Origin of the sequence: Micromonospora sp. AKA38, from assembly GCF_027925725.1 — a bacterium.
Lineage (GTDB): Bacteria > Actinomycetota > Actinomycetes > Mycobacteriales > Micromonosporaceae > Micromonospora.
In genome coordinates, this window is sequence record NZ_BNEI01000004.1 from 114173 (window position 1) to 344858 (window position 230686).

Consider the following 230686-nt stretch of genomic DNA (forward strand, 5'->3'; position numbering starts at 1 on the left):
GTGGGACTGCCCGGGTCCACGAAGCTGGTCAGGACCGTGGGCCCGAACCCGCCCGCCGGCCGGTCCGGAGTGTCCTGGACCCGGCCGCCGCTCTCCGGCTGCTCCGGCTCGCCCGAGTGGCGCTCCCGGCCGGGCCGCGACTCCGGCTCGCCGTCGGCCGGGCGTGCCCACTCGCTGCCCAGCGCCGCCCGGCTCCACGCCCGGGCCGCCGCGGCCGGCGGCATCAGGTCCGGGTAGGCCACGGTCGGCTGGACGGCGGGGTCCGCGTCGTCCAGAGCGGCAGCCGGGCCGGCGGGTGCTCGCCGAGGCGGGCCGTCGGCCGGGCCCGGGCGGCCCGGCGCTACGGCGTCCGGCTGCGCCCGCACCTCGCCGGAGGTCGAGGGCGCCCCGGCCCGGCCGGTCGGACCCGCCGTTGGCGGCCCGGCCCCACCGTCGGGCGGAACCGGGGGCCGGGCCCCGTTGGCCGGCGGGACGGCCCGTGTGCTCCCGCTCGCCGATGGGGCACCGCCGCCGGTTCCGCTCGCCGGCGGCTCGGCCGGGTCGGACCGGGGCACCGGCGGGACGCCGATGCTGGAGCCGCTCAGCGGTGGGACGGTGGGGGCGGGCCGGGGGACCGGCGGCACGCCGATGCCGGACCCGCTCAGCGGCGGGACGGCCGGCCCGATCCCGGACCCGCGCCCGGCTGCGGACGCGCGCCCCGATCCGGACTTGCGGCGGTCGGGCGGGAGGGGCTGGTTGGGCACGGTCGGGGCGTCGATGGCCGGCCGGGGTGGGGCGTCGGTGACCGGCTCGGCGGCGTCGGCGAGCAGCCCGGCGACGTCGTCGTGGCCGAGCCGGTGGCGCGGGTCGCGGCGCAGCAGCCCGACCAGCACCGGCATCAGCGGGCCGGCGTGCGGGGCCGGGTCCGGCGGCTGGCTGGCCAGCGCCGCCAGCGTCGCCATCGCGGTGCTGCGCGCGTACGGGGACCGGCCCTCCACGGCGGCGTGCAACGTGGCGCCGAGCGACCACAGGTCGGCCTCGATGCTGGACACGCCCTCGGCGGCGCGCTCCGGCGCGACGTACTGCGGGGAGCCGAGCACCAGCCCGGGACGGGTCATGGCGCCGTCCCCGCCCTCGAACACGGCCAGCCCGAAGTCGGTGAGCAGCACCCGGCCGTCCCGGGCCAGCAGCACGTTCGCGGGTTTCACGTCGCGGTGCAGCACACCGGCCTCGTGCGCGGCGCGCAGTGCGGCGTGCACCGCCATCCCGATCCCGGCGGCCCGCCGGGGCGGCAGCCGGCCGTCGGCCTCGATCAGCTCCTGCAACGACCGGGACGGGACGTACTCCATGATCAGCCATGGGTCGCCCTGGACCCGCACCACGTCGTAGACCCGGACCACGTTGGGGTGGTTGAGCCGCGCGGCCGTGCGCGCCTCGCGCAGCGTCCGGGCGCGCAGCTCGTCCCGCTCGTGCTCGGCCAGCCAGTTCGGTGGGACGACCTGCTTCACCGCGACCTCGCGCTGGAGCTCCTCGTCCCGGGCGCGCCAGACCTGGCCCATCCCACCGCGGCCGACCAGCTCGATCAGGCGGTATCGTCCGGCGATCACCACGTCCCGCACCGCACTCCTCACCGCTGGTCGTGGTCCACAATAGCCAACGGATCGGACGGTACCTATCCCGTCCGGGCGGGTCGCCTCAGCTCGCCGCTCCGGCCAGCAGATTTCCCTCCGGAATCGCGACCGCGGACCGGCCCCCGGCCAGCATCGCGGCGGCACGCCGGGTCTGGAACGTGTGGTGCTCCCGCCGGGCGGCGGCGTAGCTGGCGGCGGTGCGGGCCGCGATGGCCGACCAGGCGTACTGCCGGGACACCATGGCGCGCGCCTTGCGCGCCACCCGGCGGGCGAAGACCTCGTCGCCGAGCAGCCGGTCGACGGCGCCGGCCAGCGCGTCCGGGTCGCCGTGCGGGAACGTCACCCCGGTCACGCCGGGCTCGACGATCTCGGCCAACCCGCCGGTTTGCGCCACCGCGAGCGGTGCGCCGGCCGCGGCCGCCTCCAGGGCGATCATGCCGAACGGCTCGTAGAGGCTGGGGATCACGGTGGCGTCGGTGGCGGCGAGCACCGCGGGGAGCTGGGTGGCGTCCAGGAAGCCGGCGAACCGCACGGTGTCGCCGAGGCGCAGCCGGTGCGCCTGGTCGACCAGCTCGTCCTTGTACGGCCCGTCCCCGGCGATCACCACCCGCAGGCCGGGGTGCCGGTCGGCCAGGTGCGGCACGGCGTGCACCAGGTGCTGCACCCCCTTCTCGTAGACCAGCCGGCCGGCGTACCCGACCAGTGGCCCGTCACCGGCGAAGCGGGCGCGGGCGGCGGCGACCGCCTGCGGGCGGGCCCGCCAGGCGCGGTCGTCCACGCCGTTGGCCACCACGTCGATCCGGCCGGTCGGCAGCTCGAACAGCCGGGCCACCTGGTCGCGCATGTAGCCGGAGCAGGCGATCACCCGCGCGGAGGCGTTGCTCAGCCAGTGCTCGACGCCGTGGATGGTGCGGTTCATCTCCTCGGGCAGCCAGCCCTGGTGCCGGCCCGCCTCGGTGGCGTGGATGGTGGTCACCAGCGGCACGTCCAGGTGCTCGGCCAGCGTGATCGCGGTGTGGGCGACCAGCCAGTCGTGGGCGTGGATCACGTCGTACGCGCCGGACTCGGCGGCGCGCAGCGCGGCCCGGGTGAGCGTGTGGTTGAACGCCATGGTCCAGGCCAGCAGCGACCCGGTGGCGAGCGGGAAGCGGACCGGGTCCTCGGCGGCACGCAGCACGCGCACGCCGTCGGCGTACTCCTCCAGCGGCGCGCCCTCGGCGTGCCGGGTGACCACGGTGACCTCGTGCCCGGCGGCGGCCAGGGCGACGGAGAGCGCGTGCACGTGGCGGCCGAGGCCGCCGACGAGCACCGGCGGGTACTCCCAGGAGAGCAGCAGCACCCGCAGGCGCCGGGCGGGCTGGATGTCGATCACTTCGGCGTCAGCTGACACGCGGCCCCCTTTGAGTTGTGGACGTCCCCGAACCGTCGGCGCGGGCGCCGGCGGGGTCGCGGCCCATCCTGCCCAGGGGTCGCTAACCGGCGGAGACGCGCCGGTTGCCGGTCTGTAACGCGTTACCGGCGCATTCGCCGCGCGCGCAGCAGCTCCGCCACCGACCAGGCCTGGAACGGGCAACCGGTGGCGGTGTGCGGGGCCGCGCCGTCGGCGGTCTCGCTCACCGAACCCAGGCCGTCCTCGACCAGGTGCCCCTCCAGCCCGACCAGCAGGTCCGCGGTGGGCAGGCCCGCCTTCCGGTACGCGTCGAGCAGCGGCCCGGTCAACCACGGCCAGACCGTGCCCTGGTGGTAGCCGGCGTCCCGCTCGGCCGGGCCGCCCCGGTGCCGGTGGGTGAAGCCGGGGGAGTCGGAGGCGAGGCTGCGCGGCCCGAGCGGGGTGAACAACGCCTCGGTGATCCGGCGCAGCGTGGCCTCGTCCGGCTCCAGCGGCGCGAACGGCAGCGACCAGGCGAGGAGCTGGTTCGGGCGCAGCAGGTCGTCGTCGTGGTGCGGGGCGCCGCCGAGCGGGTACGCGGGCGCCGGCGCGTCCACCACGTCGTGCAGCCAACCGGCCGGTGCGGGGAACCGGTCGCGGAACGAGGTGGTGGCCCGGGAGTGCAGCGTCCACAGCGCGCCGGCGTCCCGACCGGCCAGCTCGGTCAACTCGGCGAGCCCGGCCAGCCCGTTGATCCACAGCGCGTTCACCTCGACCGGCTTGCCGGTACGCGGGGTCACCGGCACCCCGTACACGCGGGCGTCCATCCAGGTCAGCGCCACGTCCGGCGGGCCGCCCTGGGTGAGCAGCCCGTCGGCGGGGTCGACGCCGATGCCGTAGCGGGTGCCGGCGACGTGTGCCTCGATCACGCCGTGCAGCGCGGGCAGCAACTCGTCGCCGAGGTCGGTGTCGCCGGTGACCGTCACGTGCCGGCTCACCGCGTGCAGGAACCAGAGCGTGGCGTCGACCGTGTTGTGCTCGACCCGGCCGGTGTCGGCGGTGTTCGCCAACATGCCCTCGCTCAGCGTGCCCGCGTACGCGCGCAGCAGCTCCCGGCCCTCGTCGGCCCGGTTGGCGCAGAGGAACAACCCCTCGTAGGAGATCATCGTGTCCCGCGACCAGGCGCCGAACCAGGGGTAGCCGGCCACCACGTCCGGGCCGGTGGCGGTGCGGACCACGAACGCGTCGGCGGCCAGCGCCAGCGTCGCCTCGACCGCGTCGGCGGGCTTCGCGGCGGCCACCACCGCCCGGCTGCGCCGCCGGGCCGCCTCGACCACGGCGGTCGCCGGTGGCGGCTCCTCGGCCAGATCGTCCGCCCAGGCCAGCACCGTCACCGTCGCGCCGGGCTCGTCGAGCGCGCCGGAGAACCGGCCCGCGTACCAGAGGTCCTCGTCGGGACTCAGGCCGCGGGCCGCCTCCGCCCGGTGGTGGACGCCGAGCCACCACTGGCCCTCCGGGGTCCAGTCCGGCCCGGCGAGCCGGAACGCGCCGTCGACCACCGCGCCGCCGGCCACCGGCTCCAGCCGGGGGACGGGACCGTCGGCCCGTCGCTCGCCGTGCGCGTCCCGCCAGGTGCAGGCCGCGGCCAGGTCCAGCCGGACCGGGCCGCCGGAGACCAGCCGGTGGACCACGGCGACGCAGGACCGGCCGTACGTCATGGCGAGTTCCCGCTCGATCACCACGTCGCCGATGCGCCACCGCCAGCGCGGCACCCCGTCGGTGAGGTCGAAGCGTTCCAGCAACTCGAAGCCGCGCGGGTCGACCACGCCGGAGTTCCACTCGTGCGCGCCGAGCCGGACCTGGCGACCGGACGGCAGCGTCACCGCCGGGTCGAGGCTCACGAGTCCCACTTTGCGGGACGCCGGTGTCTCGCCGGGCACCACCAGCAGACCGTGGTACCGCCGGGTGCGCAGCCCGGCCACGGTGCCCGTGGCGTAGCCGCCGCGCCCGTCCGTGACCAGCCATTCCCGCCCGACGGCGGCGGACAGCGTCCCGCAGAGCTGCGGGCCGAAACGGATGTCGATCAACTTTCCTCCACCGGCAGCGAGGTGTGACAGACCACGACGACAATGGCCGCTGTGGAGAAGTACTCCGGCGGCGTCGAAGATGTGCGGGTGATCACCGACCGCCCGACCTCCGCGACCCCCGACCCCGAGCGGCACCGGCTCGCCCAGGCCGATGCCGGGGAGCAGGACTGGCGCGCATGGGGCCCCTATCTGTCCGAACGGGCGTGGGGGACGGTACGGGAGGACTACAGCGAGCACGGCACGGCCTGGGACTACTTCCCCCACGATCATGCGCGGTCCCGAGCCTACCGGTGGAACGAGGACGGCATGGCGGGCGTCTGCGACGACCGGCAGACGTTCTGCTTCGCGCTGGCGCTGTGGAACGGACGCGACCCGATCCTCAAGGAACGGATGTTCGGCCTCGGCGGCGACGGCGGCAACCACGGCGAGGACGCCAAGGACTACTGGTGGTATCTCGACAGCACGCCGACGCACTCCTGGATGCGCTGGCGTTACCACTACCCGCAGGCCGCCTTCCCGTACGACGAGTTGGTGGCGGTGAACGCGCTGCGCGGCCGGGACGACACCGAGTACGAGTTGGTGGACACCGGCATCTTCGACGACGACCGGTACTGGGCGGTGACCGTCGACTACGCCAAGGCGTCCCCGACCGACATGTGCATCCTGGTCACCGTGGCGAACCGGGGCGAGGAGGACGCCACCCTGCACGTGCTGCCCACGCTCTGGTTCCGCAACACCTGGGCGTGGGGCCTGCCGGGCGCCGACCGGGTCCCCGAGCTGCGCGGCACCGGTTCCCGGCTGGTCGGCGAGCACTGGGTGCTGGGCCAGGTGCTGCTGGAGGGCGACGGCGAGCCGACGCCGCTGCTGTGCGACAACGAGACCAACGCCGAGCGGCTGTGGGGGCTGCCCGGGCGGTCGGCGTACCCGAAGGACGGGATCAACGACCACGTGGTGGCCGGCGCGGCCACCGTCAACCCGGAGCGGGTCGGCACCAAGGGCGCGCTGCACTACGTGCTCGACGTGCCGGCCGGCGGGCAGCGGCGGATCCGGCTGCGGCTGACCCGCACCGCGCCGCCCCCGGCGGGCGACCCGCCCGCCGCGGCCGACCTGGGCGACGGGTTCGACACCGTGCTCTGGGCCCGGCGCGCCGAGGCGAACCGGTTCTTCGACAGCCTGATCCCGGCCGCGGCGACCGCCGACGAGGCGCTTGTCGCCCGCCAGGCCATCGCCGGGCTGATGTGGGGCAAGCAGTTCTACCACTTCGACGTCAAGCGGTGGCTGGAGGGCGATCCGGGCTCGGCGCCGCCGCCGGCCGGCCGGCGGCACGGGCGCAACAGCGCCTGGTGGCACATGACCAGCTTCGACGTGTTCTCCATGCCGGACCCGTGGGAATATCCCTGGTACGCGGCCTGGGACCTGGCCTTCCACTGCGTCACCATCGCCCGGGTCGACCCCGGGTTCGCCAAGGAGCAGATCCTGCTCCTGCTCCGCGAGTGGTACCTGCACCCGAACGGGCAGATCCCGGCGTACGAGTGGGCGTTCGGTGACGTGAACCCGCCGGTGCACGCCTGGGCCGCGTTGAAGGTCTTCGAGATCGACGGCGCCCGGGACCACGACTTCCTCGCCCGGGTGATGCAGAAGCTGCTGCTCAACTTCACCTGGTGGGTCAACCGCAAGGACACCGGCGGCAACAACGTGTTCGAGGGCGGCTTCCTCGGGCTGGACAACGTCGGCCCCTTCGACCGTTCGGCCGCGCTGCCGGTGGCCGGCACGCTGGAGCAGTCCGACGGCACCGGCTGGATGGCCATGTACGCGCTCAACCTGCTCGACATGGCCATCGTGCTGGCCGAGCACGACCGCGCGTACGTGGACACCGCGACGAAGTTCTTCGAGCACTTCGCGTACATCGCCGCGGCGGCGTACTCCCAGGGGCTCTGGGACGCCGAGGACGCGTTCTTCTACGACGTGCTGCGGCTGGCCGACGGCACGCAGGTGCCGCTGAAGGTCCGCTCGGTGGTCGGGCTGCTGCCGCTGGCCGCGGTCACCCGGCTCACCACGCGCACCATGCGCCGCCTCCCCGAGTTGGGCGCCCGGCTGCGCTGGTTCCTCACCAACCGCCCCGAGTACGCCGACGTGATCGGCGCCCGCCGGCTCGGCCCGGACGGCACCCAGCAGCGGCTGCTGTCCATGGTCGGCCCGGAGCAGGTGGTGCGGCTGCTGGCCCGGATGCTCGACACCGACGAGTTCCTCTCCGAGTACGGCCTGCGCACGCTGTCCCGCGCCCACCTGGACAAGCCGTTCACGGTCACGCTCGGCGGGCAGGAGTTCAGCGTCGGCTACGAGCCGGCCGAGTCGACGAGCGGCCTGTTCGGCGGCAACTCGAACTGGCGCGGCCCGATCTGGATGCCGACGAACTTCCTGCTGATCACCGCGTTGCGCGACCACGCCGCGTTCTTCGGCGACGGTCTCCAGGTCGAGTACCCGACCCGGTCGGGGGTCAAGCGGACGCTGGACGAGATCGCCGACGACCTGTCGGCGCGGCTGATCTCGCTGTTCACCCGGGACGGGTGGGGGCGGCGACCGATCTACGGCGCGGCGCAGCTGTTCCAGACCCACCCGGACTGGCGGGACCTGATCTGCTTCCCGGAGTACTTCCACGGCGACAACGGCGCGGGGCTCGGCGCGTGGCACCAGACCGGGTGGACGGCACTGGTCGCCGACCTGATCCTCACGCTGCGCCGCTGAGCCCCGCGCCCGTCGCCGCCGGGCCCGGTCAGGCCAGCGGGAAGAACGCCACCCGGGCGTGGTACTCGCCGGCCACGGTCACCGTGTCGCTGCCGACCCACAGGCCGCGGTCGGTGGCGTACAGCTCGGCGGTGCCGACCCCACGGTCCTTGGTCGGGTTCCACGCCAGCGCCTTGCCGGTGGTCGGGTGGATCGCCCCGACGCCGGGCCGGGACACCGCGCCGGGGCCGGCGGAGTTGCGCCCCGACGGGTTGTCCAGCCAGCGCTGGTGTCCGCCGACGTAGACCGCCGCGCCGGTCACCGCCACCGACAGCAGCGTGTCGCCGCCGGTGTAGTTGGCCCAGGTCGGCTGCTTGCCGGCGGTGGCCGCGCCGAACTCGAAACGCGCCGCGGTGTCGCAGAGCGTGCCGGGGAACGGGCCGCCGGTGGTGACCACCGCGAACCAGGCACCGTCCGGCGAGATGTCCACCCCGCGCAGGTAGGCCGGCATCGTCTTGGCGCACTGCGGCTGGTAGCGCGTGGTGGCCCAGCCGGAGAGCGTGGCGCCGGTGGTGCTCAGGTCGGCCACCGCGAGCTGGTGTCGCGCCGCGCCGGACACGGTGCTGAAGTTGCCGGCGAAGACCAGCCGGCCGCCGTCGGCGGAGACGTCCAGCGCCTCCACCTTGACCGGCGAGGTGGCCCCGGAGGAGGTGACCCGCGCGCCGTCCAGCCGCAGGTCGACCGAGGCGTCGGCGGCGCCGGTGGTCGCGTTCAGGGCGGCCAGGCCGCGCCGGGTCACCCCGCCCACGGTCTGGAACGCGCCGCCCACGAGCAGCCGGTTGCCGACCAGCCGCATGTCGTTGACCTGGTTGTTGAGCGCGGCCGGGGCGAACCCGGCGACGCGCGCGCCGGTGGCCGCGTCGATCCGGGCCACCCGCGGCGCGGCCACGCCGTTGACCGTGGTGAACGCGCCGCCGAGATAGAGCGAGCGGCCGTCCGCCGAGGCGGCGAGCGCCTTGACCGTGGCGTTGACCACCGGCTTGAACGTGGTGTCGATCCGGCCGGTGTCGGCGTGGAACGCCACCAGCCGGGGCATCGCGAGCTGCGCGGTGGTGTTCGCGTTGCGCACCTTGGTGAACGAGCCGGCCAGGTAGACCCGGTCGCCGATCTGGAGGATCCGGTACACGGTGCCGTCGAGCGCGTGCGGCGTCCAGGCCGCCGGCCGGGCGCTGACCACGGTGGTGTGCGTGGCGTTGACGGCGAGGGCCGGAGCCGTCGGCAGCGTGCCGCCGGCGGCGAGCGTGGCCGCCACGACGACGGCGGTGCGTCGCCGGTGCCGGACCCGCTGCGCAGGGGGTGGGGCGGGTGCGGGAGTCATGGTCGAAGCATCCCGCCGGAGCAGGCGATCCACAGTCGGGCAGCCGCTCCGCGCCGGTCGACGATCGGCCGGTCCGCGCGGTCCGTCCGGCGGGAGGCGGGCCCGGCCTTGCACGTAGGGTGTGCGGGGCCGCGACGGGGGAGGTGCGATGCGATCGGTGCTGGTCTTCGACGCCGACGACACGCTCTGGGAGAACAACGTCCTGTTCGAGCGCGTGATCGAGGACTTCCTCACCTGGTTGGACCACCCGACACTGGGCCGGGCGCAGCTCCGGGCCGTGCTCGACGACGTGGAACGGGCCAACGCGGTGGCGCACGGCTACGGCAGCAAGGTCTTCCTGCGCAGTCTCGGCGAGTGCCTGGAGAAGCTACGGGAGCGCCCCGCCACCGAACGGGAACGCCGCGAGATCGAGCAGCTCGCCGCCGCGCTGGTCGGCCACCAGGTCGAGCTGATGCCGGGCGTGGCGGAGACGCTCGACGACCTCGCCACCCGCCACGAGCTGCTGCTGCTCACCAAGGGCGAGCGCGAGGAGCAGCAGCGCAAGCTCGACGCCTGTGGGCTGCTGCACCACTTCCGGGCGGCGCACATCGTGCCGGAGAAGGACGTCGCCACCTACCGTTGGCTGGCCCGCGAACACGCGTTCGACCCGGCGGTCGCCTGGATGATCGGCAACTCGCCGCGCTCGGACATCCTGCCCGCGCGGGCCGCCGGCATGAACGCGGTCTTCATCCCGAACGAGAACACCTGGGTGCTGGAGCACGAGGAGTTGGACCCGTCCGACCCCCGGGTGATCCGACTCGCCGCCTTTCCCGACCTGGCCCGGCACTTCTGAGCCGGCCGGTAACGTCCGGACCGTGCCGCTCACGTTCCCGTCGCACCTGGCGCCGGTGCTGCCGCTGAAGCTGTGGCGACCGCGCTGGTTCGACGGGGTGGCGTTGGCCACCGGCGCGGTCGCGCCGGACGTCGGCTACCTGTTCACCGGCACCCGGTTCGACCTCGGGATGCGCACCCACACGCTCGGCGGGCTGCTCTGGTGGTGTCTGCCGGTCGCTCTCGGGTACGCCTGGATCGCCCGCCGGGTGGTCGCCGGCATCGCCGTGCACCTGCCCGCGCCCCGGCTGTTCGGCTGGCCCCGGTACGTCGGGCTGGCCGGCGTTCGGCACCCCTGGCAGGTCACGGTCTGTTCCGCGCTGATCGGCGCGTTCAGCCACGTCGGGTGGGACCGGGTCAGCCACAGCGAGCGCCTGCCGCGGCTGATCGGCATCGCCGACTTCCACGGCCTGACCGGGCTGTACTGGTTCCAGTTCGCGGACGTGTTCGCCAGTGGCGGCGGCGGACTGCTGGTGGTGGCGCTGGCGATCCGCGCGGCCCGTGACGGCGAGATCTTCGACGGCGAACCCCCGCCCGCCCCGGCGACGAACCCGCTGGTGTTCTGGCGGGTCGCCCTGACGGTCACCGGTCTGGGGGCGCTGTCGCTGCCCGGGTTGCCGGCGGCCACCGTGCCGGGGCCGGCCGGCGTACGCGCGCTGCACGTCGGCGGGTTGGCGCTCATCGCCGGCGCGGCGGCGGCCCGGTCCGCGCCGGTTCGCGGGGCCGAGCGCGACCGGCGTCTCGAAGACGAACAGCGTCGGCCCGGCTGACCCCGTTACGTCGACATGCCGCGTTTCGACATAGACATCAATCACAGCCGGTCGCCCCGGTCGAAGCTTGTTCGACCTGCGCGGACGCGCCTAACCTGAGCCGGCGTCCACGCCTCGTCGGGGTGAGTCGGGGGCGCACCGGAGTCCGGTGGTAAGAGCACCGTGGAGCTGAGTGCGGGCAGAGCGGCTCGCCGTCTGGAGCCCGGCGTGGGCGTCGTGCCGCGCCCGCCGTGTTCCCGCGGCGTGCGCCGTTACCACTTCCGGACGACCGGGGTCAGGGCCGGGGAGTTGCGGACCCGGTCCTGACCCGTCCGGGCCGCTGCGGCACACCCCTGGTGCGCCGGCCGGTCACGGAGCGACACTGAACCATGACTATCCAGCGCGTACCGCTGCTCGCCGGCCTGGTCGTGCTGCTCGCGGCGGCCTGCACGACGACCGGCCACGACGGCGCGCCCCCGGCGCCACCGACCACCGCCCCGGCCAGCACGTCGGCCCCGGCCGCCACGACGGCCGCCGCACCGCCCCCGGCCGCCACCCGACCGACGTCGACCGACGAGGGGACCGCCGGGCCCTGGCGGGTGACCTGGGGCTGGGGGGTGCCCGGCACGTCCGCCCGGGTCACCCACCCGGTGCGGGTACCGGTCACCGCGGCGCCCGGCGGGTCGCTGCCCGTCCTGGTGTCGGTGCAGGTCGGCGACCACCCCGCCGAGGGGTTCAGCCGGATCACGTTCGCGTTCCGCGGGCCCGTCCCGTCCTACCGGGTCGGGTACGTGCCGCAGGTGGTGACCGAGGGCCGCGGCGCCCCGGTCGAGTTGCCCGGCACGAGCTACCTGTCGGTGCGGTTCTTCCCGGCGCAGGCGCACGACGCGCGGGGCGGCCGGACCGCCGACGTGCCGCCGGCCGCGGTCGGCTACCCGACGTTGCTCGGCTGGGCCGCGGCCGGCGACTTCGAGGGGCACCTGAGCTTCGGGCTCGGCCTGCGTGCCCCGGGCGGCGCACGGGTGCCGGTGCGGTTGGGCGAGTCCACCCGCCCGGACGGCGCCCACGTCGTCTCCGTCGACGTCCGGCGCGGCTGACCACCGGCCGCGTCGCCCGTGTCGGGGCGGCGCGGGCCGGGCTCAGCCGGCCTCGCCCCGGACGATCGCCACCGCCACCCGACAGAACTCGTCCATGTCCGGCTGGAACCCGGCCGCGATGTCGGGGTGCAGGCCGGACCGGGTCTCGTCGAGCAGCCGCCGGCAGACGTCCTCCACGGGCTCGCCCGCGTAGCCGGCGCGGATCCGTTCGGTGGCCGCCTGCAGGGCCGAGGTCAGCTGATCCTCCAACGGGCCGCGCAGCTTCTGCTGCACCGGATCGAGCCCGCTCGGGTCGAGCGTGACATGTGGCTCCGACATCGGCGCTCCCTTCGTCGGCGTCCGCGGTACCCCACCGCGTCCGTCGGTCAAACCATCGTCGGTACGGCCGCCACCCGGACCAGGTACGAGAAGTCCTCCGCCGGCTCCTCGACGTACGACAGCCGGCGGATCTGCCGGTCGTCGGACCAGAGTGCGACGTCGACCAGCACCCCGAGGTGGGCGAGGCCGATGGTGGAGACCCGCTTCTTGTCCTGGAGCACCGCGCACACACCGCCCAGCAGGGTGCTGGCGTCGGAGGTCCGGTGCCCGGGCGGGCAGCGCAGGGTCAGGTCCACCTCGACCGGCCCGGCGAGCGGGGTCCACCCGGTGCGCTGGGCCGCCGTGCAGGCGGCCTGGAGCAGGGTGCGGACCCTCGTCGCCTGCCGATGTCCGGCGGCGAAGATGGACAGGGCCTCGGTCTTGACCGGGGGCAGGCCGCTCACCTCGAACGACAGGGCGAGAGCGCGGGTGTCCTGCACGACGGCACCTCCTCGGGGCGAATCCTGCCCAACCGGCACGCACGGGTGCGGCGGTTCCCGGGAGAACCCACCGATCGAGCAGGCTGTGGGGGACAGCCGGCGGCGGTCGACGGCGGTGGCGACGCGCGGGGCCACGGAGCTAAGGAAACGCTAGTCCAGTCCGGTCACGCCCGGTAGTCTCGCCGTTCACCTGGTGGGACGCCGGTCAGGCCGCCTCACCGGCGTGTCGGGCCAGGTACTCGTCGATCGCCCGGCGGATGAGACCGGACCGGCCGCCCTTGTCGCTGCCGGCGAGTTCGTCGAGCTGCCGGACGATCGTCGAGGGAAGCCTGACTCCGGTCACCACCATCGGGACGCTCTCCGGCGCGGGCGTCGGCCCGAGGTCGGGCCCCCGGGTCGCGTCCCGCAGCAACTCGGAGATGTCGCCGCCCCGGTCGAAGTAGGCGACCAACTCCTCGCGGCTCATCGCCCGCGGATCACGGCCAGCGCTCATCGCGTTCCCTCCATCCACTGCTTGACCTCATCGGGCGTGGCGGGGCGCACGGCCAGGATCGCGTAACTGCTGACCTTTCCGATCCGTTCGCAGAGCACCATGACCACCCGGGCGCTCTCGGCCAGGCCGGCGACGGCGAGGAGGAGCGTCCCGATGTGGTTCTCGATCCGCTGCGGGGAATAGAGCGCGTCGATCGCCTCCTGCTCGGACACGTCGTGCCGGGCCGCGCTGGCCTTGCCGGCGTCGGTCCACGCGTACTCCCGCTCCGTCACCCGCTCAGCGTACAACGCGTAAAACGCGTCAGCGGCGGGCGCGCTTGAGCTCGTGGAACGTGTCCAGGCGCAGCAGCGGCAGCATCGAGTCCCAGATGACCAGCGCGTCCTCGGTGCCCGGGACCTCGGTGATGATCGGCCCGTGGATGCCCCGGCCGGCGTCCGGCACCATGAGCACCGGCGAGCCGATGTCCGGGCCGGCCGAGCCGTACGCCAGCGCGTGCGACTCGCGGACCGCCTCGTCCCAGCGCTCCTCGTCCAGCGCGGGCGCCGCGTCCGTCACGCCGGCGGCCTCCACCGCCGCCGCGACGGTCCGGTCGCCGAGCGGGTCCCCGGCGTCGTGGCTGCGCGCCCCCAGTTCGGTGTAGAGGCGCCCCGCGTCTTCGTGCCGGCCCTGCGCCCGCAGCGCCTCCACCAGCCGCAGCACCCGGCCGGAGGCGGCCATCGCCTCGGCGTACTCGGGGGCGATCCGCCCGTCGTTGAGGATGGCCAGGCTGAACGCCCGCCACTCGACGGTCAGCCCGCGGGCCTGGGCGACGGCGACGAGCCAGCGGGAGGTGCGCCAGGTCCACGGGCAGACCGGGTCGAAGAAGAAGGTGGCGTCCATCCCCCCAACCTAGGGGCGGACGGGTCGGCGCGCAGCGCGGCGGTCCCCGTCACGTGACCGTGATGTTTCGCTTCGTCGCAGGTCGGGCACGTTCTGCCGCACGAAACGCCCGGGGCGTCGGGCGCAGGGCCGGTGCCTCGACCGTCTCGCCGTGCGCCGGGGCACGGGTGACCTCCCCGGCTCTCGCCGAAGAGAGGGGGAGGGTGATGACGACAGTCCCCGACACGGCCGCACGGCGGCCGGCCGGACGCGCGGCGGCGGCGGCCGCCGCGCTCGCGTTGGTGGCCCCGCTGGCCGCCTGCGGGTCCGGCGGCGACGGTGGCACGCCGACGATCAACCTGTACTACCCGCCGGAGCAGAACCTCCAGAAGGTGGTCGACGACTGCAACGCGCAGGCCCAGGGGCGCTACCGGATCAGCTACCGGGTGCTGCCGCGCGAGGCCGACGAGCAGCGGGTGCAGATGGTGCGACGGCTCGCGGCGCAGGACAGCGGCATGGACGTGCTCGGCCTGGACGTCACCTGGACGCAGGAGTTCGCCAGCGCGGACTGGATCCGGGAGTGGACCGGCCAGGACAAGGCCGAGGTGGAGCAGGGCACGCTCGCCGGCCCGCTGGACACCGCCAAGTACGAGGACAAGCTCTACGGAGCGCCGAAGAACACCAACGTGCAACTGCTCTGGTACCGCGCCGACCTGGTGTCGCAGCCGCCGAAGACCTGGGACGAGATGATCTCGGCGGCCCAGCAGCTCAAGGAGCAGAACAAGCCCTACCGGGTGCTCACCATGGGCGCCCAGTACGAGGGCCTGGTGGTGCTCTACAACACGCTCGCCGAGAGCGCCGGCGGCAAGATCCTCAGCGACGACGGCAAGAAGGCGGTCATGGACGCCGGCACCGTACGCGCGCTGGAGCAGCTCAAGACGCTCGCCACGTCGGGCGTGACCTCACCGTCGTTCAGCAACGCGGTCGAGGACCCGGTCCGGTTGGAGTTCCAGTCCGGCGGCGGCGCGTTCCAGGTCAACTGGCCGTTCGTGTACCCGGCGATGCAGGAGGCCAACCCGGAGCTGGCCAAGGACGTCAAGTGGGCGCGGGTGCCCGGCATCGACGCGAACACCCCGAGCAAGGTGACCATCGGCGGGGTCAACCTGGCGGTGAGCAAGTACTCGAAGCACCCGACCGAGTCGTTCGAGGCGGCCCGGTGCATCCGCAACGCGGAGCACCAGAAGTTCTCCGCGGTCAACGACGGCGTGCCGCCGACCATCGAGGCGGTCTACGACGACCCGGAGATGGCCGAGGCGTACCCGATGAAGGAGACCATCCTGGAGGAGCTGAAGGAGCCGGCGGTGCGACCGCTGACGCCGGCGTACCAGAGCATCTCCACGGTGATGTCGGCGATCCTGTCGCCGCCCTCGGGGATCAACCCCGAGCGGACCGCGGACGAGCTGCGCAAGGCGATCGCCGACGCGCTGGAGTCGAAGGGTGTCCTGCCATGAGCGTGAACGCCACTCCGGCCGGCGCGGAGGCCGCCGCCGAGGCGGAGCAGCCGGCCGCCAGGCACGCCGCGGTGCCCGCCCAGCGGGCCCGCCGTGGCGCCCGCGCTCCGCTGAGCGACAACAAGCGGGCCGAGCGTCGCCTCGGCTGGCTGCTGTGCGCGCCGGCCGCGCTGGTCATGGTGCTGGTCACCGCGTACCCGATCCTGTACTCGATCTGGCTGTCGTTGCAGCGCTACGACCTGCGCTTCCCCGACGAGCGCCAGTTCGTCGGGCTGGAGAACTACGTCACCGTGCTGACGAACGACTTCTGGTGGACCGCGTTCGGGGTGACCATGCTGATCACGGTGGTCACCGTGGCGATCGAGCTGGTGCTCGGCATGGGCCTGGCGATGATCATGCATCGGACGCTTGTCGGCCGGGGCATCGTCCGCACCGCGGCGCTGATCCCGTACGGCATCGTCACGGTGGTCGCGGCGTTCTCCTGGCGGTACGCCTGGACGCCGGGCACCGGCTACCTGGCGAACCTGTTCGACGGCAGCGCGCCGCTCACCGAGCGGGCCAGCTCGCTGGCGATCATCATGCTGGCGGAGATCTGGAAGACCACCCCGTTCATGGCGCTGCTGCTGATGGCCGGGCTGGCGCTGGTGCCGGAGGACCTGCTGAAGGCGGCCTCCACCGACGGCGCGACGGCGTGGCAGCGGTTCACCAAGGTGATGCTGCCGGTGATGAAGCCGGCGATCCTGGTCGCGTTGCTGTTCCGCACGCTTGACGCGTTCCGGGTCTTCGACAACATCTTCGTGCTCACCAACGGCGGCAACGAGACCTCGTCGGTGTCGATGCTGGCCTACAACAACCTGATCCGGGGCCTGAACCTCGGCATCGGCTCCACGATGTCGGTGCTGATCTTCATCACCGTGGCGATCATCGCGTTCGTCTTCGTGAAGCTGTTCGGCACCGCTGCCCCCGGCAGCGACGATGGGGAGAGGCGCTGACATGGCCGTGGAAACCACCACGCGGGCGAAGCTGCGCTGGGGCGTGCTGGACGTCGTGGTCGTCGTCTTCGCGCTGGTGCCGGTGCTCTGGATCGCCTCGCTGTCGTTCAAGACCCCGGGCACGCTCACGGACGGCAACTTCTGGCCGCGGGAGTGGACGCTCGACAACTACCGGACGATCTTCGACACCGACCAGTTCGTCCGGGCCCTGGTCAACTCGATCGGCATCGCGCTGATCGCCACCGCGATCGCGGTGGTGCTCGGCACGATGGCCGCGTACGCGATCTCCCGGTTGGACTTCCCGGGCAAGAAGCTGCTGGTCGGGGTCTCCCTGCTGATCGCGATGTTCCCGCAGGTGTCGCTGGTGTCGCCGCTGTTCGAGATCGAACGGCAGCTCGGCCTCTTCGACACCTGGCCCGGCCTGATCCTGCCGTACATCACGTTCGCGTTGCCGCTGGCGATCTACACGCTGTCGGCGTTCTTCAAGCAGATCCCGTGGGACCTGGAGAAGGCGGCGAAGATGGACGGCGCGACCCAGGGGCAGGCGTTCCGGCGGGTGATCGCCCCGCTGGCCGCGCCGGGCGTGTTCACCACGGCCATCCTGGTCTTCATCTTCTGCTGGAACGACTTCCTGTTCGCGATCACGCTCACCTCGACCGAGCGGTCCCGCACGGTCCCGGTGGCCCTCCAGTTCTTCACCGGCGAGTCGCAGTTCGAGGACCCCACCGGGGCGATCTGCGCCGCCGCCGTGGTGATCACCGTACCGATCATCCTGTTCGTGCTCTTCTTCCAGCGCCGCATCGTCTCCGGCCTGACCTCCGGCGCAGTCAAGGGATAGGTGACAACAATGGCTGACATCGTGCTGGACAAGGTGAGCAAGCGGTTCCCGGACGGGACCACCGCGGTGCGGGACGTCGACCTGGAGATCGCCGACGGCGAGTTCGTCATCCTGGTCGGCCCGTCCGGCTGCGGGAAGTCCACCACCCTGAACATGATCGCCGGGCTGGAGGACATCAGCGACGGCGAGCTGCGCATCGGTGGCGAGCGGGTCAACGACAAGGCGCCCCGGGACCGGGACATCGCCATGGTCTTCCAGTCGTACGCGCTCTACCCGAACATGACGGTCCGGGAGAACATGGCCTTCCCGTTGCGCCTGGCGAAGATGGACAAGGAGACCATCAACCAGAAGGTGGACGAGGCCGCCAAGGTGCTGGAGCTGACCGCGCTGCTGGACCGCAAGCCGGCCAACCTCTCCGGCGGCCAGCGGCAGCGGGTGGCGATGGGTCGGGCGATCGTGCGCCAGCCGAAGGCGTTCCTGATGGACGAGCCGTTGTCCAACCTGGACGCCAAGCTCCGGGTGCAGATGCGCACCGTGGTGTCCCGGTTGCAGAAGCAGCTCGGCACCACCACCGTCTACGTGACCCACGACCAGACCGAGGCGATGACGCTCGGCGACCGGGTGGTCATCATGCGGGGCGGCGCGGTGCAGCAGGTCGGCCCGCCGCAGGAGCTGTACGACCACCCGCGCAACCTCTTCGTCGCCGGGTTCATCGGCTCGCCGTCGATGAACTTCGTGCACGCCGCGGTGGAGGACGGGAAGCTGCGGACCGCGCTGGGCGACGTGCCGATCGGCGAGCGGGTCCGCCGCGAGCTGGAGGCCGGTGACGCGCCCCGCGAGCTGATCCTCGGCATCCGGCCGGAGCACTTCGAGGACGCCGCGTTGATCGACGACGAGACCCGCCGCCGGGGCCTGGAGTTCGAGGCGCCTGTCGACATCGTCGAGTCGATGGGCTCGGACAAGTACGTCTACTTCACCGTGGAGGGGGAGCGGGCCACCGCCGCCGAGCTGGAGGAGCTGGCCGCGGACGCCGGCGCCGCCGACTTCGCCGGCGCGGGTTCCAGCCTGGTCACCCGGTTGTCGGCGGAGTCGCCGGCGCGGGAGGGCGAGTCCCGCCGGGTGTGGTTCAACCTGGAGAAGATCCACCTGTTCGACCCGGGCAGCGGGCGCAACCTGACGCTGCACGAGGGGCGGGCGGCCGGCGCGCTCGCCGACTGAGCGCTCCGCGTGGAGGGGCCGGGGGCGGGCGCCGTCGGCCCCTCCGCCGTCTCCGGGCGGACGTGCCGTGCCGGCACACCGTGCCCGCCGGTCGCGGCGGACGGCCCGCACCGCGCGGCGTCACCAGGAGTGACGCAGCGCCAGCCCGAGGAAGCGGGCGTAGCGGGCCAGGGCCGCGTCCACCCGGGCGCGCAGTTCGGCGTCGAACGGGACGAGCTGCCGCACCGTCACGGTCACCGTGGTCGCCCCCAGCGTCCGCCGCCAGGTGCCGACCACCCGGCCGCCACGCACCACGGTGGACTGGAACATGCCGTTGTTGCCCGGCACCACGGCGGCGGCGTGTGCCGGGTCGAGCATCAGCGAACGGTCCCGGTAGCCCAGCAGGTACTCGTCGAAGCCGGGCAGCGTGTGCAGGTCGTCGACCGGGTCACGGGGGGTGTCGAGCAGCGCGGCGTCGACCACGGCGGGTTCACCGTCGACCTCGACCGGGGCGAGGAGGTCACCGGCCAGCGCCACGGCCCGGGTCGCGTCGGTGACGGTCAGGCCGCTCCAACGGGCCAGCTCGTGCCGGGTCACCGGCCCGTGCCCACGCACGTAACGGTGGGCCAGCAACGCCAGCGCCTCGTCCCGCTCCGGGCGGTGCGGGTCGGGCACCCACTCGTCGAGCAGCGCGAACGTCTGCTCGGTGCCGACGTGCGGGGCGATGCAGGTGATGCCGCGCTGGCTCGCGTACCAGAGCAGGTGGTAGCCGCGCTGACCGGTGGTGTCCAGCCCGGCGGCGCGCAACGCGGCCAGGCACTCGCTGCGGGTGAGCCGGCCGCCCCCGCCCAGCGCCGCGCCGAGCACGTCGCCGGCATGGTCCCCGTCGGCGAGCGTCAGCCCGAGCTGCCGCCACCGGGCCGCCGACCCGGCCAGGGCGCGGACCCCGGTCACCGCCAGCATCCAGTGCGCGTCCCGCGCCGGCACCAGGTGCACCGTGCCGCGCATCGGCCAGGTGCGCAACGCCTCGCGCCGCTCCAGCGCCGCGTGGACGTCGTCGCGGGTGCGGCCGGGCAGGCGTACGCCGAGCGACCACAGGCCGCTGGCCGCGTCCTGGGCCTGCATGGCGCCGAACCACTCGACCACGTCGGCCACCCGCTCCGGCCGGGCGACCGGGTGCGGACGCAGCAGCAGGCCGGTCATGCGCAGCGCGAGCGCCTCGGCGCGGGTGAGGCGTACGGTCACGGCGGGCCTCCCGTCGACAGGTGGACGGTCAGCTTAGGACGCCGGACCCCCGTCGGAGGCGCCCCCACACATCGATCGGCCTGTGGAATGATGACACCGCCGCCGATGGCACCAGGTGTGCTGGCGGTGACATTCGGTGACGCGGCGACCTGTGGTCGCCTCGCCGCTGTTGTTCCACTCGATACGGGGGTATGGCGAGTGTCGTCTCGCACGTTCAAGGCGGGTGCCGTCGCGGCAACGCTCTCACTCGGTCTGGCCGTTGTGGCCCTGCAGCAGTCCTCGTCGGCCGCGGTCGACACCCAGCCCTCCCTGGAGGAGGACTTCACCTACCCGGGCGCCGCGCAGGTGCTCACCCAGCGGGGGATCAAGCTGCTGAAGGGCGACGGGCACATCGTGCTGGCCGACTGCGGCGCGACTCCCAACAACCCGCCGGCCGACCTGATCCTGGTGCAGAGCAACGATTTCAGCCTGCCCGCCGGCAAGAACTTCTGCTTCAAGGCGAAGGGCGCCAGCGGTTACCTCACCATGGAGATCCCCATGGTCTACTTCGTCCGGGGTGACTCGACCAACACCGTCGACGCGAAGGTCGAAGTCAAGGACGACCCGACCGTGGTCGAGACCGAGCAGGTCGACCCGGGCGAGTGGCAGCCCGTCGGCGAGGGACAGGCCCGGGGCACGGCGACCGTGCTCGAGCTTCGCTTCCCCACCGCCAACTGACGCACCACCGGGAGCCGACCTCGCACGCCGAGGTCGGCTCTCTCCTTTTCGCCATCCGCAGCGACGTGCGCTCGCTGCTCTGACGCGTCAGTTCCAGGGGAGGGACCGTGTCGGCAAGACCCAGTGGTTTCCGGCGGACAAGTGCGGTGCGAAGGCGGGCAGGGCTGGCGGTCAGCCTCGTCCTGACGCTGCTCGCCGCGTTTCTCGTCGTGCCCGGCCCGTCGTACGCGGCGGACGAGACGGAGCCGGGTGAGCTCCGGCTCCGGGCGCTGCTCCTGCTGAAGTCGGGCGGCGCCAGTGTGGAGCGAGCAGCGGCGGAGGCGCTCGTCGGGGACGACGACGCGGTCGCCGACTTCCTCGACGAGGGCTACTTCACCGCTCGCCAGCAGGACGACCTGGTCCGGGTCGAGGAGTACGCGGGCCTGGGCGGCCCGACGATGAAGCAGGCGGCGGTGGCCGCGCTGAGCGGGTCCGTCGAGGACCGCCGCGCGTTCCTCAACGGCGGATGGGAGGCCGCCTTCGCCGTCGACGAGCGCATCCGCCTCGGGCAGGTCGTCAACGCCGGTGGGAACGAGGTGAAGCGCGCCGGCCAGGCGGCGCTGAACAGCACCGACGACGCGATCACCGAGTTCCTCCGCACCGGCCAGTACGAGGCCCGGGAGATCGACGACCGGATCCGGATCGGGCAGATCCTCACCGGTGGTGGTCCCTACGTCAGGGCCGGCGCGCAGGCCGCGCTGAACGGCACGGCCGAGGACATCCGGGAGTTCCTGCTGTACGGGCAGCACGTGGCCCGCGCGCGTGACCAGGAGATGCTCACCGTCACCCAGCTCGCCGACCTGTCCCAGGAGGCCGGCCGGCTCGCCGCGCAGGAGACGCTCCAGGCCGAGCAGGCGGCCGACCGTGCGGTGGAGTCCGCCCGGCTCGCGAAGGAGGCCGCGCAGCGTGCCGCGGCCGAGACCGCGGCGGCGAAGGACTCCGCGGAGGACGCGGCGGCGGCGGCTGCGCGGGCCGCGTCCGCCGCCGGTCGTGCCGCCGCGGCGGCGCAACGCGCGATCGGCGCCGCGAACGCCGCGAGTTCCGCGGCGAAGGTCGCCTCGGCGTCCGCCGCCCGTGCCGCGCAGGCGGCGGCGCTCGCCGGGAACGCTGCCTCCCGCGCCAACACGGCGGCCTCGAAGGCGGCGGGGGACGCCACCAAGGCACAACAGGCCCGCGACGCCGCCCGGATCGCCCGGGACGCGGCGAAGCAGGCGCGGAAGGCGGCGGACGCGTCCGAGGCGTCCCAGCGTGCCTCCGTCGCCGCCGGCAACGCCGGCACCGCGGCGGCGAGTGCGGCGGCCAACGCGAAGCTGGCGGCCGACGCGGCCGAGCAGGCGGCCGGTCAGTCGAACGTGTCCGCCGCCGAGGCGGCGCGGGCGCGGGAGGCGGCTGCCCGGGCCCGCGCCAAGGCGGAGGAGTCCCAGCGGGCGGCGAACGCGGCCAGCGCCGAGGCACGGCGCGCGGCGACCGCGGCCGGCCAGGCGACGACCGCCGCGCGAGCGGCGGCCACCCACGCGGACAACGCCGCCGCGGCGGCCGAGGACGCCGCCGCGCACGCCGGGGAGGCGGCCTACGCGGCGACGATGGCCACGCAGCACGCGGTCAACGCGATGAAGGCCGCGGAGGCCGCGGAGAGCTACGCCAACCAGGCACGGGACGTCGAGACGGCGGCCCGTCAGGCGGACGTCGAGCGGCTGGCGGCCATGACGGCCGAGGGGGTGATGGCCGCCGAGGTCGAGCGCAAGGAGGAGGAGACCCGCCTGGCGCAGGCGGCCTGGGACGAGGCGCAGGAGACCCAGCGGGACGAGGAGACCCGCCGCTGGCTGGCCGAGGCCACCGCGCCGAACGCGCCGGCCGACGTGGTGCTGACCAACGGCCGCCGGGTCGCCGTCCGGCTGCTGGCCACCGGGGGGACCTGGACCCGGGCAGCCGCCGAGCGCGCGCTCACCGGTTCGGAGCTGGACGTCCGGGCGTTCCTGACGACCGAGCTGCCGCTGGCCGCCGGCCAGGACGACCGGGCGGTGGTCGGCCACCTCGCGGACACCGCGACGAAGCCGGCGGCGAAGATCGCCGCGGTGGCCGCCCTGGCCGGTGACGACGCGCAGGTGCGCGAGTTCCTCCGCACCCGGGCGTACCCGGGCAAGGCCGACGACGACCGGATCCTCATCGGTCAGTTGATCACCACCGGTGGGTCCACCATGAAGACGGCCGCCCAGGCCGCGCTGAACGGGACCGACCAGGACCGGCACGAGTTCCTCCGGTCCGGCCGCTACGACGCGGCGGAGCAGGACGACCGGATCCGGGTCGGTCAGATCATGACCGCGGGTGGCCCGGAGGTGAAGGCCGCGGCGACCATCGCGCTCTCCGGCCCCCGGGCGGCGCTCCGGCACTTCATCGACGCCGGCCAGTACAAGGCCCGTCTCCGGGACGAGGAGACGGCGGCGCACGTGGCCAAGGTCCGGGCGCTCGTCGCCGACGCGGCACGTAACGCGGCCACCGCGCGGGTCGACGCGGCCCGGGCGGCCGAGGCCGCGGCCCGGGCCCGGTCGGCGGCGGCCGAGGCGGCGGAGTACGCCCGGCAGGCGGAGCTGTCGGCCGCGGCGGCGCAGGGCTACGCCGACCAGGCGCAGCAGTCCGCGCTGGCGGCCCAGCAGTCCGCTGCCGCCGCCGCGCAGTCGGCGGCGACCGCCCAGGCCGCGGCGGCCCGGGCCCGCAGTGACGCGCAGGCCGCGCAGCAGTCCGCGGCGGCGGCCACCGTGTCGGAACGGCGTGCGGCCAACTACGCCGCGGCGGCGCAGCAGTCCGCGGCGCGGGCGAAGGCGTCGGCCGAGGAGGCCGGCCGGAGCGCGGCCGAGGCGCGGCAGGCGGCGACCGAGGCGTTCCAGGCCGTGGTGGCGCTGCAACGTCAGGAGGCCGAGGCCCGGCGTACGGCCGGTCAGACGGACCCGGGCAGCGTCGAGTGCAACCTCTACATGCACCTGAACCGGATGTGCCACAACCCGTTGCTCGGCGCGCTCGAACGCGAGGACAACTGGTGCACGATCCAGTGGGGCCACGGTCCGCTCTGCGAGGGCGTGGTCAAGTACTTCGACCAGAAGGACGCCGAGGAGGGCAAGCTCGTCGGGCAGCTCGTGCTGACGATCTGCGGGTTCATCCCCGTGGTGGGGGAGCCGTGCGACGCGGTGGACGCGCTCATCGCCTATCTCGAAGGCGACACGGAGGGCGCGCTGCTGTCGCTCGCCGGGATGATTCCGGTGGTCGGCTGGATCGGCGGCGGCAAACGCGGCGTGGACCTGCTGCGCGAGCTGTACCAGTTCGGCAGCAAGGCGTGCAAGAAGGCGAGCAGCTTCCTGCCCGGCACGCCGGTGCTGCTGGCCGACGGCAGCCGGAAACCGATCGAGAAGCTGCGGATCGGTGACCGGGTGCTGGCCACCGACCCGGTCGGGCGGGTGACCGGGGCCAGGGAGATCACCCGGACCATCCAGAGCGAGGGGGAGAAGAACCTCGTCCGGGTCCGGTTGGACGTCGACGGGGCCGCCGGCCGGGCGACCGCGACGGTCACCGCGACCGAGAACCACCCCTTCTGGGTGCCCGCGCGCAACGCCTGGGTGTCCGCCGGTGAGCTGCACCGGGGCCAGTGGCTGCGCACGGCGGCGGGCACGTCGGTGCAGGTCGAGCAGGTCAGCCGCCGTACGGTGACGACGCGGGTGCACAACCTGACCGTCGCCGAGCTGCACACCTACTACGTCGGCGTCGGTCGGACGTCGGCGCTGGTGCACAACACCAGCGCCTGCAAGGTCACCAACACCGGCAAGATGAACGACGTGGAGATCGCCCAGGCGCACGAGCTGGGCAACCACGTCGGCGGCAAGGAGTTCGTGGGGCAGCCGGTGCGGGACACCCCCGGCATCGACGGCTGGCTGGACGGCGTACCGACCAGCCTGAAGGCCACCGACAGCGTCAGCCCGAGCGCGGTGCTCAAGCACCTGTCGAAGGCCGAGTCCCAGCTGCGCAACGCGAACTACCGCGACGCGATCGTCTACGTCCGGGCGGACAAGCTCGACCATGCCCGGTTGCAGAGCTTCATCGAAGGTGGGCCGGCGATCAGGGACATCACCCGGCAGGGCATCGTGAAGGAGGTCTACATCAAGACCGCCACCGGCTGGATCCACTGCCTCGCCGGGTCCTGTAGCTAGGGTTTGCGACATGGCGATCGAGTGGCACCTGCGGGTGAACCGTCGGTTCACCCTCCACGAGGCCGTCGATCTCACCAGCGTCCGGCTGGCCGACCTGCTCGGCCAGCCGGACGCCCCGCCGCCCGTCCGCGTCGTCGAGGCGTCCGCGGAGCGCCGCCGCGGCGGGCCCGGGGTGCCGCTGGCGGCGGACGCCCTGGACCGCGTCGCCGGACCCGCCGGCATCGGCGCCGACATCGACTTCTTTCTCGAGATTCCCGAGTGGCGCGCCGGCGCGCTGCTGAGCCTCAGCGAGTTCCTGCCGGGCGTCGACGACCCGGAGGCCGGGGTGTTCGTCTGGGTGACGTCGCAGCACGATCCCGCCTCCCACGTGCTGAGCATCGCCGCCTGCGTCGCGTTCGCCGAATGCGCCGACAGCGAGGTGGTGGACGAGTACGGCTATCTCGCGAGGACCCGGACGAACTCGCCGGAGGCGCTTCTCTACCAGCTCCGGGTGACGTCACCCGTCGAATCGTTCACCGCCGCGGCGGACCTGGTCCTCAGCCGTACCCGGCTGCGCCGGCGCTGACCACGGCACCCCTGATCGCGCTGCGCCGGCGTCGTTGCCGACGGAGCGCGATCCCCCGTTCAGGTTCCCGGCGCGGGGCGGCGGTCGGCCGGCGCCGGTCTGACCAGGATCCCCGGCGCGGCCGGCCGGGAGAGCGGTTGCCCGCCGAACTTGCGCAAATCTTGAGCCGTGGTCAGTCCAGCCGGCGGTGCATCACCAGCAGGTCGACGTACCCGTCGGTCGGGTGGCGGAACCCCTCCGGCACCCGACCGACCACGTCGAAGCCCAACGACCGCCACAGCCGTACCGCGCGGGTGTTGCTGGCCACCACGGCGTTGAACTGCATGGCCCGGTAGCCGTCCGCGCGGGCCGCGTCCAGCACGTGTTCGGCGAGCGCCCGGCCGACGCCGCGGCCCCCGGCGGCGGGGGCGACCATGAAGCCGGCGTTGGCCACGTGGTCGCCCGGGCCGGCCTGGTTCGGCGCCAGCCGGGCGGTGCCGAGCACCGTGCCGTCCGGGTCGACCGCGACCAGGGTCCGCCCGGGCGGCGTCGCCATCCACTGCCGGCGGGCCTGCTCCTCGGTGACGTCACGCGGCCAGGTGTACGTCTCCCCGGCGGCCACGATGTCGTGCAGGAACGGCCAGATCAGCGGCCAGTCGGCTGCCGTCGCGGTACGGATCTCCACCGGTCGAGCATGGCACGCGCGACGTTTGACGTGGCAACGAACGGGTAGTCGCCGAAGCTCACCGGCGAACTCGCGAAGGAGAAGCTCTGATGGATGGCCAGGTCAAGGTCGCGGTGATCTACTACAGCGCGACCGGCATCACCTACCAGATGGCCCGGGCGGCGGTCGAGGCGGCCGAGGAGGCCGGTGCCGAGGTGCGCCTGCGCAAGGTGCGTGAGCTGGCGCCGGACGAGGCGATCCGGTCGAACTCGGGCTGGCAGGCGCACCGGCTGGAGACCCAGGACGTGATGGAGGCCGAGCCGGACGACCTGTCCTGGGCCGACGTCGTGATCATGGGCTCGCCCACCCGGTACGGCATGATCGCCGCCCAGCTCAAGCAGTTCATCGACACCACCGGACCGCTGTGGGCCAACGGCGCGCTGGCCGACAAGGTCTACACCGGCTTCACCTCGACCGCGACCTCGCACGGCGGTCAGGAGGCGACGCTGCTGTCGCTCTACACCGTCTTCTACCACTGGGGCGGCGTCGTGGTGACGCCCGGCTACACCGACCAGAGCCAGTTCGTCGCCGGCAACCCGTACGGCGCGTCGCACACCAGCAACAACGGTGAGGTCGCCCCGGACCACGTCGCGTTGGCCGCCACCGCGCTCACCGCCAAGCGGGCCGTGCTGATGGGGGCCGCGCTGAAGCGGGGGATGGCCGGCTGACCGGCCCGGCACGCGGGTGACCGGTGGCCGGACGAGGGCTCTCGAACCCGTCCGGACCACCGGTCGTCCTTCGGCCTACCCGCGATCGGCCCCGCCATGCGCGCTCGGGCGGCGGAACCCGATCGGAGTCGTCGCCGGCGCCGGGTAGGTTGACCGGCGATGGACATTCTCGCTCTGGACCTGGGCACCTCGTCGGTACGCGGGCTGGTGCTGGACGCGGACGCGGAACCGCGTCCGGGCGCGCTGGCCCGTCGCAAGGTGCGCCTGGCCACCGGCGACGACGGCGCCGGGACGCTGGACTGCGCCGGCTACCTGGCCTGCCTGGTGGAGTGCCTCGACGAGCTGGCCGCCGGCGGGCACCTGCGGGAGGTCGGGCTGGTGGCGACGTCCGCGCAGTGGCACTCGGTGCTGCCGCTGGCCGCCGACGGCACCCCGTCGGGTCCGGTGCTGACCTGGCTGGACACCCGGCCGACGCCGCCCGTCGGGGTCGCCGGCCCGGCCGACCCGGACGACTACCATCGGCGCACCGGCACCTGGTGGCACCGCTGCTACTGGCCGGTACGACTGCCGTGGCTGCGGGAACGTGCGGGCGACGTGTCCCCGCGCTTCGTCGGCTTGGCCGAGTACGTCTTCGGCGCGCTGCTCGACGACGCGCCCATGTCGGTATCGCTGGCCTCCGGCACCGGCCTGCTCGACCTGCGCCGCCTGGACTGGGACGCGGAGGCGTGCGCGCTGGCCGGCGTACGCCCGGAACGGCTGCCGTCGCTGGCCCCGGCGGGCTGGCACGGCCGGTTGAACCCGGAGCACGCGCGGCGCTGGCCGCAACTGGCCGAGGCGCGGTGGGCGGCGCCGGTGGGCGACGGCGCGGCGTCCAACGTGGGCTCCGGCTGCGTCGACGGGTCCCGCGCCGCGGTCACCGTCGGCACGTCCGCCGCGGTCCGGGTGATCCAGGCCGTGCCGGCCGGCGCGGAGCTGCCGCCGCTGCCGGACCAGCTCTGGCGGTACCGGGTCGACCACGACCACGTGGTGACCGGGGCGGCGTACTCCAGCGGCGGGAACCTGTTCGCCTGGGCGAACCGCGAGTTGCGGCTGCCGGAGGGCGACGAGTTGGAGGCCGCGCTGCGCCGTGCCGGCGACGCCCGGACGCTGCGGGTCAATCCCCGCTTCGGCGGCGACCGGCCGCCGGGCACGGCGCCGGCCGGGTCGGGCGAGTTGGGCGGGTTGAGCTTCGGCACCACCGCCGTCGAACTCCTCGCCGGCCTGATGGGTGGGCTGTGCCGGCTCGTCGCCGACGACCTCGCGCTGCTGGAGGCCGGTGTCGCCGACCCGATGGAGGTGGTGCTCGGCGGCGGGGCGCTGACCGCCTCGCCGTGGTGGCGGGCGGCCTTCGCCGAGGCGCTCGTCCCGCGTACGGTGCGGTGGCAGCGCAACCCGGAGATCGGCGCGACCGGCGCCGCGCTGGTGGCCCTGGGCCGGGTCGCGGGGGCGGCCCGCATCGGCGGCGTCGGCGGTGTCGGCCGGCCGGACGCCGGCGACCCGGGCGCCGCCCCGACGCGCTGACCGTCCTGCTCATGCCGTCCGGGCGGGCGTTGACACCGCCCGTCGGCCTGGTTTGATGGAGCCCGCTCCCCGGCGTGGTGGAGTCGGACGAGGAGGCAATCGTGGGCGCAGGTCCGGACCCGGTGCGCGGCGCGGCCCCACCGCCGCACCGGCGGCGCTCCGGGTTGCGGCTGCGGGACTGGCGGCTGAGCACCAAGCTCGCCACGGTGCTGGTGATCCCCTCGGTGGCGTTCCTGGTGCTGGCCGGCGTGCAGACCCGGGGGCTGGTGGGGCGGACCACGACGTTGAGCGACTTCGCCGAGCAGGTCGGCATCGGCCGGCAGATCACCGCCGTGGTCGACCGGCTCCAGCAGGAGCGGGACCGCTCCGCCGGTGAGCTGGCCGCGTTGCGCCGGTCCGGCACCGGCGCCGACCGGGACGCCGCGGTCGCCGCGCTGCGGCCGTTGCAGGAGGCCACCGACCGGGCGGTGGACGAGCTGCGGACCGCGGCCGAGCCGCTGGCCGACGCGGACGCCGCCTGGCGGGTCTCCTACTCGGAGGCGCTGGAGGCGTACGACCAGGTGGTGAACATCCGGGCCGCGGTGCCGCCCGCGGTGCTCTCCGGCGACACCGTGCTCGGCAACTACCACCGGGCCGTCGCGGCGCTGCTCAACCTGCTGGCCGAACCGTCGCCGGGGGACGGGCGGCGGGCGCTGACCGAGGCGGTGCTGCGGTACGTGCAGCTGGCCCGGGTCAAGGAGCTGTCCTCGCGGATCCGCGCCGAGCTGTACGCTGCCGCCCGCGCCGGCCGGTACGAGCCGGACGCCCAGGTGACGCTCAGCGACCTGCGGGCCCAGCAGCTCACCGCGTTGGGCGCGTTCCGGGTGGCGGCGACCGCCGACCAGATCCGTCGCTACGACCGGACGTCGGTCGATCCGGCCTTCGTCACGGCCACCCGGTTGGAGGAGCGGACGCTGCCCACCGGCGAGGCGACGCCGGCGCTGCTGTCCGCGCCGCAGTGGTGGGCGGCCACCGAGCAGCGGCAGGAGCTGTTCCGCCAGTTGGAGAGCGAGATCGTCGACGACGCGGTGGGCCGGGCCGACGACGCGAGCGCCCGGCAGTTGCGCGAGACGCTGCTGATGGCCGGCGGCATCGTCGCGGTGCTCCTGGTCGCCGTGCTCATCTCCCTGCTGGTGGGCCGGTCGGTGGCCCGGGCCATGCGCCAGTTGCGCGGCCAGGCGTTGCGCATCGCGCAGGTGGAGCTGCCGATGACGCTGGAGCGGCTGCGGGTGGTGGACCGTCCGGTGAACCGCATCGACGTGCCGCCGGCGGTGATCGACTCGCAGGACGAGCTGGGCGAACTGGCGGAGGCGTTCGTGGCGGTGCACCGCAGCGCGGTGGACGTCGCGGTCGAGCAGGCGATGATGCGCCGCAACGTGAACGCCATGTTCGTCAACCTGGCCCGGCGCAGTCAGGTGCTCGTCGAGCGGCAGTTGGAGCTGCTGGACGACCTGGAGCGTGAGGAGAGCGACCCGGACCAGTTGGAGAACCTGTTCAAGCTGGACCACCTCGCCGCCCGCATGCGCCGCAACGACGAGAGCCTGCTGGTGCTCGCCGGCTCCGAGTCGACCCGGCGGTGGAACCGCCCGGTGGGGATCGGCGCGGTGCTGCTGGCGGCGAGCGCCGAGATCGAGCAGTACCAGCGGGTGCGCCACGAGAACCGTGCCGGCCTGCACGTGGTCGGGCACGCCGTGGGTGACCTGGTGCACCTGTTCGCGGAGCTGCTGGAGAACGCCACCGCGTTCTCCCGCCCGGACACGGCGGTGCGGGTCGTGGTCGGGCCGGACGGACCGGGCGCGTTGGTGGAGATCGTGGACCAGGGGCTCGGCATGAGCCAGGCCGCGCTGGCCGAGGCGAACGCGGTGCTGGCCGCGCCGCCGGCGGCCGACGTGTCCGCCTCCGAGCGGATGGGCCTGTTCGTGGTGAGCCACCTGGGCGCCCGGCACGGGGTGCGGGTGCGGTTGCGCGCCGGCGGGGAGGGCCTGGTGACCCAGGTCCGGATCCCGGGCCACCTGCTGGCCGAGGCGCCCGCGCCGGGGCTGGACCCGCCGGTGCCGGCGCGGATGCTGACCGGCCAGGCCGCCGCGGCGTCCCGCGCGCTCGGCGCGGCGACCGCCGAGCTGCCGGTGGCCGGTCGGCACCCGGTGTCGCCGCTGCTCCGGCCGCAGCCGGGTCCGTCGCCGCACTCGGGCCAGTCGCCGCAGCCGGCGCTGCCGGTGTCGCCGTTGACCGGCCGGCCGCTCGGCGACGTGGCGGAGCCGGCACCCGCCGCCGCGCCGGCGGGTGCGCCCGCCGGCCCGCCCCGCGTGGCCCCGCGGCCCCGGCCGGTGCCCGGCCGGGCCGAGGACGTGCTGGCCCCGGCCGTCGGGGCGGCGGCCGGCGGCGGCTGGTTCACCCGCCAGGGACCGACGTCGTCGGTGCTCGGTGTGACGCCGGAGCCGGCCCGGACGCCGGTCACCGGGGGGACCAACGAGCGCGGCCTGCCGGTACGCGTGCCGATGGCCCAGCTCGCCGCGGTCTCCTCGCCGGCCGGGCCGGACCGCGCGGCGGTACGGCACGAGCCGGACCCGGAGGCGGTCGGCGGTATGCTGTCCCGCTTCTACGGCGGGGTGCGCCGGGCCGAGGCCGAGGAGACGACCGAGATGTACCTGCCGCGTGACGAAGGGGGACGACGACAGTGACGACGTTGAGCCAGGAGGCACGGGACCTGAGCTGGTTGGTGAACGCGTTCGCCGAGCGGGTTCCGGGTGTGGCGCACGCCGTGGTGGTGTCCTCCGACGGGCTGCTGGTGGCGATCTCCGCGCACCTGCCGCGGGACCACGCGGACAAGCTCGCCGCGGTGACGTCGGGCCTGATGAGCATCACCGCGGGCGCGGCCCAGATGTTCGACGGTGACGTCGTCAAGCAGACCGTGGTCGAGATGGGTCGCGGCTACTTCCTGGTGATGCAGATTCGGGACGGTTCGATCCTGGCCACGCTGGCCGGCGGTGACGCCGACATCGGTGTGGTCGGCTACGAGATGGCGCGGCTGGCCAAGCAGGCCGGTGAGATGCTCACCCCGGCGCTGCGGGCCGAGCTGCAACAGGCGCTGCCGCGCTGAGCCGAACCAGGCGCTCCCGCGCTGAGCCGAACCAGGCGCTCCCGCGTTGACCGGGCACCCGGCCGGCGACGCCGCCGGCCGGGCCACACCCGACTAGAGTCCGTTGCGGCGGATCACGTCGCGGTACCAGTGGGCGCTGCGCTTGAACACCCGACGCTGGGTCGGGTAGTCCACGTAGATCAGGCCCCAGCGCTCCTCGTACCCCTCGTTCCACTCGAAGTTGTCCATCAGCGACCAGACGTGGTAGCTCTCCAGCGGCACCCCGTCCCGGATGGCGCGGTGGGCGACGGCGAAGTGGTCGCGCAGGAAGGCGACCCGGCCGGCGTCGTCGATGGTTCCGTCCGGGCCGGGGGCGTCCGGGCAGGGCAGGCCGTTCTCGGTGATGGTGATCGGCACCCGGCCGTAGTCGCGGGTGACCCGGGTCAGCGTGTCGTACAGGCCCTCGGGGTAGATCTGCTGCCAGCCGGCCTCGGAGGTGGGCCACTTCTGGATCGTGTCGCCGCTGCCGGTGACGTAGAGCGGGGTGTAGTACTGCACCGCGAGCAGGTCCACCGGGCTGGAGATGATCTTCAGATCGCCGTCCCGGATGCCCCGGACCATCCGGCTGTCCGGCCCCAGGTCGGCCAGCACGTCCCGCGGGTACTCGCCCTTGAAGACGGAGTCGAGATAGAGGCGGTTCTCGTAGCCGTCGTGGAGCCGGGTCGCGGCGGCCGCCTCGGCGGTCTCGTCGGCCGGGTAGCAGGGGTGCAGGTTGAGCGCGGGGCCGATGCGTCCGGGCACGCCGGAGGCGCGCAGCGCCTGCACGGCGAGGCCGTGGGCGAGCTGGAGGTGGTGGGCGACCAGGTACGCCGCCGCCGGGTCCCGGTGGCCGGGGGCGTGGTGGCCGGTGAGGTAGCCGTTCTGCACCACGGTCTTCGGCTCGTTGATGGTCAGCCAGACCGGCACCCGCTCGCCGAGCGCGCGGAACACCGCGTCGGCGTAGTCGGCGAAGCGCTCGGCGGTGTCGCGGTTCTCCCAGCCGCCGTCGTCCTGGAGCGCCTGGGGGAGGTCCCAGTGGAACAGCGTGGCCATCGGCGCGATGCCGCGCTCGTGCAGGCCGTCCACGATCCGGCGGTAGAAGTCGAGGCCACGCTGGTTCGGGCGGCCGGAGCCGTCGGCCTGGATGCGCGGCCAGGAGATGGAGAACCGGTAGCTGCGCAGCCCCAGGTCGCGCATCAGGTCGAGGTCCTGGGCGTACCGGTGGTAGTGGTCGGCCGCGACGTCGCCGGTGTCGCCGTTGCGGGTGCGTCCCGGGGTGCGGCTGAAGGTGTCCCAGACGGACTCACCCCGCCCGTCCTCCTTGGCGGCCCCCTCGATCTGGTACGCGGAGGTCGCCGCGCCCCAGCCGAAGTTGGGCGGGAAGCGCAGCCCGCGGTCCGGCTCCGGGTCGGTGCGCCGCTCGGGTGGGCTGTCGCAGCCGCCGAGGGCGGTGGTGGCGGCGACCCCGGCCGCGGTGGCACCGGCGAGCCCGGTCCGGGCCGCGCCGGCGGCGCTCGCGGACAGGGCGGCGCGGCGGAGCAGGCGCCGTCGGGTGAGTAACGACATGAGGCTTCTCCTCGAAGTGACGGGCCGCCCGGGGCCGGGAGCGCTCCCAGCATAGGCCGGAGGCGGCCGGCCTCGAATCCGGCGGTCGCGGCGCGGGCGGCGGCGCGGCCGGCGGGCGGCCGGAATGGGGTGGGCGGGTGTCGCTCGGGGGCTGGGGGCGAGCGGCGAGAGTGGGGCAGATAGCGAGAAAGGCCGTCCGGGTGGCGTGTCACGCCTGTCCCGTCGGCCTCTTTTGCCGTCGACAACGGGGGTTTAGTGTGGGGACGGGGGAGGGCAACCCCCGTCCCCACCGAGATGCACACACGCACGATTGGGAATTGGCGTCCGTCGTGCGTGTCGCGCGGGAGCCGGGCCACGCGAGTGGCTCTGGTTCCACCTCCCTCCGTTTGGCGGGTGAGGGCCGGCGGCGGCGTCCGGGCTGGTTCGCCGCCGGCCACTGGGCCGGTAGCCGGGCACGGGTGTCCCCGGCGATTCAGTAACTTACATGTCCGTCGATGGAAGCGCTCCCATCGGCGATGCTGCGACTGTAACGCCCGTCACGGCTTTGTGAAAGCCCCTAAACGAGATCGAAACATGGACGTGGGTATCTGCCCTGGACATTGTGGTGGGAGCGCTTCCATGGCACACTCTCGTCACGCGACGTGGAGCCAACTCTCGCGAGCGCGGGCCGCCGAGGGCACCCGGACATCCGGTGCGGCGCCCCGATTCCCGGCACGACCGGGACGACCACTTTTCCGGACGCCTCCGTCCCCCCGCGTACGCCCGTCGACGCGTGGAGGCGCCCCGCCGGGGCCCCGGCCCCGGCCCGGTCCGAGGAGACACCGCCCACATGAGACTCATGGCCAGACGTCGCCGCACGGCGATGCTCGCCGCCACCGCCCTCGCCATCGGCGGGGTGACCCTGCCCGCGAGCGCCGCCCAGGCCGCTCCCGCCTGCGACGTGACCTACGCGACCAGCGAGTGGAGCACCGGGTTCACCGCCACCGTCACCATCAAGAACCTGGGTGACGCGCTGAACAACTGGTCGCTGAAGTTCGCGTTCCCGAACAGCAGCCAGCGCGTGACGCAGGGCTGGTCGGCCAAGTGGAGCCAGAGCGGCAGCGACGTGACCGCGACCAACGAGTCGTGGAACGGCAGCCTGCCCACCGGCGCGTCCACCAGCATCGGCTTCAACGGCAGTTTCAGCGGCAGCAACCCGAAGCCGACCGCGTTCACGCTCAACGGGGTCGCCTGCAACGGCGCCTCCAGCAACCAGCCGCCGTCGGTCTCCCTCGGCGTGCCGACCGGCCCGTTCACCGCGCCGGCGGACGTTCCGCTGACCGCCACCGCGAGCGACGCCGACGGCACCATCAGCAAGGTCGAGTTCTACCGCAACGGCCTGCTGGTCAACACCGACACCACCGCCCCGTACGGCTACGACCTGCTGAGCCTGCCGGCCGGCAGCTACACCGTGCAGGCCAAGGCGTACGACAACGCCGGCGGCACCGCGATCGCGGAGAAGTCGTTCACGGTCGGCGCGGCCACCGGGCCGAGGCTGGTCGCCACCCCGTCGGCGGTCAGCGTCGACGAGGGCGGCAGCGCCACGGTGCGGTACACGCTCAGCTCGGCGCCCACCGCCAACGTGCCGGTGACGCTCGCGGTCACCGGGGACAGCGACATCACCGTCTCGCCGGCCTCGCTCACGCTCACCCCGAGCAACTGGAGCACCGGCGTCACCGCCACTGTCTCGGCGGCGGAGGACGCGGACACGGTCGGCGGCACCGCCACCATCGCCGCGTCGGCGACCGGTGCCGCGGGGGTCTCGGTGGTCGCCACCGAGATCGACAACGACTCCCCGGGCGGCGACAACGCCTACATCAAGAAGTTCCTCGACCAGTACGGCAAGATCAAGAACTCGGGCTACTTCAGCCCCGAGGGCGTGCCGTACCACTCGGTCGAGACGCTGATCGTGGAGGCGCCCGACCACGGGCACGAGACCACCTCCGAGGCGTTCAGCTTCTGGATCTGGCTGGAGGCCCAGTACGGCCGCGTCACCCAGAACTGGAGCCCGTTCAACAACTCGTGGACGGTGATGGAGAAATACATCATTCCGTCGCACGCGGATCAGCCCACGGCCGGCGCGCCGGGCACCCCGCAGTACGCCGCCGAGCACAACCTGCCCAGCCAGTACCCGTCGGCGCTGGAGGCCAGCGTCCCGGTCGGTCAGGACCCGCTGCGCTCGGAGCTCCAGTCCACCTACGGCACCGGTGACATCTACGGCATGCACTGGCTGATGGACGTGGACAACACCTACGGCTTCGGCCGCTGCGGCGACGGCACCACCAAGCCGGCCTACATCAACACGTTCCAGCGGGGCACCCAGGAGTCGGTGTGGGAGACCGTGCCGCAGCCGTCCTGCGACACGTTCAAGCACGGCGGTCAGTACGGCTACCTCGACCTGTTCGTCAAGGAGTCCAACGCCCCGGCCAAGCAGTGGAAGTACACCAACGCGCCGGACGCCGACGCGCGCGCCGTGCAGGCCGCGTACTGGGCCCTGACCTGGGCCAAGGCGCAGGGCAAGGAGGCCGACGTGGCGGCCACCGTGGCCAAGGCCGCCAAGATGGGCGACTACCTGCGCTACGCGTTGTTCGACAAGTACTTCAAGAAGATCGGCAACTGCGTCGGGGCCAGCACCTGCCCGGCCGGCAGCGGTCGTGACTCGGCGCACTACCTGCTCTCCTGGTACTACGCCTGGGGTGGCGCGTACGACACGTCGCAGAACTGGTCGTGGCGGATCGGCTCCAGCCACAGCCACTTCGGCTACCAGAACCCGTTCGCGGCCTGGGCGATGACCAACGTGTCGGAGCTGAAGCCGAAGTCGCCGACCGCGGTCTCCGACTGGCAGAAGAGCATGGACCGGCAGCTGGAGTTCTACACCTGGCTCCAGTCCGCCGAGGGCGGCATCGCCGGTGGCGCCACCAACAGCTGGGACGGCAACTACGGCACCCCGCCGGCCGGCACCGCCACCTTCTACGGCATGTTCTACGACGTCGACCCGGTCTACAACGACCCGCCGTCGAACCAGTGGTTCGGCATGCAGGCCTGGTCGATGCAGCGCATCGCCGAGCTGTACCTGCAGACCGGCAACGCCAAGGCCAAGGCGCTGCTGGACAAGTGGGTCCCGTGGGCGATCGCCAACACCACCACGGGCGCCAACTGGTCCATCCCGTCGGACATGAAGTGGACCGGTCAGCCGGCCAACTGGAACCCGAGCAGCCCGCAGCCGAACACCAACCTGCACGTCGAGGTGACGGTCAAGGGCCAGGACGTCGGCGTCGCCGCCGCCTACGCCCGCACGCTCATCGCGTACGCGGCCAAGTCCGGCAACACCGCGGCGAAGAACACCGCCAAGGGCCTGCTGGACGCGCTCTCGGCGGCGGCCGACAGCAAGGGCGTCTCGATGCCGGAGAAGCGCGGCGACTACAAGCGCTTCGACGACGTCTACAACGCCACCGACGGTCAGGGTCTCTACGTCCCGCCGGGCTGGACCGGGAAGATGCCGAACGGTGACGCGATCGCCGCCGGCAAGAGCTTCCTGGACATCCGGTCCTTCTACAAGAAGGACCCGGACTGGCCGAAGGTGCAGGCGTACCTGGACGGTGGCGCCGAGCCGGTCTTCAACTACCACCGGTTCTGGGCGCAGGCGGACGTCGCCATGGCGTACGCCGACTACGGGACCTACTTCCCGCAGGGATGAGATGACGACTCCTCCGTGGGCGGGTGAGGCCCCGCCCACGGAGGAGGCCGACCCGGCCGATGGGGGAACGGAGCGGCCGGTTCGGCGGACGGCCTGACGCCCACGGTCAGGCCGGGTGGGCCGGCCGTCCGGCCGACGCAGCGGACGGACCGGCCCACCACTCCGCCCGGGGCGACCCATGGCGCGAAAAGGCACCGAAAAATCAGCGCCCCACGGGATCACATCCGTGGCGCGGACGGAGTAACGTATTTGTCGGAGAGGCCGCTCCCCCCGTGGCGGCCTCTCCACTATTTTTTTGCCCGGCCTCCACCGCGCGCCGCGCCGGCCCGACCGCTAAGTTGTCCGGGTGCGGGAGACGGCGAGGGGTTGGACGGCGGTCTGGTTGGTCGTACTGGCCTTGGTCCAGACGGCCGCGTTTCTGGTGGTGTGGCGGTTCGCCGTGCACACCGAGTTGGGGCAGTGGCTCGACACGGTCGCCCTGACCGGCAACCAGATCGGCCAGGACCGGGTCGACGGGCCGGTGGACACCATCCTCAACGCCATGTCGGTGGTGTCGCTGCTGGCCGCGACCGCGGTGATCGGCTTCATCGCGCTGATCCGGGGCCGTAAGGCGCTCGCCGTCACCGCCACGCTGCTGATCGCCGGCGCGAACGTCAGCACCCAGGTGCTCAAGTACGTTCTCACCCGACCGGAGTTCGGTGTCGACCCGGAGCGGGCCGCCGCCGGCAACAGCCTGCCCAGCGGGCACACCACGATCGCGGCCTCGGTGGCGGTCGCGCTGATCCTGGTGCTGCCCCGGCAGTTGCGGGTCGCGGGCGCGTTCCTCGGCGCCGGTTACGCCGCCGCCGCCGGGGTGGCCACGCTCTCCGCCGGCTGGCACCGACCCAGCGACGCGGTCGCCGCGTACCTGCTGGTCGGTGCCTGGGCCGCGGTGGCCGGGCTGGTGCTGCTGGTCTTCCAGCGGGAGCGGGCCGTGGTGGAGCCCGGCGACGCGCACCGGCTGGCCGCCGCCGTGCTCGGGGTCGGCGGCGCGGTGGCGCTGCTGGCCTCCGCGTTGGCGTTGTCCTGGCTGGTGGACCGGTCCACCGTCGCCGTCGAGGAACTCGGCCGCCGTCCGCTGTTCATCGGGTACGCGGGCAGCGCGGCCGGCATCGTCGGCACGATCGCCGTGGTGGCCGCGCTGGTGCTCGCCCTGGTGCACCGGCTGGTGCCCCGCTGGAAGGGCTGAGGCGGCCGGATGGAGCCGGTACGGGCCGCGTTCCGCGACGAGTGCGAGCGGCTGGAACGGGTCCTGCACGGGCTCGACGAGGCGGCGCTGGACCGGCCCACCCCGTGCCCGCCGTGGCGGGTCCGGGACCTGCTGGCCCACGTACGCACCGGCGCCGGCCGGCTGGCCGGGATGCTGGCCGAGCCCGCGCCGCCCCGGGCCGAGGTGACCGCCGCCGGGTACTTCGACGCGGCCAAGTTCGCGCCCGCGGTCGACCGGGACCGGATCGACGGGGCCCGAGCGGCGGCCCGGGAACTGCCCGGCGCGGCCGACGGGGCACGGGAGTTCGGCCGGGCCTGGCGGGCCACGGACGCGGCGGTGGCCGCCGAGCCGCCCGACCGGGTGGTCCGCACCCGGCACGGTGACGCGATGGCGGTGACCGAGTTCCTGCGTACCCGCGTGGTGGAGCTCGCGGTGCACGGCCTGGACCTGGCCGACGCGCTGGACCGGCCGCCCTGGACGGCCCCGACCGCGGCGGCCGTGACGGTCGACGTGCTCACCGCCGGGCGGCCGGTGCCCGAGCGGCTCGGCTGGGACGCGCTCACGGTGCTGCGCAAGGCCACCGGCCGGCTGCCGCTGACCGACGCGGAGCGGGCGGCGCTGGCGGCGGCCGGCATCCGTCGACTCGCCTTCGGCGGCTGAGCCGGTCGCCCGATCGCCGACGCCGGTCGCCGGATCGCCGGATCGCCGACGCCGGTCGGCCGGTTCCGTCGGCGGCCGGGCGGCCGGGTCAGCCGGTCGCGGGCGGGCCGGGTCGGCCGGTTGCGGGCGGGCCGGCTCAGCCGGTTGCGGGCGCCGGCCCGGCGGTTCCGTCGGCACCCGACCGGTCGGCCGCGCCGCGCCGCAGGTGGTCCAGCACGATCGGGTCGATCCGGCCCGGCACGAAGCGCTCCTCCAGGTTCTCCAGGCCGGACCAGGCGGCGAGCGCGTCGTCCAGGCCGGCCGGGCCGACCGGGTGCCCGGCGGCGGCGAGCAACTCCGCCACCTCGACGGCGAGCGGCCCGGTGAGGTCGCGCAGAGTGGCCGGGTCGGGCCGGCCGAAGATCATGGTGTGCAGGCCGAGCAGGCGGCGCAGCTCGGCGACCGGGTCCGGGTGGTCGTCCACCCGCAGGTCCACCAGTTCGTCGCCGGTGCCGGCGTACCCGCCGTGGCGCTGCACCACCAGCAACGCGGCGCTCTGCCGGCCGCGCCGGTCGCCGCCGGCCCGGTCGCCGGCGGTCAACGCGGCCAGCAGCCGCTGCGGGAACGGCAGATCGACGCCGGTGAGCCAGGCGTCGCGCAGCGCGTCGATCACCTGCGGGCCGCTCAGGATGTTGCCCTGCGCGGCCCAGCCGTCGCCGGCCTGGCCACCCGCCCAGGGATGACAGCGCGGCCCGGTCCAGGTGGCCCCGGCCCCGGCGGCGCCGACCACGGCGAGCTGCCGGTCGTCACGCCCCGGGTCGGCGGCGACCAGGCCGGCCACCGTGTCGGCGGCGGTGACGCCGGTGCGTAGCAGCGCGAGCGCCTGCGCCCGGTAGGCGAGGTTGGCGTGCGCCTGGGTGGCGACCGCCCCGACCCGTGCCTCGGCGGCCGGCACCAGCGCCCCGGCGGCGAGGAACCGGCTGGCCACGGCCACGCCGTGCAGGTGCCCGTCGGCGGAGCGGGCGACGAGCGAGAACGTCACGCGCGGATCGTAGCCCGGCGGCGGGCGCGGCGTCGGCACACCGGCGGGAGGCGGCGGACGCGGCCGGCACGGCGACGCGGGCGGATGGCAGGCGGTGCGGGCGCGGTCAGAACGGCGGTGCGGGCGCCTCCGGCGGGCGGCCCCAGGCGCGCCGGAGGTCGGCCACCGCCACCGCCGCCAGCACCACGACCGTGTACCCGGCCGCCACGAGCAGCGGGACGCGCACCAGCAACGGCACGGGCAGCAGCAGCGCGACGATCGCCACCAGCCGGGACGGGGAGACCCGGCCGAACACCTCGTACTCGAAGCGGGCCCGGCCGGCCAGGAACAGCGCCGGCCCGCCCAGCACCATGGCGAGCCACGCCAGCTCGTTGTGCCCGCTGGGGTGCTCGACGGCCAGCTCGTAGCCGATCGCGGTGGCCACCACGCCGACCACCATGACCAGGTGGGTGTCGGCGGCGGAGCGGCCGATGGTGGCCGGGTGCTCGGCCCCGGTCACCGCCTCGCCCAGGATCTGCCCGGCCCGCTGCACGTAGATCCGCCACAGCAGCACGGAGGTGGCCAGCGCGGCGGTGAACGCGGCGATGTTGGACCAGCCGCTCGGCGCGCGGGTGTAGGTCAGGCCGGCGACCAGGATCGTCTCGCCGATCGCCACCAGGTAGATCTGCTGGTACCGCTCGGCCAGGTGCCGGCCGTGGATGTCCCACCGCGAGATGGTCGAGCGGCCCAGCCCGGGCACCGGCCAGCCGAACCGGTTGCCCAGATACTCCACCACCAGCGCGGCGCTCCAGAGCACCACCCGGGCGTTGGTGGGCAGCACCGCGCCGACCAGCCAGAGCACCCCGGAGACGACGTACGTGATCAGCATCCGCAGCTTCAGCCGGCGGTACTGGAGCCGGCGCAGCACCAGCATGAGGATCGCCGAACGGCCGACGTTCGCCACCACGTAGGCGACGGCGAACGCCAGGCCGCTCCCGGTGAACGCGCGGGGGATCGCCACCCCCATCACCATCGCCGACACCAGGGCGGTGATCACGATGACCTGCAACCACAGGTGGTACGGGTCGTAGCGGCTGGTGGTCCACGCGGTGCCCTGCCAGAGCATCCAGAGCGCGATCAGCAGCAGCAACGTCTTCCCGCCGCCGGTCACCGCCGACCAGGTGGTCTTGCCGCCCTCCAGCGCCAGGTCCTCGAAGGCGCGTGCGGAGATCCGGGTCAGCGCGAACACGTAGACCAGGTCGAAGAACAGCTCCAGGAACGTGGCCCGGTCGCCGTCGCCGTCGTCCGAGCGCAGCGCGGCGGGCTCGGCGACCCTCACCGCCGTGCCCCGCCCGCGATCGCGTCCACCCGGCAGTCGTAACACCCCCACCGGCCGCGGCGGCGCGGATCGGTCGGATCGCCCCCGATCTTGCTCCGGCGGTGCCGGGCGGGCACGATCGACGGGTGACGAAACGATGGGGTATGACCGTGCCGCTGGGCGGCGTGCCGCTCGCCGACCACGCCGAGGTCTACGCGACGCTGGACCGGGCCGGGTTCACCGACGTCTGGTCGTCGGAGGTGGCCGGGACGGACGCGTTCACCCCGCTCGCGCTCGCCGCCGCCTGGACGCCCCGGCTGCGCCTCGGCACCGCGATCACCCCGGTCTTCACCCGGGGGCCGGCGCTGCTGGCGATGAGCGCCGCCGCGCTGGCCGAGGCCGCGCCGGGCCGCTTCGCGCTGGGCGTCGGCGCGTCCTCGCCGGTGCTGGTGCGGGACTGGAACGCGGTGCCGTTCGACGAGCCGTACCGGCGGACCCGGGACGTGCTGCGCTTCCTGCGGGCGGCGCTGCGCGGCGAGACCGTCGACGGGGCGTACGACACGTTCACGGTCCGCCGGTTCACCCTGGAACGCCCGCCGGCCGTGCCACCGCCGGTGCTGCTGGCCGGGCTGCGCCCGGGCATGCTGCGGCTCGCCGCCGCCGAGGCCGACGGGGTGATCCTGAACTGGCTCGCCGCCGACGACGTGCCGACCGCGCTCGCCGAGCTGGGGGAGCGCCGCCCCGGCTTCGAGGTCGCCGCCCGGATCTTCGTCTGCCCCACCGAGGACGCCGCGTACGCCCGCGCGCTGGGCCGCCGCCTGATCACCGCCTATCTCACCGTGCCCGCGTACGCCGCCTTCCACCGCTGGCTGGGCCGGCAGGAGACGCTCGGCGAGATGTGGCGGGCCTGGGCGGCCGGGGACCGGCGCGGGGCCGCCGCCGCAGTGCCCGACGACGTGGTCGACGCGCTGATCCTGCACGGCTCACCCGAGCGGTGCGTGGCCGCCGCCCGCCGGTACGCCGCGCACGGCGTCGACGTGCCGGTGCTGGCGGTGCTGCCCACCCCGGAGACGACCGAGGGCGGCGCGACGGCCTGGGCCGACCTGCTGCCCCGGCTCGGGGCCGGCGCCGAGGACGGGAGCTGAGATGAACCTGACCGACCGGGTGGTGGTGATCACCGGCGGGGCCGGTGGCATCGGCGCGGCGCTGGGCCGCCGCTTCGCCGCCGAGGGCGCTGCCGCCGTGGTGCTCGCCGACCTGGCCGCCGACGCGGCCCGCGCGGCGGCCGACGCGATCGGCCCGGTGGCCGTCGGCGTCGGGCTGGACGTCACCGACGAGGCGGCGGTCCGCGCGCTCGTCGACGAGACCGAACGCCGCCACGGCCGGATCGACCTGTTCTGCGCCAACGCGGGCGTCGCCACCGGCGGCGGCCTCGACGCGCCCGACGCCGACTGGGACCGGGCCTGGCGGGTCAACGTGCTCGGCCACCTGCACAGCGCCCGGGCGGTGCTGCCCGGGATGCTGCGCCGGGGCCAGGGCCACCTGCTGCTCACCTGCTCGGCCGCCGGCCTGCTGACCGCCGTCGGGGACGCGCCCTACACCGCCACCAAGCACGCGGCGGTCGGTCTCGCCGACTGGCTGGCCATCACCTACCGGGACGCCGGCATCCGGGTCAGCGCGCTCTGCCCGCAGGGTGTGGACACCCCGATGCTCGCCGACGGGCTCGCCGAGGGACACCTCGGCGCCCGGGTGATCGCCGCGTCCGGCGCGATCCTCACCTCCGACCAGGTCGCCGACGCGGTCGTCGCCGGGCTGGCCGAGGAACGGTTCCTCATCCTGCCCCACCGGGAGGTCGCCGACTACGCCCGCCGCCGCGCCGAGGACCCGGACGGCTGGCAGGCCGGCCTGCGCAAACTCGTTCGCAAGCTGCGCGCCGCCGACTCCTGACCAGCCGCCGCCGGGCCCGGCCCGGTCCGTCGCCGCCCGTCGCCTGCCGTCGCCGTGTTGCCCGTCCGGAGCCGGTCACGTCCGACGTGAGTCGTTTGTGCTATCAGCTCGAAAGGGCGTCCGCACCGACACCGACCTGCCCGTCGTGCCGTCGACCACTCGGGTCCCGCGGCGTGCGCGGGGCGTCAGCGCCGCCAGCGCAGCGGACCCGGGTGGACCCGCCACCACAGCCGCCGCCAGCGTGGCCGGGCGTCGCGCAGCGCCTCCCCGTACGCGGTGACGAGCGTCGCCGCCCGGTCCGCCTGCTGCCCGGTGGTGCTGCCCGGGGCGAAGGCCACCTGGTTGACCAACCCGGCCAGCTCGCCGACGTCGCCACCGGACGCCTCGTCGCCGGAAGCCCCGTCGCCGGCCGGCGACACACCGGTCGCCGCGCGGGCCTCGGCCAGCGCCCTCCGGGCCCGCTCGGCGACCTCCGCCGCCGCCAGGTCCGACCCGGCCGGGCGGCCGGCCAGCCGCAGCGCGTCGGTCAGCTCCCGCCAGGCGCCGGCGACCCGCTCGCCGGGAGCACCCCGCTCCAGCCGGGACCGGCTCAACCGGCGGCGCGTCGCCGCCAGGGCCGCCAACACCGCGCCGACCACCAGCAGCAGACCGCCGACGCCGCCGCCCACCAGCACCGGCGTACCCGGGCCGCCGCGGGCCCGGTCCGGCGCGGACGCTGCGGCCGGGGGAGAGGCCGAGGGCTGCTCGGTCGGTGCCGGCACCTCCGACGGCGGCGGCTCCTCCGGCTGCGGCCGGAAGTCCTCCTCCACCGGGCGGGGCGCGGAGTCCGGGCGCGGCATCGGATCGAACGACACCCAGCCGACGCCGTCGAACAGCACCTCCGGCCAGGCGTACGCGTCGGCGGCCCGCACCGGTCCGTCCGCGTTCGGCGCGAACCCCACCACCACCCGGGTGGGCAGCCCGGCGAGCCGGCCGAGCACCGCGAACGCGGCGGCGAACTGCTCCGAGGTGCCCCGCTGCCCGCCGCCGTTACGCGGCCCGAACAGGAAGAACGTCAGATTCGGGTACGCGTGCCCGCTGGGCGCGTCCGCGGTCAACCGGTAGTGCTCGGCGAGGAACGTGGCGATCGCGTCGGCCCGCGCGTACGGGGCGCCGTTGGCCTCGGCGAGCTGGGCGGCCAGCCGGCGCAACTGCTCCGGCGCCCCGTCCGGCACCCGCAGCACCCGCGCCACCGCGTCGCCGGCCGGCACGTTCGCGGTGCTCACCAGGTTCACATCCGGGCGCTCCCGCACCGAGGACACCTCGTACCGCAGCCCCGGCACGAGCCCCTCCGGGCGGATCAGCGTCCCGCTCGCCGGGTCGTACGCCACCCGCGCGCCACCCACCTCGCGCGGCGTCGGCACCGCCGGCAGCAGCCGCCCGGTCAGGTCGCCCACAGTTATCTCCTGGCGCACCGCCTCGGTGGTGGCCCCCGGCGCGGGCTCGACCGCCGGCAGGATCCGCCCCGCGTTGCGGTACGTGGCCCCGACCCGCCAGGTCACCCCGTCGTAGTCGCTGAGCACCGCCAACCGGATCCGGGGCGGCCCACCCTCGGCCGGCCCGACGACCGTGCGCACGTCGAGCAGCCGCTGGTCCGGGTTCAACGCCCAACCCGAGATCCGGATCAGCGGGTTCTCGTCCAGCGACTCGACCTGCGGCGGCTCCACGTAGCGGCGCGGGTCGACCGGACGCGCGTCGACCTGACCGGCGACCACCGGCGCGAGCAGCGCGGCCAGCGCCACCACCAGGGCCAGGCCGGCCGCGCTCGCCGCGGCCAGCCGCAGCCGCACCGCCGCGCGTACCGCCGGGGTGAGCCCGGCGACCGGGTCGGCGTCCGCCGCCGGGCCGGGCCGGCGTCCCGGCGCGGCCAGGCCGACCGCCGCGACGGCCGCGAACAGCACCGTCGGGCCGACCGCCGGCTCCGCGTTCGGCCCGACCACGTAGAGCGCGCCGGCGTAGAGCAGCGCCGGCGGCAGGTACCCGGCCAGTACCCGGCCGGCGCGCAGGGCCACCTCGGCGGCGGTCAGCCCGGCCAGCCAGGCGGCCACCACCGGGACCAGCACGGTGTCCGGCGTCGGCTGCACCGGGATCATCGCGGTCAGCAGCCGGGGGATCGCGTTGCGGGCGGCGTCGGCGGCCACCTCGCCCAGCCCGCCGGGCAGCGCCGCGTGGCTCGCCGCGAGCCGCAGCGACAGCAGCGTCCAGCCGGCCAGCGCGGCCACCGACAGCGGCGCCACCAGCCACGACGCCAACCGTCGGGTGGCCACGCTGACCAGCACCGAACCGACCGCCGCGCCGACCATCAGCCGGGTCAGCAGCGGATCCGCGTACACCCGGCCGAGCACCACGCCGGCGAGCGCGACCAGCACCACCAGCGCCACCGGCACCGGCGCCGCCCGCAGCGCCCGGACCGCCCACTCCCGTGCCGGCGTCCCGGTCACCACCGGCGGATCCCGTCCCATTCGGCGGCGAACGCCGCGCCGTCGGCCGCGTCCAGCACCACCAGGCCCGCCGCGCCGGCCGCCGTCGGCGCCGCCGCGCCGAACATCCCCACCACCACCGACGGGTACGCGCCGCGCAGCGCGCCCACGTGCCCCAGCTCGTCGGCGGCGCCCGGCCCGGTGAGGAAGACCAGCGTGTCGCCGAGCCGGTCCTGGCGCAGCCGGCCCGTCGCCGCCGACAGCACCTCCGGCCCGCCGCCGGCCAGCTCGGTCGCGGCGAGGCGATCCAGCGGCCCGGCCACCCCGGCGGGCTCGGCGTCGGCCGGCGCGACCAGCAGCAGGTGCACCGGGAGGGACTCCCGCACCGCCGCGGCCACCACCGACGCCGCCGCCTCGCACGCCGACTCGAACGACTCCGCCACCCCGGCCACCCGCCCCGGATGCGCGGCTGCCCGGTTGTCCAGCACCACCACGAGGCGCGGCAGGCTGGTGTCGACGTTCTCGCGCACCATCAGCTCACCCACCCGGGCGCTGGTCCGCCAGTGCACCCGGCGCAGCTCGTCACCGACCACGTACTCACGCAGCGAGTCGAACGTGATCGACCCGTGCGGCACGCTGTCGGTGCGCCCGTCCAGGCTGCGCCCGGCGCCGGTGGGCACCGCGGACATCGGGTGGATGCGCGGGTGCACCCACACTCCGACCGGGCCGCCGTAGCCACGGGCCAGCGCCACCAGCCCGAGCGGGTCCCGGCGCACCACCCGCAGCGGACCGACCGGCACCACACCCCGGCGGTGCGTCGGCACCGGGTAGCGCACCACCGTGTCCCGCCCCGGGCGCAACCGCAGCAGCGGCACCGGCACCGGCGCGCCGGCGCAGCGGTCCTCGGCGACCAGGTTCGCCGCCCGCAGCCGGCCGGTGTTGCGCACGGTCAGCTCCATCGCCGCCGGCTCGCCCCGGGCCACCCGGTCCGGGTCGGCCCGCCGCGCCACCGTCAACCGGGGCCGCCAGGCGGCGGTCACCCCGGCGTAGCCGACCGCGACGCCGGCCGCCGCGCCGAGCACGGTCAGCTCCGGGTACGCGTACCGGAAGCCGACGCCGAGCAGCACCAGGGCGGCGACGAGCAACCCGATCCCCCGGGCGGTGATCCCCACGCTCAGCCGTGCACCGGGGCGGGCTGGCCCGACGGCAGCGGCACCGGCACCGAGGCGACCGCCTGGCGCAGCACCTCGGCCGGCGTGACGCCCCGCACCTGCGCGTCCGGGGTGAGCAGCAGCCGGTGCGCGAAGACCGGCTCGACAAGCGCCTTCAGATCCTCCGGCATGATCCAGCCCCGACCGTCGATCAGCGCGTACGCGCACGCCGCCCGCGTCAACGCGATCACCCCGCGCGGACTCACCCCGACCCGCACCTGCGGATGGGTACGGGTCGCCGCGGCCAGCCGCACCGCGTACGCGTACAGCGGCTCGGCGATGTGCACCCGCCGGGCCATCTGCACCATCTCGCCGACCGTGGCGGTGTCGGTGACCGCGCTCAGCGAGTCGGGGGAGCGGACCGTGGCACCGCGCAGCACCTCCACCTCGACCGCCTCGTCGGGATAGCCGACGGAGAGCTTCACCAGGAACCGGTCGAGCTGCGCCTCCGGCAGCCGGTAGGTGCCGTCCATCTCGACCGGGTTCTGCGTGGCCACCACCAGGAACGGCTGCGGCACCGGGTGGCGTACGCCGTCCACCGTGACGGTGCGTTCCTCCATCACCTCCAGCAGCGCCGACTGGGTCTTCGGGGACGCCCGGTTGATCTCGTCGGCGATCACGATGTTCGCGAACACCGGCCCCGGGTGGAACTCGAAGCCGCGGCTGGCCTGGTTGAAGATGGTCACCCCGGACACGTCCGAGGGGAGCAGGTCCGGGGTGAACTGGATCCGTCGCCACTCGCCCTGCACGGTGGCCGCGACCGCCCGGGCGAGCGTGGTCTTGCCGACCCCGGGCACGTCCTCCAGCAACACGTGCCCCTGCGCGAACAGCGCGGTCAGCGCCAGCCGGACCACCTGCGGCTTGCCCAGCACGACCGCGTTGACGTTGTCGGCCAGCCGGGCGGCCAGGGCGGCGAAGCCCTGCACCTCCGGCTGGCTGAGCGGTTCGTGCGTGTTCACGGGGCGCCTTTCGAGGAAGAGATCGCGGTCAGCAGGCGGGCAGCAGGTTGAGGTTGTCGCCGCCCTCCAGGTTGAGCCAGGCCCACGGGATGTAGGTCCGGCCCTTGTAGTCGACCTGGATCCACCAGTTGCTCTGCTTGTTCTTGTTGTAGATCCAGGCGTCCACGTTCTCGCCCTTCGCCTTGCAGTACGCGCGCAGCCGGTGGCCGTCCTGCACCCAGCCCGCCTGGCGGTCGTCGTCCTGCCGGGTGACCTCGAAGATCTCGTTGCCGTTGCGGCCCGAGACGTCCTTGTCGCAGTACGTCCGCTGGTCGCCGTCCGGACCGTTCTTGCAGGTGGCGACGCCGTAGAGCGGGTCGGTGGTCTGGGCGCGGGTGGCCGTGCCCTTACCGGCCGCGTTGCTCGCGGTCAGCGCCACCGAGTACGCCGTGCCCGGCGTCAGCCCGGTCACCCGCAGGCTCGCGCAGCTCCCGGTGGCCGTCTTGCCGCCGGTCGCGGCCGTGCAGGTGGCCCTTCCGCCGCCGGCGTCCACGGTGAACGTCACCGTCACCGACGTGGCGTCCGCCGACGAGCCGGTCACCGTGATCCGGGGCGCGGCCACGGTGCGCGCCGTGGTGCTGGCCTCCGCGCCGGGGCCGGCCTCGTTCACTGCCTTGACCTTGACCGTGACGTTCTGGCCGTTGCCGAGCCCGCCCACGGTGGCCCGCACGTCGGTCACCTCGACCGTCTTCCCGCCGGCCTCCACCACGTACTTCGTCACCGGGCGACCGTTCTCCACCGCCGGCGACCACTGCACCGCGACCGTGCCGGGCTGATCGGCCACCGTGGACGCGCGCAGCTCGGTCGGCGCCTTGGGCGCGGTGAACGGCACCACCGTGTTGCTCACCGGCGACGCCTTCGACCCGGCGCCCTTGTCGCTGACCGCGGTCACCGTGAACGCGTACTGCGTGCCGTACTCCAACTGGCCGGCCGGCAGCACCAGCTCCGGCTTCGGCGACTCGCCCGCCGGAGCGCTCGCGCCGGCCGAGGTCGCGGTCACCGCGTACCTGGCGACCTTGTTGCCCTGGCCGTTGGCCTCGGGCCAGCTCACCCGGACCGTGCCGTCCGGGCGCGCCTCGGCGGTCACCGCGGTCGGCGGGTCCGGCACCTCGGCGGTCGGCACGACCGGGTTGCTGCGGCGCGCCGGACCGTCGCCCTTGGCGTTCACCGCGTGCACCGAGAACGTGTACGTCTCGCCGTTGGTCAGGCCGGTGATCTCCAGCGCGCGCTGGTTCGCGCCCACCTCGTGCGTCTGGCCGGCGCCCTCCACCACGTACCTGGTGATCTCGGCGCCGTTGGACGCGGCGGCCTGCCAGCTCACCCGCGCCGACGCGTCGCCGGCGGCGGCGGTGACCGCCTTCGGCGCGCCCGGCCGGCTCACCTTCGGCTTCTTCGGCGGGGGCGGCGGCGGGGGCGCCGGCGGTGGGTCGCCGCCGAGCACGTCGTTGGCGTACTTGTCCACCTCGCGCACCCGGTTGTGGTCGTCGACCACCTGCGCGGTCGACGAGTCCGGCGGGTTGATGAACAGGTGGTTCTCGCGGACCTCCAGCTCCACCGGGCCCGGCCGGCCGGCGCCCTTGATCGTCTCCACCAGCTGCCCGCCGGCGTCGAACGAGTAGACCGTGCCGGTGCCCTCGTCGGCGACGTAGAACCGACCCGCCCAGGCGACCGCCGGGCTGAGCCGGGTGCCCTCGCCGGGCACCGTGAACCGCTTCACCTCGGCCCCGTCGCGCACCACGTGCACCGACCGGTCGCCGGGGACCGTGACCGGCACCTGCGGCCCGCTGGTCCGCGTCGGCAGGCTGCCCGGCGCGGTCATGGTCAGGCCGGCCCGCCGCGTCCGGCCGCCGCTGACCGTCACCAGCGACGCGGAGGTGCGGTCCAGCACCGCCACCCCCTCGTCCAGGGTGGACACCACCAGCTCGTGCGCCGGCTCCGCCACCTCGTACGTCTCGACCCGCTTCGGGCTGAGCCCGCCGGCCGGCGCGTCACCCGGCGTGGCCGGCAGGTCGGCGGCGGTGACCGCCGAGACGGTGCCCTCGCTCGGCACCGCGATCCACAGCTTGCCCGCGCCGTCGAACGTCCCGCCGGTGATGCCCGGCGGGTAGCGGACCGGCTCGCCCACCGGCGTCAACGCCCGCGGGTCGAGCTGCCGGACGATCCCCTGCACCGCGTCCACCACGAACGCCTCGTCGTCGTGCAACGCGACGCTCACCCCGAGCCCCGGCGCGGTCGGCGTGGTGGCGGTGATCTGCAACGTGGCCAGATCCAGCGAGCTGACCTGGCCGGTGTTCAGGTCCCGCAGGATCAGCAGCCGGTCGGTCTGGGAAACCTGCGTCTGGTGCCGCCGTCCGCCGGGCACCTCCATCCGGGTGTCCACCCGGGCGGTGATGCCGTTCACCCGGGCCAACTCGCTGCGCGTGGTGCTCCACAGCCAGGACGACGAGTCGAAGTTGGCCACCGCGTTGTCGGCCGCGCCCAGCCCGAGCACCGTCAACCCCATCGCCGCCAGCAACGCGGCCACGGTGCCGATGGTCACCAGCCCGCCGCGCATCCGCTTCCGGGGGCGGGCCGTCTCCGGCCCGGCGGTGCTCGTGACGTCCTCGATGGTGGTCACAGCCGGCTGCCTTCCCGTCGGTGGAGGAGGGCGCCGCGCCCGGCCGACCCTCCCCAGAGCCGGAGCCATCATAGGGGCCGGCCGGGGCAGGTGAAACCCGCACCGTCCTCCTGTGGACACCGAGCGTGTCCTCGGTGGCCGGTCAGTTCGGCGTGGCGCCGCCGCCCTCCCGGTCCGTGCACACCTGGCCCGACGTGGCGTACGAGTCGGTCGAGTAGACCGCCAGCACCGTGAAGCAGTAGTCCAGCCGCGCGCTCAACCCGTTCACGGTGTACCGGGTCTGCCCGGCGTCCACGGTGGCCATCACGCCGAGCTTCTGCCCGGCCCGGCCGCCGGCCACCACGAACGGCACCCCGCCGTCCGTCGGGTCGGTCCAAGTCACCGTGATCGTGGTGGTGTCGTCCCGCAGCCGCAGGTCACCCGGGGGCGGGCCGGTCACCTTCGGTTTCACCGCGCCGGGAGAGGGAGCGGGCGGCGCCGCGTCCCGGTTCAGCCACACCGCGCCCCCGGCGACCACCGCCACCAGTGCGAGTACCGCGCCGCCGACCACCAGGGCCGGCACCGTCCGGTTCCGGCCGCGCGACTCGGGCTCCACCGCAGCCGGGTACGCGGCCGGCTGGTGGAACGCCGACGGCACCGCCGGCCAGGAACCCTGCTCCGGGTACGCCGCCGGGTCCGGCCGCTCCGCCTCCGGGAAGTCCGGCAGCCCGTCGTCGACCGGCATCGGCCACCCCCGGTCCGGCGCACCGCCGTCGACGTCCCGGTCGTGCCGGTCCGTACTCCGGTGCTCCGTCCTCCGGTGCTCCGCGACGGCACCGAGCCGCTCCTCGGCGACGTTCGGTCCCGCCTCGGGGGCATCGACGGTGTCCGGCGCCGGTTCGGGGTCGGGCCCGGCAACCGGCTGGGACGGTGCCACGCTGCTCCAGGGCGGCGCGGTCATCCCCCACGGCGGCGCCGGCGTGCCGCTGACGGGTGCGGCGCTGATGGGCGTGCCGCTCACGGGTGGGCCGCTGACCGGATATTCCGGCGGTCCGCTCACCGGGTGGCCGGGCGGTCCGCTCACGGGTCGGGTCGGTGACCCGCCGCCGGTGTGCACGAACGCCTCACTTCCCGGCGGGACCGGCGGGTACCCCGGTGCCACCGGTCCGGCGGCCGGACGTACCGGTGCGGACGGATCGCTCCCCGGGAGTGCACGGGGCGCTGGTGGGCGCGCTGGTGCGCTCGCGGGTGGGCCGCTCACCGGGGCTGTCTCCGGCCGATGTGCGCTCGGCGAGCCCGCAACCGGCGGCGGTCCGTCCGACGGCGGTCCGTCCGGCAGGTGTCCGCCCGGTGCCCCGCTCGTCGGTTGCGGGCTCGCCGGGAAGTGGGTGCTCGCCGACGCCCCGCCGACGGAACGCGGGCCGGCCGGCTGCCCACTCGTCGGGACGGCATCGGCCGAGGGCATGGCGGCGGCCTGCCGCTCCGCCTCCTCGCGCAGCAACGGGCCGATCTGCCGCACCTGAACGGTCGGCTTGTCCCAGCCCGGGCCGGGCGTCACCGGCTCGGATCCGGGTCCGTCCGCCGTCGCCCCGGCCGGCTCGTCGGGCCGGCGTGCCGGCGCGGCGGTCGACGACGGCGTAGCGGGTGTCCCCGCCGACGTGGTGTCGAGGGCTGGCGACCCGGACCCGGGCTCCGGGACCCGTGGCGTCGGCGGTACGGGTGTGCCGGCCTCGCGTTCCTCCCCGGTGACGCGTGCCAGGGTGGACGGAGAGGTCGGTGTCGCATCAGCCTCCGTGGCGGGCGCCGGCGGCGGGACGGAGGCATCCGGAAGTGCGCCGGTGCTCGCCAAGGGGGAGCGGGGCGACGGCCGGCGAGGCGGGGGGATGACCGGCGGCGGTGGTGGTGCGGCAGCGCCGGTGGTCGACGCCGCCGGATCGGGAGGCGGAAGCGGGGCGACCGGTGCCCGGGACGGTACCGGCGTCACGCCGGGAGCGGGCGGTACCGGCGTCACCCGATGGCTCGCCGGGATCGCCGGAGCGCCGTGGCCCGCGGGGATCGGTGGAGTCCCGTGGCCCGCCGGGATCGGTGGAGCCCCGTGGCCCGCCGGGATCGGCGGTGTCCCGTGGGGCGGCGGGATCGGTGGCGCCCCACGGGGCGTCGGGACCGGCGGTGCGCCGTGGGTCGTCGGGATCGGTGGAGCCCCAAGCGCCGCGGGGATCGGTGGCGCCCCGCGGGGCGTCGGGATCGGCGGCGCTCCGTGGCTCGGTGGGGCCGGCGGGCCATCGGCGTCGGGCGGAGAGGGCGCGGTCTCCGGGCCCGTTTCCGGCGGAGCTGGCGTGGCCGAGAGGCCCGGTCGGGGTGGCGGGGGCGCCCAGGGGCTTGCCGGCCGGTCAGCCCCGGTGCGCGGGAGCGGGGACGGGACCACCGGCGGCGGCAGCGGGGCCGACCCCGGGGCGGACCGGGGCGACGGGGGCGGGGGTGGAACAAGATGCGCTCCGGCGCCGGACGTGGCTTCGGGTGCCCGGAACTCCGGGGCCGGTTGCGGTGCCCGGAACTGAGGGGCCGGTTGCGGTGCCCATTCGGCGCCGGGCACGGGCGTGACACCAGGCGGTACGGGGACGGTCGAGGACGGCGGGGCGGCCCGGGACGGCTGCGCCGGCGCGACCGCCGGCAGCGACACGGTGGGCCCGGCCAGCGCCGGATCGGGGTGCCCGCCGGCAGCGGCGGCGGAGCCGCCGGGGGGTGGACCGGAACCGGCGGGAGCGGCGGCGGAGCCGCCGAGGTAGTGGCGCGCCGCGCGTACCGCGGGGTGATCCGGACCGAGCACGGCGGGCCCGGCGGTGGCGACGCGGCCGTAGTTGCGGCGGGCCTCGTGCCGGTTGCCCAGCTCCTCCGCGACCCCCGCGAGGTCGAAGCTGAGCGCGAGCATCAGCGGGTCGGCGTCGCCGCGACGGCGCTCACCAGCGGCGTACGCCTCTTCGAGGACGCGACGGGCAGCGGCCGGGTCGTCGGCCTCCCGGTGCAGTCGGGCCAGCAGATGGCCGGTGGCCAGCACGTCCTGGTGGTCCTCGCCGTACGCCGGCCGGGCCGCGGCGATCGCGTCGTCGAGCAGGCGACGGGCGCCGGTCAGATCTCCCGCGGCGCGGAGCGCGAGGGCCTGGTGCTGCGCGGCGGTCAGCGGGGAGGGGTGGGACACGTGAGCAATGCTGCCCGGAATCGCCGGTTCCGCGCTACCCGCCCGACCGTGGGCGGCGTTGACCTGCGAAGACGTGCGGCGTCGGAGGTGATGTGCATGATCGTTTCGACCCGTGTACAGTAATGCCCCGTGCGGCCCTCGGGGCCGGCCGAACCGGTGTGAACGTCACCGCGGCCGACCAGGTAGGCTGAGCGAGCAGGTCCGGGTGGCGGAATGGCAGACGCGCTAGCTTGAGGTGCTAGTGCCCGTATAGGGCGTGGGGGTTCAAGTCCCCCCTCGGACACCAAATTGCAGCATCCATGCTGTGTTTCGCGTACTGGTGGTCAAGCGCGCTTGACCACGTAACTCCCAGCGCAGCAAATCCCTCGATGACCCTGTCTCGATCGGGGGTGATCGTCGTGGCTGATCGTTCTGTGGCTCCCGTCATCCCGCCGGTGATGCTGGCCGACCGGGGACAGGCTTCTCGTCGCCCGCGTGGTGGAGCGCCTCGCCGTCCCCCGTTGCCGCTGCCGGTGTTGCCGTCGCCGAGCGCCGGCGCGATGGTGTACGGCCTGGCTGCGATCGACAACAGCGGCAGAGTCGCCGACCGCGTGGTCATCCGGGCCCTCGGCTGGGCGCCGGGGCACACACCTGCACATCCGCGAGGGCTCCGGAGTCATCGTCGTCCGGCTGGACCGACAGGGCGTCTTCGTCGTCAGCGGTGAAGGCCATCTTCATCTGCCGGCGGCCGTCCGGCACTGGTGCGGGCTGACCGCCCGCGACCGGGTGTTCCTGGCCGCCAGCCCTGCTGACGGGCTGCTCGTGGTGCACCCACCCGCCGCACTGGATACGATGGTCGTCGCGGCGCACGTCGAGGCGAGGCGTTGAGCGGTGGTCAGGAATGAGCGACACCACCGTGGGTCGGGCGGAGTTGGATGCCGCGCGGTTGCTGCTGGCGCGGATGGGCATCTCGCCGGCCGACCTCGTCGAGGCAGGGTCGGACGTCCACCGCACCGACGTTCACCGAGTACGTGCCGGTGGTAGCGGCAGCGACCGACCAGCGGACCACGGCCTCGGCCAGCGCGGCGGCGAGCGGGGCGTCCACCCCGCTGGCCAGGTGGACGTGCACGCCGTGCACGTCGACCCCGGCCGGTGGGCGGTGGGCGGTGGGCCGCAGCCACCGCCTCGGCCGGTGCCATCCCGAACGGGCTGGGGCGCCCGCCCATCACCAGGCTCGCGCCGGGCGCGTCCAGCGGCAGGTTCACCCGCAGCAGGACGGGTGCCGGCGTCCCGACGGCGGCCGCCACGGCGCCGAGGCGGCGCAGCTCGGACGGAGACTCGACGTGGATCCGCGTCACCCCGGCGGCGAGCGCCGCGGCCGCCGGCGGCGTCGAGGCGTCCACCGTGCGCACCGACGCCCGGCTCCCAGCCGGTGACCACCGCCGGGTCGGTGCCGGCTTCGACGGCGGCGCGGTAGCCTCCAACTTCGCGTCGCACTCGGTGATGATCGCTTGGGCTGCTGTGCCCTTAGCGAGCGGACGACCCAGGGGTTGGGCATCGGCCATCGCGGTGATCGTCCGTGCGATGCGGTGCGAAGGCGGAGGCCAGCGTCGGTACGCCCGTCACGATCGACAAGCCCAGCGCGGCCGAGGTCGTCGAGGTGCCGGACGCGTTACGCCGCCTCCTGACAAGCTGGGCGTTCCTTCCTCGCTCGGGGTCGCAATGGTGACAGGATGTGTTCGGCCGTTCACCTACGCTCTGGTCAATGCCCGCAGTGGAGGTCACAGCGGGGCCGGCAAGAGGAGTGTGGGCAGTGCAGGCAGAGCGTACGGCCGGGCAGTTGCGCTACGACCAGACGGTGACGATCAAGGCGCTGCCGCGGCCGAAGGTGGAGCCGACCCGGCCGACCGACAGCGAGAATCGGGTCTGCGGCGATGACCTGATCTCGGCGTTGGACCGGCAGGTGTTTAAGACGCCGCTGTTCATGATCGAGACCTGGGCGCGGGGGCAGCAGGAGGCTTTCGGTCAGCAAGGCCCGGCGATCGCGATCGAGAAGTCGTACCGAAAGTGGGAAGGCACCGCGCACCTGGAGATCGAGTCGCCGGCGCTGCTGTCGAACGAGGGCCTGAAGCTGCACTTCAGCGTGACGGGCAACCCGCGGTACATGGCTCAGCCTCACGACCTGGTCCCGATCTACCTGGAGACGCCGACCGCGGACACGAAGAAGCCGGGCGAGCGGCAGCTATTGGTGGTGGTGATCGAGCCGACGTGGGACTACAACCACTGGGAGATCCGGGTCGAGTACACGCTGCAGCAGTTGGCCACGATTCTCAAGATCAATCCGAGTGGCCCGGTGACCGCTCACACGATCATTCAGCGGTACCGCGAGCTGGGCCTGCGTGCGCAGTGGCTCGGCGTGGCCGACCAGCAGAAGGTCCAGGTCAACGGGGTACGCCACGAGAGCGGCGGGCTGGATCAGAAGGGGGGCTCCGGCAAGCTGCGGCTGGTCCCGTACAGCCTGCTGGAACTGGCCGGCACCGAGAACCGGCGCAACACGTCCTGGAACATGAGCGAGAAGCTCAACACCAGCCGCCCGGTGTTCAACACCTTCCAGGAGATCCTGCAGGGCGGCAAGGAGATGATGACCACCCTGGAGTGCGAGGCGGAGTACAGGCTCGCCCGCGAGGGCGACCTCGACCAGGTCATCGTCGCCATGAACAAGCTGCACGACGACGGCGAGATGCAGAAGCGGCTGGCCATCCTCAAAATGACCGGTGAGCAGAAGGTGTACGAGGACACCTACTTCGACCTGCCCAACCCGTACGTTCTGCTGGCCAACCGGATCGTGCTGCGCCGACGGCACCGCAGCAGCGACGCCGGGGGCACCTACCTGTTCGCGCTCAAGGGCAAGACGCACCAGGACGGCGAGGGCCGACGACTGCGCCTGGCGGCGCAGTGCCAGTTGAAGACCACCGCACTGACGACCGCGACCGGTCAGGCGCTGCTGCGGCGGCTCCTCACGGACGACTCGGCCGACAACGCGGTGGGCCGTACGATGCTGCACGCGCTGGACCACGTCAAGCCCGTGATCAACCGCCTGAAGCAGGAGGACGTCGTCCCGGCGTTGACGGTCGTGTCGAACCGGGACACGTTCACGATGACGCTGGCCAACGGCACGCAGATCGATTTCAGCGCGGACAAGGCCACCGGCCAGCTCGGCGACGGGCGTTCGGCAACCGTGTACAGCTTCGAGTTCGGGGTGGGTCACCCGGCCCTGACCCAGGCCGCGACGACCGGAGGCCCGACCACCGGAGGGGATGGCGAGACGACCAAGAAGGTCTCGGTCAAGGACAAGATCGGCCAGTTCGAGGGCGCCGCGCCGCAGATCGTACGGCCGTACCACGTGCCCGCTGACCTGGTGAACCCGGCGGTGTTCACGCAGCCCGACTACCAGCAGTTCGTCAACCTGCTGCACGCCGTCGTCACCGACGTGTTCCAGCTCGACATCAGGCGTCTCGAACTGGGCGGCAACAAGGCCCACGACCTAGCGAAGCTTCTCGGTCTCATCTGACTCCTGGATCGACACCACCGCGGACGTGTGACCAAGTGTGCTACCTACAGCCACCACGAGGCCGCCACGCAGGGTTGACGCTGCCTGCCCTGAGCGGCTGGTGTCGACTTCGTGGCGGCGAGGCGGGTCGGGGTCCTCTCCGGCACTGGACATGTGGGAATCATGGTTGTGGTGATGGCATGCAGTTCCGGGTGCTAGGTCCGCTGGAAATCCCTCGGGACGGGCGACCGCCGGTCTGCGCGTCGCTTCCGGAGCCGCGCGACAGGGCGTCCCGGCCGCGGGAGGAACAGGCGTGCGGACAGTCTACCGAGCTGCCTCGGCGGCGGCCTGGACGAACGCGCGTACCAGCGGGGTGTTCCCGCTGGTACGCCACACCGGCGCGTAGCGCATCACCGGTGCGTCGGTGATGGGCAGGAAGACGATGTCGTCCCGCTGCCGGGTGGACGCCACATCCGATCCGACCGGTGACACGATACTGCCGCCGGCGATCGCCCGGAAGGCTTCCTCCAGCGTGAGGATGCCCAGTCCGCGCCGGACGGGTCGGCCGGTAGGTGTGGTGGACGGGGTGTGCGCCTCCCAGATGTAGTCCGGGATGGGTCCTTCGGGGTAGACGACCGGATGGTCGCCGAGATCCTCCAGTTCGGCCCGGCCCCGTTCGGCCAACGGGTGGCCGGCGGCGACCGCCAGGACCAGTTCCTCGCGGTGCACGACCGGCCCGACCGTGAGGTCGGGCTCGCGGACGGGTAGCCAGAGGATCCCGATGTCGACCGCGCCGGACCGCAGTGGTCCGAGCGGGTCAATCGGTAGGATTTCGCGTAGGCGCAGCTCACTCTGCGGGTGCCGCTGTCGGAACAGGTCGAGGATCGCCTCGATCGACTGGTAGTGGGTGGCCATCGTGCCGACCGTCAGCGTGCCGGTCTGGCCGCGGGCGGTTGCGGTGGCCTCCTCGATACCCGCGAGGATCTCGCCGTAGCCGGCGCGGAGGCGGTCGCGTAGCCGCTCCCCGAGCGGCGTGAGTCGGACGGCGCGGCTCGTGCGCTCGAACAGTCCGCCACCGATCCGGCGTTCCTGCTGTTTGATCGATTGGCTGACCCGTGACTGGGACACGTGCAGGCGCTCGGCCGTGCGACCGAAGTGAAGCTCTTCGGTCAGCGTCAGGAAGATCTCGATGTCACGCAGTTCCACCAGCCGGCCCCACCTTCGATCATCGCGGCCCCGGTTCGGCAGTGTAGGTGCGCGACCGTCTCCGGTTGCGCGAGCGTGACCTGCGGCACGGGCCGTCGCGGCACCCGCTTCCGATCGATTACCGGTGGCTAATGCGGCGGTGCGATCTTCGGCGTTGTTCGGCGGGGGCGGCCGGACGATGGTGGACGCATGAGCGAACGCCTGATCGACGTCGTGGCGGAGCCGGGCCGTCCCGGGATCTCCCGCTGGCGTGCGGTGACGCCCTCCGGTGTGGTGGCCGGGGTCGTCGACCTGCGTCCGGTCCTGCCGTTCGACGACGAGTCGTCGGTGGCGGTGCGGGCGGCCGGCCTCGGGCTGGACCTGCACTCGGATCCTGGGGCCGTGACCTGCTCCCGTGCTGCGATGTCCACCGCGCCTGGCTGGGAGAGTTGGTCGACGTCGAGCATCCCAGGTACCGGCTGCGCCACTGGACCGGCGACCTGCGCGGCGTGGCCGGGGTCGAGCACCTGCTGCGACGCCCGAGCCACCCCGGTGAGGCGGTGGTAAGCGCCGCGAAGACGGACGGCGGCGTGGTCGCGTACGCGCTGGCGACGACGGGCTCGCCGCTGCGGCGCCGCGCCCGCCAGTACGGACCGGTCGTGCTGGTCGGGCATCGCGGATGGCGGCTGGGCGTCTGGGTCAACGCCGCGCTGATCCAGCGACTGTGTGCGACATCCACCCGCATGTCGAGGAGATTGAGACCCGAACCGCCGACGGTGACCTCGGCACGCTCGCCCTGCGTCGGCACCTGGGCTTTCACCCGGTCGGGCGCAGCGTCCGCTACGAACTCGCCCTGCCGTAACCGCCTTATCCGACCCGTACCCGACGGTACGGACGGCCGCGGCGTGCCACCGAGGAGAGGTTTGTTATGAAAGGTCCGGTCGACCAGCGAAAGTACGTCGGCTCCGCCGGAGACCGGGGTCCTCCGGACGATCACCACCGCCGTCCCGTTCCACTCACCTCAATGTTCAAGGAGTTCCCTGCTGTGTTTGCCAAACCTCCTGCTGCCGTCGCGGTGCGCGACGGTGCTGCGGCCCTCTCAGAGGTGATCCCGTGACACTCCCGGCGATATCGGTCTCGGGCCTGCGCAAGGCGTACAAGGACAAAGTCGTCCTCGACGGCGTCGACTTCGAGGTCCAGGCGGGAACGGTGTTCTCCCTGCTCGGACCCAACGGTGCGGGTAAGACGACGACGGTGAACGTGCTGACCACCCTGGCCGGCGCCGACGCCGGCACGGTTCGGGTGGCCGGCCACGACCTGGCCACCGACGCCAAGGCGGTCCGCGCGGCCATCGGCGTCACCGGCCAGTTCGCGGCCGTCGACGACCTGCTGACGGGCCGGGAGAACCTCCGGCTGATGGTGGACCTCGACCGGAGCGTCGTCGGTGACGGCGAGCGGATCGTCACGGACCTGCTGGACCGTTTCGAGCTGACCGCGGCGGCGGACAAGCTGGCCTCCACCTATTCGGGGGGCATGCGCCGCAAGCTCGATCTGGCGATGACGCTGGTCGGCAACCCGAAGATCATTTTCCTCGACGAGCCGACGACCGGGCTGGACCCGCGCAGCCGTCGCACCATGTGGTCGATCGTGCGCGACCTGGTCGCCGCCGGCGTGACCGTCTTCCTCACCACGCAGTACCTGGAGGAGGCCGACCAGTTGGCCGACCACGTGGCGGTGCTCGACCGGGGCCGCCTGGTCGCTCAGGGCACCCCGGAGGAGCTCAAACGCCTCATCCCCGGCACCTACGTAAGACTGCGGTTCGCCACCGTAGCCGAACTCGACGCCGCCACGTGGGTCTTTCCCGGGGCGACCCGCGACGACGACGCGCTGGCCCTGCGGGTACCCGCCGACGGCGGCACGAAATCGCTGCGGGCACTTCTGGACCGGCTCGACGAGCACTCCCTCAGCGCCGAGGAGTGCTCGGTGCACACCCCGGACCTCGACGAGGTCTTCCTCGCCCTCACGGGCCACACCACGGAGGTGGACGCGAGGTGAGTGCCCCGTCGCATTCGCTGGTCATGCTGCGTCGCAACGTCAAACACCTGATCCGTAACCCGACGTCGGTGTTCAACGCCGTCCTGATGCCGATCATCATCATGCTGATGTTCGTCTACATGTTCGGCGGCGCCTTCGACGTCGGCGTCGACTACATCGACTACGCGACGCCTGGCCTGATCCTGCTGGCGGTCTGCTACGGGCTGGGCGGTACCGCGACGGCGGTGAACTCCGACATGACCAAGGGCATCATCAACCGGTTCAAGGCTATGGACGTGTCCCGCGGTGCGGTGCTGACCGGCCACGTCGTCGCCAGCGTGCTGACCAACATGATCGCCATCGCGGCGCTCGTCGCGGTGGCCCTTCTGCTGGGCTTCGACCCGACGGCGAACGTGACCGACTGGCTCGCGGTGGGTGGCGTCGCGCTGCTGCTGGCGATCGCGGCCGGCTGGTTCACCGTCGCGCTGGGCCTGTTCGCGAAGTCGCCGGAGACGGCGGGTATGGCCGCCGTCCCACTGGTCATGCTGCCGTTCTTCAGCAGCGCCATCGTGCCGGCCGACAAGATGGGCCCGGGCCTGCGGCAGTTCGCCGAGTACCAACCCTTCACACCGATCATCGAAACCATCCGCGGGCTGCTCGACAGCTCGCCCGACACCACCGACGCGGCGATCGCCGTCTCCTGGTGCGTGGCGATCGCGATCGTCGGCTACCTGTGGGCGCGCTCCAGCTTCATGAAGCGCGCATAGGAACGACAGCCCCGCCGGGGGCCGGCCCGCGACCTGCGGGCAGCCCCCGGCGTCGCCGCTACCGGTTGCCGTTGACGACCGGCGGGACCAGGCCGACGTACGTCAGGGCGGCCCGGCCGCCGACCACCGCGACGTCCAGCGTGCAGGCGTCGAGCCACTCCTGGCGGACCCGGTACTGCAGGCAGGTGGCCTCCGCCCGCTTGCGGAGGTCCTCGTTGAGGTCGCGGGCGAAGAAGGGCGCGGACGGGTTGCCCGAGGCGACCGCGCCGCAGGATGCCAGCAGGGTCCGGGTCGGGGTGACCCGCCAACTGGCGCCGAAGCGCTGGTAGAGGTCGTCGAAGCTGAGCGGGATGGCGAACTGCGTGCCGTCCTTGGCGGCGAGGCGCTTGGGGTCGCCGTCAGGGTTGCCGAGCAGGCCGACCACCGGGGTCGGATAGGTACCGAGGCCGATGGACACGTCGATGTAGCCGCTGTTGACCGTCACCCGGATGCTGTTGCCGCTGGCGTCCGTCACCACGTAGATGTTGCCGATCCGGTGGATGTCCACGCCGGAGGGCAGATGCAGGGCGCCGTCGGACGGAAGGTCCCTGGTCCGGCCGTCCACCACGAGGCTCTTGCCGTCGCACAGGGCCACCTTGGTGCTGCCCATCCGCGCGGCGACCGAGCGGTCGACCGAGGCGTTGGGCCAGGCCGGTGCGCCGGACGCCTTGCGGGTCTGCACCTCGAAGCCGCTGCCGGCCTGCGCCTCGACGAAGTCGCCGGAGGCCTGGAAGTCGTACAGCAGGCCGGCGAACGTGTGCTGGTGGGTGTCGCCGATGACGGAGGCCGCCGCGCAGTTGGTCGCCGCGCCGCCGGCGGTGTTCTCCACGAAGACGACCGCCGGGCCGGGCGCGGTGGCGGCCGGCGCGGGTGAGCCGAAGTTGAGGTTGTTGGTCTCGCCGGTGAAGCCCTGGGCCGCGCAGATGGGCGCCGCCGTGCCCCCGTAGGTGATTCTCGTGCGGACGTTGAGCGACGCGCCGGCGTTGAAGGTGGCCGCGCCTCCGCCGTCGCTGTTGCCGCCGTAGCCGAACACGTTGAACTCCGACGTGGTCCAGCCGGCCGCCGCGTTGACCGAGTTGGAGCCCGCCGCGGTGTATGCGGTCGAGCCGACGAACAGGGTGGCGCTGTCACTGGTCGCGCTGACCGTGCCGGTGAGCCGCAGCGCGCCCAGGTTGGTGATCGGCTGATTGGGTACGGCGGTCGCGCCAGGGCTGTTGCGGTAGCAGTAGATGTCCGGGTCGCCGGTGAACGAGAACTGGGTCCAGCCGCCGGCCGGGCAGGCCGCGTTGTACTGCAGCAGCCAGTACTGGATGAACACCTGGCCGCTGGAGCCGTTGTTGGCGTAGACGAACTGCTCCCAGCCCCGGCACCCGAGGTTGGGTGATCCGGCACAGGCCGTGCTGGTGAAGAAGTCGGTGTTGATCTGGAGGGTGTAGGCGTCGGCGACGGGCGGCCCGGCGTTGGCGATGGGCGAGCTCTCGCTCGTCACGTTCACGATGTTCTCGAACGTGCCGGACGACTCGGAGATGAATCCACTCGGCGCCTGGGCGGAGATGTCGTTGCCGTTGCCCACCACCAGCGGGCGGATGCTGCGCCTCGGGGTCATGGGGATCGCCGGTGCGGCGACGCATTCGGACTTCTGCCAGTTCAGTCGGGGGTAGCCGGCGGTGAAGCAGCCCTTCGCCGTCGGGTGCGGGACGTTCGTGATCTCCGCCTGCCACGCCCTGAGGTTCGTGGCGGAGGGCGCCGCGTACGCAGTGGCGGCGGAACCGCCCACCGCGACCAGCAACGCCAGCGTCGATACGCAGGTCAACCTGCGGGTCGCCCCGCGTGTTCGCGCGAAAAGCCCCATCGCCGATCCCTTCGCCAGCCGGCAGTGACGTCACCGGACGCGAAAAGGCAACCATTGATGGGCGCCTGGATACGCGTAATGACGGTGTTGTGACAGGCGGGAAGTGTGCACTCTGGTGATCGCGCCGGGCGCGGTCGCCTGACTGCCGGTCACCGGTACACGCGCACGCGGTCGACGAGCATCCGCGCCGGCACGCGGGGCAGGACGAGTCGGCCCTCCGTCCGGGCCAGCGGATCGAGCGCCGGCCGATGTCCAGCACTGCGTCGAACGTGCGGACCCTGGTTGCCGGGCGCGGCGTCCTCCTCGTGGAGCATCGATGCGCGGTGACCATGAACTCACCGCGGCCGATGTGTCCACGGCCTCACGGCGCGGCGGTCACCGGCGGTGGCTCCTGGCCGCGGACGGCGAGGATCTGACCGCCGTACTCCTCCTTGGTCGCCTCGAACGCGTCGCGGAAGGCACGGAACCGTCGCGTCAACTCGGGGGCGGGAAGCGGCCCGTCCGACTCGCTGTGGAACACGCGCAGCGTCTTCTGCAGCCGGACCGCCTCCTGATGCCCGAGCAGCGACTGCTCCCAGTCCCGCAGAAGCTGCTGCCCGAGCTGCCCGGCGGCGGCCACGAACCCGAGCACCGCCGGCACCCAGGTCGGTGCCGCGACCGCGAGCGCCAATGGGACCGCCAGCGCTGACAGCCCGGAGGTGAACGCTAGGCTCCGGTGCCGGATCGCCCGGACACGGGCCGTGCGCACGACCCACGCGATGTGACCCTGCGCCCAGTCCAGGTAGTCGCGTTCGGCGCGGCTCAGCTCTCCCGGTGGCTCGTAGCGTCGGAACGCGCGCGGATCGGGGCGGCTTTCCTCGGTCAGCAGGGTGCGGACCACGGTCAGGACCGCCGCCAGGGTCAGCAGCGGCACGGCCCGCCTCGGTTGCGGCATGCGCACCTCCAGACAATCCATCCTGCAAGGTAGGACACGCGCGCTATCGACCCACGTCCCCTTGTCGTACGTTGGATCGATGCGCATCCGGCGGGCCTGCCTGGCGCTGCGCGAGGTCAGCGAGCGGCTCAGCCACGGCACCCCGACCTGGTTCGTCCGGGGGAAGAAGTCGCTCACCACCGTCTGGCTCGACGGCCACCACCAGGACGAGTTCCTCTAGCTGTGGTGCGCCGCGCCGGCTGGCGCGGCCACCGAGCTGGTCGCGGCGAACGCGCGCGCCTACTTCCGTCCGCCCTACATCGGGGGTCGCGGCTGGGCCGGCGTCCGCCCCGTCACCAGCTCTTATCGATCTTCGGGTCCGCCGTACCCGTTCTGAGCTGCAAGGTCAGGCCGGAAGGCTCAAATGTGAGTGGTTTGGGATGCTCCGACGCACATACCGCTCACCATCGTTCCGGTTGCTGTCGGCCCCAACCGGGTCTGATGGCACTCAAGCGCTCGCCCGTTCACGTCCCTGGACCTGCTCGCCGATCTGCCGATGCACAGTGCCGACCGGCAACAACCTCGGCCGGCCGGTGCTCACCATGTCCGTGCCACATCAAGACGGCGGCGGACATGCGGATCGGCCAGTCGGCGGTGGTGGTGTGCTCGCCGTTCAGCGAGCTCCAAGGTGAGCCGCTCCCGAGGTGGCGTGCAGCCATTGCCACCGGACTGCGCTCAGCTCGTCATTCAGGAAGGCGGGGAGAAGTGGGACCGGACCGTCGTCTGATTCTCATGTTGCCCGAGAACGTGCCGCCCTGGGGCGCGTGGCCGTCCTCCGATGACATGTGCTCCTCGGGGGCTCCGGCTGACGATTCGGACCTTGCGGCTTGGAGCGAATGGGTCTCGGGCAAGCTGTACGACCGTTGTCGGCATGCCCTCCCGGGTGCGCCTCCGACACCCGGCAGTCCGTGAACAGGATGACTTCTTCGGGGTATCGCGGACGGCGAGCCTGGATGCGCAGGTCTTCCGGCTGGTGTCGTCGTCGGGCTGCCAGGTTGGACCGCCTGCGTCACCGAGCGCGTCGTAGGAGGCGTAAATGTTTCGGCCGACGCCGAGCCAGTCCTCGCAGGTGTCCGCCCGCGAGCTTGCCGAGGACGGCGCCGGCGCGGTGCTGCGGCTGGTGAACCCGACCTCCGCGGAGGTGGTGGCCACGGTGTCCGGGCTCGCAGGCGGAATCGTCGAGGGTGACCTCGTCGCGCGGCCGACGGGCGGTGCGGTGTTGGACGACCGGATCCCGCTCGGCCCGTTCGGGACACGGGGCTTCCGCGGCACGAGCTGAGAGTGCCCGGATCCCTGCCGTACCCTCCTGGCGTGGGGTTGTGTTGCTCGGGGCGGCGACGGTGGTGAGCGATGCCGGCTCCGGGTCGTGGTGGGCGTCCTACCGGCAGGTGTGGGCGGTGCCGGGCTCGTCGTTCAGTGTCGTGGGCGCCGCAGGCGATGGTGGGCCTCGGCGCCGTGGTCATGATCACCGGGCTCAGTGGCTCGTACACCGTGGCGGGTGCAGTCGCCGGCGCGATCTCGCTGTCGCAGGGTCTGCTGGCGCCACAGATCAGCCGGCTCGCTGACCGGCTCGGGCAACGCCGCGTGCTGGCACCTTAGGCGATCGCCGCCATCACGACGATGGCAGGTCTGGTCGTGGCCGCGTACCTGCGCGCTCCTGTCTGGGCGCTCGTCGGGTTGGGCGCCGCGGTTGGGGTGTCGGTGCCGCAGATCGGCGCGTTCGCCCGCGCTCGGTGGACGGCGTTGCTGCGCCACGACCGGCGGCTGGACACGGCCCTGGCCGTCGAGTCACTCATCGAAGAAGCGGTTTTCGTGATCGGACCGGTGTTCGTCGTGGCCGCGGCGACGGTCGTCGCGCCCGGAGCGGGACTGGTCGTCGCCGCCTTCCTGGTCGTCGTCGGGTGCGGCCTGTTCCTCGCGCACCGCTCGACCGAACCCGCACCGCAGCCCGCCGCGACGGAGGGCCGCCGGACACGAGCGACATCGCATGCGGGGTTGTGGGTCCTCATGGCGGTGTTCCTGAGCATCGGGGTTCTCTACCGGCATCGGCTTCCCGCATGCCGCTCAAGCCATCCAGATCCGCCGCCGCAGGCGCCGCCTGGACCAGCCGAAACGGTTCACCACCGAGACCGTCTACGCGATCACCGACCTGCGCGTCCACCAGGCGAAACCGGCACAACTGGCGGCGTGGATCCGCGACCACTGGTCGATCGAGAACAAGGTCCACTGGGTTCGCGATGTCACCTACGACGAGGACCGAAGCCAGATCCGCACCGGCACCGGACCCGAGGTCATGGCCGTCCTACGCAACACCGCGATCGGCGCCCTGCGCCTGACCGGAGTCACCAACATCGCCGCCGCCAACCGGCATCACGCCCGCGACAGCACCCGCCCGCTGGCACTGTTCGGCATCACCTGATGACTTTGCCGGGACCCTGGGCTCGACCGGCTCGGTGCTGCCGCGCTGCGGCAGGCAATCCGCCCGTTCGCGCCGGCACGGTCGACCTTGGAGGCGAAAGTCAGGTAGGGATCGAGTGCCTTTCGGAGCTTGCCGGCGTTCTTCTCGGACTTGGCCACCCTGCGCAACGCCGCGGTCGACCTTCTCCGCCTGGACGGCGTCACCTCGATCGCACCAGCCTTACGCCTAAACGGCCAAGATCCGTAACGATCCCCACGACTCCTTGGACTCACCTAAAACGGTCAAATCTCGACCTTGCGAAGGCCCTGGGATCGCGCCCTGGATATTGCGATAACTCATTGATACTTTCCTGTCAATGCCGTTGTCCCAGCAGCGCCGGGCGGGCAGTGTTGCGAAGGTGGGGGCGACCAGCAACGAGTAGGCGCATCGGGGGATCATGCAATTTCGTCTGCTGGGGCCGGTGGAACTGTGGGAGGCAGACCAGCGGGTTGACATCGGCCCGATGAAGCAACGTGCGGTTCTCGCCGCGCTCCTCGTCGATGCCGGGCGACCGATCAGCCCAGATGTCCTGACCGACCGTGTCTGGGGCGACAAACGTCCGGCCCAGGTCCGCAACGTCCTGCACACCTATGTCACCCGGCTCCGTAGCGTATTCGCCCGGCTGCCCACCGGCTCGCCTGGCCGGCGGCCGCAACTGCTCAAACAGCCGGCCGGCTACGTGCTGGACCTGGACGCTCGAGATGTGGACCTACTGCTGTTCCGCTCGCGGGTCGGCGAGGCGGCCGCGGCGCGCACCAGTCAACCCGACCGGGCGCGGCTGTTGCGGGAAGCTATCGACCTGTGGCGCGGAGAGCCGCTTGCGGGAGTGGCCGGCGAATGGGCGACACAGACACGCGACGCCTGGCAGATGGAACGGTGCGGAGCGGTGGCGGGCTGGGCACGGACCTCGATCGACCTGGGCCAGGGGGCCGAGGCAGTGGGACCGTTGGAGGATCTGTGCCGGCAGCATCCCTTCAACGAGTCGACTCTCGCGCTGCTGATGCGGGCGATGCACGCCGCCGGACGCGATTCGGCAGCACTGGACCGCTATACAGCCATCCGGCGCGTCTTCGCCGAGGAACTCGGCATGGAGCCCGGTCCGGAGCTCCAGCAAGTACATCAAGCGATCCTCCGCGGTGAATTGCCGTCGACCGACCCCAAGCCGGAGGCAGTGGCCCAGATCCCGACTGGTCTTACGCACTTCGTGGGACGGGAGTCACACCTGTCCCGTCTAGCGGCTCTGTTCGCGGAGGCGGAGAACCAGCCCACCGCCACGATGATCGCCACGATCCACGGCACCGCCGGCGTCGGCAAAACAACCTTGGCCGTGCACTGGGCCCGTCAGAACGCCGACCGCTTCCCGGACGGCCAGCTCTACGTCGACCTGCACGGGTTCAGCGCGGACAGCACGATCGCCGACCCCGCGACGGTTCTACGTGGCTTTCTGGAAGCTCTCGGCACGCTGGCGGGACGCATCCCCGCCGGGCTGGACGACCGCGCCGCAATGTACCGGAGCTTGATGAGCGGCCGGCGAACTCTGGTCGTACTGGATAATGCCCGCGACGCCGAACAGGTCCGGCCGTTGCTGCCGGGAGCGCCGTCCTGCGTCACCCTGATCACCAGCCGTAACCCATTGGCGGGGCTGGTGGTGACATACGGTGCCCAGTTGGTATGCCTGGATCTGCTCGATGATGGCGAGGCACGCAGCCTGGTCGTGGACCGGATCGGGGCCGCCCGGGGCGCCCAGGAACCGCAACTGCTGACCGAGATGATCGCGCGCTGTGCCGGACTGTCCTTGGCCTTGGCGGTACTGGGCAGCCGGATGGCGATGCGACCGGACGTGCCGTTGGCCGTCATGGCCGCCGAGCTGCGTGAGACCGGCAACGCCCTCGACGCCTTCGCCAGCGACGACCCGGCCACCGACGCGCGTAGCGTGCTGTCCTGGTCCTATCGGATCTTGAGCGCCCCGGCCGCGCGGTTGTTCCGGCTCCTGGGCGTTCATCCCGGCGAAGACATCACCGCCAACGCCATGGCAAGCTTGCTGGCAGTCCCCGTGCCGGCGGTCCGAGTTTTCATCCGCGAACTGACTACCGCCCAGTTGCTCTCGGAACATCGGCCCGGGCGCTACAAGCTGCACGACCTGCTCCAGGCCTACGCGGTCGAACTGGCCGGCACCGAGGAGAGCGCGGCCGAGCAGCACCTGGCCGAGCGGCGACTGTTCGACCACTACCTGCACACGAGCTGCGCGGCACGAATAGCGATGAGCCCTTACCAGCTGCCACGAGCATTGGGCGAACCTTCGCCCGGCACCCAAGTCGCGGAAATTCTCGATCATGCCGGCGCGATGGCCTGGTTCGCGGCCGAACATCGCGTGCTGATGAGCACGCTACGACGCGCGGCGGAGTCCGGCGCGTTCCGGCATGTGTGGTTGCTGGGCTGGTCGCTCTCCACGTTCCTGATCCGTGGGGGCTATTGGCAGGACCATCAGGATGCGATGAAGGCCGCCCTCGATGCGGCAGTACGACACGGCGATCGCGCTGGTGAAGCGTTGGTCTTACTGTGTACCGCGATGGGGCTGAGCCGTATCGGAAAGTCGGCCGAGGCGCGGATCAACCTCGAGCGGGCCGTCCGCCTTCAGGCTGAGCTGGAGGACCGGAGCGCTGAGGCGAACATCCACGGCACGCTTGCCAGTGTGCTGACACGCGAGGGAGCCTATCCCGCGGCCCTCCGCGAGGGCCGTCTCGCCGCCGATCTGTACCGCGCGGCCGGCAACACGTCGGGTGAGGCGGCAGCTTGGGGCAGCATGGCGTGGACGTTGACCCTCATGGGCCGCCCGGATTCCGCTATCGAACACGGCTTGCGGGCGTTGTCCTTGTCCTCCGCCGTCGAAGATCCGAACAGCCAGGCGGCCACCTGGCACACCATCGGGTACGCCCAGCACCAGCTCGGACGCTTTGACGACGCACGCCGCTCGTACGAGGAATCCTTGGCGCTGCTTCAACGCGGCGTCGACCGGTACAACAATGCGCGGGTGCTCGTCGATCTGGGCGACGTCCGGCATGCGACAAACGACCATGAGGCTGCCTCTGTGGCATGGTTGCAGGCTCTGAAGATCCTGGTGGACCTCGGCTACGCCGAGGCCGCCGACGTCAGGCGCAAGCTCATGGACCTGCGCCTCGCGATGCTCCGTACCGGGAGTGGTCCGACGACCCAGGAGCACCAGGTCCACTGAGTTGGCGGCGATTTCGCCCTGGGCGCCCCCAGCTGCCAACGCCTCGATTACCCCGCCCGGCGCGCCCACCGGCCCGGCGGCCGGTCAGGGCCGAATCAAGAAACGTTCATGTACGGCCCGCGATTCTTCTCCCAGTCACCGGCGTTGCCGGTCCGACATCAGGGAGAATCGATGGATCTCACCAGTCCTCATCGCCGGCTCCGGGCCACCGCTCTCGTCCTGGGTGGAGTCGCGACGTCGCTGATCTTCGCCGCCCCGGCGACCGCTGCGAACTCGGCGCGTGCCCCAACGAATCCGATCGCGCCGGCCTGGTCCCCGCGGCGCCCCGGGAGGCAGCATACCGCACATATATCAGAATTTGATCGACGCAAGACAATATCCGCTTCGTGGGCTGACCCGCCCTCGGGCATGGCGGCCACGGCCCGGTTCAGGGCGGCAGAGCTAGAATTCGAAGGAGAGGCAGTGAGACGGTCCAACGTGCTCAGATCTCTTTTCAGAGCGCCAAGCGCAACGTTCAAATCGGTCCTGACGTCCGGCAAAACCAAGAGCTTTTTCTGTGCTGCCACCGTTGCCTCGGCAGCACTTCTCGCAGGTGTTGTCGTTGCATCCCCTGCAAGTGCAGCTGCAAACCCGAACCCGTCGCGAATCACCTCGGCCTCTTGGTGGTTGATGGAGGAGTTGCTCAAGCTTCAGCCCGGCTCGCAGAACGGCGGCATCTACGCCGACAAGCCCGGGTACCACAACACCCGAGCGGCAAACAGCTCAGACAACTACTCCGTCCGGGACGCCGAGGACAAAGGCGGCCCATCGGACAAGGCCGCTGCCTATGACTGGACGTTTCCGGAGGCTCAAAGCCTGGCCTTGAGTTCCCTGCAGGCCGATCCAAACGCCGACAAGAAGCTTCCTGCAGGAATTACGGCAGCAGCATCGAACTACAGCAACATCGCCCGGTTCTCCAACCGCCTGCTGGCTTCCGGGCAGAACGCCGATGATCCGCGCCTGAACGGGTGGAAAGAGTTCTTCGGCCAAACCGACAATGACACGACCGTCGAGGGCTGGGATTTCCGCTACCATCGCGCAGCGTCATCCGACTCATCCCATCTATGGCATATTCACCTAAGTGAGGATCGAGACAAGGTCGAAAGCTACGACAACAAGCAGGCTCTACTCAGCGTCCTACGCGGCGAGACGGTCGACCAGTGGCTGAACCGCGGCTCGAGTGGTGGTGTGCCGGCGGGTCAGGCGGTGGTTCATGAGGGTTATACGAGTGTGTTCACGGTGAACGCGGCGGACGGGCATTTGCAGGAGTCGTTCCTGGCGCGGCTTGGTGGTGCGTGGGTGACGCAGGATCTGTCGGTGGTGGCGGGTACGCCGTCGGTGGCGGGTCAGCCGATCGCGGTGGTGCATGACGGGTACACGAGTGTGTTCACGGTCAATGCCTCGAACGGGCGTTTGCAGGAGACGTTCCTGGCTCGTGTCGGTGGTGCGTGGGTGACGCAGGATTTGGGTGCGGTCGCGGTGGGGCAGACGCCGTCGGTCAGTGTCCACGACGGTTTCGTCAGCGTGTTCACGGTTACCTCGGCCGGGCAGATCCAGGAGACGTACCTGTCCCGTCTGGGCGCGGCGTGGGTGACCCAGCCGTTGCCGGGTGGGGTGGTGGCGCCGTACACGTCGGTGGTGACGCACGACGGTTATGTCAGTGTGTTCGCGGTGACGACCGGCGGCCGGGTCCAGGAGACCTTCCTGGCGAGTATCGGCGTTGCCTGGGTGTCGCAGGACCTCGGCGTGGCGGCGGTCGCGCAGGCACCGTCGGTGGTGACGCATGACGGCTATGTCAGCGTGTTCACCGTCACCGCGGCTGGGCAGTTGCAGGAGACCTACCTTGCTCGGATGGGCGCCGCATGGGTGACCCAGTCGCTGCCGGGCAGCGCGGTGAAGCCGGCAACGTCAGCGGTCGTGCATGACGGTTACGTCAGCGTGTTCGCCGCCACGACCGGTGGCCGGCTGCAGGAGACCTTCCTGTCTGGTCTCGGCACGGCGTGGGTGGCACAGGACCTGACCGCCGACCCGGGCACTCCGCTGATGGCGGGTCGGCCGGTCACGGTGACACATGATGGCTACACCAGCGTCTTCACCATCAACGCCACGGGTGGTCATGTCCAGGAGACCTACCTGCCTCGTATCGGCGCGGCCTGGATCACCCAGGACCTGACCACCACTGCCGGGACCCCGGCAGCCAAACCGTAACGACTGATCGAAAAGGCGTCCGTGCTGCCGCGCTCCACCGGCAGCACGGACGACATCCTGCCCCGCCCGGCGGCGTCCACCGACCCGGCGCGGCCACTGACCGCCGGCGCCGGATCAAGCCTGGCGAGGTGCCCCACGATGGGGCCCCGTTGTTCAACGCACCCTTTAGTCCGCCCCTCGGGGACAGACGGCGCACCCGCGCGCTGTCGTTTCTCCACCTAGGAGTCGTCCATGACTAAGTTTCTTCGAAGCCTCACGTTGGCCAGCGCAATGATTACCGTCTCAATGTTCCTGACAGTTCCGGCGGACGCCGCCGCCAAGCAGGAGCCGTCTCCGGCGAGGCCGGTTCCGGTGGAGGCGTTCGCCGCTATCCCGTATGCGCCGTGCCGCGCGGGTGGCCCGACGGCGGAAGACGCTGCCATCGCGGATCAGGTCCGTCCATTCATGAATGGATCACGGCTGCGAAGCGCGGTCGACGCTTACAACATTTCGTGCGCGCGCACGATCACCGAGGTCGTCGTCGGCCGCGGCATGGACAAGCGTGCCGCGGTTATCGCTGCAACGACAGCTATCACCGAAAGCACCCTGCACAATTACACACAGGCGGTCGACTACGACAGCCTCGGCCTTTTTCAGCAGCGCCCGTCCCAGGGTTGGGGAACACCGGCCCAGCTCATCGATCCGATCTACGCCACCAACGCATTCCTGGACGCTATGGTGAGGAAGTTTCCTAGCAATAGCTGGATGACCGGTGACATCGGGGCCATTTGCCAACGTGTTCAAGTCTCTGCGTTCCCGGACGCGTACGCGCGAGAGGTCCACGATGCGCAGTTGATCGTCGATAAGTTCTGGCCCTCGCAGTCGAGTGGTGGTGTGTCGGCGGGTCAGGCGGTGGTTCATGAGGGTTATACGAGTGTGTTCACGGTGAACGCGGCGGACGGGCATTTGCAGGAGTCGTTCCTGGCGCGGCTTGGTGGTGCGTGGGTGACGCAGGATCTGTCGGTGGTGGCGGGTACGCCGTCGGTGGCGGGTCAGCCGATCGCGGTGGTGCATGACGGGTACACGAGTGTGTTCACGGTCAATGCCTCGAACGGGCGTTTGCAGGAGACGTTCCTGGCTCGTGTCGGTGGTGCGTGGGTGACGCAGGATTTGGGTGCGGTCGCGGTGGGGCAGACGCCGTCGGTCAGTGTCCACGACGGTTTCGTCAGCGTGTTCACGGTTACCTCGGCCGGGCAGATCCAGGAGACGTACCTGTCCCGTCTGGGCGCGGCGTGGGTGACCCAGCCGTTGCCGGGTGGGGTGGTGGCGCCGTACACGTCGGTGGTGACGCACGACGGTTATGTCAGTGTGTTCGCGGTGACGACCGGCGGCCGGGTCCAGGAGACCTTCCTGGCGAGTATCGGCGTTGCCTGGGTGTCGCAGGACCTCGGCGTGGCGGCGGTCGCGCAGGCACCGTCGGTGGTGACGCATGACGGCTATGTCAGCGTGTTCACCGTCACCGCGGCTGGGCAGTTGCAGGAGACCTACCTTGCTCGGATGGGCGCCGCATGGGTGACCCAGTCGCTGCCGGGCAGCGCGGTGAAGCCGGCAACGTCAGCGGTCGTGCATGACGGTTACGTCAGCGTGTTCGCCGCCACGACCGGTGGCCGGCTGCAGGAGACCTTCCTGTCTGGTCTCGGCACGGCGTGGGTGGCACAGGACCTGACCGCCGACCCGGGCACTCCGCTGATGGCGGGTCGGCCGGTCACGGTGACACATGATGGCTACACCAGCGTCTTCACCATCAACGCCACGGGTGGTCATGTCCAGGAGACCTACCTGCCTCGTATCGGCGCGGCCTGGATCACCCAGGACCTGACCACCACTGCCGGGACCCCGGCAGCCAAACCGTAACGACTGATCGAAAAGGCGTCCGTGCTGCCGCGCTCCACCGGCAGCACGGACGACATCCTGCCCCGCCCGGCGGCGTCCACCGACCGGCATCCCGGATGGCCGGACGCCTCTCAGCCTGCTTCGGCAGCTTCCGCTCGGAGGAGGGCACGATGGTCTCGGCTTACGGCATGGCGTGGCGATCGCGGCGTGTTTCCGCGGTGGATCATCCCGGGCTACAGGTTGTTGATTCGGGCCAGCAGCTCTGCCTCGGTCAGGTTTTCCAGGGCCGCGTCCTGCTTGCGGCCCAGGACCGCCAGCAGCTTCTCCTTCTCCAGCTTCTTGGTCGCCGCCGCCTTCGCCGCCCGGTCCTCCGCCTGGCGGACGGCGATGACGTGCTTGACGACCTCCAGCTTGGTCTCCAGGGTTACCTTGGCCGGATTGGCCTCGGTGGCCACGAACGATTCGGTGTCGACGGCCTTGAGCTCGGCGTTGACCGCCTTGGCCACATCGTCGAGGCTGAAGCCGGACTTGGCGGTCAACGGAAGCTCCCACAACTGCTCCGTGGTCAGTAGGCCCTTGGCCGACGGATAGCGGAACTTCTCCCGGGTGGCCTTTTCGAAGATGGTCACGGTGGCCTCTCTGGAATGCTTGAGTACGGAATCAGAACTGGATGCTGACAAGGCGGCGCAGGCCGCTGGTCATGGTCACCTTGGCGACCACAGAGTTGCGGATCGTGGAGCTGAAACCGAGGCCGGAAAGCTGATCCGGGGTCGGCTCGCACTTGGTGCGGTCGCCGAGCACCTCGAACACCTTGCGGTGCGGTTGCAGGTCGCTGCGGAGGAACTCGTTGTAGATCCCCCGCGTCGGCTGGTCGTTCACGCACCCCTTGAGGATGAAGAAGTAGTGCCGGTTGCCGACCTCGTTGTCGTCAAAGTAGTTCGGCGAGTACATGATGGTGGAGACCGGCACGAACTGTTGGGTGGTGATGCCCCACAACTCCTTGGCCGCACTGCCCGGCTGCACGTCCCTACCCGGCTGGAAAGCGGTGATCACCCCGCCGACGACCCTCATCCGGCCCACCTCGACGGTTACCTTGTGGCCGACCGCGCGCTCGTGGCGGTAATGCTCGATCTTCCCGTTGCTCTCGGTCTCGATCACGAAGCCGACCTGGGTGCTGTCCCGCTTGCGGTACTGGTTCACCTCGATCCGGTACTCACCGTCGGGGACATGGCCGGTCCAGGTGACGTTCTCCACCGGCTCGCGGGAGAGCGGAGCGCTGGCGTTCATGTCGACGTCCAGCTTGTTGCGCTTCTCCTGATACCAGATGTGGTCGCCGTTGGGCTCGTACACGTGCAGGTCCAGGTCGTCGTGGTTGAACCAGGACAGGCTCACCCGCAGCTTGCCGGTGACGTTGCCGCCGGCCCGCTTGACCCTCTCCTTGATCGAGTCGGTGACGTTGCCGCCGTACGACCAGCCGAAATCGTTGTCCCACTTGAACAACCGCGGAGCAGCCGGATGCCGGCCGGTGGTGAGGCTGACGAGGTGCGGCTCGTAGGAGTTGGCGATCCACAGGTCGATGGTGGCGGCGCCGGGCAGGACGTCCTTCATGAAGGAGACCACGGGAATCTCCTCCGGCTTCGCGTCGCGGAGCGCACCTGACGACCGGGTGGTGGCCGCCTGCATGAGCAGCCCTTCGATGCCGTCCTTCATCCGTGCCTGGGTGTCGTTGTCGACCCACAGCACGTTGGTGACCGACACGTCGGACAGCCGGGCGAACCGTCGCTGCAACGACTCCTCGATGCCCAGCTCGGCAATGGTCTTCATGGCGGCCTTGACCATGCTCGGGGTGATCAACGCCGAGGGGCGCTGGTAATTCTGCGGCGCCACCTTCGCCTCGAACGACCGGACCGCCTGCTCCAGGTCAACGCCCGCGCAGAGATCCTGGACGAGGGTGCCGATCACCGTGTTGCGGAACCGGGCCGCCGGGTTCATGGCGTTGGCGAAGACGAAGGCACGTCGGCCGGTCGCCTGGGCCAACCGGTTCTGCAGCGAGCGGAACTCGACCACCGCCCGACGATGCTCCGCGCCCCGATAGAGGGCGTTGTCGTCGATGAGGTCGACGACGGTGTCCAGAGCGTCCCGGGTCAACTCGGCCAGGCCGCGCTGGAAAACCTGCACCGCTGCGGCGAAGTCGCCCTGTGCCGCGCCGACGTCCTCGACGCGATGCCGCTTCTCCACCCGGCCGTGCAGGTGATGCCACACCTCGACCTGACCGTCGCGCAGCGTTCGGGTGGTCTTCGTCCCGTACTGCGCCTGAGTGGACCGGAAGATGGTGGACAACGGCAGCGAAAGAACGAACTCGTCCAGAGCGGCGGCGACGACGGAGAAGACCGGGTCTGACGCCGACACCCCGGACCAGACCGTACGGACCCGCCCGTCGTGGATCTCGACGACGTTGCCGAAGTGCTTGATGAAACCGCGGCAGGTCGAGCAGTCGTACTCGGATCGCTCACGGAACCGCAGATTGGTGCCGGCGGGGAAGGACTCGAGAAAGGTGAGCCAGAGTGAGTCCCGGTCGAGGCCGTCGCCGACGACGTACAACTCGCCCCTGGACATGGCGGACAGACGCGAACTCACATCCGCCACGAACTGCTGGAAATCGCCCACCGTTTCATCCCCCTTGATCGCCGGAGATCCTACGGAGCGAACGCCAGTCGGAGAAACGCCTTTCCGGCCGTCCGCACGGTCGCGGACGGGCGCCGGTCCGGCGGCCAGTCGACCGGCGCGCGTACGGCGGTAGGGTGCCGGGCCGACGGTCAGCAATTTCCGCCGGTTGGCCGGTGGCGCCGTTGAATACATCCCGGCTTGCGCTGTGGTCGCCTTGCCGGCACTACGTAACGCCGTGACGGGCCTCCCCGGTGGTCGCCAAGCTGGCTCAGGCCTGGTCAGTGGATGCCGGCGCTTGTGATGTCCCCGTTGTTTACGGATCGTCGTTGCGCCTGCACGCCAATACTCGCGCATGGCCTGCGGTCCGTCGTTACCAGCCCTGCCTTCGCCTGCGGACTACGTCCGCCGACCCACGCCGCACAACATCCTCCGATTCCGAGATCAACGAGACGAGCGGGCCATGGTGAGGCTGATGAAGCCGACATAGCGTGGGGCCGATGCGTGCCCCACTTCCAAGGAGCAAGACGTTGGAGAACGAGATCCAGCTGATCAGTGACGGCGATGGGTTGGCGATCATCGGGCATCCGGCGGCTGTCGATCGTTTCCTCACCCAAGAGCGGCTGCCGTCGAAAGACCTGGGGCTGAAACGGCTCAGCAGCGCCCTCGGTACCGGGTCCAAGATCGCCAAAGCCGGGGCCGAGATCTCCGAGCAGTCCGGTCGCTGGGTCCAGCTGTCCGCGGAGTCCGCCCAGGCGATGAAGAAGTACACCCTGATGAGCGGCTCGGAGAATGGTCTCAGCCGTGCCGTGCTGACCGACCACGGCAGGATCACCGGCCTGCTCGAGATCGTGCGAACCCCGAGCGCGATGCTGACCAACCCGGCGATCCTGACCGGTGCCGCTGGTCTCATGGCGCAACTCGCGATGAAACAGAGCATGGACGAGATCACCGACTATCTCGCCGTGATCGACGCGAAGGTCGATGCCGTGCTCCGCGCTCAGACCGACGCGGTGATGGCTGACATGATCGGGGTGGAGCTCGTCATCGACGAGGCTCTGACGATCCGGGAGCAGGTGGGCAGGGTCTCTGAGGTCACCTGGTCGAAGGTGCAGGCCACCCCGGTGCCGCTGGCCCGGACCCAGGCGTACGCGTTGCGGCAGCTCGACGCCATCGCCGAGAAACTGGAGACGACCAACGTCGGTGACCTGGCCGCGACGTCGAAGGAAGCCGAGATCAAGGTGCAGGAGTGGCTCGCGGTTCTGGCCCGCTGCTTCCAACTCCAGGACGCGGTCGCCGTGCTCGAACTCGATCGCGTGCTGGACGCGTCCGCAGAAGAGTTGGAGGAGCACCGCGTCGCCATCCGGATCGCCCGGCAGAAGCGCCTTGAGCTCATCTCCCGTACCACCGAGCGCCTGATGGCCCGGATGGACACGGCCGCCGGCACTGCCAACGCGAAGGTGCTGCTCAATCCGAACTCGTCACGCGCCGTGGTGCGGTCAACCAATCACGTCGCGACCATCGTCGTCGATTTCAACGGCCGGCTCGGCGTCGAACGCGACCGCCGGTCATGGGACGCCCGGCGATGGCTCGACGCGGCCGTGGAAGTGCGCGACAAGGTCGTCGAAACCGGGTCCGAGGTGGGCGCCAAGGTTCTCGACACCGGAGCTGAGGTGAAGGACAAGGTGCTGGAAACTGGCGCGGAGGGTTTCGGTGTCGCTGGTCGTTTCAGTATGCAGGCTTTCGGCCGGGCCAGATCGATGATGGGCAGGTTCTCCGATGAGATCGCCGAGCGGGCCCAGCGGCAACGTGGGAGTAGAGAGGAGATTGATCGAGAACACCCGTAGTGGTGCGTCCGGATCTGCCGCTGATCGGGCGCGCGTTCGGTCACCCTCGGCGTTACCGCTGTCGAGCACCGTCCTGATCAAGATCGTTCGATCCGAGTTCCCTCGCACGCGTGGTCAACTGTTGGACCTGATCCCGTGAAAGCCAGCTGGCGACAGCTACCAGGCTGCCGATCTCCTGGCTCGCTTCGTAAGGTCCTTCCCTCGGGGTGACATCGTCGACCGACAGCCCCGCGATCACCAGGAGGTCGGCTACCGGCAGTTGCATCGTGGGCGCAATGTCGTGGAGAACTTCCACGCTTGGCGGGATGGCACCACTGAGGAGTTGCCGGATGGTCGACTCAGCTCGGCCAGAGGCACGGCTCATCGCTTGTGGAGTGAGACGACGGTTTGCCACGAGACCACGCAGGATCAATGCGATGTCGCGGCTCATCCGGACAGGCTACCGCGGTGGGCCATGCTGGTTGATCGACACGGCGAAACCCGGCTCACTGTCATGCCGCGTTTCGGGTGGCGGCCGGGGCAACAGGTCGAGGTCGATCGGCCGCGTGGGGCAGGATATGAGCGTGATCCTTCTCGTCCCCGCGAACCCTCTTCGGCCGCGCCACCCAGACGAGCACTTCGCGGCGGAGGCAGGGGCCGCCCGTGCTGCTGGGATCGATGTTGCGGTGGTCGACCACGATGCGTTGGCTCGGGGCGCAGATGCGCGACGGGCGGTCGCCTCGGTCTCGGGCAGTGGTACGGCTGTATACCGCGGCTGGATGCTGCGCTGCGAGCGGTACGGCGCGTTCGCCGAGTTGCTCGCCGATCGCGGTGTGGTGTTGAGGAGCACTGCTGAGCACTACCGGCGGGCGCACGAGCTGCCCGGTTGGTATGCCGCTCTGGCTGCGGCCACTCCACTGTCGGTGTGGACCACGGGCTCGGACCGGGCCGACTTTGACCGCGCGCGGGTCGAACTGGGCGCGGGACCGGCGGTGCTGCGTGACTACAGCAAGTCGATGAAGCACTACTGGAATGAGGCGACGTTCATCCCCGACCTGGATGACGGCGCGGCTGCGTGGCACGTGGCCAGGCGGTTTCTGGAGCTGCGTGACGACGACTTCGTGGGCGGTTTCGTATTGCGGCGCTTCGAGCGGTTCACCTCCGCCGAAGTACGCACGTGGTGGGTCGACGGTGTGTGCGTCCTGATCGGACCGCATCCCGACAGCCCGCACGATCCCGCGCCGGCCGGGATCGACCTGGCCCCGATCGCACCGATGATCGCCGGACTCGGCCTGCCCTTCGTCACTGTCGACCTCGCCCTGCGTGTGGACGGCGAATGGCGGGTGATTGAGCTCGGCGACGGGCAGGTGAGCGACCGACCAACCACCATCGAACCTCAAACGATGATGACGGCCCTGCTTGTCCTGGCCCGCTGACCGGCAGCACTGTCTGTCCGAACATCCGCTCATACCGCGAGGCGCGGGTCTTGAGGCTCGGCTACGTGTAAGCGGAGTCCCAGACGCGCTCGAACGCGTCGCGTGTGGCGACGAACGGGCTCCAGTCTTCTTCAGGATCATCCAGGCTCGCCTGCCCGAGGCCGCCGTACCGGTCTGTCTCATGTCCGGGCCCGTACCGGAGGACCGGGCCGTGGTCGTACACCTCGACCTGCCGGACCGGCCAACCGCCGTCATTCACCTCGAAGTACCAGACTGAGTGTCCCCAAACGTCGAACTCGTCGCCGCGCGATTCGTCCCAGCGACGACGATAGAAGCGGCCGTCCATGGCTGTAAGCGTAGATCCGCTCATGCGCGGATCTGCCGCCGACCGGGCGCAACGTTCGGTCGCGCCTACCGTATGCGTGATGGCGTGCAGTTGGCCGGGCATTCGTTAGGTGCCGAACCCGCCGCACAGGTAGTACAGGCTCGTGGCCAGTCCCAACATCCAGCCGGCCACGAGGCCAGACGATGACCCACGGCCGAGCCGTCCGGACAGCGCGAAGCAGCTGCCCAGCAACACCAGCTGCGCAATGCCGTACGTGAGTACGCCGAAGAAGAGCGCCGCGAACCTCCCACCGGCATCCACGTCCGCATTCGGGCCGCCACCAGCGGCGGTAGCCAGGGCAATCGTGAGCCCAACAGCAAGGCCGTGCCCAGCGAGGGCAACGACCGCTCCGGCAACCATCGGCCTGGTGATCGTCACCGCCGGAGCGTGACATACGTCGAAGGAACTGGTCTACGTCAGCTCGAACGATTTACGAAACCGCCTTGCACAGCCGCCAGACGGAGCCGCGCTGATCTGCCGCCGTCTGAGGGCCTGGCCACACATCAATGGCTCCGGGGCGACATGGCGCGGGTGGCCGGCTTCAATCGTGGCCGACGTCGGGTTCGCCGAGATTGTTCCGCAACTGACCGAGGCAGCCCGGGCAGACGCGAAGCCAGTCCGGACGAGGTCACGCAGCACCCGCTCCGACGCGGCGGCCCGCCAGATCGGTCAGTGCTCGCCGTCTCCCACCTCCCGCCAGGCAACCAGACGCTCGGCCATGGGCCCGGTGCCGGCGCCCTCGGGCGACACGCCGAAGTGACCGCGGATCTCCTCGTCGAGGTACTCCCGAATTTCGTTGCTGTCCGCTCCACCGGCCAGCCTCGTCAACAGCGGCGAGAGCATGCAGTCGTACTCGTCGACGTTGGTCTCCGGATCGAAGACACCGATGAAATCCCACTCGTTGAGCAATCGTCGCAACTCGTCCGCCCGCTCGTACACGCGGCGATGATCTCATGTTGGACGGCACACAGCCCGCCGTCGAACAGCACAGGCCCGTGCACTCCTTTGCCGCTGATAAGGCGCGGCATACCTGAGCACGTCCGGTTGACAACCGGGCCGTGGGAGCGGACCGGGAGCAACTGAGCCCAACGGTCGCTGACCGGGCGTAGGCGTCAGCCAGGATGGCTCGGGCAGGCGGCCACAGTGTCTGACGAACGACGTGCAGGAAGGTCCGACGCAGGCTGGACGCAGCAGCCCGGTCGCGATTCCCTGATCGGGGGAGCAGGTTGGGAGCAGCAGGGTGCACTGAACGGCCCTGAACCGCACCGAACGGCAGCGTCGCACCCAACTGCACCCACCCCTGCCTGCGGCTTCGCGATTTCGCAGGTCAGAGTCGGTGCGGCGTCCTGCTTCACACGGAGTGCTCCGCCGTTTCGAGCAGCAGTGTCGACGGCTCAATCTTCCGTGGCGGGCGAGTATGCGCAGATCGCAGCGGTAAGGGGTAGCTGGTTAGCCGGGCCTTGCAGGTGGGAGCAGATTGGGCGCAGGTTGGCGAAGTGGTCACCGCGTCCGAAGAGCTCACCGAGCCCGGGCCAAGCGTAAGGCTCTGACCTGCGGAGATCTGGGGGAGAAGTCTGGTGTGACTCCCAGCGAAGACCGAAGTGGTCAGGGTCGGCTGCTCCCCGCCTGGATTGTGCCGCTGTCGTTTACCGGGCGGCTCAGCACCACGTCGCCCGCTCGCTGCGCCCGCAGCTCGGGTGACCTCTTCGGCGAGCTTGAAGTGGTCAAGCGGGGTCGCATCGGTCGGTGCTCGCCGGAAGACGACGTCGGGCAGCGGATGCTGGCTCCGGGGAACCATGCGTCGTCCGGTGACTCGGCATGACCCACGTGTGCCGGCGCACCGACTGGTACGGCGGCACCGAGCCGGAAGCCTTCGTCCTGCGTCGTCTCGGCTGAGAGTGCCACCCCGGCTGGAGCTCAGGGCAGCCGGGCGAGCAGGTCGGTGACGTCCGCCCGGGTGGGGAGGCCGCCCTGCGCGCCGATGGCGCGGGTGGAGAGCGCGGCGGCGGTCGCCGCGAACCGGGCGGCCTCGGCCAGCGGGGTCCCGTCCACCAGGGCTGCGGTGAGCGCGCCGCAGAAGCAGTCGCCCGCCCCGGTGGTGTCGATCACCGGCACCGTCGGGGCGGGCACCAGGTCGTACCGGTGCCCGTCGCGGACCAGCGCGCCGGCCGCACCGAGGGTGACCACCACCTGCCGCACCGGCAGCGTCGCGAGGGCCCGTCGGGCGTCGTCGACGTCGTCGACCGACAGTCCGGTGAGCTGGGCCAGCTCGATCCGGTTCGGCACCAGCACGTCCACCTGGTCGAGCAGGGCCGCGTCGATCGAGCCGGCCGGGGCCGGGTTGAGCACGCGGAGCGGTCCGGTGACGGCGAGGGCGGCGCGCACCGCCGCGGCCGGGATCTCGCACTGGACCAGTACGGCCGCGGGTGCCGGGTGGGCGGGGGCGACATCGGCCGGCGCGAGCCGCCGGTTGGCGCCGTCGAGCACCACGATGGAGTTCTCGCCGGTGGGGTCGAGCAGGATCAGCGCTTCCCCGGTCGGGGCGTCGTCGACGCGGCGTACCCGGGAGACGTCGACCCCGGCGGAGCGCAGGGCGGCCAGCAGGGTCTCGCCGGCGGCGTCCTGGCCGACGGCGGCGCGGAGCGCGACCCGGCGGCCGAGCCGGGCGAGCGCGACCGCCTGGTTGGCGCCCTTCCCGCCGGCACCGGTCTCGGCGTCGTCGGTCAGCACCGTCTCACCGGGGCGGGGCAACCGGTCGAGCCGGATCACCCGGTCGAGGTTGGCGCTGCCGACCACCAGCACCTCGACCGGGTCGTCCGCCGCTTGTCCCGGGTTCGTCACCGGGCCGCCAGCCAGGTGAGCAGGCGGGCCCACAGCTCGGGGTAGCCGGGCCAGGCCAGGAAGGACGGCGGGGCCCAGTGCGGGGCGAGGTCGGAGGTGAAGACCCCGGTACGCCCCGCGCCGACTTGCCGGACGGCGATCAGCGGGTCCGGGCCGACGGTGACCAGCACCTCGCCGTCGTCGCGGGCGGTGGTGCGGTTGTAGCCGAGCAGCGCCGGCCACTCCGTCTGCTGGTCGGGCAGGGCCGGGTGACTGGTCAGCACCTTTGGCTGGACCCCCTCGGGGGCCTCTACCCGGTCGTCGCCGCCGTGCAGGTCGACCGGGAGCAGGTCGGCCAGCGGGCTCTGCCCGTACCGGGCCTTGCCGTCGATGCCGGAGAAGGAGAGGTAACCGCCGACCATCAGCAGCGCGCCGCCGGTGCGGACGTACTCCCGGATGGTGGCGAGCCGGTTCGGCTCGCTGGCGGAGGTCCGGAAGACCGCCGGGGTGAGCAGGAACGTGTTCGCCCCGACGTCGCTGATCACCACGCAGTCGTACCGGCGGAGGTCCTCGACGGTGGTGGGCAGGTCGTCGGCGATGCGGTGGGCGGGGATGTGCTCCACCTCCCAGCCCCGGGCCCGCAGGACGGCCTTGAACTCCGCGCCGCCCTCCTGGTACTCGCTGTTGGTGAAGCTGTCGAAGCCCTTCTGGTGGATCAGGTGGATGAACCACGACTCTCCGAGCAGCAGAATTCTCACGGCCGGACTCCTTACTCGATGGTGCCGCTCGGGAAGTGTTCGCGGAACTGCCAGTCGTGTTCGGGGACGATGACGTCCGCCTCGCGGTGCAGGCGGGCGTAGCCCCGCATCAGCTCGGGCAGGTTCCAGAACGAACCCATCGGCCAGTTGAGCTCAAGATTGCGGTAGTTGTACATGACGTCGCTGGTCAGGCAGACGGTGCCGAGCGCGGTCTCGACCATGACCACCATGCAGCCCGGGGTGTGACCGCCGATCTTGATCAGGCGGACCCCGTCGGCGATGTCGACGTCGCCGTCGATCACGTCCAGCCGGTCCCGGATGGCGGTGATCTTGTAGGAGTAGTCGGGGTAGTAGAACATGCAGAACGACGGTGGGGCGATCGCCTGCGGCAGCTCGTCGCGTTGCACGACGAACCGCGCCCGGGGGAAGAGCTCGTTGTTGCCGACGTGGTCGAAGTGCAGGTGGGTCAGGACGACCACGTCCACGTCCTCGGGACGGACCCCGTGCCGGGCCAGCCCGGCCACGAGGTCCTGGTCCTCGGCGCGGGAGGCGACGAAGTCGACCCCGTAGCGGCTTTGCATCGCCGACACTTCGTCGATGGACCCCAGGCCGGTGTCGATGAGGATGGTCTTGTCGGTGCCCTCGATCAGCCAGACCGGCACCGGCACCATCACCCCCTCGGTGACCTGCCCGTTGCGCCGCCGAATGTCGTTCCGGAAGCCGTACGGCAGGACCCGGGACCGGTCCAGGTCAGGGTGTGCGCCACTGTTGAGCAGGCTGACCGAGAGGGAACTCTCCAGCTCACCGGTGACGATCTGGTGGATCCGCAGCATCGCAGCTCTCCCGTCCGTTGCTCGGTGCCGTCAGAAGCCGGTCTCGTCCGCGCCGAACTTCTCGACGTACTTGTTCCAGGTCTGCTCGACCAGGAAGTGCTTGCCGGCGTCGACCGCACTCGGGATGGAGCCGTTCGAAGTCAGGTAGGAGTTGTCGCCGTCCCAGGTCTTCTTCCAGTAGGAGACCCCACCCGGGTCGAGGATCAGCTCCTTGGTCGCCTTGGCGTTCGGCGCGTACAGCTCGAACTTCTGCCAGAAGTCCTGGAAGCCCTGCACGGTCAGGTTCGCGCCGGTGTCCTTGTTCAGCCGGTCAGTGATGATCTTGCCGCACTCGGCGGTGTTGGCGTCGCAGTACCGGACGATCCGGTGGAAGGTGTTCACCAGCTTGAGCAGCGCCTCCTCGTTCGCCGTGGCGAAGTCGGTGGTGGTGACCAGGCCGTTGATCGGCGGCGGGGCGAGGTCAGGGCCGGAGGCGAGCACCGGCATCCCCTCGGCGGTCGCGCGCACCCGCTGCGGGATGCCCCCGAGATAGGCGTCCCCGGTGCCGCTGAGGAACGCGGCCAGCCCCTGGTCCGGGTCCAGGTCGACGATCTTGACGTCCTTCTGGGAGAGCCCGACCGACTCCAGCGCGGCGACCACCTGCTTGCCCATGTCGGTCGACATGGTGGTGACGATGGTCCGCCCCTTGAGCTGTTTGAACGTCTCGGCGCGGGCGTCGGCCTCGGAGAGGCCACCGGCGACGTACTCGTCCAGGGGCTTCAGGCCGGAGCCCTTCTTGCCCATCAGCGCCGAGCCCTCGGTGAACGGGTTCCAGGCGTACCAGTAGACGACGTTGGGGGCCTTGTTGGCGACCGAGACCACGCCGGTGGTGTTGTTGATCGCGGCGTCCACGCCGTCGGAGGCGACCGCCGGCATGATGGCGTCCCAGGCGAGCGACTTCAGCTCGACGTTGAGCCCGGCCGCCTTGAACCAGCCCTTCTCCTCAGCGATGATCGGGATCATCGTGTCCTGGAACGGGGAGATGCCCAGCCGGATCGTGGTGGTGCCGTCCTCGGCGGGGCCGGAGTCGGCGTCGGAGTTGCAGGCGGTGGCGGCCAGGGCGAGCGCGGCGACGGTGAGACCGAGGGCCAGCTTCCGGCTTGTCCGGGCGGCCGAGTGGGGGAATGACATAGTCGTGCTCCTTCTCAGAAGAGCTTCCAGACCGACGTTCAGGAAGAGCTTTCGGACCAACGGGTGACGCGGGCGCTTACGAGCTTGATGAGCCGGTCGACCAGGACCGCCTCGATGGCGATGACGATGGTGCCGATCAGCACCACGGGGGTGTTCAACGTCCGGCTGGCCTGCATGATCAGGCGGCCGATGCCCTGTTCGGCGCCGAGGAACTCGGCGGCGACGACCACCGCGAAGGCGAGCGCGCTGCCGATCCGCAGCCCGGAGACGAGTTCGGGGACGATGGCGGGCAGGATCACGGTCCGGTAGACCTGCCCCTCGCGGGCACCGAGCGAGCGGGCCGCGCGACCGTAGACCGGACTGACGTTGTTCGCCGACACGATCGTGTTGACCACCATGACCATGAAGCAGGCCAGGGAGCCGAGGAAGAGCTTTCCGCTGTCACCGATGCCGAACCAGAGGATGACGAACGGAATCAGGGCCACCGGCGGCACCGGCCGCAGCGCCTCGATCAACGGGGTCAGGGTGAAGAGCAGCACCCGGGAGCGGACCATCAGCAACCCGACCAAGACCCCGATGGTCGAGCCGAGCAGCCAGGAGAAGAGGACCCGCAACAGGGTGGCGGCGGCGTCCGGGAGCATGCTGCGCCAGATCTGTTGTACGGCGGCGAGCACCTCGCTCGGGGCGGGGAAGTAGAGCGGCTTCACCGTGCCGGTGAGGTCGGTCAACGTCCACCAGAGCAGCAGCAGCGCCACGATCACCCCGGTGCCGAGCCCGATCCCGACCAGAGCGGACCGGTCGCCGGAGCGGGGACGGGGCAGTCGTGCCTCGGTCGCGGTCACGCCGACACCTCCCGCAGGCTCCGGGAGATCTGGATTCGCAGGTCCTGGAAGGCCGAGCTGCCCCGCAGGTCCAGGTCGGCGCGGCGGTCGAACGGCACGGTGATGTCCTGGTGGACCCGGGCCGGTCGGGGCGTCATCACGATCACGCGTTCGCCCACGAAGAGCGCCTCCTCGATGTCGTGCGTGACGAAGACGATGGTCTTCGGCTCGGCGACGTTGACCGCGTGCAGCGCCAGCCACATCGCCTCGCGGGTGAAGATGTCCAGCGCCCCGAACGGCTCGTCCAGCAGCAGGACCTCTGGGCCGGAGGCGTACGCGCGGGCGATGTCGACCCGCTTGCGCATGCCGCCGGAGAGCTCCTTGGGGTACGCCTCGGCGAAGTCGGCCAGCCCGACCAGCTCCAGGTAGCGGTCTACCCGCTCGCGTCGGGTCGCCCGGTCCACCCCGCGCAGCCGCAGCCCGTACTCGACGTTGCGGCGAACCGTCAGCCACGGGAAGACCGCGTCGGACTGGAAGACCACCGCCCGGGAGCTGTCCGGCCCGGTGACGGGTTGACCGTCCACCAGCAGCCGGCCGCCGCTCGGGCGCAGGAAACCGGCGATCAGGTTCAGCAGCGTCGTCTTGCCGCATCCGCTCGGCCCAACCACACAGACGACCTGATGCTTCTCGATCCGCAACGTCGTACGGGACAGCGCCAGCACGTCGCCCCGACGGGCCCGGAACTCCTTGCTGACGTCCTCGATCTCAATGACCGTCACGGTCGTCACCTCCTGTCGTGGTCGGCGGCGGGGCGGTGGTGTCCCGCTCGGTCAGGCTGACCGGCAGCACGTGCCGTCCGGTCTCGGCGTCCGACCCGGGGTGCCCGAGCACCCGGAGCAGGACGGTCGCGGCGAGCGATCCCATGCCGACCGCGTCCTGTCGGACGGTGGTCAGGCCGGGGGTGACGTGCCGGGCGGCCCAGATATCGTCGAAGCCGACCACCGAACAGTCGACCGGCACGGTCAGACCGACCTCCCGCAGCGCCCGCAGCGCGCCCAGCGCCACCAAATCGTTGAGGGCGAAGATGGCGGTGACCTCGCCGGCGCGGATCAGGGTGGTCAGCTCGACGGCGGCCTGGTAGCCGGCCTCCTCCTCGAAGGAGCCCTTGACCACGGTCGGCGCCCGCCCCGCCAGCTCGATCCAGGTGGCGACGAAGCCGTCGACCCGCTGGATGCTGCTGACCAGATCCGGGCTGGCCCCGATCACCGCCGCCCGGCGGTGCCCGAGCCCGGCCAGGTGGTGGGCGGTGAGCACGCCGCCAGCCCGGTTGTCCGACACGACGGTGGCGGCGGCCAGCTCGCCCAGATCCTCGTCCACCGCCACCATCGGGATGCCGGCGAGCAGCTCGGCGAGGTGCGGGGTCGGGGCCGGGGCGCCGGCAGCGTAGACCACCCCGTCGACGGCCTGCGACTTCAAGGTCTCCAGGTAGAACAGCTCGCGCTCGGAGGTCCAGCCGGTATTGCCGAGCAGTACGTTGAAGCCCCGCTCGATCGCGGTCTGCTCGACTCCCTTGGCCAGCTCGGCGAAGAAGCTGTTGCCGATGTCTGGCACCAGCAGCCCGAGGGTGCGGGTGGTGCCCCGGGCCAGGTTCTGCGCGGTCCGGCTCGGCACGTAGCCAAGGTCGCGCATGGCTTCCCGGACGAGATCCTGGACCCGTTGACTGACCGGCCGGTTGCCGCTCAGAACGTGGGACACGGTCGCTCGGCTGACTCCGGCCCGAGCGGCCACGTCACTGATCGAGACCGACATTCCACCTCCTACGCAAACCGGTTTGGCAAACCGGTTTGCGCCACTGTAGGTGTCGGCATAACAGCACGTCAAGAGGGAGTTCTAGGGATGCCGGGCAGTTTCGGTTGCGGTCGATGGATTCGGGTGTTGAGCGTCCTGCTGCGCAGCTCGTCGTCTCGCATTGTGGGAGCCATGAGTGGGGTGAGCCGCGATGGCCTGCACAGCGGACAAGTCGTTGCGGCATAACGGTCCGACCCGTGCGGCACTCGACTGGGTCGGTGCAGCTCAAGCCCAAGTCGGTCAGCAGCAACCGAACGACGGCGCGCGGACGGCCAGCACCGACCCGACTTCGGCTGCCGGCGCCATGTAGCCGGCGGTTGGGGGAGCGGGTTGGGAGCAGGCGGATGCCCTGAACGGCGTGGAACCGCATCAAACGGTACTCAACGTCGTTCAGCTGCACCCACCACGACCTGCACGTTCTCATTTCCGCTGGTCGGAGTCGGTGCGGCCTCCTGCTCGAGCCCGGAGGCCTCACCGTTGGCAGCTCCGCTGCACGGGTCGACGTCCGCTCCCGCCGATCCGGGGTCCGATTTCACGCGTCGCCGACATCGATGATTGTGAACCTGCTGCCGGAGGAAGGGTGCTGTCACGACGAACAGGGCGGTCAGAGGCGGTAGAAGGAGTAGCTGTAGGGCGGCCTCCGTCGTGGATGGCACGCAATCGTGGCTGCCTGACCTCGGGCAGTCGGGCCAGAACGCGAAGGGAGATCTGGTCCCGGCTCGAGTCGGTGACCCCGGAGCAGTGCCGGCAGGGGCTCCGGCGGGATCGGACCGACCGCCCAACCGGCTTCGGGCCTCTTGAAGTGCGAGGTGTCGCCAGGCGTCCCAGGCCAGCGGGACGGGCTTCACCGGCGGGGCCACCGGCCAGTGCTCACCGGTCTACGGATGTTCTGGGATGAGAGCGAAGTGGCGCGCGGTTGGGCAGCGGTTGCCCAGCGTGGACCGGCGGCGATACGGCGGCGGGCCCCGCGGGGCGGGGCGCGCGTCGGTGCAGCCGCCAACCGATGGTGGACAGCCGCAGTCGACGGGACGGCGTTTAGTTCGCGGGAGACAGCCGACCTGTCTCCGTGCCCTGAGCGTCGAGGAGCACCAGGATCTGACCGTCGAGACCTGCTCGTCTGGCCGTCACGAGCCATCCTCCGACCGACACACTGTCGGCGCAAAACGTCAGTGTGGTTCCTCTTGCGGTCGTGAGTAGTGTGCCGTTGGCAGCGGTGATCCACCGACCGCTCTCGTCGTTGCAGCCGTCGGATCCGCGCCATTCACCGTCGGCCGTGAACTTCACGTATGCGGCCTTGTGTCCCGTCAGGGGTACCCAGCGCCCCGCCAGCCGGTGTCGGTCCACCGGAACTAGCTTCGCCGGTAGGGCGACCGCTGGTGTCAGGGCCCGGCGGGCCTCGTCGGTGATCACCGGCGGTTCCAGTAGGTCGTCGGCCTTGTCGGGCTCGGGGGTCGGTGTCGCGCCGGGGATCAGCCGGGCGACCCGTTGCGCTCGTGCGTCCAGGAGCACGGGTAGTCCTGCGCCGTCGAAGTGGTAGGCGGTGACGCGGCGTAGCCATTCTGGGGTTTCTCGACTGGCGTTCGCGCAGCCGGGGATGCCTTCGACCGCGGTGGTGGTAGCCGTGTAGATGTCCGCGAGGAAGGTGCCGTCGTTGCTGGCCCGCCAGGATCCGCCCAGAGTGCCGCAGCGGCTGCCGACCAAGTCCAGATCATGGTCCGCGAGGCGCAGGATCGTGCCCGCGCCGGGGTCGGCAACGTCGACGATCGTCCAAGAACCGATCAGTGACGTCGGCGCCACAGGCCCGCTGGTTCCCGGGATCGGCTGCGGATTTGCGGGCTCCGGGTGGCTCTGCCTGCTGCATCCGGCGAGCAGCACGCCCATCACGACCAGCGTCGCGAGGTAACCCTGTCGTACCACCTCGGCTCCTCCGGTCGGGCTCTGGCCAGGCTCTGGGCCTCGTGTAGCGAGTTGTCGAACCGCCTGCTCCTATTTAACGGCCGGAAGGGACGTCGGGTGCGCCCTGAGTTCGCAAACGCCTGAATGTGATGCGAAGGCGACCGCGTTTGTCGGTGGCGACTGGCGGGGCGCTCGCCTGACGGTGCAGGTAGCGCCTCCGTCTCCGGGCGGTTGGCAGGGTGGCAGTCGCTGGTTCCGGTGCGACATCTTGAGCTCGACATGGCCGACGGTGGCTCCGCGCAGCGGCATCCGGACGACCACCCGGTGCAGCACGCCGGCAGCCTGCGGGACGCGCTGAGGGGCCCATCACCACAGGCCTTCGGGTGCCTGAAGGAGGACCGGTACGGCACCTTCGAGCAGACCGGCTGCGTCCGGCCGCACACGTTTGAGTACGGCGGGTCGTGGACGGCGCCCGGCACCTCGTACGAGGACGCGGGCCGTGATGAGGAGGGCGTGCACGCGCAGTGCCGGGTCCTCGTGGCCCGGTATGCGAAGGTCCCGGTCGACGGCGTGCTGCGCCTGGCCCGGAGATCGTTACGCTGGCGGTGTGAGCTATGACCTGTACTTCTGGCTGTCCGGGGCAGCGGAAGATCCTCGTCGGCTGGTTGATCGGCTCGCGGACGAGGAGACTGACGGTCTCGTTGCGGATGAGCGGGTCTTGGCTTTTCGCGCCGAGTTGCTGCGCCGCTGGCCCGACCTTGCCGACATGATCGCGCCATGGCACCACGATCTGGTAGGGCGGCAACCCTGGGGCCGTACTGGTCTCGCCGTTCGATTCGTCGGCGTGACCCTGCCCCATGGTTGGCAAGGCATCAGCGCGCTGCCTGTGCTGGCCGGTGCGTACGGTCTCGACTCGTACGACCCGCAATCAGGGCGGCTGGTGCGGCCTGGGTCGTCGCTAGAGGGCAGGGAAGTTCGCGACGACGTGGCGCATGTCGACGGGTGGGTGGCCGAGGGACACGTCGTGCGGCTGCTGCGGCAGATTAGCGCCTACATCGGCTACTCGTATGACGATTTGGATGAGGCCGCATTGACCGGCGCGCTCGATGAGACGAACGACGAAGCGGTCGACGGTTGGTTCGAGTACCCGCTGGCAGGCGCGCCCATGTTGGTGGTTCGGCTGGCGCAGGCACCGGGCAGCGCCGTGGTCAGTGTTCGCGTCGAGGGCGACATGGACCTGGTTTTGGCCACGCGGATTGAGACGGTGCTGAACCTGTTGTAGCGACTCGTAGAGCAACGAGCCGTACGTGTCGGCAGGGCAAGCCCTCTCAGATGTCACCTATCGGTGCAGCAGACCCGAGGGCCGGACGGCCGGCGGCGTTGAGTCGATCGAGTGACCAGGGTGGGCCGCCGATCGGCGTCGCCACCGACGGCCACGGCACGCTTGACAGCGGACTTGGTCAACAACTCGCAGCGGCATGACGGCGGAATTCGTCGCGGGTCATCGCTTGAGGCTGTGCGAACGGCTTTGGCACCGCCCAAACCTCACCGTCGGTCAGCGACCGCAGATCGCGGAGCGTGAAGGCTACGGAGGAATCGTTGCCAGCGGTCGGGTCAGCGGTGTCTGCGGCGACGATGTATGTCCGATCCACCGAGAAAGCGGTCAGCAAAGTGCCCGGCTTCGTCGTCTGTAGTTCCCACCCAGGCGGGGTCGCCAACAGCCGGATCTGGGCGACGGAGTGCCCCTCGCGACTGCCAACGTTGGCGATGCCCCAGCCGAGCCCAGGGTCCGAGTTCGACGCAGATGTGGTCGTCAACTCGGTCACCGAAATGCCGGATACGCGGACTCCACCGCACGGGTGGAAGATGGCCGTCGGGTGACCGTCATCAAGGAACACGGCCGTGATTGAAACCTTGCGGGGCGTACACGCGGTCGTGAGCAGACAGCACAGCAGGGCCACAAGGCATGCCAGTCCCTGACCTGCTGGCCCGGCTGCCCGCCGAACCGCCACACGCGCCGCCGGCCACATAACCCGATCATGGCTTTCACGGGTTGATGATGGGGCCCGACAGCGTAACGATCCGAGCGCGCTGCAGGCCCATGGGCCGACTTAACGCTGACCTCTTCGGCGCGCCCGAGAAGCGTCAGCGCCGAAGACTCCGCTTCATGGGTCGGCGACATCCGCTCATGCCGAGACGAGTGCGTTGATCGTCGCTCCGGTCGTGTAGGGCGCCCGAGAACTCGTGAGCATCACCACCCGCTGGCCGGCTAGCATCCTGGCAATGGCGGAGTTCGTACACATCACCGTGGCGGGGTCGGCTCGACGCATCGAGCGCTCGGGAATCGCCGCGCGTAGCCACGGGTGGACCGGCGGACGGGGCGTGTATTGCATGCCAGTGCTGCCATCGTTCACTCTCACCTACCAGTGGGTTCGCGAGCTGCGGCGTTGGCACTCGGGCGTGCTGGTAGGGGTGCATCTGCGGCTGCCCGACGACGAGCCGGTGACCGTCGGACGCTACGGTGCCGCACCGCGCGAGACCACCGCTGCAGCAGCAGTCGCGGCGGTGCGTGAACTCGATGATCCGCGCGGCTACGAGGTGTTCGTGCCCCGCGCGATCCTGAGCGCCGAGGTGCGACGGACCCGAGACGTTCCGCAGGGAGTCGGTTGGCGGTACCTGCCGGCAGCCCACGGCCGGCGGCCCTGCCCGTGTCCATCCTGTCTTCCGCGCGGAGGGTACAAGGTGGCCAAGTTGCGCCGTCGATTCCCTTACGACGAGCCACCCAAGCCGAAGCTCGAGCTGATGCGCCGGTTGCGGACGGCGAGCACCGCCGACGAGATCATCGACGTGCTCTGCAAGCTGGGCCAAGGCCGGCGCGGCGGCGCCGAGGAGTTGGCATACCTGGCCGATCACCCCGATCCGGACGTACGCGACACCCTGGAAAGCGTCCTGCGGGCTTACCGCGGTCGCGAAGCGCGGCGGCTACGCGAGCGGTTACAGCACAACGATCTAACAGCACCGGATGTGGACAACTGCTGATCGACACTATCCGACTCGGCCGGCAGCCGTCGTGGCCGACGCTGTGGACTCCTCGCCTAAGATCATCCGGATTCGCCGCTGATAAGGCGCGGCATACCTGAACATGTCGGGTTGACAACCGGGCCGTGGGAGCGGATCGGGAGCAACTGAGCCCAACGGTCGCTGACCGGGCGTCGGCGTCAGCCAGGACGGCTCGGGCAAGTGGCCGCAGTGTCTGACGAACGACGTGCAGGAAGGTCCGACGCAGGCTGGACGCAGCAGCCCGGTCGCGAGTCCCTGATCGGGGGAGCAGGTCGGGAGCAGCAGGGTGCACTGAACGGCCCTGAACCGCACCGAACGGCAGCTGGTCGCACCCAACTGCACCCACCCCTGTCTGCGGCTTCGCGTGTTCGCAGGTCAGAGGCGGTGTGGCGTTTTGCTTCACACCGGAGCGCTCAGCCGTTTTGGGCAGCAGTCGACGGCACTCTATGTCGCCTGGTAGGGGAGTATCCGCAGGTCAGGGCGGTAAGGAGCTGCTGGAGGACCCGGCCTTGCATGTGGGTGCAGATTGGGAGCAGGTTGGCGAAGTGGTCACGGCAGCCGAAGTGCTCACCGCAGTTGGACGCGGGACACCGTGTTGACCTGCGGTGATGCGGGCGAGCGGTGCGGCGTGACCTCCCAGAGAAGACCGAAGTGGTCAGGCGTTGATGATCCCCGCTTCGCTGGCGCGCAGGCTGTCGTGCTGAGTTCGCCGGCCGCGAACGGGACGGTCACGTTGCATCGATGTGAGGCACTGGCGTCGTTGTGGCCGCGTCGGTGCTGGTTCCGCCGGTTGAGACTTGAATCCCACCTGTAAGCCTATGGTCAGGCATTCTTCAATGGCGACCTCTTCGGCGTGCCCGAATGCATCAGCCTCGAAAACCCGCTCCACAGGGTCGGCGACGTCTACTGAGGTGATCTCAACGAGGCTCGGCCGCCGGTTGGGGATGACACGGGTGTGACGTCCATACCGGACGGCGTTGGATGTAGGCGTGGAGCCATCGGTAGACAGGTCTTTGCGACAAGATCCAGTCTCCGAGAGGGCCCCACGTGATTGCCTATCCTGCCATGGTCGACGTGCCCAGGGAACTCGTGCAGCACGTCGCGCGGCTGCTACGCGCCGAGCGTCGGGCGGTGGGCACCCGATCGGGAACACGGGCGTTGACGTGCTTTTACCAGGCGCTTCTGGCGCTGGTGTGGTTCCGTAAGGGTGAGGACAAGACCGTCCTGGGAGCCGGGTTCGGGGTGTCGAGGGCGACGGCCTACCGGTATGTGGCCGAGACGGTGCGAGTCCTGGCGGCGCAGACCCCCACCCTGCACGAGGCGCTGCGGCGGGTCGCCGCCGACGGCTGGTCGCATGTGATCCTGGACGGGAAGCTGTTCGACACCGACCGGCTCGCCGAGACCACCACCAGCGTCAAGGGCGAGACCATCGACGCCTGGTACTCCGGGAAACACCGCGAGTTCGGGGCGAACATTCAAGCGGTGATGCGTCCGGACGGGCTACCTGTCTGGACCTCGGATGCGATGCCTGGACACCTGCACGATCTCACCTGCGCCCAGCACCTGGACGTCACCGGCGCCCTGTACTGGGCGGCATCTCACCTGCACCTGCCGACCCTGGCCGACTCCGGCTACGAAGGCGCTGGCCAGGGCATCCACACCCCGTACAAGCAGCCCGCCGACGGCCGGCGCCTCGCGGTCGATAACCGCACCTACAACGCCGTCCTTCGATCAATGCGATGCCTCGGGGAACGCGGCTTCGCCATCCTCACCGGCCGCTGGCGCACTCTTCGCCACACCACCGCCAGCCCCCGCGGAACCGGCGACATCGTCCGCGCCGCCTTACACCTCACCCACTTCGAACACCGATACCTGCCGCGCTCTTGTTGAGATCACTTCACTCATCCCGAGAAGCGTTCACCTCGGGGCTGCAGGTCGGCGTACGCTGACCAAGTAGGTGGGGTGCGGTGGCGCTTGAGGGAGTGCGGGATGGTTGAGCGCGTGACTGCCGACCGGCTGATCCTCGTCAACGTGGTGGGTCGCTGGTTCTACCTGCGGCAGCCCACTTTCATCGGCACCGGGCAGAGCTACTGGATCGATCACGAGACTAGCGAACTGTGCGTCGACCGCGGTGCTGCCCGCGTAACCCGGCATGCTCGCGTAACCCGGCACGCCGGTTGGATGTGTCGGTAGCTGAGATCCAGGGCTCGGTAAGTGTTCCGGATCCGCCACAGACGAAGAACGACTGTACGCGATGGCGTAGCCGGATCGATCAGCTCGCCGGAGGACCTTTGTCGTAGCCGACGTCTGAGCAACCCGACGCGACGCGGACCCGGTAACCCCAGCGCCTCAGGACAAGCGCGATTCTCGCGGCACCGCTCGGGTTGGCGGAATGGACGACGACCACACCGATGTTGAAGGGGCGGTTGTCGAAGGCGGCCTGTTCCAGGACCTCTACCACCGGCCAGATTGTGTCGTCGCCGCCTAGGTCGTGGTCCAGCCACAACTCGTCCAGCCGGCCATCCCGGTAGCGGGTAAGAAGCTCGACTCCGGCAGGGCTCGTACGGGCGACCTCCGCGCGGCGGCCATCGACGAATGACCGAAGGTCATCGATCAGAGCGATCGCTCGCCGGGCGTCCACCTGGTCATGATGCGCGGGCACCGTCACACGTCGCCATCCGGTTTCGCCGGCGAAGCAGGCGCCGAGAGCTGTCGGGGGGTGTCGCGGTCATCCAGGCCGACGGCGAAGCCGCAGGTTCGGTGCATCCAGCGTGGCGGGCGCGGTCGATCCAGGTGTCGAGGTGCTGCTCGGTGCCCCGGTGGCGGACCAGCGCGGCGGACCCGCGGGCGAGGCCGGCGACGGTATCGAGGTCCGGTGACGTGGCGGGCCGGACAGCGCCCCGCTCCCCAGGGGGGCGGGGCCGGCGGCATACGGGGACGGCGGATGAGCCGATCTTGTGCTGTAGCAGTAGCCATCGGCCAGCCTGGAAGGATGTGAGCGTGACAGGTGTGAGTACTGCGGTTGACAGGCTGGCGGCGTTGGTTGGCTGGAGTGGCAGGTCTCCGTACGATCCGGACTGGTCGTCGTTGCAGGCTGCCTTCGGTCACCAGTTCCCGACGGACTTTCGGCAGTACGTGGAGCGGTTCCCTCCGGGCGCGTTCGACTTCGTGCAGGTGTTCCACCCGTGTGAGAGGGAATACCGCGAGGATGCGGCTTACTACGTCGACGTACTACTATGGCGAACCGATCCGGCCAACGGTATCGAGGATTACTACAGGTTCGGCAACAAGCCGGGCGAACTGTTCGCTTGGGGGACGGTCAACGGCGAGCTCGAGCTTTGTTGGGAATTGACCAGCAAGCCCGCCGACACGTGGACGTGCGTGGTGGCCGACATTCGCGGCCGGACCGGAGAAGGCTATCCAGGCGGCATGTTGGACCTACTGGTGGATGCTCTGGGCGGCACCGAAAGGGTCAGCTCGCTGGACTACCTCCGTGAGGTCCTGCCAACCACCTTCGAGCCGTACTTCTAAGGACGTTGGCGGAATCGCACTGTAGGTCAAGGCAGTACAGGCTGTATAGGTCCGTACATCCGCAGGCAGCCGTCTCCGCGGACGATGAAGGTGGCCGAGCAGTCGTTGCTCCTGCCGGGAACTCGGTGAACTGGCTGACAGATGCCCGAAGGGAGCGGTTTAGGAGCTGCGCATGCGGGAGTGCCGAGGCAAAGACCACCTCGCAGCTGAGGGAATGGCACCGCTCGTCCGGCGCCCGCCTGCGCGATGGGGGACCGTGCCCGCCGACGGGGCGCCGACGGTTTTCCGCCGAGGTTGGGGGAGCAGGGTGCGAGCAGACGGGTGTACTGAACGGCCCTGAACAGCGTTTAGCGGCAGTGAACGGCACTCAACTGCACCCACCCCGACCTGCAAGTTCTTGTTCTCGCAGGTCAGGGTCGGTGCCGCGTTCTGGTTCACACGGAGTGCTCCGCGGTTTCGAGCGGTAGTGGACAGCTCTCTATCTTCACTGGCAAGGGCGTATGCGCAGGTCAAAGCGGTAAGGAGCGGCTGAATGGCCTGGCCTTGCAAGTGGGAGCAGATTGGGTGCAGCTTGGCGAAGTGGTCAGCGTGCCCGAAGTGCTCACCGGGCCTGGAACAAGCAGAGGGCTCTGACCTGTGGGGATGCGGGCGAGCGGTCCGGCGTGACCTCCCAGAGAACGCCGAAGAGGTCAGCCGTCGCTGCTCCCCGTCCTGATGGTGCCGGCTGCCGCCGGGGACCCGCTTACGCCGGTCGAGAAGGCCCTGCCGTATCGACGTATGGCTTTGGATCTCGCCGTGCTGGCGTCGGTGTGGTCCCGAGGGCTGAGACTCGAATCCCGCCAGCAACGGGCTGACCAGCGTTTCCTGGGCGATGACCTCTTCGGCGTGCCCGAAGCGTCTGCGGGTCGGCATCGAGGGCCGATGGGCTGATCATTTGCGCTTATATTCGCCCGTGTGAAGTCGACAGGTTGGCGCGGATGGCTGCGGCGGGGGACGCGGGTTGACGCATCGCTGCGCCAGGTCGGGGCGGTGGTCGACGAGGCGGTGGAGCTGTCGCTCGCTGGCCGTTTCAACGATGCGGTAAAGACGGGGCGACGGGCTGTGGAGATGTTACATGGCTTGACGGCGCGGGACCGTGGCGCCGCTCTGCCAACTCTCGTCGTGGCATGCATCAACCTGTCCTACTACTTGTCGGACGCTGGCCGGCCGGCGGAAGGGCTGGAGTGTGCCGAGGAGGCGGTCCGGCTGGCCAGGGAGCTTTACACCATCGACCGCCGCCACGAGGAGCAGCTTGCTGAGGCCCTGGGGGCGCTCGCCAGGCGACTTGTGGTTTCCGGCCGGGCGCCGGAGGCGCTGGCTGCCGGTCGTGAGGCGTTGGCGCTGATGGATGCATGCCCTGACGTCCTGATGTGCCGGCTGCTTGAGCCCTACGCGATGGCGTTGGCGGCGACTGGCCACCAGGCGGAGGCATTGCAAATCAGCGACCGCGCTCTGCAGTTGCTGCGCGGGCTGGCTGAGGACCAACCGGTCGGCTCGGAGATGCACAACGCCCTGGGCAGGGTCTTGAGCCTCCATGCGAACCGGCTGTACGAGGCAGGGCGGTGGAAGGAGGCGGTCGAAGTTGGCGCCGAGACTGTCACGCATTTCCGTGACTCGATGAAGTGCAACCGGCCACGGCATCTCGTCTACATGGTGATTGCCCTGAAGAATCAGGCGGTTTGCCTGGCGGGAGTACGGCGACCGGTGGAGGCTCTGACGGCGGCCGCGGAGGCGGTCGAACTGAGCCGTGAGCTTGTCGCAGCCCAGCCCGAAGTGCATCGTCCGCTGCTCGCCTCGTGCCTGGATACGTATGGCGGGCGGCTCAGCGATATGGACCGGCAGGCGGAGGCCGTGGCCGCGACCGACGAGGCGGTGAAGCTGTATCGCAAACTGGCCGCTGTCGACCGGGAGGCCTACCTGTCGAGGCTGGCCGAGGCGGTGGGCAACCTTGGAGCCGTCACCGAGGAGCGACATGCCAGCCTCGCCCTTACGACAGAGGCAGTGCAGCTGCGTCGGGAGCTCGTTGCTGTGACAACCGGGCCGGACACCTGCGGGACCTGGCGCTGTCGCTGTCGAACCTGGCCAACGGACTGTCCAAGTCCGGCCGGCTCGACGAAGCCCTGGCCGTTGGCGAAGAGACCCTCGAACTGCAGCGTGAGGTCGCGGCGGTCAACCGGCCCGCAATCCTGGCGCGACACGCAGAGATGCTGAGGCGGCAGGCGGTACGGCTGAACGACGCAGGCCGCACTGCCCAGGCGCTGGCGCTGGGCGAGGAGGCGATCACAGCCGCTCGCGAGGCCGTCGCCCGTAACCGGGCCGCCAATCTCAAGATCTTGTCGTACGCGCTGGAGGATCAGGCGGCGCGGCTCGAGCAACTGCCCCGTTGCGGCTCAGGACATGCAAGGCCGCACCGGGCCACGCCAAACTCCAGCAAGAAAAAGGCACGCCAGGCACAGGCCATGGCCCGGGAGGCACAGGAGCTTTGGGCGGAATACCAACAAGAAGATCCGTCTCCGCCTGAGTGACGGCACCGCGTGCGCCGTCTGACTGTTGCCGGGCGAGCGAGTGGGGAGCCTCGGGATGGCGGGACGATATTGATCGCCTACCGCGGTTAGAGCCTGTGTCGAAGTCCGGGCCAGGGCTTGAGCTGGTTTGAGGATCTTCGCGTGTCGGAGATCGAAAGTAGGCGAGGTCTCCGGTAGATGGTTCAGCGACCAAGCAGAACCTGAAACCGGAGACCTCGTGGACACCCTAGCGGTGACGAGGCGGTTCGACCTGACCGACGGGCAGTGGGCGGTGCTGGAGCCGTTGCTGCCGGCGGGTAAGCGGCCGGGTCGACCGTCGTCATGGAGTAGACGGCAGTTTGATCGATGGGATCCGGTGGCGGATCCGGGTGGGTGCGCCGTGGCGGGACGTGCCACCGCAGTACGGGTCCTGGTCGGCGGTGTATGCCCTGTTCCGCAGGTGGCAGCGCGACGGGGCCTGGCAGCAGGTGCTCACCGCGTTGCAGGCCCTCGCCGATGCGGACGGCAGGATCACCTGGGACGTGTCGGTGGACTCGACCAGCGCCCGCGCCCACCAGCATGCGGCTGGGGCGAGGAAAAGGGGGATCTGCAGGCCGAGCCACCCGGCGGCGTCAGTGTTGAGCCGACCGATCATGCGCTCGGCCGCTCCCGTGGTGGGTTGACCACGAAGCTGCACCTGGGCTGCGAGCAAGGCCAGAAACCCCTCGCCATGGTGCTGACTGCCGGGCAGCGCGGCGACAGCCCCCAGTTCATCCCGGTTCTGGCCGCGATCCGCGTTCCCCGCCTGATCACCGGCCGACCGAGAACACGACCGGACCGGGTCCTGGCCGACAAGGCGTACACCTCGAAGGCCAACCGGGCCTACCTGCGCCGGCGGGGCATCGCCGCGACCATCCCGAGCAAGGCCGACCAGGACGCCAACCGGCGGGCCAAGGGATCCAAAGGCGGCCGGCCACCGGCCTTCGACCCGCACATCTACCAGCAACGCCACGCCGTGGAGTGCGGCATCAACCGCCTCAAACGCAACCGAGCCGTGGCCACCCGCTTCGACAAGCTGGCCGTCCGCTACGAGGCCACCATCCACCTCGCCGCCATCAACGAGTGGCTGTGACCGACTTCGACACAGGCCCTAGGAAGATTCGGAGGGTTCAGCCGAGACGTGCTTGGGGTGGGGTCAGATCGTTGTGATGCTCGACTGAGCGGTGTCCTGGCCCGATGTATTCGGTGAGAGTGAACCGGCGGTGGTCGTCGGTGGGGTGGACGGTGACGGCGGTGATGCGTTCGTCTTCGAAGCGCAGCGTGAAGACGGGATCCTGGTCGCAGAGGAACGCGAGGCCGTCGCGGTCCTCGTCGGTGTCGCTGACGAGGTGGCCATGGGCGCCCCAGCCGGCGTCGCTGGCGGTGATCACGACGGCCACTTCGACGCTGCCGAGAAGGGTCGAGGTGTTAGCCCACCAGTCCAGCCAGCAGCGGCCCTCGAAGCGGTCCATGCGTCACCCCCATTCCTACTGGACGCTGGTTTCGCGTTCGCATCAGTCACCTTTTCCAACCTGGCAGTCACGCTCTTCCAGCAGCGACAGGTGTCCACCGGTGTCCGTGGTGGTCCGCCGCCGCGCGTGCCGATCGTCACCCAGTTAGTCACCCGACCCAGGCCAGGGCATCGCTCACTTACACCGACTCCGCTACGGTCACACTGTGGATCCTCGATCTAAACGAGCGGATACCGGACGGTTACTCGGCACGCTGTCGCTGGTCGCTGGCTTCCTGACCTCGCTGCTCACCATGTCATCGGGCTACGACGGCGTGAAGCCGTATCTCGTTGCGTTTTTCCTCATCCTGACTGGTATGGGACTGCGCATAGAGGCCGCCATCACTGACCGGAAGTTGTAGCCCTCGACTTGGCCGGCCATCCGGCGCGCGCCACGTCATGCGGACCTTGACGCACGGACGGCCGGCGAGCCAAGGGATCCAAAGGCGGCCGGCCACCGGCCTTCGACCCGCACCTCTACCAGCAACGTCACCCGTGGAGTGCGGCATCAACCGACTCAACGGCAACCGAGCCGTAGCCACCCACTTCGACAAGCTAGCCGTCCGCTACGAGGCGACCATCCACCTCGCCGCCATCAACGAGTGGCTGTGACCGACTTCGACACAGGCCCTAGGCCCCTCCGTCAACCATCAGCTAGGACGGGAATATCAGGCGTCAGCGGGACTCGGCAAGCTCCCACTCGCTCGGGCGGACCCAGGTCTGCCCATCGCCAAGCCGGACCCGCACGGACTCACCTACCTCTAGGGTGGCGAGCACCCCGAAGATGGCGTTCAGGACGGCTTGCCTGTCCGCTGCCGCAAGGATGTCGACGTCAAGGTGAGAGCCCTGCTCACTCGTTCCGGCGCCGGTCACCTCGCCGAGTCCGAGGAGCGCGTTGTTGAGCTCATCTTCGAGGTCGTCGCGATCGACAGTGATGGGACCGTCGATCACCAGCTCCACGAAATCCATCACGTCACCTCCATCGGGTGAAGCCTTAAAGCCGGTGAGCATCCCAGCGACGCTCACGACCCGGCCAGCGACAGCGGTGTCTCGGTCGTTCGTACGGGCCGCCCGGCTTCACAGGTCACTCTGACCGGCCGACGACGAGTGAGGCAACCACTCGTCGTCTCTACCGATCTCACGCAGGCGTTGGCCGACGCCGGCGGCCAGATACTGGGCGGGATCGCCGAGCGGTGGATCGAGTTGCGGTCCAAGGAGGGTTAAGCCATCGACGACGACCTGGCGCACGAACGCGTTGGTGAGGTCGCTGCGTCGGCAGGGAACGCAGCACGAACTAAGGTTCGCTCTCCTGCTGGACGTGCTGAAGCACCGGGCCGGCGGCGCCACTGTTTGGCCGATGGCCGTGCGCCGGACCAAGATCAGGTGCACCCATATGCCGCCGACCGTGCGAACGGGCTCAGCCGAGGTGCTCGCCTTCGGTGGTTGGTTTGCTACAGGCAACGTCGCCGCGGTGGGCTCTTGATCATCAAGGGAAGGGTGGTTGCGGTACGGTGCCGACAAACGAGAGCCACCGACCGGGCTGCTGGAACAGCGCCAATCGGAAGGGTGCCGCGGTAGGAGCATCGTGTTGATCGGGCGCCGGTTGTCGTCCGAGGAGTTTACGGCGGTGCTCACCTACCCGACGGCCGTCGACAGGCTGCTGTACGGCGACCTCGACGACGATGACGCCGAGATGCCTGAGCCGGAGCTGGACCTGGACAAAGTCGTGACACGGCATCCACTTCCTGCTCACTGGCACTGGCTGGCAGGTCAGTGAGGGCGCCGGGACGGCGATCCTCGGCGGCGTCGAGGTCGGCCAGGACGGTGGCTACGGTCCGCCGCGGCTGCTCGACCGGGACACCGTCCGCGCTGTGGCCGCCGCGCTTGACGCCCTGGGTGTAGAAACGCTGCGCGCCCGCTTCGACCCGGGCGCCATGGCTGCGGCCGATATCTACCCGGACATCTGGACCAATGGCACCGGCGAGCTCGACTACCTTATGTCGCGCTTCGCCCGTTTGCGCCGGTTCTATCATGCCGCAGCGGTGAATAGTCAGGCAGTTCTGGTGGCCATCACCTGATGTCGAGACCCGCCTGTGTTCGATTGCCGACGGGCATCAAGCACCCGTTGCAAGCGGAGACGCCAGCAAGCCGCGGACACCTCGGCGCCCGCGAACTTCGTGGAGCCCACGGGCTCACGAGCAGGTAACACGCTAGGCGTCTACGGCGCTGAGGCGAACTTCAATCGGTCGAAGTCCTCGACGTAGACGAGCCGCTTGCCGTCAGGCGAGAAGCTAGGGGCATACGCGTTCCCGCCGTCGGCGATCCTCGTCTTCTTCCCGGTGCCGACGTCGACCGACCAGACCCCGCCTCCGTCATCCGACGAGACGGCAGCGATCACCGACTGGCCGTCCGGTGACACTGCGAGATCGGCGAGGCCCGGAAGTTCGGTGAGGAACCTGGCTGTGGCCGATTTCCCATCCCACTCGGTCAGGTGCCAGGTGAAGTCGTCCGGACTCACCTCGGGAGGTAGCGGCAACCTGCCGAGGGAGTCGGGTGCGGTGATGAAGAACAGCCGGTCGCCCACGGCTGCCGGTGACCGCACCAGCACGATGGACTGGCAGCCCGTATCACTGCCACTGAGGTTGAAGGTTCTCCCGTCGATCGTTACCGGAGCGGGGAACTCAGATGCCGTCCCGTCAGCGAGTATCTGGATGCCCCCCGGGCCGCACTCCCGGGGCGCCTCTACGTATCCCCTGCCGTCACCGTTCACGAGTGCGGCGCCGGCAAGGAAGCGCGTCAGCGCCAGAGGCGCGAACGTCTTGTCGTCCGGGGAGTAGCTGAGCAGCTCGGTGCGGTCCCAGCCGCACTCGAGTGCCACCCCGACATCGCCGTTGGAGCCGGCGAAGAGAAAGCTGAACCCAGTCCCCTCATCGCAGTCAGCTTCCTGTGGGGGGCCCTTAAGGACGCGTTCTGCCTTCCCCTGATCAGGCCGCTGCCGCCACAATTCGGCCCAGTCCGAGGACACCTCTCGCAGGTAGTAGACCCAACCATCGGCGGCCCAGACGGGATTGAACACGGAGACCGGCTCCACGAGCCCCATGATCCGGCCACACCCGCCGAGCATGACCACGGCCAGCACGACAACCGGCAAGGTGACCATACGCAGCGCACGCGCGCGCGACCTTCCGGCGTTCATCTGCCTCATTTCCTCCGTCCCTCGGCGGACTCACTTTAGATACCACCACGACCCGGCGGTTGGGGTCAGGTCGAGGAGTTGGCGACAGACGCCCTCCGGGAGGGGGTATGGGAGCCACTGGATGCGGTGGGAAGAGGCAGCGATCGCATCGCATCTGATGGCCTCACACCGCACATCCCGCAGCCACACCGGTCTCGGCCTGGGCGGCAAGCAGACCGCATCCGTCCGTCAGCCGCCGGCCGTGTCGTGCCGAGATTGGGGGAGCGGGATGGGAGCAGACGGGTGCACTGAACGGCATTCAACAGCGCTTTACGGCCCTGAACGGCATCCAACTGCACCCACCGCGACCTGCTAGTTCTCGTTTCCGCAGGTCAGAGTCGGTACGGCGTCCTGTTTCAAACGGAGTGCTCCGCAGTGTCGAGCAGCGGTCGACAGCTCTCAATCTTCCCTGACGGGTGAGTATGCGCAGGTCGCAGCGGTAAGGGGTAGCTGGTTAGCCGGACCTTGCAGGTGGGAGCAGATTGGGTGCAGGTTGACGAAGTGGTCACCGCGCCCGAGAAGCTCACCGAGCCCGGGCCAAGCGGAAGGCTCTGACCTGCAGAGATCCGGGAGAGAGGTCTGGTGTGACCTCCCAGAGAAGGCCGAAGTGGTCAGCGTTGGCTGCTCCCCGCCTGCCTGCTGTCGGCTTGTCGTCCTGGGCCCACCGGCGCCAGTCGCCGGACCCATCCTGTATGACGGGCGGCTCTAGATTCGCCATGGCGGAGTTGGTCGGGATTCCGGCAGCTGAGACGCAAATCCCATGGCCGACCGCTCTGGCCAGGGCTTCCTGGGCGGCGACCTCTTCGGTGCACCCGAAAGCGTCAGCGCCGGCGGCTCCGCTTCATGGGCCCACTACGTCCTGCTCATGCCGACGAGCGGATGTCGGCGCCCCGTCGTATACCGGTCGACAGAAGTGCCGCTGTTCGCCGTATCCTCACCACGTGGCAGAGGCCGACGTTGCAGCTGGTGTCATCGATCGGCTGCTTTCAGCGCTGGCTGCGCAACTTGCCCTGTCGGGGGAGCGGGCCCTGTCCGGCGGCGCGGCCGAGGCGTTCGCCGATCTGAGCAGAGCTGAGGTCGAGCACATTTTCGGCCAAGCCGGCCATCTCGTCCACTACGGTGCAGACACTGAACCGCTGGAGTCCCTCATTCACGCGATCTCTGCCGTCATTCGCACCGAGGCCCCGGCAGACGCTCCGTTCAAGCCGGGCGACGAGGTCCGACTTGTGGGCGCACTGCCGGAAGCTCTTGCGGAATACGACGAGACGTGGCTCCGGCAGATCAGCTTCACCGTGCGCTACGCCGGCCGGGGCCTGATGGTCGACGTGCAGTCGGATCTGACCGAGGATTACATAGTCGCGACTGTGCCTGCGGCTGCGGTCGAACGCATCCCGAGGTAGCCGACGCCGCATCCGCTCATGCCGCGAGGCGCGGGTCTTGAGGCTCGGGCTACGTGTAAGCGGAGTCCCAGACGCGCTCGAACGCGTCGCGTGTGACGACGAACGGGCTCCAGTCTTCTTCAGGATCATCCAGGCTCGCCTGCCCGAGGCCGCCGTGCCGGTCTGTCTCATGTCCGGGCCCGTACCGGAGGACCGGGCCGTGGTCGTACACCTCGACCTGCCGGACCGGCCAACCGTCGTCATTCACCTCGAAGTACCAGACGGAGTGTCCCCAAGCGTCGAACTCGTCGCCGCGCGATTCGTCCCAGCGACGACGATAGAAGCGACCGTCCATGGCTGTAAGCGTAGATCCGCGCATGCGCGGATTTGCCGCTGGTGGTGTGCGTCGAAGTCTTGTGGGGGACCGCTCGGAGCACCGACGATAGTTGCATGATCATCGACAGCTTGCCGGTCCCGTCTGCGCTCCTCCGGGTGCTGCAGCAGGGTCGGTGGGTAGCTCCAGACCGCTCGTCGCCGACGTACCGGGAAGTCTTCGGTGATGACGCCGTAGCCCCGCAGTTCCTTCCCTTGAACCGGATGACGGCCAACAGGCGCTGGCTCGATGACATCCCTGAGGACTATCGCGGGTTCTACCTCGGTCAACCGGACCGGCAGAGCCCGCCCGGCGACGTGGATCCCGACCGGTCTCTCCTGATCGGTGATCTCGGACCTGACCAGCCGTTTGCGTTGGACTACAGACCTTCGGCTGCCGCGCCGTCGGTGATCTACCTCAGCACAGCGGCGGACTGGATCGAGGTTGCGCCCAACATCGAGATGCTGATCGAACGTCTTGGGATCTGACTGTGCCGAGGGATCCCTTTGCTCTTCTGCCGCCGTCCGAGGGCCTGGCCAAATCTCAATGGCTCCGGGGGGGCATGGCGCGGGTGGCCGGCTTCAATCGTGGCCGACGGCGGGTTCGCCGAGATTGTTCGGCAACTGACCGAGGCAGACCGGGCCGACGCGAAGCCAGTCCGGACGAGGTCACGCAGCACCCGCTCCGACGTGGCGGCCCGCCAGATCGGTCAGTGCTCGCCGTCTCCCACCTCCCGCCAGGCAATCATGGCGGAGTCTTGTCGGGGCTCCGGCTGCTGAGACGCAAATCCCATGGCCAACCCTCTGGCCATGGCCTCTTGGGTCGTGACCTCTTCGACCTGCCCGAATGCATCGGCGCTTCCGCTTCGCGCGCTGGCGACGCCCCTCTGCCAATGACCGCGTGCCCGGAGGTCGTTGAGGTGTCATGATCGGCGGCGATGAGTAGCGGTGAAGCTTCCGAGGCCGGTCTCTGTGAGGTACGCCGGCACCATCTGGCGCAGGTGAACGGGGTCCTTCGTCGTCCTGGTATGTACGGTAGGGACGAGATGGCCGAACGGCTGCTGTTGGAGGCGATGGCCGCGGTGGATGGCAGCCTGACGCGATGGCGGGCGGAGTGCGAGGGGCTCCGTGAGCGCGACGCGTTCGCCCCGACGGGTGTCATGGGCGCCTACAGCAACGTCCTTCCGGCGGATGCCCTACGTGATGCCACGGCCTCCGTCTATGCCGAGATCGCCGATCGCCTCGGCTGGCTCGAGTTGGACCGGGCGCTGTCGGAGGCCGAGTTTCAGCAGTTGCGTACGGATGTCGGGGAGTGGGTGACGCAGGATCGGACGCTGTCTGAGCTCATCGAGACGTTCGGGCCCCCGTCGCTGTGGATCGGCGGAACCAACCCCTTCTTCCCCAAGACCCTCGTTTACACCACGGCTGATCCCGCCCACGACCTGATCTGCTTCCACCTGTGGAACGCCTTCGCGAACACCCCAGCCGGGACAGGGCTCGAAGGGGTGCACCCTGAACCGGTGGTCCTGGCCGTACGTCATCGCTCAGGCAGCTTCCTCGGCTCGTTGTCGCTCACGCCGGAGGGCCTACGCCGCAGACCGACCGCCGACCAGCGAAGCCCGCTCAGGTCTGCGGTCTGGGTGTTCCACGGCGACCGCGCCCGATACGCCTGCGGGGTTTTCGAGACCCTCGACGCCGGACTCGCCTGGGCAGCCGAGCATCAGGTGACGGGGATCTTGGCCGAGTACGGCATCGGGGGCGCCTTCGACATGGCCGTCAGTGAGGGCCGGTTCACGCCGTCGGAGGCGCACCACGGCAGCGCGCACCATGTCGCCGCCTTCGGCCCGGGTCTACGTCAGCTCCACCTGACCGACGGCCGCCGCGACTGACAAGAAGTCAGCCAATCCGAGCCGACAAGAGATCATGACCCGGTCGTGGCAAGCGCCTCGCGAGCCAGCGGGCGCCTGACCCGGGGCGGATGGTGCGCACAAGGCTCGTCGGGTCAGTCCCGGCTTGCAGAGGCGGGCGAGCCCAGCCACGGGCCATGATGGGCCGAGCGGTTGTCGGCAGGTATTAGTCAGCGGTCTGCTGGCGAGAGGGCGGCGATTCGACGCCCACGAGCAGCCCGACCGGCGATTCAACGGACGACGAGATCGTCGGCGATGCGCAGGGTCCTGCCATCGTGATGGATGCGCTGCACACCGTCGAACGCGGCGCTGGTGATCTGGAACCGCGAGGGTTGCGTGATCTCCTCGCTGGCGAGGGCCCATGGTGCTGCGGGGTCTGCGCCCGGCACGGCGGCGAGTAGGACGGCACAGCCGTGGCGAGGGACGTCGTGGTCGTCGTGGGGCTCGTCGTACTGCGCATGGCGCAGCAGGGCCGGGCCGGATCGGACCGGGTCAGGTGCCATCGTGGGTGGTACGTGACGCCACCGTTGGTCAAGCTCCGCGAAGGCATTCTGGCGCGCTGCTCCGTGGCGGGCGCTCGCGGCCAGGATTGCACTGCCGGCGTCGGCCGCGACACGGCAGATGTCGAGGATCGGAACGCCGGCGGCCAGATTCGGATAGTGGTGGACGAGCCGAGCGTGGCTCATCAACATGACGAGCGCTCGGGCGGCTGCCTGCTGCGGTGCGGTCAGGGTCGACGTCCGTGCCGGCTTCCGCCGTTGCGGCCGTTCGTGCGGCGTGGTGAGGTCGGCCGCCTTTCCCGCTGTCGACTCGTGCCATCGGGGGTCGTCGGGCCAGACCGTGGCCTTGATCGCCTGGAGGCGTCCGGTGCGCCCGATCGTCACGGCTGCCCCGACGCTGGTGCGGCTTACGGTCATCCCGAGCCGATCGTCGGCGTTGAACTGCAGGTCGGCGACGCCGTCGAAGGTGAACTTCAACGGTGCGGCCGGCCAGGGTTTCCTCGACCCGTCCCGCGCGACACGTCCGATACTGGGAGTGAATCGCCGCGGAGCGGCCAAGGTCAGATGCACCTTCAAGCCTTGGGCCGCCGGCCGCACCGTGAGGGAGCGCACGGTCCCGCTGGCGAGGTCGTAGTCCTGGTCCAGCGCAGCAACGATCTCTGCGGTAAGCGGGATCGCGCCCGGGAAGACTTGCCCCTGGTAGTCCCGATGTATGGAGCGCTGCGGCCTCGCGGGGGGAAGTACCGTGTCCAAACTTGGGTCCAGGTCGACAATCAGCTTGCGTCGGTCTGCCCCGAGTTCAGCCATCCACCGCAGCCCGGCGCTGGCGCTCCTGGATCGAAGCGGCCAAGGAGCACAAGCCGCGCCTACCAGCGGCACGGTGTTGTTGTCCCAGATGTCGGCGAGGCGACCGATGCGGGTCGCGTCGAAGGTGCGGGCGTCCGACGCCAGGGTGGCAATTTCCCGAACGGAACGATCCAGCAGTCCCGCGAAGGCTTCCAACGGCGAGTTCACGCCCGCGAGTATGCCGGACCTAACCGAAGGCGAGAGGTGTGCCGATGGCAAAGAGGAAGTCGCAGCCGTAGTCCAGAGGCCAAATGAGTAGCGTGCGTTCCCCACACGACGGACCCCCACATGCTGAGACTCGAATCCCATCAGCAGCCCTCGGAGTGGGGCTTCTGCCTCGGTGACCTCTTCGGCGTGCCCGAAAGCTTCAGTACCCGTGGCTCGAGTTCGCAGGCCGGCGACGTCCGCTCATGCCGAAGCGCGCGTGTTCGGCCCTCGACAGATCTCGCCGATCCTCCACGGCCGCCCGCCCGGAGAACATGTAAGCCAGAGCCGCCGGATACTCCAGAAGTGCCGCGTCCAGCTCCGGGGTCAGCAGCTCGGCAGCGCGCAGACAATCAGCGATACCCGCATGGGCAAGAGGTCGGGTCGACGGCCGGCCCTACTCAGCGGTCCTGTGCCGAAATCAGGTCGAGGTCGCGGACGCAGAAGCCGTGGTGCTCGAAGGTCTCGTTGAGCACCGTGCGGAGGCACTGCCGCACCGAGCGGCCCCGGGCGTACGGCGGCCAGACATCGTCGTCGGGCACCGGCGCTCGCGCGGCTAGTTGTACAGCGGTGACCTTGTCGAGCCAGGCCTCCAGCTCGGCGGTCTGTGCGTCACGCACGCTTACTATCTCGTTCAGGGCCGGGTCGGACGAGAGGTCAAGCCCGTGCGCTCCGCTGTAGGGCTCGACGCTCGTCCCGATGCCCATCGGCGTGAACAGCTGTGTCGAGCCCAGGCAGCAGCGGCGGAACCACGAGTCGTGGACGAAGACTAGGTGGCGCAAGGTCTGTACCGCTGACCACTCGTCGTTCACGCTGCGGCGCTCGATGCCGGGCGTCTGGCGGATCCGCTTGATCGTGGCGGCCCAGCCGGTATGGAGCTGACGTGCTGCCTCGCGCAGGTCGGCAGGGTCCTCGGATCGGATCAGCGCCCGTACCGGATGACGCCGGTCGAGCTCTGCTTCGACGTACTGCGTGACTTCGACACCGTTCACCACGAGGTTGGTGACCAGCCCGTCGATCACGACGTCTTGCATGACGACACCGATCAGGCGCGCCCCGGTCAGGTCACACTCGCGGAACTCTGCACCGTGCAGATCCTCGTCGACATATCGCGTCATGCACCACACATTAGGGCCGCACACCGACAAGCCAGCCTCGGCTCGGCTGCACTCCGTGATCTCCCCACCAACTGTACGGCGGCCAATGGCGAGCCATGACGCATCGTGACGCACATCCGAGGCGGCCGGATGCACGCTCATGCCGCGATGCGCTCGTCGCGGGAGGGTAACCGGATCGCCGGTGCCCGCCTCCGGACATGCCGATAGGTGGATACCTTGACGAGAAGCGCGGGCGTAACGTGCAGTCGATGATCGGTGATGCCTGGCTGGATCGGTGTTCGTCTCCTTCACCCCTGCTGCGAGGGCTGGCGAGAAACCCGGCAGCGCCGGTCTACGCGCTGTTGCGGCTGGTGGATTCGTGGCCGGAGCAGGTGTGCGATGGGCTACGACGCCGCCGTGAGCTGCCGCCGCCGGTGCGGGATGCGATGCTGCACCATTCTTCGCCCAGGATCCGCGGAGCGCTGGCCGCCCATCCGCAAGTCGACGCCCTGGCGCGCGCCAAGCTGCTGGCCGACCCGGCGTGGCGGGTGAGAATGCGCGCGTTCGGCCGACCCGGTCAGGAGCCGTTGCCCGACGACGTGCTGGTCAGGTTGTTGGCCGAGCTCGACGGTCCGCCCCCCGACATGCCGTTCAGCCGAGAGGAATTGATCGGCGAGTTGTTCGAAGCGACCAGGTATGACCGGCGTCTGTTCCGGCTGGCCGCCGCGCACCCCCGGCCGGGCGTGCGCCGATTCGCGGCCGGTTCCTTGTACTGGCTGGACGAGCGGTCGCGCCAGGCGCTGCTGGAGGATGAGGCGCCCGACGTACGAGCGACCGCCGTGGCGTCCGTCGCGTACCGGCAGCGGGTGATGGAGCCTGCGGATCTGCCGGATCAGCACTGTCACGCCTTCTGGTACGTGCTGCGCCGTCCACTGTCCCGGGCGCTGATCGATCAGGTGCTGGCCAGCGGCGACACGGCTGCGCTGCGGGTGATGGGCAAGAACCCGAGCGTTCCGCCGGACGTGGTCGAAACGCTGCTGCGCCACCCCGACCCGTCGGTCCGGCAGGGAGTCACCGGTCGCGTCGACCTGACCGGCGACCAGGTCGTCAGGCTCACCACCGACTCAGCGGTCGAGGTCCGCACCGCTGTCTCCACCCGTCCCGGCCTCACCGAGCAGCAGCGGGCCGGCATCGACATCGACGTGACCACTGTGCCGGGCGATGGCCACTTCGGCTCCGCGGACGTCCGCTGCCGGTGGGTCCCGTATCCCGACGATGCCGCGTGGGAGGTCACCGACGCGCTGCGCTGGGCCCGTTCGGTCAATCCGCTGCTGCGCCGACGAGCGGCCCGCAACGCCGAGTTGCCGGCGGACGTCGTCGCCATGCTCGCCGACGACCCCGACCTGGGCGTACGGGTCCTGCTCGCCCAGCACCACCCGGCCGCGCCGCCGGCGTTGCTGCTGCGCTGCTACCTGGAGTACGGCTGCTGCGGCCGGGACCGGCTCAGCGAGCTGCCACAGTTTCCCACCGAGGGACTGGCCCGCTTCGCCGACAACCCGGACCCGGCGGTACGACGGCTCGTCGCCCTCGACCCGGACGCCGACCCCGAACTCGTCGACCGACTCAGCACCGACCCGGACGTCACCGTGCGAAAGGCGATGGCAGGCAGCCCACGCCTTCCGGCACCGCGGGTCACCGCGCTTCTCAACGATCCCGAACTGGCCGAGGCCGCTGCGGCCAACCCGGCCCTGACGGTCGATCACATACAAGAGATCCTGGACAGGACCACCGCGGACTAGCACCAGACCACGGAGACGGCGGCCCTGGCCGCGAACCACACGCTCATGCCGCTGGCCGCAGGCCCGATCAGCGTTCGCTCGTCCTGACGATCGGAGCTGATGGCTCGGCTGCTTTCAGTCCTCGAGTGGATCCCAGTGGTTGCTGTAGCGCAGCAGTGATTGGGCCAGGTCGGGGTGAGCGGCCGCCCACACGGTGTCGAACAGGAACCACTGCTGGTACCCGAATGACTGGCCACAGTGCATGGTGACTTGCGTGAGATGTTTGTCGACCTTGATGCACGATGCATCGGGGCGTCGGCCGTCGACATATCGGCCCGTTGTAAGAAGCGCCATGGCTTCGCCGTGGGCGGCGCCGTGCTCCTTCGGCAGGTTGGGCCACGGTTCGGCGTTGAGGTTGAAGCCGGGCCATCTGTTACACCGGTCCAGCGCCGGCCTGATGGCGTCTTCTTCGGGCGCGACGAGCGCTCGCAGGACCAGCAGCTCGGGTGGCCATGCTGCACCGCTGTCGGGGTCCGCGGTCCGGAGATGTCCGGCCAGTTCCCACAACCCGACCCCCGGGAATACCAGCGGCTGGGCGCGGGCGAGGCTTTCGCCGTCGTAGAACGTGAGGAACACCGCGTACGTGCTGGCGTCACCGCTGCTGGCGGGCGTAACGACTGTTACCGGTACATCGGCGACGAACGACGTCAACTCACCTTCCCCAGCAGGCAACGGCCACGACTGGAACAGGTATGCCAACCGGTCGGGGGCGGCCGCGACCACCTCGTCATCGAGGAAGAAGTAGGCCAGTTCCACCTCGTCGTCATCGGTCCGTACCCGAAGACTGTGATCGTCGAGGCGGATGAAGCCCTCGTCACCCTCGACGTACAAGTGCTCATGCAGGAGCTCGCGCAGCTCGCTGGTCGTTGCCGGCCGAGACAGGCCGTGCTTCCGAGCCGCCTCGAAGACCGAATCGAGGCCGTAGACGTCACCGCCCAGCTCGTTCTCGACCCAGGACTCCGGATCGTCGCAGTCCCAGCCTCGCCGGAACCAATTCAGCACGGTCTCGTCCGGCAGCCGCCGGACCCGCTTGCTCAACTGGCCCTCGTAGTGGGAGCGATACACGAAATGCACGGCATGACGGTACTGCAGCCGGTCACGCAGACGTGGACGGCCGGAGCCAAACTTCTGCCGCTACTAGGTGATGTGAGGGGCCTCCGGGTGCCGGCATCTGGCCGGCGTAGCAACCGATGAGTACGACGTAGTGATCGCTGTTCCGGAGTCCCCACGATCAGCGACGCCGGCCGGGGCGGGGAATGCCTTGTAAGGCTCTGTCCAGGTCCTCGTCGGTGAAGCAGACCAGCCGGTCGACGCGGTGGCAGAAAATTCGGCCTTTGAAGGCCCAGTGCCAGAGGGTGGTTTCCGCGATCGAAAGCTTCGCTGCGGCCTCGGTGTACTCCCCGGCCACCTCGTCCTTCTCTTGCCCTCCGGTGCTAGGTGTGCGGTCAGACTGTTGGACGTTGGTGAGGTGCGGCGTCGGTTTCTCGCCGAGCGATGGGGCAGCGCGAAGGTGGCGAAGATGCTGCTGGTCGACGCGACGGGCGCCGCCGCGGTGATGCTGGGCTTCTACGACCGGGCCGAGGAGGAGATGGTCGCCGCCTTGGCGAGCGGTGACCCGCGCGACGCGCAGACCGCCGGGATCGACCGGTTCAACGGCTGCTGGTCGCGGGTTCGTCGCCGCTCACGAGGCTAACGCGTCGACCGTGGCGGCCGGGCGGTACTCCCGCCGAGAGCACCTGCTGCTGCCGTGGCTGGACCGCCTGGTGGCCGAAGGCCAAGAGCTGTCGGAGTCCGCGCAGCCACGGGCCCTGGAGCAGGCCGAGGCCGAGGCCGCGGCCGAGCTGGGGTACGACGAAGCCGAGGGCTACGTGGAGGACGCCGAAGGCTTGCGGCCGTTCAAGGACGTGCAGCTGCCCGAGAGCGACGTGGAGCCGGCGGCCGAGCCGGACGACGCCGCCGACGGCGACGCCGAGTCGCAGGCCGAGACGGACCCGTGCCCGGACGGCGACTTTGGACTCGGCCGAGGCCGGCGGCGAGCAGTGAGCATGACCCCTGCCAGTCGGCAGGAGGGGCGTGACCCTAATTGACTTAGATTGATGAGTGAGGAGCATCTGTTCCGTAGGCCTACGACGGCAGATGGAGGCTCGATGGTCGCGGCCCTTCGGATGACCATCGCTTGGTGGGCGGAGCCGGCCGCATGGTCAGGGCGGCAAGACCGCCGGGCACTCCGAGAGCATCCAGCGCGCGGTCGAGCCATGCCGGTTCATCAGCGCACATCTCGACCAGGAGGAGATACTGCCCCGGCACGGCCAGGCGACGGTGGACGACGATGCTCTCGCGCATCAGGCCACCTGGCAACGTCCGCCGAAAAGCTACGCCACGGTGGCCGACATGATCGATGTCATTACCGGGAGTGCGGACTCGCTGCTGGCCGGAGGTGAGGACCACACCCAGGACATGCGGATGGGCGCCGAACAATGGGCCCAGGGCCTGGCGAAGTGCCTCCTCCTTACGCGGCAGAGAATCCTGGGCAAACGCGGAGAGCGGCCACAGGGCACCGGCGTCCTCCAACCACAACCAGGCTGCTCCAGCTGACTCCGTCTTGACGGCTTTCGCCACAAGCGCACGCAGCAGACGAGGGCCCTGATCCGCCGCCCATACCGGGCCAGAGACCACCGTCCCTGCCGGTGCCGGGCCGGGCCGCACGGTGAGAGTCGCATCTTCCAACGCAACCTCGACGGATGCGCTGTCTGCCACGGACTTCTGCGCGGCGGAACTCACGGCTTCCCGCCACTCATCGGTCGGCTCGTGTGCCAGTTCGCCGTCAAAGTGCACCCCGTGCCGGTGCTCGAGCTGCCGGAGAAAAGCTTGCGCCTGGCTCACCTGCTGGTTGTACTCCAGGAACTTCTTGTCCGGCCCGAGCGTCCGCAACTCAAGGAATACGTCGCTGCTGGCGCGAACCGCCCGCAGGTCTCCCGGACCGCCTTGGGGCTTGCTGGGCTCCAGCATCACCCTGGCGCCGGCTACCTTCGCCTGCGCCGCGAGCCTCGCCAAGGCAAGGTGGTGGCGGAATTCGTCGGCGACAGGGTTCGCTCGGAGGTTTCGGCGCAGATGGCCGACGCCCGGCGTCGCGGCATCAACCAGGTACTGCAGGCGCGCCCACAGCCCCACCACGTTTCCGAAGGCACCAATGCCCGTCAACGAGGCGAAGTATGGCCCCATGGTCGGACCAGCTACACCGTTGGCGGGCCGCACGGCCTTGTGCAGCCAACCTGGCCCGAAGAACGCTTCGAGATCATCGATCATGCGAGACGCCGTCTGACGACCCAGTGGTGTCAGGTAAGGAGCCTCTGCCGGATCACCGACCGCGATGGACCAGTCGAGCTCACGGCGACCTGCCTCTACGTCACGCCATCTGTCGTTCACAAGCCAAGCATTCTCAACGCCGCCACTGATTTTCGTCGCCCCGGCCAGCCGCCAGCCGCCATAGATCCGGCGATCAGTCAAGGATGTCGTACTCGGATTCGTCGACGAGGCCGGCAATGAAAGTCTCGAAGTCGGGGGCAAGGACAGTGATCTGGTAGTTCCGCTCCTGGTCGACGTGCACGACGGCTGGCTCTCCAGGTGAGCGGTATTCGAGGGCGATCATGTCGTGACCCGCCGACGGGCAGTCGGCGATGTAGATGCCGATGGCGGGGTAGCCCCATTCGGCTACCCAGAACGCGCTGCCGAGCTCGCCGCAGAGGCTGAAGTCGGCAGTTCGACCGATTGCTGCGAGCGAGTACACGCCAACGTGGTCCTCGGCCCATGAGGTTCGGCTGGGCGCAGGGTGGGCGTCATGGGCGAACGAGCCGCCGTTGTGTCGACGAGCCAGATCCACGTACGCGGCAGGGAGTTGGTGTCCAAGCTGCGCTTCCACCGTTCGTAGAGTCTCGTTGTTGGGCGGATCCTCCAGCGGGGCAGATCTGTCGAAGACGGTTGCGGGATCGAGCACAGGTCGACGGTAGTCGGTCGGCGTCAGTTCCAGGAGTGCCGGTAGCCCGGTTGCTGGCGACAGCAACGGTGACAGCAACCGGGCCGGACAGGCAGATCCGAAGTCACCAGGAGGTGAACCAGCGCTCGACGTCAGAGACGTGTGCGGACGGAGCTGGACGGAGCGCCCAGAACTTGCAAGCGAGGGGTCGGAGTCCGTCGAGCCGCGACGTATTGGCCGGCCGCGAGCCCGAGTGCGGTTCCGATGCAGATCGGAACGGCAGCGAGGACCAGGACGAGGGCGTCCCCGATGGCGCTGTGGTGGGCCGAGTTCAGCCAAGTGCCGGTGTAGAAGCCGAGCAGCACAAGGGCCGCCCACCAGGTCGTCCGCTTGCTGAGGGCTGCAAGCGTTCCAACTGCGAGTCCTGAGCCGGCGAGGCTGGCGACCATGATGATGGCAGCGGCAGGAGCACGGTCCATCGAGCCGCCCGCACCGGCCGTTGCCCAACCCGACAGCCCTCCGAGCCCAAGGGCCATCGTGCCCGCCAACCACATGTTGAGTCGCACGGCCAGGACGGTAGCAACGGGTTGCAGGTGCCGCTGCCGTCGGTCAACCGCCGACGGTGTAGTGCCGAGATTGGGGGAGCGGAATGGGAGCAGCCGGGTGCATTGAACGGCGCTGAATGCCGTGCATCGGCACTGAACGGCACTCAACTGCACCCACGCCGACCTGCACGTTCGCGTTTCCGCAGGTCAGAGTCGGTGCGGCGTCCTGTTTCACACAACTGCACTCAACGGCACTGAACAGCAGTCAACGGCACTCTATGTCGCCTGGTAAGGAGGTATCTGCAGGTCAGAGCAGTAAGGATCTTGTGGCTGCTCGGGCCTTGCAGGTGGGTGCAGATTGGGTGCAGCTTGGCGAAGTGGTCACCGCGTCCGAAGTGGTCACCAGGGCCCGACGCGCCGAAGCCCTTTGACCTGCGACGATGCGGGCGAGCGAGGCGGAGCGACCTCCCATGGAACACCGAAGTGGTCAGGGTTCGCTGCTCCCGTCTGGATGGCGCCGGCTGTGGTCCTGGACCCCGCTGACGCCGCTCACGAGGGTGGTGCCCCATCGATGCATGGCTCTGGGTGCCGTGGTGCTGGCGTCGGCATGGATCCCGGGAGCTGGGACTTGAATCCCACTGCCAACCTTCTGAGCAGGGCTTCCTACTCGGTGACTTCTTCGGCGCGCCCGAAGAGGTCACCAAGAGGACTACCCTTACGTGAGCTTCAACGTCGCGCTGATGATTAGCGGCGGCGGTGGGGCATTGGTTCGTGTCCCCCTCGGACACCACATTGCAGCATCCATGCTGTGTTTCGCGTACTGGTGGTCAAGCGCGCTTGACCACGCAACTCTCAGCTCAGTGACTCCCTCGATCGACCCCTGTCTCGATCGGAGGCGATCGTCGTGGCTGATCGTTCGGTGGCTCCCGTCATCCCGCCGGTGATGTTGTCCGGCCGGTCCTGAGGTGCTGGCGCACGTCGGGCGTCCCTCGGTGGCAGGCGATGGCGCCGTTGTTGCGGAGTTGGGAGTGGAAGCGTCGTTCCCCGCCCGGCTGTAGCGAGCGCCAGCGGCGGGTCACCCCGAACTGGCACGGCAGGCGGCGCGGGGGAGAATCCCACCTGGTAGGCCAGGGTGAGCGGGTTGGCGTGGTGCCATACCCGGGCGATCACCGGGTCGTGGGCAGGCACTCGGCGAGCAGGTCGACGACGTCACGCCAAGCCCGCTGCGCGTGCCGTGGGTGGTAGCCGACGCCGGGGAGCACGGTGTGGTCGACCGGTGGGTGGTGGAAGGCGTGCAAGGCGCCGCCGTAGACCACGAGGCGCCAGTCGACGCCTGCGGCCTGCATCTCGGCGGTGAATGCGTCCCGTTGCGCGGGCGGCATGATCGGGTCTTCCGACCCGACCCCGGCCCAGACTGGGCAGCGGATGCGCGCCGTCTCGCCCGGTCGGCCGGTGGTCAGTGCGTTGACGGTCCCGATCGCGCGCAGGTTGACGCCGTCGCGCCCGAGTTCCAGCGCGATCGCGCCCCCGGTGCCGTAGCCGACGGCGGCGATCTGGTCGGGGTCGGTCCGCGGTTCGGCGCGGAGCACGTCGAGCGCCGCGTGGCCGATGCCCCGCATCCGGTCGGGGTCGGCGAGCAGTGGCATGCAACGGGCCAGCATCTCCTCGGGGTCGCCCAGATAGCGTCCGCCGTGGAGGTCGAAGGCGAGCGCCACGTATCCCAGTTCGGCGAGCGTGTCGGCTCGGCGGCGCTCGACGTCGCTGAGCCCCACCCCCTCGGGGCCGATCAGGACCGCGGGCCGGCGGTCGGCGCCGGCCGGGAGCGCGAGGTGCCCGATCATCGTCAGGCCGTCGGCCGCGTATCTGACCTCGCGCGTGGTCGCCGTCGTCATGAGCCTGGACTGTAGTGCGCGCCGAGCCCGGTGGGGCCGGCGTTCTGCCGCTGGGAGAAGGCGGGTCTCCGGCGTGCTCCGGAACCATCCGTCAGCAACTCGGCTGAGCGCGCCGCCGGGGTCGGACGTTCGGGTAAGGACTGACGGGCGACGAGCGTGCCTGTCACTCCTTACCCGAACCGCCTCGATCACCTGGTCGACTGCGGGTCGGCAGCTTCGAACACGGGTAGCGGCCAGGGACGCGGACCGTACACACGATCAGCACCGCGAGGGCGGCACCGACTCCCACGGCTCCTGACCCCGCCCAGAGGGGCGGCGTCTCGACCCGGTCCGCGCCGCACCCGCCCGCGGGTCGATCAGGTCGGTGCGGTCGCAGGCGGCGTACCCCCACCGGCCACCCGCGATCCAGTACGATCGAAGAGCCACCTCACCCACGACGAACAGGGCGCACGCCGTCGCCCACAACCAGATCCTGGCGACCGACGCCGATCTCGCCCTCATCGCTCGGGCCCGGCAGTACCGACAGTCATCAACCAAGGGTCAACGGCGACGGACGGCCTCTCCGCCCCGGCAACGGGGAATGTGCTCCCTCGGCCGGGGGAGCGGCCCTCCGATGTCCGTTCCGTTCCCCGGGCAGACCGGCCGGCCAGGAGCCGGGACCTCAGCGCACCGGGGCGGCAGAGCGTCCGCCAGACCGCTCCGCCACGCCAGGCGGCGATGCCCACCCGGTTGTCGAGCCCCAACTTCGCCCGGATGTTGGCGATGTGGGACTTCGCGGTGCCGGCGGCCCGGACGCAGGCGCCGGACGGTGACCTTCCACGGCCGGACCCCCAGCCCGCTGTCATCGCTCGTCCGTCGGCCGGATCCGTCGCCGTCGTGCCTGGTGGGAGCGGGCACCCCGGTGTACTCGGGTTGGTCGGCGTTGCCGGCCGGGTACCGGCCGGTACAGCTGCGCTCGCGTCGGCGGGTGCGTCTCCGTCTCGCCCGCCCGGGCTGCCCGCCGTACCAGCTCGTTCGACTCCTCCGTCCGGCATCCCGAGGCCCGCAGCACTTCACTGCCCGCCGTGCGGATGTCGTTGATCATCGCTTCGCCGAGCGAGCTCACTCCCTGCCCCCAGGCGCGGCCGGCGCACTCCGCGCTCTCCAGGACGAGGCGACCGGCTCGGAGGAACTCGCGCTCGTCGCGGCAGGCATGGTGCAGCTCCCGCAGGGCGTCGGCGAGTCGGGACAGGGCCATCGGCAGCGCCGGCGGGATGGGTTCGTCGTGCTGAAGGGCGGTGACGGAGCGCCGCGCCACGGACCGGGTGTAGAGGATCACCTGTTCGAGGTGTCGCAGCGCGGTCGCGTACCGGTGGAAGTGTCGACGTCGACGCCACCGGGCCGGTGCGATGGTGACCACCTCCTCGGCCCCGGCGAGGGCGTCGGTGAGCCGGCCGACGTCGGGGCCGAGGCCGCGTAGGGCCTGCAGGGCACGCATGGCCCCCTCCGCGTCGCCTGTCGTCTGCGCCTCGGCAATGGCATCAAGCTGCCGGGTCAGTTCCGTGACGACAGGTCCGGCCGCGTTGTCGAGCACTCGCAACGGATTCACCGGCAGCAGCACCGCCACCACGAAGAGGCCGGCCAAGCCGCCGATCAGAGCGTCGACGATGCGGGGCACCTCCAGGTTGTGGTCGGCGGGGGCGAGGGTGGCGATCAGCACGGCCGTACCGCCGGCCTGACCGACCAGGGCGCCACCGCGCCCGGCAACGAGCAGCGCGGTGGCAATGGCCACGGTGACCACCACGCCGGTCTGCACGATGCCCGAGCCGACCAGATAGCGCAGCAGGTCGGTGACGACGATGCCGACGCCGACACCGGCGAGCAGTTCGAGGGTGCGTCGGACCCGTTGGCCGATGGCGGTGGCGATGGTGCCGACCGCCGCGGCGGGCGCGAACACGTGTGCTCCGGGACCGAACCGGGCGGCCAACAGAGCAGCCAGCGCGGCGGCCAGGCCCGCCTGAGCGGCGATCACCAGAATGATCTCGAGCTGGCGCCGACGGGACCGCCCGAACGCGCCACCCTCCTCTCGCGCCGTCGTGAGCACGTGGCCGCCGCGCTCCACGACCCGGTCGAGAGCCGAAGGGGCGCGATCGTCACTCGCACGGTCGGTCATGCCGGGTGTTACCCACCCTTGACCGGACGAATCGTTCCTGTCGCGGATGGCGGCCGACGGCACCGTCCCGGCCGCCGAGCGTAGGGTCAGCACCTTGCCCGCTTGCTGAGGAGCTCGCAGCCTGGGGTGATTGATCGACCGAATGGCTAATCCAGGTACGTCTATGCGGCGGCTAGGCTGGCGTTGCGTTGAGTCATCACCTGGCTACGTTCGGAGGAGTTCCATGCGTACCACCGTCAAGGTCCTTGCCGCGTCCGCCCTTGCCGCTCTGAGTCTTGCCGCCGCCGGTGCCACCCCGGCCCTCGCCGCCGCCCCGGCGCCCTCCTGCGAGTCCGGCGCCTCGCAGTTCTACTGCGACGGCAGCAGCACCGGCACGACGACCTGGAGCATCACCTGGTACTCCGGCAGCGTCGGCACCTTCACGACTGCCGGGTCGACCCTCTTCGCCGGCTGCCCGGCCAGCAACCTCGGTCGCACCGTGCGGGCCAGCTACAGCTACTTCGACGGCAGCACGACCCAGTACAGCGGCACCACCCAGTTCATCTGCCGCAGCGGCCCCTGGCAGTAGAGCCGTCCCGCGCCGGCGTACGGGTCGCCCGCGCGTACGCCGGACAGGCTCCAGCACCGGTGTGGGGTTTCGGTAGATCATCGGCATGATCGACGGTCGAGGCGTGGGACCGTGTGGCTCACCGCCGCGGCGACGATGACGGCGCCGGCGGCCGTCGCGTTCCGCCACCGCGCGACCGGCGTACGGGCCCGCGCCGACGGATCGGGCGAGGGCGTCCGGGCGTCCCCGAAAGGCCTCCAGGTCGACGGCGTGCCCGGGCCGCAGCTCGGTCCGGGTTCGATCCTCCGGGGGATCCTGGTGGTTGCGCACGTGGTCTCCCTCGCTGAACTCTCCCCGCACCACAACGTCGCCGGCCGGCGTGGGGTCCAGCGGGAACGGCGCCGCCGCCCGTGTCAGGGCGTCGCGGCCGGGCTCACGTCCACGGCCTGCAACGTCTGGAGCTCCTCCACCGACAGGTCGGTACGCCCCCGGAGCCGGCTGGCCTGCCGGGTGACCGCCTCGTCGAGCAGTTGACGGGCGTACCGGCCGTTGCCGAAGGACCGGCCCTTCGGCACCGCCGTGAAGTGCGCCCGCAGCGCGTCGAGCGTGCCCAGCGGGCACTCGTACCCGCTGGCCGCCGCGAGGTTCTGGAAGATGGCCAGCAGTTCGTCCGGCGTGTACTGGGCGAAGTGGATGTGCCGGGTGAACCGCGATTCCAGGCCGGCGTTGGCGGCGAGAAATGCCGCCATCTCCTGGTCGTACCCGGCGACGATCACGACCACCTCGTCGCGGTGGTCCTCCATCAGCTTGACCAACGTGTCGATCGCCTCGCGACCGAAGTCGTTGTGGGCGTCCGGGGGAGTGAGCGTGTACGCCTCGTCGATGAACAGCACGCCGCCACGGGCGCGGTCGAACGCCTCCCGGGTCCGGTGCGCCGTGTGCCCGATGTACTCGCCCACCAGGTCGGCGCGAGCCACCTCGACGACCTGCCCACCGCTGAGCACTCCGAGGGCCGCCAGCAGCCGGCCGTACAGCCGGGCGACGCTTGTCTTCCCGGTGCCGGGCGGCCCGGAGAACACCAGGTGGCGGGAGACCGCGGGGGCGGGCAGCCCGGCGCTGATCCGTACCCGGGCGTTGGCCAGCAGGTCGATCAGGTCGGCGACCTCCCGCTTCACCGCCTCCAGGCCGATCATCGCGTGCAGCGAGGCGAGCAGTCCGTCCACCGCGGCGCTGCCGGCCGCGTCCGAGCCGGCGGTCGCGGTCGGCGCGGCGCCCAGGTCCTGCGGCAGCAACTGGGCCAGCTCCACCCCGTCACTGGCGCCCTGCGCGGACAGCCGGTACGCCTGCCGGCCGATCATCTCCTCGAAGATCTTCCGGGCCACCCGGGCGTTGCCGAACGACTCGGTGCGGGGCATCGCGTCGAACAGCCCGGCCAACGCGGCGCGGGTGTCGTACTCCAGCACGTAGTGGTGGGTGCGGCAGAGCCGGTCGACGATGGTGATCAGCTCGTCGGTGCTGTAGCTGTCGAACTCGACGGTGCGGGAGAAGCGTGAGGCGAGGCCGGCGTTGCCGGCCAGGAACTGCCGCATCTGCGGCGAGTAGCCGGCGACGATCACGATCACCTCGTCGCGGTGATCCTCCATCAGCTTGACCAGGGTGTCGACGGCTTCCCGGCCGAAGTCGTGCCCGCCCGCGCCCTCGATCGGATTCAGCGTGTACGCCTCGTCGACGAACAGCACGCCGCCCAGCGCCTCGGTGAACTTCTGGGTGGTCTTCACCGCGGTGCCGCCGATGTGCTCCGCGACCAGGTCCGCCCGGGACGCCTCGACCAACTGGCCGGATTCGAGCACCCCGAGGGCGGTCAGGATCTGGCCGTACAGCCGGGCCACCGTGGTCTTGCCGGTGCCCGGCGCCCCCGCGAAGACCAGATGCCTCGACATCGGCGGGCGGGGCAGCCCGGCCGCCGCCCGCCGCTGCGCGACCTGGTGCAGCCCGACCAGGGTCGCCACCTCCTGCTTCACCGCCGCCAGGCCGACCAGGGCGTGCAACTGCGCCAGCAGCGGCGCGACGGTGTCGCCGCCGTCGGACGCCGCCGCGCCCGCCTCGGCGTCCGTCGCCCCCGGTGACGGGAACCGGCCCGGATCCGGGGTCCGCCGGCCCGGCTCCGAGTCGGCCAAGGGCACGACGGGCGTCGCGTCGGGGGCCGGGCGGTCGCCGTTCCGGGGCGCCTCCCGCCGGTCCGGGTGGGTCGCGGCCCCCACCCGGCGGATCTGCTCACGCCGGTTGCCGGTGATGGTGGCGCCGGTCAGGTCGACCGGCTCCCGCGTTTCCAGCAGCACCCCGTCCGTGCCGTTGTCGACGACCTCCGACCGGGCCAGCGTGCCCCGGGAGCCCGGTGCGAACCGCACGCCGACCAGGTCGCCGCCGCTGACCCGGCTGTGCCGCAGGTCGAGATCGCCGGACGCCTCGACCACGACTCCGGCCCGGGCCGCCGAGCCGATCTCGCAGGAGGTGAGGGTGGCCTGGCCGTCGCCGGCGACGATCAGCCCGTACGGGCCGCCGCGCAGCCGGGAGTCGGTGAGCACCAACCGGCCCCCGGCGACCCGGACGGCGGCCTCGCCGCAGCTCTCGACGGTGCAGCCGCGCACCGTGCCGAGCCCGCCGTCGACGCCCTGCACGCCGTACTCCCGGCAGTCCGCCACGGTCGTGTCGTCGAGCACCGGATCGGCGCCGGTGCGCACCAGCACGCCGGTCCGGCCGCCGCTCACCGTGCACCGTGTCAGGGTGCCCCGGGCCCCGCCGTCGAAGACCACGGTCGCGTCGCCGGCGCCGGTGATCCGGCAGTCCTCGAGTGTGGGCGCCGCGCCGCCGGTGACGGCGACCGCCGCCGCGGCGGTGGCGTCGAGCCGGCAGTCGACCAGCCGGCCGGTGGCGGTCTCCAGGGCGAACACGGCGTGCCCGGTGGCGGTCTCGACCTGGCAGCGCGACAGCGTCGGGGCGGCGTCCCCGGCGATCACCACCCCGTGCCCGTCGACATCCCGTACGACGCAGTCCTCCAGCGTCGGACGCCCGCCGGTGGCGACCAGCGCGGGGCCACCGGAGTCACGAATCGTGGTGCGCAGCAGGCGGACGGCGCCGCCGCTCTCGACGGCGACCGCCGGCCCGGCGACCGCGGACACGACACAGTCGGTCAGGCTGCCCCGACCGGCGCGGGCGGACAGCACGGCCGGTCCGGCCGTCTCGGTCAGCGTGCAGTCCACCAGCTCCGGGTCGGCGCCGGAGGAGATCACCACCCCCGCGCCGCCGACGTCGCGGACGGTGCTGGCCCGCACCGTTCCGGTCATCCCGCTCTCCAGCAGCAGACCGGCTCCGGCGGCGTTGCGCACCACGCAGTTGTCGAGGTCCAGGCGGCTGTCGCCGGCGTGCAGCGCGACCAGCCCGTCGGCCGTCAGCTCGCAGTCCGACATCCGCAGCGACCCGCCGGTGACCTGCACCGCCGGGAACCGGTCGCCGCCACCGACGACGGTGATGCCGCGCAGCTCCACCCGGCCGGCGCCGACGAAGAGGGCGACCGCGTCCGGCGCCTGGAGCGTCACGGTGCCGGGGCCGTCCTCGGCGGCCAGCGTGACGTCCCCGACGATCCGCAGCTCCTCCTGATAGGTGCCCGGCTGGAGCACGATGGTCGTGCCCGGGCCGGCGACCGCCAGCGCGTCGGCGATGCGGGGCAGCCCGCCCGGCTCGGTGTGCGACACCGACACCACACTGGAATTCATCGTCGCGAACCTCCGGGAACGGGAGCGGTGGGCCGGGCCGGCGTCGCGTCGGCGGGCCGGTCCGGGACGAAGCGGTGACCCCGGTCGTCCAGGCCGATCGGGAAGTCCAGGGTGACCGGGCCGCGGAGATCGGCGGCGGTCGCGTTCGCGCGCAGCCGCCGCAGCATCTCCTCGCCCCGACCGGCCGCCGCGGGGCGCTCACCGGTACGGTCGCGCAGCAGCACCCGCACGGGGCCGTCGCCGTCCGGATCGTCGACGGCGAGCACCGCGAAGCGGCTGCCCGGCGGGAAGGCCGCCGTGGGCCGGGCCTGCGAGGTGAACGGGTCGATCCGTCGGGCGCTGACCGACCAGATGACGTACTCGACCGCGACGTCGGGACCGGCCCCGCCGGACAGTCGCACGTCGACGAAGGCCGGCTCGACGAGTTCGTCGCCGGCCCGGTAACCGTCGGCCGTCGGCGCGCTGCTGGTGGCGTAGACCGGGCCGATGACGGTGGGAAGGCGGCGCAGCCCGCTCGCCGCGCCTCGGGCGAGCAGCGTGGCCGCCCCGGGCGGACCGTCCGATCCCCGGAGGGCATGGTTCACCGCCGCCGGGTCCGCCGCGTAGGCGCAGAGCGCCACCAGGTCGCCGACCAGGTCGGCGCCGTGACCGGCAGCGCGAAGGCCGGGCTCCTCGGCGAGGGTGCGGGTGACCACCCGGGCGTACGCGTCGTAGCGGTCGGTCAACGCCCGTCGCAGCCGGGCCCGGTCCTCGGCGCCCCATTCACCGCTGGCCAACCATCGGGCCACGCCGGGGGTCCCGGTCGGCTGCGGTGGGTCGGACGCGGGCCGTGCGGGGCTGACCGCGGCCGGGGCGTCGCGTGGCGTCGGCCGAGGGCCGGCGGCGACGGCCGGCGCGGTCGGCGGGCCGGCCAGCGTGGCCAGTCCGCTCCACCGGCCGGCCCACCGGCCCGGATCGAGGACGGTCGCGCGTGACGTCAGCTCCTCGGGTGTGTCGTTGAGCGGGGGTGGCGCGTCGACGGTCGGCGCGCCGGCCCGGGCCGGAAGCGGCAGCGGGACGGTCAACCGTGCCCCCTCTCGGTCGGCCCTGGCGGCGGTGGGACCTGACCGGTTGACAACGGACGGCACGGGCGTCGGGTTCATCGCACGGTCACCCGCCGACCATCAGCGTGGCGGTGGTTGCTGCCGGCGCGGGGCGGTCGAGTCGTCGGCCGTGCCCTCCGGGTCCTCCGCACCGGCGGTGTCCTCGTCGCCGGGAGAGATCGGGGCCTCGGCCGGACCCAGATCCTCCGCCCGGTAGCGGTCGAGCAGGCGGCGGAGGACGGCGGTCAGTTCCCGGATCTCGGTGACGCCGTCGTCCATGCCGGCGGTCGTGTACGTCTCCAGGGTCTGCGATCTGGTCTCGGCCCGCCGGTTGCCGGCGACGTGCTCGCGCAGGCTCGCCAGCACGGCCTCGTACTCGTCCCGGGCCGCACGCGTGAGGGATCGGCTCAGCGTGGGCCGGGGCCGTGCCACCGGCGGCGGCGCGGCCGGCCTGGCGGCCGGTGCGGTGCCGGAGCGTGGCGCGGTGACCGGGTGGACCACCGGGGTCCCGGCGGGGGCGGCCGTGATGTCGGCCTGCGCGGTCGGGGTGGCCGTGGGGGGAGGGACGTGCGGGCCGGCGACGATCCCCGCGTCGCGGGGCCGCGGGTCGGGCTCCTCGCCGGTGGATTCGTCGGCCGGGGACGGGACCGGCGGTCCGCCGTCGTTGAGCCGGCGGGCGATCCGGAAGACCCGTTCGTCGTCCACCTCGCCGGTGACCCCGGCGGCCTCCAGCTCCCGCCGCATGTGGTCGCGCAGGCCGGTCAGGTCGGCCTCGCGGATCCGCCTGGCCAGCACGGTGACCGGGCCGGCGCGGTCGTCGTCGAGGATCCGGAGCTGGTTCGTCGCATACTCCATGACCTGGACGAGCCACCGTCCGTTCCCGCCGAGGACGAAGTGGGAGAGGGCGATCGGTCCCCGTCGGGCGACCGCCGTGGCGAAGACCGCCGTCCGGAGTCCGGCGTGCGCGAAGCGTACGACGGTCTGCCCGGTCACGGGGCCGAGCGATTCGACGTACGCGGCCGGGTCCATCGGCACGTCCGACCGCGCGCTGCGGATCATTCCGTCGTCGTCGATCCGGCCCGGCTCGATGATCACGTCGACGAACGGGACGTTGGCCGCGGTGAAGTCGCCGAGGGTGGCGTGGGGCGTCCGGGCGGGCGCCGGAACCGGTCGGGTCGTCGTCGGGCCGCCGCCGAGGGGAGCGAGGAGCCGACCCGCGGACGCTACCTGCGGACGTCCGCCCTCGTCGCCGGGTGGATCCTCCGAGTCGTCGCTGTCGGTGTGCGGAGCCGGCGGGGTCGGCGTGGCCGGCACCAGGGCGGCGTAGTGCTCGACGAGCAGTGGTGTGCCGTCCGGCCCACGGCGTCCGGCGTGCGCGTCGGGTGTCTCGTGGGTCCGGCGCAGCCGGATCGGCGGCTCCGCGCTCGGGTCGGGCGGCGAGAGGGTGACGGTGTGCCGATCCTGTTCGATGACGATCGTACGGCGAAGCAGGTGGGTCATCAGCGGCATGACGAGGTCGCCGTCGTCGGTGCGCCAGTCGGCGTAGACCGCGTCCGAGAGCGCCTCCCGCAGGTCGGGCGCCTCGGTCGGATGTCCCTCCAGGAACGACACCAGGGTCGCGTCGTCCATCTGGTCGATGAAGGCGACAAGCCGGAGCCGCAGGCCCTGCGCGATGTCGCCGAGTTCCGCGCGGCCGAAGCCACGCGGGTGGGCGACCCGGTCGTGTCGGGCGCTGACCAGGCCCCGCAGGAGCCGCCGCTGCTGCCGGGTCCAGCCACCCAGACCGAGGACCGCCTCCGGAGCGGCGACGATCAACGCGTAGTCGGCGCAGTTGCCGTCGCCCAGCACCGGTACCTCGACGTGCGCCGCGGCCGGCCGGCCGTGGGCGGCCGGGGCGGGCCGGGGTGGCGCGTCCGGCATGGGTGGCGGTGGCGTGGTCGAGGCGGCGTCGGGCGTGGTCTCCGTGGGTGCGGAGTCCTTCGCGGGCCGCTCCGGGGTGTCGTCGGACCTGGCCGGCTGCGGCCCCCGTTCCGTCACCCCGTCCGCCGTGGCCTCGTCCCCGAAACGGTCGCGGAAGAGGTCGCCGAAGCGAACCGGCGGCCGGTCGTCCCGATCGGTGCGCGGCGCCGGCCTCGCCCGCCTGGGGCGCGCCACCGGGGGGACGTGCGGCACGCGCGCCGCGGTTTCGCCCGGGCCCGGATGCGCGGTCCGCAGCAGGATGATCATCTGGCCGTCGAAGGGGACCCGACGGAGGGCGTCGGGACTCACCCGCACCGCCGTGCGGTCGTCCCCGCCGTCCTGCTCGACGAAGGCCAGGTAGTCGTCGTCGCCGTCGGGCCGCCGGCGACGACCGGCGCGGTGGGCGGTGGTCGGCACCGCCACGGTGACCTCGCCGCCGGTGACGGCGTCCGCGTCCGGTCCGACGCCGACGAACCGGGTACGGAGATAGCGCTGTTCCTGGCTGTTGGGACCGATCCCCAGCCCGGCCCGTACCGCCAGCAGCAGCAGGTGTGCCTGGTCGGCCGCCTCGGGCAGGTGCTCCGACGACCCCGCGACCCCGGCCCGGTGCACGACCGCCCACCGCCGGCTCTCGTCGTCCCAGGTGACCACGACGGTGCCCGCGCCGAGACCGGCCACCAGCCTCCCGGTCAACTCGCGCCGTCGAATCGGGAGGCCCAGGCGCGGCATGATCGTCACCCGACCCCGACCGTCGGGGTCCGCCGCCAGGTGGGTCGCGAGATCGACGGTGCCGGGCCGGCCGTCGTGCGCGATCCCGATCCGGGTTCCGGTCGCGGTGAGGCGTCCCCAGTCGACGGCGATGCTCCCCAGCACCGCGCCCCCGCGCCAGTCGGCCAGGACCCGCAGTCCTCCGTGGACCGTCTCCTCCGCGGCGGCCGTCCAGGCGTCGGCCGGCTCCGTCGACTGTCGGGTCCGCTCCCGGTGGATACGCTGCGCCACCTCCCACGGCTCGGGCGTCCGCCGGAGGCCGGCCGTCGGATCGTCATGCGGCAACACGTGCGGAGCGGCGGTGTGAGCCGCCGCCGTAGCGAACAACCGCAACCACTCGTGCACCTCGGCCTGGTACCTGTTCCCACCCCGGGTGGCGACCTGCCGGGCGGTGCGGATGCCGTCGGCGAGGGACAGACCGGCCTGGACCGTCGGCCCGCCGGCCGGCAGGTGGGGATCGAGGTACGGCGGAACGTGCAGACTCCAGGTTCCGTCTGCCCGGGTGACCGCCGGAATCCCGGCGCGGGCGAACTCGGCGGCGACCGCCGCGCGTGCCTCCGGGTCCTGGCCGGGCACGACGGCCACCCACGGGACGCCCGGCTCCCCGACCGTCGGCACCGCCGGCAGTGGCCGGCTCAGCGTCTGCATCACGAGGTACGCCGGCGACGTTCCCCTGTCGACGGCGCGCGGGTCGACGACGTGGACCCGATGGTCGAGTCGCGCCGGCAACGCCCGCATCCAGGCGGTCAGCGGCGGCTGGGGGCGGATCAGCCGGGCCCGGCCGGCCTCGCCGCCGTCGACGGCGGCGAGGGGTACCTCGCGGTAGACCTCCGGGGCGACCGCCACGACGGTTCGCGACCGTCGCGACCAGGGCGTACGCTGCACCGCCTCGCCGCGCTGGACCTGGGCGCCCTCGGCGCCGGTCAGGGCGAGATTGGCCCAGGCGTCGGGGACGGGAAGGTGCTCGGCCAGCAGGTCGACAAGGGGCCGGTAGGTGTCGCCGTCGCCGAGCAGGACGACGGTGTGCACGACGCGTGACAGGTCGTCGTGGACGACGTCGACGGGCCGGCCGGCCGGCCCCGGCACCGTGGCCCGCCACGGGTTTCCGTCAGCGACGTCGCGGCTGATCACGATGAGGCCGAGTCGGCGCAGCCCGGTCAGGAAGGGCGCGTCGCGGGCGACGGGTGCGGCGAGCACCAGGATGCGCGGCGAATCCGTCCACTCCACCTCGTCGGCGAAGCCCTCGGCGGTGAGCGTCGGCCCGGTCGGGATCCGGATCGTGGCGCCGTCGACCACGCCGGCCTCGACGACGACGCTCCCCCGGTCGAGGAGCACCTCCAGCACCTGGTTCGGGGGTGACGACGGCGTCACCCGTGTCAGGTCGGTCACGACGGTCCCCGACCGGCGGTAGCGGGTCATCGCCGCGAGTCCCCGCATCTGCTCGACGATCAGCACCTCGGGGTGCCCGTCGGCGGCCGGCAGCCGGGCGCCCTCGACGTGGCCGTGGGCGCGGACGAGGACCAGGGGCGCCGCGCCGCGTACGGTCGCGGCGCGGACGCGGGCCCGGCGTACGAGCGGCGAGACCGCCTCCCGGGACGGATCGTCGGGATGGACGGTGCCCGGTGGTTCGGGCGGCAGCGCGACGACCAGGCCGGCCGCCCGCGCCCGGGCCCAGGCCTGCGGGTCCGACAGCGGGAGCCGCTCCGCGAGTTCGTCGGTCAACACCGTGGCGTCGACCACGCCGTCCACCGCCGCTCGCAGGTCGACGACGCGTACCGATTCCGCGGGACCGACCACGGCGGACCGGACGGCCGCGGCCGGCACCCGGAGGAAGACGTCGTCGGGGGACACGGCTCGGTCGTCCAGCACCAGGAACGGGCGGGTCTGCGACACCGTGAGCAGGTTGCGGAGCCAGTCGTGCCACCGCGCTGCCGGGCCTCCGGCGAGATCGCGGCCGACCACGATCCCGACGTCCGGCGAACCGTGCTCGGTGCGGTCGGGCGGCGGTGGTGGCGTGACGGCGAACAGCCGGCGCAGTCCGGCGACCTCGTCGTCGGTCGGGTTGCCGGCCCGGGCCCGCCGGGCCAGTTCGGCCAGCACCGTGGTCCGGGCGACGCCGGCGAGGGTGTCGACGACGTGCCAGCCCGGGCCGGCGGGCGTGTGCACGCGCCAGCCGTTGAGGATGATGCCGTGCACCGGGAGGGCGGCGGGAAGCACGACCGGGACCTGCTCGCTCAGGGCCCGCACGAACGGGCCGCCGTCGGCGTCGCGCGGGAAGGCGTCGGCGAGTACGACGAGAAGCGGACGCCCGTCCGCCGGGTCGGGCAACCGGTCGAGGTAACCGGCGACGGTGAGCGGCTCCCCGTCGATCCGCAGCGCGTCGCCGGCCGCGGTGAGTTCGCCCCGCTCGACCACGACGTGCCGCGCCGCCGCCCAGCCCAGCACGTCGACGAATCCGAGTAGTTGGTCCTGGAGGAACGTCGACGGATACCGGCCGGGCAGTCCGGCCGCCACCGCCTCCGCCACCACCCGCGGCCGGTCGCCGTGCTGCTCGTCCAGCAGCAGGTGCCGCACGTTCCGGTTGCCCTCCCACGTGGCCAGGCGGCGGAGCAGGTGCAGGTCGGCCAGGTTGCCCGTCGACTCCAGGTGGTCGGCCCAGCGTCCCTCCGCCAGCGCCGTCCAGTTGCCGTGGCTCTCGCTGACGTGGCGGTGAAGTTCCCGCGCCGCGACGACGGGATGGTCGGCCAGTTGGGCCCGGGACCGACCGACCCGGAGGGCGTGGTTGACCCAGAGTCCCGTGGGCAGGCCCCGGTGGTGGACGACGATGACCTCGATGGACGGATCGACGCCGTCCGCGAGCAGGTCGACCCAGCGAGCCTCCGCCTCGATCTGGTAGACCGGTCTGGTCGGATTGGGCATCGGCCAGACGCCCATCAGGGCCCGTTGCCGCCATGGGTCCACCTCTCCGGTCCGGCCACCGATCGGAAGTGGCCACGTCGACCTCGGTGGCGGTGGTTCGAAGTCCTGGTAGGCGGGGGTGGCGTTCGCGCTGTCGGGCGGTGGGCGGAGCAGGCCGAGCCCGTCGCGTACCCGGGTCAGCAGGCGCGCGGTGCGCAGTTCGGCGACCCGGTCGGGGGGGAGGGGTTCGAACACGGAGCGGTGGGTGTTGCCGGTGGTGTGGTCGACGACCGTCAGCGTCCGGACGAACGGCCGCCGGGCGAGCCGCCGCAGCTCGTTCTCGCGTACCAGGGTGAGGTAGAACCGCACGACCGCCTCCAGCGAGGCGTCCACCAGCACCAGGGTCAGCCGGTCCTCGGCCGCGGGCAGGGTCGCGGGCGCCCCGGGCGCCGGCGCCAGCCTCGGGTCCTGCCGGCCGGGTGGCGGGTTGTTCGGGACGGGCCGGTAGGCGAAGAAGGACGGCAGGTTCGCGAGCGTGTGGACGTCGCGCAGGAAGTCGGCGGCGGTCAGCAGGCTCAGTCGCTCCTGCCGGCCGGTGGGATGCGCGAAGGGGAAACCGCCGGCGACCACGACGGCCAGCGGTGGACCCGCCGCCGAGCGTTCCTCGACGAGGTGGGCGAGCACCGTCAGGCCGGTGGCCGACCCGGTGTGGTGCGCCACCGCGATCTCGGTCATCCGCCGGAGCCGGTCGCCGACGGCGCGGCCGGTGTTTCCCGGCGCCTCCACGTCGCCCGGGTCGAGCACCACGGCGCCGGCGCCGGCGTGGCGCCACGCCCGCATCGGTCCGGCACCGAGTCGAGGGGCTGGGGTCGCGACGAGGCTCCGGCCGCCGCGCACCACGATGTCGTGCCGGACGGCCCGGACCGACACCGTCAGCGGCTCGGCGTCCGACCCCGCCGGGCGTACCTCGCGGTGGGTCCGGGTGCGGAGCAGGCGGCGGTGCTGTTCGCCGACCGCCTCGTCGAGGATGCGTCGCAGCGCGTTGGTCCGCCGCACCGTGGCGCCGGTGGCCGCCGCGTCGTCGTCCGGGTGGCCGACGCCCTCGATCGAGACTCGGACGATCTCCGTCGCGCTCGCCCGAGCCCCGGCCCTGATCGCGTCGACCGCCTCCGCGAGCGCGGCCGTCGAGTCCGGATCCACCGTGTGGCCGTCCGGGTGCAGGTAGAGGGTCCACGGGCCGGCGGGCCGGTCCGGCGCACCGTCGACGGTGACCTCCACCTCGTCGGACCGGGTGTCGATCCGTTCGAACGTCGCGTCGGGGATGGTGGCGGCGAGTTGGTCGATCGTCGTCCAGACGCCGGCCGGCACCGGCACGTCGCCGTGGGCGACCGCGAACCGCGGGGTGGCGTCGCTGCCGCGCACCGCGGCACGCAGGGCGGCGGGGGTGCCGGCCGGGCGGAGCCAGAGCCGCCGGCCCGGCATCGTCTCCAGTTCCCAACCGTCGGAGAGCCGGTAGGTGTCCGGCGCCGTCGGTCCGGCGCTGACGATCGGGTGTACGTCGGCCGGCGTGCCGTCGTAGTCGACCGCTCGGATCTCCGCCGCCTCGGCCAGCACGGCGAAGGTCCGCCGACCGAGGTGGTCCGTCGGCACCAGGGTCAGTTCGGCGGGCAGGCCGGTACCGGCCGCCAGCTCGTCGACCGGCAGGACGACCGGGACGTCCACCCGGGTCGCGAGGTCGACGGCCAGCTGAAGCAGACCCGGCCGGGTCGCGGGGGCGTCGGCGAGGCGCAGGTCCACGGCCAGTCCCAGCCGTTCCGGTGGGGACAGCTCGGACACGGCCGCGATGACGTCCTCGGGCGAGAACCGGCCCACCACGACGAGTCGGGCGCGGACGCCCTCCGGCAGCCCCCGGGCGACGTCCATCCGGGGGTCGGCGGCCGGGCCCAGCACGAATCCCGCCGGGATCGGTGCCAGTGGGACGTCGACCCCGCTCAGGGTGGGGCCGACGTAGGCCCACCAGCGTGGCCGTCCGGGTGCGACCACCTCGACCGTGCCCGCCAGGTCCTGAAGGTGGATCTGGCTGAGCACCCATCGCCTGATCCCGTCCGGAACCGGCGGCGCGTGCGGCGCGTCCGAGCCCAGGACGATGGTGCGCGCCCGTACCGGCGGTGGGGCGTCGTCGGCCGCGGTGGTCGGGCAGACCCACGCGCCCTCGCCGACGTCCCGGATGCCCCACCCGCCCTCCAGGTCGAGGAAGTCGTCGGCCGGCTCGTCGGCCGGGTCCGGGTCCGGGTAGACGGTGTAGGTGCGGGCGAGGACGCGGGCGGTGCGGTCGTTCAGGGTGTTGACCGGGATGACGGCGTCGCGGCGGGTGGTGGCGCCGGTGAGCCGGTCGATCGGCACGGTCACCGAACGAACCCACCGCCGGGCCGCCCACTCGATCATTCCGTCCGCGCTGAGCGGCTCCCCGTCGTACACGGCGCCGCGGGCGGTCGCCACGGCGTACCGCTCCAGGTGGCCCCACGGGCCCTGGTCGCTCGCGGGCGTCCGGACCAGATGGATCGGCGGCTGCTCCTGGCCCGGGGGCCAGTACATGGCGGGCGGCCCCGCCTGGCCCCAGACCAGGATCGGCCGGTCGATCAGGCGTCCGAGGAGGGTCAGCAGGACGGGCTGGAGTTCCGGGTGCGGCTCGTCGGCCCGGACCTGATCGATCAGCCAGGCCCGCAACCGGGCGGGGTCGGCGGCGCCGGCGTCGGGCAGCTCGCCCGACAACCGGCGCCAGTACTGGTCGACGATGCTGTCGGGCAGGTCGCGGACGAAGGACGCGGTTCGTCCGCGCACGGTGGCCCCCAGGATGCCCAGCGCGTCCATGCCGTACTCGGACCCGTCCCCCTCGTCCGGGTCGTCGTCGAGCTGGTCGAGGATCTCCCCCTCCTCGTCGGTCCAGCCCACGAACCCCTGGAGGTCCTCGCGGGCGGCCACGACCGCGGCGACGAACGCCGCGTGCTCACCGACGCCGTACGCGACGAACGCCTCGCGGGGCGGCTGCCAGGACCGACCTGCTCCGCCGCTCGGCGGGTCGTGGAGATCGAGGATCCCGGCGGCGACCAGCAAGGAGTAGTTGCGGGCGCCGGTGGGCAGCGCGTCGTCCGTCCGTCCGGCCGTCCAGAGGGCCTGATCGATCAGCTCCGGCGTCACCCGCACCCGACCGCCGAGCGCCCACACGCGCCGTTGGATCTCCTCGACCGCCCCCGCGAGGTCCCGTCGCTCCTCCGCCCGGGTGGCGTCGATCAGCGCCGGTAGGTCGTCGTCTCGCACCTGGACCAGGTCGCTGGTGTTGATCGGCTGGTAGACGGCGAGCCATCCGTCGCCCTCGTCCTGGCGAACGACCAGGATGACGCCGGGTCGGGCCAGGTAGTGGACGTCATCGTAGGTCGCGTTCGTGAAGATCAGGGCCGGCGGTCCGTCGACCTCGCCCCGGTAGCCCTCGGCGGCCACCCGGTTGAGGCGCTGCGGCAGATCCACGGCCGGGTCGAACTCGTCGATGTCGACGGCCGCCCGCCCGTCGGCGAGGACCCGCACATCGAGGGACGGCTCCAGCAGGCGGTCCTCCGCCCGGATCGGACCGACCCGGAAACCGCCGGCCCGGCCGACGGCGGCGTGCACGACGCGCCACAGGTCGGCGGTGCTCAGGGCGCTCTCACCGGCCGTCAGGCGTCGGACGGTCAGCTCACGGGCCATCGTGGCCAGTTGATCGAGGTACCGCGAGCGGAGGTGTTCGACGAGCTGCGGAAGATCGTCGGTGACCGGGTTCTGGAGCGATCCGTCGGCCCAGAAGGGCAGGTAGCCCCAGTACTGGCGCCGCTGATCGGCGTCGACGGTTTCGAGGATCGCCGGCACGCCCCGGTCGGCGAGGTCCTCGGCGAACTGCGGCCCGACGTCGGCGGCCCGCTCGCGCAGCACCACGACGGGGATGTCCGACGAGGTCAGTTCCCCGGTGGCGGGCGGAGTGGGATCCCAGAACGCCTGGAGGTACTGCTCGACGGTGAAGCGGGTGTCGGGATGCTCCTGCGGCGGGTGCAGCGGATCCGTGTGCTCCAGCGACCGGCTGCCACCGGGGGGCGTCCCGGGCGTGGCGGCCGGCTCGTCAGCCGCCGGCGTGCCGGGTCCCTCGGGTTCCGGGTCGGCGTGCGACGGGTCGGTGCCGTCGCCGGAGCCTCCGCGCAGCCGCAGCGGCGCGTCGGCGGCGGTCTGCCCGGTGTACGCGTCCTCGTCCGCGTCCGTCGGCATCGTGTCGTCGTCGGTGGCCTCGTCGTCGGACATCGTGTCGTCGGAAACCGTGTCGTCGGACGTCGTGTCGTCGGAAAGGTAGTCGTCGGACATCTGGTCGTCCGACGGGTCGTCGGCGGTCAGCGCGGCCAGGTCCGGGACCGGGCCGCCGGGGAACCGGTGCTCGTGCAGGGCCCGGACGACCTCGATCCACCGGTCACGTGCGTTCATCAGGATCTCCGCGTGGCGGTCCAGGACGCGCTGACGAGCCAGGTTCAGCGTGCGCGCATACCGCAGCGCCACCGCGAGCGCCGGCTCCAGGAGCGGGCGTACGTCGTCGCCGGCCATCGCCGCCGCCACCAGCTCCAGCAGCAGCACCCCGTCGGCGTCGGCCAGCCGCGCCTCCGGGTGTCGCGCGTCGGAGGTCAGCCAGTCCGCCGCCAGCGCGGGCGTGTCGATCAGCGCGGTGCGGAGACGGCCGACCGAGGCCGGCACGGCCAGGCCCGCCTGGCTGCGGCGCACCGCGGCGAGCACCCGCGCCCGCAGCGCCGAGGGACGGTCCCAGTCCGCCGCCTCGCGCTCGTACCCGGCGCGGATGAGGTGATCGAAGGACTTGAGGTGCCCGTGAAGCTGCGACTCGTCCATGGTGAAGTCACCCATGTGGCGCACCTCGACGACGGCCAGCGGGGTCGGAAGCGCACCGTCGTTGTCGTCCATGGCGAAGGAGCCGCTGATGCTGACCGCGTCCTTCTGACTGATCGGCACGTTGCCGGCCCCCGCCGGGCTCAGCGCGTTTCGCAGGTAGTCACGAACGCTGCCGGCGGCGGGGTTGCGCAGGCTCGTGTCCAGCAGGGCGTCGGCGTGGAGGGAGTGCGCGACCCGATCGGTGAAGCCCGCCAGCAGGATCTCGGTGATCCGGTCGCGCTGCTCGTGCAGGAAGCTCTGTACGCGTGGGGGTAGCTGGGCGCGCAGCCCCGACACCGAGGTACGCAGGCCCGCCGCGAGATAGTTCTTGCTGATCAGGCGCGAGCGCGGTGGCGCGACCCGCTGGTGCAGCATCGCGACGACCTGCGTGTAGAGCAGCGCGAGGTAGCCGCGTAGCTCCTCGGTGCCGGGCACGTCGGTGAGGAAGGGCAGTGCGAAGGCCGGCACCGGCGACCCGAGCACCTGGGTGAGATAGGACGTGGTCACCACCTGGGAGAAGTCCAGTCCGTCGAGGAGGTGGCGACGGGAGTTCTCGTTGTAGGTGCCGGCGGCGATGAACTCCAGCGGGGCGACCAGGGCGTGCATCGGGGCGCCGACGGTGAACTGCACGTAGCGGGTGTGCGGCTCATCCGCCCTGGGCCGGATCGAGACGCCCTGCACGTGGTGTGCGAAGCCGCGCTCCGGCGGGAACAGGTCGGACAGCAGGGTGGGCCCGGTCACCGAGGCCAGCGCGGCGTTCACGGCGTCGAGCGCGTCGAGCACCTCGTCCCGGCGGGCCCGGTTCTCCTCGCCCGGCAGGACACCCGTCGGCGCCGTGACGACCTCCAGGATGAAGCTCCGGCGGTTCGTGTCGTAGGTGACCGCCAACAGGTCGGCCAGGCGGAACAGCGTCGTCTTGGGAGCCGGCAGCACCGGGAAGGTGAGCGCGAGGCCGGCGAACTCCACCTCGAGGCCGGTGGCGCCGCCGAGCAGGCCCTCCGGCTCGCCGGAGCGGCGTGGCCGGCGTACCCCGGGGGCGACCGGCACCCCGTCCCGCGGTCCGTCGATCGGCGCGACAAGCGGCCGGCTGCCGGGCAGTTCGGTGCCCAGGTCGGCCAGTCGGCGATGGGCGAGCTGATAGGTGAGCAGCAGGTTGCCGAACTCGGTACGGGTGGCGGGCAGCGTCCGCTCGGTCACCCCGTCGATGCGGGCGTGCAGCGCGGCCAACCCGTCGACGAAGCTCTGCCACGAGGCCCACGCGTCCTCGCCGGCCGCACCCCGGTCGGCCACGGCGATCCGCACCCGCTTGTCGAGCGCGGGGACGCGGTGCGCGGCCGTCTCCACCTCGCTCCGCAGCCGCGCGAGCCCGACCGGCGAACCCTCCCCGGTCCGGGGCAGCGGCAGGTCCCACGCCACCTCGGCGGGTAGGACGGTCACGTCCCGGCCGCCGGCCACCGGCCGTCTCCGGGTGGGCAGGAAGTGCTGGTTGACCAGGACGATGACGTGGGTCGGCGTGGTGCCACCGCCGCCACTGAGCACCGCCTCGTCGGTGCCCTCCGACAGCCCCTGCAGATCGACGCGGAGGTCGCCGCCCCGCGCGGTGGAGAGGTCGGTCGCCCAGCGGAGGACCTGGGTCACCACCAACCAGTAGTGGTCCCCCTGGTCGTTGTCGTACTCCCCGGGTGTCGCCATCGACGTGGCCAGGTCCTCGATGGTCAGCAGCGCCTGCCCGGTCCGGGCGATGTCGTGCGCCGCCGGGTGGATGGCGGCCTCGGCCAGGCGCAACGTGTCACGGATGTGCTGCTGCTCCAGCGACCGCCGCAACACGGCGGCGAGGAACGCCCGCAGGGCGAGCGGGTCGTCGACGCGTACCGCACCCGGGAGCCCCGCGGCCCGGGCCACCAGCCGGGCGGCCTCGGTGACGCGGTCCGTCCCGACGGTGCGGAGCGTCGCGGCGAACACGCAGTTCCCGTCGTCGGGCACCCAACCCACCTGAAGGCCGTTCGCCCTGAGCCACCGCTGCTGGTGGGCGCGGGGGGCGAAGAACTCGCCGGGGCGGTTCCGGCTGCCCTCGTGCCACCAGGCCGGCGCCGCGGCCAGGTCGGTGTCCTCGCGTTCGTAGTGCTCCAGCCGGGCGGCGATGAGGTTGTCGAGCATCCGCTCGTCGGCGCCGGCCGTGAGGAGGTCCTCGAGGTGGCGCAGTCGCGCGCCGTCCGGGTCGTTGGTCGCGAGGTAGTGCCGTAGCCGGACCTCGGCGTCGCTTCGCACGCGCGGACCACCGCGGTCGTCGCCGCGCGCGGGTGGCGGGTCCACCGGATGCCGCTGCCGCAGGCGCAGCACCGACGGTCGTTCCGCGTCGGTGCGCTGATACGTCGCGAGCAGCTCGGTGAGCGTCTGGACGAGCTGGGCCGTGTCCGCGAGGCGGCTGCCGGTCCCGGCCCCGGTGAGCTTCTCCACCTCCGCCGTCCGTTCCTGCCGGACCCGGGCATCGGACTGGCCGCCGATGTGCTCCCGAAGCCGGCTGGTGATCGCGACGAGCCGGTCGTCCAGCGCGATCCGCCGGGTCCGGTGCTGGCTCAGGGCCGGCGGGGCCGGCTCGGTCGTCGCCGGGGTGCGGGCCGCCGGCGCGTGGTCCGGGACGGTCCGGTCCTCGGGGGCGACCTCGGTCAGGGTTCGACTGATCGGGGCGGAGTGCCGTCGCGCGACCGGGGTCCTCCCCGTGGTGTCCCCGCCGGGCTCGTCGGACGCGGCCCGCTCCGGGGAGAGGAACGTGACGGGCCGCCGTCGACGCAGCTTGACCACCGGGGTCGGGGTCGCCGCCGGTCCGGTCGGGCGGAACGCGTTCCCGCCCACCTCGGCCAGCACGAGTGGCCGGCCGGTGGCCGGCCCGCTGGTGGTCACGGTCCCGTCGGCGGCGATCGTCTCCACCTCGACGCCCAGCACCGCCGGGACGGTCGCCAGGGGTGGCGGCGGCGCGTCGTCCGCGAGTCCCTGCCGCCGGGCGATCAGCGTCCGCAGCTCGGCGGCGGTGGTCGCCGCCGCGACCTGCCGGACCTCCGCCGTCGGGTCGGGTTGCCGCCGCGCGGTCGCGGAAAGGGCCCGCAACCAGGAGTCCGGCCCGGACTCCGGTGCCAGCGGGACCAGTCCGCGGGCGGTGAGCACGCCGTCCTGCTCGGCCGACAACGGCGGGGACGCGGACGGGCGGGCCGCCCGTTCCCGCTCGCGCAGGAACCGCTCCGCCTCGGCCGGGAACTGGCCCTCGGGCCGTCGGGCCAGCTCGACCAACTCGTCGCGGGTGACGCCGAGCCGCACGGCGCTGTCGATCAGGTGCGGCGGGAGCGCGTCCACGGCGAGTTCCGCGGCCGCCACCTGCCGGCTGCCGATCGTCGGCTCGAGTTCGACGTACCAGCCGTCCGGCGCGACGCTGAACCGGTCGGTCACGCCGCCGGCCGTGTCCCGCCGTCGCAGCTCCACCGGCACGCGCAGCGCCCGGGCCAGCGCCCGCGCGGCGCGCAGCGGGTCGTTCAGGAGCCGGATGTGCAACGGCGGCTCAGGCCGGGCGCCGGCCGGGGCGGCCGCGTGCACCGCGTCGACCATCCGGGTGACCAGGTCCCGGCCGGCCGGATCCGCCTCGTGCACGGCGGCGATCTGCGCGGGCGTGAGGTGTCCGGCGGCCCACCCGTCCACGGACTCGCGGAGCTGCCGGGCCTGGCCGGCGGTGTCGACCTCCACCACGAGGACGTCCTCGGCGTCGACCCGGACCCCGCCGCCGAGGTCCCGCGCGAGGCCCAGCAGGGCCAGGTCCGGGCCGTCCGGCGCCGGCGTGGCGCCGTCCGGGTCGAGCCGGGCGAACGCGTCGACCAGGTCGAGGCTCGGCGACTGCGGCCCGGCGACCGGTGGCCGCGTGCGGTCCCGCCCGGCCGGGTCCAACCTTCTGCCGAACTCGGCGCGGCGCTGTTCGGCCACCAGCGCGTCGTAGTCGGCTCTGGACATCTGCACGTACACGTCGCCGCTGAACTCGTCGCTGATCCGGCGCCGCCCCCACGACGTCGGGCGCCACCAGTGCACGATGTGCTTGTGCCCCTCCAGCCGGTACCGGCCGTACATCCGCACCAGGACGGTCGGGCCCTGCTGCTTGACGTGCTCCTCCCGCCGGTGCGCGTCGGCGAACGTGCTGGTGTGCGACTTGGGCGCCTGCCGGCTCAGGTCGGTGTCGCCCTCGGTGCGGTGCGCGCCGTACGCCTCGCTGGGGTTGGAGCCGTCGGTGACGCTCAGCTTGGCCGGGCCGCCCGCGCTCAGACCGGCGGCCAGGTAGGGCGTGTCGTGGGTGGTGGAGGCGCTGAACCCCTGCTGGTACTTCGCGTACCGGCCGGTGCCGGTGCCGTCGAGCTCGGAGACGATCTCCATGTTCTCCAGCCGGCAGCGCAGCGTGAGGTCGGCCCGTCGGCTCGAGTGACCGGGCACGAAGGCGTCGGCGGCGACCTGCACCCCGTCCGGGCTCATGGCCTCCGGGGTGAGAGCGGCCAGCAGGTCGCGCGTCACCAGGGCCCGTACGGAGGCGCTGGTGTGGTATCCGGGCCGGGTCACCCAGCGCGACGGCAGCCACCGGTTCCACTTGACCGGCCGCTCGAACAGCGCCCCGAGCAGCCGGCGGCTGGCCGCCTCGGCGCCGTGCACCTGCACGCTGTCGACGAAGGCGTCCTTGGGCAGCGCGGTCGGGTTCACGTCGGACCGGAGACCGGTCGGCGCCGCCGCCGGGGTGGCCTCGGCGACACTCTTCGGAACCTTCAACACCACCGAGCCGCGGACGGTCCGCGGCGGAAGGGACCGTTCGGTCCGGCGGAACCGGCCCAGCGTCCGGGCCACCCAGTTGCGCGAGGCCGCCGGCGACAGGGGCGGCCGTGCGCCGCCGCGGAACCGGGAGATGACCTTGCTGGTCAGCCAGTTCGTGACGCGTCGCCCGCCGAGCTTGAGCCGTCGGACCTCGACGGTGAACTCGACGTCGGCCGTCGCCCGGTAGTAGTTGCCCCAGTCGTAGGTGGTCGACTCGTAGGTGAACTGCTCGGTGGTCGCCCGTGACCGGCTCACCCCGTCGGCGAACCGGACGCCGGGTCCGGTGGTGACCCGCTGCTGGGCGGACCTGCGCTGCTCCTCCAGCGTCGGCGGGGTGTCGGGCCGGTGCTCGAACGTGGGCTTCAACCCGGCCGAGGTGCCGCGGGTGAACTGCCGGTCCGTCGCCGCGCGGCGCTCGACGTACCGGTGGCGGTAGGTTTCCAGGCCGCTGCCGCGCACGTAGTCGCCGAACTCCGGTCGGCTGGTCAACGTGGCGCTGACCCGGACCTCGACCATGTCCTGGCCGAACCAGCCGTGCGGGTTGGCGAAGTAGAGCGAGACCCCGTCCGGGGAGAGGACCTGTTCCAGCAGCGGTTGGTCCCGCCCGCCGTCGAACAGCGCCTGGATCGCGTCGAGGCCGCCCTGCAACCGCCCCACGTACGGTGAGACCTGGGCGCGGCGACGCCACCACAGGCGGCGCGGCGGCGTGTCCGGCGGCGGGACGAGCCGGTCGTGGGTCTTGCCGAGCAGGCCGGGCTCGAACTGGTCCACGGCGTCGATCACGACGTCGGACAGGGCCGTCCCGTCGCTGAGGGTGAGTGAGTGGATGCCGCTGTGCCCGAGCGAGGCGCCCGGGCCCGGTCGCAGGTAGGGCGGAAGGCCGAGTTTCCGGGTGGCGGCCGCGGTCGGGACGACAGTGGTGTCGAAGAGGGGCTCGAACTCCCCGATCACCTCGGGCGACATCGCCAGGTCGGTCCAGGCATGGCTGCGGGCCAGTTCGCGGGCGGCGTCGGTCCGCAGGTCGTGGTGGCGGTCCGGCTCGTCCTCGGCGGCCGCGGTCCGTTCCCACTGGATGAGGACGCGGGCCATGAGCTGGTGCGAGACCTTGAGGTCACCGCCGACCCACCGGGCGACGATGTCCAGGAGTTGTTCGTCGTCGAGGGGGACGTCGCCCCGGGCGTAGTGCTCCAGGGCGTCCGGCTCGGACAGCAGGTAGATCATCGGCTCGACGTCGGTGATCGGGCGGGCGACCGGCGGATAGTTGCTGTTGGGCAGCAGCTTGGCGCGTTTGGTCTTGCCGATGCGCAGGTCGTAGCGGACCTTCGCGCGGAACGCGTAGGCGCGCTGGAAGTTGAGCTCCAGCGACTCGCGACCGCCGGTCTGCTTCGTCGACCGGGAGCGGCTCCGACCCCACCGCATCGTGTGGGTCAGCGACGCGCTCACCCCGGTCACGTTCGACCGGCCGGGATCCCCGCCGGCGCCGAGGTCGAGCGGCGTCACCGCGACGCCGCTCCGGCGGCTGCTCGACTGGCCGGCCTGGGTCAGCGAGAGCTTGATCAGACCCAGCACGTAGGGGTCGCTGGTCGCGCCCACGAACTGGGAGGCGCCGAGATCGGCCTTGAGCGACACGGTCCGGTGCTTGTCGCGCCAGAACTTCGACGTGAAGAACGTGTCGGTGGTGTAGCGGCCCCGGGCCACCTCGGGGAAGTGGGAGAGGACCTGGGCGTGGTTGAGGAACGTCGAGATCTCCTCGTCGGCCGTGCCGCCGGGCTTGGCCATCCGCTGCATCCGGCCACGCGCGGTGGTCAGGAGGCCGGTCACGTCCAGATAGGAGACGGCGGCGTTGTCGAGCACCGCGACCGGGGTGTCCTTCCGGCCGGTGGCGGCCCGCTCCGGGCCGTGCGCCGGCTTCGTGTTGAAGGCGGGGACGACGCGGACCGTCGCGGTGCTCGGGATCGGGGGCAGGGGTGTCGGCAGGCGACGGGTGTCGACCGACCGGCCGAGGGCGCGTTTCACGAGCTGCTTCCACGACCACTGGCGGTCGTGCTCGATGACCACCCCGTACTGGGTCGTCACCTCGAACTCGGTCAGCTCGCCCTGGTACTCCATCAGGCGGGGCATGTTGCTGACCTGGTTGACCGACTCGTCGCCGCCGACACCCCGGTCCCACTCCACACCGATGCCGGCTCCCTGCAGTTGCCGGCCGGTCTTGGTGGGCAGGAACCGCAGCTTCGTGCCGGCCGCGAAGCCCTGCCCGCCGCCGGCCGAGGAGCCGCCGGAGTCGAGCCCCATCTCCAGGTTGACGATGTGCCGCTCGCTGGTGCGGCGGGGATCGGAGGTCGGGTCGACGGGGACCGTCAGGCCGCGCTCGTCCTGGACCTCCCGCGGGCGGGCCTCGATCGTCACGCGCGCCGAACGGACGCCGAAGGTGGTGAACCACCCGGTGTGCCGCTTCCGCACGGTGATCGAGAATCCGCCCTGGTGGACACCGTCGAAGTTCGACTCCAGCGCGGCGGTGGAGATGAGCTTGCGCAGCAGCACCCCGTTGTTGACCTGGCTGTCCCGCTTGCGGCTGAACCAGGAGCGGCGTTCGAAGGCCGCGTCGGGGTCGCGTACCACGTAGCCGAACCTGGCGAGTTCCCGTTCGACCCGGTCGACCAGTCTGTCGACGAGTTGCGGGTCCACCTCGACGATGCCCTTGCCGATGCCCCGGCCCCGGCGCGCGTGCTCCGGCACGGTGGGTGGCGCCGCGTCGGCGACCGCCGGGGGCGCCTCCGGTGTGGGCGCCGCTTCCGGCTTCGACGGTGGTTCGATGCCGTACGCGACGGCGTCGGCGGTGGGCACCCGGACCATCGCCCGGCCCCTGATCTCGAGCGGCTGGTAGGTAGCGCCCGGATGGTCGTGCCGGGTGCGCGGCCGCATCCCCCGTACCGCCGTGCCGGTCTTGACCAGCACGTTGCGGCGCCGGCGCACCTGCACCGTGGCCTGGTGGTCGAACTCCATCTGGTATGCCGAGGTGAAGCTGGCGTAGCGCGAGACGAGGACCCACAGGCCGAGCCGCCCGGCGGAGTTGCCGTTCCGGTTGGACCAGCTCCACCGCGCGTACGGCAGCTTCACCGCGAACCTGAGCTTCGGCACCCGCGCGACGAGGAACTCCAGGCTCGGCTCGATGCTGGCGTCGTTGGTGACCGACGACCCGTTGGTCGTACCGGAGATGGCGGTCCGCACCTCCTCGACGTGCGCCTTGTCGCTGGGCGCGCTCACCGGGCGGCCCTCGCCGACCCGCCGGGTGCGGATCCGCACGTCGGCGACGACCCGGCCGTTCTCCACGAGGGTGAACGCGTAGCCGCGGTACCGGTTGACCGCCTTGTCGAGGTGGGTGTCCAGGTTGGAGACGCGGTGCCAGACGTCGGAGCGCAGCGGGTGTCCGAGGGGGATCGGTCCGCGTTCCCGCTCCAGTTGCCGGACGATGTCGTCGGCGAGCAGGTGCAGGCTGGTGAGCCCGGAGGCGTAGAAGACCTTCGGCAGACGCCGGTCGGCGCCGAGGGGCGCGCGCGCGTTCGGCCGGATCGTGGTGGCCAGTCGGGCGGCCCGGCCGGGCTCGGCCCGCTCCAGATACTTCTCCGGCAGGGCGAGGGTCAGCCGTTCGGCGGCGTCGAGCGTGGACGTGGGCAGGTCGGCCCAGCGCTGGGTCGCCTGGTGGCGCACCTGCAGGTGGTACCGCGCGGCGGCGGAGATGAGGGCGGCGTCCTCGCGGGTGTCCTCGACCCGGCCGACCTCGGCGTCGCGCACCGTGCCGGTGGACCGGTTGACGAGGTTGCGGACGAACCGCACCGCGGCGCCGATCCGCACCGAGAGCAGCAGGTGCGGCACGCCGAACGCGAATCCGGGTGAGCCGCCGAAGCGGAACCAACTGACCGGGCCGGAGTGGCTCTCGCTGTGCGCGCCGACCTGGAAGGTGCCGTGGATGGTCTCGGTGGCGCGCACCTGAGCGGCCCGTCCGGCCGGCGCGGGCGGCGGGCCCGGCTCCCCGTCCGGCCGCCCCGCGCCGGCCCCGGCCCGGTCGGCGGTGGTCGGCCCGGGTGCGGACTCCTGGCGGGGGTCGGTCAACTCCAGGCGTACCCGCACCTCCACGTTGCCGATGAAGACGACCATCCCGTCGCCGACCAGATGCCGGTAGTTGTTGCCCAGCACGCCGCGGATCCGGTCCCGGGCGGTGGCGTCCTCGGGGACCCCGTGCTGCCGGGCATACCTGATGAGCCGGCCGGTGAGCCGGTCGAGGTCGGGCACCGCGTGGGCCGGGATCCCCGCGGCGTACGCGATCGGATGGAGCTGTCCGTCGCCGACCGGGACGGCGGCGGGTGTCGGTGGAAGCGTCGGGTTGACCGCCCGCCGGTGGTGGTCCCAGGAGTCGGCGATGGCGACGTGCACGGTGACCGTGCCGACGTGCGGGGCTCCGCCGCCCGGCGTCGGCCGGCCGCCCGGCGCCAGTCGCCGCAGCGTACGCCGGAACCTGCCGCCGCGACCCCGGTCCGACGCCGTCGCCGCCGGCCGGTGCCGGAAGAGGACGATGGGCGGGTCGCCGCCGGTGGCCCGGGAGAGTTCCTGCCGGACCCGTTGTTCGAGCGTGTCGGCCAGCCACTGCGCCCGCCGACGCCCCAGCCCGGTCGGCGCGCGCCCGAGGAGTCGCGGGGGGCCGTCGCCGTGGCCCTCGATCGTGACGATGACCGGAGCGCCCTCGGGCGGCCGGTGGGCGGCCGTGCGGACCACCCGGTCGGCGATGCTCCCGGCCAGCTCGCCCAGGTCGACGTCGTCCGCGAGCGTCTCGTGACGGCCGGGAACGAACCGCAGCGTGACGGGCGGATCGGTGACCGCGGCCGGGGCGGCCGGCTCCGCCGGGGACGCGACCGGCGTGGTCGGGGTGGTTGCCGGTGCCGGGGGTGCCGGGGGCGGTGCGACGGAGGCGTGGAAGGCGGCGTGGCCGGTGCCGGCCTGAGCGTGGCGGTAGAGCCGGATCGGGACGCCTGTCGCGCCGGCCGGGGAGAACGACCGGGCGCGGGTGCCGTCGTCCACGACGACCGGCCGTCCGAGCAGCACCGCGACGAGCATCGGCCCGACGTCGGGCTGGTCGTGCGGCGTGTCGGGGCGCAGCAGGTCCGCCAGTGTGGCGCGCAGGGCGGCGTCGTCACCGGCCGGCACGACGGCCGCCGCCGCCCGGATCTCCGCGAGTTGGGCCGCGGTGAGCTGAGCGATCCGGGGGACGAGGAGATCGTGCAGGTCCGCCACGACGTCGGTGAGCGCGGTGGTGCTGATCACGCGCCGCTGCTGGGCCCGTTCGTCGCGCAGCCGGGTCAGGTCGGCCCGCACCACCTCGTTCTGGAACGCCTGCTCGTCGACGTTGTCGAGTTCGCCGTAGAGGACGGCGGCCAGCAGGTGGTTGCCGTCGCCCAGCAGCAGGGCACGGTCCTCGGTCCGCAACCGCTCCGGTTCCACAGGTGTCGGCGAGCCGGCGGGGCGGCGGAAGGGGAGGCGGATCGGGTCGGGCGGCGGTGTCGGCTCCTCCGTGGGCGCCGGTCGATCTGCTATCGACCCACGGCGCTCCGCCGGCAGATCCGGAGGAATTCCGCCTCCGTCGGTAGCTCGGAGCCCAGGTGATCCCGCGCGATCAGCGCTGCCTCCGGCCGACTCACCGACCGGCTCCACCCGGTGTGGTGACGGCCGAACAGCAGCGGCGCCGCTGCCTCCGGTGCGTAGACCCACCGACGCCGCGGCACGTGCCAGATCACCGCCTGGAGCGGACCCGGCCAGAGCCGTACCGCGATCAGTCCCGTCGGCGTCGGCGCCGCCGGTGGTGTCACCGCGTGATATTCGAGCTGGTCCGGTGTCATAGCGTTCCCGTTCCTCCGCGGTGAAGATCTCGGTCATGCTCAGACCGTGCGCGACGACCACGTCGGACAGGGTCTGGCCCTCCCGCTCCAACTGGCCGAGGTACGTCTGCCACAACCCGGGACTCCGGTCGATGAATCGCGCGAAGCTCCGGGACCGGCCCGACGGCAGCCCGTCGAGATCCGTGGGAAGAGGCCGGCCGTGGTCGCGCTGGATGCGCAGCATCTCCAGGAAGGCGTCCACCCGTTCGGACATCGGGGCCGTCCCGCGACGGGCCACCTCGTAGAACGGGTGGGTGATCGTGGCCGCCCGCCAGGACGACTCGGTGGGGAACTGCACCTCCAGCGGATCGCCCTGCCGGTTCCGCACGATCACCCGCAGCCCGCACCAGTCGTTGCCCGGCACCCAGAAGTTCTTGACGTCCTCGTCGCCCCGGACGGTGTAGTCGCGTCGCGCCAGCTCGGCCAGCACCTCGCGCACCGTGGTGGCGTACCCGACCGGCGAGACCTGGACGGCGAATCGCGCGCCGTCCTGGTTGCCGGCCAGGAACGCCTCGGCGGTGACGCCCGTGGTGACCCGCCGCGTCTGGTACTTGCGGGCCAGCGACGCGAGGGACTTGGTGCGGTTGCCGGTGCCGACGAGGTGGGCCCGCTGCCCGCCGGGGTCGATCACCCGCAGCGCGTCACGCATGATCGGAAGCGCCTCGTTCGCCCGGCCGCGCGCGGCTCGGACCCCTTCCTCGAGGACCCGCCGATCGTCGCCGGACAGGTCGTCGTCGAGCCCGCGCTCGTCCTCCGGAGGCTCCGGCGACGGCTGACGCTCCGGCGACGCGACGGGTGCCGGCGGTGCGGTCGGCGGCGGTGCGACCGGCGGTGGCGTGGCGGATGCCGGCGGTGCGACGGGTGGCGGCGGTTCGGCGGTGACTGTCACCGGCCGCTTCTCCGCCGTGTCGGCCCGGGACTGCTCGGGCTCTTCCGGCCGGATCGCCGGCGCGGCTTCGGCGGGACGCCGGGCGGCCGGGTCGCGGGACAGGCTGCGGGCGCGGTTCGCCGGGGAGCCGCCGCCCCGGTCCGTCTGCGACCGCTGTCCGGTCAGGACGCTCATCAGCAGCGGCAGGGCACCGAGGGTGTCGGCGGCCTCCGGACGGCGGCGGGTGGACCGGACCGTCAGGTGGTGGGAGTTGTCCGGCAGCCCGAGTTCCGCCGGAGACGGCAGATCGGCCAGGGTGAGACCGTGGTCGAGGACGACGTCCAGGAACGACCGGTCGGCCCGCTCCAGTCCGCGCAGATACGACCGCCACTCGTCCCCCCGCGCCCGGACGAGTTCCGCGAGCCCCTTCTCCCGGCTCTTCGGCAGACCGGTGAGCGGATGAGGGAGATCCCGGTTCAGGCCGTTGTCCCGGTTGAGTCGCAGCAGGCTCAGGTAGGCGCTCACCCGCTCCGGCATCGGCGCCGTCTTCAGCCGGACGACCTCGTGGAAGCGCCTGGCCTGCTTGGCGGTCCGCCACGAGGCCGCCGTGGGGAACTCCACCTCGATCAGCCGGCCGCGGTAGCGCAACGTCGTGGTCAGCCCGAACCACCGGCCGCCGGGCCACCAGAACGGCACCATGTCGGCGTCGTCGCGACGTTCGTACCCCTCGGCCTCGAGGCGGGTGAGCACCGCGTGGACCGCCGAGCTGTACCCGACGCTGGGCACGCGGACCGAGAACCTGACGGAATCCTTGTTGGTGGCGAGGAACGTCGCGAGGTCGATGTGCTCCCGCAGATTCCGGTCGCGGAACTTGCGAGCCAGGGACGACACCGTCTTGGCACGATGCTGGACGCCGACCAGGGTGACGTCGATGCCGGACGCCCGGACGGCGTCGGTCACCCGCCGCATCACCGTCAGCGTCTGGTCCGCCCGTTCCTTGGCCACCTGGGCCGCGTCGAAGAGCGCCTCCTGGTCGGCGGGGGCGAGGCTCTGGATCAGTTCCCGCTCGACCCGGCGGGCGTCGAACGCCCGCCCGCCTCGCCGCCGCCCGGCGGTTGTCGCGCGTTCCGCGGGGGCGGTGGCCGGTGGCGGGAGCGGCGTCTCGGACCGGTGCGGAGAGTCGGGGGGCAGATGAAGCCGCTCCCGATCGACGAGCGTGGCCAGGCTGAGCCCGTGCTCGGCGACGACGTCGGCGAAGGTCCGGCCGGCCACCAGCAGACCGTCGAGATACTGCTGCCACGGACCGGTGCCCGGACCGACGAGCGCGGGCAGTCCGTTGTTCACGGGGTCGGGGAACAGCCTCGTCGCGCGGTTCAACCCCAACTCGTCGTTGATCCGCAGCATGCTGAGCACGGCGGAGACCCGGGCCGACAGGGGTGCCGATGCCAGGCGGTTCACCCGGTGGAACTCGCGGGTGAGCTGAAACGAACGCCACGACTGTTCGGTGTGGATCTGGAGTTCCCAGGGCCGTCCGTCCGGGCCGCGCATCGGGATCGTCGCCCCGAACCGGGTGTTTCCGGGACGCCAGTGGTCGAAGATGCCGTCGTCGTCGTCAGCGGTGTTGTGCCCGAGGCGGCGCAGCGCGCTCAACACCTCGAAGAGGAGCATCTCGTGTCGATCGGCGGGGGCCAGCACCGAGAAGCGGACGGTGTCCTCGTTCTGCGTGAGGAACTGCTCCAGGGAGATGTCCTCTCGCTGTCTCAGCTCGGCGTACTGCTGCGCCAGGCGATGCGGCGACTTGGTGGCCTCAGCCGGCTCGGCCAGCGTCAGGCCGTAGCTGGAGGCGTTGTTGAGGTCGTGCACCGCCCGGCCGACGGCGCGTGAGACCGTCATGGCGCGCGCGCGGGCCCTGGCGACCGTCCGCTCGATCATCCTCCGCTCGGCTGCGGTGAGGCTGGACCTGAGGTCACGTTCGACGGCCCCCACGTCGAACGTCGCCGGGTCCGGTGGCCGTTCGGCGCCGGTTCGGGGACTGCCGGTGCCGGGTGCCGGCCGCGCGGCAGACGGTTGCCCGAGAGGCGGAAGCGGGCGCGCGGGAGGTGGCTCGGGCGGGATGGTCGGGCCGCCCCCGCCGGTGCCCGACCCGGACGCGGCACCGGTTCCGGCCCGTCGGTGGGCGACGCGGGAGAGGCGGATCGCCTCCGAGATCTCCGCCTCGTCGAAGTCGTCGTCGCGGATCGGCAGATCATCGGCGGCGGGGTCGGCCGTCTCCGCGCCCCGTTGCGCCCACGGCACTCGACCCTTGCCCTTGTCCTGCCGGGGCCGTGCTGCCGTCACCGGGCTCGACCCAGCGGTGGTCGGGCTGCCCGAGCCCTCAGGCGGCGGGCCGGAGACGTCACCCTCACGCTCGGAAGCCTGCTCGACGACCAGGTGCAGGCTTCGGCGGAAGCGCTGAAGGACGCTCTGCTGGGTCTCCTGGGCGGGAGCTTCGGGGGCCAGCCGACGGGTCAGGCGCGAACGCGGTGAGTCGGGGGGCGAGTTCGGCCCCGTCGGTGGGGAGTCGGGCGCGGGCCGGCCAGGCGTCTGCGGTCGGGAGAACAAGCCACTCAACCGGCTCGGTGGGCCCGGCGGCGAGTCGGGCAGCGGCCGGGATCGCCCGTCCGGGGAACCGACCGGAACCGGACGGGTGGCACGCGCGCTCGGTGCCGGGTCGCTGACGTGCTCCCGGAGAGGCGTGGCGGTCGCGGACCGGGCGATCCCCTCCGGCCCCTCGACCGGAGCGTCACCGGGCGGGTGGTCCTTCTGCCGTGGGAGCATGCCCGCGGCGACCGGGCCGACCGGCGCGTCCAGCAGCCCGCGGGCGTGGACGTCCGACCGCTCGCCCCCGATGTCCACCGCCCGGCCGTCCGGACCGAGCACGAGGATCTCCGACTCCGGCGAGCGGAGCTGCCCGGACCAGAACATGGTGTGCGGCCCGTCCACCCGGGCGTCGTGATCGAACAAGCCCGGCTGCTGCGGGTCCACCCATCGCAGCGTCACCGTCGGCCCGCGACCGTCCGCGACGACCCAGTAGACGTGCGCGCGGTCCCGCTGCGGCCGGGCGACCACAAGCGCCATCGCGCCCGGCTTGTCCGCCAGGTAGGCCAGCACCCGGGCGCCGTCGTGGGTGGTGGCGGTGTCGCCGCCGAGCGTCCGGAGCAGGTCGGCGGTGTCGGCGACGGATGGTCCCCGCCGGCCGGCGTCGACGAGGCCGGTGCCGGCCAGGCCGGTGCGGGGGCCCGGATTCGACCGGCGGCCGTGCACCTTCGCGAACACGTCCCAGGCCAGTGGCACGCAGTCCAGGCCGGGGTCGCCGGTGGCGCCGGGCCGCTGCTCGCGCCGGCGGAGCCAGTCGTCGAGCACGGACATCCGGGCCGCCGGGTCCGCCGCCACGGCACGGTCCCACGGGGGTACGCGGTCCGGCGCGCCCCCCGTGGCCGGCGCCGTGCCGGGCGTCGCGGGCGTGCCGATGTCGGCGGGTGCCAGCGGTTGCGGGACCTGCGCGTATTCCCCCGGCACGACCCGGTCGGGCCCGGTGCCGGCCGTGCCGGGCGCGGTCTTCTCGGTGCCCGGCCCGGTGGACGCGTCGCCCGCGTTCTGGCTGGCCGTGCCGCCCGGTCCGGTGGCCGTGCCGCCCGGGCTGTGGCCGGCCGTCCCCGGGGCGGTCGCGGCGGAGCCCGCGGGCTGGCCGGCGGACGTGGGCGTGCCGGACGTGGCCGGCCCGCCGGCCGGGCCGACCGATGCGGAGGTGCCGGGCGCGAGCGGGGTGGCGGGTATCGGCGCGTCGGCGCGCGCCTGCTCGGCGTCCGCCCGGCCGGTGTCCACGCCCGACGCCGGGCCGCCGTCGAACGCGTCGGGGCCCGACGCGGCGTCGAGGAGGTCGCGGACCGACGAGGTGTCGGAGAAGTCGGACAATGAGGAGGTGTCGGAGAAGTCGATGTCATCGAACGTCTGGCGTGCCGACCGCGGATCGTCGAACGGCGAGTCCGCGTAGGGCGAGGTGTCCGACTGTGTCGCGGTGTCCGGCGCCGACCGACCCGGGGCCGCCTCGCCGGCCGTGGCGCCCGGTTGGGCCCGATCCCCGCCCGCGGCGTTGTCACCGGTGCCAGTGCCAGTGCCCGTGCCTGCACCTGCGCCCGTGCCTGCACCTGCGCCCGTGCCTGCACCTGTGCCCGTGCCTGCCCCTGCCCCGGCACCTGTGCCTGTGCCTGTGCCTGTGCCTGTGCCTGTGCCTGTGCCTGGGACGGTGCCGGAGGCGGTCCGGTCCGGCGTGGCGTCCGCGCCGGTCGTGCTCGTCGGGTCGACTGGACGGGCCGTGTCGGGCAGTGCGGTCGGTTCCGCCGCCGTGTCGACGGCCGTGGGATCGACCGTCGCCGGGCTCGCGTCGTCGCGCTTGCGGTCGGGGGAGGGGTTGTTCGGGTAGAACCGGTCGTGCAGGGCCGTGCCGGCCGATCCGGCGCCCGAGTCGAGCGTGCCGCTGATGGCGCCCGAGGTGGCCGCGGCGGCGCTGACGCTGAACCCCTGGCCGTTGGCAGTGGAGACGGTACCCCCGGCGATCACCTCGATGGCGACCGAGGCGGCGACCTCGGTGACGAACTCCCCGGTGTGCTGGCGCACCTGCTGCGGGCGGGTGGGCGGGGCGGTGCCGGCCCGCACCGGGACGTCGCGCCCGACGGGAACCGGCACGGGTGGCGGCGGCGGGACCGGACCGGGAGCGGGGGTGGGACGCGGGGGAGGCGGCGCGGGGACCGGCTTCGGGGTGGGGTGCGGGGTCGGGACCGGTGGGGTCGGGACGTCGGTGAGTTGCCGGGGCCGGACGGGAACCCGGTTCAGGAGCGCGCCGATGTTGCCGAAGGCGGGGCCGAGCACGGCGACGACGAGACCGGCGATGGTCCCGTCCCGGACCGCCTGCCAGAACTGCGCCTGGTCGAACGTCCGGCGTGTGCCGAGCCGCATCTGGATCCGCTGGATGATGGCGTCCATCAGCGCCTCGGTCAGCGCCTCCGTGGCGACGGCGCCCAGCGCCGCCAGCATCAGGCGGCTGAACAGCAGCCTGATGACGAAGCGGAAGATGGCGATGCGGGCGGCGAGCCAGGCCATCGCCATCCCGGGATTGATGAAGGCCGCCGCGAAGGCCCAGACGAACTCGATGAACATCTGGACCGTCGACCCGAGGATCATGAACTTCTGGTACTGGGTCCGCATCGCGGCGTTCTCGGTGGTGGCGCTGGCGTTGTGCAGGTGCGCCGCCGTGTTGCTCACATAGCCGGGCGTGCGGACGTAGTCCTGCATGCTGGCCACGAAGGCCCGTTGCGTCTCGCCCCCCACGCCCTCCTGGACCCGGCGTACGGCGCCGGCCAGCTTCGGCTCGGCCGCCTCGACGAGATCGGCCGCCGTCTTCAGCTCCCGGGCCAGCCGGCGCATCTTCTCCGCGCTGGCGCCGGGGAACTTCTGGTCGGTCAGCCAGTAGAGGAAGTTGGCGAGCCGGTCCGGGATCTCAATCTCCACGGCCGGCCCCTCCGTCGATCGGGGCCGGCGTCGAGGTGACGCCGGCCGTCATGGACGCGTTCCGCCGAAGGAGGCGACGTCCGTGTTCAGTTCCTCGACCGCGCCGAGCAACTGGTTGAGCGCGGTCACCTGGTCGGCGTCGCCCGCGGACAGGTCCCGCAGCCCGTACAACAGCATGCGGATCTGCTCGACCTGGGCGGCCAGGCCCTCGTTGAGGATCTGGTCGGATGCGTCGCGGATCGTGGTCGCGACCGGCAGGCAGTCGTCGACCGCGGCGTTGAGCGTGTCGATGACGTTCTGCATGTGCCTGACGAACGGCGCGAACGACTCACTGCGCAGCAGTTCGGTGTCGGCGTGCAGCGGCGGGGTCGGCATGCGTCAGCCCCGCTCCGCGTCCGGCACGCCGGGCAGGTCGGGGACCTGCCGCATCGCCTGGCTGATCATCTCGTCGATGTCGGCGGTCCCGTTGATCATGTCCATGATCGGCAGGGACTGGGGGAGGACCGCCGAGAACATCGACGCGACCTCGGCGACCGCCTGCCGGCGTGCCTCCGCGATGGTCTCCACCAGCAGCTCGCTCAACTCCCGCGGGGGCATCGAGCGGTACCCGCGCGAGTGGAACGTGATGTCGACGACCTCGCCCTGGGCGTCGACGACGACGGACAGCGCCCGGTTCCGGGACCGGACCGTGATCCTCCTGTCCGCCATGTCGTGCTGCACCCGGGTGATGGCCTGCTGGCTCTGCTCCAGCTCGGTGTAGGCCCGATCGATCTCGTCATGCCAGGAACCGGACATGCTGTTTCGCCTTTCCTCTCGACTAGCGGTTTCCGCGCCCGCGTGACGGCTCGTGGCCCGGCTGCGGCGTGCGGGGCGGTGCGGGCGTGCGGGTGGGCCGGCTGGCCGGCTCGGGTTCGAGCTCCTCCCGCCCGATGACGGCGACGGTGACGTCCGGATCGGTGCCCCAGACCTCTTCCTCCTCGGCCAGCCAGGTGCTGCGCTCGCGCTCCTTCTCGTTCTGGTTGCCGCCGCCCCCGCCGCCCATGGGCGGCATGAACGGCATGCCGCCCATGGCGCCCATGCCGGCGCCGGCCGCGCCGGTCGAGCCGTCCGCGCCCGGCGTGGCGTACGCGGCGGCGCCGGGCAGCGCGGCGAGGTTCTCGCCGCCGGAGGCCACCGAGCCGGCGCCCAGCGTCCCCGGTGGCAGGCTGCCCAGCCCGGCCGCGGCGTAGCCCGCCGGAGGCGTCCCCAGGGGACCGAGGGCGAAGCCGCTCGGCTGCCCCGGTGTCCGGATGCCGCTGGAGCCGAGGTCGCCCAGTTCCGAGCCGCTCGACCCGAGGTCGCCGGGATCGACAGTGGCCGGGGTGCCTCCGGAGAGCCCACCTCCGACGGTGTCGTCGTCGAAGCCGGAGCCCGAGGCGCCGGCGCCGCTGCCGGAGCCACCGCCGACGCTGCCGACGCTGCCGCCGGCGCCCAGTCGGCCCGGCAGCCCGCCGCCGCCCGCCATGCCGCCGCCGACCAGGGCCGGACCGCCCGTGCCACCGCCGGTCTCCCCGCCGGACGCGCCGACCCCACCGGCGCCGTCGAGGCCACCGCCGGGACCGCCCGCGCCGTCGAAGCCGCCGGAGCCGCCGCCGGCGCTGTCGAAACCACCGGACCCGCCGTCGAAGCCGCCGCCGGCGCCACCGAACTCGCCCGCTCCGCCGGGACCGCCCGCGCCGCTGATGCCGCCCGAGTCACCACCGAACTGCGTACCGCTGCCGCCGCCCGGCGGGGGGATGGCGGCGTTCGAGACGCCGCCGCCGCTCCCCCCGGGTGGTGGGGTGGCGCCGTCGAAGCCGCCGCTGCCGCCGGGCGGCGGGATCGAGCCGCCGGAGCCCCCGCTCCCGCCGGGTGGTGGGGTGGCGCCGTCGAAGCCCGGTGGCGGGGGCCCGTCGAGGCCGGGCGGCGTGTTGCCGTTGCCGGACCTTGGGTACGGCACGTGCGGCAGGGCGATGACGCCCCGCCCGAACGCCGCGATCAGGTCGTTGTAGCTCTTGATGAGCAGCCGGGTCGCGGTCTGCGAGGCAGTGTCCAGCTCGTCGTAGCGGCTCTGCCACTCCCGCTTCAGGTCGTTGTTCAGGCGTACCCACTCGGACTGTTTGATGACGTCGTAGGTGGCGTTGCCGGCCTTGCCGAGGATCGAACCGAAGTTCAACGTCCAGGTCTCCTGCCGGTCGCCGGTCGCCGCCGACCTGTCGACGTTCGCGTCCGCCGCGTCGACCTGGCGCTCCATCTCCTTGAGCAGCGCGTCGACGAGGGTGTTCGGGTCGTGGTGCTGATACGCCGTGTAGGCGCTCCACGCGTCCTTGAGGCGCTGCCGGAACCGGTCGATCTCGGTCGCGGTCAGGTCGAGCACGTGCGGCCAGCCGGTGTCCACGTAGTGGTTGTAGTTGAGCTCGAACCGGCCGCTGATGTTCTCGGCGAGGCGTTGCATGCCGAGCGCCATGTCGTGCATCGCCCAGGCGAAGACGTCGGCGGCGGAGCCGTCGAACGACCCTCCGGCGTGGACCTCGTCGTACATCGCCCGGAGCCGGGCCTGGCCGGGGCCGGTCAGATAGGTGTGCACGTTGCGGAAGCGGGTGGCGACGTCGCGGAACATCGCCGGGTCGAGGTACTGGTTGGTGTCGATCCCGTCGATGATCGCCCGGCTCGCGTCGATCAGCGTCTTGGCCTGGCGTGCCGGCGAGTTGTCGCCGCCCTCGTAGAAGTAGACCGTGGCGCGGATGAGCTGGAAGTTGGCCATGTCGTTGTAGGCGCGGTACCGGTAGATCGTGATCTTGTTCCAGTCGTTCCCGTTGGGCATCCAGTGCTCCCACGGGCGCTGGTAGTCCTGTTCCGTGGCCGCCGAGGTCTCCCAGAACGACATGTCGAGGCCGAGCCAGGTGGGGGTGCTGACGCGGGACGAGTCGATGTCCTTGTCGGTGCCGAGAACGACCCGCATCGACTCGTCCCAGTCCATCGGCTGTGTCATCTGATCCCCTCAACTTCGACCGGCGGCGTACGTCCGGGTCGTCGGCCCGTACGGCACCGCCGCCCAGCGCGATGGCGTGCTGGGGCGGCGATGCCGGCGGGAGTAGTGGCTACTTGCCGGGCGTCGGCGAGGTGTTCCATGCCGGCGCGTTGGCGAGGAACTCCTGCGCCTGGTGGCCGTTCATGCCCTCGGTGTCGTTCGTGATGGCCATGAAGTTGGTCAGCTGGGCAGCCCGGTTGGTGGCCGTGTCGCGGATCTCCGTGAGCCGGGCGCTCAGGTTCGCGCCGACGCCGGAGACCGCCTTCTGGACCTGGTTGCCGAGCGAGAAGCTGCTGTGCCCGGGCTTGAGGCTGATCCCGGCGATGTCACCTCCCGGCGAGGCGGTGACCTCCTCGGAGATCAGGGTGTTGGAGCTCGCCGCCCGGGTGAGATAGGCGTCGTCGGTGGTGATCGGCATCGCGGCCCCTCCTAGACGTTTCCGCCGAACAGCGCCGCTCCCTGACTGTCCGCGATGTGGTAGTTCTCCCGGATGCTGTCGATGGCGGTGGCGCCGCTTCCGAGCGACGCCTGCATCTTCGCCAGCCCCTGGTGCCAGGTCTGCTGCGCCTGCTGGTACGCCGTGGCGGCGCCGCCGGCGTTGTTGGCGATGAACTGGTTGACGTACCCCTCGAGGGTGGTCAGCGAGTTGTCGATGGCCCGGGTGACACCGCGCAACTCCTCACCGGAGTCCAGCAGGCCGTTCGGGTTCAGGGAATAGGTCGCCATCTGCTCTTCCTCTCGTCAGTTGGTGTACCAGCGGGCGTTCTGGGCGGCCTCGTCCTCGACGTTGGACGAGATGTTCAGGTGCTGGGTCATCGCGGTGCGCAGCATCTCGAGCCCGCGCCGGACGTCGTTCAGGCCGGTCCGCCACTCGGCGAGCGAGTTGCGGTACTGGGTGGCGGCGTCGCCGCTCCAGGGCACCGACGAGCTGACCGCGTCGACCGACTGGTCGGCGGCGTTCACGTCGGCCATGGTGGTTTCGAAGGCGCTGAGCGTCTGGGTGATGGTGGCCTGATCCACCTGGTTCAGCGGTGAGGTCACGGTGTTCCTCCTACATCGGTGGTGGTGGACGGGGTGCCGGCCGGGCCGGCGGATCCTCGGGGTGTCACCTCCTCGCCGCCGCCGAGTCCAGGACCGGCCCGGTCGGCAGCAGGGACAGCAGGTTGGCCGGCACGACCCGGGCCGCCTCGACGGTGAAGCCGAGCGCCCGGACCACGTCGGCGCCGGCGACCGGGAACTTCACCCCGGCGTCGGTGACCAGGAAGTAGCTCGTCCCGTTCAGTTGCCCGGCGCGGCCCTGCCGGACCAGCCCACCCACCCCCGGCGCCACCGACACCGAGGTGGCGGTCTGCTCGGTCCGGTTCACCCCCGGCGTGTCCCCGGAGGCGGTGACCGTCGGGACCGCCCGCGCGGTCACCCGGGCCGGCCGGTCCGTCGTGGACCACTGCACGCACCAGGTGTCGCCGGCCGCCGGGCTCGCCTGGACCGGCGGTCGCGGCGGGAGGCCGGCCGGCAGCGCCGGCTGCTTCGACACCGGTAGCTGGCCGAGTGCCCCGGCGCTGAGGTCCACCGGACGTACCGTCGAACCCGGGTACGCCGCGGCGGTCGCCGGGTCGCCGAGCACCAGCGCGAGCGCGGTCTCGGCGAGCGGGCTCAGCCCGTCGCGCAGCAGCAGGAAGTAGCGGTCGGCGGTGCCGACGACGCGGGCCACGAAGACCTGACCGATCCGGGTGGGTCGCCCGTCGACGACCGGTCCGACGGCGCCCCGCCCGGCGACCGGCACCGGGGCGACGTCCGGGCCGGGGGGAAGCTGGTTGAGCCAGTTCGCCGTGACCACCGGGGCCGCGGGGTAGCCGAGCACCCGCGGGATCCATGGCCGGGTCAGCGTGAAGCGCTGCCCGTCCCAGATCAGGAACAGCTGCCCGCCCGGCGAGGTCACCACGAAGCCGCCGTCCGCACCGAGCGGGGTTCCGCCGGCGCCCGGGGCGAGGGTCAGCAGCGTGCCGGCGCGCGCCGTACCGGTCCGGTCCGTCCCGCCCAGGGCGCAGACACTCCACTGCGCCCCGGCCAGCGCCGCCGGCGCGGGCGGTGAGTCCGGCGCGCCGACGATGCCGATCGGCGTGCCCCGGGGTACGGAGGTCAGCGACGCCGCGGAGACGGTCACCAGGGCGGGCCGCCGGCCGAAGATCAGGGCCGCCGACGTGTAGTTGTGCACCGGCCGGAGCCGGCCGTCGACGAGCACGAACCGGCCGCCCGACTCCTTCTCGACGATCAGCGTGCCTGGCTCCCGCCAGCGGGTGGCGCCACCCGGCTTGAGCAGGCCGTAGACCACGGCCCCGGCGACCACGAGGCAACCGACCAACAGCCCGGCGATCATCCCGGTGAGCAACCGCCGGTGCGGGTTCTCCAGCGCCTCCGGCTCGGCCATCACCAGGGCGGCGGTGAGCCGGCCGGTCATGTACGACTGGGCCTGCACCTGGTCCCGTCTCGACTGCACCGCGCTCAGCCCCCGATCCCACGGGCGAACCGGTACACGTCGAGCACGGCGAGGAGGACCGGCAGGACGGCCGTGGCGGCCAGCGTCTGGAGCAGGTCCCCGAGCCGACCCCAGTACGGGGTGAGCCGGCGATCGGGCATGGTCCGCGCGATGAGCAGCAGCAGGGCGGAACCGAGCGACACGGCGAGCACCGGGGCGGTGACCCGCGCCAACGGGCCGCTGGATGCCACCGCGCCGAGGGCGAGGGTGACCGCGCCGACCGCGGCGGGCGCGAGCTGGGCCAGCCGGTGCCACGCGCTCGTCATCGTCCGGGCGGCCAGGCAGCGGACCAGCGCGACCAGGCCGACCAGGGTGGCCGGCGCCCAGCCCGGGGCGATGCCGACCACGACCACGGCCACCGCCGTCGGGGCGGCGATCCCGGCGTACAGCGCGGTCATCGCCCGGTCCGCGACGGCGGCCTGGGGCAGCAGCGTGCCGCTCGGAATCGGGTCGAGGTCCTCCTGGAGATGCTCCGGCTGCGTGGGCAGCGGCGCCATCCGCAGGCCGGCGAGCCGGAAGGCGACCAGCGGCACCACCATCGTGGCCAGGGTGGCCGCCACCAGCATCGCACCGGCCGCCTGCACCGCGGTCAGGCCGGCGAACGCGGTGAGCGCGGTCGCCCCCGCGGCGAGCAGGCCGGCCACCAGCACGGCCAGCAGTGCCGGCCGGGCGTGCGCCGTCGTCGTCGCGGCGATCCCGGCGACGGCCAGGACGGCCACCGAGGCGGCGAACAGGCCCGGTCCGTCCGGCCGCAGACCGACCACCCCGACCCGCGGGTCGACCGCGAGCAGGCCGGCCAGGCCGGCGTACCCGGCGGCGGCACCGGTGAAGGCGCTGCCGAACGGCCGGTCCCCGACGGCGAACGTGGCCACCAGCGCGCCGACCAGGCAGGCGGCGGCGAGCACGCCGGCCGCGCCCGCCCGGTGGCCGGCGTGGCCGGGCAGCGCGAGCGCCGCGACGCCGGTGGCCGCCAGCAGCACGGTCGCCGCCAGGGCGGCCCACCGGCTCAGCTCCGGCCGCCACCGGCCGGGCCGCTGCTTCATCCCGGTGGCGACGCCGTCGACCATGTCGTCGAAGTCGGCCGGCGGGATCTGCTCGGACCGGGGACGCAGGTGGACCAGGTCGCCGTCGTGCAGGCCCAGCATGGCGACGGTGGAACCCTGGTCGAACGGCGCGGCGCCGAGGCGTTGCAGCACCCAGCCGCCGTGCAGCAGGCCGGTCTCGACCAGGTTCTCGCCCAGGTGCTCGACAAGCACCGGCAGCAGGTCCGACACCACCACGTGCGTCGGTACGGCCACCTCCACCTGGCGGGTGGGCCCGCAGACGGTGAGGCGGCACATCTCACCGGTGGCCGAGACAGTCATGGCCGAATCAACGGATGGGTGCCGGCCGAGTTCATCCGGCGGCGGAAAAATCTGCTCCCGCTGACCCTCCGCCCTCGGATCGTGCGTTGTAGTGCGTGCCGGCGACCCCGTACCGCCGGCATCGGAGGTGAACGGTGAGCACCGTCGTGTTCCGGCGCCCGGCCCGGCGGACCGGGCCGGAGACGCCCGCGGGCGAGATCAGCCTTCAGGAACCGCCGGTGCTGCCCGAGGTCACACCCGGCGGGCTGCGCAGCGTCATGACGATCCTGCCGATGATGCTGATGTCCGGCGTGATGGCGATGATGTTCCTCGGCGGTGGCCGCGGAGTGCTCACCTGGGTGATGGCCGGCATGATGGGCGTCGCCATGGTCGGCATGCTGGTCGGCCAGCTGGCGATGAGCGCCGGGGAGCGCAAGCACCGGATGAGCGGCGACCGCCGCGACTACCTGCGCTACCTGTCGCAGCAGCGCAGGCGCGTCCGCAGGTCCATCGACCAGCAGCGGGAGGCGTCCGACTGGCGGCACCCCGACCCGTCCGCCCTCTGGTCGGTGGCGCTCACCACGCGGCGGTGGGAACGGCGCCCCAGCCACCCGGACTTCCTGGAGGTCCGGGTGGGCACCGGCCGGCAGCGCCTGGCGACCCGGATGGCGCCGCTGCAGACCAAGCCGATCGAGGACCTGGAACCGCTGGCGGCGAAGTCGCTGCGGCGGTTCATCAACGCCTACAACACGGTCGCCGACCTGCCGGTGGCCTTGTTCCTGCCCGGCTTCCACCAGATCCGGATCACCGGCGACCCCGAGCGGTGCCGGGCGGTGGCGCGGGCGCTGGTCGCGCAGGTCGCCACGTTCCACGCGCCCGAGGAGGTCATGATCGCGGTGTGCGTGTCCGACGACGCCACCGAGGCATGGGAGTGGGCGAAGTGGCTGCCGCACCTGCAACACCCCACCGAACAGGACGCGGCGGGTCCGGCCCGGCTGGCGGCTGCCAGCACGGACGCCGTGGAGCGGCTGCTGGGGGAGGACTTCCTGGCCCGGCCCCGGTGGGAGGCGGGCGCCACACCGAGCCGGGACGAGCCGTTCGTGCTGATGGTTTGCGACGGCGGGCGGATCCCCGCCGGCTCCCGCCTGCTGTCCGGTGGTTACCGCAACGCGGTGCTGATCGACCTGGGTACCCCACCGACCACGGTGCCCCGCGGCCTGCTCTGGGCCGACCTCACCGACTCCGGGCTGGAACAGGTCAAGCACGACCAGGTCGGCCGGGAGGTCCGGTCCAACCTGGCCCGGCCGGACGAACTGGCCCCGGCCGAGGCCCGCAGCCTGGCCCGGATCCTCTCGCCGTACCGGCTGAGCATCACCACCGAGCCGGCCGCCGAGGCGCTGACCACCGACTTCGACATCGGTACGCTGCTGGGCGTCGCCGACCTGAGCCACCTGGACCTGACGCATGCCTGGGCCGCCCGCCCGCCCGCCCGCCGGCTGCGGATCCCGATCGGCATCGACGCCGAGGGCGCGCCCGTCGAGCTGGACATCAAGGAGTCGGCCCTGGACGGCATGGGCCCGCACGGGATGCTCATCGGCGCCACCGGCTCCGGCAAGAGCGAGCTGCTGCGCACCATCGTGCTGGGGCTGGCGATGACCCACTCGTCGGAGATCCTCAACTTCGTGCTCGTCGACTTCAAGGGCGGCGCCACCTTCCTCGGCCTGGACCGGCTTCCGCACACCTCCGCCGTGATCACCAACCTCGCCGACGAGGCCGCGCTGGTCGGCCGGATGCGCGAGGCGCTGCACGGCGAGCTGATCCGCCGCCAGGAGCTGCTGCGGCAGGCCGGCGGGTTCACCTCGGTGCTGGAGTACGAGCGGGCCCGGGCCCAGGGGCAGCCGCTGGACGCGCTGCCGACCCTGTTCGTGGTGGTGGACGAGTTCAGCGAGCTGCTGGCCACGCACCGGGACTTCATCGACACCTTCGTGATGATCGGTCGGCTCGGCCGGTCGCTCGCGGTGCACCTGCTGCTGGCCAGCCAGCGTCTGGACGACGGCCGGATCGCCGCGCTGGAGACACACCTGTCGTACCGCATCGGGCTGCGCACCTTCTCCGCCATCGAGTCCCGCACCGCCATCGGCGTACCCGACGCGCACGAGCTGCCGACCCAGCCGGGGAACGGCTTCCTGCGGGCCGACGTGTCGTCGCTGCTCCGGTTCAAGGCGGCCTACGTGTCCGGGGCGCACCGGCCCAAGCACAAGCGGCTCGACCTCGCGGTGGTGCAGCGGCAGGTGGTGGCGTACCGGCTCGGGTACATCCCCGTCGCGGCGACCGAGCCGCCGGAGCAACCGGCGGCGGCCGGACCGGCCGACCCGCCCGACGAGCGCGGCCCGAGCGTGCTCGACGTGGTCGTGGACCAGTTGGTCGACCAGGGCCCACCGGCGCACCAGGTCTGGCTGCCGCCGTTGCAGCAACCACCGACCCTGGACCAGCTCCTGCCGGCGCTGGCGCCCGACCCGGAGGCCGGGTTGCGGGCGGTGGGCTGGCCGGGCAACAGCCTGCTGGTGGTGCCGGTGGGCTTCGTGGACAGGCCGTTCGACCAGGCCCGCGAGTTGCTCGTCGTGGACCTGTCCGGCACCGGCGGCCACCTGGGCATCGCCGGCGGCGCGCAGAGCGGGAAGTCCACCCTGCTGCGCACGCTGATCTGCGCGCTGGCGCTCACCCACAGCCCCCGCGAGGTGCAGTTCTACTGCCTCGACTTCGGCGGCGGCACGCTCGGCACGCTCGCCGACCTGCCGCACGTCGGCAGCGTCGCCAGCCGGCTCGACGCCGACCGGGTCACCCGCACCATCGCCGAGGTGAGCGCGCTGATCGCGGAGCGGGAACGGCGGTTCGCCGCCGAGGGCGTGGACAGCATGGCCGCCTACCGGGCCCGGCGGGCGGCCGGCCTGGACGACGACCCGTACGGCGACGTGTTCCTCGTGGTCGACGGCTGGTTCACGCTGCGTCAGGAGTTCGAGGCGGCGGACGCGGCGGTGCGGCAGATCGTCGCCCGGGGCCTCAACTTCGGCGTCCACCTGCTGCTCACCGCGTCCCGGTGGTCGGAGGTGCACCACGGCATGCGGGACCTGATCGGCAACCGGCTGGAGTTACGCCTCGGCGACCCGGTCGACTCGGCGATCGACCTGCGGGCGGCGGCCACCGTCCCGCACGTGCCCGGGCGCGGGTTGACCGCGCAGAAGGCGCACTTCCTGGCCGCCCTGCCCCGGATCGACGGCGTCGCCGACCCGGCCGGCGTGGCCGACGGCACCCGGGCGCTCGCCGCGGCGGCCCGGGACTTCTGGGACGGCCCGGACGCGCCGCGGGTACGCACCCTGCCGGCGGTGCTGCCGGCGACCGAGCTGCCGGCGGCCGACGGCGACCTCCGGTTGCCGATCGGCATCGACGAGGAGCGGCTGCGGCCGGTGTGGCACGACTTCGAGGAGTTGCCGCACCTCACCGTCCTCGGCGACGCGCAGAGCGGCAAGAGCAACCTGCTGCGGTACGTGGCGGACGCGCTGGTCCGCCGTTACCCGCCACGGGAGGTGCGGATCATGGCGGTGGACTTCCGGCGGGCGCTGTTCGACCGGATCCCCGAGGCGTACCGGCTCGGCTACTCGGTGTCCGTCGACTCCACGAAGGCCACGGTGGCCGAGGCGATCGAGGGCCTGAAGCACCGGATGCCGGGCACCGACGTCTCGCCGGAGCAACTGCGGGCCCGGGACTGGTGGTCGGGTCCCCGGCTGTACCTGCTCGTCGACGACTACGACATGATGGGCGGGCACGAGAGTCCGCTGCTGCGGCTGGTCCCGTACCTGGCGCAGGGCACCGACATCGGGTTCCACATGGTGTTGACCCGGGCGGCCGCGGGCGCGATGCGGATGTCCATGGATCCCCTGGTCCGCCGGCTACAGGAGACGAACAGCCCGGACGTGGTGCTGTCCTGCCCGCCGGGTGAGGGCCCGTTGCTGGGCAACACCAAGCCGAGGATCCTGCCGCCGGGTCGCGCGCTGCTCTGCACCCGCCGGGGGGCGAGGGTCATCCAGACGCCGTACCTGGACCCCGGGACGCCGGCCGGCGGTGTCCCCGCCGGATCCGGACCCCGGCGCCGATCAGCAGCGCCACCGTCGTGATCGCGGCGGCGAGCAGCCCGGAGCGGGCGACCGCCGGATCGGCCGGCGGGGCGGTGGCGACCGGGACGGGGCCCGCGTCGAGCCGGACCGGTCGGGTCGCCGCGCCGGGATCGAGCGCCGTCATAGCGGCGTACGGGTCGACCGTGCCGGCCGGCGCGTAGGGCGTCCGCTCGGCCGTGCTGACCAGCCGGTCCCGGACCTGAGCGGCGGTCAGCTCCGGGTGGTACCCGCGGACCAGCACGGCGGCGCCGGCGACGTGCGCGGCGGCCACCGCCGTCCCGCCGACCGTGTAGTGGCCCGCGCCGGTCGGGCCGGGCACGACCGCGTCCTTCGCCGGGGCCAGCACGTCCAGGCCGCTCGCCGGCGGCGCCAGCACGGTGCCCCGGCCGTTCGCGTCGACCCCACCGACCGCCAGGACCTGCGGGTACGCGGCGGGGTACCACACCGGCGGCGGTTGTCCCGTGGTGGACGCCGGCCCGTCGTCGACCGGCGCGACGACGAGGACGTCGCGCCCGGCGGCCCGGGTCACGGCAGCGCGCAACGCCGGGGTGTCGGCCACCTGGCCGGTGCCGACCAGCACCACGTCCGCGCCCGCGTCCACCGCGGCGTCGATGCCGTCGGCGATGGACGCCGGCGTCGTACGGCGCTGCGGGCCGATGATCCGGAACGGCAGCACGGTGGCCTCGGGGGCCATCCCCACCACGCCCGTGCCGGAGGTGGGCCGGGCGGCCACGATCGCCGCCAACGCCGTACCCCGACCCAGGCAGTCCGACCGGGCGGGGCCGCCGGAGACCACGTCCCGGCCGGGCGCGACGGCGGCGCGCAGGCCGGCGGCGGCGCCGCTGACGCCGGAGTCCAGGACCGCCACCCGGACGCCCCGGCCCTGGCTGAGTGAGCGGGTCAGGTACGGCGCCATCCGGGCGACCGGCCACGGGGTGCGCTCGCCGTACCGGACCGGGGACGGGCCGACGCAGCCGGTCAGCGCGGCGGGCAGGGCGGGCGGGTCCTCGTCGGCGACCGCCGGGGTGACCGCGGTGGCCAGGTGCAGGCCGGCGATCAGCGCCACGGCGGCGCACGACGCGGCGGCACGGGCCACCGGTCGGGACGAGCGGGGCATCGGCGCTCCCTACTGGTTCAGATACGTGCGCAACGCCTGCTTGGCGTAGTGGGCCCGCGACTTGACCGTCCCGACCGGGACGCCGAGCCGCTCCGCGACCTCGCTCGGGGTGCGGCCGTGGAAGTAGAGCTCGATCAGCACACCGCGCTGGTCCGGCCGCAACCGCAGCAGCGCCTCGCGGACCGCCCGTGCCGACACCACGTCGGCGATGGTGTCCTCGGACACCGACAGCTTGGTGAGATCGTCCATCACCACCTCGGACGGCCGGGACCGGCGCGACCTCAGCATGTCCACGACCAGGCGCCGGGCCACCGTGTACAGCCACGGCCGGAACGTGTCGATGTCGGTGTCACCGTTGCGGGACAGGTGACGCCAGGCGCGGACGAACGTCTCCTGCAACAGATCCTCGGCCAGCTTGCGGTCGCCCAGGGTGAGTTTGACCAGATAGTTCAGCAACTGCTTGCTGTGCAGCTCGTGCAGCCGGGTGAGCTGGGCGTCGGCCCGGCTCGTGGGGGTGGCCGCCGCATCCGCCGGCGTGGCCTGCCGCGCCTCGCCCGACCGCCCCCGTGGCGGGTTCCAGGCGGGATGATCGGCCATCGCGGTCATCGGACCCTCCATTGTCGTCACTGTCATGACGCTCCCGTGATCCGGCCGGCGAGACATCGTTGAGCCCAGTGATTTCTTGCACGCGTGTGAACGTTTCGAACCGGTGCGACGAAGTAGCGGTGACGGACCACTGCCCGACCGTTTCCGAAGGAGGCGTCCTGTGACGGTCGCCGCGTACCACCACCTGCTCCTCCGGGTCGCCGGCTGGGTGCCCGACGCGTTGGTCAGCGTTGCCCGCGACAGCCTCGTCCGGGGGGTGACCGGCGACGTCGCCGCGATGGTCGGATACGCGGCCACGATCGGACGGTTCCCCCTCGTCGACCGGGACGCCGAGCGGATCGGGGCCGCCCTCGGCGAGGTCCCGCCGGTGCTGCGCGCCGGTGACCGGCCCGTCCTCCCGCCGGTCGTGTTCACCCGTACCCCGCCGGCCGGTCCGCTCCCCGACGGCGAGCCGGTCCCGCCGGCCGGCGCGGCGGACCCGGCACCGATGGACGGCGTGGCCGACGACCTCGATCAGATCGACCGGGCCTGCGTCGACGCGGTCGAGCTGGAGTCGGAGGGGACGGCGAGCGCGGTGTGGCGGGTCTGGCGGTCGCCGGACCGGCTGACGGCGTGGCCACCGCCGAGACGGGTGTACCTCGTCCGGGCCGCCGCCGACGGGGAACTGCTCGCCCTGGTCGCGGCCCGCCTGCAAGAGGTGCTGGAGCACGCGGGCGAGACGGACCCGCAGGTCGAGCTCTTCGCCGAGCCGGACGACCTGCCGCCGTACCAGCGGGCCGCCCTCGCCGTCGCGGCGCTGATCTGGGCCGCCGACGGCACCGGGGCGACCCCTGCCGCGCGGGTCCGGCCCCGGGTGGCACGACTGCTCGATCCGGGCGTACAGCCGGGCGTCGCGTCCGGCCGGGAGGATCTCGACGCCGCCGAGCGAGACCGGATTCTGGCTTTCCTGACCGGAGGCGTGCCGGTCCTGGCCAGCACAGCCCTGATGGACGACGTCGTCGGCGGCGGGCCGGCCGTGGTGCCCATGACCTGCCGGTCCGACGGCGCGTGGGTGTGGTCGGACGGCGTGGCCTACTACCTGCGCACCCACGGGTTGGCGCCGGAGGAGGACTTCCTGCGGCACATCCGCTCGGCCGGCTACCGGGCGGGGGCACCGGACACCATCGCCGCCCAGTTCGCGGTGCGGGCGCTGGCCGACGCGGGAACGGCGGGTCCGTGGTGAGGTCCGGGGACGGCCGGTGAGCGCCGCGGTCGCCGTCGAGGCGCTCGGCGCCGCGCTGTTGCTGCGGGGCGGAACCGGGCCGGTGGGCGCGCTACGGGCGGTGACCACCGCCCTCCAGCGGGCCCACCCGGAGACGGTGCTGGTGACCGCGCCGGCGGTGACCGGTCGAGACGGGCTCTTCGCACTCGTCGCCGAGGCCCTGGCGGGCGCACCGCCGTCCGAGAACCGCCTGCGGCTCGTCCTGCTCGGTCGAGGGCCGGACGCGGCGGCCCGCCGCGACGGCGCCCGTCTGGTCGCCCGCCGGCTCGGCCGGCCGGTCACGGTCTCGCTCGGCCCGGTCACGGTCGCGCTGGACGGCACCTGCGTGTCGGTGGCCGAGCCCGACGGTCGCCGCCCGGATCTGCCCGACACCGGGGCCGGATGGTACGCCGTCGGCGGTGCCGGACCGGCCGAGGAACGGGAGGAACCGCCCTGGTCACCCGCGCCGCCGTGGTCGACGCTGCCCGCGCCGCAGCGGTGGGCCGGGCCGGACCTGGTGGCCCGCCCGGTGCCCGCCGGGCTGTGGCTGGTTCCGCCGGACGTCCGGCCCGGCGGGACGGTCGGCGGCCTGCCCCGGGAGCCGGACGCCGCCACCATCTTCGTCGGCGGGTGCGGCGCGCCGGTGCCCGTGGCGGAACTGTGCCGGGCGGTGGCCGCGCTGCGGCCCGATCCGGTGTCCCGGCTGGTGCTGCTGCCCGGCGCGGTGCCGGCCGGCACACCCCCGGCACGGCTGCGTCACCTGCCGGTGCGGCTGCGCTCGGCGGTGCCCGCACTGACCCCGACCGGCCGGCGGCTGGTGCCGGTGGCCTCCGACGGCACGGTGGTCGCGGCGGTCGGGGAGTTCCCGTCGGCTGACGGCCCCGACCCGGTCGGCGGCGTGCCGCCGGACGCCGCCGAACCGGGGCGGCCCGCGGGCGCCGCCGGTCCGCCACCGCACAGTGGTTCCTGGACCCCACCCGGCCCGGATCCGGCCGGCCCGGCACCGCGCACCGGTCCATACACCACCGGCCGCCGGCCGGTCACCGGCCATGCCACCGCCGCGGGATGGTCGTTCCTGGACGGCGCCGACGACCTCGGCGTCACGTCCGCCGCCGCCGGGACGGTGGTCGAGGTCGCCACCGACCACGACGGCTTCGTCGTCGGTGACCGGGTGATCGACGCGACCGACTTCGCCGACCTGCTCACCGCGGTCCTGGGACCCGGCGTGGGACCGCTGGTCCTGGCCGGGCCGGACGATGGCCGCCCCACCTCGCTCGCCGCGGACCTGGCCGCCGCCCGGGACGCCACGGTTCTCACCTCGGCCGGCCCGGTGGCGCTCACCGCGACCGGGGTGCTGCTGGCTTCGGCCGGGTTCCGCGCCCACCGGCCCGCTGCGCCGTCGCGCCCGGTCGGCTCGGTCCTGCCGGCCTCCGGTGCCGGGCTGGACGACCTGGCCGCCCGGTCGACGCCGTACCCGCCACCCGCGTCCGGGCCCGCCGCCGCTGACGCGGAGGGCACGCGGATGGACCCGGCCTCCGGGCTGCTCGCCGCGCTGGGCCCGGCCTTTCCCCGGTACGCCGCCGAACTGGCCGACGCGCACCACAGAGCCGCGGTGACCCCGGGCGAGGAACCGCGCCCGGAGCTGGTGGCGTTGTGGGTCTACGGCACGCACGACCGGGCCGACGTCAACGCCTACCTGCGGGAAGCGCCGGCATCCGGATCGGAGCCGGTGGACGGCGACCGGGCGTCACGCGCGGCGGCCGTCGCGAATGGCGTGGTGGCGGCGCTGCCGCTGCTGCCTGTGGTGTTCGGTCCGGTCTTCGCCGCCACCGGCGTGCCGGCGGTCGGCACGCCCGGCCAGCACCTCACCGAACCCGGATTCGTCGACGCGCGACTGGTCCCGGGCGGCCACCTTGCCGCGTCGGTCGAGTACGTCATCTGGTCGATGACCGCCCGCCGCCTGGACGGCGTCTTCGTCGCCGGGGCGCCGGTCGCGGTGTTTCCCCCGGGCAGCCGCTTCGAGGTACTCGCCGTCGACCCGGTCGGCGAGCGGTTCCGGGTGTACCTCGCGGATCTCGGCGCCGGTCGGCCGGCCGATCCGGACGAGTTGCTCGCCCGACTGCGTCGGGATGTGCCCGACGCGCCGGACGGGGACGCCCCGCTGATCGCGCCGATCGGCTTCGCCGACGCCGGCCGACCGTTCGCCGGGCTCGGGTGACGCCCGGGCTGACGGCCGGCCGGCGCGCGTCGGTGCGGCGGCCCCGCGCGCCGGTCAGGAGACCGGGGCGAGCAGCCAGGTCTGGTTGGCGTTGGGGGCGGCCGGGTCGGCGTTCCACTGCTGGACCGCGACCCCGTCGGCGGTGCCACCGTCCCGGACGTCGAGCAGGAATCCGCTCGTCATGTTGCGGATCGAGTACCGTCCGGAGCCGACGCTCCGGAAGCACCAGGACTGGTTGGCGCTCGCCTGGTACCACGTCCACTGCTGCATCTGCGTTCCGTTGGTCGAGGTGCCGTCGGTGTTGTCGAGCGACTTGCCGGACCGGACGTTGATCAGCTGGTAGCAGCCGGATGGGCCCGCCACCATACGCCAGTGCTGCGCCGAGCCGGCCGCGTCGCCGCTCTGCGTGATGCGCGCCCCGTCGGCGCCCGAACCCTGGCTGACCCCGGCGGACTTGCCGGTCGCGAGGCTGACCAGGCGCACGGTGATCCCGGCCCGCGGTGCGATGTGGTCGGGGCGCGTGACCCGCCGGACCGCCGACGGCTGCGGAGAACGGGGTGCGGGCGGGCGTCGCGCCGCCGGGGACCGCGACGCGGCGGGCGAGGGCGGGCCCGCGACCGGCGCGGGATCGCTCGACGCCGGAGCCGACGGCGGCTCCGGGGGACTCGGTGATTCGGTGGGTTCCGTGGGCAGCTCGGTGAAGCCCGGCTCGGGCACCGCGGAGGGTTCCGGCATCTCCGAGCCGGACGGCGGCGACGCGGTGGGCCGCGACCCGTCGCCGCCGGCGGTCACCCAGATCGCCGCCGCGAGCAGGAGTACGCCGGCCGCCACGATGACCTTGACCGGCACCGCCGGCCGACGCGGCCGGTCCGGAACGGGGGTGACGTCCGGGTCGGCGGTGACGTCCGGGTCGGCCGGTTCGTCGGTGTTCCCGCCGGTCTCCGCCGCCTCGGCCTCGGCGACGGTCCACACGAGACGCGGCTCGTCCTGATCGGCGTCACCGGCGGCGCGTTCCCAGTCCTGCGCCTGGTCCCACTCGTCCTCATGAGGATCTCGGTTCACGGTCGTGTCTTCCCTCTCCACCGTGTCGATCCGGCGGGGCGGTCGGTTCCGCCCGTCCGAAACGACGATCCCCGGCACTACGTACCGCCGGCCGTCCGGGTTCACCACAGGTGCGGCCGGCGGCCCACCCGCGGCGGGTCGGCGGCCCGCCGGCTGCGGGCGATCGCCGCGCACCGCTGACCGCAGTACCGTCCCGCGCCCGTGCGGCCGCAGGTGACCGGGGAACGCCTGCACTGCGCGCAGAGCAGGGGCACCGCCTCGGTCCGCCGCCGGGTCCGATAGAGCAGCATGCCGCCGCGGATGATCCCGTTGTCGCCGTTGGCCAGCCCGTCGGCCAGGCACGCCTTGCGCACCGGGCAGCCCAGGCAGATGCGCACCGCCAGGCTCCGGTCCGGGCAGTTGTCGGTCCACCAGTTGGCGTCCGAGCCGGCACAGGCGGCCTGCCGCCACCAACCGGACGCCGTCTCCTCGCCCACGTCCCACCTCCTCCGGACCCGGCACAACTCCCGTTCGTCCGCCACCGCAGCCCACCGGCGGTACGACGGCGGAGACTCACCGTTCTCTACGAACAGGCGGGCCCCGGGTTCACCCGGGACCCGCACGAGGTGCCGCCCGTCAGCCCGCGGGGAGCAGCTTCCAGGTCTGGTGCGCGTTCGGCGCGGCCGGGTCGGCGCCCCACTGCTGGATCGTCACCCCGTCGCCGGCGCCGCCGTCGCGCAGGTCCAGCAGCGCTCCGCTGGCGGCGTTGCGGATCGAGTACCAGCCGCCGCCGACGGAGTGGAAGCACCAGGTCTGGTTGATGTTGCCCGGGCCGATCGTCCACTGCTGCATCGGCGTGCCGTCGGCGTGACTGCCGTCGGTGAGGTCCAGCGCCTTGCCGGAGGACCCGTTGGCCAACTGGTAGCAGCCCGACCCGGCCGACACCAGGCGCCACCGCGTGGCCGCGCCGGCCGTGGACCGTTGCACGACCGAGGCCCCGTCCGACGTCGATCCGCCCCGTACCCCGACCGGAAGGCCGCTGGCCCGGCTCATCACCTGGACCATCAGACCGTTGCCGGGCGCGACCGCCGACGGCCCGGCGGTCATGGTGGCCCGTGGCGGGGTGGGCCCGGCGCTGACCGTCGCCGGCGGGGTGGTCGAGGCCGGCCGTGGCGCCGGGGCGGCCGGCGACGCCGGCGCCGCCGACCACCCCGACGTCGGTGGCGCCGCCGGTCCGGCCGGGCCCTTGGCCGGCGGGCTGGTCGGGGCCCGCCGCGCCGTCGGCGTCGGGCTCGCCGTCGCGTCGCCCCACCCCTCGGGCGGCACCGGCTCGACCGGCGCCTCGGTGCCGGTCGACGACTGATCGGCCTCGGACGTCGGTGCCCGGTCGGACAGCCCGGCCACGGTGTTCCAGCTGGCGGCGGCGACCGAGGTGGCCACCGCGACGGCGCCCAACCGGACGAGCCCTGTCCGCCGGCGGCCGGACCGCCGGTGCGACCGGATCGGGCCGCGCCGCGTGAACAACGCGCCGTCGGACGCCCAGCCGTCGTCCTCGTTCGCGGAACGCTTCACGCTCCTACGCCTCCTCCGGATCGACGATTCGCCATCCACAACGTCGGGCGGGGGCCGGTCGTTCGATCGGTACGGCGAACAGTCGGCCTCTTGTGCGGTGACCGGTCGTGGTTATGGTGAGGCGGTGCGGTTCGCCGATCGCGTCACCGTGGGCCGGAGCGCCGAGTTGGTCCGCATCGACGCCGCCCTCGACGACGTCGTGGCGGGGCGGGGCGGCGTCCTCCGCATCGAGGGTGGCCCCGGCCTGGGCAAGTCGCACCTGGTGGGCGAGCTCGATCGGCGGGCGGCCGCGCGCGGCTGCCGGGTGCACATCGGGCACGCCGATCAGCTCATGCAGGTCTTCCCGCTGTGTGTGGCGGCCTACGCGCTGGGCGTGTCCACCTGGTCCGACGACCCGGTACGGGCGCAGATCGCCCGCCTGCTCACCGGGGAGGCCGCCGGGGAGCTGCCGTACGCCGACCCGGTGCTGGCGGCGTCCGAGCGGATGGTGGAGCTGGTCGAGAAGCTCTGCGCGGACCAGGCGCTGGTCCTGGTGCTGGAGGACCTGCACTGGGCGGACGAGGCGAGCATGGCGTTCGCCGAGCGGCTCGGCCGGGAGGTCGACCAGCTTCCCCTGCTGCTCGTGCTGACCGCCCGGCCCGACCGGGACGAGCCGGGCGGCGCCCGCGACCCGCTGGGCCGGGCCGCGACCGTCACGTTGACGCTGTCCGCGCTGAGCGCGGACGACGTGGCGGCGTTCGCCGGGGCCCATCTGACCGGACCGCCCGGGCCACGGCTGTCGGCCCTGCTCGACACGGCGTCCGGCAGCCCGTTCTACCTGCGGGAGATTCTCTGCACGCTGGGTGAGGACGAGCTGACCATGCTCGCCGACGGCTCCGTCGAGCTGTGCGTGGCGGAGCTGGTGCCCCGGACCCTGGCCGGGGCGGTGGGGCGCCACCTGGGCGTGCTGAGCCCGGACTGCCTGCAGACCATGCGGTTGGCCGCGTTCCTGGGAAACGACTTCACCCGGCAGGATCTGCGCCTGGTGCTGGCGCGGGACGCGACGGACGCGCTGGCCGCCGCCTCGGCCGCCGGCGTGGTCGAGCTGGCCGCCGACCGGGTGCGGTTCCGGCACGAGCTGCTGCGGCAGGTCCTGCTCACCCAGACGCCGTCCGCGTTGCACGCCGGCCTGCACGGGCACATCGCCCGGGCGCTCGCCGACGGGGGCCGGGCGGACCGGGCGGTCGCCGGGCACCTCACCGCGGCGGCCGACCCGCTTCCCGGCTGGGCCCTGGGCTGGCTCGCCGAGCGGCCCGAGTCGACGCTCTACGCGGCCCCGGCCGCGTACGCCCGGCTGCTGCGCCGCGCCGTGGACGCCGTACCCGACACCGACGGCCGGCGGCGGGTCCTGGTCCGGCAGCTGATGCTCGTCTCGTTCTGGGTCGGCGACGACGAGACGGTGACCGGGCTCGGCGCGGAGGCGGTCGCCTCGGCCGGTGACCCGGACCTGGCCGCCCGGCTGCGGATCCAGGTGCTGCGCTCGCTGTCCCGGCTGCGCCGCTTCGACGAGGCGGTACGGGTCGTCGCGCCCTCGGTCACCGACCCGGCCGCCGCGCCGGTCTGGCGGGCCCGGGCCGCCGCCTGGTGGGCGAACGCGCAGGCGTTCGCCGGCGCGCCCGAGGCGGCCCGGTCGGTGGGGGAGCAGGCGCTCGCGCTCGCCACCTCGATCGGTGATCCGCTCGGTGTCGCCTACGCGCACAGCGCCCTGGCCGTGGTCGACGGCGGCGATCGGTTGATCGCCCACCTGGACGCGGGTCTCGCCGTGCTCGGCGACGACCCGGAGTCGCTGGACCAGCGGCTGCTGATGGCCGGCAACCGGGCCGCCCGGCTCGGCGCGCTCGGATCGCCGGACGCGGAGGCCGCTTTCGACGAGGTGCTCGTGGCGGCCGAGCGGGTCGGCACGTACCGGACCTCCACGGTGCACGCCCACGCCGCCGGCTTCCTGTTCGGGCGCGGCCGGTGGGACGACGCCCTGATGCACATCGCGCAGATGGACGCGTCGGCGCTGCGCCACCCGGCGTTCGGCTACCTGCACGGGATGCGTGCGGTCATCGCCTACCGGCGTGGGGAGCCGGAGGAGGGCAACCGCCACCTGCGGGCCGCCGGCATCCCCGACCCCGACCCCGACGAGCCGCCGGCCGCCGCCGGCCCGCACCTGGACGAGGCGCTCGCGTTGCGCGCCGAGTCGACCGGCGACCACCGGCAGGCGCTGCTGATCCGGGCACGCTATCTGGACCTGCCGGCGGGGGTCCAGCGCGACGGTCGGTGCGCCGACGCGCTCCCGCTGATCCGCCTGGCCCGGGCCGTCGGCGCCGACGAGATCGCGCGCGCCGCCGGCGCCGCGGTCGAGGCCGCCCGGCCGCCGAGCCGGGACGGGCAGCTCTGCGCCGTCGCCTGCCGGGTGATGCTCGACGGCGACGCGGCCGGCCTGCTCGCGGTCGCCGAACGGTTCCTCGCCGGGGGGTGGCCCCTGCACAGCGCGTTCGCGGCCGAGGAGGCGGCGGTGCTGCTGGCCGGCGCCGGCGACGTCGACGCGGCGCGTCGCCACTATCTGCGGGCGAGCGAGCAGTACGCGCGGGTCGGTGCGGACTGGGACCTCCGCCGGGCCGCGGCGCGGTTCCGTCCGTACGGCATCCGCCGTGGCACCCGGGTGTCGCCGCGGTCGGTCCGGCACGGATGGGAGTCGTTGACCGACACCGAGCTGCGGATCAGCCGGTTGGTCGCCCAGGGACTGTCCAATCCGGACATTGCCCGGGAGATGATGCTGTCCCGCAACACCGTACAGACGCACGTCTCCAACGTGCTCCGCAAGCTCGGCCGGCGCTCCCGCACCGAGCTCGCCCGTGACGTGGCACTCCACGAACCGGCCGTCGCGCCACCGGCCGGCACCGGTGTCAGGTCGACCGCCCGGGCCCGGACCGTCGGCACCTGACCGGCCCGACCTCGCCACCCGGCTCGGCCTGGAATCCGGCCGCCCTGGCGATGTCCAGCCGGGACCGCACGCCGAGCTTGGCCCGGATCCGGGCCAGGTGCGTCTGTACGGTGTTCTGACTGAGATACAGCTCGTCGGCGATGTCCCGGTTGGACATCCCCCGGGCGACCAACCGGACGACCCGGAACTCGGCCGGGGTCAGGGCGGCCCAGCCGGAGGTGGGCTGGTCGGCCGGCGTCCGGCGGCGCACCCGGTAGCGGCCGAGCCGCCGGTCGGCCCGGGCGATCTCCCAGACCGACCCGACCGAGGCGTAATGCCGCACGGTCTCGCGCAGCGCCCGCCCGGCGCCGGCCCGGTCACCGGCCCGGGCCAGCGCGACCGCCAGTTCCTCCAGCCCGTACGCGTGCTGCCGCGGCGCCCCGCGCCGGCTGAGCTGCTCGACGACGCGGCTCAGGGCCGCCGGGTCGGCGTCCGGCATCGCGCGTACCAGGGCGGCGATCGCGAGTTGCACCGGTAGCGCCTCCTCGGCCGCCGCCCACTCGCAGCGGCGGACGACGTCGGACACGTCGTCGCCGACGGCGAGGGCGAGGCGGACCACGTGCTCGGCGCCGTGCAGCCGGGCGGGGCGGGCCTCCAGCGCGGCGGCCAGCGCCCGATGCCGCGCCCGCAACGCCCCGGCCAGGTCGCCCACCTGCTCGGCGGCCATCGCGTCGAGTTCGTCCTCGCGCCCGACGGACCTCAGGGACCGGTTGGCGGTCGTGGCGTCTGGGGGCGACCGGTGCCGGGCCACCAGCGCGGCCAGCCCGGGCTCGGCATCGCCGACGAGGTCCCACCGGCCGGCCAGGTAGCCGGCGCGGGCCGCCGTCGCACGCAGCCACGCGGCGAGGCCGGGGTCGGTACGGGCCGCGAGTGGCCCGGCCTCCAGGATCGCCCCGGCCAGCGCGTCCGGTGGACCGGTCTGCACGAGCAGGTCGATCAGACATCCGTGCAGCAACCCGCGCAGCTCGGCCGACTCGCTGTCGCCGCCGAGGTCGTCGCGGACGGCGGCCAGGTGGTCCGCGACGAGCCGGCCGTCGCCGGCGCGCACTCTCGCGAGCGCCAGCACGGCGGCCGTCGGCCCGTCCTGCGGCGCGCCGGCCAGGCCGCGGATCCGTTCCCGGGCGGCGGCCAGTTGACCGAGCCCGGCCAGCGCCACCGCGTGCCAGCCCGCCAGGCGGGGATCGTCGGTGTCGGCGCAGATGGCGTCGACCTCGGCGAGGCTCCCGTCGCGGACCAGGGCGCGAACGGCGAGCCGGCGCAGGTCGGCGGCGGCCCCGGGGCGGGCTTCGGCGGTCGCCGCGAGCGCGAGCGCGGTGCGGGCCGCCCGTCGATGCCGGCCCAACCAGTGGTCGAGCATGCAGCGGCGGGCGTCGACCGGACCCAGGCCCAGCACGTCGGAGAACAGCGCCGGGTCGGTGAGCAGCGTCGACTCCGGCAGCTGGGCCAGCCAGTCGCGGGCGGCCGGCGGCAGCTCTCCGGATTCGCGCAGGTGCCTCGCCACCACCCCGGCCTCGGCGCCAGTGGCGAGCAACGCGAGCGCGCCGGCCCGGTGGAACGCGCGCCGGGCCGCGACCGGGAACGACCGGGCGACGGCGTCCCGCACCACGTCGTGCCGGAACGACAACCGGTCCCCGTCGTCGCCGAGCACGCCGTCCTCGACCGCGTCGGACAGCGCGGTGGTGACGGCGGGCAGCGGCAGCCCACCGGCAGCGGCCAGTTCGGTGGCGTCGAACCTCGGCCCGAGCAGCGCCGCCATCCGCACGATCGGACGGTTCGGCTCGGCCACCCCCGCGCAGGCGTACCGGTCGAGCGCGGCGGCCGCGCGGTCGTCGTCGCCGCCCAACTCGACCCGCCCGCCGGCGCGGCGCAGCAGGCCCGCCGCGTCCAGGTCGTCGAGCAGGCCGAGCACGCGCGCGGGACTGCCGCCGAGCGCCCGCAGATGGCGTCCGAGCCGAGGGCCCGGTCGGGCGCCCAGGCGCCCGGCCGCCACGGTGACGATCTCGGCGTCCCCGAGCGGACCCAGCACCAGCAGCTCACCGTCGTGCTGGGTGACCAGCTCGCGCAGCGTCGCGACCGGCTCCCGGTACGGGGTGGGCCGGCAACCGCTCACCAGGAGCAGCGGAAGTCGGGCCGCCGACCGGCTGATCCGGTTCCAGGCCAGCACGGTGGCGTGGCCGGCGCGATGCAGGTCGTCCAGGGCGAGCACGGCCGGGCCACTCGCGCAGAGCGCGGCGACCGCGGCATCGACCTGGTCGACGGACTCCGTGATCCCGGACGGATGAACCGGCCGGTGGTCGGTGAGGCCCCACACCGCGTCCAGCGACCTCGGGTCGTCACCGGCGCCGGCCCGCACCGTGCAGCCGGTCGACGCGCCCCGGCGCAGCAGCGCCGACAGCAGGGCCGTCTTGCCGAGGCCGGCCGCGCCTTCCAGCCACACCACCCCGCCGCGCCCGGCCCGTACCCGGTTCAGGAGGGCGACGAGAGTGGCGAGTTCGGACTCGCGGCCCACGAGCGGCCGGGCCGCCCCGTCGTCCACCGGCCCGGGCGCGCGATCCGGCGTCCGTCCTGGTGCTGTCATCCGGCGGGGGCCACCAACAGGACGTCTCCCGCTCCCTGGATCACCGCGAAGAAGCGGCACTGGTCGGGGCGCAGCCGGACGGTCCCCACAATCGTCTGCGGACCGCCGGCGGCGACGCCGTCGGCCACCACCAGGGTACGGCCGTCGGTGCTGACAGCGAGCAGCTCGTACCGTACGCCCGGGCGTAGTCCGACGGTGACCGCGCGTACCTCGGCGCCGCCGGACCGGGGCGTGACGGTGGCGGCGAGCTGGCCCTGCGTCCCCGTCGCGGTGCCGTTCGCGGCGGGTACCGGGTCCGGTTCCCGGTGTTGGTAGAGCGTCCAGCCGCCGCCGAGCAGCGCGCCGACCAGCAGCGTGGCCAGATAGGCGAGCACCGGGCGGGCACGTGAGCGGCGGCGCGGCGGCGGGCGGCGGCTGTCCGAGGTGGAGCTGCCACGGCCGGCCGGCCGGGCGGACGTCGCGCCGGACGCGCGGTCGCCGCCCGCCGGCGTCGACCGGTCCGCGTCTTCGAGTTCGGCGACGAACCCGGACGGCAGCGCGGCCACGGCCAGCGCCACCTCGCTCGACTCGTCCGCCTCCGTGCGGCACGAGGCGCACCGCAACAGGTGCTCCTCGAAACGTTGTTCGCGCTCCGCGTCCAGCGCTCCGGTCAGGTACAGGTCGATCTGATCGCTGACGTGCGATCCGCCCCGACCGTTGGTGGCATCCATGCTGGCGCGTCTCCTCCTGACGGGTCACCCCGCTGATCTCGCTCTGACATCGGATGGGAAGGCTCACTCGTTCGACCGACGGGCAGAATTTCACAAGGCCGAAACCCGCTCCTCGGCGCTTCATCAAATCCTCACGTACCCCGGGCCACAATGCGGACCACGCACGGTGAGGGAGGCGCAAGCGTGTTGTCATTCGGCGACGTCCGGCTCGACGAGACCGGACGCCGGGCCTGGATCGGGAACCGGCTGTCCGCGGCACGACTCGGCTGGCGGGAGTTCCTCGTGCTCCGCGTCCTCGTCCAGGCACGCGGACTGCCCTGCACCGCCGAGCGGATCTGGCACGCCATGCCGGCCGCGATGCGACCGCCGCGGACGAACCAGATCGGCGTGATCATCCATCGGCTTCGGGCGCGGTTGGGGCGCGAGCTGATCGTCACGGGCGGTGGAGGGTGGCGGGTCGCGGACGCCGAGCGGTCCGAGCCGGTCCGGCTCAGTCCGCCGGACGCGACCTGACGTCTCCCGGGCTGAGTCGGCGTCCGGGCGCCGGCGGCCGGCTGAGCCGGCGAGCGGACCGACCACGGGTCGAGACGACGCCGCGCCGGATGAACCCGTGCCGTCGCCCGCCGTAGTCCTCGACACAGTTGACGGTCATCCGCTGCCCGGCGTGAGGAGCGAGACGCATGCGAATCCTGATCCTCGAAGACGGCGGCTCGGTGCGGGACACCACCGTGCTCGCCCTACGCTCGTCGGGGCTCGCCGTCGACGTGGCGAACTGTTGGCGTCAGGCCGAGCTGCGACTGGCGGTCAACGAGTACGACTGTCTGGTGCTCGACCGGTTCCTGGCCGACGGCGACTCGGCCGACCGGCTGCACCTGCTCCGCCGGCGCGGCATGGCGGTGCCGGCGATGCTGCTCGCCGCCGGGGACGACGTGCGCGACCGGCTGGCCGGCTTCGAGGCGGGCGCGGACGACTACGTCGCGAAGCAGGTCGCCACCGCGGAGCTGGTCCACCGGGTGCGGGCGCTGTGCCGACGGCGCGGCTCCATCCGCCCCGCCGTGCTCCGCACCGGCGACCTCGAGTTCGACGTGGCCCGGCGCCAGGTACGCCGGGACCACGTCCTGCTGAGCCTGACCCCGAAGGAGTTGGCGGTCCTGGAGCGGCTGATGATGCGCCACCCCACAGTGGTGAGTCGGACGGAGCTGATCGAGCACTGCTGGGACGAGATGGCCGACCCCACGTCGAACGTGGTCGACGTGGTCATCGCCCGGCTCCGGCGGAAGCTCGGCGCGCCGGCGGCCATCGCGACCGTCCGGGGGACCGGCTACCGGCTGGCGTTCACCGAGCGGCGGTAGTCACCTTCCGGACGGACGGGGTCACGACCGGTCCGCGGTGCGCTCGGCCAGTTCCTCGAGCACCAGGGCGCCGAGGTAGTGCAGCGAGCGCAGCAGGCTCTCGTCGCTGGCGGGGTCGATCCAGAGGATCTCCGCCGGCGGTTCGGCCACCGGACGTGGCAGGAGCCCGGCCGGGGCGTACGCGCCCTCGATCAACACCAGCGGCGTCTCGGTGGTCCAGACCGTGATCGCCGCCGGGTCGGCGGTGCCGCGGAGCGCGTGCATCTGCTCCGGGGTGTGTTCCCGAGCGTCGCTGAACGCCAGCAGTTGCGCCTGGAGGACCGCCCGCAGCCGCTGCGCGATCGACTGTCGGGCGGCGGCCCGACCGGCCGCCGACCCCGCGGCGTACCAGGGCGCGAGTTCGGCGACCAGGTCGGCCGGTTCGTCGGCGTAGGCCCGCCAACGGTCGCCCGGCTCGGTCAGCTCGAAGCGGTAGAACGTGCCGTCAGGCTTGCGGATCGGGGTGGGTGCGCTCCCCGGCCGTGTCCTTACCCTGATCGCTGGCATGGCTGCCCGCCCTTCCCTGCCGCCGTCGCTCGGAGTCGTTCGCCAGTCACAACGGACCGACCGGGCGCGAGGTTCGTCGCAGTCAGCCAGCCGGTACGAGACGCCAGGTCTGGTTGGCGTTCGGAGCCGCCGCGTCGGCGCCCCACTGCTGGACCGCGGTGCCGTCGGTGGTGCCGCCGTCGCGGACGTCGAGCAGGTAGTAGTTCGTCAGGTTGCGGATCGAGTACCGGCCCCGGCCGACGGAGGTGAAGCACCAGCTCTGGTTGCTGGTGCCCCAGCCGTACTCCCACTGCTGCATCTGCACGCCGTTGGTCCACGTCCCGTCCGGGTTGTCGAGCGCCATGCCCGACCTGACGTTGACCAGGTGGAAGCAGCCCGACGGCGCGGCGATGAGGCGCCACCGCTCGGCCGGCCCGGTCCCCCCTCTGAGGACGATCTTCGCGCCGGCGAAGGACGCCCCGTCCGCCACTCCGAGCGACCTGCCGCTGGTGGCGACCACCCGGACCAGCAGCCCGTCGCGGGGCGTGGTCGCCGTGGGCGCGGCCGCGGGGCTGTTCGACGGTCGTGGCGGGCCGGTCGTGGCGGACGGTGCGCGTGATCCCACCGGCGTGGGCGACGGCACGGCCGGGCGCGGGGAGGCCGAACGAGGGACGGCGGACGGCGAGGGCGTGGCGGGCGGGTGGGTGGTGCTGTCCGCCACGGTCGGCATCGAGGGCGTCAGGTCGAGCACGTGCCGGCGTCCGTACGGGCTCAGCGTGAGCGGCGGCCGGAGGTCGTCGTCCCGGTCGGCCAGCAAACTCCCGAGGGCGTCCACCCGACCGACCGTGTACGGCCACGTGGCGCGGCGCTGCGGGGCCGACGGGTTGGTCAACGTCGCCCTCCGCTCCGCCAGGAACGCCGACAGCCAGTCGCGTTCGGGCACCTTCCCCGGGCGGCCGTGGGCGCGGACCTCGGTCCGGTAGATGATCGACGGCAGCGCGTCCGGATCGGCCGAGTCGCCGTGTTGCAGGAGCGTGTCGTAGATGACGGCCAGGCCGAGCGGGGTGGTCAGGCCGAGGTCGGTGGCGGTCCGCATCGCCGGCTGGTAGTACCTGTCGTCCACCACATCGTCCTGGGCCTGCCGGAAGCGGGGGTCCTTGCTGGCCAGGCGCCACGCGTCGGGCAGCCCGGCCAGTTCACCGACCGCCGGGCTCCGCCGGCCGGCCAGCCGCTTCAGCACGGGCAGGTAGGACAGTGACAGCGGGTTGGCGCCGACCCGGGCGGTGTAGGTGTCCAGGACCGCGACGATCTCACCGCCGGCCGTGGAGAAGTCGCCGGTGCCCGCGACGTAGCCGCGCCCGTCGGCCTGGTCCACCACCCGCCCGTACTGGGGGGCGTCCGCGTCGTGCATGAGGACGCTGCGGATCTTCTCGATGATCAGCCGCTGTTCCGGGGTGACGGTCAGCCTGCGGTCGGGTTCGATCGCCCACACCACAAGCAACCCCACCACGATCACCACGACGATCGCCGGCCAGGCGAGCATCGGGAGCCCGGGCCGGAATCGGGATCGCGCGGTCGGTCGGCCCTGCGGCACCCCGCCCCCTCACGTCGACTTGCCGGTGCCGCAGCGTGTGCTGGAGCCGGACAGATGATGGCAGAACCGATCACCGACGTGAAGATGGTGTCACCGGCCTCGTGCGCGGGGTGCGACACTTGTCGGCTGTGGCCGGTGCGCCGCCCTGCGGTTGACCGCGGGCGGGCACCGCCGTCCGGTCCGGGGAGGGAGTCAGCCATGCGCGAACCTGCCGGACCTCGGACCACGGACGTGACCTGCCGGTCACGGGTGCCGGCGTCGGCGGACCTGGTGGGCCGCGATCCCGAGTTGTCGACCCTCGACGAGGTCGTCACCGATCTCGCCTCGGGGCGGGGCCGTTCGGTGTGGATCGACGGCGAGCCGGGCGTCGGCAAGACGGCCCTTCTGACCGAGCTGTCCGGCCGGGTCGGCCGGTGCGCGATCGCCCTGTTCACCGCGCGTGCGGCCGAGGCGGCGGACATCTTCCCGCTGCGGGTGCTGCTGGACGCCCTGCGGGTCGGTCCCGGAAGCACCGACCCGGACCGGGCCGCCATCGCCGAGCGGCTGTGGGGCCGCGACGGCGACGACAGCCCGGGCACCGGCAACGCCGTCACCGCCGCGGCCGAGTTGCTGACGGTGCTGGTCGACCGGCTCTGCGCGGCCGGACCCGTCATGATCGTGGTCGACGACATGCAGTGGGCCGACGAGACCACGCTCGCCGTCTGGGGAAGGCTGGACGAGGCGACCCGACAGCTGCCACTCCTGCTGGTCGCCGCCGCGCGGCCGGTTCCCCGGCGGGAGGAGGTCGACCGGCTGCGGCGGGCCGTGACGGCGGGCGGCGGGGCGTACCTCCCGCTCGACCCGCTTGCCGACACCGACGTACACCGTCTGGTGGAACGGCTGGCCCAGGCCCGGCCCGGACCGGGCCTGCGGGCCCTGGTGCGGCAGGCCGGCGGCAATCCGCTGTACGTGCGGGAACTGGTCGACGCCCTGGTCCGGGGCAGTCGGGTCCGGCGGGCCGAGGACGGCGCGCTCGACCTCGACGACGCCGACGCGGCGGCCCCGCGGTCGCTGGCGGCGGCGATCGGCGCCCGACTCAGCTTCCTGTCCGAGCCGGCGATGCGGGTGCTGCGGGCCGCGACGGTGCTGGGCGCCGGCTTCCGGCTGGAACACCTCGCGCTGCTGGTCGAGCGGTCCCCGCTGGCCCTCGTCGACGTCATCGAGGAGGCGCTCGCGGCCGGCGTGCTCACGGACGCCGACCCGGACCTGGCCTTCCGGCACGCGCTGATCCGGCACGCGCTCTACGAGTCCATGCCGGCCGCGATGCGCAACGCGCTGCACCGGCAGGCGGCGCAGCGGCTGGCCGAGGCGGGGGAGCCCGCCGAGCTGGTGGTGACCCAGCTCCAGGCCAGCCCCGGGCCGGTCAGCGGCTGGGTGGTCGACTGGCTGCTGCGGGCCGCCCCGTCCGTGACCACGCGCGCCGCCGGCCTGGCCGCCGAGCTGCTGCGGCGGGTCATGGCCCAGGTCGGCGACGACGATCCGCGGCGGTCCGTGCTGGGCATGCACCTGGTCGATGCGCTGTTCCACCTCGGCGACTACGAGGCGGTGGACGCGGCCGTCGTCCCGCTGCTGCGGGAGGCGACCGACGTCGAGGTCATCGGGCGGATGACGTGGTGCCACGTCGTCGTCCTGCGGGCCCTGGGTCGCCCGGTCGAAGCGCTCGACCTGGCCGTGGCCGCGCTGGCCGCGGACCGCCTCGACGCCCGGTGGCGGGCCCGCGTGCGCGCGATCCAGGCCGTCACGTTGGCCGGTCTCGGGCGCTTCGACGAGGCGTTGACCGTCGCGCGTGCGGCCGAGGCCGACGGGGAGCGGGTGCCCGACCGGATCGCCGTCGCCTGGGCGTTGTTCGCCTGGTCACTGGCGACCGGCATCTCCCTCGGCGACTCGGCGGGCTCGCTGGCCGAGGCGGAACGCGGCCTGGCGATCCTGGGCGACGATCCCGCCACGGTGGAGCTGCACCTGCTGTTCCAGGGGCTGCGGGTCACGGCGCTTTACAACCTCAACCGCACCGAGGAGGGGGCCCGGGCCCTGGGCCGCGCGCTGACGTTGGCCGAGCGGGCCGGCACGCCGCTGCGGCTGGCCTGGCTGCGGGTCCAGGCCGCCGAAATCAACTTCCTGATGGGCCGCTGGGACGACGCGCTGCCCGAGCTCGACGCGGCGGCCGAGCTGCTGCACCGGGGAGCGGTGGTCCGGGGCATGCTGTTCGGCGTCGGCGCGCTGATCGCGGCGAACCGGGGCGACGACGAGCTGATCGCGCGGTACCTGGCCGCCGCCGCCGCGGAGCCGCCGACCCCGGACGCCGCCGGGATGACCGACTACGTGCACGCGGCGCAGGCCCTCGTCGAGGAGCGTGACGGGCGGCCGGAGCGGGCGCTGGACCGGTGGCTGTCCCTGCTCGACCCGGATTCGACCCGGTGCTTCCCCCGGCTCACCCCCGAACGCTGCGTGTTCAGCGCCACCGCGGTTCGGATCGCCGTGGAGGTGGGCCGCGACGAGGTCGCCCGGGCCGCCGCGAGCGCCTGCGTCGCGCAGGCCGAGGAGCGCGGTGACCTGGTCAGCCTGGCCGCGGCGGAGCACTGCCGAGGACTCGTCGACCAGGACCCGACCCGGCTCCTCGCGGCCGCGGCCGGATTCGCCACCGTCCACCAGATCCACGACCAGGCCACCGCGCTCGAGGACGCCGCGTCGGTGCTGGGTCGGGCCGGCCGGCTGGCCGAGGCCCGGGCGGCGCTCGAGGAGGCGCTCGACCGGTACGCCGACCTGGACGCCCGGTGGAACAGCCGCCGGGCCGAGGCGCGCCTGCGTGACATCGGTGTCCGCCGGGGCAGGCGCGGCACCCGCCGGCGCCGCCCGGTGACCGGGTGGGAGGCCCTCACTCCGACCGAGGTCACCGTGTGCCGCCTGGTGGCCGCCGGCCGGTCCAACCCGGAGATCGCGACCGAGCTGTACACCTCCCGCAACACCGTCCAGACCCACGTGTCGCACATCCTGGCCAAGTTGGGTTGCCGATCCCGTACCGAGATCGTGGCCCTCCACCGCGAGCGGGGGCTGCCCGCGGGGGCGCGGCGCGACCGCGCCCCCGCCGACCCTCAACAGCGGTAGAAGCCGCCGTGCCAGTTGCCGTACACGACGGCGCAGGCGCCGTCGGACCCCGAGACCCAGAACGACCCGACGTAGGTCGATCCGGCCATGAAGGAGATCGTCAGCATCCCGGACGGGAGGCTGAACCACCCGCAGTTGTACGAGGGGACGCCCCTGGTGGAGTAGCTCCCGTCAGGCCCGCTGACGAGCGCGTTGGTCCACGGTCCCTGGGAGCAGAGCTGAAGCTGGTAGGGCGCGGCGGCTTCGGCCGGGGCGGCGGAGACCGTGGCGAGAAGGCCGGCCGTCATCAGCGGAACAGCCACCCGGGCGACGGCGCGACGCCACCGTCCAGTCCTGAACAATGTGGTACCTCCCTCTCATCGGAGTGCCCGATCCGTTCGCCGGGGCGGGAACCGGTGCCGGGCACGCCGTCACAACGGATCCCCGACGGCGATCGTTCAGCCTCGTCGGATCAGAAGGTGGGACTCACCAGCCGCGGTGTGCCGTACGGGGCGACGGTCAGGGGCGGCCGTAGCGTGTCGTGGCCGTCGTCGAGCAGTGCCGCGAGCACGTCCACCCGACCCACCGTGTACGGCCAGGTGTTCCGGTGCTCCCGGTCGGCTGGGCTGGTCAGGGTCGCCCGGCGTTCCCGCAGGAGCACGGACAACCACTCGCGTTCGGTGACCGTGCCGGGTGGACCGCCGGCGCGGTGCGTGGCCCGGCGGACCAGCGCCGGCAGCGAGTCCACGTCGTCGGTGTTGCCGTGTTGCAGCATCGAGTCGAAGAGAATCGCCACGCCCAGTTGCGTCCTGATGTCCAACGTGCGGGCCAGGCTCAGTGCCGGCGCGAAGTAGCGGGACTCGAGGACGTCGTCCTGCGCCCGCCGGAACCGGGCGTCCGCGCTGGCCTCCGCCCAGGCGGCCGGCAGCCCGGCCAGATCGGTGACGGAGGGGTCCTGGTCGGCGCTGAGCCGGGCCAGCACGGTGAGGTATCTCCTCGACAGCGGGGTCGGGCCGACCTGGGCGGCATAGCTCTGCACGACCTCGAACGCCTCGCCGTTGGCCGTGGAGAAGTCACCGATGCCGAGCAGGTAGCCGCGCGAGTCGAACTGCCGGACCGCGCGAGCGTACTGCGGCTGCGCGGTGTCGTGCAGCAGGGCGCTCTCCAACTGGCTGAGCACGAGACGTTGCTCGGCGTCCACCCCGACCGGCTCGTGCGCTCCGACGAGCAGCGCGAGGACGAGACCGGCGGCGGTCACGGTCGGTAGCGCGGTCCAGGACACGCGCGGCCGGCGACGACGGACGTCCAGGTAGCCCACGCACCACTCCAGTGGCGAGAGTCGATACACACCACGCCTGCTCGCCGACAAGACTAGAGCACCGAGGCAGGGCGTACACGCTTCGCCGGTCAGTCGACGCGGACGAGTTGCCAGGTCTGCTTGCTGTTGGGGGCGGCCGGGTCGGCGCTCCACTGCTGGATCGGCACCCCGCTTCCGGTGCGCCCGTCCCGCAGGTCGAGCAGGGAGCCGCTGGCCATGTTGCGGATGGAGTACCGCTTCGAGCCGACCGACCGGAAGCACCAGTTCTGGTTGGGGTTACCGCTCGCCGGCTCCCACTGCTGCATGGGCGCGCCGTCGTCGTAACCGCCGTCGGGATTGTCCAGGGCCTTCCCGGAACGCAGGTTGATCAGCTGATAGCACCCGCCGGAGGTCGCGACCAGCTTCCACCGGGCCGCGTCGCCGGTGCCGGTGAGCTGGACGATGCCGGCGCCGTCGGCCGTCGACCCGTCGCGTACGCCGACGAACTGGCCGCTCGTCGGGTTCGTCAGCCGTACCGTGCCGCCGTTCGACGGCGCCACGGCGGTGGGGGTGGCCGGTGCCGTGGTGGGTGCGGGCATGCTGGTCCGGGTCGCCGCCGGCGGCTCCGGGCGTCGCGTCGTCGGGGTCGGCGCGGGCGCCGCCGGCCGCGCATCGGACCTGCCCCGTGGTGGCGCGGGCGCCACGGTGATGCCGGCCGTCGCGGCCACCGGGCGCAGGGGTGGCCGGCTCGGCGTCGCCACCGGAGGCGGGGTCGGGCCCGCGCTGGAGGCGTCGCCGATCGGACGGGGCGCACCGGGGGGCACCGTGGCAGGCGCACCGCCTCCGGCGGGGTGCGGCGCCGTGGGGGGCGCGCCGACGGCGAGGTCGCGGGCCGGCGGATCCTGCGTGGTGGCCAGGCCGTCGCGGTGATGCGGCACGGCGGTCGTCCAACCGGTCGCCGACCAGGCCATGGCGCCGACCATCGCGCCGCTGACGAGGACCCGCAGGGGCCGTCGCCGTCGCCGGTCCCGTGGCCGGCGGTGGGACCGGATCGGTGGCCGGTTGCCGAACAGTGCGCCGTCCGCCGGCCAGTCGTCGGGGCCGAGCGGCGGGCCGCTTCGTGTCGAGTCCATGTCCTTACAACGGACAGACCTGGGCCCGGTTCGATGGCCGTGGGTGGCCGTCCGGCAGCGCGCCGGTCCGGTCAGGCGATCAGCCGGTATCCACCGCGAACGACGGTCTGCACCAGGTCGACGCCGGCCAACGGGGTGTCGTCGAACGCCCGCCGCAGCCGCGACACCGCCATCTCGACCGCGTGGTCGTTCACCCCCGACCAGGCCGCCGAGGCGCCGCGGATCTCGGCGCAGGACGTCACGCGCCCGGGCGAGCGCGCGAGCACCCGCAGGACCGTCATGGGTCCGGCCTGCACGGGGACCACGAGACCGTCGATCGCGACGGATCGGCTGCGGATCTGCATCCGGTGGCCGTCGACGTCAAGCGTGGGTCCTCGGCCGGGCACCTGCTCCACCAACGCCGCCAGCAGGCTGCCGAGGCACGGAGCCGCCGCGACGACGGGGGTCATGCCCCGCTCGCGAAGCGGCGCCGCCGTGAGCGGGCCGAGGCAGGCCACCAGCACGCGGTCGGTCAACGCGTCGCGCACATCGTCCAGCACGCCGTCGGCGTCGGCCCGGCGCAGCAGGTCCACCGCAGTGGCCGGACCGGTCAACGCGACCGCGTCGACGTGACCGCGGACGATTCCCGTCCACAGCCGGCGCAGCTCGTGGGCGCGCGGGGGCGGCAGGGCCCGGCTGGTCGCCACCTCGACGACGTCGGCGCCGCGCCGGCCCAGCGCGGCACACCACTCGCGATGATGATCCGACCCGACGACGGCGACGACCCGGCGACCGGCCATCGGCTGATCGAGCAGCCACCGATCGGGATCCCGGGCGGTGTGGCGGGCGGGCGGCCGGGACGGGGCGACGCCCAGCTCGCGCAGCACGTCGGCGGCCCGGGCGTCGTGGGCGACGAGCCGGGCCTCGCGGAACAGGGCCGCGACCCGGTCACCGTGACCCGACTCCTGAGCGACCCGCAGCCAGGCCCGAAGCCCGGGGGCGGAAAAGACGACGACGTCGTGCACGGGTCGCGCGACCGCCCGGCGGGTCGCCTCCGCCGCGGCGTCCGGATCAGCCGGCCCGACCGCGCGGACGGGCCGGACGTCGACGGGCCACGCCCCGACCGCCCGCAGGCGTGCGGACAACTCGTGCCGGCCGGGGTGCTCGGCGGCGACCGCGATCGTGTAGCCAGCCAGGTCCCGCATCCCTGCCTCCCCGCACCACCACTCGGAGTCCCGCTCCCGCTCCGGGCCCCACACCCGGGACGTCGGCCGGAGCCGACCTGTCCAACGGCTGGTGACGGAGTGGCGTTCACGCCCGCGAGGATCTTGTGAGGTTCTCGTCGTTTGCATCACGTCACAGGCGCGTCGCTGGTCGGAAACCTGACCGCGTTCAACACTGTGCGGGACCCCCGATCGGAGGACCGGCAACCGCGGACCGTTGGAGACCCCATGGCACGAAGATCGGTCCTCGCCGCCGTCGCGACCGTGGTCCTCCTGGCGTCCTGTGACGACATCGTCGGCCCGCCCCGCCCGGACCCCGACCTGGCCGGTACGACAGTCGAGGTCGCGGCGACCTGGTCCGGTACCGAACGGGAGAACTTCCAGGCGGTACTCGACGCCTTCGCGGCGCGGACCGGCGCCACCGTGCGGTACACGGCCGGCGGCAACGACCTGCCGGTGCTGCTCAACAGCCGCATCGCGAGCGGGTCGCCACCCGACGTCGCGCTCGTCCCCCAGCCGGGTGTGGTCGCCGCGCTCGCCGGACGCGGTGCGCTCGTCCCACTCAGCGGCCGGACCGCGGACGCCGTCACGGCGAACTACAACGATGCGTGGCAGCGGCTCGGCGCGGTCGGCGGCACCCGGTACGGCTTCTACTTCAAGGTGGCCAACAAATCGGTGATCTGGTACCGCACGGAGTCGTTCCGGGCCGCCGGCGTGGCGCCGCCCGCGACCTGGGACGACCTCCGGGTGGTCTCGCGCGCCCTGGTCCGGTCGGGCACCACCCCGATGGTCGCCGCCGGCGGTGACGGCTGGGTGCTGACCGACTGGTTCGAGAACGCCTTCCTGCGCATCGGTGGGCCGGAGAAGTACGACCGACTCGCCCGCCACGAGATTCCCTGGACCGACCCGGCCGTCGTCGAGACGTTGACGCTGCTGGGCGCGTACTGGCGCACGCCCCGGACGATCCTCGGTGGACCCGCCGGCGCACCGCAGATCACCTTCGCCCAGTCGATCGCGGACGTGTTCGGCGCCACGCCGCGGGCCGCCATGCTCTTCGAGGGCGACTTCGTCGCCGCCGACATCACCCGGCTCGGCCGGTCCCGCGTGGGGGAGACCGCGAAGGTCTTCCCGTGGCCGTCGATCAAGGACTCGGCGCCGGCGGTCGTCGTCGCCGGCGACCAGGCGGTCCAGTTGAAGGACACCCCCGGGGCGCGCGCCGTGATGACGTTCCTGGCATCCCCGGAGGCCGCCGCGCTGATCGTGGGCAAGGGCGGGTTCATCTCGGCCAACGCCAAATTCGACCAGCGCGCCTATCCCGATCCGACCACCCGGGCGATGGCCGCCGCCGTGGTGGATGCGCGCGTGCTCCGGTTCGACCTGTCCGACCTGACGCCGCAGCGCTTCGGCGGCGGTAGCAACGCGGCGCTCTGGGTGCTGCTCCAGGAGTTCCTCGCGAAGGGCCTGGACGCGCGGGTGGTGGCGCAGCGCCTGGAGGACGCGGCGAAGAAGGTGTACGGCATCGGGTAGCGGACCGGGCCGCTGCGGCGGCGAGACCGCCGTCACCCCATCCCGACCTGCCACGCCGGCGACCGCGGCTCGCCTTCGCGCCGCCTGGGCCGGGGCGATCCATCTGCCCACGGTGTCGATGTCGCCGCCATGAGTCGGCAGACCCCGCCCGACGGGCCAGGTGGAGCGTCAGAAGCTGCTGACCAGCTTCACGAACGCTTCGTCGATCTTGGGGGATCGGCCGGCTTCCATGCCGGTGAGAAACTGCCGGAGAACATCGAGGCGATGACTCTCGCGTACGTCGAGACAATCATCCGAGACAACGCGAACGGCGAAGAATTCGCCCTGGGCGGCACCTCCAGCGGTGGGCGTGGCGCCGGCTGGCGTCATTTTGCTCGACGCACCCTCGCAGAAAGACCTTCAAACGGTATCGGAAGACGGACCGCGGCGGCAGAAGCAGATTTTTGAGGGACCCAGGCGGGCCGGCGACGAAGCTGGGTCTCTGCGATGGGCCCACTACCTCCAGGTCCGGGCATCCGAACGGATCAGCGGACCGGCAGACGTGCCAGGAAATCATCTACAAATAAACGACGAATACGCATCAGTGAGCGCGTTGGCGGTCAATGACCGGTTCTCCCCCGTTCGAGGAACGCCCAGCGTTCGTAGACTACCGGGAGTCAAAGTAGAACCCTCCCGGGCTCATGGGCCCAGCCTTTGCTGAACCTCCGCGTCCTGACCCGGGCGGGGACCATCAACCTTTCCGGAGTTGACCCAGCAGGTCATGCCCGACCCGAAGCCCAACTCTTGCGGTCATCCGGGGGTTCGCGGCCCGGGAGCCGCTGCCGGCGCGGTGGTCGGGGTGGCAGCGGCGGCGCGATCTCGGCCCAGAGGCCGTCCGGGACGATCCACGGCGGCTGCTCACCCCTCCCCACGATCAGGCAGAACGATCTTCACGTCCCGAAGACACGCCCAACATCATTCAGTTGGGACTTGTCAGTGGTGTCCCGTTACGAGGCGGCATGGCGGCCGGCACGGAGCGGACCGACGACGGCTGGCAGGCCGCGAGCCACCGATCTGGCGGTATCGGAGACGAACGCACGCACAAGCGGCGACAGGCGCAGTTCGGCGCATCCGCTGGGCGTGTTGCTGAGCATGCCCGCATCAACGAGTTCGTCCACCAGTTCGTCGTCCTCCGGCGGCAGCGGGCTCACCGCATCCGCGGCGACCGGGGCCAACCAGTGCAGCAGTATCTGGGCCGGCTGGCTCAGCGCCAGATAGGCCGACCGGAGGTACTCCCGCATCGACAGGTCGCCGATGCGGAGCCAGCTCAGCACGTCCCCACCACGGTGCCAACCGTCCACCACCTGCCGTAGGACCGTGTGTGGACGCAGGGCGATCCTCCGGAGCGCGATGTCCAGGGCCAGCGGCAGGTCGCCGCAGGCCGCGGCGAGACGATCGAGGTCGTCGGGCTCGGCCGTGACGGTGAGGGGCAGGGCCGATTCGATCATGGCGAGGGAGTCGGTGCGCGTCAGGGGTCTGATCTGTAGCCGACGAACGTCGCGCAGTCCCAGCAGCCGTTTGCGGCTGACCAGCATTATCGTGCTCGTGTCACTGTCCACCAGCAGCGGGCGCACCTGCTGCTCGTCCCACACGTTGTCGAGAAGTATCAACAGGCGGCGTTCGGCCGCCAACGTGCGGTACAGGCCCACGCGGTGGTCGAGGGTGTCGGACAGTTGGTCGCCGGACACCCCGAGTGCCCGGAGGAACCCGTCCAGGATGTCGTAGGGGCTGGACACGCTGCGGGCCTGGTGTGCGCCGAGGTCGGCATACAGCTGCCCGTCGGTCGCCTCGGCTGCTTGCGTGTGGGCATGGTGCAGAGCCAGGCCTGATTTGCCGGCCCCCGCCGGACCGCTGATCACGATCGGGGTGTCGTCGGGGATCCGCAACCACTCCAGTTCCGCCGCCCGGCCGATGAATCCGCGCGGTCGCTGTGGCAGCTGCATCGGGTACGGGAGGCCGCCGGCGCGCCGGCCCGCCGGCCGTACCCGCGTGGAGAGCCGTACCTCCCCGCCGGTGGCGGCGAGCCAGCGCTGCCGCCAGATGTCCTCGTCGCCGCCGCAGGCGGCGACGAATGCGAGCGTCACCGGCAGGGACGGCATCCGGTTGCCGCTCGCGGCGCTGGAAAGCACAGACGGCGAGAACAGCGCGCATTCGGCCATCTGGCGATATGTCGGATTCCCCGCCAGCGCACGCAGTTGCCGCAATTCGTCGGCAAACTGGGCGACGCGTTCTCTGGCTTTATTGACCGGCTTCTCGGGTCTGCCCATGGTGGATTCTCCCCAACACGTTGTTCAACACGGCGCAATCGGCTCTCCCTGCGGGAACCGAGCCCTGATGTTCGCCGAACTGTTGAGTCGGTGTCTCCGCTGCCTGATCCCGCGACAGCTGATCCTCGGGCACATCTCATGCCCGAATTCAGGCGGACGCCGCGTACGCATGCTCATGAGGTGAGGTGATTGGTTCTACCATTCGCTCAATGTGGGCTTTCGCCTTTTCGCGGCAGTATCGGCCGGGTGGGGTGGATGGCTTTTCGCTGGCTGATTTCGAGCCGGGATTCGTCGTCCGGGCGTGTACCGGTGCGGCTCTGCCCCCTGTCGCGGCCCGCCCAGCGGCGCGAGGTCCGGTACCCGTCGGGGTCTGATCGCGAGCGAACTCGCCGGTCGTGCACCCGTCCGAGCCCGGCCCCGGTGGCAGGGCTCGGACGGGTGCACCGTGCGGGCGGTGGTCGGCTCAGAACCGGGCCGGCGATTCTCCCGCCCACCGGCCCGGGGGATCGGGATCGCCCAGCCGCCGCTCGGGAGCGAAGTCGCCGAGGAGCGTCGGACCTCGCCGGAACGCGGTCACACCGCCTGTGGGAAGGCGAAGAAACGGTCCGGGTCGTACCGGCGTTTGACCTGCACGAGCCGCTCGGCATTCGGCCCGTAGTAGGCCCGCTGCCAGTCTTCGAGGTCGGGGTCGGCGAAGTTGACGTAGGACGCGTCAGGGGCGAACCGGCCCGACTCGACGTAGAGGGCATGCAGCCATTCCAGGTTGGCGCGAACGACCTGCGGCGAGTCGGTTTCGGCCCATGAGGTGTCGAGGCTGAGCAGGAACCGCGTGTCGCGATGCGGGAACGCGGTGTCCGCCACCGGTACGCGGCTGATCGCCCCGCCCCACGCGAACAGCGCGGCCCCGGCCCCGTCCGCGTTCCCGCTGCCGGGCCACGTGTCCACGGCCCGTACCAGTGCGACCAGTCCGGCCTCGTCGATCGGGTGCGGCACGCAGCGGTTCCGTACCGCGAAGGCGCCGCCGGCGCTGCTGTGGTGCAGGTAGGTGGCGGCGGCCCAGAAGTCCCGGTCCTCGACTTCGGCCCGGTGGGGCCGGGCGACGGCGTGGGCGGGCGCCAGCAGCTCGCGCAGCTCCGCTGCCGGGCCGAGGTGGTGGCCCACCACGGACACGACACCCGCGCCGCCGGACGAGCGGGTGATGCCGATGCGGGCGGAGAAGCCGTCCGGCGCCGTCCGCATGATCTCCTGCATGGTGGCGAGCACCTCGACCGCGTGCCGCCACGACCACAGCACCAGGCAGGTCGACCCGGCCGGAGCGGGGCGGACCTGGAAGGTGAAGCTCGTGTTGACACCGAAGTTGCCGCCCCCGCCACCCCGGCACGCCCAGAACAGGTCCGGATGTTCCCGCGCCGAGGCGGTGACCCTGGTCCCGTCGGCCAGCACCACGTCGGTCGAGACCAGCGCGTCGCAGGTGAGGCCGTGCGCGCGAGAGATCGTGGTGACACCCCCGCCGAGGGTCAGGCCCCCGATGCCGACCGTGTCGGAGTTGCCCAGCGGGAACGTGACGTCGTACGGCCGCAGGGCCGCGTAGATGGCCTTCATCGGGGTGCCGCCCGCCACCACGGCCTGTCCGTTGTCCGGGTCGAACCGGATACCCGCGAGCCTCCGCAGGTCCAGCACCAGCCCGGAGGACACGGAGTAGCCGGCGTAGCTGTGACCGCCGCCACGGGCGACCAGCGGCACCGACTCGGCACGGGCCCAGTCGATGGCTCGGCTGACATCCCCGGCATGGGCGACCGTGAGGACGGCCGCCGGTCGGATGCCGGCGAACCGCCGGTTCGCCGGCGAGCATGCTTCCGGGAAGCCGGGATCACCGGGGAGCCGGAGCTCGCCGTCGACGAGGCCACGCAGCATCCGCCATCCGGTCATCGCGCCGCTCCCGGGATCTCCTCGAGGTACGACACGCCGGCGGCGGTGTGCGCGCCGTAGCGCTGCCAGACCTCACGCAGCACCAGGGTGTCGCCGAGCCACTGCGGCGTGTTGGTGCTGTGCCCGGCGATCACCTCGCCGCCGGCCAGCACCATGGTGTAGGCGAGGCTGAGCACGCCGCGCTCGTCGCAGGTGCCGGTGATCGTGCCGCGCCGAACCCGTCCACCCTCGAAGACCGCCCAGACCAGGTTCCCGCGCTGGTGGTACACGGCGCAGGTGCCGTCGCCGCCGCCCAGCGCGCGAAACCGACGGCCGTCGTAGTCGATGCTCACGCGTCCACGTCCAGCAGCCCGGCGGGCATCGTCAGAGTGGTGCCCGGCGGCGGGGGAGCGACCGGTTCGGCATCCAGTTCGACAAGTGCCACCGCGTCGTCGAGCTGCCGGGCGCAGGTTTCCGGGTCCGGGGCGGAGCAGACGACGAACGAGTGGCGGGCGATGTAGCCGCCCGGTGGCAGCCGCAGTGTGGTGCCCGGCTCGACCATGCGGGAGGCGAGAACCAGGCCGGGCGCCTGCTCGGGTACGGCGACCGAGTGTACGACGCAGTCGTGGTCGGGGTAGCCGAACCGGATGCCGGCGACGCCGGCGCGGGCATGGGTGAGGTCGGGGCGCTGGCCGGTGGCGACGTCGAACAGCACGCTGCCCGGTTCGATGCCGGTGGCGATCTGACCCAGATACGGGATCAGGTCACCGCCGAGGCGGCCGTTGACCTCGATGATCACCGGGCCGTCCGGGGTCAGTCGAACCTCGGTGTGCGTGATGCCGTTCTCGATGCCCAGGATCTGGTGCGCCGTGACCAGCGCGTCCAGCAGCGTGTCGTCGGACCGCAGCGGGTCGGCGGAGTCCACGACGTGCCCCGTCTCCTCGAAGAACGGTGGCATGCCGGTGGTCTTCCTGGCGACGAACATCGGCAGGTACTCGCCTTTGTGCACGGCGCCGTCGACGCTGATCTCCGGACCGTCGACGAAGCCCTCGACGATCGCCCCACCGCGGTAGGGCTCGTCGCCGATCAGGCTGGCCTCGTGCGCGACCCGGTACGCGAACTCGAGTTCCCGCTCGTCGGAGGCGAGCGAGACCCCCATGCTGGCGCCGAGCGCACGCGGCTTGACGATCACCGGGTACCCGATCCGGGCGGCGGCCGTGCGGGCCTGGTCGAGATCGGCGGTCAGCTCGAACCCGGGTTGTGGTGCGCCGGCCGCGGTCAACCGGGTACGGCAGCTGTACTTGTCCCGGCAACCGTGCACTCCTGGTACGCCCAGGCCGGGCACGCCGAACTCGGCGGCCAGTTCGGCCGCGGGCATCACCAGCGGCTCGTCCCAGCACATCAACCCGGTGACGGTGTACCTGCCGGCCAGCTCGCGGGCGGTCTCGGCGAGCAACCGGTGATCGAACACGTTGACCACGACGATGTCGTCGAAGTACTCGTGCTGCCAGGTCGGCCGGAGATTGTTGATCAGCACCAGCCGCAGCCCGGCCTTGCGGGCACGGTCGGCGACGGCACGGACGATGTACTCGCGGTAGAGCCTGAGGCCGCTGCCGACAACGAGCAGCGCGCCGGGTGCGGGTGTGGTCATGAGGGTGTCCTCCAGGGTGCGGTGGGTGTCATGGGGTCGACGCCGCGGCACCCGCGGCTCGACCCCGGAAGCTCGTCGACGACCGCGTCGACGGCATGCGGAGCGGTGCGGAATCCGTCGCCGCCGCTGGCCGGGCGGGCCCAGGCCCGGAGCCCGATCCGGACGAAGCCGGTGTCCGCGCCGGCCGCGGTGGCGTAGTGGCAGTGCCGCACGCGCACGACGTCGTACCGGTGGACGTCGGCCACGATGCCGGCCGAGAGCACCCGGGCGGCCCAGCCCGCTGCGTCGTCCGGATCGGACAGCGTGGTCGCCCCACGCCGGACGGCATCGGTGCTGATCTTGAGCAGGGTGCCCGCCACCGGGGGCAGCAACCATGCTCGGCCGTCGGTGCCGATCCCACCCGCGGCGGGTGCCGCCGCCCAGTTGTGGACCAACTCAGCCGGTGGCCGCAGATAGACCATGGTCTGCCGGTGTAGCGTCACCGGCAGGTCGACCAGGGCCGCCGACCAGGGCCCGGCCGTGACGAGCACCGCGTCACCGGACTCGACCGAGCCGTCGGCCAGCAGCACCCGGCCGGTGTCCGGTCCTACGCTGACGACCTCCCGGCCGGGCCGCAGGTCCGCCAGCCGGTGACGCCGCAACCACCGGGCCGCTGCCCGCAGGATGCGGTCGGCGAGCAGGACGCCCGCGTGCGGCTCGAACACGACCGCGGCGCCGGCCGGAAAGCCGATGTGCGGACGGTCCGCCGCATCGGTGACCCGGATCGGCAGCCCGGTGGCGTCGGCCGTGGCGACGGCCGACGCCACCTCGTCGGGAGGGAGCGCCGTCAGCACCCCGACGCGCCGATAGAGGCGGGTGCCCGACAGACCTCCGCCGATCAGGGAGTCCAGCTCACGCCAGCGACGGTGCAGTCGCGCCGCCCGTTCGGTGCCGGCCACGTCGCCGGTGGCGAGGGCGCGCAGGACACGGTGCTGGTCGAAGGACGTCGACTCCGGATGCGGGATCGGGCCGTGCTCCAGCAGCACCACGCGGTGCCCGGCCAGTACGCACCGGATCGCGCAGAGCAGCCCGGTGACGCCGGCGCCGACCACCACGACCCGCGGCCGGTTCCGGTCCGCCTGGCAGGTGGCCTCGGTCATCGCCCGCCCCTCGGCGCGGCCAGCCGCGGCAGCGGCACCGGAACGATGGAGGTGACCTCGGCGGGACTCGTGCTGGCGTTCGCGGCTTCCCCCAGGGCCTGGGCCGCCAGGTCGACCAGGATCGGCGCGGCCGCCCGGAGCAGCCAGCCGACCTCGAAGCAGAAGTCACCGGCGTCGTCGTCTGCCGCCGGCCAGCGGTCCAGCCTGGCCAGGTGGTCGCTGATCGCCTCCGCCGCGCGGTTGAGGCTGAACCCGGGCAGCTCGTAGGACGCCGCGAACCGGTCGGACATGCGAGCTGCGGCGTGGCGCGAGCGCGCCGACACCGGCAGTGGGCCGCGCCCGACCCAGCGGTTCACCCGCTCGGCGACCCGGTTCCACGGCCCGGTCAGCCGGGACTCGGTGACTGCCGAGAGCGCGTCCCGGCTGAAGCTGGTCCGCTGGTGTTCCGGGCTGGTCGTGGCCAGGTAGAACCGGATCAGGTCGCGTGGCACCTCGGCAGCCAGGTCCCGGCCCCGGACCACATGTCCGCGGCTGGTGGAGAACTTCTGGTGGTCCAGCTCGTAGAACTCGTTGGTCAGGTAGCGGGTGGGCAGCTCGTAACGGTCGTCGCAGGCCAGCAGCATCGCCGGACCGGTGATCGCGAACGGGTAGAAGTTGTCGAATCCGAGGAAGTAGACGATCTCCGACTCGCTGCCGGCCAGCCACAGTCCGTCCTCGCCGGCCGGGGGGTGTCCCCGGCTCTCCGCCGCCAGCGCCGAGCAGTGCATGCTCCACGCCATCGCTTCGGCGTTGGGGTTGACCACCTGCCCCGCGACCTCCGGAAACGGCACCTGGATGCCCCACGGCACCGGATAGGTCACCGGGAAGTCAGGCAGTGGTCGGGACAGCACCCGCACCATCGCCTGTGCCATGTGCGGCCGCATGCCGTCGACGTGCCTCTCGACGTGCGTGCGGAGCCGGTCGCGATAGCGCTCGACCGGGAGTACGAGCACCCGGGCGTTCCGCAGCGTCACCGGCTCGTCCGGGTCCAGGGTGGAGCGAAAGTTGAGCAGCTCGCCCGCCGGCACCAGGTGCCCGCAGCTCTCGCACAGCCCGGCGCAGCCCTCGGCCAGGCACTCCGGGCAGTTGCCGGACACGAAGCCGTCCACCAGGAACTGCCCGGTCCGCTCCGAGTACGGCAACGGCATCGTCCTCAGCTCCAGCCGGCCTGCCGCGCGCAGCCGGCCGACGAAGTCGACGACCCACCCGGTGAATCGCTCGTCGTCGCCGGTGTAGCCGTCGACACCGATTCCCATCGTCCGCAGGGTCGACTCGATCTGCGCGGCCGAGGTGGCCACCAGCTCGTCCGGGTGGACGCCGCGGCGGTGGGCGGTCGTCACCACGAACGTCGAGGTGTCCTGGAAGCCGGTGCCCAGGAGCACCTCCCGCCCCTGCGCCCGCGCGTAGCGGGTGTGCACGTCGGCTGCCAGGAACGGGCCCGCGATGTGCCCGAGGTGCAGGTCCCCGTTCGCCGTCGGCGCCGGCGAGATGATCACCGTCCGGGTGCTCATCGTCGATCCGCTTCGTGCCGGGCCAGGAACGTCGCCGACATCTCGTGGTCCCACCAGAGTCCGTAGTACTCGAAGTCGTCGGGGCCGTCGTTGACCACCCGGTGGGTGGACCCCGGGGGCAGCCGGACGATGTCGCCCGTGGCGAAGGGATGCCGCGTCTCGTCGACGACCACCGTGGCGGTGCCGGAGACGGCGATGAAGATCTCGTACTCGTGGTGGGAGTGCGGAGTCGACTCGGTTCCGGCACGCAGGACGCACCAGGCACCCTCGAACGGCGCGTTGAGCGCCGGCCAGGGCAGCAGGCGCTGGCCGGCGAGCCCGTAGGCAGGTTCCAGACGATCACGGTCGAGGCGGCGAATGTCGATCATGCCCGCACCGCCAGCGCCCGGTCGGCCGACACCTGGTCGACGCCGGTGCCCCGGTCGGCGACACGGCGGTCGACGATGTCGCCGACGATGTCGGCCGAGCGTTGCGCGAGCACGCTGATGAGTGAGTCGGAGATGCCGTGCGTGGCTTCGTTGACGCCCTGGAGGTACAGCGCGCCCCTGGCATCCGCGCCCAGATCGACGCGGTAGTGCCGGTTGACGGTGACCTTCGGCAGACCGATGGTGTCGGCCAGTTGGCGCACCATCGCTGGCATCCGTGAGTCGAAACCGGTGCCCAGGAAGAGCGCGTCGCACCGGACCTGCTCCACACTGTCGTACCGGAGGTCGCGAACCTCCAGCACCACCTCCTCACCGCCGCCGGGCACGGGCTCGACCTGTGCCCCGACGACCTCGGTGAGCCCGCGGACGCTGGAGACGGGCTGGCCGAGCATCTTCTGCCGGTAGATCATCGAGTACAGCTCGTCGAGGAACGGCGGGGCCAGGCCCGCGTAGTTCGTCAGGTGCATCTCGTTGAGCACCTGGTGGCGAACCTGGTCCGACATGCCGAAGAAGGTGTCCACGAAGGACGGATAGAACAGCTCGTTGACGAACTTGCTGGTCTGGTAGTTCTTGAGGGCGATCGAGCGCAGCAGCATCACGGGCGACGAGCCGGGGGCGTCCTGGTGCAGCGCCATGAACATCTCGGCCGCGCTCTGCGCACCGCCGATGACCACCGGCCGCAGTGGCCCGCCCGGGCGGGCCAGGCTCGTGGCGGCGTCGACCCGGCTGCCGTACTCGGTGCTGTGGATGACCCGCTCGGTGGGCAGGCCGCGGAACACCTCGGGCACGAAGGCGTCCCGGCCGCCACCGAAGACCAGGTCGCGGCAGACGACCGTATCGCCGTCGGACAGGTGCACCACAAAGCCGAGTACCGCGGCGTCGTCGGCTCGGATCGGCTGGATCCGTTCGGCGCGGACCTGGTAGCGCACCCGGACGTGCTCCAACGTGTCGGCCACCCACTGCTGGTAGGCCGACAGCTGCCACCGGAACGGGTTGAACGTGCCGAGGTTGACGAACTCGTCGAGTTCCCCGTTCTCGTGCAGGAAGTTCAGGAACGAGAAGCGACTGCGCGGGTTCCGCAGGGTCACCAGATCCTTGAGGTACGACACCTGGCTGCGGGTCCAGGGCAGAAGCAGATTCCGCTGCCACTTCACATCCCCGTACTGCTCGAGGACCATGGCCCGGCCGGCGACCTCGGGTGAGTCGCACTCCTCGAGGGCCACGGCCAGCGCGAGGTTCGACGGACCTGCGCCGATCATCAGAACATCCACGTCGTGGACAGACACGTGTATTCCTTCCGGGACGGGGGACGGGTGTGACGTGCCGCGACGGCACGCCGTAAGGGGCGCGGCGCACCGTCGACAACAGCGTTTTCCGGCTGTCGTGCATTCACCCAAGCCGAAGTACGCATTGATGGAAAGCATTGGGAGCGGAAGACAATCAAGTGATCGTGACTACGGTCGACGAGTTTATCGGTATGGCGGATACGACCTTTGTCGGCCGAATGAAAGGGGTCCGGATGTGTGGCGCGCGGGCGGTCCGGTCGCGACTCCGGCCGGACCGCGGCAGGGTTCGACCGTCGACCAGCGGCTGTCATCCGCGGCCATCCGTCGCCGCCGCCAATTCTGCTGGAAGCTATTCCCACGGGGGTGTGTGAATTGGTTCTTCTGCGCGGTCAAAACTTCCGACCAACTCGTCGGCACGCTGCAATGGCAGCCGGCGGTGGGAGAGACGGCCTTCGATGTCATGCCCGCGCGCCACCTGACGACGAGCCACCTGGAGACATCGCCGTGACCGCCACCATCGACAGACCCGCCGGTGTGCTCACCGTCCTACGCCGGACCCCGACACCGGTGCGTTATCTGCTCGGGGGCGTGCTGGTCAACCAGCTTGGCGCGTTGGTCCAGACGTTCATGGTGCTCTACCTGGTCTTCCGCGGGTTCTCCGCCGGGCAGGCCGGCACCGCGATCGCCGCCTACAGCGTCGGATCGGTGGTGGGCGTGCTCGTCGGCGGCGAGCTGATCCACCGCATCGGCCCACGCGGCGCCATCACCGTCGCGATGCTCGGTTCCGCCGTGATCCTCGCCGTCCTGCCTCTGCTCAGCCGACCCTCGACGTTCGGCGTGCTGATGATCGCCATGCTGTTGGCCGGGCTCGCGACCCAGAGCTACCGTCCCGCCGCGGCCGTGCTGTTGAGCGACCTGATGCCGGACGACATGCGCGTCATGGGCTTTTCGATGATGCGCATCGCACTGAACATCGGCGCCGCATTGAGCCCGCTGATCGCCGCCGGTCTGATCCTCGTGGACTGGAACCTGTTGCTGTGGTTCGACGCCGCCACCGCTCTGGTCTACGCGATCCTCGCCCGCTGGCTGCTACCCGATCTGCGGACCGGACGAGGGGCGCCCGGCGCAGTCGTCCAGGGCGGGACCGGGACCCGCATGGTGTACGGCATCCTGTTGCGCGACAGGCGCTTCTGGTTCTTCCTCGCCTCGACGCTGATCGGTGCGGTCATCTACGTCCAGTTCAACGTCGTCCTCCCGCTCAAGATCAGCGCCGAGGGGCACTCCACCGGTCTGTACAGCGGCATGCTGGTCACCGCGTCGATCGTGCTCATCCTCTGCGAACTGAAGATCACCGCAAGCGTCGCACGGTGGCCTGGTCACGTCGCGGCGACGGCGGGCACCGTGCTCATGGCAGTCGGTGCGGCCAGTTTCGGGGTCAGCGGTGGCTCGGCCGTGGCGCTCGTCGCGTGCACCGTCGTGTTCGTGTTCGGCACCATGATCAACGGGCCCACCATGTTCGCCTACCCCGCCACGTTTCCCGCACCGGTGAACGCCCGCTACATCAGCGCGCACCAGGCGACTTTCGGCCTGGGGATGGCCGCCGGCCCGCTGATCGGGGTCGCGGCGTGGGTGGGGCTGGGCAACGGGGTCTGGTGGCTGTGCGGCGGACTCGGCCTGGTGGCGGCATGGTGCGCCCGGCTCGGGATGAAGCCCCCGCGCCGGACACCGTAGTGCGACCGCCGCGCGGCGTCGCACGCCAGATGACGGGCCCCGTCCGAGGGCGGGCCGGAATGTCCCGACCGAGCATGCCGTGCAAGGAAAGGTTGATCCCGATGAGCGACATCCGCCAGGTCTCCGGCGACGAACGCCTGCGCACCGCCTTCACCCTCTATCCGTACGCCTTCGACGAATCGCCGGCCCCGGACGCGGCGGACGGCCTGGCGAGCATTCTCCCCTTTCATGAGGGCAACCACACGCTGATCGCTGAGGACGGTGGCCGGACGCTCGCCACGGCGGCGGCGATCCCGACGCACCAGAACCTGCGCGGCATCGTCATGCGCATGGCGGGCATCGCCTGGGTGGCCACCCATCCCGCGGCCCGCCGACAGGGCCACTGTCGACGGTTGATGCGCCAGCTTCACCGCGACATGCTCGACGCGGGACACCTGCTGGCCACGCTCTATCCCTTTCATCCGTCGTTCTACGAACAACTGGGCTACGTCGGGCTGCCACTCAACCGTACGGCGACGTTCGCGCCCGAGGGGTTGGCGCCGCTGCTGGGCGTCGACCTCCCCGGCGATGTGTCCTGGCAGGGAATACAGGATGGCTTCGAGGTCTACCGCGCCTTCCAGCGACGCCTGCTGGCGCAACGGCACGGTTTCATGTTCACCCCCGACTACCGAGCGGCCCGCATCCTCGCCCCCGCCGACCGTTGGCTCGCCGTCGCCTCGGTCGACGGGGAGGTGGCCGGTGTGCTCACCTACCGGATCGACGGCTACGGCGGCCGCCTGCACGGTGACGAGTTGCTGTACACCAGTGGGGCCGGGCGGGCGTTGTTGCTCCAGTTCCTCGCCCAGCACGTCCACCAGGTCGCCCAGATCGCGGTCACCGTCGCGCCGGACGAGCACCCCGAGACCTGGGCGGGCTCCCTTGCCGTCCGGACCGAGGCGAGGGCGGCCTTCCCCACGTCACCGCCCCTCATGGGTCGGCTCCTGTCGATGGACGCGCTCCGCGACGTGCCCTGTGGCTCCGGACGGGCTCAGCTGGAGATCGTCGAGGATGAGCTGCTCGCGGGGCGGTATCTGCTCGACGGAACCCGCGGGACGATCGACGTCACCGTCGCCGGACAGGCCGGGGAGAGGGCCACACTCACCGCCGCCGGACTGTCCGGACTGGCCTACGGTGTGCTGGACCCGGCCGACGTCGTCGCGCGCGGCCTGGGCGACATCTCCGACACCGTGGCGGCCGAGCTACGCGCACTGCTGCCTCGCCGCACGCCGTACGCCTTCGGTAAGGGCTGACGCACCGCCGCGCCCGCACGGCGGCCGGCAGGGATAGCGGGCCCGGCTGCGGCTGTCAGTGGTGAGCCGGTGCCGGGACCGCCCGCCATACGGGGGCGATGTTCTCGACCTTCTCGATCATGCCGTGACAGTAGTGCGCGTTGTGCTCCAGGGTCTGCGTGGCCATGTTGGGGAACTGCAACCGCTTGTGGTCGACGACGTAGCCGGGGCCGCCGGCGGGCAGCCGCGCGGCGTCCTGTAGCTCCTCGGTCCACTCGGTGGCCAGCTCGACGGTGTACTGGCGGCCGGTGCGGCCGAGGACCCGGACGGCTACGCCGGCGCCGGACGGCTCGTCCAACGGTGTGTTGGAGTAGACGTACGGGCGGTTGATGGTGTCGATCTCGAAGCGGGCGCGGGCCTTCGGGTCGGCCCACCAGTCGCGACTGGTGGCGAAGTCGCGCAGTTGTTCGGCGAACACGTCGCGATGCTGGTGCAGCGCGAGGTGGACGAAGAGGCCGTAGTTGCCGAGGTCGTAGTAGTCGGCGGCGGCGATCGAGTGTTCGACGAAGCGCACCAGTGGGTCGTCGGGGCGGCCGCGCCAGTAGTCGACGAACTCGGAGAACAGGCCCGCGTAGGTGGTGACACCGGCGCCGACGAGGTACTCCGCGACGGTGCGCAGGCTGCGGGTGTTGTGCAGCGCGTGCACCGCGTAGAAGAAGCGCATGCCGTCGGCGAAGTCGGCCGTGCTGGCCTCGCGGGTGGCGATCACGATGCGGGCGTCGGCGACGTCCCCGCCGGCCGGCCGGGTGGTCAGGCCCAGGCGATCCCGGTTGTGGTAGATGGGGGTGTTGTTGAGCAGCAGGTGGGAGTATGCGATGACGGTCTGCGCGCCGTTGTCGCAGAGCTGCCCGATGCCGCTCTTGAAGGAGTCGAGTGTCTCGCCGGGCAGCGGCCAGATGAGTTCGATGAACGAGCTGACCCGCTTCTCGCGCAGATCCTGTTGGAGTGCGGCGAAGGCGCTGAGCTTGATGTTGGAGCGGGCGACCAGGTCCAGGACGCGGGGCTCCATGCTCTGGATCGACACCGGCTGGGACGCGACGAGACCAGCGTTCTGGAAGATTTCGGTGATCTTGGTGACCGCCTGCGGCTTGTTCTTCGCCGCCGAGAAGTAGACCGTCTTGGGCATGCCGTACTCGCGGGTGCAGTCGGCCATGTGCTGCGACAGCTCGATGTCCCGGCCGAGCATGCCCCAGTTGGCGTCGACGAGGTACACGAAGAAGACGCTGTTGCGTCCCATCCAGGTGATCTCGTCGCGTACGCGGTCCTCGTCGAACCGGTACACCCGGTCGTTGGTGGCCGCGCCCCAGTAGCAGAATCCGCAGTGGTAGGGGCAGCCGCGGTTGGTCTCCAGCAGGCCGATGGTGTACTCGTCGCCGAACAGGCCGGTGAGGTACGGCGACGGGATCTCGTTGAGGTCAGCCAGCCGCGGCGGTGCGGGCGTCGTGAGGAGCTGCCCGTCGCGGCGCACGCTGAGGCCGGGGATCTTGGTCAGGTCCGGCGTCGTCTCGGTCAGCTCGCGCAGGTACGCGGCGAAGATGCCCTCGCCCTCGCCGTTGCAGACGGCGGTGAACGTGTCGGTCGAGCTGAGCTGCTGGTCGGCGTGGTGCATGACCTGGGGGCCGCCGAGCAGGACGGGCACGTGCGGTCTGGCGGCGCGCAGCGCGGTCAGGACCTGCCGCACCAGGCCCATGTTCCACACGTAGCAGCTGAACGTGTAGATGTCGGCGTCGAGGTCCAGGACGTGGCGCGTCACCTCGGCGGCCGGAGTCTTGATGCTGGTGGTGTACGTCCGGTACACGTACTCACCGGTGAGGACGTCGTCGGCGCGGGCGTACGCTTCCAGGTATCCGGAGACCAGCGGGGTGATCCGCTCAAAGACGGAGAGCTCAACCATGCCGACCGTTCGCATCGGTGTTCCCCTTGTCACTGTCGTGGCCGGTGGCGTTCATCCACCGGCCTTCCCTGCCGTTCAGGCTGGCGCGAGTGGCGAGCCGGTGGGCGCGCCGACGTAGAACAACCCGAAGCCACCGAACTCGACGGGCTCCGCGGCGAGCCCCGCCGCACGGAACCACTCGGCCAGGCGCGACGGGTGGTAGGCGACGGTGTCGAGACCCTCGTCGTTGCGGAACCGCACCCCGTCAGCGTCCTCGGTGACCCGCAGCCCGCTGTAGCCGCAGGCGTCGTAGTACTCCCGCCGCCGCCGCGACGCGTCCCGGTCCGTGCGATAGGTGCTGATGGCGAACGGCAGGCCGCTGTCGGCCAGCGCTGTCAACACGGCGCGGGGCCGGCCCATGTTGCCGAAGCTGTTGAACGGGAACAGCGCCACCGCTCGCCCCGGTGGCAGTGCCACGGCCGGCAGCTCCTCGGCGTCGGCGAGCGCGAAGCGGTACCGGTCGGCGGGTAGCGCGCGATCGGCCAGCCGTGCCCTGCCCTCGGTCACGTAGCGGGAAACGACGTCGACGCCGACGTACCCCAGGCCGCGGCGGACCGCCCACTCGAGGTGCAGGCCCGACATGCTGCCGACCTCGACGAGCACGTCGATCCCGGCACTGATCGAGTCCAGCATCCGCTCCTCGTGCGCGAGCAGCGCCTGCACCACCGGTGGGAGCAGGTCGGCGTCCACCAGCCGGTCGCCGGCACCGCTCGCGTAGAACTGGGTGGTCACCGCGCACCACCCTCGCTCGGCCGCGCGTAGAGCGCGTGGAACGTCGCCCTGATCTCCTGCACCTCCGCCAAGACCGGCGGCGCGCAGCCGCTGAGCGGGTAACGCGTGGTGGCCTCCCCGAAGTCGTCGAACGCTTCGGCCCACTCGCCGGCGGGCACCGACCAGTCGCTGTAGCGGTAGCCGGTGCCGCCGTCGGCGCCGCGTAACGGATGTTGAGTGGCCCAGTTGAGGCTGACCGGCCACGGCCCGCCGTACCGGTCGCGCCAGTCGTTGAGCTGTCGCAGGAGGGCGAGCCGGTCGCGGTGCGGCTCGCCGAGGCCGAACAGCACCGCCGCCCCGGTCTGGACGCCGAGCTGGGTGAGCTGGTCGATGGCCTGCTCGGTGCGGCTCATCCACGCGGCCCCGTCCGGCCGCCGGTCCTTGCTCATGCCGCCGATGCCACCCGGGTCGAGCGTCTCCACCCCGATGAAGACGTAGTCCAAGCCGACCTCGGTCAGTCCCTTGATGAGGTCGGTGCGGCTGAGGATCTGGTCGATGGTGAACTGCCCGCCGAACCGGATGTCCAGGTCGGCCCGGTCCAACAGGTCGACCAGCCGGGTGATCTCCCGCGGCGATCCGCCGAGAATGGTGGAGTCCTCGATGAAGGCGCTGGCGCCGCGACCGGGCGCGTCGGCCGCGATCACGTCGCTGACGGCGCGCAACTGCCGGACCAGGCGGTCGGCGCCGTTGCCGAGGTCGACCAGGCCCCCGGTGACGCTGCGCCGTTCGCTGCAGAAGTCACAGTCGAAGACACAGCCGTTACCGGTGTCGCTGAAGACGTGCCCGGTGAGCCGGCCGCCGAACACGTCGAAGCTGGCGCCGACGCCGAAGATCTCGGCCGGGCTCGGTAGCTGGTCACGGCTGAATGTCGGCCGCCGTGAGGTGACCGTCCGCGGCAGGTCGCCGTCGGCCCAGCTGGCTATCCAGTCGCCCGGCTCGTCGGCGATCCCGGCGGCCAGATCGGCGGACGTCGCGGGCTGTGCGGCGGTGGCGATCACCTCACCGAGCCCCGCGATGACATGCTCACCCGGACCGGCGACCACCAGGTCGAAGACGGGCGGCAGGGTCCCGTCGGCGATCAGGCGCACCGGCGATCCCGGATGGTGCCGCACCGTGCCGCCGGCCCGCCAGATCGTCTCCGACGCGTGCCGGCCGCCGAGGACGACGTGGACCCGGTCGCCGAGGCGCTGCTTGGCGCGGACCGCGCAGGCGACCGCGCCGGGCAGACACACCGACATGGCGCCGAGCAGCAGCAGATTCGGCTCGAACCGCTCCAGGAGCGCATCGAACCGCGCCATGTCCTCGACCAGGCTGTGCATCAGCAGCACCGACTCCCGCCGGGACGCGCGGCTTCCGGCCCAGTTCGAGTCGCCCCAGGCGCCGATGCCGTTCGCCGCCCGCTGCCCCGCGACACGGCACGCGTTGAACAGGCTGGCGGGGTCGGCGCTGGTCAGCGTGTGCCGGCCGAGCCCGCTCGCGGGCAGCTCGGGCGGGGCGACCGCCACGACGCGAAGTGCCATCTCCTACCCTTCCCTTCCGTCCGTGGCGGAGGTCAGGCCCCGGATGACCATTCGGCCAGCACTCGCCGTAGCTCTTCCGGTGTGGTGACGTCGATGCGCCCGACCGGGCGGTCCGGCTCCTGCGTCGCGGTGGTGAGGAACTGGCTCCAGCGCTCGATGAGCGTCCGCACGGTCGCCGGGTCGAACAGGTCCGTGGGGTATTCGAGGACACCCGCGAGCCCGGCCGGGCGACCGTCGTCGTAGCTCTCCCACAGGCTGAAGAACAGGTCGAACCGGGATGTTCCGGTGTGCGCGGGCTGGTAACTCGCGGTGATGCCGGGCATGTCGAGTCGGCCCTCCGGTGTGTTCTGCAGCGCCAGCATGACCTGGAACAGGGGATGGTGCGCCAGGGACCGGGCCGGGCTGACGGCTTCGACGAGGTGCTCGAACGGCACGTCCTGGTGGGCGTAGGCGGTGAGCGCGGTGGACCGGGCCCGCTCGACGAGCTCACCGAACGTCGGGTCGCCCGACACGTCCATGCGCATCACCAGCGTGTTGACGAAGAAGCCGACCAGGTCGTCGAGCTTCTCGTCGGTACGCCCGGCGATCGGGGAGCCGACCGGCACGTCGGTGCCCGCACCGAGCCGGCTGAGCAGGCCGGCAAGCCCGGCGAGCAGCACCATGAAGGCGGTCGCGCCGCGGGCGCGGGCCATCGTCACCACCCGCTCGTGCAGGACGGCGTCCATGGTGAACCGGTACGTCTCGCCCTGGTAGCTGGCGACGGTCGGGCGGGGCCGGTCCGTGGGCAGGGCCAGCGCGTCGGGCAGCCCGGTCAACGTGGTGCGCCAGTGGTCGGTCTCCCGGGCCAGGCGGCTGGCCGGGTCGGTGCCGGCGCCGAGCGTCTCGTGCTGCCACACCGTGTAGTCGGCGTACTGCACCGGCAGCGGCTCCCACTGCGGTGCCTCGCCGGTGAGGCGGGCGGCGTACGCGCTCGACAGGTCGCGTGACAGGGGGGCCAGGGACCAGCCGTCGGCCGCGATGTGGTGCATCAGCAGCAGCAGGACGTGCTCGCTCGGGCCGATGCGGAAGAGCGTGGCGCGAAGCGGCAGGTCGCGTTCGAGGTCGAAGCGCGTCTGCGCGGCGCGGGCGAGCGCGTCGGGAAGCGTCTCGGCGGTGACCGTCTCGACGGCGATCGGAACGTGGACTTCGGCCGCCGGCCTGATCTCCTGCCACGGCTCCCCGTCACGCTCGGGAAACACCGTGCGCAGACTTTCGTGGCGGCCGACGACGTCGTTGAGCGCGGCGGTGAGCGCGCGAACATCGAGCCGGCCCGACAGCCGCAACGCCAGCGGCACGTTGTAGGTCGCCTCGCCCTCGAATCGGTGCAGGAACCAGAGCCTGCGCTGGGCGAAGGACAGCGGTGCGCCGTGCGCGTGGTCGCGGGCCTCGATCGGGGCCCGACCGTCGTCGTCGTTCCGCAGGTGCTCGGCGAGCAGCTTCGCGGTGGGCGCCTCGAAGAGGGTGAACACGTCCAGATGTACGCCGAGTGTGCTGCGGATGCGGCTGATGAGGCGGGTGGCGAGGAGGGAGTGTCCGCCGTGGTCGAAGAAGTTGTCGGTGGGGGTGAGGGTGGGTTGTTTGAGGATGTCGGCCATGAGTCCGCACAGGATTTCTTCGTGTGGTGTGCGGGTGGTGGGTGGTGTGTGGGTGGTGGTGGTTTGGGGTGGGGGTAGGGCGGCGTGGTTGAGTTTGCCGTTGGGGGTGGTGGGGAGTTGGTCGAGGGTGATGATGTGGTGGGGGATCATGTAGTCGGGTAGGTGTTGGGTGAGGGTGGTTTTGATGGTGTGGGGGTTGATGGTGGTGTGGGGTTGGGGGACGAGGTAGGCGATGAGTTGGTCGTCGGGGGTGGTGGTGACGGCGGCGGTTCGAATGTTTTCCTGGGTGCTGAGGATGGTTTCGATTTCGCCGAGTTCGATGCGGTAGCCGCGGATTTTTATTTGGTTGTCGGTGCGGCCGAGGTATTCGAGTTGTCCGTCTGGGCGCCATCGGGTGATGTCTCCGGTTCGGTACATTCTGGCGCCGGTGGTGCTGTGGGGGTCGGGGATGAATCGGGTGGCGGTGAGGGCTGGTTGGTTGGTGTAGCCGTGGGCGGTGCCGGCTCCGGCGATGTAGAGCTCTCCGGCGACGCCGGGTGCTACGGGGTTGAGGTGGTGGTCGAGGACGTAGAGGTGGGTGGCGGTGACGGGTCGGCCGATGGGTGGGGTGGTGTTGCCGGTGAGTGGGTCGGAGAGTGTGGCGGCGATGGTGGTTTCGGTGGGTCCGTAGGCGTTGATCATGAGCCGGTTGGGGGACCAGTGGTGGACGAGGTCGCCGGGGCAGGCTTCGGCGCCGACGAGGAGGCATCGTAGGTGGGGTAGGGGGGTGGGGGTGACGGTGGCCAGGAGTGTGGGTGGGATCAGGGTGTGGGTTATTCGGGCGTGGTGTAGGAGGTCGCTGAGGTCGTGTCCGGCGACGATTCCGGGTGGGGCGATGATGAGGGTGGCGCCGTGGGGTAGTGACATGAGGAGTTCCATGACCCAGGCGTCGAAGCTGGGTGTGGAGAGTTGTAGGACGCGGGCGTCTGGTCCGAGGGTGAGTCGGGTGTGGAGGGTGTGGGCCAGTGAGGTGAGTCCGGTGTGGGGGACTCGTACGCCTTTGGGTTGGCCGGTGGAGCCGGATGTGAAGATGATGTAGGCGCTGGCGTGTGGTGTGGTGGGGGCGACGACGTTGACGGGTTCGGTCGGTTCGGTGGGGATGTCGTCGGCGGGTATCGCGGTGAGGTTGAGGGTGGTGGCCAGTTGGGTGGTGGTGTGGTCGGTGACGGCGATGTGGACGTCGGCTTGGGTGGTCATGGTGTGTAGGCGTGGGGTGGGCAGTGTCGGGTCCAGGGGTGTGAACACGCCGCCGGTTTGGGACACGGCGAGTGCGGCGGTGGCGAGGTCGATGCCGCGTGGGAGGAGGAGTCCGACCACTGTTTCGGGGCGGACGCCGGCTGTGGTGAGTCGGGTGCTCAGGGCGCCGGCGCGTTGCCACAGTTGGTGGTAGGTCAGGGTCTGGTCGCCGGCGGTGACGGCGGGGGCGTCCGGTTGGGCGGTGACCTGTTGCGCGACCATTTGGGCCAGGGACAGCACGGGTTGGCTGTCGCCGCCGTCGCCCCAGCGCAGCAGGTCGGCACGCTCCGCTGCGGACACGACATCCCACTGGGACAGGCGGGTGTCGGCACTGCCGGTGGCCATGTCGGTGAGGATCCGTAGCCACCGGTCGATCAGATCGGTGACCACCGCCCGGTCGAACAGATCCAACGAGAACTCCACCACACCATCCATCCCGGAGGGTGTGGCACCGTCGTGACGTTCCCACAGGCTCAGGGCCAGGTCGAAGCGGGAGGTCCCGGTGCTCACGGGTTGCACCTGCAGATCGAGGCCGGGCAGCGCGAAGTGCGGGTCGGGCGTGTTCTGCAGCGCGAGCATGATCTGGAACAGCGGATGGTGGGCCAGCGTGCGCGTCGGGTTCAGTTCCTCGACCAGGTGCTCGAAGGGAACGTCCTGGTGGGCGTAGGCCGTCAGCGCCGTACCGCGTACCCGGTGCAGCAGCTCGGCGAACGTCGGGTCGCCCGAGGCGTCCACCCGCATCACCAGCGTGTTGACGAAGAAACCGACCAGGTCGTCCAGCCGTTCGTCCAACCGACCCGCCACCGGAGAACCGATCGGAATGTCCACCCCCGCACCCAGCCGGCTCAACAACCCACCCAGACCGGCCAGCAACACCATGTACACCGTCGTACCGGTCTCCCGGGCCAGCCGGACGATGCCCGCGTGCACGTCGGCCGGGATGCGCAGCTTCAGGAGGTCGCCACGGTAGGAGGCGGCGGCCGGGCGGGTGCGTACGGCCGGGATGTTGATCTGGTCGGGCAGCCCGGTGAGCGCGGTCAGCCAGTATGCCGTCTGGCTGCCGAACAGGCTGTGCGGGTCGTCCTTGGCGCCGAGTAGTTCCTCCTGCCAGAGCGTGTAGTCGGCGTACTGCACCGGCAGGGGAGTCCAGTGCGGTGGTCGGCCGTCATGACGGGCGGCGTAGGCCGTGACGATGTCGCGCGACAGGGGCGCCATCGACCAGCCGTCGCCCGCGACGTGGTGCAGCACGAGCAGCAGCACGTGCTCGTCGGGGCCGAGCCGGAGCAGGCTGGCCCGCAGGGGCAGGTCGGTGGCGAGGTCGAAGGCGAACCGGGCGGCCGCCGCGAGCAGTTCCTGCATCTGCTCCGGCGTCACGTCGGCCTCGTCGAACTCGACCCGGGCCTGCTCGGTCGGCACGATGCGTTGCCACGGCTGGCCGTCGACCTCGGGGTACACGGTGCGCAGCGCTTCGTGGCGGGCGACCACGTCGTGCAGGGCCTGGCGGAGTGCCGCGGTGTCGAGGGTGCCGGTGAGGCGGAACGAGATGAGCATGTTGTAGGTCGGGCTGGGGCCCTCCAGCCGGTGCAGGAACCACAGCCGGCGCTGGGCGGAGCTGAGCGGTAGCAGCTCCGGCCGGCTCGTCGCCGGGCGTACCGGTGGCCGGAGTGCTCTGCCCGGGTCGAGACGGGCGGCCAGACCGGCCACGGTGGGCGTCTCGAACAGTGCGCGGATCTGCACGTCCGCGCTCATCGTGGTGCGGATGCGGCTGATCAGCCGGGTCGCGAGCAGCGAATGGCCGCCGAGGTCGAAGAAGTTGTCGTCGACGCCGACCGCGTCGACGCCCAGCGCCTCGGCGAACAGGTCGGCGATCATCTGCTCGCGCGGGTTGCGGGCGGCGCGCCCGGGTGTGTGCACGGGAGCGGGCAGGGCGGCGCGATCGAGCTTGCCGTTCGGTGTGACGGGCAACGCGTCCAGCAGCACGACCGTGGTGGGCACCAGGTAGTCGGGCAGCCGGTCACGCAGCCAGTCGACCAGTTCGCCGGGCGTACCGGTCCAACCCGGAGCGGGTACGGCGTAGCCGACGAGGCGTACCACCGCGGGCTGGTCCGTGCGGGCGATCACGGTCGCGCGAACCAGGCCGGGGTGGCGGGCCAGCACGGCGGCGGCTTCACCGGGCTCGACCCGGAAACCGCGGATCTTCACCTGGTCGTCGGTGCGGCCCAGGAACTCGAGCTGACCGTCCGGGCGCCAGCGGGCACGGTCACCGCTGCGGTAGAGCCGGGAGCCGTTCGGACCCGCGACGAACCTCTCCGCGGTCAGGTCCGGCCGGCCCAGGTACCCGCGGGCGAGTCCGGGACCGCCGATGTAGAGGTCACCGGCGACGCCCACCGGTACGGGGTTGAGCCAGGAGTCGAGCACCAGCAGCCGGGCACCGGCTACGGGCTGGCCGATCGGCGCGCGCACCGGCCAGCCGCCGGCCGGGCCGGTCAGCGGCGTGCCGGTGACGACGTGGGTCTCGGCCGGACCGTAGTGGTTGTGCAGCCCGATGTGTGGGCGGGTGGCGAAGAAGCGGCGCAGTTGCTCCCCGACCACCAGTGCCTCACCGGCCTGTGCGATCACGTGCAGGTCCAGCAGTCGGCGGTCGCCCTCGGCGGCGGCCTCCGCGATCTCGGCCAGCACCGGCTGCGGCGCGAACAGCTCGGTGGCCGCGCTGTCCTGGAGCCAGCCGGCCAGCAACTCGCCGCTGCGGCGGGTGTCGTCATCCGGGACGAGCAGCGTCCGACCGGTGGTGAGGGCGCCGAAGATCTCCTGGGCGGCGACGTCGAAACCGACCGAGGTGAACTGCACGGTGCGGGTACCCGGCCCGCCCGGCAGCTCCTCCCGTTGCCACGCCAGCAGGTTGGCCAGCGCGCCGGACGGCATGACCACCGCCTTCGGGGCGCCGGTCGAGCCGGACGTGTAGACGACGTACGCCGGATTGTCGGGCCGGACCACGGGCCTGGCGAGAGTGTGGCCGGACGACCACGACTCCGGACCGAGGACCGGTGTGCCGTGTCGGGCGAGCTCGGTGTCGGTGGTGAGCAGCAGCGCAGGGTGGGTGTCGGCGAGCATGAACCCGATCCGCTCCGCCGGGTGGCCGAGGTCGATCGGCAGGTAGGCGGCGCCGGCGCGGAGCACGGCGACGAGGGCCACGTAGAGGTCGAGGCAGCGGGGCAGCGCGACGGCGACGATCGACTCCGCGGCGACCCCGTGGTGGGCCAGGGTGGCGGCGAGGTCGTCGGCGCGGCGGAGCAGTTCGGCGTAGGTCAGGCTGCCGTCGGGCGCTTCGACGGCGACGTTCTCCGGGGTCGCGGCGGCCTGCGCGGCGATCTGGTCGGCGATCGGCGTGGCGGTTGCGGAGGACGCCGCGTCGGTGCCCCAGCGGTCCAGCTCTCCGCGTTCGTCGGCGGTCAGCACGTCGATGTCGTTCAGCCGGCGGCCGGGGTCGGCGACGACCTGGGCGAGCAGCCGCCGCCACCGGTCGACCAGAGCCTCGACGGTCGCCGCGTCGAACCGGTCGGTGGCGTATTCGACGATGCCGCGCAGACCGTCGGCCCGACCGGCGTCGTAGCGCTCCAGGAGGCTGAAGAACAGGTCGAACCGGGCCGTGCCGGTGGTGACGGGCCGCAGTTCCACGTGGAGATCGGCGAGGTCGAAGGCGGCGTCCGGCGTGTTCTGCAACGCCAGCATGACCTGGAACAGGGGATGGTGGGCCAGGGACCGGGCCGGGTTGAGCACCTCGACGAGATGCTCGAACGGGACGTCGTCGTGGGCGTAGGCGTCGAGCGCGACGTCGCGGACCCGGGTGACGAGGTCGGCGAAGGTCGGGTTCCCGGTCAGGTCGACGCGCATCACCAGCGTGTTGACGAAGAAGCCGACCAGGTCGTCGAGCTTCTCGTCGGTGCGCCCGGCGACCGGCGTGCCGATCGGGACGTCCGTGCCGGTGCCGAGTCGGGCCAGGGTGGCCGCGAGCCCGGCGAGCAGCACCATGAAGACGGTGGCCCCGCCGGCGCGGGCGGTCGCGAGGATGCCGGCGTGCAGGTCGGCGTCCAGCACCAGGTCGAGCATCGCGCCCCGATGGGTGGCGGTCGCCGGGTCCGGCCGGTCCGCCGGCAACGCGATCCGCTCCGGCAGGCCGGCCAGCGTGTCCTGCCAGAAGCGGGTCTGGGCGGTGAGCCGCGACGCCGGGTCGCCGACGCCGCCGAGCAGTTCGCGCTGCCAGCCGACGTAGTCGGCGTACCGCACGGGCAGCGGCTCCCACCGCGGCGCCTCGCCGGTGCGGCGGGCGGCGTACGCGGTGACGAGGTCGCGTGACAGGGGGGCCAGGGACCAGCCGTCGGCCGCGATGTGGTGCATCAGCAGCAGCAGGACGTGTTCGCTCGGGCCGAGGCGGAACAGGACGGCGCGCAGCGGCAGGTCGGTCGCCAGGTCGAACGGCACGCGGGCGGCCTCGAGCAGCGCCGTCGGCAGATCGGCCACGTCGACCGTGATGACGGACAGGTCGACCGGAGTGTCGGCGGGCAGCAGGCGCTGCGCCGGCTGGCCGTCCCGGTCCGGATAGACCGTGCGCAGTGGTTCGTGGCGGCCGACGACGTCACCGAGGGCGGCGGCCAGCGCCGGCACGTCGAGGTCGCCGTCGAAGGTCAGGCGCAAACCGATGGTGTACGTCGGGCTGGGACCGTCGATGCGGTCGAGCAGCAGAAGACGTTGTTGCCCGGCGGACAGGGCGGCCGGGTCGTCGTCCGGCCGGTGGCGCAACCGTGGCCGCTCGGCCGGCGTGGCGGCGAGCCGGGTGGCGAGTGCGGCGGGCGTCGGGGACTCGAACAGCGTGCGGATCGGCACGTCGCCGCCGAGTGTGCTGCGGATGCGGCTGATGAGGCGGGTGGCGAGGAGGGAGTGTCCGCCGTGGTCGAAGAAGTTGTCGGTGGGGGTGAGGGTGGGTTGTTTGAGGATGTCGGCCATGAGTCCGCACAGGATTTCTTCGTGTGGTGTGCGGGTGGTGGGTGGTGTGTGGGTGGTGGTGGTTTGGGGTGGGGGTAGGGCGGCGTGGTTGAGTTTGCCGTTGGGGGTGGTGGGGAGTTGGTCGAGGGTGATGATGTGGTGGGGGATCATGTAGTCGGGTAGGTGTTGGGTGAGGGTGGTTTTGATGGTGTGGGGGTTGATGGTGGTGTGGGGTTGGGGGACGAGGTAGGCGATGAGTTGGTCGTCGGGGGTGGTGGTGACGGCGGCGGTTCGAATGTTTTCCTGGGTGCTGAGGATGGTTTCGATTTCGCCGAGTTCGATGCGGTAGCCGCGGATTTTTATTTGGTTGTCGGTGCGGCCGAGGTATTCGAGTTGTCCGTCTGGGCGCCATCGGGTGATGTCTCCGGTTCGGTACATTCTGGCGCCGGTGGTGCTGTGGGGGTCGGGGATGAATCGGGTGGCGGTGAGGGCTGGTTGGTTGGTGTAGCCGTGGGCGGTGCCGGCTCCGGCGATGTAGAGCTCTCCGGCGACGCCGGGTGCTACGGGGTTGAGGTGGTGGTCGAGGACGTAGAGGTGGGTGGCGGTGACGGGTCGGCCGATGGGTGGGGTGGTGTTGCCGGTGAGTGGGTCGGAGAGTGTGGCGGCGATGGTGGTTTCGGTGGGTCCGTAGGCGTTGATCATGAGCCGGTTGGGGGACCAGTGGTGGACGAGGTCGCCGGGGCAGGCTTCGGCGCCGACGAGGAGGCATCGTAGGTGGGGTAGGGGGGTGGGGGTGACGGTGGCCAGGAGTGTGGGTGGGATCAGGGTGTGGGTTATTCGGGCGTGGTGCAGGAGGTCGCTGAGGTCGTGTCCGGCGACGATTCCGGGTGGGGCGATGATGAGGGTGGCGCCGTGGGGTAGTGACATGAGGAGTTCCATGACCCAGGCGTCGAAGCTGGGTGTGGAGAGTTGTAGGACGCGGGCGTCTGGTCCGAGGGTGAGTCGGGTGTGGAGGGTGTGGGCCAGTGAGGTGAGTCCGGTGTGGGGGACTCGTACGCCTTTGGGTTGGCCGGTGGAGCCGGATGTGAAGATGATGTAGGCGCTGGCGTGTGGTGTGGTGGGGGCGACGACGTCGACGGGTTCGGTCGGTTCGGTGGGGATGTCGTCGGCGGGTATCGCGGTGAGGTTGAGGGTGGTGGCCAGTTGGGTGGTGGTGTGGTCGGTGACGGCGATGTGGACGTCGGCTTGGGTGGTCATGGTGTGCAGGCGTGGGGTGGGCAGTGTGGGGTCCAGGGGGGTGAACACGCCGCAGGCTCGGGAGACTGCCAGTGCGGCGGTGACGAGGTCGATGCCGCGTGGGAGGAGGAGTCCGACCACTGTTTCGGGGCCGACGCCGGCGGTGGTGAGTCGGGTGCTCAGGGCGCCGGCGCGTTGCCACAGTTGGTGGTAGGACAGGGTCAGGTCGCCGGCGGTGACGGCGGGGGCGTCCGGGCGGGTGGTCACCTGTTGCGCGACCATTTGGGCCAGGGACAGCACGGGTTGGCTGTCGCCGCCGTCGCCCCAGCGCAGCAGGTCGGCACGCTCCGCTGCGGACACCACGTCCCACTGCGAGAGTCGGGCTTCGACACCCCCGGCGGCCAGTCCGGTCAGGACCCGCAGCCACCGATCGACCAGTTCGGTCACCACCGCCCGGTCGAACAGATCCAACGAGAACTCCACCACCCCATCCATCCCGGACGGACGGCCGTCCGGACCGCGGTGCTGGCGGACGATGACGCTGAGGTCGAGGCGCGCGCTGTCGCGGCCGACCGGCAGGACATCCGCGTCGAGGCCGGGCAGGTCGAAGGCGGTCTCGACGATGTCGTCCTCGATCGCGAGCAGGATCTGGACCAGCGGGTGCGCGGCCAGCGAGCGGGTGGGGTTGAGCACCTCGACCAGGTGGTCGAAGGGGACGTCCTGATGGGCGTAGGCGTCGAGGGTGGTGTGCCGCACCCGGCGCAGCAACTCGGCGAACGTCGGATCGCCCGAAGTGTCCACCCGCATCACCAGCGTGTTGACGAAGAAACCGACCAGATCGTCCAGCCGCTCGTCCAACCGACCCGCCACCGGAGAACCGATCGGAACGTCCACCCCCGCACCCAGCCGGCTCAACAACCCACCCAGACCAGCCAGCAACACCATGTACACCGTCGTACCGGTCTCCCGGGCCAGCCGGACGATGCCCGCATGCAGGTCGGCGTCGAACGTGAACCGGTAGGTGTCACCCCGGAAGGAGGCAGCCGCCGGCCGTGGCCGGGCCAGTGGCACCGAGACGATCTCGGGCAGCCCCGCGAGCACCGACCGCCAGTAGCCGGTCTGGCGGGCGAGGCGGCTGTCGGGCTCGTCCGGCGGGCCGAGGTACTCCTCCTGCCAGAGCGTGTAGTCGGCGTACTGCACGGGCAGCGGTGGCCACGCCGGTGTCGTCCCGGCGAGCCGGGCCCGGTAGGCGGTGCCCAGGTCACGCACGAGCGGGCCCATGGAGGCCCCGTCGGCGGCGATGTGGTGCAGAACGATCAGCAGTACCGTCGTCGAGTCGTCCACGGCGTACAAATGACACCGCACGGGCAGGTCGCGGGTGAGGTCGAACGGCGCTGCCACGGCACGTCGCAGTGCGGGCCCGAGCTCGTCGGCGGGAACCGGACGTTCGTCCAGCGCGATGTCGAGGCCGCCGGCGTCGAGGACGGCCTGGTACGGGTCGCCGTCGACCTCCGGATACACGGTACGCAGCGACTCGTGGCGCGTGACGAGGTCGTTGAGGGCGGCGCGCAACACGTCCCGGTCGAGCGGTCCGCGCAGCCGCACGGCCAGCGGGACGTGGTAGGTGTCCCGGCTGCCGAGCCGGTCCAGGAACCACAGCCGTCGCTGGGCGGGGGAGAGCGGGACGAGATCCGGTCGACCGGCGGGGCGCAACGCCGGGCGGGCGGCGCGACCGGGTGCCACGTGGGCGAGCACGCCGGTGACGGTGGGCCGGGCGAAGAAGTCGGCCATCTCCAGATCGGTGGCCAGCGTGGACCGGATGCGGCCGATCAGCCGGGTCGCGAGCAGCGAATGGCCGCCGAGGTCGAAGAAGTTGTCCTCGGCGCCGACCGCGCGAACGCCGAGCGCGTCGGCGAACAGCTCCGCCAAAATCTGGGCGTACGGTTCGTGGTGCACGCCCGCGCTGACGCCGGGCGATGCCGGTGACGGCAGCGCGGCGCGGTCCAGCTTGCCGTTGGCGGTCAGCGGCAACGCGTCCACGATCACCAGCGCCGCCGGCACCAGGTGATCAGGCAGCGTCCGGGCCAGGTCGTGGCGCAGGGCGGCCGGGTCGAGCGTGGTGTCCGGGGCGGGGACCACGTAGGCGACGAGACTGATCTCGCCGCCATCGTTCTCCCGAGGCACCACCACGGCCTCGGCGACGTGGACGCCCCGGGCCAGCACGGCGGCGATCTCGCCCGGCTCGACCCGGAAGCCGCGGACCTTGACCTGGTCGTCGGTGCGGCCGAGGAACTCCAGGGCCTGCCCCGTCCACCGGACCCGGTCACCGGTGCGGTACATGCGCGCGCCGGGCGGCCCGAACGGATCGGCGACGAACCGGGTGGCCGTGAGGCCGAGTCGGCCGAGGTAGCCGCGGGCGACACCGTCGCCGGCGACGTAGAGTTCCCCGGCGGCGCCGGCCGGTACCGGGTGCATGCTGCCGTCGAGTATGTAGGCGGCGAGATGTGGCAGCGGCGTGCCGATCGGGCTGACCGGGCGACCGACATCGTCGGCGGTGACGTCGTAGCGGGTTACGTGGACCGTCGTCTCGGTGATGCCGTACATGTTGATCAGCCGCGGGCGGTCGGCGCCGTGCCGGTCGAACCAGCCGCCGAGACGGTCCGGGGCGAGGCGTTCGCCGCCGAAGACGATGTAGCGCAGGCTGAGGTCGTCAGGCGCCGTGACGTCGGCGCGGTCGAGCGCGGCGAACGCGGAGGGTGTCTGACTCAGGACGGTGACGCGTTCGCGGGCGAGCAGCCGCCGGAAGGCGTCGGGCGCGCGAGCGACGTCGCGGGGCACGATGACGACGCTGCCACCGGTGGTGAGCGCGCCCCAGATCTCCCAGACGGAGAAGTCGAACGCGTGGGAGTGGAACATGGTCCAGACGTCGGCCGGACCCACGTCCAGGTCGACGAGCGTGTTCGCGAGCAGCCGTTCGACGTTGCGGTGGGTGACGACGACACCTTTCGGCGCGCCGGTGGAGCCGGAGGTGTGGATGACGTACGCCGCGCTGTCCGGGGTCGGGCCGGCCATTGGCTCGGCGGTCTCGGGCACACCGGTGTCGTCGCCCCCGTCGACGGTCAGCACCGCGATGTCGAGTGGCGGCAGCAGGTGCCGTAGCGCGCTCGTGGTCACCACGGCGGCGGGTGTGGTGTCGGCCAGCAGGTAGGCGACGCGGTCGGCGGGGTGGTCCGGATCGATCGGCGCGTAGGCGGCCCCCAGCCGGGTCACGGCCAGCATCGCGGTGACCAGTTCCGCGGAGCGGGGCAACACCAGCGCCACGCGCTGCTCGGGCCGGACGCCGTGCCGGTGCAGCAGCGTGGCCAGGCGTGTCGAGTCCGATTCGAGGTCGCCGTAGCTGAGGGTGCGGGACCCGTCGATGACCGCCGGAGCGCCGGGCGAGGCGACGACCTGCCGGCGAACCAGGTCGACGAGGGTGGTGTCGGCGGTGGCGGATGCGGTTGCGGGGGCGACGCCGGCTCCGGTGCCCACGCCCATGCTCAAGCCGCCGACCGGCCGGTCGATCCGGCGGGCGGCGGCGGCCAGCAACGCGAGCAGGCGGGTGGCGTGGCCATCGAGGTCGGACGGGGTGTAGAGCGCGGGATGCCCGTTCAGGTCGACGCGGGGTCCGGCGCCGGCGCGGTCGTAGGCGACCACGGAGAGGTCTTCCAGCAGCGGCGCGGCCGGGTTGTGCATGATCGTGCGGTGCTCGCCGAACCGGAGCTCCTCGAACCGCATCACGTTGACCATCGGGCCGAAGAAGCGCCGCTCGGGCCCACCCAGTCGCAGTTCGCGGTGCAGGTCCTCGCCGCGGTAACGCTGGTGCGCGAGCGCGGCGCGCAGCTCGCCGTCGACCTGCCCGACGAGGTCGGCCACGGTGGTCGTGGGGCGCACGGTCAGGCGTAGCGGCACGACGTTCGTCGTCATCGCCGGGGTGCGGCCGGCGTGGGGTGCGCTCCGGCCCGCGACGGGCAGACCCAGCACGATGTCGTCGGCGCCGGCCATGCGGTGCAGGTACACGGCTGTGGTGGCGATGAGCAGCCGGGACCAGCGCACGCCGGTACGCCTTTCGGCCGCCAGCAGTTCGTCGACGGTGTCGGCGGGCAGCTCGTGACGACTGCGGACGAAGGTGGAGCTGATCGACGTGTCCACCGGGTTGAGGCTGATGCGTTCGGGCCGGTCGGCGAACCGCTCGTGCCAGAAGGCACGGTCGGCGGCGCGGGTTCCCGAGCTGTGGTAGGCGGCTTCTTCGTCGACGAGCGCCGCCAGCGAGCCGAACGGGGTCGGCGGTGGGGTCCGGCCCGAGACGAGTGCCGTGTAGAGGGCCGCGACGCGGCGGGTGATCAGGCTCGCGCCGTAGGCGTCGACCGCGATGTGGTGGTAGCGCTGGTACCAGAAGACCCGATTCGGCCCGGCGGTGAACACGACGTGGGCGAATGGCGTGTCCGTGGTGAGATCGACCGGCCGGGCGAGGTCGGCGCGGGCGTACGCGTCGACGGCCACGATCGCGTCCTGACCGGTGTCGAGATCGATGACGCGGGGCGCGACGGGCGCCGGTGGGTGCAGCACCTGCACCGGCCCGTCGGCCGAGCGGGCGAATCGCACGTGCAGCGCCTCTGCCTCGGCCACCGCCAGGGTGATGGCCCGTACCAGCGCCCCCACGTCGACCGCCCCGTGGATCTCGAGGTAGTTGCCCCAGAGATAGAGCGACGCGTCCGGGTCCATCTCCTGCCCGAGCCAGACGCCGGTCTGGGCCGCCAGCAACGGGTACCGCGTGGGTGACGCTGCGGACACGGCACTCCCCTCGTCGAGTCTTACCCGCACACCGATCGGCGGCGCGATCGGCGTTGCTGTGGTTGCCGCACAAAACAGACGCAGGTCCCTTGCCCCGCGGTGCACTTAATTCGAAGTGCATAAATGTTTGGTCAGGCTTTCATGATGCCCGGAACGCTGTCAACACTTCGGTTCGCTTCGATGTAAGGGTCTTAGTGATCGTTTTTATCCGTGCGGAGCGGGGTGGCCGCCGGTGCGGAAGGTGAACGATGTGAGTCGATGCGAGTGGCTGTCGGCAGTGGTTAAGGTGAGGTGGTGGACGACACCTACCGATCGCCGTGGCAGGTCGACGACGTCGCCGAGCTGGCCAGCCTGAGCCGCCGCTTCTTCACCACCGAGGCCGCGCCGCGGCGCGCCGAGTGGGCGGCGCAGCGGCACGTCGACCGGGTCTTCTGGCGCCAGGCGGCAAAACTCGGCCTGCTGTGCGCCGGCGTGCCGGCCGAGTACGGCGGCGGTGGCGGCGACGCCCGCCACGATCTCGTCGTCATCGCCGAGCAGGCGCGCGCGGGGGAGTTCGGCTTCGGGAACGCGGTGCACAGCGGTGTCGTGGCCCGGTATCTGGTCACCTACGGCACCGACGGGCAGAAGCGCCGATGGTTGCCGCCGATGGCGAGCGGTGACGTGATCGCCGGGATCGCGCTGACCGAGCCGGAGGCGGGATCGGATCTGAAGGCGATCCGCACGCGCGCCGAGCGCGACGGCGACGGCTGGCGGGTGAGCGGCGCCAAGACGTTCGTCACCAACGGCGGCTCGGCCGACCTGCTCGTGGTGGCGGCGAAGACGAACGCGTCCGCCGGGGCGCGGGGCATATCGCTGTTCCTGGTTCCGGTGGGAGATCAGCCCGGGGTGGTACGTGGCCGGGTGCTCGACAAGATCGGCCAGGAGTCGGCCGACACGTCGGACATCACCCTCGACGACGTCCGGCTGCCCGCGGAGGCGTTGCTGGGCCGGGAGAACGCCGGCTACGCGATGCTGCTCGACCAGTTGTCGTGGGAGCGCCTGCTGGTCGGTGTGATGGCCGCCGCCGTGACCGAGCGCGCGGTCGAGCTGACGGTGGCCTACGCCCACCAGCGCATGGTGTACGACGACGAGCTGTTCGCCCTGCAGCACGTGCGCATGGAACTGGCCGAGTGCGCGACGTTGGCGCAGGTCGGCCGGGTCTTCGTCGATCACTGCGTCACCCGGCACCTGGACGGCACGCTCGACGCGCGCACCGCGTCGATGGCGAAGTTCTGGCTCTCCGACGTGCAGTGCCAGGTGCTCGACCGGTGCCTGCAACTGCACGGCGCCAACGGGTACACCCGCGACTACCCGATCGGCCAGCTCTACGTCGACGCCCGCGCGCAGCGCATCTACGGCGGAGCCAACGAGGTGATGAAGGAACTCATCGCCGGCACCCTGTGAACCTCGCGCGAGGCTACGCGTTGGCAGGCTCGCCGAGAGCGACGTGGTCGCGTTCGGCGGCTTCGAGTTCCGGATAGACCGGGCAGCCGTAGAGCGGCTCGTACGGCGCGAAGCTCCGGTACTCCTCGATCGTCCGCAGGTGTCGGGCCAGCGGGTTCTTCTGGCTCCAGAAGTCACCGCCGAGCAGCCGCGCGATCCAGATCGGCGCCACCCGCGCGCCGGTGCTCTTGAGAAACCGGCCGAGCCGGAAGTCGTGCTCGTAGAACGCGTAGATCAGCCGGAAGTACGTGTCGTAACCGGTCTTGTAGAACCGCGAGTAGAGCTCGGTCGCCGCCGTCTCGTCCTGCGCGCCGTCGAGGATCGCCACCGTCGTCTCACCGGCCCGGATACCCGAGGTGAGCGCCAGGTAGACCCCGGCGGAGAAGATCGGATCAACGAAACAGCCCGCGTCGCCGGCCATCAGGTAACCCGGACCGGCGACCTGGTCGGAGAAGTAGGTGAAGTCGCTCTCCACCCGCGTCTCGCTGTGCTCGGTGAGATCCGCGATCCGCTGGTGCACCCGCGGTATCCGCCGGGTGAACTCGTCGAACACCCGATCGGCGCCCATCCGTTGCAGGATCTCGGGTCGGGTGACCGCGCCGACGCTGATCCGCTCGGGCCGGATCGGGATCGCCCACACCCAGCCGTCGGCGTGGCTGCCGATCTGGATGTCGCCCGCCACGCCGGGATTGGTGGCCTCCCGCACCCCGTCGTAGTGGCGGAACGCGGCGACCATGCGCAGCCGGTCCGGGGTGCGACGGCTGCGCAGCACGCCGGTGCTGATCACGCCGGCCCGGCCGCTGGCATCGATGATGCGGCGCGCGGACAGGTGACGCGTCACGCCGTCCTGGGTGTAGGTCACGCCGGTGAGGCGCTCGCCCGCGCGCTCGAACCTGGTGACCCGCGCGCCGAGACGCACGTCGGCGCCGGCCTTGGCGGCGTGCCGCAACAGCATGTCGTCGAAGGCGGACCGCTCGACCTGGTAGGTGGTCAGCTCGCGCCCCGCGCCCTGGTCGGTGAAATCCACCCGGGTGTAGCCGCCGTCGACGTCGCAGAACTCGGCCCCCGTCTTCACCGGAAAGTCGGTCGCGTCGACCTCCTCCCGCACGCCCAGGCGGTCCAGCAGCGCGGCGGTGTAGGTCAGCATCGACTCTCCGATGTGAAAACGGGGGAACTGCGCGCGCTCCAGCAGAACTGTCGAGTGCCCGCTCGCCGCGACGAGCTGCGCGGCCGAGGAGCCGGCCGGGCCGCCTCCGATCACGATGGCGTCGACTTCTTCCCGGATTGTCTCGGACACGATGTCCACTCCCCACATAGATCGACACCCGTCGCTACCACTATTGCATCGACCGGGGTCCACGAAAAGGGTTTGCATGCTTGTGGTCCGCGACTGCGGTCGCCTGATGTGATCGTCCGGGGTTTGCCGCTGCGGTCGTCCGCGTGAAACGATAACGATCGATCAGCTGACCGATTGTCGCGTGGCCGTGCACCGTGTCCGGAGGTTTACCGTGTCCGCATCCTCGTCGGCTCCCGCCAGCGATCTCTTCCGGGCCGCGCGCGACCTGTTGCAGAGACACCGCGACGACTACGCCGCCGCCACCGCCGCCTTCAGTTGGCCGAGGCTGCCGTCGTTCAACTGGGCGCTCGACTGGTTCGACCACCTGGCGGAGCGACCGGATCGCCGCGACCGACCGGCGTTGCAGCTGTGGGAGACCAGCACCGGCAGCCCGCGGTGCGAGACCACGCTGACGTACGCGCAGCTCTCCGCCCGCTCCAGTCAGCTGGCCAACTGGCTTCTCGGGCACGGGGTGGCCCGTGGTGATGCCGTGCTGGTGATGCTCGACAACCGGGTGGCGCTGTGGGAGACCATCCTGGCCGTGATGAAGCTCGGCGCCGTGATCGTGCCGGCCAGCCCGATGACCGGCGTCGACGGGATCGCCGACCGGATGCTCCGCGGCGGTGTCAGGCATGTGATCGCGACGGTGGCGAGCGCGCCGGTGTTCGACGCGGCCGGACGCGGCGACGTCACGTTCATCGCCAGCAGGGACGAGCCCGGTCAGCCGGTGCCCCCCGGGTGGCTCGACCTCGAGGACGCCGCCACGGCGGCCACGACGTTCACCCCGTCCGGTCCGACCCGTGCCCAGGACCCGCTCATGCTGTACTTCACCTCCGGCACCACCTCGCACGCCAAGCTGGTCAGTCACACCCACTCGTCACTGCCGGTCGGACAACTGTCGACGATGTACTGGATCGGGCTGCGGCGCGACGACCGGCACCTGGCGGTGGCGTCACCGGGCTGGGCCAAGCACGTGTGCAGCAACCTGTTCGCGCCGTGGTCGGCCGAGGCGTGCGTGGTGGCGCTGCGCGCCGGCAGGTTCGACCCGGACGTGACCCTCGAGACGCTACGCCGGGGCGAGGTCACCACGTTCTGCGCGCCGCCGACGGTGTGGCGGCAGCTCCTGCCGCGCACGACCACCCGCACCCGGCTGCGGCTGGACGCCGCGACGTCGGCCGGTGAACCCCTCGACGCGGCGCTGCTCGACGGCGTGCGTGCCGAGTTCGGCGTCACTGTCCGCGACGGCTACGGCCAGACCGAGATTCCGGGCCTGATCGCGAACTCGCCCGGCGTCGCCGTACGGCCCGGGTCGATGGGCCGGCCGCTACCGGGGTTGCCGCTGGTGTTGCGGGACAGCCGCGGCGCGCTCGCCGAGGAGGGCGAGATCTGCCTGGATCTCGCGTCGGACCCGATCGGCCTGATGGCGGGGTACCTCGGCGACCCGGCCGCTACCGCCCGGGTCATTCGGGACGGCTTCTACCACACCGGCGACATCGCGCGCCTCGACGGCGACGGGCACTTCGGGTACGTCGGCCGGGCGGACGACCTGTTCAAGTCGTCCGGTTACCGCATCTCACCCTTCGAACTGGAGCGGGCGCTGCGCGAGCACGACACCGTGACCGACGTCGTCGTGGTGCCGGCGGCCGACCCGGTCCGGTTCACCGTCCCGAAGGCGTTCGTCGAGCTGGCACCCGGTATCCCGCAGGACACCGACGCGGCCGGCGAGCTGTTCCGGTTCATCGCGACCCGGCTCTCGCCGTACCAGCGGGTGCGGCGGCTGGAGTTCGTGCAGCTTCCGCGCACCAGCACGGGCAAGGTGCAGCGCGGTGAGGTGCAGGCGTGGCAGCGGCAGGGCGGCGAGCGCGTCGAGTTCCGCGAGGACGAGTTCACCGGCCTGCCGCGCTGGGGTGCCGCGACCCGCTGAGTCAGCTCGCCGCCGGTCGCCCGGCGCGGCGGGTCCGGATCGGGAGGTGGCTGATGCCCGCCACGAAGTTGGACTTCAGGTGGCGCACCGGCCCGGCCGGCTCGATGTCGTCGACCAGCGCCACGAACTCGGTGAGCAGCATCCGCAGTGCGATGCGGGCCAGCGAGGCGCCGACGCAGAAGTGCGGGCCGTACCCGAAGGCGAGATGACGCTCGGTCCGGCGGCCGATGTCGAAGCGGTACGGGTTGGCGAAGACCGCCTCGTCGCGGTTGGCCGAGCCGAGCCACACCGCGACCGCGGTGCCACGCCGGATCCGCTGATCCGCGATCGTCACGTCCGTGCGGGCGTACCGCATGAAGTGGTTGGCCGGCGACGACCACCGTAGGCCCTCCTCGACCGCGGGCGCGATCAGACCGGGGTCGGCCTTGAGACGCCGGAACTCGTCGGGGTGCTCGAGGAACGCGCAGACCAGTGCCGTGAGCACGTGCGGCGTCGTGACATTGGCGCCGAGCAGCAGGCTGTAGCAGTTGTAGACGATCGCGTCGTGCCGCAGCGGCCCGCCGTCCGGCCGCATCTGCGTCAGGAAGCCGATCAGGTCGTCGGACGGCTCGGCGAGGCGACGGGTGACCTCGCTGGAGAAATAGTCGAAGAGCTCGTGGTGGACGCCGACGAGCGTGATGTGGCTGTCCCCCTCCTGGAACTCGGTGTCGTCGGGCGCGATCGCCATCGTCGTCGCGCGCGTCAACCGGGGCCAGTCGGCCTCCGGGATGCCCATCAACGCGCCGGTGAACGACATCGGGAAACCAGCCGCCGCGACCGCCAGGTCCCACACGTCCCCGTCGCGGGCGGGTTCCAGAGCTTGGCGCACCGCGCGCGTCAGCAGGTGCCGGCGCTGGTTCAGCCGGTGCGGGGACAGCTCCCGGGCCAGCGGCTCGCGCATCGACGTGTGCCGCGGCGGATCGGTCGCGGCCATCATCTGGCCACCGGCCGGGTCACCGCGGCTCAGCGCGTTGAGCAACGTGCCGCGTTGCGACGTGAACTCGGTGTGGTCGGCCAGCACCCGACAGGCGTCGGCGTGCCGCGTCACCGACCAGAACTCGCGGCCGTCCGCCAGCCGCTGGTGGTGCGCGGGCGCATGCCGGCGCAGCGCGTGCCAGATCGGGTGCGGGTCACCCGTGGCATACAGCTCGGGGTCGAACAGGTCGACCCGGCTCAGGTCGACCTCGGCGTCCGCGGTGGGCACGGTTATCCGCATGCCAGTTCCTCAGCTCCCGGTGCCCAGATGCGCGTCGACGATCCGGGCCAGCTCCGCCACCGTCGAGTTCTCGTAGAACGTCCTGGCTGGCAGGGAGAGGCCGAAGTTCGCCTCAAGTTCGCCGGTGATCCGCATGCCCGCCAGTGAGTAGCCGCCGAGCTCGAAGAAGTCGTCGTGCACGCCGACGGTGAGCAGGCCCAGCACATCGGCCCAGACCGTGGCGACGGCCTGCTCCGTCGGGGTGCCCGGCGGCTGGAACTCGGCGTTGACCTCGGGCCGGTCCCGGCCGGCCCAGGCGGCCAGGGCCGCTCGGTCCACCTTGCTCTGGGGCGTCAGCGGCAGGTCCTCCACGACGGTGATCGCGGCCGGCACCGCGTATCGGGGCAGTGACGCGGCCAGGTGGCGGCGGATCGACAGCGTCGACAGCGGAGGTTCCGCGGGATCACCTGCCACGAAGGCGACCAGGCGCTGGCTGCCGTCCGGGGCGCCCTGTGCCACCACGGCCGCGGACCGCACCGGCGGACAGCGGCGCAGCGCCGCCTCCACCTCGCCCGGTTCGACGCGGTAGCCGCTGATCTTCACCTGGTCGTCCACGCGACCGAGGAAGTCCACCGCTCCGTCCGGGCGGCGGCGCACCAGGTCGCCGGTGCGGTACATGCGGGCGCCGGCCACGAACGGGTTGGCCACGAAACGCTCCGCGGTGCGGGCCGGCTGCGCGTGGTAGCCACGCGCCAGCCCGCTTCCGTCGACGTACAGCTCACCGGTCTCGCCGTCGGGCACCGGGCGCAGCCTGGCGTCGAGGATGTGCCCGCCGCTGCCCGGCACCGGCCGACCGATGGGAATCGCCGGTCCGTCGACCGGCGTGCGTACCGGGTGACACAGGCTGAACGTGGTGTTCTCCGTCGGCCCGTAACCGTTCACCACGCGCAACCCCGGCACGGCCGCCAGCACGCGGTTGACCGCCGCCGGGTCGATCACGTCACCGCCGACGAGGAGCGTGCGAACCCCGCCGAACGCGTCGAGCGGCCCGGCGGCCATGTGGTGGAACAGACCCGCGGTCAGCCACAGCACGGTGACCCGCTCGTGGGCGATGACGTCGAGCAGGTCGCGCGGCTCGACGGCGTCATGTGGCCGCACGGCCACCCGCGCGCCGTGGCACAGCGGCGTCCACAGCTCGAACGTGGACGCGTCGAACGCGACGGGCGCCGCGTGCAGCACCGTGTCCGCCGGGGTCACCTCGACGTAGTCCGGTGCGGCGACGAGCCTGGTGACGGCGCGGTGGGGTATCCGGACGCCCTTGGGACGGCCGGTCGAACCGGAGGTGTACGCGACGTAGGCGGTGCTGTCCGGATGCGGCCGTCGGGGCGTGGGGGCATCGGGGCCGTCGCCGTCGACGGAGAGGGCGGTACGGCCGTCCACCGCGCTGTCGTCCTCGGCGGTCACCACGATCCGCACGCCGGCGTCGTCGAGCAGCGCACGCCGGTAGTTCGGTGGCTGCGACGGGTTGACGCCGAGGTAGGCGGCGCCGGCCTTGAGGACGCCGAGCAGCGCGACCGGAAGCCGCACCGACGCCGGCACGTCGACCCCCACCGGGGTGTCCGGCCGGACGCCCGCCGCGATCAGGCGATGGCCGAGGCGGTTCGCGGCGGCGTCGAGGTCCCGATAGGTCAGCCGCTCGTCGCGCCAGCTCACCGCGACCGCGTCCGGGCGGGTGGCGACCTGCTCGGCGATCATGTCGAGGACGGTGCCGGCGGACTCAGGTGTCGGCATCGCTGGCCGTCCTTTCGAGGTCGCGCATGATCTCGCCGCGCAGTGCCGGCGGTGCGGCCAGGAACGCGTGATGGTCGCCTCGCAGCGTCACGAAACGCACGTCCCCGGAGTAGGCGCGCCAGCCGACCATCTGCTCGGGCCGGATCTCCCGGTCGTCGGTCCAGCCGATCACGGTGATGGCCGTCGCCAGCCGGACCGGTTCCGGGAAGACGTACCGGCGGTTGGCCGCCAGGTCGGCTCGCAGCACGCCCAGCCCGACCTCGATGGCGTCGGGCTGCGGCCGGCCGCCCATCGCCCGGATCAACCCGGCCAGTTCGACGCCCAGGGCTTCGTCGTCCATGTCGAGGAACCGACCGTACGGGCCGTCGTGGGGCGCCACCTCCGACGACACGAAAAGCCGGTCCGGTACCGGAAGGCCGAGCCGCTGCAGATGCAGCGCGGTGGCGAACCCCGCCAGAGCCGAACTGCAGTGCCCGAAGAACGCGAACGGCCGGTCCAGCAGCGGCCGGATGTCGTCCACCAGGGCCGCGGCGTAGTCCTCGTACCGGCCGTAGTGCGGCTCGCGGAACCGGTTCTCGCGCCCCGGCGGCTGCACCAGGCACACCTCGGCCGGGCCGAGCCGGGCCGGCCAGCGCGCGTACATGGACGCGCCGACTCCGGAGTACGGCAGCAGGAACAGGCGGTACGTGCTG

At 72.1% G+C, this 230686-nt stretch carries 156 protein-coding genes, 1 tRNA gene and 7 pseudogenes (2 of these 164 cut by a window edge); 68 read left to right on the top strand and 96 right to left on the bottom strand.

Annotated elements, in window-relative coordinates; genetic code table 11:
• The 3 genes from TPA0908_RS16145 to TPA0908_RS16155 form a co-directional block, all read right to left on the bottom strand.
• A protein-coding gene (locus TPA0908_RS16145) for a serine/threonine-protein kinase (protein ID WP_281938797.1) crosses the window boundary here: on the bottom strand, positions 1–1598 show its 5' portion. Its footprint begins 1012 nt before the window's first position; the window shows 1598 of its 2610 coding nt (coding positions 1–1598); the start codon lies at positions 1596–1598; its stop codon lies beyond the left edge, outside the window.
• A 76-nt stretch (positions 1599–1674) separates the two neighbouring features.
• Positions 1675–3000 (bottom strand): glycosyltransferase family 4 protein, encoded by a 1326-nt coding sequence (locus tag TPA0908_RS16150; RefSeq protein WP_281938799.1) that lies wholly within the window; start codon positions 2998–3000, stop codon positions 1675–1677.
• A gap of 122 nt (positions 3001–3122) precedes the next feature.
• Complete coding sequence (locus TPA0908_RS16155) at positions 3123–5066, bottom strand: amylo-alpha-1,6-glucosidase (protein ID WP_281938801.1); 1944 nt, start codon at positions 5064–5066, stop codon at positions 3123–3125.
• Positions 5067–5108: 42 nt separating this feature from the next.
• Between TPA0908_RS16155 and TPA0908_RS16160 the strand changes: the two genes are divergently transcribed.
• Entirely contained in the window at positions 5109–7811 is a 2703-nt protein-coding gene (locus TPA0908_RS16160) for an MGH1-like glycoside hydrolase domain-containing protein (RefSeq protein ID WP_281938804.1), read from the top strand.
• 28 nt (positions 7812–7839) lie between these two features.
• Here TPA0908_RS16160 and TPA0908_RS16165 read toward each other — a convergent pair whose 3' ends face one another.
• Entirely contained in the window at positions 7840–9168 is a 1329-nt protein-coding gene (locus TPA0908_RS16165; protein ID WP_281938806.1) for a hypothetical protein, read from the bottom strand.
• Between the two features lie 148 nt (positions 9169–9316).
• Here TPA0908_RS16165 and TPA0908_RS16170 point away from each other — a divergent pair, with 148 nt between their 5' ends.
• The 3 genes from TPA0908_RS16170 (at position 9317) to TPA0908_RS16180 (ending at position 11884) form a co-directional block, all read left to right on the top strand.
• Positions 9317–10000: an HAD family hydrolase gene (locus tag TPA0908_RS16170; RefSeq protein WP_281938807.1), complete on the top strand. Its 684-nt coding sequence runs from the start codon at positions 9317–9319 to the stop codon at positions 9998–10000.
• A gap of 22 nt (positions 10001–10022) precedes the next feature.
• A complete protein-coding gene (locus TPA0908_RS16175) occupies positions 10023–10808 on the top strand; it encodes a DUF4184 family protein (RefSeq protein WP_281938808.1) in 786 nt (261 codons plus the stop codon).
• A gap of 368 nt (positions 10809–11176) precedes the next feature.
• Complete coding sequence (locus tag TPA0908_RS16180) at positions 11177–11884, top strand: AMIN-like domain-containing (lipo)protein (RefSeq protein ID WP_281938810.1); 708 nt, start codon at positions 11177–11179, stop codon at positions 11882–11884.
• Between the two features lie 42 nt (positions 11885–11926).
• Here TPA0908_RS16180 and TPA0908_RS16185 read toward each other — a convergent pair whose 3' ends face one another.
• The 5 genes from TPA0908_RS16185 to TPA0908_RS16205 form a co-directional block, all read right to left on the bottom strand.
• Complete coding sequence (locus tag TPA0908_RS16185) at positions 11927–12202, bottom strand: hypothetical protein (RefSeq protein ID WP_281938811.1); 276 nt, start codon at positions 12200–12202, stop codon at positions 11927–11929.
• A 47-nt stretch (positions 12203–12249) separates the two neighbouring features.
• The gene (locus tag TPA0908_RS16190) at positions 12250–12681 is read right to left on the bottom strand and encodes a RusA family crossover junction endodeoxyribonuclease (protein WP_281938814.1); all 432 of its coding nucleotides are present in this window, start codon (positions 12679–12681) and stop codon (positions 12250–12252) included.
• Positions 12682–12886: 205 nt separating this feature from the next.
• Complete coding sequence (locus TPA0908_RS16195; protein ID WP_281938816.1) at positions 12887–13174, bottom strand: ribbon-helix-helix domain-containing protein; 288 nt, start codon at positions 13172–13174, stop codon at positions 12887–12889.
• Complete coding sequence (locus TPA0908_RS16200; RefSeq protein ID WP_281938818.1) at positions 13171–13446, bottom strand: hypothetical protein; 276 nt, start codon at positions 13444–13446, stop codon at positions 13171–13173. The genes TPA0908_RS16195 and TPA0908_RS16200 overlap by 4 nt, the downstream gene beginning before the upstream one ends.
• Before the next feature lie 28 nt (positions 13447–13474).
• The gene (locus tag TPA0908_RS16205) at positions 13475–14053 is read right to left on the bottom strand and encodes a DsbA family protein (RefSeq protein WP_281938821.1); all 579 of its coding nucleotides are present in this window, start codon (positions 14051–14053) and stop codon (positions 13475–13477) included.
• Positions 14054–14259: 206 nt separating this feature from the next.
• Between TPA0908_RS16205 and TPA0908_RS16210 the strand changes: the two genes are divergently transcribed.
• From TPA0908_RS16210 to TPA0908_RS16225, 4 genes are read left to right on the top strand one after another with little or no spacing between them, the layout of a single operon-like run.
• Positions 14260–15543, top strand: coding sequence for an ABC transporter substrate-binding protein (locus tag TPA0908_RS16210; protein ID WP_281938823.1), 1284 nt, complete (start codon positions 14260–14262; stop codon positions 15541–15543).
• Positions 15540–16535 carry a carbohydrate ABC transporter permease gene (locus tag TPA0908_RS16215; RefSeq protein WP_107156912.1) on the top strand — a complete coding sequence of 332 codons (996 nt, stop codon included), beginning with the start codon at positions 15540–15542 and terminating at the stop codon, positions 16533–16535. Before TPA0908_RS16210 ends, TPA0908_RS16215 begins: the two co-directional genes overlap by 4 nt.
• Position 16536: 1 nt before the next feature.
• On the top strand, positions 16537–17373 hold the full coding sequence (locus TPA0908_RS16220) for a carbohydrate ABC transporter permease (protein WP_281938826.1): 837 nt from the start codon (positions 16537–16539) through the stop codon (positions 17371–17373).
• Positions 17374–17382: 9 nt separating this feature from the next.
• On the top strand, positions 17383–18591 hold the full coding sequence (locus TPA0908_RS16225) for an ABC transporter ATP-binding protein (RefSeq protein ID WP_281938828.1): 1209 nt from the start codon (positions 17383–17385) through the stop codon (positions 18589–18591).
• 120 nt (positions 18592–18711) lie between these two features.
• On the opposite strand, the gene TPA0908_RS16230 is transcribed toward TPA0908_RS16225, so the two are convergent.
• Complete coding sequence (locus tag TPA0908_RS16230) at positions 18712–19815, bottom strand: winged helix DNA-binding domain-containing protein (RefSeq protein ID WP_281938830.1); 1104 nt, start codon at positions 19813–19815, stop codon at positions 18712–18714.
• A gap of 261 nt (positions 19816–20076) precedes the next feature.
• Between TPA0908_RS16230 and TPA0908_RS16235 the strand changes: the two genes are divergently transcribed.
• The 3 genes from TPA0908_RS16235 (at position 20077) to TPA0908_RS16245 (ending at position 25332) form a co-directional block, all read left to right on the top strand.
• The gene (locus tag TPA0908_RS16235) at positions 20077–20532 is read left to right on the top strand and encodes a hypothetical protein (RefSeq protein ID WP_281938832.1); all 456 of its coding nucleotides are present in this window, start codon (positions 20077–20079) and stop codon (positions 20530–20532) included.
• 146 nt (positions 20533–20678) lie between these two features.
• Positions 20679–24767, top strand: a complete 4089-nt coding sequence (locus TPA0908_RS16240; RefSeq protein WP_281938834.1) for a polymorphic toxin-type HINT domain-containing protein — start codon at positions 20679–20681, stop codon at positions 24765–24767.
• Between the two features lie 10 nt (positions 24768–24777).
• On the top strand, positions 24778–25332 hold the full coding sequence (locus TPA0908_RS16245; RefSeq protein ID WP_281938836.1) for a hypothetical protein: 555 nt from the start codon (positions 24778–24780) through the stop codon (positions 25330–25332).
• Positions 25333–25504: 172 nt separating this feature from the next.
• Here the strand turns inward: TPA0908_RS16245 and TPA0908_RS16250 are convergent, their stop codons facing one another.
• Positions 25505–25996, bottom strand: coding sequence for a GNAT family N-acetyltransferase (locus tag TPA0908_RS16250; RefSeq protein ID WP_281938838.1), 492 nt, complete (start codon positions 25994–25996; stop codon positions 25505–25507).
• Between the two features lie 89 nt (positions 25997–26085).
• On the opposite strand from TPA0908_RS16250, the gene wrbA reads away from it, so the two are divergent.
• From wrbA to TPA0908_RS16270, 4 genes are all read left to right on the top strand, one after another.
• On the top strand, positions 26086–26703 hold the full coding sequence (wrbA, locus tag TPA0908_RS16255) for an NAD(P)H:quinone oxidoreductase (protein ID WP_281938840.1): 618 nt from the start codon (positions 26086–26088) through the stop codon (positions 26701–26703).
• 159 nt (positions 26704–26862) lie between these two features.
• Entirely contained in the window at positions 26863–28263 is a 1401-nt protein-coding gene (locus TPA0908_RS16260; protein ID WP_281938841.1) for an FGGY family carbohydrate kinase, read from the top strand.
• Positions 28264–28364: 101 nt separating this feature from the next.
• Positions 28365–30983 carry a sensor histidine kinase gene (locus TPA0908_RS16265; protein WP_281938842.1) on the top strand — a complete coding sequence of 873 codons (2619 nt, stop codon included), beginning with the start codon at positions 28365–28367 and terminating at the stop codon, positions 30981–30983.
• A complete protein-coding gene (locus TPA0908_RS16270) occupies positions 30980–31402 on the top strand; it encodes a roadblock/LC7 domain-containing protein (protein WP_091066554.1) in 423 nt (140 codons plus the stop codon). Before TPA0908_RS16265 ends, TPA0908_RS16270 begins: the two co-directional genes overlap by 4 nt.
• A gap of 93 nt (positions 31403–31495) precedes the next feature.
• On the opposite strand, the gene TPA0908_RS16275 is transcribed toward TPA0908_RS16270, so the two are convergent.
• Positions 31496–32986, bottom strand: coding sequence for a GH1 family beta-glucosidase (locus tag TPA0908_RS16275; RefSeq protein WP_281938846.1), 1491 nt, complete (start codon positions 32984–32986; stop codon positions 31496–31498).
• 838 nt (positions 32987–33824) lie between these two features.
• Here TPA0908_RS16275 and TPA0908_RS16280 point away from each other — a divergent pair.
• The 3 genes from TPA0908_RS16280 to TPA0908_RS16290 all read left to right on the top strand — a co-directional run bounded on the left by TPA0908_RS16280 (position 33825) and on the right by TPA0908_RS16290 (position 38631).
• Complete coding sequence (locus TPA0908_RS16280; RefSeq protein WP_281938847.1) at positions 33825–36722, top strand: glycoside hydrolase family 48 protein; 2898 nt, start codon at positions 33825–33827, stop codon at positions 36720–36722.
• Between the two features lie 346 nt (positions 36723–37068).
• Positions 37069–37950 carry a phosphatase PAP2 family protein gene (locus tag TPA0908_RS16285; RefSeq protein WP_281938848.1) on the top strand — a complete coding sequence of 294 codons (882 nt, stop codon included), beginning with the start codon at positions 37069–37071 and terminating at the stop codon, positions 37948–37950.
• Between the two features lie 9 nt (positions 37951–37959).
• Positions 37960–38631, top strand: a complete 672-nt coding sequence (locus TPA0908_RS16290; protein ID WP_281938849.1) for a maleylpyruvate isomerase N-terminal domain-containing protein — start codon at positions 37960–37962, stop codon at positions 38629–38631.
• Positions 38632–38767: 136 nt separating this feature from the next.
• Here the strand turns inward: TPA0908_RS16290 and TPA0908_RS16295 are convergent, their stop codons facing one another.
• Both TPA0908_RS16295 and TPA0908_RS16300 read right to left on the bottom strand, forming a co-directional pair.
• A complete protein-coding gene (locus TPA0908_RS16295; RefSeq protein WP_281938850.1) occupies positions 38768–39652 on the bottom strand; it encodes a DUF1028 domain-containing protein in 885 nt (294 codons plus the stop codon).
• 106 nt (positions 39653–39758) lie between these two features.
• Positions 39759–40970, bottom strand: coding sequence for a low temperature requirement protein A (locus TPA0908_RS16300; protein ID WP_281938853.1), 1212 nt, complete (start codon positions 40968–40970; stop codon positions 39759–39761).
• A gap of 143 nt (positions 40971–41113) precedes the next feature.
• On the opposite strand from TPA0908_RS16300, the gene TPA0908_RS16305 reads away from it, so the two are divergent.
• A complete protein-coding gene (locus tag TPA0908_RS16305) occupies positions 41114–42094 on the top strand; it encodes an LLM class F420-dependent oxidoreductase (protein WP_281938854.1) in 981 nt (326 codons plus the stop codon).
• Position 42095: 1 nt separating this feature from the next.
• Complete coding sequence (locus TPA0908_RS16310) at positions 42096–42896, top strand: SDR family oxidoreductase (RefSeq protein WP_281938855.1); 801 nt, start codon at positions 42096–42098, stop codon at positions 42894–42896.
• A gap of 185 nt (positions 42897–43081) precedes the next feature.
• Here the strand turns inward: TPA0908_RS16310 and TPA0908_RS16315 are convergent, their stop codons facing one another.
• The 6 genes and pseudogenes from TPA0908_RS16315 to TPA0908_RS16340 all read right to left on the bottom strand — a co-directional run.
• Complete coding sequence (locus tag TPA0908_RS16315; RefSeq protein ID WP_281938857.1) at positions 43082–45397, bottom strand: DUF3488 and transglutaminase-like domain-containing protein; 2316 nt, start codon at positions 45395–45397, stop codon at positions 43082–43084.
• A complete protein-coding gene (locus tag TPA0908_RS16320; protein WP_281938859.1) occupies positions 45373–46527 on the bottom strand; it encodes a DUF58 domain-containing protein in 1155 nt (384 codons plus the stop codon). The genes TPA0908_RS16315 and TPA0908_RS16320 overlap by 25 nt, the downstream gene beginning before the upstream one ends.
• Before the next feature lie 2 nt (positions 46528–46529).
• A complete protein-coding gene (locus tag TPA0908_RS16325; RefSeq protein WP_107156932.1) occupies positions 46530–47525 on the bottom strand; it encodes an AAA family ATPase in 996 nt (331 codons plus the stop codon).
• Between the two features lie 28 nt (positions 47526–47553).
• A complete protein-coding gene (locus TPA0908_RS16330; RefSeq protein WP_374709225.1) occupies positions 47554–50181 on the bottom strand; it encodes a fibronectin type III domain-containing protein in 2628 nt (875 codons plus the stop codon).
• Between the two features lie 142 nt (positions 50182–50323).
• Positions 50324–51181: a fibronectin type III domain-containing protein gene (locus TPA0908_RS16335; protein WP_281939327.1), complete on the bottom strand. Its 858-nt coding sequence runs from the start codon at positions 51179–51181 to the stop codon at positions 50324–50326.
• A 2001-nt stretch (positions 51182–53182) separates the two neighbouring features.
• Positions 53183–53356: pseudogene (locus tag TPA0908_RS16340) on the bottom strand (hypothetical protein); the annotation flags it as partial.
• Positions 53357–53555: 199 nt separating this feature from the next.
• On the opposite strand from TPA0908_RS16340, the gene TPA0908_RS16345 reads away from it, so the two are divergent.
• Positions 53556–53642 (top strand) — tRNA-Leu (locus TPA0908_RS16345).
• 588 nt (positions 53643–54230) lie between these two features.
• Here the strand turns inward: TPA0908_RS16345 and TPA0908_RS16350 are convergent.
• Positions 54231–54464 carry a hypothetical protein gene (locus tag TPA0908_RS16350; protein ID WP_281938861.1) on the bottom strand — a complete coding sequence of 78 codons (234 nt, stop codon included), beginning with the start codon at positions 54462–54464 and terminating at the stop codon, positions 54231–54233.
• 606 nt (positions 54465–55070) lie between these two features.
• Here TPA0908_RS16350 and TPA0908_RS16355 point away from each other — a divergent pair.
• The gene (locus tag TPA0908_RS16355) at positions 55071–56906 is read left to right on the top strand and encodes a hypothetical protein (protein WP_281938863.1); all 1836 of its coding nucleotides are present in this window, start codon (positions 55071–55073) and stop codon (positions 56904–56906) included.
• A 303-nt stretch (positions 56907–57209) separates the two neighbouring features.
• Here TPA0908_RS16355 and TPA0908_RS16360 read toward each other — a convergent pair whose 3' ends face one another.
• Positions 57210–58457, bottom strand: a complete 1248-nt coding sequence (locus TPA0908_RS16360) for a LysR family transcriptional regulator (RefSeq protein ID WP_281938865.1) — start codon at positions 58455–58457, stop codon at positions 57210–57212.
• A 726-nt stretch (positions 58458–59183) separates the two neighbouring features.
• Between TPA0908_RS16360 and TPA0908_RS16365 the strand changes: the two genes are divergently transcribed.
• Together TPA0908_RS16365 and TPA0908_RS16370 are read left to right on the top strand one after the other, a co-directional pair.
• On the top strand, positions 59184–60125 hold the full coding sequence (locus TPA0908_RS16365; protein WP_281938867.1) for an ATP-binding cassette domain-containing protein: 942 nt from the start codon (positions 59184–59186) through the stop codon (positions 60123–60125).
• Positions 60126–60148: 23 nt separating this feature from the next.
• Positions 60149–60871 carry an ABC transporter permease gene (locus TPA0908_RS16370; RefSeq protein ID WP_281939328.1) on the top strand — a complete coding sequence of 241 codons (723 nt, stop codon included), beginning with the start codon at positions 60149–60151 and terminating at the stop codon, positions 60869–60871.
• A 58-nt stretch (positions 60872–60929) separates the two neighbouring features.
• Here TPA0908_RS16370 and TPA0908_RS16375 read toward each other — a convergent pair whose 3' ends face one another.
• On the bottom strand, positions 60930–62516 hold the full coding sequence (locus TPA0908_RS16375) for a VWD domain-containing protein (RefSeq protein WP_281938869.1): 1587 nt from the start codon (positions 62514–62516) through the stop codon (positions 60930–60932).
• Between the two features lie 61 nt (positions 62517–62577).
• Here TPA0908_RS16375 and TPA0908_RS16380 point away from each other — a divergent pair, with 61 nt between their 5' ends.
• Positions 62578–62790 carry a hypothetical protein gene (locus TPA0908_RS16380; RefSeq protein WP_281938871.1) on the top strand — a complete coding sequence of 71 codons (213 nt, stop codon included), beginning with the start codon at positions 62578–62580 and terminating at the stop codon, positions 62788–62790.
• Positions 62791–63123: 333 nt separating this feature from the next.
• Here TPA0908_RS16380 and TPA0908_RS16385 read toward each other — a convergent pair whose 3' ends face one another.
• Complete coding sequence (locus TPA0908_RS16385) at positions 63124–63696, bottom strand: hypothetical protein (RefSeq protein WP_281938872.1); 573 nt, start codon at positions 63694–63696, stop codon at positions 63124–63126.
• A 79-nt stretch (positions 63697–63775) separates the two neighbouring features.
• On the opposite strand from TPA0908_RS16385, the gene TPA0908_RS16390 reads away from it, so the two are divergent.
• Positions 63776–63916, top strand: coding sequence for a hypothetical protein (locus TPA0908_RS16390; protein WP_281938875.1), 141 nt, complete (start codon positions 63776–63778; stop codon positions 63914–63916).
• 855 nt (positions 63917–64771) lie between these two features.
• On the top strand, positions 64772–65014 hold the full coding sequence (locus tag TPA0908_RS16395) for a hypothetical protein (protein ID WP_281938876.1): 243 nt from the start codon (positions 64772–64774) through the stop codon (positions 65012–65014).
• Positions 65015–65523: 509 nt separating this feature from the next.
• Here the strand turns inward: TPA0908_RS16395 and TPA0908_RS16400 are convergent.
• The gene (locus TPA0908_RS16400) at positions 65524–65658 is read right to left on the bottom strand and encodes a hypothetical protein (protein WP_281938878.1); all 135 of its coding nucleotides are present in this window, start codon (positions 65656–65658) and stop codon (positions 65524–65526) included.
• A 154-nt stretch (positions 65659–65812) separates the two neighbouring features.
• Here TPA0908_RS16400 and TPA0908_RS16405 point away from each other — a divergent pair, with 154 nt between their 5' ends.
• From TPA0908_RS16405 to TPA0908_RS16420, 4 genes and pseudogenes are all read left to right on the top strand, one after another.
• Positions 65813–66154 carry a transposase gene (locus TPA0908_RS16405; RefSeq protein WP_281939329.1) on the top strand — a complete coding sequence of 114 codons (342 nt, stop codon included), beginning with the start codon at positions 65813–65815 and terminating at the stop codon, positions 66152–66154.
• Positions 66155–66614: 460 nt separating this feature from the next.
• On the top strand, positions 66615–69425 hold the full coding sequence (locus TPA0908_RS16410; RefSeq protein WP_281938880.1) for an AfsR/SARP family transcriptional regulator: 2811 nt from the start codon (positions 66615–66617) through the stop codon (positions 69423–69425).
• A 525-nt stretch (positions 69426–69950) separates the two neighbouring features.
• Positions 69951–70628 (top strand): annotated as a pseudogene (locus TPA0908_RS16415) (hypothetical protein); the annotation flags it as partial.
• Positions 70629–71903: 1275 nt separating this feature from the next.
• Positions 71904–73565 carry a PLL family lectin gene (locus TPA0908_RS16420; protein WP_281938882.1) on the top strand — a complete coding sequence of 554 codons (1662 nt, stop codon included), beginning with the start codon at positions 71904–71906 and terminating at the stop codon, positions 73563–73565.
• A gap of 212 nt (positions 73566–73777) precedes the next feature.
• Here TPA0908_RS16420 and TPA0908_RS16425 read toward each other — a convergent pair whose 3' ends face one another.
• Together TPA0908_RS16425 and TPA0908_RS16430 are read right to left on the bottom strand one after the other, a co-directional pair.
• Positions 73778–74173, bottom strand: coding sequence for a hypothetical protein (locus TPA0908_RS16425; RefSeq protein ID WP_281938884.1), 396 nt, complete (start codon positions 74171–74173; stop codon positions 73778–73780).
• Between the two features lie 31 nt (positions 74174–74204).
• A complete protein-coding gene (locus TPA0908_RS16430) occupies positions 74205–76211 on the bottom strand; it encodes a hypothetical protein (protein ID WP_281939331.1) in 2007 nt (668 codons plus the stop codon).
• A 527-nt stretch (positions 76212–76738) separates the two neighbouring features.
• On the opposite strand from TPA0908_RS16430, the gene TPA0908_RS16435 reads away from it, so the two are divergent.
• Positions 76739–78055: a hypothetical protein gene (locus tag TPA0908_RS16435; protein WP_281938886.1), complete on the top strand. Its 1317-nt coding sequence runs from the start codon at positions 76739–76741 to the stop codon at positions 78053–78055.
• A gap of 52 nt (positions 78056–78107) precedes the next feature.
• Here TPA0908_RS16435 and TPA0908_RS16440 read toward each other — a convergent pair whose 3' ends face one another.
• Complete coding sequence (locus TPA0908_RS16440) at positions 78108–78485, bottom strand: helix-turn-helix domain-containing protein (RefSeq protein WP_281938888.1); 378 nt, start codon at positions 78483–78485, stop codon at positions 78108–78110.
• A 133-nt stretch (positions 78486–78618) separates the two neighbouring features.
• Between TPA0908_RS16440 and TPA0908_RS16445 the strand changes: the two genes are divergently transcribed.
• The gene (locus tag TPA0908_RS16445; protein ID WP_281938889.1) at positions 78619–79470 is read left to right on the top strand and encodes an ATP-grasp domain-containing protein; all 852 of its coding nucleotides are present in this window, start codon (positions 78619–78621) and stop codon (positions 79468–79470) included.
• 61 nt (positions 79471–79531) lie between these two features.
• On the opposite strand, the gene TPA0908_RS16450 is transcribed toward TPA0908_RS16445, so the two are convergent.
• The 11 genes from TPA0908_RS16450 to TPA0908_RS16500 form a co-directional block, all read right to left on the bottom strand.
• Complete coding sequence (locus TPA0908_RS16450; protein WP_281938892.1) at positions 79532–79816, bottom strand: hypothetical protein; 285 nt, start codon at positions 79814–79816, stop codon at positions 79532–79534.
• A gap of 105 nt (positions 79817–79921) precedes the next feature.
• On the bottom strand, positions 79922–80233 hold the full coding sequence (locus TPA0908_RS16455; protein WP_281938894.1) for a hypothetical protein: 312 nt from the start codon (positions 80231–80233) through the stop codon (positions 79922–79924).
• A gap of 291 nt (positions 80234–80524) precedes the next feature.
• Positions 80525–80794, bottom strand: coding sequence for a hypothetical protein (locus TPA0908_RS16460; protein WP_281938896.1), 270 nt, complete (start codon positions 80792–80794; stop codon positions 80525–80527).
• A 978-nt stretch (positions 80795–81772) separates the two neighbouring features.
• Positions 81773–82696, bottom strand: coding sequence for a ribokinase (locus TPA0908_RS16465; protein WP_281938898.1), 924 nt, complete (start codon positions 82694–82696; stop codon positions 81773–81775).
• The gene (locus TPA0908_RS16470; RefSeq protein WP_281938900.1) at positions 82693–83433 is read right to left on the bottom strand and encodes a glutamine amidotransferase; all 741 of its coding nucleotides are present in this window, start codon (positions 83431–83433) and stop codon (positions 82693–82695) included. Before TPA0908_RS16470 ends, TPA0908_RS16465 begins: the two co-directional genes overlap by 4 nt.
• An 11-nt stretch (positions 83434–83444) precedes the next feature.
• Complete coding sequence (locus TPA0908_RS16475; protein ID WP_281938902.1) at positions 83445–84266, bottom strand: N-acyl homoserine lactonase family protein; 822 nt, start codon at positions 84264–84266, stop codon at positions 83445–83447.
• A 30-nt stretch (positions 84267–84296) separates the two neighbouring features.
• Positions 84297–85436: an ABC transporter substrate-binding protein gene (locus TPA0908_RS16480; protein WP_281938905.1), complete on the bottom strand. Its 1140-nt coding sequence runs from the start codon at positions 85434–85436 to the stop codon at positions 84297–84299.
• A gap of 38 nt (positions 85437–85474) precedes the next feature.
• Positions 85475–86278, bottom strand: a complete 804-nt coding sequence (locus tag TPA0908_RS16485) for an ABC transporter permease (RefSeq protein ID WP_281938907.1) — start codon at positions 86276–86278, stop codon at positions 85475–85477.
• Complete coding sequence (locus TPA0908_RS16490; protein WP_281938909.1) at positions 86275–87036, bottom strand: ABC transporter ATP-binding protein; 762 nt, start codon at positions 87034–87036, stop codon at positions 86275–86277. Before TPA0908_RS16490 ends, TPA0908_RS16485 begins: the two co-directional genes overlap by 4 nt.
• Positions 87023–88066: a LacI family DNA-binding transcriptional regulator gene (locus TPA0908_RS16495; RefSeq protein ID WP_281938911.1), complete on the bottom strand. Its 1044-nt coding sequence runs from the start codon at positions 88064–88066 to the stop codon at positions 87023–87025. The genes TPA0908_RS16490 and TPA0908_RS16495 overlap by 14 nt, the downstream gene beginning before the upstream one ends.
• Positions 88067–89140: 1074 nt before the next feature.
• Positions 89141–89986, bottom strand: a complete 846-nt coding sequence (locus TPA0908_RS16500; protein ID WP_281938912.1) for an META domain-containing protein — start codon at positions 89984–89986, stop codon at positions 89141–89143.
• A 139-nt stretch (positions 89987–90125) separates the two neighbouring features.
• Here TPA0908_RS16500 and TPA0908_RS31800 point away from each other — a divergent pair, with 139 nt between their 5' ends.
• Genes TPA0908_RS31800 through TPA0908_RS16510 form a run of 3 tightly spaced genes read left to right on the top strand, consistent with a single transcriptional unit; the run spans position 90126 to position 91283 of the window.
• On the top strand, positions 90126–90359 hold the full coding sequence (locus tag TPA0908_RS31800) for a septum formation family protein (RefSeq protein ID WP_374709229.1): 234 nt from the start codon (positions 90126–90128) through the stop codon (positions 90357–90359).
• The gene (locus TPA0908_RS16505) at positions 90260–90619 is read left to right on the top strand and encodes a septum formation family protein (protein WP_281938913.1); all 360 of its coding nucleotides are present in this window, start codon (positions 90260–90262) and stop codon (positions 90617–90619) included. Before TPA0908_RS31800 ends, TPA0908_RS16505 begins: the two co-directional genes overlap by 100 nt.
• Positions 90609–91283, top strand: coding sequence for a hypothetical protein (locus TPA0908_RS16510; RefSeq protein ID WP_281938915.1), 675 nt, complete (start codon positions 90609–90611; stop codon positions 91281–91283). The genes TPA0908_RS16505 and TPA0908_RS16510 overlap by 11 nt, the downstream gene beginning before the upstream one ends.
• Positions 91284–91461: 178 nt before the next feature.
• Here TPA0908_RS16510 and TPA0908_RS16515 read toward each other — a convergent pair whose 3' ends face one another.
• Entirely contained in the window at positions 91462–91899 is a 438-nt protein-coding gene (locus TPA0908_RS16515; RefSeq protein WP_281938917.1) for a hypothetical protein, read from the bottom strand.
• Positions 91900–92284: 385 nt separating this feature from the next.
• Here TPA0908_RS16515 and TPA0908_RS16520 point away from each other — a divergent pair, with 385 nt between their 5' ends.
• The 3 genes from TPA0908_RS16520 to TPA0908_RS16530 all read left to right on the top strand — a co-directional run bounded on the left by TPA0908_RS16520 (position 92285) and on the right by TPA0908_RS16530 (position 95254).
• Positions 92285–93040, top strand: coding sequence for a HEAT repeat domain-containing protein (locus tag TPA0908_RS16520; RefSeq protein ID WP_281938919.1), 756 nt, complete (start codon positions 92285–92287; stop codon positions 93038–93040).
• A 1086-nt stretch (positions 93041–94126) separates the two neighbouring features.
• On the top strand, positions 94127–94951 hold the full coding sequence (locus TPA0908_RS16525) for a transposase family protein (RefSeq protein WP_281938921.1): 825 nt from the start codon (positions 94127–94129) through the stop codon (positions 94949–94951).
• Between the two features lie 99 nt (positions 94952–95050).
• Positions 95051–95254 carry a hypothetical protein gene (locus TPA0908_RS16530; RefSeq protein ID WP_013285058.1) on the top strand — a complete coding sequence of 68 codons (204 nt, stop codon included), beginning with the start codon at positions 95051–95053 and terminating at the stop codon, positions 95252–95254.
• Positions 95255–95333: 79 nt separating this feature from the next.
• Here TPA0908_RS16530 and TPA0908_RS16535 read toward each other — a convergent pair whose 3' ends face one another.
• Positions 95334–95702 (bottom strand): cyclic-phosphate processing receiver domain-containing protein, encoded by a 369-nt coding sequence (locus TPA0908_RS16535; protein WP_281938924.1) that lies wholly within the window; start codon positions 95700–95702, stop codon positions 95334–95336.
• 359 nt (positions 95703–96061) lie between these two features.
• Between TPA0908_RS16535 and TPA0908_RS16540 the strand changes: the two genes are divergently transcribed.
• The 5 genes and pseudogenes from TPA0908_RS16540 (at position 96062) to TPA0908_RS16555 (ending at position 100267) form a co-directional block, all read left to right on the top strand.
• Entirely contained in the window at positions 96062–96592 is a 531-nt protein-coding gene (locus TPA0908_RS16540) for a hypothetical protein (RefSeq protein WP_281938926.1), read from the top strand.
• Between the two features lie 1107 nt (positions 96593–97699).
• Positions 97700–97810 (top strand): annotated as a pseudogene (locus TPA0908_RS31805) (hypothetical protein); the annotation flags it as partial.
• Positions 97811–98427: 617 nt separating this feature from the next.
• Positions 98428–98745 (top strand): annotated as a pseudogene (locus tag TPA0908_RS16545) (hypothetical protein); the annotation flags it as partial.
• Positions 98746–98835: 90 nt separating this feature from the next.
• A complete protein-coding gene (locus TPA0908_RS16550) occupies positions 98836–99156 on the top strand; it encodes a hypothetical protein (protein ID WP_281939345.1) in 321 nt (106 codons plus the stop codon).
• Positions 99157–99388: 232 nt separating this feature from the next.
• A pseudogene (locus tag TPA0908_RS16555) lies at positions 99389–100267 on the top strand (IS5 family transposase).
• A 37-nt stretch (positions 100268–100304) separates the two neighbouring features.
• Here TPA0908_RS16555 and TPA0908_RS16560 read toward each other — a convergent pair.
• Positions 100305–100646 carry a hypothetical protein gene (locus TPA0908_RS16560; RefSeq protein WP_281938928.1) on the bottom strand — a complete coding sequence of 114 codons (342 nt, stop codon included), beginning with the start codon at positions 100644–100646 and terminating at the stop codon, positions 100305–100307.
• Positions 100647–100851: 205 nt separating this feature from the next.
• On the opposite strand from TPA0908_RS16560, the gene TPA0908_RS16565 reads away from it, so the two are divergent.
• Complete coding sequence (locus TPA0908_RS16565; RefSeq protein WP_281938930.1) at positions 100852–101046, top strand: hypothetical protein; 195 nt, start codon at positions 100852–100854, stop codon at positions 101044–101046.
• Positions 101047–101108: 62 nt separating this feature from the next.
• Positions 101109–101296: pseudogene (locus TPA0908_RS31870) on the top strand (IS5 family transposase); the annotation flags it as partial.
• Between the two features lie 63 nt (positions 101297–101359).
• Here TPA0908_RS31870 and TPA0908_RS16570 read toward each other — a convergent pair.
• Both TPA0908_RS16570 and TPA0908_RS16575 read right to left on the bottom strand, forming a co-directional pair.
• Complete coding sequence (locus TPA0908_RS16570) at positions 101360–101653, bottom strand: hypothetical protein (RefSeq protein WP_281938931.1); 294 nt, start codon at positions 101651–101653, stop codon at positions 101360–101362.
• 108 nt (positions 101654–101761) lie between these two features.
• A complete protein-coding gene (locus TPA0908_RS16575; RefSeq protein WP_281938933.1) occupies positions 101762–101932 on the bottom strand; it encodes a hypothetical protein in 171 nt (56 codons plus the stop codon).
• 337 nt (positions 101933–102269) lie between these two features.
• On the opposite strand from TPA0908_RS16575, the gene TPA0908_RS16580 reads away from it, so the two are divergent.
• On the top strand, positions 102270–102461 hold the full coding sequence (locus TPA0908_RS16580; protein WP_281938935.1) for a hypothetical protein: 192 nt from the start codon (positions 102270–102272) through the stop codon (positions 102459–102461).
• A complete protein-coding gene (locus TPA0908_RS16585) occupies positions 102430–102762 on the top strand; it encodes a YfbM family protein (RefSeq protein ID WP_308447835.1) in 333 nt (110 codons plus the stop codon). The genes TPA0908_RS16580 and TPA0908_RS16585 overlap by 32 nt, the downstream gene beginning before the upstream one ends.
• A 140-nt stretch (positions 102763–102902) precedes the next feature.
• Here the strand turns inward: TPA0908_RS16585 and TPA0908_RS16590 are convergent, their stop codons facing one another.
• A complete protein-coding gene (locus TPA0908_RS16590; RefSeq protein WP_281938937.1) occupies positions 102903–103889 on the bottom strand; it encodes a hypothetical protein in 987 nt (328 codons plus the stop codon).
• A 971-nt stretch (positions 103890–104860) separates the two neighbouring features.
• Between TPA0908_RS16590 and TPA0908_RS16595 the strand changes: the two genes are divergently transcribed.
• Complete coding sequence (locus tag TPA0908_RS16595; RefSeq protein WP_281938940.1) at positions 104861–105319, top strand: hypothetical protein; 459 nt, start codon at positions 104861–104863, stop codon at positions 105317–105319.
• A 49-nt stretch (positions 105320–105368) separates the two neighbouring features.
• Here the strand turns inward: TPA0908_RS16595 and TPA0908_RS16600 are convergent, their stop codons facing one another.
• Positions 105369–105653 carry a hypothetical protein gene (locus TPA0908_RS16600; RefSeq protein ID WP_281938942.1) on the bottom strand — a complete coding sequence of 95 codons (285 nt, stop codon included), beginning with the start codon at positions 105651–105653 and terminating at the stop codon, positions 105369–105371.
• Positions 105654–105748: 95 nt separating this feature from the next.
• On the opposite strand from TPA0908_RS16600, the gene TPA0908_RS16605 reads away from it, so the two are divergent.
• Positions 105749–106159, top strand: a complete 411-nt coding sequence (locus TPA0908_RS16605) for an SMI1/KNR4 family protein (RefSeq protein ID WP_281938944.1) — start codon at positions 105749–105751, stop codon at positions 106157–106159.
• 557 nt (positions 106160–106716) lie between these two features.
• The gene (locus tag TPA0908_RS16610; protein ID WP_281938946.1) at positions 106717–107559 is read left to right on the top strand and encodes a DUF7710 domain-containing protein; all 843 of its coding nucleotides are present in this window, start codon (positions 106717–106719) and stop codon (positions 107557–107559) included.
• 248 nt (positions 107560–107807) lie between these two features.
• Here the strand turns inward: TPA0908_RS16610 and TPA0908_RS16615 are convergent, their stop codons facing one another.
• Both TPA0908_RS16615 and TPA0908_RS16620 read right to left on the bottom strand, forming a co-directional pair.
• On the bottom strand, positions 107808–109091 hold the full coding sequence (locus TPA0908_RS16615) for a hypothetical protein (RefSeq protein ID WP_281938947.1): 1284 nt from the start codon (positions 109089–109091) through the stop codon (positions 107808–107810).
• A 437-nt stretch (positions 109092–109528) separates the two neighbouring features.
• Positions 109529–110245, bottom strand: coding sequence for a DinB family protein (locus TPA0908_RS16620; RefSeq protein WP_281938949.1), 717 nt, complete (start codon positions 110243–110245; stop codon positions 109529–109531).
• A 248-nt stretch (positions 110246–110493) separates the two neighbouring features.
• Between TPA0908_RS16620 and TPA0908_RS16625 the strand changes: the two genes are divergently transcribed.
• On the top strand, positions 110494–112023 hold the full coding sequence (locus tag TPA0908_RS16625) for a hypothetical protein (protein WP_281938951.1): 1530 nt from the start codon (positions 110494–110496) through the stop codon (positions 112021–112023).
• A gap of 114 nt (positions 112024–112137) precedes the next feature.
• On the opposite strand, the gene TPA0908_RS16630 is transcribed toward TPA0908_RS16625, so the two are convergent.
• Both TPA0908_RS16630 and TPA0908_RS16635 read right to left on the bottom strand, forming a co-directional pair.
• Positions 112138–113136: a hypothetical protein gene (locus TPA0908_RS16630; protein WP_281938952.1), complete on the bottom strand. Its 999-nt coding sequence runs from the start codon at positions 113134–113136 to the stop codon at positions 112138–112140.
• A gap of 157 nt (positions 113137–113293) precedes the next feature.
• Positions 113294–113470 (bottom strand): hypothetical protein, encoded by a 177-nt coding sequence (locus TPA0908_RS16635; RefSeq protein ID WP_281938953.1) that lies wholly within the window; start codon positions 113468–113470, stop codon positions 113294–113296.
• 60 nt (positions 113471–113530) lie between these two features.
• Between TPA0908_RS16635 and TPA0908_RS16640 the strand changes: the two genes are divergently transcribed.
• Positions 113531–113755: a hypothetical protein gene (locus TPA0908_RS16640; protein ID WP_281938955.1), complete on the top strand. Its 225-nt coding sequence runs from the start codon at positions 113531–113533 to the stop codon at positions 113753–113755.
• A 10-nt stretch (positions 113756–113765) separates the two neighbouring features.
• On the top strand, positions 113766–114149 hold the full coding sequence (locus TPA0908_RS16645) for a hypothetical protein (RefSeq protein WP_281938957.1): 384 nt from the start codon (positions 113766–113768) through the stop codon (positions 114147–114149).
• Positions 114150–114186: 37 nt separating this feature from the next.
• On the opposite strand, the gene TPA0908_RS16650 is transcribed toward TPA0908_RS16645, so the two are convergent.
• From TPA0908_RS16650 to TPA0908_RS16670, 5 genes are all read right to left on the bottom strand, one after another.
• Positions 114187–115368, bottom strand: coding sequence for a hypothetical protein (locus tag TPA0908_RS16650; RefSeq protein WP_281938959.1), 1182 nt, complete (start codon positions 115366–115368; stop codon positions 114187–114189).
• Positions 115369–115561: 193 nt separating this feature from the next.
• A complete protein-coding gene (locus TPA0908_RS16655; protein WP_281939334.1) occupies positions 115562–116089 on the bottom strand; it encodes an SMI1/KNR4 family protein in 528 nt (175 codons plus the stop codon).
• 98 nt (positions 116090–116187) lie between these two features.
• Positions 116188–116601 (bottom strand): hypothetical protein, encoded by a 414-nt coding sequence (locus TPA0908_RS16660; protein WP_281938961.1) that lies wholly within the window; start codon positions 116599–116601, stop codon positions 116188–116190.
• A 1145-nt stretch (positions 116602–117746) separates the two neighbouring features.
• A complete protein-coding gene (locus TPA0908_RS16665) occupies positions 117747–118472 on the bottom strand; it encodes a dienelactone hydrolase family protein (RefSeq protein ID WP_281938963.1) in 726 nt (241 codons plus the stop codon).
• An 841-nt stretch (positions 118473–119313) separates the two neighbouring features.
• Positions 119314–120717 carry an FUSC family protein gene (locus tag TPA0908_RS16670; protein ID WP_281938966.1) on the bottom strand — a complete coding sequence of 468 codons (1404 nt, stop codon included), beginning with the start codon at positions 120715–120717 and terminating at the stop codon, positions 119314–119316.
• 130 nt (positions 120718–120847) lie between these two features.
• Between TPA0908_RS16670 and TPA0908_RS16675 the strand changes: the two genes are divergently transcribed.
• On the top strand, positions 120848–121192 hold the full coding sequence (locus TPA0908_RS16675) for a hypothetical protein (protein WP_281938968.1): 345 nt from the start codon (positions 120848–120850) through the stop codon (positions 121190–121192).
• Between the two features lie 392 nt (positions 121193–121584).
• On the opposite strand, the gene TPA0908_RS16680 is transcribed toward TPA0908_RS16675, so the two are convergent.
• From TPA0908_RS16680 to eccD, 11 genes are all read right to left on the bottom strand, one after another.
• Positions 121585–124944: a right-handed parallel beta-helix repeat-containing protein gene (locus tag TPA0908_RS16680; RefSeq protein WP_281938970.1), complete on the bottom strand. Its 3360-nt coding sequence runs from the start codon at positions 124942–124944 to the stop codon at positions 121585–121587.
• Entirely contained in the window at positions 124941–126008 is a 1068-nt protein-coding gene (locus TPA0908_RS16685) for a hypothetical protein (RefSeq protein WP_281938972.1), read from the bottom strand. The genes TPA0908_RS16680 and TPA0908_RS16685 overlap by 4 nt, the downstream gene beginning before the upstream one ends.
• 99 nt (positions 126009–126107) lie before the next feature.
• On the bottom strand, positions 126108–153779 hold the full coding sequence (locus TPA0908_RS16690) for a WXG100-like domain-containing protein (protein WP_281938974.1): 27672 nt from the start codon (positions 153777–153779) through the stop codon (positions 126108–126110).
• A gap of 48 nt (positions 153780–153827) precedes the next feature.
• Positions 153828–154154 (bottom strand): hypothetical protein, encoded by a 327-nt coding sequence (locus TPA0908_RS16695; protein ID WP_281938976.1) that lies wholly within the window; start codon positions 154152–154154, stop codon positions 153828–153830.
• A gap of 3 nt (positions 154155–154157) precedes the next feature.
• Positions 154158–154574 carry a YbaB/EbfC family nucleoid-associated protein gene (locus tag TPA0908_RS16700; RefSeq protein ID WP_281938978.1) on the bottom strand — a complete coding sequence of 139 codons (417 nt, stop codon included), beginning with the start codon at positions 154572–154574 and terminating at the stop codon, positions 154158–154160.
• Positions 154575–154596: 22 nt separating this feature from the next.
• On the bottom strand, positions 154597–156789 hold the full coding sequence (locus tag TPA0908_RS16705; RefSeq protein ID WP_281938980.1) for a WXG100 family type VII secretion target: 2193 nt from the start codon (positions 156787–156789) through the stop codon (positions 154597–154599).
• Positions 156790–156898: 109 nt separating this feature from the next.
• Positions 156899–157246: a hypothetical protein gene (locus tag TPA0908_RS16710; RefSeq protein WP_281938982.1), complete on the bottom strand. Its 348-nt coding sequence runs from the start codon at positions 157244–157246 to the stop codon at positions 156899–156901.
• Between the two features lie 11 nt (positions 157247–157257).
• Positions 157258–157554 carry a WXG100 family type VII secretion target gene (locus TPA0908_RS16715; RefSeq protein ID WP_107157657.1) on the bottom strand — a complete coding sequence of 99 codons (297 nt, stop codon included), beginning with the start codon at positions 157552–157554 and terminating at the stop codon, positions 157258–157260.
• A 15-nt stretch (positions 157555–157569) separates the two neighbouring features.
• On the bottom strand, positions 157570–157869 hold the full coding sequence (locus TPA0908_RS16720) for a WXG100 family type VII secretion target (protein WP_281938983.1): 300 nt from the start codon (positions 157867–157869) through the stop codon (positions 157570–157572).
• A gap of 64 nt (positions 157870–157933) precedes the next feature.
• Positions 157934–159325: a type VII secretion protein EccB gene (gene eccB / locus TPA0908_RS16725; RefSeq protein ID WP_281938985.1), complete on the bottom strand. Its 1392-nt coding sequence runs from the start codon at positions 159323–159325 to the stop codon at positions 157934–157936.
• A 5-nt stretch (positions 159326–159330) separates the two neighbouring features.
• On the bottom strand, positions 159331–160728 hold the full coding sequence (gene eccD, locus TPA0908_RS16730) for a type VII secretion integral membrane protein EccD (protein ID WP_281938987.1): 1398 nt from the start codon (positions 160726–160728) through the stop codon (positions 159331–159333).
• A gap of 134 nt (positions 160729–160862) precedes the next feature.
• Here eccD and eccCa point away from each other — a divergent pair, with 134 nt between their 5' ends.
• Positions 160863–164879: a type VII secretion protein EccCa gene (gene eccCa / locus TPA0908_RS16735; protein WP_281938989.1), complete on the top strand. Its 4017-nt coding sequence runs from the start codon at positions 160863–160865 to the stop codon at positions 164877–164879.
• Here the strand turns inward: eccCa and TPA0908_RS16740 are convergent.
• On the bottom strand, positions 164785–165996 hold the full coding sequence (locus TPA0908_RS16740; protein ID WP_281938991.1) for a S8 family serine peptidase: 1212 nt from the start codon (positions 165994–165996) through the stop codon (positions 164785–164787). The two genes, eccCa and TPA0908_RS16740, sit on opposite strands and share 95 nt — an antisense overlap.
• Before the next feature lie 9 nt (positions 165997–166005).
• On the bottom strand, positions 166006–166602 hold the full coding sequence (locus TPA0908_RS16745; protein ID WP_281938993.1) for a sigma-70 family RNA polymerase sigma factor: 597 nt from the start codon (positions 166600–166602) through the stop codon (positions 166006–166008).
• 160 nt (positions 166603–166762) lie between these two features.
• Between TPA0908_RS16745 and TPA0908_RS16750 the strand changes: the two genes are divergently transcribed.
• A complete protein-coding gene (locus TPA0908_RS16750) occupies positions 166763–167824 on the top strand; it encodes a hypothetical protein (RefSeq protein ID WP_281938995.1) in 1062 nt (353 codons plus the stop codon).
• Positions 167825–167840: 16 nt separating this feature from the next.
• On the top strand, positions 167841–170060 hold the full coding sequence (locus TPA0908_RS16755) for a hypothetical protein (RefSeq protein ID WP_281938997.1): 2220 nt from the start codon (positions 167841–167843) through the stop codon (positions 170058–170060).
• A gap of 54 nt (positions 170061–170114) precedes the next feature.
• Here the strand turns inward: TPA0908_RS16755 and TPA0908_RS16760 are convergent, their stop codons facing one another.
• The 3 genes from TPA0908_RS16760 to TPA0908_RS16770 form a co-directional block, all read right to left on the bottom strand.
• Positions 170115–171122 carry an RICIN domain-containing protein gene (locus TPA0908_RS16760; RefSeq protein WP_281938999.1) on the bottom strand — a complete coding sequence of 336 codons (1008 nt, stop codon included), beginning with the start codon at positions 171120–171122 and terminating at the stop codon, positions 170115–170117.
• Positions 171123–171223: 101 nt separating this feature from the next.
• The gene (locus tag TPA0908_RS16765; RefSeq protein ID WP_281939001.1) at positions 171224–171598 is read right to left on the bottom strand and encodes a WhiB family transcriptional regulator; all 375 of its coding nucleotides are present in this window, start codon (positions 171596–171598) and stop codon (positions 171224–171226) included.
• Between the two features lie 139 nt (positions 171599–171737).
• Positions 171738–172673, bottom strand: coding sequence for an RICIN domain-containing protein (locus tag TPA0908_RS16770; RefSeq protein WP_281939003.1), 936 nt, complete (start codon positions 172671–172673; stop codon positions 171738–171740).
• Positions 172674–172797: 124 nt separating this feature from the next.
• Here TPA0908_RS16770 and TPA0908_RS16775 point away from each other — a divergent pair, with 124 nt between their 5' ends.
• Positions 172798–175644, top strand: a complete 2847-nt coding sequence (locus tag TPA0908_RS16775) for a helix-turn-helix transcriptional regulator (protein ID WP_281939006.1) — start codon at positions 172798–172800, stop codon at positions 175642–175644.
• Here the strand turns inward: TPA0908_RS16775 and TPA0908_RS16780 are convergent.
• Together TPA0908_RS16780 and TPA0908_RS16785 are read right to left on the bottom strand one after the other, a co-directional pair.
• Positions 175607–178261, bottom strand: coding sequence for a LuxR C-terminal-related transcriptional regulator (locus TPA0908_RS16780; protein WP_281939008.1), 2655 nt, complete (start codon positions 178259–178261; stop codon positions 175607–175609). The genes TPA0908_RS16775 and TPA0908_RS16780 overlap by 38 nt on opposite strands.
• Positions 178258–178971: a zf-HC2 domain-containing protein gene (locus tag TPA0908_RS16785; protein WP_281939010.1), complete on the bottom strand. Its 714-nt coding sequence runs from the start codon at positions 178969–178971 to the stop codon at positions 178258–178260. The genes TPA0908_RS16780 and TPA0908_RS16785 overlap by 4 nt, the downstream gene beginning before the upstream one ends.
• A gap of 183 nt (positions 178972–179154) precedes the next feature.
• Between TPA0908_RS16785 and TPA0908_RS16790 the strand changes: the two genes are divergently transcribed.
• Both TPA0908_RS16790 and TPA0908_RS16795 read left to right on the top strand, forming a co-directional pair.
• Positions 179155–179484 (top strand): response regulator transcription factor, encoded by a 330-nt coding sequence (locus TPA0908_RS16790; protein WP_281939012.1) that lies wholly within the window; start codon positions 179155–179157, stop codon positions 179482–179484.
• A gap of 167 nt (positions 179485–179651) precedes the next feature.
• On the top strand, positions 179652–180323 hold the full coding sequence (locus TPA0908_RS16795) for a winged helix-turn-helix domain-containing protein (RefSeq protein ID WP_281939014.1): 672 nt from the start codon (positions 179652–179654) through the stop codon (positions 180321–180323).
• 21 nt (positions 180324–180344) lie between these two features.
• Here the strand turns inward: TPA0908_RS16795 and TPA0908_RS16800 are convergent, their stop codons facing one another.
• Together TPA0908_RS16800 and TPA0908_RS16805 are read right to left on the bottom strand one after the other, a co-directional pair.
• Positions 180345–180869 carry a hypothetical protein gene (locus TPA0908_RS16800; protein ID WP_281939016.1) on the bottom strand — a complete coding sequence of 175 codons (525 nt, stop codon included), beginning with the start codon at positions 180867–180869 and terminating at the stop codon, positions 180345–180347.
• An 82-nt stretch (positions 180870–180951) separates the two neighbouring features.
• Positions 180952–182391 carry a chitosanase gene (locus TPA0908_RS16805; protein ID WP_281939018.1) on the bottom strand — a complete coding sequence of 480 codons (1440 nt, stop codon included), beginning with the start codon at positions 182389–182391 and terminating at the stop codon, positions 180952–180954.
• Positions 182392–182640: 249 nt separating this feature from the next.
• Here TPA0908_RS16805 and TPA0908_RS16810 point away from each other — a divergent pair, with 249 nt between their 5' ends.
• Entirely contained in the window at positions 182641–185583 is a 2943-nt protein-coding gene (locus tag TPA0908_RS16810) for a helix-turn-helix transcriptional regulator (protein ID WP_281939020.1), read from the top strand.
• On the opposite strand, the gene TPA0908_RS16815 is transcribed toward TPA0908_RS16810, so the two are convergent.
• The 4 genes from TPA0908_RS16815 to TPA0908_RS16830 all read right to left on the bottom strand — a co-directional run bounded on the left by TPA0908_RS16815 (position 185571) and on the right by TPA0908_RS16830 (position 189176).
• The gene (locus tag TPA0908_RS16815; RefSeq protein ID WP_107157677.1) at positions 185571–185885 is read right to left on the bottom strand and encodes a hypothetical protein; all 315 of its coding nucleotides are present in this window, start codon (positions 185883–185885) and stop codon (positions 185571–185573) included. The two genes, TPA0908_RS16810 and TPA0908_RS16815, sit on opposite strands and share 13 nt — an antisense overlap.
• Positions 185886–186034: 149 nt before the next feature.
• The gene (locus tag TPA0908_RS16820; protein ID WP_281939023.1) at positions 186035–186910 is read right to left on the bottom strand and encodes a chitosanase; all 876 of its coding nucleotides are present in this window, start codon (positions 186908–186910) and stop codon (positions 186035–186037) included.
• Positions 186911–186969: 59 nt separating this feature from the next.
• A complete protein-coding gene (locus TPA0908_RS16825) occupies positions 186970–187992 on the bottom strand; it encodes an RICIN domain-containing protein (RefSeq protein WP_281939024.1) in 1023 nt (340 codons plus the stop codon).
• 71 nt (positions 187993–188063) lie between these two features.
• A complete protein-coding gene (locus TPA0908_RS16830; RefSeq protein WP_281939027.1) occupies positions 188064–189176 on the bottom strand; it encodes a uroporphyrinogen-III synthase in 1113 nt (370 codons plus the stop codon).
• A 246-nt stretch (positions 189177–189422) separates the two neighbouring features.
• Between TPA0908_RS16830 and TPA0908_RS16835 the strand changes: the two genes are divergently transcribed.
• Positions 189423–190721: an ABC transporter substrate-binding protein gene (locus TPA0908_RS16835; protein ID WP_281939029.1), complete on the top strand. Its 1299-nt coding sequence runs from the start codon at positions 189423–189425 to the stop codon at positions 190719–190721.
• Between the two features lie 129 nt (positions 190722–190850).
• On the top strand, positions 190851–191168 hold the full coding sequence (locus TPA0908_RS16840; RefSeq protein ID WP_281939031.1) for an alpha/beta hydrolase family protein: 318 nt from the start codon (positions 190851–190853) through the stop codon (positions 191166–191168).
• 303 nt (positions 191169–191471) lie between these two features.
• Here TPA0908_RS16840 and TPA0908_RS16845 read toward each other — a convergent pair.
• The 9 genes and pseudogenes from TPA0908_RS16845 to TPA0908_RS16885 all read right to left on the bottom strand — a co-directional run.
• Positions 191472–191605, bottom strand: a pseudogene (locus tag TPA0908_RS16845) (IS5/IS1182 family transposase); the annotation flags it as partial.
• 102 nt (positions 191606–191707) lie between these two features.
• Positions 191708–193027: an NB-ARC domain-containing protein gene (locus TPA0908_RS16850; protein WP_281939033.1), complete on the bottom strand. Its 1320-nt coding sequence runs from the start codon at positions 193025–193027 to the stop codon at positions 191708–191710.
• Between the two features lie 573 nt (positions 193028–193600).
• On the bottom strand, positions 193601–194956 hold the full coding sequence (locus TPA0908_RS16855; RefSeq protein WP_281939035.1) for an FAD-binding oxidoreductase: 1356 nt from the start codon (positions 194954–194956) through the stop codon (positions 193601–193603).
• Entirely contained in the window at positions 194953–195288 is a 336-nt protein-coding gene (locus TPA0908_RS16860) for a hypothetical protein (protein WP_281939037.1), read from the bottom strand. The genes TPA0908_RS16855 and TPA0908_RS16860 overlap by 4 nt, the downstream gene beginning before the upstream one ends.
• Entirely contained in the window at positions 195285–196586 is a 1302-nt protein-coding gene (locus TPA0908_RS16865; protein WP_281939039.1) for an ATP-grasp domain-containing protein, read from the bottom strand. Before TPA0908_RS16865 ends, TPA0908_RS16860 begins: the two co-directional genes overlap by 4 nt.
• Positions 196583–197725, bottom strand: coding sequence for an FAD-dependent oxidoreductase (locus TPA0908_RS16870; RefSeq protein WP_281939041.1), 1143 nt, complete (start codon positions 197723–197725; stop codon positions 196583–196585). Before TPA0908_RS16870 ends, TPA0908_RS16865 begins: the two co-directional genes overlap by 4 nt.
• Positions 197722–199275: a class I tRNA ligase family protein gene (locus tag TPA0908_RS16875; protein ID WP_281939043.1), complete on the bottom strand. Its 1554-nt coding sequence runs from the start codon at positions 199273–199275 to the stop codon at positions 197722–197724. Before TPA0908_RS16875 ends, TPA0908_RS16870 begins: the two co-directional genes overlap by 4 nt.
• Positions 199272–199643 carry a cupin domain-containing protein gene (locus TPA0908_RS16880; protein WP_281939045.1) on the bottom strand — a complete coding sequence of 124 codons (372 nt, stop codon included), beginning with the start codon at positions 199641–199643 and terminating at the stop codon, positions 199272–199274. The genes TPA0908_RS16875 and TPA0908_RS16880 overlap by 4 nt, the downstream gene beginning before the upstream one ends.
• Positions 199640–200986, bottom strand: a complete 1347-nt coding sequence (locus TPA0908_RS16885; RefSeq protein WP_281939047.1) for a SidA/IucD/PvdA family monooxygenase — start codon at positions 200984–200986, stop codon at positions 199640–199642. Before TPA0908_RS16885 ends, TPA0908_RS16880 begins: the two co-directional genes overlap by 4 nt.
• 504 nt (positions 200987–201490) lie before the next feature.
• Here TPA0908_RS16885 and TPA0908_RS16890 point away from each other — a divergent pair.
• Together TPA0908_RS16890 and TPA0908_RS16895 are read left to right on the top strand one after the other, a co-directional pair.
• Complete coding sequence (locus TPA0908_RS16890; protein WP_281939049.1) at positions 201491–202717, top strand: MFS transporter; 1227 nt, start codon at positions 201491–201493, stop codon at positions 202715–202717.
• Positions 202718–202818: 101 nt separating this feature from the next.
• A complete protein-coding gene (locus tag TPA0908_RS16895; RefSeq protein WP_281939051.1) occupies positions 202819–204006 on the top strand; it encodes a GNAT family N-acetyltransferase in 1188 nt (395 codons plus the stop codon).
• Positions 204007–204061: 55 nt separating this feature from the next.
• On the opposite strand, the gene TPA0908_RS16900 is transcribed toward TPA0908_RS16895, so the two are convergent.
• The 4 genes from TPA0908_RS16900 to TPA0908_RS16915 form a co-directional block, all read right to left on the bottom strand.
• Positions 204062–205939 carry a cobalamin-dependent protein gene (locus TPA0908_RS16900; RefSeq protein ID WP_281939053.1) on the bottom strand — a complete coding sequence of 626 codons (1878 nt, stop codon included), beginning with the start codon at positions 205937–205939 and terminating at the stop codon, positions 204062–204064.
• A 75-nt stretch (positions 205940–206014) separates the two neighbouring features.
• Positions 206015–206710 carry a class I SAM-dependent methyltransferase gene (locus tag TPA0908_RS16905; protein WP_281939055.1) on the bottom strand — a complete coding sequence of 232 codons (696 nt, stop codon included), beginning with the start codon at positions 206708–206710 and terminating at the stop codon, positions 206015–206017.
• Positions 206707–208269: a B12-binding domain/radical SAM domain-containing protein gene (locus TPA0908_RS16910; RefSeq protein ID WP_281939057.1), complete on the bottom strand. Its 1563-nt coding sequence runs from the start codon at positions 208267–208269 to the stop codon at positions 206707–206709. The genes TPA0908_RS16905 and TPA0908_RS16910 overlap by 4 nt, the downstream gene beginning before the upstream one ends.
• Before the next feature lie 32 nt (positions 208270–208301).
• Complete coding sequence (locus TPA0908_RS16915; protein WP_281939059.1) at positions 208302–222227, bottom strand: amino acid adenylation domain-containing protein; 13926 nt, start codon at positions 222225–222227, stop codon at positions 208302–208304.
• A 294-nt stretch (positions 222228–222521) separates the two neighbouring features.
• Between TPA0908_RS16915 and TPA0908_RS16920 the strand changes: the two genes are divergently transcribed.
• A complete protein-coding gene (locus TPA0908_RS16920; RefSeq protein ID WP_281939061.1) occupies positions 222522–223670 on the top strand; it encodes an acyl-CoA dehydrogenase family protein in 1149 nt (382 codons plus the stop codon).
• Between the two features lie 13 nt (positions 223671–223683).
• Here TPA0908_RS16920 and TPA0908_RS16925 read toward each other — a convergent pair whose 3' ends face one another.
• Positions 223684–225006, bottom strand: coding sequence for an NAD(P)/FAD-dependent oxidoreductase (locus TPA0908_RS16925; RefSeq protein ID WP_281939063.1), 1323 nt, complete (start codon positions 225004–225006; stop codon positions 223684–223686).
• Between the two features lie 211 nt (positions 225007–225217).
• On the opposite strand from TPA0908_RS16925, the gene TPA0908_RS16930 reads away from it, so the two are divergent.
• On the top strand, positions 225218–226969 hold the full coding sequence (locus TPA0908_RS16930) for an AMP-binding protein (RefSeq protein ID WP_281939065.1): 1752 nt from the start codon (positions 225218–225220) through the stop codon (positions 226967–226969).
• A gap of 1 nt (position 226970) precedes the next feature.
• Here the strand turns inward: TPA0908_RS16930 and TPA0908_RS16935 are convergent, their stop codons facing one another.
• The 3 genes in view from TPA0908_RS16935 to TPA0908_RS16945 are tightly spaced (at most 9 nt apart) and all read right to left on the bottom strand, a layout consistent with a single transcriptional unit that may run on beyond the window.
• The gene (locus TPA0908_RS16935; RefSeq protein WP_281939067.1) at positions 226971–228224 is read right to left on the bottom strand and encodes a cytochrome P450; all 1254 of its coding nucleotides are present in this window, start codon (positions 228222–228224) and stop codon (positions 226971–226973) included.
• Positions 228225–228233: 9 nt separating this feature from the next.
• Positions 228234–229994, bottom strand: coding sequence for a non-ribosomal peptide synthetase (locus TPA0908_RS16940; protein ID WP_281939070.1), 1761 nt, complete (start codon positions 229992–229994; stop codon positions 228234–228236).
• Positions 229981–230686 carry the 3' portion of a thioesterase II family protein gene (locus TPA0908_RS16945; protein WP_281939072.1) on the bottom strand. 53 nt of this gene lie beyond the right edge of the window, so 706 of the gene's 759 nt are visible here — the last part of the coding sequence; its start codon lies beyond the right edge, outside the window; its stop codon occupies positions 229981–229983. The genes TPA0908_RS16940 and TPA0908_RS16945 overlap by 14 nt, the downstream gene beginning before the upstream one ends.

What these genes read in the sequence shown, in the direction of transcription:
- TPA0908_RS16680 (WP_281938970.1), bottom strand. Translation starts at nt 124,944, where the DNA reads ATGAATTCCAGTGTGGTGTCGGTGTCGCACACCGAGCCGGGCGGGCTG.
- TPA0908_RS16675 (WP_281938968.1), top strand. Translation starts at nt 120,848, where the DNA reads ATGCGTACCACCGTCAAGGTCCTTGCCGCGTCCGCCCTTGCCGCTCTG.
- TPA0908_RS16550 (WP_281939345.1), top strand. Translation starts at nt 98,836, where the DNA reads ATGCTGAGGCGGCAGGCGGTACGGCTGAACGACGCAGGCCGCACTGCC.
- TPA0908_RS16185 (WP_281938811.1), bottom strand. Translation starts at nt 12,202, where the DNA reads ATGTCGGAGCCACATGTCACGCTCGACCCGAGCGGGCTCGATCCGGTG.
- TPA0908_RS16245 (WP_281938836.1), top strand. Translation starts at nt 24,778, where the DNA reads ATGGCGATCGAGTGGCACCTGCGGGTGAACCGTCGGTTCACCCTCCAC.
- TPA0908_RS16495 (WP_281938911.1), bottom strand. Translation starts at nt 88,066, where the DNA reads ATGTCGGTCTCGATCAGTGACGTGGCCGCTCGGGCCGGAGTCAGCCGA.
- TPA0908_RS16795 (WP_281939014.1), top strand. Translation starts at nt 179,652, where the DNA reads ATGCGAATCCTGATCCTCGAAGACGGCGGCTCGGTGCGGGACACCACC.
- TPA0908_RS16710 (WP_281938982.1), bottom strand. Translation starts at nt 157,246, where the DNA reads ATGCCGATCACCACCGACGACGCCTATCTCACCCGGGCGGCGAGCTCC.
- TPA0908_RS16805 (WP_281939018.1), bottom strand. Translation starts at nt 182,391, where the DNA reads ATGCTCGCCTGGCCGGCGATCGTCGTGGTGATCGTGGTGGGGTTGCTT.
- TPA0908_RS16800 (WP_281939016.1), bottom strand. Translation starts at nt 180,869, where the DNA reads ATGCCAGCGATCAGGGTAAGGACACGGCCGGGGAGCGCACCCACCCCG.
- TPA0908_RS16170 (WP_281938807.1), top strand. Translation starts at nt 9,317, where the DNA reads ATGCGATCGGTGCTGGTCTTCGACGCCGACGACACGCTCTGGGAGAAC.
- TPA0908_RS16315 (WP_281938857.1), bottom strand. Translation starts at nt 45,397, where the DNA reads ATGGGACGGGATCCGCCGGTGGTGACCGGGACGCCGGCACGGGAGTGG.
- TPA0908_RS16395 (WP_281938876.1), top strand. Translation starts at nt 64,772, where the DNA reads ATGTTTCGGCCGACGCCGAGCCAGTCCTCGCAGGTGTCCGCCCGCGAG.
- TPA0908_RS16875 (WP_281939043.1), bottom strand. Translation starts at nt 199,275, where the DNA reads ATGAGCACCCGGACGGTGATCATCTCGCCGGCGCCGACGGCGAACGGG.
- TPA0908_RS16375 (WP_281938869.1), bottom strand. Translation starts at nt 62,516, where the DNA reads ATGACCCCGAGGCGCAGCATCCGCCCGCTGGTGGTGGGCAACGGCAAC.
- TPA0908_RS16450 (WP_281938892.1), bottom strand. Translation starts at nt 79,816, where the DNA reads ATGGACGGCCGCTTCTATCGTCGTCGCTGGGACGAATCGCGCGGCGAC.
- TPA0908_RS16785 (WP_281939010.1), bottom strand. Translation starts at nt 178,971, where the DNA reads ATGGATGCCACCAACGGTCGGGGCGGATCGCACGTCAGCGATCAGATC.
- TPA0908_RS16165 (WP_281938806.1), bottom strand. Translation starts at nt 9,168, where the DNA reads ATGACTCCCGCACCCGCCCCACCCCCTGCGCAGCGGGTCCGGCACCGG.
- TPA0908_RS16835 (WP_281939029.1), top strand. Translation starts at nt 189,423, where the DNA reads ATGGCACGAAGATCGGTCCTCGCCGCCGTCGCGACCGTGGTCCTCCTG.
- TPA0908_RS16590 (WP_281938937.1), bottom strand. Translation starts at nt 103,889, where the DNA reads ATGAGGCAGATGAACGCCGGAAGGTCGCGCGCGCGTGCGCTGCGTATG.
- TPA0908_RS16715 (WP_107157657.1), bottom strand. Translation starts at nt 157,554, where the DNA reads ATGGCGACCTATTCCCTGAACCCGAACGGCCTGCTGGACTCCGGTGAG.
- TPA0908_RS16900 (WP_281939053.1), bottom strand. Translation starts at nt 205,939, where the DNA reads ATGGTTGAGCTCTCCGTCTTTGAGCGGATCACCCCGCTGGTCTCCGGA.
- TPA0908_RS16855 (WP_281939035.1), bottom strand. Translation starts at nt 194,956, where the DNA reads ATGACCGGATGGCGGATGCTGCGTGGCCTCGTCGACGGCGAGCTCCGG.
- TPA0908_RS16205 (WP_281938821.1), bottom strand. Translation starts at nt 14,053, where the DNA reads ATGGACGCCACCTTCTTCTTCGACCCGGTCTGCCCGTGGACCTGGCGC.
- TPA0908_RS16810 (WP_281939020.1), top strand. Translation starts at nt 182,641, where the DNA reads ATGCGCGAACCTGCCGGACCTCGGACCACGGACGTGACCTGCCGGTCA.
- TPA0908_RS16525 (WP_281938921.1), top strand. Translation starts at nt 94,127, where the DNA reads ATGGTCGACGTGCCCAGGGAACTCGTGCAGCACGTCGCGCGGCTGCTA.
- TPA0908_RS16290 (WP_281938849.1), top strand. Translation starts at nt 37,960, where the DNA reads ATGGAGCCGGTACGGGCCGCGTTCCGCGACGAGTGCGAGCGGCTGGAA.
- TPA0908_RS16160 (WP_281938804.1), top strand. Translation starts at nt 5,109, where the DNA reads ATGGCCGCTGTGGAGAAGTACTCCGGCGGCGTCGAAGATGTGCGGGTG.
- TPA0908_RS16385 (WP_281938872.1), bottom strand. Translation starts at nt 63,696, where the DNA reads ATGCCGCAACCGAGGCGGGCCGTGCCGCTGCTGACCCTGGCGGCGGTC.
- TPA0908_RS16260 (WP_281938841.1), top strand. Translation starts at nt 26,863, where the DNA reads ATGGACATTCTCGCTCTGGACCTGGGCACCTCGTCGGTACGCGGGCTG.
- TPA0908_RS16695 (WP_281938976.1), bottom strand. Translation starts at nt 154,154, where the DNA reads ATGCCGACCCCGCCGCTGCACGCCGACACCGAACTGCTGCGCAGTGAG.
- TPA0908_RS16610 (WP_281938946.1), top strand. Translation starts at nt 106,717, where the DNA reads ATGGCCGAACGGCTGCTGTTGGAGGCGATGGCCGCGGTGGATGGCAGC.
- TPA0908_RS16225 (WP_281938828.1), top strand. Translation starts at nt 17,383, where the DNA reads ATGGCTGACATCGTGCTGGACAAGGTGAGCAAGCGGTTCCCGGACGGG.
- eccD (WP_281938987.1), bottom strand. Translation starts at nt 160,728, where the DNA reads ATGACTGTCTCGGCCACCGGTGAGATGTGCCGCCTCACCGTCTGCGGG.
- TPA0908_RS16310 (WP_281938855.1), top strand. Translation starts at nt 42,096, where the DNA reads ATGAACCTGACCGACCGGGTGGTGGTGATCACCGGCGGGGCCGGTGGC.
- TPA0908_RS16940 (WP_281939070.1), bottom strand. Translation starts at nt 229,994, where the DNA reads ATGCCGACACCTGAGTCCGCCGGCACCGTCCTCGACATGATCGCCGAG.
- TPA0908_RS16910 (WP_281939057.1), bottom strand. Translation starts at nt 208,269, where the DNA reads ATGGCACTTCGCGTCGTGGCGGTCGCCCCGCCCGAGCTGCCCGCGAGC.
- TPA0908_RS16780 (WP_281939008.1), bottom strand. Translation starts at nt 178,261, where the DNA reads ATGACAGCACCAGGACGGACGCCGGATCGCGCGCCCGGGCCGGTGGAC.
- TPA0908_RS16210 (WP_281938823.1), top strand. Translation starts at nt 14,260, where the DNA reads ATGACGACAGTCCCCGACACGGCCGCACGGCGGCCGGCCGGACGCGCG.
- TPA0908_RS16280 (WP_281938847.1), top strand. Translation starts at nt 33,825, where the DNA reads ATGGCCAGACGTCGCCGCACGGCGATGCTCGCCGCCACCGCCCTCGCC.
- TPA0908_RS16705 (WP_281938980.1), bottom strand. Translation starts at nt 156,789, where the DNA reads ATGACACAGCCGATGGACTGGGACGAGTCGATGCGGGTCGTTCTCGGC.
- TPA0908_RS16275 (WP_281938846.1), bottom strand. Translation starts at nt 32,986, where the DNA reads ATGTCGTTACTCACCCGACGGCGCCTGCTCCGCCGCGCCGCCCTGTCC.
- wrbA (WP_281938840.1), top strand. Translation starts at nt 26,086, where the DNA reads ATGGATGGCCAGGTCAAGGTCGCGGTGATCTACTACAGCGCGACCGGC.
- TPA0908_RS16500 (WP_281938912.1), bottom strand. Translation starts at nt 89,986, where the DNA reads ATGGGCGTGCTGCTCGCCGGATGCAGCAGGCAGAGCCACCCGGAGCCC.
- TPA0908_RS16195 (WP_281938816.1), bottom strand. Translation starts at nt 13,174, where the DNA reads ATGAGCGCTGGCCGTGATCCGCGGGCGATGAGCCGCGAGGAGTTGGTC.
- TPA0908_RS16420 (WP_281938882.1), top strand. Translation starts at nt 71,904, where the DNA reads ATGACTAAGTTTCTTCGAAGCCTCACGTTGGCCAGCGCAATGATTACC.
- TPA0908_RS16665 (WP_281938963.1), bottom strand. Translation starts at nt 118,472, where the DNA reads ATGACGACGGCGACCACGCGCGAGGTCAGATACGCGGCCGACGGCCTG.
- TPA0908_RS16745 (WP_281938993.1), bottom strand. Translation starts at nt 166,602, where the DNA reads ATGACCGCGATGGCCGATCATCCCGCCTGGAACCCGCCACGGGGGCGG.
- TPA0908_RS16570 (WP_281938931.1), bottom strand. Translation starts at nt 101,653, where the DNA reads ATGGATTTCGTGGAGCTGGTGATCGACGGTCCCATCACTGTCGATCGC.
- TPA0908_RS16935 (WP_281939067.1), bottom strand. Translation starts at nt 228,224, where the DNA reads ATGCGGATAACCGTGCCCACCGCGGACGCCGAGGTCGACCTGAGCCGG.
- TPA0908_RS16475 (WP_281938902.1), bottom strand. Translation starts at nt 84,266, where the DNA reads ATGCTGCGGATCCACCAGATCGTCACCGGTGAGCTGGAGAGTTCCCTC.
- TPA0908_RS16180 (WP_281938810.1), top strand. Translation starts at nt 11,177, where the DNA reads ATGACTATCCAGCGCGTACCGCTGCTCGCCGGCCTGGTCGTGCTGCTC.
- TPA0908_RS16850 (WP_281939033.1), bottom strand. Translation starts at nt 193,027, where the DNA reads ATGGGCAGACCCGAGAAGCCGGTCAATAAAGCCAGAGAACGCGTCGCC.
- TPA0908_RS16220 (WP_281938826.1), top strand. Translation starts at nt 16,537, where the DNA reads ATGGCCGTGGAAACCACCACGCGGGCGAAGCTGCGCTGGGGCGTGCTG.
- TPA0908_RS16560 (WP_281938928.1), bottom strand. Translation starts at nt 100,646, where the DNA reads ATGGACCGCTTCGAGGGCCGCTGCTGGCTGGACTGGTGGGCTAACACC.
- TPA0908_RS16830 (WP_281939027.1), bottom strand. Translation starts at nt 189,176, where the DNA reads ATGCGGGACCTGGCTGGCTACACGATCGCGGTCGCCGCCGAGCACCCC.
- TPA0908_RS16895 (WP_281939051.1), top strand. Translation starts at nt 202,819, where the DNA reads ATGAGCGACATCCGCCAGGTCTCCGGCGACGAACGCCTGCGCACCGCC.
- TPA0908_RS16605 (WP_281938944.1), top strand. Translation starts at nt 105,749, where the DNA reads ATGATCATCGACAGCTTGCCGGTCCCGTCTGCGCTCCTCCGGGTGCTG.
- TPA0908_RS16530 (WP_013285058.1), top strand. Translation starts at nt 95,051, where the DNA reads ATGGTTGAGCGCGTGACTGCCGACCGGCTGATCCTCGTCAACGTGGTG.
- TPA0908_RS16825 (WP_281939024.1), bottom strand. Translation starts at nt 187,992, where the DNA reads ATGGACTCGACACGAAGCGGCCCGCCGCTCGGCCCCGACGACTGGCCG.
- TPA0908_RS16880 (WP_281939045.1), bottom strand. Translation starts at nt 199,643, where the DNA reads ATGATCGACATTCGCCGCCTCGACCGTGATCGTCTGGAACCTGCCTAC.
- TPA0908_RS16625 (WP_281938951.1), top strand. Translation starts at nt 110,494, where the DNA reads ATGATCGGTGATGCCTGGCTGGATCGGTGTTCGTCTCCTTCACCCCTG.
- TPA0908_RS16520 (WP_281938919.1), top strand. Translation starts at nt 92,285, where the DNA reads ATGGCGGAGTTCGTACACATCACCGTGGCGGGGTCGGCTCGACGCATC.
- TPA0908_RS16620 (WP_281938949.1), bottom strand. Translation starts at nt 110,245, where the DNA reads ATGACGCGATATGTCGACGAGGATCTGCACGGTGCAGAGTTCCGCGAG.
- TPA0908_RS16740 (WP_281938991.1), bottom strand. Translation starts at nt 165,996, where the DNA reads ATGCCCCGCTCGTCCCGACCGGTGGCCCGTGCCGCCGCGTCGTGCGCC.
- TPA0908_RS16390 (WP_281938875.1), top strand. Translation starts at nt 63,776, where the DNA reads ATGCGCATCCGGCGGGCCTGCCTGGCGCTGCGCGAGGTCAGCGAGCGG.
- TPA0908_RS16865 (WP_281939039.1), bottom strand. Translation starts at nt 196,586, where the DNA reads ATGACCACACCCGCACCCGGCGCGCTGCTCGTTGTCGGCAGCGGCCTC.
- TPA0908_RS16840 (WP_281939031.1), top strand. Translation starts at nt 190,851, where the DNA reads ATGAGTCGGCAGACCCCGCCCGACGGGCCAGGTGGAGCGTCAGAAGCT.
- TPA0908_RS16650 (WP_281938959.1), bottom strand. Translation starts at nt 115,368, where the DNA reads ATGATCGATGATCTCGAAGCGTTCTTCGGGCCAGGTTGGCTGCACAAG.
- TPA0908_RS16870 (WP_281939041.1), bottom strand. Translation starts at nt 197,725, where the DNA reads ATGACCGAGGCCACCTGCCAGGCGGACCGGAACCGGCCGCGGGTCGTG.
- TPA0908_RS16370 (WP_281939328.1), top strand. Translation starts at nt 60,149, where the DNA reads ATGCTGCGTCGCAACGTCAAACACCTGATCCGTAACCCGACGTCGGTG.
- TPA0908_RS16305 (WP_281938854.1), top strand. Translation starts at nt 41,114, where the DNA reads ATGACCGTGCCGCTGGGCGGCGTGCCGCTCGCCGACCACGCCGAGGTC.
- TPA0908_RS16700 (WP_281938978.1), bottom strand. Translation starts at nt 154,574, where the DNA reads ATGTCCGGTTCCTGGCATGACGAGATCGATCGGGCCTACACCGAGCTG.
- TPA0908_RS16600 (WP_281938942.1), bottom strand. Translation starts at nt 105,653, where the DNA reads ATGGACGGTCGCTTCTATCGTCGTCGCTGGGACGAATCGCGCGGCGAC.
- TPA0908_RS16440 (WP_281938888.1), bottom strand. Translation starts at nt 78,485, where the DNA reads ATGAGCCGCGACATCGCATTGATCCTGCGTGGTCTCGTGGCAAACCGT.
- TPA0908_RS16480 (WP_281938905.1), bottom strand. Translation starts at nt 85,436, where the DNA reads ATGTCATTCCCCCACTCGGCCGCCCGGACAAGCCGGAAGCTGGCCCTC.
- TPA0908_RS16215 (WP_107156912.1), top strand. Translation starts at nt 15,540, where the DNA reads ATGAGCGTGAACGCCACTCCGGCCGGCGCGGAGGCCGCCGCCGAGGCG.